Here is a 230,686-nt window from a genome sequence, read left to right as displayed (position 1 = left end):
GTGACGCCGGTCATCCGGCGCAGTTCACGTTCCAGTGAGTCCAGCAGTGGCAGTTCGAGCGGCGTGACGCGTCCTAAAAAAGCTTCAGCGTAATTTGGTGCAGGAACAAAATTACGGCGCACTGGTTTTGGCAACGATTTAATCAGTGCAATCACTAATTCACGGCGCAGCCCAGGGATTTGCCATTCAAAACCGCTTTCATCCACCTGGTTCAGCAACGGTAGCGGGATATGTACGGTCACACCGTCGGCGTCAGCTCCAGGTTCGAACTGATAGCTTAATCGCAGTTTGAGATTACCCTGATGCCAGAAATTCGGGTAATCCAGCTTGCTGATTTTTTCCGCCCCCTCTTTGATGAGCATGCTCTTTTCAAAGTTGAGCAGATCTGGCGTTTCACGGCTGACCTTTTTCCACCAGCTATCAAAATGACGGGCAGAAACCACATCATGGCTGATACGCTGGTCATAAAATTCAAACAGCGTTTCGTCATCGACCAGGATATCGCGGCGGCGCGATTTGTGTTCTAACTCTTCCACTTCCGCACGTAGTTTCAGGTTGTCCCTAAAAAACGCATGGCGTGTCTGCCAGTCACCTTCCACCAGCGCGTGACGGATAAACAGTTCACGCGACAGCGCGGGATCGATCTGGCTGTAGTTCACCTTACGGGCAGCAACAATTGGTAGGCCGTAAACGGTGACTTTTTCTGTCGCCATGACCGCACCTTGCGCGCGCTCCCAGTGTGGTTCACTGTACGAACGTTTGATCAGATGTTGAGCAACGGGTTCCACCCATTCCGGATCGATACGTGCGGCAATGCGTCCCCACAATCTGCTGGTTTCCACCAGCTCCGCCACCATTGTCCACTTCGGCGGCTTTTTAAATAAACCGGATCCAGGGAAGATTGAAAAACGGGCGTTACGCGCGCCGGTAAACTCTTGTTTATCGGCATCTTTCATCCCGATATGCGACAGTAACCCAGTCAACAATGCAACGTGGATCTCACGGTATTCTGCTGGCTCACTATTGACCGGGATCCCCAGCTCTTTCACCACCTGACGCAATTGAGTGTAAATATCCTGCCACTCGCGCACTCGCAGATAGTTAAGGAAATCAACCTTACACTGGCGACGGAACTGATTTGATGACAGCGCTTTTTGCTGCTCACCGATATAATTCCACAGATTCACAAAAGCGAGGAAATCGGACTCTTTATCGTGAAAGCGACGGTGTTTTTCGTCAGATGCCTGCTGTTTGTCCATCGGACGCTCTCGCGGATCCTGAATGGACAGCGCCGAGGTAATGATCATTGCCTCTCGCACGCAACCATGCTTCTGCGCTTCCAGCACCATACGAGCCAGACGCGGATCTACCGGTAGTTGTGATAACTGACGGCCTAAAGGCGTTAACTTGTAAGCAGTTTGCTGTTCATCGGTAGTGATCGCCCCCAGTTCTTCCAGCAGACGCACGCCGTCCTGAATATTGCGTTTATCCGGCGCTTCGACAAACGGGAATGCTGCAATATCACCAAGCCCAAGCGCAGTCATTTGCAGAATAACGGACGCCAGGTTAGTACGCAGAATTTCCGGGTCGGTAAATTCCGGGCGCGACAGGAAATCGTCTTCGGAATAGAGACGAATACAGATCCCTTCTGATACGCGACCACAGCGCCCTTTACGCTGGTTAGCAGAGGCCTGCGACACGGGTTCAATCGGCAAACGCTGGACTTTAGTACGGTAGCTATAGCGACTGATACGTGCGGTACCGGGATCTATAACATATTTAATCCCCGGAACGGTCAGCGAGGTCTCTGCCACGTTGGTTGCCAGCACAATGCGACGTCCACTGTGCGACTGAAAAACACGGTTCTGTTCACTGTTAGACAAACGTGCATAAAGCGGTAGCACCTCAGTATGGCGTAAACCCAGCTTATTCAGCGCATCAGCTGTGTCGCGAATTTCGCGCTCTCCGCTCATGAAGATCAAAATGTCGCCCTGACTTTCGCGTCCCAGTTCATCCACGGCGTCAAAAATCGCCTGCAGTTGATCGCGTTCTGTGTCATCCGCATCTTCCACAATCGGGCGATAGCGTACTTCCACCGGATATGTACGACCCGAAACTTCAATAATGGGCGCATTGTTAAAATGGCGTGAGAAGCGTTCAGGATCGATAGTCGCAGAAGTGATGATAATTTTCAGATCCGGACGACGTGGCAGCAACTCTTTCAGATAACCGAGCAGAAAGTCGATATTCAGGCTGCGTTCATGAGCTTCATCGATAATGATGGTGTCGTACTGCATCAGCATGCGGTCCTGCTGGATTTCCGCCAGCAGAATACCGTCCGTCATCAGCTTGACCATGGTGTTATCACTAACATGATCGCTGAAACGAACTTTATAGCCGATACAACCACCGGGCTCCGTCTGCAGTTCTTCTGCAATACGGTTAGCCACGGTACGCGCCGCCAGACGACGCGGTTGGGTATGACCGATCAACCCTTTAATTCCGCGTCCCAGTTCCATACAGATTTTCGGCAACTGAGTGGTTTTACCGGAACCCGTCTCCCCAGCAACAATCACCACCTGATGGTCGCGAATGGCTTCCAGGATATCCTGTTTTTTCTGGCTGACAGGCAGGTTTTCCGGGTAAGTAATATCCGGCCGTGCCGCTTCACGCAACACAACCTTACCTGCTGCCAGCTCAATCTCTTTCGCCATCTCCTGGTAAATGGCCTGTTGTGCATCAGGATTTTTAACCTTCTTCACACCATGCAGACGGCGGGAAAAACGCTGTTTGTCACGCAGCATCAGTGGATCCAGCTGTTGCTGCAACATGTTGAAGGTTAATTTCTGTTGTTCTGTCATAGCATTGGAGGGCAGTGCTCTGCCGGGTTAAATCTCTTTTAGATGATAGGTATAGAGTACCACATCGGTGCTTTTCGTGTGTTGTTCAATAATTTCGAACATAGGATTCGATATATTGCGCTATCACTACGGCAGGATTGTGAATAAAGTGTCAACAAGCAACGGGGCACATCCCCTTCAAACACATATAAGGAATCACCCATGAGCAAGGTATTAGTTCTTAAATCCAGTATTCTGGCAGGGTACTCTCAGTCTGGTCAGTTGTCTGATTATTTTGTTGAACAGTGGCGTGAAAAACACCCTGCTGACGAGATCACGGTTCGTGACCTGGCTGCAAATCCTGTTCCGGTACTGGATGGCGAACTGGTGGGTGCTCTGCGCCCGAGCGATGCGCCGTTGACTCCACGTCAACAAGAAGCGCTGGCGCTGTCTGATGAGTTGATTGCTGAACTGAAAGCGCATGACGTCATTGTGATCGCCGCCCCGATGTATAACTTCAACATCCCGACGCAGTTGAAAAACTACTTCGACCTGATTGCCCGCGCCGGGGTAACTTTCCGTTATACCGAGAAAGGACCTGAAGGTCTGGTAACAGGTAAACGTGCTATCGTTTTGAGTAGCCGTGGCGGTATCCACAAAGATACACCAACCGATCTGATCACTCCGTACCTGAATGTTTTCCTGGGCTTTATCGGCATCACCGACGTGAACGTTGTCTTCGCTGAAGGTATTGCCTACGGTCCAGAAGTGGCATCGAAAGCACAATCTGATGCAAAAGCGGCGATTGATAGCGTGGTTGCTGCCTGATAATTTCCCCTCTCACCGTCCGGTGGGAGGGTTTTTAACCGGCACTCAGAGCCTGACGGGATAGACTCCTATCTCTTTGTCTGCTTTCCGTGAATACGATTGATGTCACGCCAGATGAGTGAGTAATCCCTGCACTTTGCCAGATTCTCTTCCCAGCAATGGAGTAAAAACTGCTCCGGCTCCGCAACATCCCTGCTTAAATGTTTGAATACCCAACGATTCCAGACATACCACTTGAAAAGCCACATAAGTTAACTCCAGGACACAACCGGTGATGAAATATATCAGCATCAGTACAGTTCCGTTTGGCAACTATTGCGCTATGGATGAATAGCTCCGGTGAAAACTAAATCAGTAGCATCAGCCAGAAAGCCCACAGAATGGCAACCATGTAAAACGTCTGGCGACACTGTTTTAGTGCGCCTGACTGACGTTCGGCCAGTGTGAGCGTCTTTAACCTTTCACGCCGCCATATAACACCAAGAACCTCTCCGGCCAGCTCGTTGTTCTGCGCATTAATGAGCGAAAAATAGCGACCATCAAGCCACACTCTCCAGCAACCAAACCAGACGATAGCGCACAACAGCGCAACGATGGCGCGAGAGATACCTGATGGAGCCGTGAAGATGACCCACACCATCGGCGGGAGGGAAAAAAGCAGGATAAAACGCCAGCTTGCCAGCGTGTGCCCCAGCAGATCACGCTGAATACCGTCGCTTTGTGTTACGTTGTCACTTTCTGTTGCCATTGTTCCAGCATCTCCAGATGTTTATCTGTCAGTACCACCTGTGGACGACGCTGACGAATATGTGCTACCGCCTGCTCTACTGTCGCCTGATGACCATAATGCAAAAGCCACGCCGCGACGGTCATCGCACTGCGCGACAGTCCCAATGCACAGTGAACCAGTACAGTCCCCTGCTCCTGACGCAGTATCTCCAGTCGTTCCACAGCCTGTTGCAGTTCTGCTTTGTTGGGAATAACCAGATCCAACATCGGTACACAAGCATAGGCTCGTGACGCGGTGGCGCGTCCACGCGGAAACTCAAAGGTCATGTCCAGCACTGCGTTTTGCGCGGGGATCCGGCGTGGAAAGCTGCCGAGATAGACCCCCTCAGCAATACAGCTCACCGCTGGCAGGCGGCGGGTAAACCAGCGCATCGACAGCCACATCCCTACGCGCCAAGGAAGTAACAGCCAGTACACGGGTGGCGACAGCCGTCCCAGTTGATCTTTACCTGCGGCTGCTGTGCCAAATCCGCCATAGCCATACCCGACTATCAACAACGATAATGCTGGCCACAGTAGCCAGGGCGTTATCAGCGCTCCGGCGATAAAACATATGGCTGTCCCCAACAAATAACGACGCATCAGCTTCAAACGCACCGTATCCGGCTTTTGCCAGCGCCAGCGGTGTTGTTCCGGCACCATCCAGTCAATTAGCATTCCTGCCGCCAGTCCGGTAATGATATCGATAAAATGGTGCTGCCAGGTGGTCAGTACGGAAACGGCAATCAGCAAAAACCAGCCGTCGCACAGCCTGCGCCAACCACCAGAAAGGTAGCGACTGAAATGCCGCCACAGCAGCCAACAGAGGATAATGTGCAACGATGGAGACTGGTTGTAGGGCAAGTCGAACTGCTCGAGCTGAGAAAATAACCACCCTGCTGCACCGCTAACCTCGGGGCGGGTAAAGCTAAACTGGAGCGGAAACAGCAAAAAACCGCCGCAGGCGATAACCGATGCCAGTACCAGACGCAGTACCAGCATTCGTTGTTCGAAACGTGTAGTACAGACAAACAACGATAACCCGTAGAACAGATCCAGGCTCCAGTAAGGAAGAATAGTCCACGGAATAAAGGGAATAGCGGACTCCCAGCTAAACACGAGACTTCCGACGTTATGGTACTGAGCATCCTGCCAGGCGGTAAACTGATTGACCTTACCGTAAGTGAGGAAGAAAAATGGAGCCAGTAGCAATAACCAGCCTATCGCCTGGACTATAACCTTACGACGTTCAGGTACCACGGCGCACCGCCATGGAAACGGTGAAAATTCCCCACTCATCAATCAACTGCGCACACTTATCAAACCCCGCATCACGCACCAGCGCATCCATTTCACCCTGTGTGCGCACTCGCATCACCCACGCTTTGCCATCTTTATGGCTGGTGAGTGACCATGCGATGGTTTTTAGCTGTGGATGCCAGGGCTGTCCGGTGTAAATCAGTACACCACCCGGCGCTATTGCATCCGCCAGTCCGGCCAGAGAATTCTGTACCAGCGAATTTTCGGGGAAAAGCTCGTACAGGCCAGAGACGATCCCCAGCGTAGGTCGGGGTTCGAGAGACGCCAGTTGTTGGCGATTGAAGGCATCGCCTTGCTCGAAACGGGCGATGTCAGCCATTCCTCTGCTGGCGATCATTTCCCTTCCTTTATTCACATTCAGATCGCTGTAATCACGCAATAAGATCGCGTTCACCGCCGTTTCACCTTCGAGCGCATCAAGTACATAGCGCCCGTGTCCGGCAGCGATATCGACCACATTAACGGGTGTGCCCTGCTCTGCGAGCCGCGCAACAGCCTGACGAATCAGCATCTGCAAATGGATCTTACGCTGGCGTATCCCTTTCCAGCCGACGCTATTCAGGTAGTTCTTATCAATTAAACGCCCCAGCGCACTGCTGCCCTGAGGCTGGTTACGATAGACATAATCAAGCGTACTGCCCGAGTCAAAACCGGTTTCAAATCCAAGGCGAACACCTGTCGATTGTGTTCCCAGTAGTTTCATCCCGTAGCGCAAACCACGATAGGCAATATCATCGAGAGAATAAGGAGCCGGTCCCCCGTTTAACATCCGCCAGCTATCGGCCCCAGGACTCCAGCGATCCTCATTGCTGTAATCAAAACGCTGGGGTGGTTTCGCATATAACGTATCAATAAAATTACGCATTTTGTCGAACGCCAGATGTCGGTCTTTCTCCCCCAGCGTATCGTGATAAAACCCCGGCAACACGTGCAGTTCCTTAAGTGGGTTCCGCAGACGCTGGTAAAAATCGATCTGTGGCTGACGATGCACAACAAAATCGTCCCCTGAAACAAGCAACTGCACCGGTAACGTAATGGCGGCGGCATCGCTGACTATTCGCTCTGCCGTCCTGTAGAGATCCAGCAGAATGTTCACCGCGATTGCCCGGGTGATTTGCGTATCCTGATTGAAGCTTGCCACGCGTTCGGGATCGTGCGTCAGATACTTCCCTTTAACGTAGGAGTTAACAAAAAACAGGCCACGCAGGCGATGCATTAACGCCAGCCCTGGGCGGGCAAATGGCACATACAATTTGACTTTAAACGCCGGAGACGCCAATACCAGTCCACGAATGTCTGGCGCATAATCATGAACCCAGGTTGCGGCTAATACCGCGCCAACGCTTTGCGCTACCACCACCACATCTTCCATTGCGGCCTGACTGTCCGCAGCGGCAAAACGCACGAACTCTTCGACATCCTGCACCGAACGTGCCAGCGACGGGCTATAGCCACGCTGTCCCGGAGAGTGTCCGTGACCTCGTGCGTCCCAGGCATAGAATGCGGTATCCGGCATCGCCAGCTCATCAACGATGTGCTGCAGACGCCCGGAATGTTCGTGTCCACGGTGAAACAGAACAATTACTTTTGAAACAGGGCCTGCCGAAAATGCCGGCCAGTGGCGATAAAACAACCCGGTGTTGTCACTGGTCAAAAACCATCGTTCGTCTGGCGCTCGCATGTCAGTCATGAGGAGGCTTTCCTGTCGTTTGTTGCTGTAGCTGCAAAAGCTGCTGTTTGAGATCATCCATGAAGACGCGTTTGTCGCTCTGAAAGCACAACGTCTCACCAATATTGACGTCAATAAATAGCGGCAGAGGAATGCGATTCCCCTTCGCCATGATGTGCTCCGTACCGCGCAGCCAGACGGGAGTAATTGGGACTTCCGGCGCACGCTGACTCAGATGCCACAACCCTGATTTTAGCGGTGAAAGCTTTCCTGGTTCGCCACGCGTACCTTCTGGAAAAAGGATCAGGATCTTACCTTCACGTAATGCCTGTTCGCACTGTGCCAGCGGGTTAGCTTCACCGCCCTTACGTGAAATGGGAATAATGTTGAGAATATTGAGAGCGAACCAGGCCATCGCTTTATTACGCAAAAAATAATCAGCGGCGGCCACCGGATGAACAGATGCCTGGCGGCGGAGCGGAAATAGTGAAAGCAGCGCGAAAACATCCATATGACTGTTGTGATTTGCTACCACGATAGCCGGGCCACGAGTTGGCAAGCGCTCCCGGTGTCTGACGCGCAGCCCAAGCCATAGCCAAATAACCGGCCAGACGATGCACAATGTAAACAGCGTTCGCAGAAATGAGCTCATCATAAGTTAGTAGCAAAAATAGCGAATGAAATGGAAAAACACGGGGGCGGTGAAGATCAGGGAATCGAGCCTGTCGAGGATACCGCCGTGACCGGGTAACAGCGTGCCGCTGTCTTTCACCCCGATATCCCGCTTAATAGCCGACATCACAACGTCCCCACAAAAACCAGTGACACCGATAATGCACCCTGCCAGCAGCGACAAAGGCACGCTTAGCGGCGTCATTAGTGGTCCCAGTAGTGCTGCTGCGAGCGTAGTGGTTGCTACACCACCGATCAGTCCCGCCAGGGTTTTATTAGGGCTGACTTTAGGCATCACTTTGATGCGGCCAATCGATTTTCCCCACAGGTACTGCGCAATGTCGTTGAATTCCGTTAAGCCCACGAGGAAAAGCACCAGCAGTGCTCCTGTTTGCATACCGTCAGCGGGCAGCACCAGCAGGAACGCAACGTGACTGAATGCAAACACGGTAGTCATCAGGCACCAGTGATGCTGTGAGGCAAAACGCAGAAATCCCTGGGTGTCGCCAGCAATCACCATCCGTACGGGTAAGAATAAAAAAGCATACACCGGGATAAACACCACAAACATGCCGTACCAGTTGATGCCTATCAGCCAGTAGTTAACAGGGATAGCAATAAACATCCACAACAGCGGCATGCGATCGGTATGGCGCGATGGTGCCAGTGTTAAAAATTCCTTTAACGCCATAAAGCTTACCAGCGCAAAAAAAGTCAACGCCAGCCAGTGGGGGCTTAAGATAGCCAGCGAAAACAGAATAATGATCACCCACCAGGTGCGAATACGCAGCGTCAGTTCCCGCCAGTCTTTACCTGGACGTAGCCATACAAGTAATCCGTTGATCAGTGTCGCAATAAGTAGCAGAGAAAAAATAACGGCAAGCGACTTTTCCAGCAGCATCATTCCACCACCTCATCGCGTAATGCACTCTTACAGCGGTTGATCGCCGTCCATAACAGCAACAGCGTTGCAACACCCCAGACGGCGTTATTCCACTGTACAAGTTGAGGCCATAGCGTCAACGCCAGTCCCCATGCGCCGAACACCAGCGCTCTGTCGCTTTTGCCCAGCGGCCCGGCATAGCTGCGCACTCCATTGATAGTTTGTGCCAGCACGCCGCAAAATTCCGTCGTCACTGCGCAGAACAGCATCACTATCACCAACAGTACATTGCTGGCCGGGAGCAACATAAAGGGTAGATAAAGCGCAAGGTCTGAAAGAATATCCCCGGTCTCATTGAGAATGGCGCCCAGACGTGACTTTTGATTGCACTCACGTGCCAGCATCCCGTCCAGCGCATTGAGCGCCATCCGCACAAACAGCACGATCGGCAGGAGAACAAATAATTCAGGTTGAGGGAAAAGAAACAGTACCGCTCCTGTCACAAAAGAAAGCACCATCGCTGCAAGTGTGACGTGATTAGCAGTAACGTTTTTTTTGTATAGCCAGAACATTACCGGGCGTAAAAGCGCCTGAAAGGCAGGCTTTATCTGATAAAGCGTCATCATCACTCCTTGATAATTTGTCGGTTTGATTATAGTGGAGCAATGGATCATTGCCCGTCAAATACGCTTGTTGGTTAAAGTAAAACCGGATCCTCTGAACAGACGGGCGATTATTTTTTCAACCATTTACCATTAATGCCCTGCACGTATTCACCCGGTTTGGCACGAGCAACCAGTTTCTGTCCAGCCATCTTTGCCACTTCATCAACCGGGATGTTGTTACTTTCAGCAAGTTGCTGATAGCTGGCATTGCGCGCTTTATTCACTTCACTCACCAGCGTCTGGGTTTCAGCATCGGTTTTTAATGCCACGAGATAGCCGTTAAGCGTTTCGCCAACCCGCCCCTGAGTTCGGGCTTCACCCAGCGTTAATGCAAACGCGTTGGCACTCAGCAAACTCAAAATAAGAATGAATGCGTTAAGTGATCTTTTCATCTTCACCTCAGAACAAGTCACTGCGTGATTTCAGCAAACTCTCGACATCTTTATCGACTTTGATATGGATTTCATGCTCGATTTTGACGTTCATATTGATGGTGATGGGTTCTTTGGGGGCCGCCACTTCAATACGCGGAGTACACCCCGCCAGCAGAGATGACGCCAGAAGTCCCAGCATGGCAGCTATTGTTTTCATGGTTGTTCCTCACATTCCTTGCCTTCCGGGCAATGGGTTTCTGGCAGCGTTGCATTTTGCTCGAGCCATGCCTGTAAATTGTCGCCAAAACGCAAACTGCGCCATAACGTAAATACGTTTTCTTCGTGGGTGTAATTCAAATTCACCGTTCCCACTTTGCCATCCACCCGACTATTGCCAGTGACGGTTGCCTGCATCGTTAATACACCCAGGTTATCCAGATTTATTTTCGTCCAGGAATGGGTTATTTCCATATAGCGCAGCCAGTTAATCGCCGCTCCAGCCGCCATGTTGTCTTTAACGACGGCATCAGCAGTATCTTTGTCGATACGCAACGTCATTGGTCCAGGATTGGTAAGCCAGCCGTCTTTGATAATCCATTTTTCATTATTCAGCCACAGAGGCAACGCGCCGCTGACCGGTCCAGACATGGCAAACTGTTTGGGATTAACCGCGCTGATAAGTTCGCTGGAAGAGATATTTTGCACTCGGACTAAGGCCGGATCGTGCTGAGGCATACGCAATTGCTGCATGATGACTTTACCTCCTAACAACTCGGCGCTGACATTGCTGAGCAGTAAAGGATTATCTTCGCTCCAGGGATATCCTCCCTGCAGGTCGGCGGTAATATTTTTCGCTGTCACCTGATTCACGACTTCCGCAATACGTAGTGAAATCGGTCCGCGTGTGCCCAGTTGCCACGCTCCTTCACTAAAACGAAACGGCAGCACGAAATCCACACCATTGATCTGGTTATCTGGCATCCAGGCGCTACCGCCTTTTAATACCCCATGACCGCCCGCCTCAAAGCCCTGTTCCGGGGCGGCGGAGAAAGCAACCTGTGCATACAGTTCCCCTTCGCGCAGGTTCATTTTCCAGTCAGGAGGAACCAGCGGCTGGAAAACAGTGAGCGATTGTTTTGGCCACCAGGCCTGTCCACGCAGACGGACACCATCCCAGCGCCCGTTTAACTGTACAGGACCAATTGCCCCTGCATGAAGCTGCCCTTTGAACTGGAATACCGTCGGATCGGTCCCATCAACACTGAATTTCAGGGTTGATGGTGGCAGAACGCTTCCGCCCGTAAAGGTGGTTTTTCCGGCATCCAGTGACAACGCGCCGCTGAATGTTGGTTTTGCCGGGTCCCGCACCCACACAATCGGTTGATCCATGATCAGACGTGGCGTTTCCACTTTCATCGTGCCGTATTGCAGTTGGTCGAACCCGGTAGAAAGGTCAAAAAGTTTGAGGGTGTTATCGTGCCATTCACCCTTGCCCGCCACGTCCCAGCGGGCGTGCATCGGCGTAAATCCCCCTGTACCCCAGTAACGCCACTGCCAGCGGCCAGCGTCAGGGAGGAAATCATTGGCCAGACCATCAAGATGCAGTTCAAATCCCCCCATCTTGTTTTCATGGGCACGTAAAATGGCCTGCAATCGACCATCAACACCGCGCTGAGTGACCTTCACTCCCGCCAGTGGCCAGCGAATTTCGTCAATATCCAGAGAGTCAATAACGCGTCCGCGGGAACGCAGCAATGCCCCAGGTTCAAAAATCAGTTGCGGATCATTGAGGCTTCCACTGAGCCGTGCGGGTAGCACCGCATAAAAAATAAGATCGCCCTGTTTTGCTTCGCCGGTTAACTGTAATGGCATCTCGCTATTATCCATGGCGAGTTTGCCAGGGCCGATGGTCAGGACAGCGTTACCTTTACCTGCATCACCTTGTGTCAGAACATTTAATCGCCCGCTCACCACCGCGTTTTCCAGGCCAGCCTGCCAGTTTTCAACTTTCACACCCAGCCGACCGCTTAACGGAAATCCCTGATAAGGCCAGTTCCAGCGACCGTCGCTGATAGTCAGTTGCTGGCGGGTGATTTCCCACGGAAGATCGAGCAGAGGATCGGCATTGCCTCGTCCCATTACGATCAGTTGTCCACGATTTTCCTGCCATTCCAGCTCCGCATCCACCAGAGAGGGTTCCTGCGGCAGGCTGAGAGTGGCGACCACATGCCCGCTGATCGGCAGGCCGTCAGGAACCAGTGGCATCGTGAATTCACCCACCAGTTTCACCGGCGGCTGATCTTCAAATGCGGCAACATCAAGTTCATTGACCGTCAGATTTTGACCGTGGAGACGCCCCTGAAATTTGACTTTGTCACCCTGGTAGCGAAGCTGTTGGCTGGTGGGCGTCAACGACAGTGACAGCTTGCCCTGCCACTCCTGCCACGGAGAAAGGATGAGTTTGTCGATGTTAATCCAGGTATTGGGCAACATGGATTGCCACTCCGCCAGCGTTTTAGGTGCGGCGGGAGAAGGTTCCGTTTGCGGCAGTTTGGCCAGACAGGCTGAATCCAGTTCAATAGCCCCGACGTTCAGCAACCAGCGGCTGGGATGTGACAGATCCGCCTGCGTAATTTTCGCCAGCGGGCAGTCATCGACCAGATAACGGAGTTGTGGAATATGTAGCCCATGCCGGGTTAGCCGTGGGCTCTCATCCAGTGCGATGCGCGTACCGACGGGCAACCAAATGCCTGCCAGCGTCGGAACCCACAGGCCAAGCGTCATCAACAACGTCAGCGGCATGAGGATCAATAATAAGAGTAGTGCCAGAGCGGCTTTATATTTACCCTTCATGGGTAGTTAATGTCCTGATTTCGCGAAAATTTAAGCCGGTTTAGGCCAGTATTGTGGCATGTTTAGCTACATATGCCCACCTTAAGAATAGATGCTCCTTAAATATACGTAATATTTATAGAACTGGCATGAGTCAAAGAATTATTTATTAATCATATGCTTAATCATAAAAACCGCATGGCGAGTATGACCAAGTACCATCTGCGCCTGTCCCTTATTCCACTGCTCAATGTATCAATTGCTCATTGGTAAAAGTGTTGTGCTATCTATCTAACAGAAAACCAGGCAGCGGTGGACGAGCAAAGTAAACAGAGCGCAGATTGTCAGGCACTGGGAAGATAAAAATTAGTCAGTTGTTGAAATTGACTAACATGCCCACACTAACAAGAGATGCTCTGGAATTATTCACTATATCTATGACTATCAATTATTTTTTGGATTTTGTAAAATAATTTGAATTGGATTAATGTGATTTTAAAATCACTGGAGAAAGTCTTATGAAACTCGCCATCTATAGTACAAAACAGTACGACAAGAAGTACCTGCAGCAGGTTAACGAGGCTTTTGGTTTTGAACTTGAATTCTTTGACTTTCTGCTTACGGAAAAGACGGCCAAAACAGCCCATGGCTGCGAAGCCGTATGTATCTTCGTTAACGACGATGGCAGCCGCCCGGTTCTGGAAGAGTTGAAAAACCATGGTGTGAAGTACATCGCCCTGCGCTGCGCCGGATTTAACAACGTCGATCTGGATGCGGCCAAAGAGCTGGGCCTGCAGGTTGTGCGTGTGCCGGCGTATTCACCTGAAGCGGTCGCAGAACATGCGATCGGCATGATGATGACATTAAACCGCCGAATTCATCGTGCTTATCAGCGTACCCGTGATGCCAACTTTTCTCTTGAAGGGCTGACCGGCTTCACTATGTACGGCAAAACGGCTGGGGTGATCGGTACCGGTAAAATTGGTATTGCCGCACTGAGGATCCTGAAAGGCTTTGGTATGCGTCTGCTGGCCTTTGATCCGTATCCAAGTGCCGCAGCTCTGGAATTAGGCGTTGAATATGTCGATCTCAAAACACTGTTTGCGGAATCGGATGTCATTTCCCTGCACTGCCCGTTAACGCCGGAAAATTATCATCTGCTCAACCACGAAGCCTTTGAACAAATGAAGAATGGCGTGATGATTGTCAACACCAGTCGTGGTGCGCTGATCGACTCACAGGCGGCTATTGATGCCCTGAAAAACCAGAAAATTGGTTCTTTGGGTATGGATGTGTATGAAAATGAACGCGATCTCTTCTTTGAAGATAAATCTAACGATGTCATTCAGGATGATGTGTTCCGCCGCTTGTCTGCCTGCCACAACGTGCTGTTTACCGGGCATCAGGCGTTCCTGACGGCCGAAGCGTTGATCAGTATCTCTGAAACAACGTTGCAGAACCTGGCACAAATTTCCAAAGGCGAAACCTGCCCGAACGCCCTCTTCTGACCGCTTTGCTCCCCTGCTATCAGGGGAGCATTTTCAGATAACCCCTGATGATATATCCGGCGATATCATTATTATACTGATTGTATTCACATCACGAATGTAGAGAAATTCAATGAAGAAAGTTGTCACGTTGATTGCGCTCAGCATGCTTATGGCTGGCTGTGCGAGCAATGGAAAGGTTTCCGTCAATCGCGAACAGTTACAGCACCACCGTTTCGTTCTGGAAAGTGTGAATGGCAAACCGATAACCGTTGCAAAGAATCAGCCCGAATTAAGTTTTGGCGAAAACATGACGGTGTCAGGCAAAATGTGTAACCAATTTACCGGTCAGGGCAAACTGTCCGACGGCGAACTGAAGGTGAAAAACCTGGCAATGACCCGCATGATGTGCGCCGACCCACAGCTGAACGCGCTCGATGGCATTGTCAGCAAGATGTTTGAGCAAGGCGCACAGGTCGATTTGACGGCTAACCAGCTAACACTGGCGACAGCCGAACAAACTCTGACGTATAAACTGGCTGATTTAATGTAGTCAATACGGAAACTCAGTAGTTTCCACAGCTTCCTGCGGCAAGCGACTGCTCACTACAGCGTTTGCCGTTGGGTAATGCACACATCCCGATGGCTGAACCATCCAGTTGACGGGCAACAGAAAGTGAACCACCAATCATAGCGCAGTTAGCTTCTCCGGAACTGGACATTGCTGCTCTCATACCTGGTGCGACGTGTGCGGCCGTTGCCTGCTGAACGGGTTCACTGCTGCAAGCCGATAATAATAACGCGGCACACCCTACCCAAAACGCTGCGCGCATTTCACTCCCCTCTGAATATTAACCAAACGACACAGCCATAAATAATAGGCAGCAGAAACACTGACGTCGAGAGGCAAGATGCGCATTTATGCGTATCATTTACATTTCCTGCCAATTTTTTGGCTACTCCTTTGATCAAACCATTCATTCTCTTTATTCCAGGGACACAAAAGCGAAAATGTGTCCGGATGGCATTTGCTAAAATAGAAAGATAATTACAGGACTCGCAACTGTTTCGCGAGTCCCCTTTTTGCGCAATGTAAGGGTGTCAGTATGATCACAATTGACGGTAATGGTGCGGTTGCTTCGGTCGCATTTCGTACCAGCGAGGTTATCGCCATCTACCCGATTACGCCCAGTTCGACGATGGCAGAACAGGCTGATGCCTGGGCCGGGAACGGGCTTAAAAATGTCTGGGGGGATACCCCACGCGTAGTGGAAATGCAGTCTGAAGGCGGTGCTATTGCAACTGTTCACGGTGCATTGCAGACCGGTGCGCTCTCTACGTCGTTTACCTCATCGCAAGGTTTGTTGCTGATGATCCCGACGTTGTACAAACTGGCCGGTCAGCTGACGCCATTTGTGCTGCACGTTGCTGCCCGCACCATTGCCACTCATGCACTGTCTATCTTTGGCGACCACTCGGACGTAATGGCCGTTCGGCAGACGGGCTGCGCCATGCTGTGCGCCAGCAGCGTACAGGAAGCTCAGGATTTTGCGCTGATTTCGCAAATTGCTACGCTGAAAAGCCGAGTTCCTTTTATTCATTTCTTTGATGGTTTCCGCACATCGCATGAAATCAATAAGATTGTACCGCTGGCCGATGACACGATCCACGGACTGATACCGCAGGCGGAGATTGATGCCCATCGTTCCCGTGCACTTAATCCGGAACATCCGGTTATTCGCGGAACATCGGCTAACCCGGATACCTATTTCCAGTCTCGTGAAGCCACTAACCCGTGGTACAACGCGGTCTATGATCACGTCGAGCAGGCGATGAACGATTTCGCCGCCGCGACGGGCCGCCAATACCAGCCGTTTGAATACTTTGGTCATCCACAGGCAGAACGCGTCATTATTTTGATGGGCTCTGCGATTGGAACCTGCGAAGAAGTCGTGGAAGAGTTACTTACTCGCGGCGAAAAAGTCGGCGTGCTCAAAGTGCGTCTGTTCCGCCCATTCTCTGCCAGACATTTACTGCAGGCCCTCCCAGAAACGGCACGCAGTGTCGCTGTACTGGATCGCACAAAAGAGCCTGGCGCACAGGCTGAACCGTTGTATCTGGATGTCATGACAGCGCTTGCCGAAGCGTTTAACTGCGGTGAGCGGGAAACGTTGCCGCGCGTTATTGGTGGTCGCTATGGTCTTTCTTCAAAAGAGTTTGGCCCGGATTGTGTAATGGCGGTGTTTAATGAGTTGAACAACGCTAAACCGAAACCACGCTTTACGGTCGGCATCTATGATGATGTAACGAATCTGTCGCTCCCTCTGCCGGAAAACACCCTCCCCGGTACCGCTAAACTCGAAGCCCTGTTTTATGGACTGGGCAGCGACGGCAGTGTGTCTGCCACCAAAAATAACATCAAAATTATCGGCAACTCTACGCCGTGGTATGCACAGGGTTACTTCGTCTACGACTCGAAAAAAGCGGGTGGTCTGACAGTTTCCCATTTACGCGTCAGCGAGCAACCTATTCGTTCAGCCTATCTGGTTTCGCAGGCAGATTTCGTTGGCTGCCATCAACTGCAGTTTATTGATAAGTATCAAATGGCGGAGCGACTGAAGCCTGGCGGTATTTTCCTGCTCAATACGCCATACAGTGTCGATGAAGTCTGGGCGCGCCTGCCGCAGGAAGTTCAGGCAGTACTTAATCAGAAGAAAGCACGTTTTTACGTGATTAATGCGGCTAAAATCGCTCGCGAGTGTGGCCTGGCGGCGCGAATCAACACCGTCATGCAAATGGCATTCTTCCATTTGACGCAAATTTTACCTGGCGACAGCGCACTGGCGGAACTGCAGGGCGCGATCGCGAAAAGCTACAGCAGCAAAGGTCAGGACCTGGTTGAACGTAACTGGCAGGCGCTGGCGCTGGCACGTGAATCCGTCGCCGAAGTGGCGTTGCAGCCGGTAGACCCTCACAGCGCCAATCGCCCTCCGGTTGTTTCTGATGCGGCCCCTGACTTTGTTAAAACCGTGACCGCCGCTATGCTCGCCGGTCTGGGAGATGCCCTGCCCGTATCAGCACTTCCGCCGGACGGCACCTGGCCGATGGGTACCACGCGCTGGGAAAAACGCAATATCGCCGAAGAGATCCCTATCTGGAAAGAAGAACTGTGCACCCAGTGCAACCACTGTGTTGCCGCCTGTCCGCACTCGGCAATCCGTGCCAAGGTGGTTTCGCCGGAAGCGCTGGAAAATGCCCCTGCCAGTCTGCATTCACTGGATGTAAAATCACGCGATATGCGCGGTCAGAAGTATGTACTGCAAGTCGCGCCAGAAGACTGTACCGGCTGTAATCTTTGCGTTGAAGTGTGCCCGGCAAAAGATCGTCAGAATCCGGAGATCAAGGCCATCAATATGATGTCCCGCCTTGAGCATGTTGAAGAAGAAAAAGTGAACTATGACTTCTTCCTCAATCTTCCTGAGATTGACCGCAGCAAGCTGGAACGTATCGATATTCGTACTTCTCAGTTGATTACCCCACTGTTTGAATATTCCGGAGCCTGTTCTGGCTGCGGTGAAACACCGTATATTAAATTGCTTACGCAGCTGTACGGCGATCGCATGCTGATCGCTAACGCGACCGGCTGTTCATCGATTTATGGCGGTAACCTGCCCTCAACGCCATATACCACCGATGCCAATGGTCGGGGACCGGCGTGGGCTAACTCACTGTTTGAAGATAATGCCGAATTTGGTCTGGGTTTCCGTTTAACGGTGGATCAGCATCGTGTGCGTGTAATGCGTTTACTGGAGCAGTTTGCTGATAAAATCCCGGCGGAGCTGAATGAGGCCCTGCACGCTGAAGCAACACCTGAGGTTCGTCGTGAACAGGTTGCAGCTTTGCGCCAGCATCTACAAGGTGTTGACGGTGCACAGCAATTGTTAACCGACGCCGACGCACTGGTTGAGAAATCAATCTGGCTGATTGGTGGTGATGGCTGGGCTTATGACATTGGCTTTGGCGGCCTGGATCACGTCTTAAGCCTGACCGAAAACGTTAATATCCTGGTGCTGGATACCCAGTGCTACTCCAATACGGGTGGGCAAGCGTCAAAAGCTACGCCTCTTGGTGCCGTCACCAAATTTGGCGAACATGGTAAGCGTAAAGCCCGTAAAGATCTCGGCGTAAGTATGATGATGTACGGTCATGTTTATGTCGCACAGATCTCTTTAGGCGCGCAGTTGAATCAAACGGTGAAAGCTATTCAGGAAGCTGAATCATACCCTGGCCCGTCGCTGATTATTGCGTATAGTCCTTGTGAAGAGCACGGTTACGATCTTGCGCTGAGCCACGATCAAATGCGTCAGCTCACAGCGACCGGATTCTGGCCACTGTACCGCTTTGATCCGCGTCGTGCTGATGAAGGGAAACTGCCGCTGGCTCTTGACTCTCGTCCTCCGTCAGACGCACTGGCTGAGACGCTGATGAATGAGCAGCGTTTCCGTCGTCTTAACGCTCAGCAGCCTGAAGTTGCTGAACAACTGTGGAAGGATGCTACGGCTGATTTGCAAAAACGCTATGACTTCCTCGCGCAACTGGCAGGAAAAGCAGAAAAGAGCAGTACCGATTAAAACGTTTAGGTAAGTAGTAGCCTGAAGTCAAAAAAAAGCCCGAACAGTTGTTCGGGCTTGTCAATTTATTCGCTGGCTAATCAATATTTCTACTAATTCCCCAACGAAAAATAAAACGTGACAATAAAGGCATATAACCTGCGCAGAATATCCCAACAAAATTGACTTGTATAATTTTAATTTTATATATTTAACTTCAATACATTCACGATAATTATCATCATTTCTGTAGTATTATTTGCTTAAGGTTTTACTTAAGGCGTAACAATTCATATTTATCTCTTTACGGAACTTCTCCTTTAGCATGCTTTTACTCCCTATATGGGTAGTCACAGGTAAATAAAAAAACTAAAGGATTATTTCAATGAACAGAAAAGTATTGGCTCTCGTAATTCCTGCCCTGTTAGCTGCTGGCGCAGCTCACGCTGCTGAAGTTTATAATAAAGACGGCAATAAATTAGATCTCTACGGTAAAGTAGATGGTCTGCACTATTTCTCTGATGACGCTAACAATGATGGCGATCAGACTTATATGCGTCTGGGTTTCAAAGGTGAAACTCAGATCAACGACCAACTGGTTGGTTTCGGTCAGTGGGAATATCAGGTTAACGCTAACACGACTGAAAGCGACCATGGCAACAGCTTCACTCGTCTGGCATTTGCTGGTCTGAAATTTGGCGACTACGGTTCATTCGACTACGGTCGTAACTACGGCGTACTGTACGACGTAGAAGGCTGGACCGATATGCTGCCAGAATTCGGTGGTGACTCTTACACCAAAGCTGATAACTTCATGACCGGTCGTGCGAATGGCGTTGCAACCTACCGCAACACTGATTTCTTCGGTCTGGTAAACGGCTTGAACTTTGCACTGCAGTACCAGGGCGCTAACGAAAACCAGTCCCCGGAGCAGGAAGGTACGGGTAATGGCGGCGACCGTAACATGAAGAACTCCAACGGTGACGGCTTCGGTATCTCCTCAACCTACGATCTGGGTATGGGCGTAAGCTTCGGTGCGGCATACACCTCTTCTGACCGCACGAATGACCAGGTCAACCACTCTACTGCTGGCGGCGATAAAGCTGACGCATGGACTGCTGGTCTGAAATATGATGCCAACAACATCTACCTGGCAACCATGTACTCTGAAACCCGTAACATGACTCCGTACGGCGACAGTAACGGTGACGCTAGCAACACCATCGCTAATAAAACTCAGAACTTTGAAGTCACTGCACAGTACCAGTTCGACTTTGGTCTGCGTCCGGCAGTTTCTTTCCTGATGTCTAAAGGTCAGGATCTGAACGCAACTGACGGTGACAAAGATCTGGTTAAATACGCTGACATTGGCGCGACTTACTACTTCAATAAAAATATGTCCACCTACGTTGATTATAAAATCAACCTGCTGGACGAAGATGACAGCTTCTATGCAAACAACGGTATCACCACTGATGACGTTGTAGCACTGGGTCTGGTTTATCAGTTCTAAGTTTGTCAGCCCGCTGGAAACAGCGGGCCATTCTTTTTATGGTAATTCTGTTTTATCTGGATCAAAACATTATATCTGTTGCGTTAAAACGTTTCTTTGATAGATGATATATTGCATTAAGTGCTGTCGTAGAGGATGCCCGCAATGAATCATCACCCCGTCAAATCATCTCGTATTGCATCCGTCGGTTATGACGAATCCTCCTTCACGCTTGAAATTAGGTTTCACCAGATGGGTACGCTGCAATATCAGCATGTCCCAGTCCGTGTTTTTCGCGATTTCCTGACAGTAGTGTCTAAAGGCCGGTTTTACGATGGAGTAATAAAAGGAAAATTTCCTGAAATCAAAATAAAGTGATGCCAAAATGTGACCTCTGTCATTGTACATAAAGTGCCATTACGCGGTAAGCTTTAGATGGATACTTAAACAGGAGGTTTTATGAACAGAACGATTCTTGTACCCATCGATATTTCAGACTCAGAATTAACTCAACGCGTTATTGCCCATGTTGAAGCTGAGGCAAAAATTGACGATGCGCAGGTTCATTTTTTGACCGTCATTCCGTCATTGCCCTATTATGCTTCTCTGGGACTGGCCTACTCGGCAGAGTTACCGGCCATGGACGATCTGAAAGCCGAAGCAAAATCTCAACTGGAAGAGATTATCAAGAAGTTCAATATACCGACTGACAGAGTACAGGTGCATGTTGCTGAAGGTGCACCAAAAGACAAAATTCTGGAGATAGCAAAAAAATTACCGGCAGATATGGTGATTATTGCCTCTCACCGCCCGGACATCACCACTTACCTGCTGGGTTCTAACGCCGCTGCCGTAGTACGTCATGCGGAGTGTTCCGTTCTGGTTGTTCGCTAAGCTGTTTGGCCCGCACATCGCTGCGGGCTTTTCATTTCTCACCCTTTTACCCCACGATTCCTGACCTAAATGTGCTGACATTTTTCCCGCTTATCCGTACCATACACGCCACAGTTTTTATATCAGACTTCTTTTTGCCGGACTATCCGGCGTGATGCATACGCTTCTGATGCCACACTATGAATTGAGCCTCTACTAAATGTCGCAAAATCAAGATTTTAGCAAGAAAGAACAATACAACCTGAACAAATTACAAAAGCGTCTGCGCCGTAACGTGGGCGAAGCTATTGCCGACTTCAATATGATAGAAGATGGCGATCGTATTATGGTTTGCCTTTCCGGTGGGAAAGACAGCTACACCATGCTGGAAATTCTGCGTAACTTACAGCAGAGCGCACCAATCAGTTTTTCTCTGGTTGCTGTTAACCTTGACCAGAAACAGCCTGGATTCCCGGAGCATGTTTTGCCGGAGTATCTGGAACAGCTTGGCGTTGAATATAAAATCGTCGAAGAGAATACCTACGGTATCGTCAAAGATAAAATTCCTGAAGGTAAAACCACCTGTTCTCTTTGCTCCCGCCTGCGTCGCGGTATCCTGTACCGCACTGCAACAGAATTAGGCGCCACGAAAATTGCGTTGGGGCACCATCGCGATGATATTCTGCAAACGCTGTTTTTGAATATGTTTTATGGCGGGAAAATGAAAGGCATGCCGCCGAAACTGATGAGCGATGATGGTAAGCACATCGTGATCCGCCCGTTAGCCTACTGCCGAGAAAAAGACATCGAGCGTTTCGCCGAAGCCAAGGGCTACCCGATTATTCCGTGTAACCTTTGCGGTTCACAGCCTAACCTGCAGCGCCAGGTGATCGCCGATATGCTGCGCGACTGGGACAAACGTTACCCTGGGCGTATTGAAACCATGTTTAGCGCGATGCAAAACGTTGTGCCTTCACACCTTAGCGATATCAATCTTTTCGATTTCAAAGGCATTAAACATGGTTCAGAAGTCGTGGACGGTGGCGACCTGGCTTTTGATCGTGAAGATATCCCGCTGCAACCCGCCGGCTGGCAGCCAGAAGAAGATGACAATCAGCTGGATGAGTTACGACTGAACGTTGTGGAAGTGAAGTAATTTACGACTCGTTATATCAGGCCTACAAAGCGCATGAGCGTCTGTAGGCCTTCAGGCTGTGCGCCTTCAGGCGCTCCGGCACGACATTTATTTCAGTAGACGAACCCGGCAAGTTTTGCCTTTGATTTTACCGCCTTGCAATTGCTTCCATGCTTTATGCGCTACAGCCTGGCGAACGGCGACATAAACATGCGCCGGATGAACGGCAATCTTGCCTATATCAGCGCCATCCAGACCGATATCACCGGTCAGTGCCCCTAAAACATCTCCTGGACGCATTTTTGCCTTTTTACCACCGTCAATACACAGCGTTGCCATTTCGGCTTCAAGCGGCACGATTGCGCTATTGCCGGGTGCAGGCAGCCAGTTCAGCTTCAGCTGTAACATTTCGGAAAGAATATTGGCACGTTGAGCCTCTTCCGGCGCACAGAAACTGATAGCCAGCCCGCTGTTACCGGCACGCGCCGTACGTCCGATACGGTGTACATGGACTTCCGGATCCCATGCCAGTTCGAAGTTAACTACCAGCTCAAGTGATTTAATATCGAGGCCTCGCGCAGCAACATCGGTTGCAACCAGTACGCGAGCGCTTCCGTTCGCAAAACGAACCAGAGTTTGATCACGATCGCGCTGTTCAAGATCGCCATGTAACGACAGCGCACTTTGTCCTGCCGCGTTCAGCGCATCGCAAACTGACTGACAATCTTTTTTGGTATTGCAAAAAACAACGCATGATGCCGGCTGATGCTGACTAAGCAATTTTTGCAGTAACGCAATTTTGCCGTGCGCAGAAGTTTCAAAAAATTGCTGTTCGATGGCGGGTAACGCATCAACTGTATCAATCTCGATCGTTAACGGATTTTGCTGCACCCTACCACTGATAGCGGCAATCGCTTCCGGCCAGGTTGCTGAAAACAACAGCGTCTGACGTGAAGGTGGTGCAAAGCGGATCACATCATCGATCGCGTCGCTAAAGCCCATATCCAGCATACGATCGGCTTCATCCATGACCAGCGTATTCAGGGCATCCAGAGAGACTGTTCCCTTTTGCAGGTGGTCAAGTAAACGGCCTGGCGTAGCGACAATGATGTGCGGCGCATGTTGAAGTGAATCGCGCTGCGCACCAAAGGGTTGTCCACCGCACAAGGTTAAGATCTTGGTATTGGGCAGAAAACGCGCTAAACGACGAAGCTCACCAGCCACCTGGTCAGCGAGTTCCCGCGTCGGGCACAAGACCAGTGATTGCGTCTGGAAAAGAGAGGCATCAATATGCTGTAAAAGCCCAAGACCAAACGCGGCCGTTTTGCCACTGCCGGTTTTTGCCTGCACGCGAACATCTTTTCCGGCCAGGATCGCCGGCAGCGCAGCGGCCTGAACAGGCGTCATTTCAAGATAACCCAGCTCATTGAGATTCTCGAGTTGGGCGGCAGGCAAAACATTCAGGGTAGAAAAAGCGGTCACAATTTTATCTCGCGGTAAAAACTCACATTCAGCAGGCGCGTATCCTCGCAGATCTCCGCCTGTGATGCGACAATTTAATCGGTTCTTGATCCGGTGGTGGGTCCGGCATCGGTTGCGGACGGGGTATCGGATCGGGTACAGGGACCGGATCGGTAGGTAACGACTCGGCGTTTAGGACTTGTAGCTGCAGTAATGCAATCAGGCAGGTCATATTATCCTCCAGTCAATCAGGCTGACTCTTTTAGGGTAGACGCTGATTTCCTGCAGGCAAAAAAAAGCCGACTAATCTAAGTCGGCGTCGTACGAATCAATTGTGCTATGCAGTAATTCAAAAAAGGAAGTAAGACAATATGGAGCGCAACGCCCATCGCTTGACGTTGCATTCACCTGCGAGAGAGATATTGCCCCGAATAGGTAGATGGTTTATTGACTTCGCTCAAAAGAATGGGCGTTTTCATCTGCGAAAGGCTCTAAAAAACGTTGTTGTTACAACCATTTACTACGATGCAACCATAAAGTAACACCACCAATCAGGACAACTAACAGAATACAAAACAACGAGAAGCCAAATTGCCAGCCTCCACCAGGAATGCCTCCGAGGTTAACGCCGAATAATCCGGTTAAAAATGTGCTGGGCAGAAAGACCATTGCCATCAATGACATGGTATAGGTTCTGCGAGCCAGCGATTCCTGCATAACCTGCGCAATTTCATCCGCCATAATGCCGGTTCGGGCGATACAAGCGTCTATCTCATCCAGACCTCTTCCCAGTCTGTCGGAAATATCCTGCATCCGGCGGCGCTGGTCGTCGGTCATCCACGGTAAACGGTCACTCGCTAAACGCGAGTAAACATCGCGTTGAGGAGCCATGTAGCGACGCATGACAATCAGTTGCTTACGCAGTAATGCCAGAAAGCCTCGTGGCGGGATTTGCTGATCAAGCAAATTGTCTTCCAGGTCGATGATTTTATCATGCAGTTGCTCGATAAATTCGCTGGCATGATCGGTCAAGGCATCGCACACATCGACCAACCAGCCTCCGCAATCATTCGGTCCCGTCCCTTCCTCCAGCTCGCTGACCACATCATCCAGCGCCAAAACTTTACGCTGGCGTGTAGAAACAATCAGACGCTCATCCATATACACACGCATCGCGACAAGCTGGTCTGGACGTTCATCGGTGCTGCCATTAATACAGCGCAACGTGATCAACGTGCCTTCGCCCATTCGGCTTACGCGCGGGCGCATGCTTTCTCCTGCCAGCGCATCACGCACATTGTTAGGAAGTAACGGCGTTGTCGCCAGCCATTGCGCGCTATCCGGATGGGTATAATTAAGATGCAACCAACAGGGATGCTGACTGTCGATAACATCGTTATCATCAAGCGGTTTCACCCCACCTTGGCCATCCAGCAGCCAGGCAAATACGGCATCCGGCACATTAACTTCAGATCCCCTAATGGCTTCCACAGCACCTCCACATACACTCAGCTTTTTCGTTAGTCTAGCCTTCAGAATATGTTAAGCAATATCTCATTGTCCCATTGTGCTGAAATGATTCAGAAAAATGTTCAGATAAAGTAAAAAGCGCCGACGATGTCAGCACTTTTACAGCAGGATTAGAATGAATGACCATATCTATCCCGTCGACTTATTCCTGTTACAACAGAACTGCTTCGGGATTGTGTGAGTGGATCAGCCACTGAGATAGTACTCAAGCGAAATTTATGTGTTCGGGACTGGAGGTCATTCACCTGACTTTTCAGAATACCTGATGAGTCAGATAATTCATCGACCATGATGGCATTGCTTTGGGTCACATTTTCCAGTTCAGCCAGGGCCTGGGTTATCTTCGTGATCCCTTTTTCCTGCTCCTGCGTTGTCGTCAGTATTTCACCCATCAACTGGTTTAATTGGCCGGCACCATCGACAATGTCCTGCATATTTTTTTCTGCTTCGCGCACAACAGCTGCGCCCTGCTGAACATTGTAATGTGTCTCATCAATTAGCCGTTTAATATTTTTTGCCGCCTCTGCGCTACGATGTGCAAGTATTCTCACTTCACCTGCAACCACGGAAAATCCTTTACCATGCTCACCTGCCCTTGCTGCCTCCACTGCGGCATTCAGTGCCAGGATGTTCGTCTGAAATGCAATGCCATCTATCAGCGTAATAATTTCCGTCATCTGTTCCGCACATTCAGTAATAGAGCGCATATTTGACGCTACCTGCACCATTAATTCGCCGCCCTGACGCGCGGATTGCGTCGCGATATTAGCCTGAGCGCTGGCCATCTGCGTGTTATCCGCATTATTTCGTGTGCTGACTGCGATTTCATCCATGTTTGCGGTTGTTTGCATTAATGCCCCTGATTGCTGTTCCGTTTTAACTGACAGCTCAGCACTGCGCTCGGCGAGTTGTTCTGAGAGCGTCATCGCAGTTCTTGAGGACGTTCTTATCTCACTGACTAAGGATGAAATATTGTTCGACAAGCTATTAATACCGGGAATGAGCCGACCCGCACAGTTATTTCCGAATTCTGGAATGCTGATTGCCAGATTCCCAGATGTAACCTCTTCGATACTCCTTTTTACGGTATTGATCGGCACCACCAGGTATTTTGTCATGTACCACCACAGACATAATATAGAAATGGCATTTACAACATTAGCGTAAATAATTACATCCAGTCCGGCAGATAATATGAATTCAACGACATTGACGATAACAAGAGTGAACACCAGAAATAAAATAATAAACGTCCTGACACTGATGTTATTTAACATATGATCCTGCTTATCAAGGAATAATGCGGGTATTATTTTTATAGCATCTGCGATGTAGATTGCCATTACTCCATAACGAAACCTGAACATTCAATTAGAGCATGCCGCCTTTTCACTTAAGTCACAGTATTACGCCATCAGTTTATGCTAGCTTGGTATTTTATCCTGATAACGATGAAAATCTGGCGGGCTGTCGATGTTTTGTAATGCCAGCCGGGTTAAGCCCTCCCTTCTAAACCTATAAATTTAATTAATGCTTATATAAGTAAACTATGGGTATTGGCTTGCTATGCATGCTTCAACTAATACTGCGGGTAAAAAAATAAGAGCGCTCCTGGTTTTACCAGGTTAACTGGACAAAACCTGCTAAATTTATCATCACGGCTTTTTTTCGATGGGTAGTATGATGTTGCACGTTTCGTGGGACCCTGTATTGATTGGGATTTCCTTTGTTGTCGCTTTTATCGCCTCTTTTATTGCTCTCGATAGTGCGGGCAAAGTTGCTATATCCAGTCGACGAGAATCTACCTTCTGGCGACTATCTGGTGGAGCAACGTTGGGCATGGGGATCTGGTCAATGCATTTTATCGGCATGCTGGCCATGAAAATGAACATGCCCATAAACTATCACGTTCCCCTCACCGCCTTTTCTTTCTTTATCGCGCTTGCCAGCGCAACCCTCGCTATTAATATTGCGATCTCTGGCAAGACGTTATCGATAAAACGGCTTACCATCGCGACAAGCGTATTGAGCACCGGCGTGGTGACTATGCATTACGTCGGCATGGCCGCCATTATCGAGCATGCCGCCATTACATGGGATTACTCGCTTATACTGCTCTCGGTGATCATTGCTGTTGGCGCATCGGGAGTCGGTTTATGGCTTGCTTTTCATTTACGACAAAATACCCGACGTGTATTGATTAACCGACTTATTGCCGCGCTGATTATGGCGCTGGCAATCGCCTCCATGCATTATACCGGGATGGGGGCGGCGACCTTCACGCACGCAGGGCACGGTCAGAACGACGGGATCGGTACGCTTGAATTGTCCATCTGGGTGTCAGCCATTACTCTGGTAATTCTGGGTATTATGCTGGTTATCTCGATGGTGGACTCTCAACTGCGTACATCCCGGTTGGCTGACAATCTGCATCAGTTAAACTGCCAGCTTGAGCATCAGGTACACTTCGATTCTTTGACCGGCCTGGCTAACCGTGCGCAATTCGACGCCTGTTTGCAGGCCTGCCTGCGGCATTCCAAACTCCATCAACAACGCTTTGCGCTGGTCTTTATCGACCTCGATCGGTTCAAAGTCGTCAATGATACCTGGGGGCATCACATTGGCGATCAGCTACTGATTGCCAGTACTCAACGGATCTATACATGCCTTGATGACACCATGACACTCGCAAGACTGGGGGGCGATGAGTTTATTCTTCTGGTGCCCGACAGTAACAAAGATGCTATCTCCGCCCTGCTTACCCGAATTGCCAGTGTCATTAAAGAACCTTTTACACTGTTCGGACGCACTATCAGGGTCTCGTTAAGTGCAGGAAGCAGTATTTATCCTGAGCACGGTTCAACGCTGCATGAGCTCAAAGTGAAGGCAGACATGGCGATGTACCATGTCAAACAGGCTGGCAGAAACGGCTGGGCGCTTTATTCACCGGAAATGGAGACTATTGCCGCTACGCCTCCCACCTTTTTACAGGAACTGTCGCAAGCGCTTGAGCGGAATCAATTTGAGTTGTGGTATCAGCCGAAATATACCGCAGGCGATCATTCGCTGGCCGGTTTTGAAGCGTTACTGCGTTGGCATCACCCTGAGCGCGGTGTGCTGTTGCCTGCTGAGTTTCTGCCTGCACTTGAGGAAACAGGTCTGATACTTCCTGTTGGTACCTGGGTTCTCCAGCAGGCCTGCTTCCAGTTGCATCAGTGGAAATCTCAGGGTCATGGAGAGTGGACTCTCGCGGTGAATCTCTCACCCGCGCAGTATGAACAACATGATATCGTCGATATTGTCTGCAACGCCCTGGCACAATATCAACTTTCACCTGCGCAATTAACACTGGAACTCACTGAGAGTACCGCGCTTAAAAATCTCAAACGCAGTGTGGAAGTATTGAATGCCTTTTCTGCTCTTGGGATCATCGTTTCTATTGATGATTTCGGCACTGGTTATTCAAATATATTGATGTTGAAATCTCTCCCGGCCCGGGAATTAAAAATCGACAGAATATTTGTTAAAGATATTAGCGAAAACAACAAGAACACAAAAATCGTGTCTACTATTATTGACATAGCCCAATCCATGAATATGTGCGTTGTTGCTGAGGGAATAGAGACTCCGGAACAGGAAGCGTTGCTAACCCAAATGGGGTGCGGAGTATTACAAGGTTTCCTGTTTGCTAAGCCGCTGCCAGCGCACAGAATCCATGAGTTGCTGCAAACAGAAAGTACCGTTAAAACTAAACCAATCTTACAGCCATTATCTCACCGTCAATCAATAACATTGTGAGCGTGAACAATAAGAATTAGAGCCTGGCCCAGTAGGCGTACATTATTGCAGCCAATTTAGAACTCTGTCAGGGGCCAAAATGGCAAATAAAATAACCTAATGGAACAGGCTCTTATTCGCCCTTAAACCGGCAACACAGCATATAAAGATAACGGGATTATCGATGAGCACAACTGAACTGCATTCACTGGATTTATTAACCATTCCGGTCTGGATCGTTTTGCCCCACACCGAAGAGCTGGTGTTCGCCAATGCCGTTGCGCGGGAAATAATGCCTGAGCCGAGCTTTTCCCGACTCAGGAGGGGAATATTCTCGACCCATGCCCAGGCGGATTTGCCGATGTATCTCGGTGATTTGAGAAATCATCACGACATTGTAGAAATTATCACCGTTTATAGGGATGGCGCGGAAATAGCACTGTCCTGCCGCCTGTCTATAAGAACTCTCGCCAACGTTGGTGATGTTATCCTTTTTGAAGGTATTGAGACCCCCAGCGCACAGGGGCTGAAAGCCAGTCGTTCCGCTACCTATCAGCGTAAGAAACAAGGGTTTTACGCGCGTTTTTTTCTGACAAACTCAGCGCCGATGTTGCTCATCGACCCCTCACGCGATGGGCTTATTGTCGATGCGAATTTGAGCGCGTTAACTTTCTATGGCTACAGCCATGACGTGATGTGCCAGAAACACACGTGGGAAATAAATATGCTGGGCCGCCATATACTACCGGTAATGCACAAAATAGCGCATTTGCCTGGTGGCCATAAGCCCTTACATTTTGTTCATAAACTTGCTGATGGCAGCACCCGTCACGTACAAACCTACGCCGGTCCCATTGAGATTTACGGCAACAAACTCATGTTGTGCATCATTCATGATATTACTGAACAAAAGCGCCTGGAACAGGAGCTGGAACGGGCAGCCCTTCATGACGCATTAACCGGGTTACTTAACCGCAGACATTTTTATCAAATTACCGAGCCCGAACAGACACACGCTATATCATTAACTCAGGATTACAGCCTGCTGCTGATCGACACCGATCGGTTTAAGAGCATTAACGATCTCTTCGGTCATTTAAAAGGAGATGAAGTGCTTTGCGCTCTGGCTCGCACGCTGGAATCTTGCGCGAGAAAAGACGATTTGATTTTTCGCTGGGGTGGTGAAGAGTTTGTCTTGCTGCTGCCTCGTACGTCTCTGGATGTCGCCATTAATCTTGCTGAGGTGATACGCGCTACGGTAGCCAGGGTCACTCTTCCTGGTCTGCCCCGCTTTACCGTGAGCATCGGCGTGGCACGTCACGAAGCTAACGAAAGTATTGATGAGTTATTCAAGCGCGTGGACGACGCGCTATATAAAGCCAAGAATGAAGGCAGGAACAGAGTGCTGGCAGCCTGAGGTTGAATCAGTTAGCGGCTACGTTTCGCGTGACGTTCCCAGTTATCCTGTTTTGCCTGCGCCGTTTTACGTAACGCAACATAACACGCTCCACTGCCACCATGATGCGGCAGTGCGGTGCAATAGGCCTGCACATCGTCAAACTCCGTCAACCAGCGCGCCACGTAGCTGCGTACAATATTGGCATGGGAATTATCGTCACGTCCCTTGCCATGAATAACCAGTACGTTACGCAAACCATCCTGTTGTGCCTGAAGAATAAAGCTGAATAGCATCTGACGGCATTTTTCGATGGGCTGACGCAGAAGGTTGAGGCTCGCCTGCTGAGGATATTTTCCGGTACGCAACTTGTCGATAACGCCATGCTGCAAACCTTCGCGACGAAACTCCAGTGGTACGCTTAGAGGTACGATATCGAGGAAGCCTGTCGAGAGGTAATTATCTAATTGCAGTGTATCGATACGTGCCGGAGTGCGCAGGTTACGTACAGGTTGCCAGTGAACATCAGCGCAGCCTTTCAAAGGTTCAACATCCCCCATTGCCTCAAGAAACAGCGATGCATCATCAAGGTTCATGTTTCATCCTCCAGCGTTTTTGCGACGGCCATTATCATAACCGCGCAGTATTACACGGACAACGGTTTACGGTAATTTCCAATAATTCGCATAGATAACGAGGGGTTCAATAGTGGATCTAAGGGGGTATAGCTGTGTATATCAATGGCGTGATATTGTGTGATCCCGCTGAATTGCCGCGCCTGTAATGAGAGAAACGGATGCTGAATTTACTTGAAGACACTATCGCAACGCCACTGGGGCCACTGTGGGTTATTTGTGACGAGCAGTTTCGCCTGCGCGCCGTGGAATGGGACCAGCACCGTGATCGCATGGAACAACTGCTGGATATTCATTATCGTACTGAGGGTTATCGGCGTAGTGCCGTCAAAAATCCCGGCGGGTTGAGCGACAAGCTGTCAGACTATTTTGCAGGAAACCTTAGCATCATTGACTCACTTGAAACCGCGACCGCGGGAACACCTTTCCAGCGGGAAGTATGGCAAGCACTACGCACAATCCCGTGCGGACAGGTGATGCATTATGGACAACTGGCAGAGAAGTTGGGGCGTCCTGGTGCAGCCAGAGCCGTTGGTGCCGCGAATGGTTCTAATCCGGTGAGTATCGTTGTCCCCTGCCATCGCGTTATTGGACGTAACGGCACAATGACAGGATATGCTGGTGGTGTGCAGCGAAAAGAGTGGCTGTTGCGCCACGAAGGCTATTTGCTTCTCTAGGATCCAGGCAATAAATGCCTTATTCATCACACTTCCACATATAACACCCTCAAATAAAATGCGGTTAATCAGATAGATACAAACATTCAACCAGCTTATGCCTGAATTATTCTCTATTGGGAGTAGCTCAGGCTTACGTGCTCACCAAAAAGATGTTAAAATTGACAAATATCAATTACGGCTTGAGCAGACCTATGATCCCGGAAAAGCGAATTATACGGCGCATTCAGTCTGGCGGTTGTGCTATCCATTGCCAGGATTGCAGCATCAGCCAGCTTTGCATCCCGTTCACACTTAACGAGCATGAGCTTGACCAGCTCGACAACATCATCGAGCGCAAAAAGCCTATCCAAAAAGGACAGACGCTTTTTAAAGCAGGTGATGAGCTTAAATCACTCTATGCGATCCGCTCCGGTACGATAAAAAGTTATACCATTACCGAACAGGGCGATGAGCAAATTACCGGCTTTCATCTGGCTGGCGACCTGGTTGGTTTCGATGCCATTGGCAGCGGCCATCACCCAAGTTTTGCCCAGGCGCTTGAAACCTCAATGGTATGCGAAATTCCGTTCGAAACTCTGGACGATCTGTCCGGTAAGATGCCTAACCTGCGTCAGCAGATGATGCGTCTGATGAGCGGTGAGATCAAAGGCGATCAGGACATGATCCTGTTGTTGTCAAAGAAAAATGCGGAAGAGCGTTTGGCGGCCTTTATCTACAATCTGTCCCGTCGTTTCGCACAACGTGGCTTCTCACCTCGCGAATTCCGTCTGACAATGACTCGTGGCGATATTGGTAATTACCTTGGATTGACGGTCGAAACTATCAGTCGTCTGTTGGGTCGATTCCAGAAAAGTGGCATGTTGGCGGTAAAAGGCAAATATATCACTATCGAGAACAGCGATGCGCTGGCGGTCCTTGCCGGCCACACACGAAACGTTGCTTAATCTTTCAGGTTAACCTTCTGTCAAATCGTTAAATTTCCCGATTTATTGATTTGGCAGGAGGTTCTCTCCTTTTTCACATAATCCCTTCCCTTTTAAAAAAAGCCTTCAACAGTACAGACGTTTATTACAGTCTGCTGTTTCATTTTTTATTTTCTTTTTAAGCCCGATTCAGTGTAAAAATAATTTGACATCAATTGAAATGTAAAGAAATGAAAATTTAATCTTATTCATAATAAAGTATGAGTGAAGTCGGTCCAGGAAAATCCATAGTTATGATCATAACAAAAATGTAATGTGAGATAAAAACCCCAACAAATTTAAACATTGCAAGACATCGTCTTCTTCACCCCCTGTGCCTTGAATATGCCTGCAGATTCAATGGGTCAGGGCTGCCTGCAACTCGCTGAAACCGAATTCATAAGTGAGGTGAATGTATTATTGCGACCGGTATAAAGCTCAGGAGAATACCTCTAATTACGTAGTTAATATTTTTAGTCATTAAATAAATGGACTTAAAAGACGTAATAACAATTAAGCATCAAATACGACTCATTCTCATGTCAATTTGTAAACAGAAGAATTGAGTGATGATAGCTAAATTAAGGTAAAGATAGGGGTAATTATTATGGCCTCACAATATGACTTTACTGTCACACTGCACGATCTCGCTTTTATTCTCAAGCAGATCAAAATATCAGAAGCCGCAACTAACCCTGACGGCACCATCAATGGTGATGAACTTCGTGAGTTAGTCTCCAGCCCATTGTTACCGTATGGGCTACGCACTGTTGATGGTTCATGGAATAACCTACTGCCGGGTCAGGAGCTATACGGTTCAGCCGATCAGACTATGCCGCGGTTAACAGCACTGAACTGGCAGGACGCAGATCAAATGACCAGTTACACCCAAATCGGTGGGACGGTTATTGATGCTGACCCTCGGGTTATCAGTAATTTAATATCTGACCAAACGGCATCTAACCCGGCTGCGTTGGAAGTTTACAACTCATTAAAAAATGCTCCCGGAGGAGGAACCACTTCGGAAAATGGCAGTTTGTCCATTCCAAACCAGTCTCCAGATATTGGTCTCTCCCCTGCTTTTAATGGCTGGATGACCTTTTTTGGTCAGTTTTTTGACCATGGGCTGGACTTAATACCAAAAGGAGGAAATGGCATTGTCTTCATTCCGTTGCAACCCGACGATCCTTTATACGTAAAAGGATCGCCGACAAATTTCATGGTATTAACTCGGGCACAAGTTGATGAAAACCATGAAACTGTAAACCTCACCACTCCATTCATTGATCAAAACCAAACCTATACCTCCCACCCTTCGCATCAGATTTTTATCCGTGAGTACGTATTAATCGACGATAAACCGGAACCTACTGGTAATTTATTAGGCGGAGTTAATGGCGGACTGGCAACCTGGGCTGATGTTAAAAACCAGGCCGAAAGTTTGCTGGGAATTAAACTCACCGATCAAGATGTTTTTAATGTTCCACTTCTGGCGACTGACCGCTACGGTAATTTGATTTTAAGTGAAAATGGTAAAGTACAGATTGTTACCACTGGCGGGTTAGTCGAAGCTAACGGTGGTCTATTACCGGATGGAACGCTCCGAACCGGGCATGCTTTTCTCGATGATATTGCACATACTGCCGCGCCAAAATCAGGTCTTGTGGCTGATAGTGATAATGCCATTGGGGGTGAACAACCTGCCGGCACCTATGATAACGAACTGCTCGACCGCCACTTTATCACCGGAGACGGACGTGGTAACGAGAACATTGGTTTAACCGCTGTACACGCAGTATTTCACAGCGAACATAACCGCCTGGTCGAACAATATAAAACTACCCTGCTGGAAACGGGTGATATTGATCTTATTAACCAGTGGCTGATGCCGTCACACCAAATTACTGAGCTACCAGCAGATACCAGTACCCTGGTCTGGAATGGTGAGTATCTATTCCAGGCGGGGCGCTTCTCCACGGAAATGCAGTATCAGCACCTCGTTTTTGAGGAGTTTGCGCGTACCGTACAACCCGCTGTCGATCCGTTTGTCTTCTCTAATACGGCGGATATTAATCCACTGATTTTTGCTGAGTTTGCGCATGTGGTTTACCGTTTTGGACATTCGATGCTCACAGAAACCGTGGCCCGTACCGACATCGATATGCAAAGCGGGGATATCGGCCTGATTGCCGCGTTCCTAAACCCGGTTGCATTTAATGAAATTAACGGTGTCACCGTTACTGACGATCAGGCGATCGGCGCAATTGTGCGTGGCATGACGCGGCAGGTTGGCAACGAAATTGATGAGTTTATTACTGATGCCCTGCGTAATAACCTGATTGGGCTGCCACTTGATTTAGGTGCGCTTAACATTGCCCGTGGCCGGGATACGGCAATGCCGACATTAAACCAGGCCCGCGAGCAGTTCTTTGAATTAAGCGGAGACTCTCAGCTACGGCCATATACCAGCTGGGCTGATTTTACGACGTACCTGAAAAACCCCGCTTCAATCATCAACTTTATGGCGGCCTACGGCCAGCATGAGTTGATTCTTAACGCCACCACCCTTGAAGGTAAACGCGCGGCGGTAAACTTTTTGTTGTTTGGTGATGCCAACAACTCCCCGCCAGCTGACGCAATGGACTTCTTCAACAGTACCGGTGCATGGGCCACCAAAGAATCTGGCCTGAATATGGTCGACTTCTGGATCGGTGGTCTGGCGGAACGTAAAAACGAATTTGGCGGGATGCTCGGTTCGACCTTCAACTTTGTTTTTGAAACACAAATGGAAATGTTGCAGGACGGCGACCGTTTCTACTATTTGAGCCGCGTTCAGGGGCTTAACTTGCTCAATGAACTGGAGGCGAACTCTTTTTCCGCCCTGGTGATGCGTAACAGCGACCTCGGTGAAAACGGTTCCTCTCATCTCCCCGCCAACCTCTTCCAGACGCCAGATCATATCTTCGAGGTGAACCGTGTACTGCAAACGGAAATAGATCCTAAATGGGGTAACCCACTGAAAGATTTGCTTTCACCTTTACTGGTACGTCGTGATCCCGGTGCCGATGTGAACGGTGATGGTTTTGCGGATGGTGGTTACCTTAAATATACCGGCGACGGACACGTCGTGCTCGGTGGTACCACCGGAAACGATACGTTAATCGGTGGTAAAGGTATCGACAGCCTGTGGGGTGACGGCGGTGATGACCGTCTTGACGGTGGCGATGAAGCGGATGTGGTCCACGGCGGTGACGGTAATGACATCATTACAGACACCGGTACGCCCGTTGGCGATGCCGACTTCCTGCATGGGGATGCCGGGCACGATGTTATTTTCTCCGGCAACGGTAACGATCTGGTCTTTGGCGGCACTGGCAGTGACTTCGTGGTGGTAGGCGAAGATGCACAGGAAGTCTTCTCTGGGCAGGATAACGACTTTGCGCTGGGAGGATCGGGTGGCGACTTCCTGCTGGGTAATGAAGGCGACGACTGGCTGGAAGGTGGTGACGGATTTGACACGCTCGCTGGTGATAACTCTGAGTTGTTCTTCAACAGCACTATTATTGGTCATGATGTCCTGAACGGTCAGGGTAACGACACTGACTACGATGGTGAAGCCGGTGACGACATAATGGTTCAGGGCGCGGGCATTCAACGAAATAATGGTATGGCGGGTTTTGACTGGGCCATCCATAAAGGCGATCCGAACGGCGCTAACTCTGACCTCGGGATCCCTATTTTCGTGAACCAGCAGGAATTTATTCTGCGTGACCGTTTTGACCTGGTTGAAGGGCTATCAGGATGGAAACATAACGATGTGTTAACCGGCACTGAACAGCCCATCGGTACGGCCCCGGTTCAGGGTGTTCCTCTTTCCAACAACCTGACTCAGGAAGGTGCGGACAGAATTGACGGTCTACAGGCTATCCTGGGCGTAGAGCGTTCCGCTAACCCTGATACGGTTCTGCTGAATCCTGATGATGGTAGCGACATTTTACTCGGTGGCGGCGGCAGCGACCGTATAACCGGTAAGGCTGGTAATGACATTATCGATGGCGATGCCTGGCTGAATGTGCGCATTGCCGTAACCGGTATGGCAGGTCTCACCAGTGCCGAGAGTATGGCCGAATTGAAATCTTACATGCTGGCTGGAACGTTGAAACCGAATCAACTGTCAATTGTGCGTGAAATCTTGCATGACGGTGATGGCACAGAAACGGATGTTGCGGTGTACCGTGACATTAGCAGCAACTATGCCTTTACCCGTATGGCAGATGGAAGCCTCCGGGTCGACCACGCAACACCAGATGCCGCCTTAAATCTTAATGATGGTATTGACCGTTTACTGAACATCGAAAAACTGGAGTTTGGTAACGGCGAACAGTTATGGGTAACGGCGCAAAAAGCGACTGGCGACCTTGCAATCAATAATGCTGTACCTTCTGTGGGCGACTTACTGCGCGTTAATCTGGCGAACTTGTTAGATGGTAACGGCCTCGCGGCGGATGTGGCAATCACGATGACATGGCAGGCATTTGTTAACGGCCAGTGGCGGGATCAGGCAACCGGGGTGGAGTTCAGAGTGCCGGGATCTATTCAGGGTGCTCCGCTGCGCGTCGTCGCCAGTTTCAACGATCGGATGGGCGATGCTGAAACCTTAGTATCAGCGCAAACCCAGGCGATCATGCCACGCAATCAGGCGACAACCGGCGTGCCAGTGATTAATGACCTGACGCCGACTGAAAGCCTGACGCTTACCGCCGTGGTATCAGGCATCGCTGATGCCGACGGCCTGAGCGGAGGCAATTTCACCTACCAATGGAGAATGAGTTCCCCGACCGGATTCGTCAATATTATCGGCGCGACATCGGCCACCTACACCCCCGGTCAGGCGATGGTTGGACGGACGTTACAAGTGGTTGTCACCGTCATTGATGACGAAGGTAACCCCCCTGTTGTTCTGACATCAACAACTACTCAGCCTGTTGGCGACCTCATTGTGGGAACTAACGCCGGTAACACACTGACAGGTACTGCATGGAGTGACATTCTGCGCGGTGAAGGCGGTAATGACACCCTGCTTGGACGTGCGGGTGATGACCTGTTAGTTGGCGGGGCTGGTAACGACACGCTCTCTGGTGAAGCAGGACAAGACACGCTGCAAGGTGATGCAGGAAACGACATGCTTGATGGTGGTCTGGGTGCAGACAGCATGACGGGCGGATCCGGAGATGACACCTATATCGTCGATGATTTTGGTGACGTAGTTATCGAAGGTATTAATGGCGGGACGGATGTTGTCCGAACCAGTCTGAGCAGTTATGACCTGAGCGATAACGTTGAAGAACTGGTATTTACCGGAACCGGCAGTTTTATCGGTACGGGGAACGGGATTGCCAACATCATCACAGGTGGGGCCGGTAATGACCAACTGTTTGGTATGGGGGGCAACGACCAGTTGTTTGGTGGCGTCGGAAATGACTTCCTTGATGGTGGAGATGGCGCCGATAACCTGCAGGGTGGAAACGGTAACGACGTCATGATTGGCGGTGCCGGTGCCGATACGCTCTCCGGTGGGAACGGCGACGATATCCTCAATGGCCAGGAAGGAAATGACAATCTGGATGGCGGTGCCGGAAATGACATTTTTGCCTTCGGATCAAACTTTGGGCAAGACCGCATTACCGGCTTTGACAGTAACCCAAATGGCGGCCAGGACTATCTTGATCTGGTATTCCTTGGTATCAACGCGGGTAATTTTGCCAGCAGCGTTGCCATCACCGGAAGCAATGGCAACACCATCGTGACCATCGGCGCTGACACCATTACGTTAGTGGGCGTGAATTCAACCACCGTTAATATCGGTGATTTTTACCTGGAACTCCCAACCACACTTGCCAGTAATAACGGCAATAGTTCATTGATCGTATAAGGAGAAGACCATGTCGCGCCAGCATACGCCAACAGAACTGAATGATGCATTAAAAGGAACGAAACCCACTTTTCTTGTACTGTTATTTTTTAGTTGTGTGATTAATATGCTTATGCTGGCGCCGGCAATTTATATGCTACAGGTTTACGACCGTGTTCTGGTGAGTAAAAACACCACCACATTGTTAATGTTAACCTTATTGATTGTCGGCTTATACATCATCATTGCCATGATCGAATCTGCCCGTTCAAAGGTTATGGTTAGATTGGGTAACCGGCTTGATGTGAAATTGAGCCAACTGATTTTTAATTCGGCCTTTAAACGAAAAGTTGCCACCGGTGACAACAACCCCGCGCAGTCTTTAGCGGAGCTTGACCAGATCCGGCAATTTCTCTCCGGCAATAGCTTGTTTGCGTTACTGGATATTCCCTGGACGCCGATTTATCTATTTATCGCTTTTATTGTCCATCCCCTGTTGGGATATCTTTCGCTCGGTGGAATAACCCTGTTATTTATTCTGACGCTGGTATCAGAAATTGCCACCAAACGCCCTATCCAGCAAGCCCATGCGTTAACTATCACTAATGCCAGTAAACTGAATAAACAGTTGCAAAACTCCGATGCTATCGAAGCTATGGGAATGCTCTCCACCCTGAAATCCAACTGGCAGGAGCAGCATAATAAAGTACTGGTACTGCAAACACAGATAGCAGATAAAACGGCGGGATTAAGCAGTCTGAGTCGTTTTGTTCGGGTACTGCTGCAATCTATTGCGCTGGGTGCCGGTGCCTTACTGGTCATCGGCGGCCATATTACTCCGGGCCTGATGATTGCCGCGTCCATTATTCTTGGGCGAGTCCTGAACCCGGTCGAACAGGTTATCGGAAGCTGGAAACAGTTCGTGCAATTTCGCAGTGCGTGGCACCAGTTATCAAACCTGCTTAAAGAATACCCGGCGCCCAAAGACGTACTGCCCCTGCCGCGACCCAAAGGGAATATCAGCGTTGAGAGCGTATTCGCAGCGGCACCAGGCCAGCATGCTCCGCTATTGCGTAATATCTCATTTCAGCTCGAACAAGGGGAAGTGCTGGGGATTATTGGCCCCTCGGCATCAGGAAAAACATCGCTGGCTAAAGTTCTGGTTGGCGTCTGGAAACCGTTATCGGGAAAAGTCAGGCTGGATGGCGCAGATATCTGCCAGTGGGACAAAGAATTGCTCGGCCCCTCGATTGGCTATCTTCCACAGGATGTTGAACTGTTTGATGGCTCTATTGCGCAAAATATCGCCCGCTTCACGAAAAATGATAGCGAACTGATTGTCGCTGCGGCGCAACTGGCAGGTGTACACGAGATGATCCTGCGTCTGCCCCAGGGATACGACACGTTACTGGGCGCTGGCGGGCACCAGCTCTCTGGCGGTCAACGCCAGCGCATTGGGCTGGCGCGCGCAGTCTACAATAACCCTGCATTTATTGTACTTGATGAGCCGAATGCCAATCTTGACGACGCCGGTGAATTCGCCCTCGTCAAAGCTATTAATACCTTGCGTACACAAGGGCAAACCACCGTCATTATTTCACACAGACCCACACTACTCGGCGTGGTCAATAAGGTATTGCTTCTTAATGACGGAGCCATCCAGGAATTTGGTACCCGCGACCAGGTTTTTGCCAATCTACGGCAGGCCAATATATTAAAACCGGTTGCAACGTCTTCTTCATCCAACAATGAACAAAAACGCGAGGCATGAAGATGAAAAATAAAGACAAAATTGCTGACCATACTGACGCTGCCGGTGTTGATACTAATATCTGGACGCCGATTATTCGCGGGATAATTGTCATTGCCCTCGGTGTAGGTGGCTTCTTACTGTGGGCGATTCAAGCCCCTCTTGATGCTGGTGTGGTCGCGGACGGCACGGTGACGGTCTCGAGCAACAGGAAGACAATTCAACATCTGAGCGGCGGACGGGTAACCGATATTTTTATTAAGGAAGGTGACGTCGTTAAAAAGAACCAGGTGTTAGTGCGTCTGGATAAAATGCAGCTTGATATGCGCTTCAGCGCATTAAATGCCCAATATATTTCAGCAAAAAGTATTGAAGACCGGTTACTGGCGGAAAGAGATGGTCTGGAGGCGATCGCTTTTAATGAGGCACTGACACAACAATTTTCCGGCAATAAACGTCTGGCTGATGTCAGAAACCTGCAAGCCAAACTCTTTGATACGCGACGTAAAACAATCCAGGATGAATTATCGATGATTCAGGAAACTCTCGATGGCCTGGTGGGACAAACGGATAATTTAAATAAAATAAAAGGCTATCGCGATCGCCAGTTCAATCTGATTAGCCGGGAATTAGGCGCTATTCGTGCGCTGAGTGAAAAAAATTATTATCCCAAAGCGCAATTGCTGGTGCTTGAGCGCGAGGCCGCTGAAATATCCAGTAGTGTCTCAGAAGACATTCTGAACATTGCCAGGCTCAAATCACAACAAAATGAATTGAAAATTAAAGCCTATCAGGTGCGTCATCAATATCTGCGGGAAGTAGAGTCTGAACTTACCGAGAATCAGAAAGAAGTGGCCATGCTGGAAGATGAACTGGTTTCAACCCGACATGAGCTGGATAACACGGAAATTCGCTCCCCGATTAACGGTATCGTGCTGGACGTTAAAGTCAGTACCGTCGGAGGAGTTATTCAGCCTGGCGAACATCTGATGGATATTGTCGCCGCCGGACAACCGATGCAAATCGATGCCAAAATACCGGTGCATGCCATTGATAAGCTGGCGCCGGGATTAACAGTGGATGTTCTGTTCCCTGCCCTTAACCATGCACTTTTGCCGTCAGTGCCTGCCCGTGTTCTGACCATCTCGGCTGATCGACTAATCGATGAAGCCACTCAGCAGCCCTATTATCTTGCAGAAGTGCAGGTTTCTTCTGAAGGTGCGCGATTGTTGGGCGATTACAAAATTAAAGCGGGGATGCCCGCCAGCGTGACGATAAAAACCGGAGAGCGGACATTTTTAAGCTATCTGTTCAAACCGCTGATCGCCCGCCTGGAACTGGCATTTAAAGAGTATTGATTAAGCGTAAGGAGGCATGGTGTTCATTAGCAAGCACCATGCCTGTTTATGCCATTGCTGGTTGCCCGGCTTTCTTGTAACCTTTCGCTTCGCAAGCCTGCTGCGCTAATCACTCAATCTGGAACTACTGAACTGGACTTCATATGAATGCTCATCTATCTAAAGACCCTTTACATGGCGTAACGCTTGAAATGCAGGTTAATGCGCTGGTTGAGCGCTTTGGTTGGGCTGAGTTGAGCCAACTTATTAATATCAACTGTTTTAAAAACGAGCCGAGCGTTAAATCCAGTTTAAAATTCCTGCGTCGTACGCCGTGGGCCCGCGCTGAAGTTGAAGCGCTGTATCTTGATTCCTTACACGATGTAGCCCCAAAAAACACCACAGCGCCTGCTATTGATCCCTGGGCTAACAGCCGTATTAATAAGAAATAAGAGCCATATCAGATGTCAGCACCCGGTTTTTTTTCAGGTAATCATCAAAAAAAGCTGGCGACACTCATCGCCCGTTCTCGCAATATGCTACCGGTATCCAACGCAAAATGGTTTGCTGCGCTCGTTGGCAGTATGCTTTTACTCGGCAGTTGTTCTTCAGAACCTCCCGGGAAGAAAACCACTCCGCAACCTCCGGTGACAACACCGCAACGCAGCCAGGAACCCGTGCGCGGCATCTGGCTGGCGACCGTTTCCCGTCTGGACTGGCCGCCGATATCCTCGGTGAACATTAGTTCACCCGCTGTGCGCATTAGTCAGCAGCAGAAAGCCCTGACGGATAAGCTGGATAATCTGAAACGCCTCGGGATCAATACCGTCTTTTTCCAGGTAAAACCGGACGCCACCGCGCTCTGGAAATCTAAAATCTTGCCCTGGTCAGACACTCTGACAGGGAATATTGGTGAGGATCCTGGTTACGATCCGCTGCAGTTTATGCTCGACGAAGCGCATAAACGCGGCATGAAAGTGCATGCCTGGTTTAACCCCTATCGCGTATCCGTCAACACCAAACCCGCAACGGTAGCAGAATTAAACCGGACGTTGACCCAACATCCATCCAGCGTCTATATCCTGCACCGGGACTGGATCCGCACGTCTGGCGAACGTTTTGTACTGGACCCAGGTATTCCTGAAGTACGGGACTGGATCACCGGTATCGTGGCGGAAGTCGTTGAGAACTACCCCGTCGATGGCGTGCAGTTCGATGACTATTTCTACACCGAGTCACCTGGCTCTGCGCTTAACGACACTCAGACTTTCAGAAAGTATGGCCAGGGATTTGACTCTAAAGCCGACTGGCGCCGGTATAACACGCAACGGTTAATCGAGCAGGTTTCGCAGACTATCAAAAAACTGAAACCTGAAGTGGAATTTGGCGTCAGTCCGGCAGGTGTATGGCGCAACCGTTCGCACGATCCGGCAGGTTCCGACACTCGGGGTGCAGCAGCATATGATGAGTCTTATGCCGATACGCGCCGTTGGGTGCAACAAGGATTGCTGGATTACATCGCACCACAGCTTTACTGGCCTTTCGCCCGCGATGCAGCGCGTTATGATGTGCTGGCAAAATGGTGGGCTGATGTCGTGAAATCAACCAATACGCGTCTGTATATTGGGGTAGCACTGTATAAAGTCGGAGAACGGTCATCGAAAGAGCCAGACTGGGCTGTGAAAGGTGGAGTACCGGAGTTGAAGAAACAGCTCGATTTAAACGAGTCTGACCCGCACATTAACGGCACGATCCTGTTCAGAGAAGATTACCTTAACCAGCCGCAAACCCAGGATGCGGTCACCTATATTCGCGACCGCTGGGGGCGTTAGGTGTTGTCCGTCGCTGGCGCTACACCGTTAAGCGGCGGATATTTTCATTAATTTGTTGCTGAATAGTCTTCAGGGTGGCAGGTGTGATCTGCTCAGGGAATTTGTCTTTGGCTGTGTCACTCCATGCCGCGGCATACTCACTGACCCTGTCGATAATCTCGTTCACTCTTTCGGTAGATAGTTCGGCTTCTTTTTCGCCAAGTCTCTGGAGTTGTTTTCTTTCAATATCCAGCGCCTCTCCCATCATATCCATTTGATGATAGCCACCTGGTCCTTCACAGTATGTAACATCGTACGCCGGAGCCAGGGTCCAGTTGCCATCTGCCGACATCAAATAAGCAAAGTTTTTCGGATGATCGTCCCGGTTGTTGAATGCCACATTGAAGACACCCCGTTCAAAGGCTTTTGCTTTCTCCCGGACATCATTGGTGCAAATTTGGGTCGCACGTAAAAAGCTCCGGTAATCGAGAGCGCCAGGTATCTGGTAATTGGCTCCGGTAAGTGCCGCCAGACTTTGCATAGGAATACGCATCTCCTGCTGACGGTCAAACCGGCGGGTCGCAAAAGCAGCCTGCCCATCCGGCAGATTAAGCAACGTTATAAAGGATTTAACTATGCTGGCGTGCCATAAAATAAAAACGCCCTCGAAAGAGCGTTCTTATTGTCGTTATCAGGCAATTACCGGCTCGGGCAATCTGAACGAAGAAACCAGCGTGGCCAGCTGTTCCGCCTCTTCTTTCAGTACCTGAGTTCGTGCGGCAGCATCATCAATCAACGATGCGTTTTGCTGGACGGTGCTGTCCATTTCGGTAACGGCGAGCGTGACTTCGGAAACCCCTTTTCGCTGCTCTTCGCCTGCGACACGAATTTCACCCATCAATTGCCGCACCTGACGTACATTATTGACCAGTTCTTCCAGACGCTCACCGGCATTATGGATTTGCTGACTACCGCTGCCAACATGAGAAACCGACTCATCAATCAACGCCTTAATCTCCTGGGCGGCTGTCGCGCTGCGCTGCGCCAGCGTGCGAACTTCCGATGCAACAACGGCAAATCCTCTGCCCGCATCGCCTGCCCGGGCTGCCTCGACTGCGGCATTCAAAGCAAGAATGTTTGTCTGGAATGCAATACTGTCGATGACCGCGACAATTTCCACCATTCGTCCTGAAGAGTTGCTGACATTATCCATAGTAGAGATAACTCCCTGCATGACATCTCCGCAGCGGTTAGCCGTTTGCGCGGTGCTATCAGATAACTCATCAGCCAGTTGTGTGTTGCTCGCATTTTGATGAACGGTCGCATTAAGTTGTTCCATCGCGGCAGAGCTTTCTTCCAGTGCCGCAGCCTGCTGCGTCACGCGTGAAGAGAGTTCCATATTGCTGTCCGCGAGGCTGACCGCATTATTTGCCACCACCACGCTACTGCTTCTGACGGTGATCAGGATGGCTGAAATTTTATCAACAAACAGATTAAACGCCTCTGCGATAGCCGATATCTCATCTTTACCGCGAACATCCAGTCGGCGGGTCAGATCACCTTCCCCTTGTGCAATGTCATCAAGCGCACGGCGGGTATCATCCAGACGCGAGATCAGCCTGCGAACCACCAGCCAGGATCCTGCCAACAGGATCGTCATAACAGGGATCAATACCTCCAGCACGTCCTGCATCATCACTTTGGCTAAACCAACAATACGTGATTCCGGCGTCACCAGACCGACAACCCAACCGGTATCTGCCATTGGAAACAGCATCACCTGTGATGGCGTATTCAGCACGTTATCGTTTTCAAGCGTAATGGTCTTCACGCCGTCAGCCGCGCGAAGTGACTTCAGACCATTTTCCACCGGCGCGAGCCATTCCGCACTGCGCGCCAGCTCGCTGAAAGTTTTAAATTTCGAATTATCAGCTTGTGGGAAGTAGAGGATCTGACCTTGCTTATCCACCACGAACGCATAACCGCCAGTGCTATTTCCCTGCTGTTGCATAAACGTGGCGACGTTATCCAGACGAATATCGGTGGTAGCCACCCCGGCGAACTTGCCCGACAGTTGGTACGGGATACTACAGGTCACCATATTTACACCAGAACTTGAATCCTGATAAACATCAGACCACAGGCAACTGTTTTGCGAATGGCCTTTCGCATGTTGGTACCAGCTTTCATTGTGATAACCAGCAGATCCTTCTGCATTATAATCATTGGAAAAATCCAGTTTACCCTCAGCGTTTCGCGCCCAGAAAAAGCTACGCTTCTCCACGCCAGCGGTAAACGCATCAGGTTCTGGCCAAATCCCACCGCCGGTAATAATAGAATTGTTATCTTCACCAATCAGGTGCGGTACGACACGTTGATACAAAGATTCATCGTTGGGCAGAACTTCAGCCAGCCGTGACAGACTGACGGTTTCGCCCTCGATACGAGAGAGAACGGTACTCAATTGACGGGTTAAACCTTGCCCCGTTTCTTCGATCAGGTCGGTGTTGATTTCAACGACGCGCGGCTGACCGCGCCAGAGCATAATCGCAACAATAACCAGAGTGGTAACTGCAAGCAGCAGAATGCCACCAATGGTTAAGCGCGTTGAAATACGAGTAGGATACCAGGCCATACAAACTCCTTCTGTAAAAGGCTAACTTTTACCCAGTATCGGCACAGGAGTTTATATCTTTATAAAGTTTTCTTAAGTATTACAAAACAAATTAGTGACGTTGTCACGAATAGCAAAACCCAGCACTTTGGCTGGGCTTTAATACATGCTTAATCTTATTTAGATAATTCTTTTTTGATTTCTTCTTTTATTTTGCTTAATTCACTTTGCGGATGTTTTTTGCAAAGTTCAACGGTCAGAGGCACCGCAGTGGTGATAGTCTCGTTATAGTCGACGAAGTCACCGCCTTTGAAGTCTTCATCTTCATTCAGTACCCAGAAGGCAACCGGAGCCATAGTTTGCGGGTTCAAATCAATAAACTCCTGGCAGCTCATGCCTTTCGGAGTCACTTCAGTTTTAGCGTTATCAGTTGCTGCATTGACGCTTACACTGGTTAACAGCGCTGCGACCAGAACACCTGCTGTAGAAAGGGAGAATTTATTCATTGTAGTACTCCATTTATAATATAGATAATATCTACACTTGCGCTTTAAACCGTTAATGTAGTTCGCAAAAAAATAATACCCCTACCGTTAGAAGAATAAAGATGGTCATCATTGATATGGCTGAAATTTATATTTCACATTACTAATTCTGATGTCTGGAGGAAAATGTTGCGCACAATGTGATCGTTCCGACGAAATCAACAGATTGATCCCCCACTTCCCCTGCCTTTGCACCAAAACTGAACTACGCTGCACAAATGTTGATCATTGGTTAATAAATATAAGTGTTTTTTAACAAAAAAACGCAGCGTACCGTTGTCGCTGACATGGCACGCATCCTGCATTGTTAATCAAGTAACAACGAAACAGCATCTGACAAACAACTAACAGCGAGACGGTGATGACATCAAAACCTGAGTTATTTGCCCGTATTGAACAGACGTTTAGTCAGCTAACGCCCAGTGAAAAGCGCGTTGCCGGCTGGCTGTTAGCGCACGCAGCACAGATCCCTTTTGAGACGGCTGATGGTATCGCAAAAGCGACAGGAACCAGCGGCATCACCGTAGGTCGCTATCTACGCAAACTGGGTTTTCGCAACCTGGAAGATGCCAAAACCAGTCTACGAGAGTTGCCACTAATCCCCTATCAACCCTGGGGAATGAATGAACGCCTGGATTCCTGGCATCAACAGCAAAGCCTTCCCGATCGCGTACATCAGTCGCTGCTGCTTGAGATTGACGCCATTACCCATGTTTACCAGTTGGCGCAAAGCGAAACATTTTTACGCATTGCACAGCAACTGGCCCACGCAGAAGCCGTGTATATCCTCGGGATCCAGTCCACCAGAGGGATCGCCAATGCCTTTTTTAGTCATCTGGAATACCTGCGCCCAAAAGTGAGTTACTCCGAAGGGCTTTCCGGAAGTTGGGTTGAGTCGCTGAATTCAGGGTTCAAACGGCCTTATGTGGTGATAACCGATACGCGTGCCTACGCCGCAATGTCGCGACAATATTGCCGGGTAGCCAGCGAACGCGGCATCCCGATCGCACTAATAACCGATGTCTGGTGCCCCTGGGCCAGAGACTATGCCATTGATTTAATACAGGTAAAAACCGACACCGGACACTTCTGGGATTCCCTTGCCCCGGTAAGTTGTCTGTTCAACTTATTACTCTCCGCAGTGGTGGCGCAACTGGGCGACTCCCTGGCGGAGCGCCTGCAAGCCAATCGTCAGTTACAACAACAATTTGGTCAATTCGAACAATAAACAGGAACCGTGCTATGTCAGAGACCCCAGAACTGGTCGATCTGTCAGTGATATTCCCGTCACTGCATATCGATCTCAAATATGCCACGACCGATAACATTACCGGCGCGCCTATCTATCGGGAAGCGCGTTGCCTGTTACACAGCGATGCGGTCGCTGGGCTGGCCAAAAGCATCAGCATTGCGCAACTGGCGGGGTTATCCCTGGTGGTATACGACGCGTATCGCCCGCAGCAGGCTCAGGCGCTACTGTGGAATGCCTGTCCCGATCCTCAATATGTCGTGGACGTGGCGATTGGTTCCAATCATAGCCGTGGAACGGCCATCGACGTCACGCTGATGGATGAACGCGGCAATGTCCTCGATATGGGAGCTGGTTTTGATGAAATGCACGATCGTTCCCATGCCTGGCATCCTTCTGTGCCCCCGAAAGCGCAGCGTAACCGACTGTTGCTCAACGCCATTATGTCTGGCGGCGGTTTTGTCGGGATAAGCAGCGAGTGGTGGCATTTTGAATTGCCCAATGCAGCACGCTATCCGCTGCTTGATGATTATTTTTCCTGTTTTACTGCCCCACAAATAACAACACAACATCCCCTTTGATTCTGGAGCCTGGTTATGAAGACTACACCTGCATTGAGATCGTTTTTTCGCCCCGCTCTGATTGCCGTCGCACTGTCGGTGGCCTTGCCCACCGCCCAGGCCGCCGTACCTAAGGACATGCTGGTCATTGGTAAAGCAGCCGACCCACAAACGCTGGATCCTGCCGTGACGATAGATAACAACGACTGGACGGTCACCTATCCCTCTTATCAGCGTCTGGTCCAGTACAAAACAGCAGGTGGCAAAGGTTCCACAGAGGTTGAAGGTGATTTGGCCAGCAACTGGAAAGCATCTGACGATCATAAAGAGTGGACGTTTACCCTGAAAAATGACGCTAAATTTGCCGACGGCACTCCCGTTACGGCTGAGGCGGTGAAGCAATCCTTTGAGCGTTTACTCAAAATTGGTCAGGGACCTGCTGAGGCATTCCCGAAAGATCTGAAGATTGAAGCCATTGATGCCAGTACGGTGAAATTTATCCTCAGCCAGCCGTTCGCGCCATTCCTCTATACGCTGGCGAATGACGGCGCGTCGATTATCAACCCGGTTATCTTAAAAGAGCACGCCGCTGATGATGCCCGTGGGTTCCTGGCGCAAAACACAGCGGGTTCCGGTCCCTTCATGTTGAAGAGCTGGCAAAAAGGGCAGCAACTGGTACTGGTTCCGAATCCCCACTATCCGGGTCCCAAGCCAGCGTTTAAACGCGTATCAGTAAAAATCATCGGTGAGAGCGCTTCCCGCCGGTTGCAATTGTCGCGCGGCGATATCGACATTGCCGATGCGTTGCCCGTTGACCAGCTTTCCGCCTTAAAACAGGAAGGAAAGGTCAACGTGGCGGATTACCCTTCTCTGCGTGTCACCTATCTGTATCTGAACAACAGTAAAGCGCCGCTCAATCAGGTGGACTTGCGCCGTGCTATCTCCTGGTCAACTGATTATAAGGGCATGGTGAAAGGCATTTTGAGCGGCAACGGTAAACAGATGCGCGGCCCGATCCCCGAAGGCATGTGGGGCTTTGATGAAAAGGCGATGCAGTACAATTTTGACGAAGCCAAAGCAAAAGCCGAGTGGGATAAAGTTGCGACGAAGCCCGACAGTCTGAGTTTTCTCTACTCTGATAATGACCCTAACTGGGAGCCAATTGCCCTCGCCACACAAGCCAGCCTCGGCAAGCTGGGTATAAAAGTGAAGCTGGAAAAGCTGGCGAATGCCACCATGCGTGACCGTGTAGGCAAAGGAGATTACGACATTGCTATCGGCAACTGGAGCCCGGACTTCGCTGATCCGTACATGTTCATGAACTACTGGTTTGAGTCAGATAAGAAAGGTTTACCGGGCAACCGTTCATTCTATGAAAACAGCGAGGTCGATAAGCTGCTCCAGAGTGCGCTGGCAACCACCGATCAGGTCGCCAGAACGAAGGATTATCAGCAGGCGCAAAACATCGTTATTGATGAAGCTGCCTACGTCTATTTATTCCAGAAAAACTACCAACTGGCGATGAACAAAGACGTCAAAGGATTTGTATTCAACCCCATGCTGGAACAGGTCTTCAATATCTCCACCATGAGCAAATAAGCCACGTTTATGCGGAGCCAAATTGGCTCCGCAAGGGGAAGCCAATGACTTTCTGGAGCATTTTACGCCAGCGCTGCTGGGGACTTATCCTGGTGGTCGCCGGTGTTTGTGTGATCACTTTTATTATTTCGCACCTGATCCCAGGTGACCCCGCGCGGCTGCTGGCAGGCGATCGCGCCAGCGATGAAATTGTCGAAAATATTCGCCAGCAATTAGGGTTGAATCAGCCGCTGTATGTACAATTTTTTCGCTACGTCAGCGATATTTTTCAGGGGGATTTAGGGACATCTATCCGTACCGGGCGTCCGGTAATGGATGAACTGCGCGTCTTTTTCCCCGCCACGCTTGAGCTGGCTTTCTGCTCTCTGCTGCTGGCGCTCATTATTGGCATCCCGCTGGGCATTTTATCTGCTGTCTGGCGTAACCGCTGGCTCGACCATATCGTACGCCTGATGGCTATCACCGGCATATCAACACCCGCGTTCTGGTTGGGTCTGGGCGTCATCGTACTGTTTTACGGCCATCTGCAGATTTTGCCCGGTGGCGGACGACTGGATGACTGGCTGGATCCCCCCACACACGTTACCGGGTTCTACCTGATAGACGCACTTCTCGAAGGTAATGGCGAGGTCTTTTTCAATGCTCTCCAGCACCTGATCCTGCCGTCTCTGACGCTGGCTTTTGTACATCTGGGGATTGTCGCCCGTCAGATTCGCTCAGCCATGCTGGAACAACTTAGCGAAGATTATATTCGCACCGCCCGCGCCAGTGGTTTACCGGGCTGGTACATCATTTTGTGTTATGCACTGCCCAATGCGCTTATTCCATCAATAACCGTTCTTGGCCTCGCGCTGGGCGATCTGCTCTACGGCGCAGTACTAACCGAAACGGTTTTTGCGTGGCCGGGAATGGGGGCCTGGGTGGTGACCTCTATTCAGGCGCTTGATTTCCCGGCGGTAATGGGATTTGCCGTTGTGGTTTCTTTGGCTTACGTACTGGTGAATCTGGTGGTGGATTTACTGTATTTGTGGATTGATCCGCGAATCGGACGAGGAGGCGCTGAATGATGCTTACGCAAGAAACACCAGCCCCATCCCCGCCAGCGCGCCAGCGCGTTGACTGGGCAAAACTGTTCTGGATGATGAAAAGCAGTCCGCTAACGCTGATTGGTGGCGCGATCATTGTGTTGATGCTGCTGATGATGGTGTTGTCGCCGTGGATCACGCCTCACGATCCCAATGCAATCGACCTGACTGCACGTCTGCTTCCCCCGTCTGCAGCACACTGGTTTGGTACCGATGAGGTGGGCCGTGATTTGTTTAGTCGCGTACTGGTGGGAAGCCAGCAATCGATCGTCGCCGGACTGGTCGTGGTGGGTATTGCCGGAGGCGTTGGTTCGCTGGTTGGCTGCCTGTCGGGTGTGATGGGTGGACGTGCTGATGCGATTATCATGCGCATCATGGATGTCATGCTGTCGATCCCTTCGCTGGTGCTGACGATGGCGCTGGCCGCCGCCCTGGGACCCAGCCTGTTTAACGCGATGCTGGCAATTGCGATTGTACGTATTCCTTTCTATGTCCGACTGGCCCGTGGGCAAACGTTGGTGGTTCGCCAGTTTACTTATGTGCAGGCCGCCCGCACTTACGGCGCATCACGCTGGCATCTGATTAGCTGGCATATATTACGCAATTCGCTGCCGCCCCTTATCGTGCAGGCGTCGCTGGACATAGGTAGTGCGATCCTGATGGCTGCCACGCTTGGGTTTATCGGTTTGGGGGCGCAACAGCCCAGTGCAGAATGGGGGGCGATGGTGGCGATAGGTCGCAACTATGTACTTGATCAATGGTGGTATTGCGCATTCCCCGGAGCCGCCATATTGATTACTGCCGTCGGTTTTAATCTCTTTGGCGACGGTATCCGCGATCTGCTGGACCCGAAAGCCGGAGGAAAACAGTCATGACACGGCCTGTACTGGAAATTGAGAATTTACACCTGAGCTTCCCCGGTTATAAAGCAGACGTTCATGCACTAAACCATGTCTCGCTACATATCAACCGCGGGGAGATTGTCGGCGTGGTCGGTGAGTCCGGCTCTGGTAAATCAGTGACAGCCATGCTCGCCATGCGCCTGCTGCCGGAGGGAAGTTATCGAATTCATCAGGGACGCGTGTCGCTGCTCGGTGAAGATGTTCTGAACGCCACTGAGAAGCAAATGCGTAAATGGCGTGGTGAGCGCGTGGCGATGATTTTCCAGGAGCCAATGACGGCGCTGAATCCGACCCGGCGTATCGGCCAGCAAATGGTGGAAGTGATCCGTCATCATCAATCAGTCAGTCGTGGTGATGCCCGCCAGAAAGCCATCGCTTTACTGGAGGAAATGCAAATCCCGGACGCCCCTGAAGTGATGTCGCGCTTCCCGTTTGAGCTGTCCGGTGGAATGCGCCAGCGCGTGATGATTGCGCTGGCCTTTTCCTGCGAACCGGATCTGATTATCGCTGATGAACCAACGACGGCGCTGGATGTGACGGTACAACTGCAAGTGCTGCGTTTGCTCAGGCATAAAGCGCGGGCCAGCGGCACGGCTGTGCTGTTTATCAGCCATGATATGGCGGTGGTATCGCAACTGTGCGACAGGTTGTACGTCATGTACGCCGGAAGTGTCATCGAAAGCGGCCCGACGCAAACCGTCATTCAGCATCCAACACATCCCTACTCCATTGGTCTGCTGAAATGTGCGCCGGAACACGGCCAACCACGCACCCTGTTACCCGCTATTCCGGGGACGGTACCAAACCTGACCTGTTTACCCGCAGGATGTGCATTCCGTGAGCGCTGTTTTGCTGCGGGATCACGGTGTGATGAGAACCCTGCGTTACGCAGTCAGGGGCTATCAGATCAGCAATCCGCCTGCTGGTATCCGCAACTGGAGGCAACGCATGTCTGACATTTTACTGGCACTACAGGATGTCCATGTCAACTTTCCCGCCCGTAAAAACTGGCTTGGTAAGGTGACTGAACGCGTGCATGCGCTCAACGGTATGGACTTACAGATCCGTCAGGGTGAAACGCTGGGTATTGTCGGCGAATCAGGCTGTGGGAAAAGCACTCTGGCGCAGTTGTTAATGGGTATGCTCAAGCCGACTCAGGGGCAGTATATCCGCAGCGAGGAGCAACAAACTGGCGCAAGCAGCGGTATGCAAATGGTGTTTCAGGACCCGCTTTCGTCGCTGGATCCTCGCCTGCCCGTCTGGCGAATCATTACTGAACCGGTATGGATCCAGAAACGTAGTCCCGAACGAGAACGTCGCGCGCTTGCCGAAGATTTAGCCCAGCAGGTTGGCATCCGTCCTGAATATCTGGACCGTCTGCCCCACGCGTTTTCCGGTGGACAGCGTCAGCGTATTGCCATTGCCAGGGCATTATCATCAAAGCCGGATGTGATCGTGCTCGATGAACCCACCTCGGCGCTGGATATCTCCGTACAAGCACAAATTCTTAACCTGCTGGTATCCTTACAGGCGCGCAGAAAGCTGACCTTTGTGCTGATATCACATAACGTGTCAGTTATCCGGCATATGAGCGACCGGGTAGCGGTAATGTACCTTGGGCAAATTGTCGAACTGGGCGACGCGCAGCAGGTTTTGACGCATCCGGCCCACCCTTACACCCGTTTATTGCTGGATTCAGTTCCTAAAACGGGCGCGCCACTGGCAGAAGATTTGCTATTACGTAAAACCGAACTGCCGGGAAATCGTACCTTACCCCAGGGATGTTATTTCCGCGACCGGTGCCCGCTTGCAACCAGCGGGTGTGAACAGAAGCAGTCATTGCTCAAAAGTGAAAGCGGAAGTGAAGTCCGCTGCTGGCGGGCCACATAAGATCCACCACGCGTATCATGCCTGACAACAACATCAGGCACGGTACGCTTTTTTCAGCGAGTCCACTAACACCTCGGAAGCTGTCGACAATTTATGATGCGCAGAGCGAAGGATGCCGATGCGTCGTTGTATAACCGGGCTGTCCAGCTCAATACAGGTTGCGCCAAGTTCGGTCATCTGCGTGCGGCAGAGCGCGGGTACTGCGCTGCCGCCTAGTCCGTTCGCCACCAGTCGTCCGATGGTCACCAGTTGATGGCTTTCCAGTGCAACCTCCAGCGAATGACCACTTTGTACCAGTTGTTCTTCCAGCATCAGACGTACGGCTGAAGGTCGTTGCAGTGTAATGAAATCCAGCGTCAGCAGTTCCTTCCATGTAATTCGCTCCCGGCCTGCGAGTCGACACGTCGGAGGCACAATAGCGATAAACCTGTCCATACCGAGCGGCGTGAAATGGAGGTGACCTGAATAGTCCGGTTCGAAGGCGATCCCCATTTCCACCCGCCCTTCACTCACCATTTCGATGACCTGCTCGTTAATAACATCGTGAACCGTCACATTGATACCGCCATAACAGTCACGAAAGGTTTTGAGTACCGGTGGCAGCACATTAGTGGCAAACGATGGCATTGCCGCAATAGAAATTTTGCCACGTTGCAGCGTAAAGCGCTGACGCATCGCTTCTTCCGTATTTTCCCAGTCTGCAAGCAGTTGCCGCCCCATCGTCAGTAGTGTTTCTCCCTCCTGCGTCAGGGTCACTTTACGGGTAGTTCTCAGCAGTAAAGCTCCTCCCAGCGAATCCTCCAGTCCTTTAATCGCCAGACTTAACGCTGGCTGTGACATATTCAGCCGTTCGCTGGCATGAGCAAAATTCAGAGTGTGAGCTACCGCTAAAAACGCGCGTAACTGTTTGATGCTCATTCTCATTTCTCATTCCCTTAACTTGTTGAATACCTTTAATTAACATTAAATTGATAAAAAAACCCAATGAGTGAGTCACAAATTTAAAATTAACAAATCATTTTTCACCCCCAATGATGTCGGCAAGGACAACTGGAGGGGCAAGTGTATGGCTGGACTGGATAAACGGGTCGCCACCTGGCAAGAGGCGCTGGAAGGACTGACCGATAACATGACGCTGCTGGCTGGCGGGTTTGGCTTATGTGGTATTCCCGAGAATCTGATCGCTGAAGTTCGTCGTCGGGAGGTTCAGGGACTCACGGTCGTGTCTAACAACTGTGGCGTAGATGGTTTTGGCCTCGGCGTACTGCTCGAAACCCGCCAGGTACGCAAAGTGGTGGCTTCCTACGTTGGTGAAAATGCGCTGTTTGAGAAGCAGGTACTCAGCGGTGAGCTGGAAGCGATTCTGACGCCACAGGGCACGCTGGCAGAGCAGTTGCGCGCGGGCGGCGCGGGGATCCCGGCTTTCTTCACCGCAACCGGATACGGTACTCCCGTGGCTGAAGGTAAAGAAGTTCGCGAGTTTGCCGGACGTCCGTACATCATGGAACAGGCGATAACCGGAGATTTCGCGCTGGTAAAAGGCTGGAAAGCCGACTGGTACGGCAACGTTATATACCGCCATACCGCACAGAATTTTAATCCGTTGATGGCGGCTGCCGGGCGCATCACGGTCGTCGAAGTTGAAGAGATTGTTCCTCCCGGAGAGCTGGATCCCGCGGCAATTCACACCCCCGGAATTTTTGTTAACCGCATTATTCAGGGCAAGTTTGAAAAACGCATTGAGCAACGCACCCTACGGCACAAAGGAGCCTGACCATGTTAACGCGTGAACAAATGGCGATGCGTGTCGCCCGCGAGCTGCGCGACGGCTATTACGTCAATTTGGGTATTGGTATTCCGACCCTGGTAGCGAATTACATCCCCAACGGTATGGACGTGATGCTGCAATCGGAGAATGGTCTGCTCGGGATGGGGCCGTTTCCCACCGAAGATGAACTGGATGCCGACATGATCAATGCCGGGAAACAGACTGTTACGGCGCGTAAAGGCGCGGCGATTTTCGACTCGGCGCAATCCTTCGCCATGATCCGCGGCGGTCATGTCGACCTGACGGTGCTCGGTGCATTTGAAGTGGATACCAACGGCAATATCGCGTCATGGATGATCCCCGGAAAAATGGTGAAAGGCATGGGCGGCGCGATGGATCTGGTGGCTGGCGCAGAAAACATCATTGTCGTGATGACGCATGCTTCCAAAAGTGGCGAATCCAAGCTGCTTCCTGCCTGTACCCTGCCGCTGACCGGCGTTGCCTGTATTAAACGCGTGCTGACCGACCTGGCTCTGCTGGAAATCGCTGACGGCGCCTTCATTCTGCGCGAGCGTGCCCCTGGCGTCAGCGTGGACGACATTGTCGCCAGAACCGCAGGCAAACTGGTCGTCCCCGATCACGTGCCTGAAATGCAATTTAACTGAGGAACTGACCATGCAGGATGTTGTTATTGTCGCAGCAACGCGTACGCCGATTGGCAGTTTTCATGGCGCGCTGGCTCCGCTTTCTGCCGTTGATCTAGGGACCGTCGTCATTCGTGCCCTGCTGGAGAAAACCGGCGTAGCACCAGATCAGATTGACGAAGTTATCCTCGGCCAGGTACTGACCGCAGGTTGCGGTCAGAATCCGGCCAGACAGACTGCGTTACGCGCCGGATTGCCGGTTACCACGCCCGCGATAACCATTAATCTGCTGTGCGGCTCAGGTTTGAAAGCGGTACATCAGGCTGTACAGGCCATACGCTGTGGCGATGCGGAAATCGTGATCGCCGGAGGCCAGGAAAGCATGAGTAATGCCCCTTATTTTCTCGATGGCGCTCGTGCAGGTTTACGTCTCGGCCATGCCAGCCTGAAAGACAGCGTGGTGCATGACGGACTGTGGGATGCGTTCAATGACTATCACATGGGGATTACTGCTGAAAACCTGGCCGATAAATTTGCCATCAGCCGTGAGCAGCAAGATGCCTTTGCCCTGCTCTCCCAGCAGAAAGCAGCGGCGGCTATCGAGGCTGGTCGTTTCACCGCAGAAATTACCCCGGTCAGCGTCCCGCAAGGAAAAAACACACCGCGTCTGGTAGATAGCGATGAGCAGCCTCGCCCGAATACCCAGGCCGACAAACTGGCGCAGCTTAAACCGGCTTTTCGTCCCGGTAATGGCACGGTGACGGCAGGCAATGCGTCATCCTTAAACGACGGTGCGGCGGCGGTGATGCTGATGAGTGCAGCCAAAGCCGCGCAACTGAACCTTCCGATTCTTGCCAGGGTTACTGGCTATGCCGTTTCGGGCGTTGATCCGTCAATCATGGGTATTGGTCCGGTCGAGGCATCGTTGCAGTGTTTGAAACGCGCAGGCTGGACGCTGGATGACGTGGATCTTATCGAAGCCAACGAAGCATTTGCCGCGCAGGCGTTGGCAGTCGGCGAATCCCTGAACTGGAATAGTAACAAAGTGAACGTCAACGGTGGCGCAATTGCGCTTGGTCACCCGATTGGCACATCCGGGTGCCGCATTCTGGTAACCCTTCTGCACGAAATGACTCGCCGCAATGCGACCAAAGGTCTGGCGACGCTGTGCGTCGGCGGTGGTCAGGGTGTGGCGCTGACGGTTGAACGTCCGACAGGAGCACAGCATGCAGACTAATCACATCAGCGTATTGGGTGCCGGTTTAATGGGTGTCGGCATCGCTACCCACTTCGCCCGTTTTTCCCATGATGTCTGGCTTTTCGATACTGATAACAGCAGGATTAATGAAATTACCGCTGTTGCCAACGGCATACTGGATGAGCTCATTGCGACCGACCAGTTTCCCGCCGATGACAAAGAGCAGGTTCTCAGCCGGTTGCACGGAACTACCTCTCTACAGGATATCGCCGCATCGGGATTACTGATTGAGGCTATCCCTGAACGGATTGAACTCAAGCATGCGTTGTATGCGCAACTGGAAGCACTAATAGCACCAGATGCCATTATTGCCAGTAACACCAGTGGCCTGCCGCCCGATACCCTGGCAGAGAACCTTATTCACCCGGAGCGATTGCTGATCGCCCATTTCTGGCACCCACCGCACTTTATTCCCTTAGTTGAAATCGTTCCTGGCTCGGCAACCAGGACAGAATATCTCAGCGAATTACAACAACTGCTGGTCTCGATGCAGCTTGAGGCTGTGGTACTCGACCGTGCTGCGCCAGGTTTTGTCGGCAACCGCCTGCAGTTTGCCTTACTGCGTGAAGCGCTGCATATCGTCAAGAGCGGCATTGCCAGCGCAGAGGTAGTGGATCAGGTAATGCGAGCCTCACTCGGACGCCGCTATGCGATAGTCGGTCCGCTGGAAGCCGCTGATATGACCGGGCTGTCCACCGTGCAGGACATTTGTCGCCACCTGCTACCGGAACTGGCCACCGGCAGTGACATGATGTCCCTTGTCGCTGACAAGGTTGCCCACGGTGATACCGGTTTGCGCAGTGGTCAGGGATTCTATCGCTGGGATGATTCGCGCAAGGAGTACATCCAGCAACGCCGGGAACATCAGCTGCGCTTTGCGCTGAAGCCATAACGTCTCTTTCTGTACCCCACTATAATAATAAGGAGTCATGATGAGTGTATTAATCGCCCTGGCAGCATTGGGCCTGCTGATGCTGGCAGCCTATCGCGGATACAGTGTCATCCTGTTTGCCCCCATCGCGGCATTAGGCGCTGTCCTGCTCACCGAACCGAGCGCCGTCGGCCCCGCCTTTACCGGCCTGTTTATGGAAAAAATGGTCGGTTTTGTGAAGCTTTACTTCCCGGTGTTCTTACTGGGAGCAGTATTTGGCAAGTTAATCGAGTTATCTGGTTTTTCCCGATCCATCGTCGCCGCCGCGATCAACATTCTGGGCCGTCGTCACGCCATTCCGGTGATTGTACTGGTGTGTGCGTTGCTGACTTACGGCGGTGTGTCGCTGTTCGTAGTGGCCTTTGCGGTGTATCCGTTTGCGGCTGAGTTGTTCCGTCAGAGCAATATTCCCAAGCGTCTGATCCCGGCAACCGTCGCGCTGGGCGCATTCTCATTCACTATGGATGCTTTGCCCGGTACGCCGCAGATCCAGAATATTATCCCGACCAGCTTTTTTGGTACTAACGCCTGGGCCGCACCCTGGCTGGGGCTCATAGGTTCGCTATTTATCATTTTTGTCGGCCTGGTCTATCTCGAGCGCCAGCGGCGCAAAGCACAGACAAAGAACGAAGGCTATGGCACCGAGCTGCTTAACGAACCGGAAACACCGGATAACATTAACCTGCCTAATCCAGTCATTGCGATTTCCCCGCTGATTCTGGTGGGTGTATTTAACCTGCTGTTTACCCGTTGGATCCCGGTCTGGTATGGCACCAGTCATCAGCTGGAGCTTCCTGGCCTGGCCAAGCCAATCACGACTGAAGTCGGGAAAATTACCGCTATCTGGGCAGTAGAGGCCGCGCTGATTTCGGGGATCCTGTTAGTAGTGATTTTTGGTTATCGCAACATCAAAGGCCGCCTCGTCGAAGGAAGCAGAACGGCTGTCGGCGGCGCGATTCTGGCGGCAATGAATACCGCATCAGAATACGGTTTTGGCGCGGTGATCGCCGCCCTGCCTGGTTTTCTGGTGCTGTCCAAAGCGCTGGCGGCTATTCCTGATCCACTGCTCAATGAAGCCATCAGTATTACCACCCTCGCCGGGATCACCGGCTCGGCATCCGGCGGGATGAGCATTGCATTAGCGGCAATGTCAGACACTTTTATCGCTGCCGCACATGCTGCCAACATTCCGTTGGAAGTCTTTCACCGCGTCGCCTCTATGGCCAGCGGTGGCATGGATACCCTGCCGCATAACGGCGCGGTAATTACGCTGCTGGCCATCACAGGCTTGAGCCATCGCCAGGCGTATGGCGGGATCTTCGCCATCACCGTGATCAAAAGTCTGGCCGTGCTGTTTGTGATCGGCGTCTTCTACACCACCGGAATTGTTTAAGGAGAATCACCATGAACTTAACGGGAAAAACAGCCCTGGTTACCGGATCAACCAGCGGTATTGGATTAGGTATTGCGCAGGTTCTGGCGAAAGCCGGGGCCACTTTGATTCTCAACGGCTTTGGTGATGTTGAGGCGGCAAAAGACGCCGTGGCGCAGTATGGCAAAACACCAGGGTATCATGGTGCTGATCTCAGCGATGAAGCGCAAATTGCCGCGATGATGCACTACGCCGAAAGCGAGTTTGGCGGCGTGGATATTCTGGTCAATAACGCCGGGATCCAATATGTCTCACCGGTCGAGACATTCCCTGTAGACAAATGGAATGCAATCATTGCCATCAACCTGTCCTCCGTTTTTCACACTACGCGCCTGGCGCTTCCCGGTATGCGTGAACGCAACTGGGGACGCATTATTAATATCGCCTCGGTGCATGGGCTGGTGGCCTCAAAAGAAAAATCGGCCTACGTCGCGGCGAAGCACGGCGTGGTCGGCCTAACCAAAACCATAGGACTGGAAGCGGCGCAGACTGGCGTAACCTGTAATGCGCTGTGCCCTGGTTGGGTCCTGACCCCGCTGGTACAACAGCAGATAGACAAGCGCATTGCCGAAGGCGCAGATCCGGAAGCGGCACGTAACGCGCTGCTCGCGGAGAAGCAGCCTTCACGTGAGTTTGTCACGCCCGAACAACTGGGTGAGCTCGCGCTGTTCTTGTGTTCGGATGCTGCGGCGCAGGTTCGCGGTGTGGCATGGAATATGGATGGCGGTTGGGTGGCACAGTAAGTTATGTATGCCGGATGCGGCGTCGCATCCGGCCTGCATCCGTCAGGACTTCAACTGATAATCCAGGGTAATTTCTGCGTTCAGAACCTGTGACACCGGACATCCGGCTTTCGCCTTCTGGATGATGCCGTCAAATGTTGCTGCATCGATCCCTGGCACGGCAACCTCACTGTGTAATGCCACTTTGGTTATCGCAAAACCCGCATCCACTTTATCCAGAGAAACATCGGCAGTGGTATCAATAGCGTCTGGCGTAAAACCCGCTTCGCCCAGCATTAACGAAAGCGCCATTGAGAAGCAGGCAGCATGTGCAGCGCCAATCAGTTCTTCCGGGTTGGTGCCTTTCGCGCCTTCGAATCGCGTATTAAACCCATAGGGTTGCTGGTTCAGCACCCCACTTTCGGTAGACACGGTTCCTTTCCCACGCTTAATGTCGCCTTCCCAGTGCGCCTGACCTTTCTTATGGATAGTCATTACTGCTCTCCTGTGTTGTCGTCGGAGTTACAAGTATAGGACGCTGAGGCAAAAGCATGTGTCAGATTGGAATGTTCTGCATTCCCTGCTTAAGCATTGACCTTTCAGAGAAAATGACCGACCATCCAGAAAGCCGTTTTTTTATACATCGGCTTTCTATCAGGTTGTATTTCGTCCGATCTTACGCGGACTCGCCCTTGAAACCAGTAACAGGATTAAGGAGTTAGAATGAAATCGAACCGTCAGGCCCGTCATATTCTTGGACTGGACCACAAAATCTCCAATCAACGTAAAGTCGTAACCGAAGGCGGCAAATCCAGCGTGGTCAATGCTCCAACCGGAAGAAAACGCCGCGCTGACAGCAAGTAATTTCCTGCACGACATACGGATTAACGAGATAAACACCATTGCAACCGCAGTGGTGTTTTTGCTTATAAAACCCCTTAACCCATTCACAATGCTTTATACTTCGCCCGTTTCCCTGGCAGACAGGCCACATACGATCATAAAGAGTGCCAGGGACGGTTATTCAAAAAAGAGTGAGTGACATGGAAAACGAAACTAAAAAACTGCGTTCCCTTTATATCCCTTACGCTGGCCCGGTACTGCTGGAGTTTCCCCTGCTAAACAAAGGGAGTGCTTTCAGTGTGGAAGAACGACGTAACTTCAACCTGCTGGGGTTACTGCCGGAAGTCGTCGAGACGATTGAAGAACAAGCCGATCGTGCCTGGATCCAATATCAGGGATTCAAAACGGAAATCGACAAACATATCTACCTGCGCAATATCCAGGACACCAACGAAACCCTGTTCTATCGGCTGGTGAATAACCATCTTGATGAGATGATGCCCGTCATCTACACCCCAACGGTAGGTGCTGCCTGTGAGCGTTTTTCTGAGATCTATCGCCGTTCTCGCGGTGTATTTATCTCTTACCAAAACCGCCACAACATGGACGATATCCTGCAAAACGTCCCAAACCACAATATTAAAGTCATCGTCGTTACTGACGGGGAACGTATTCTGGGTCTTGGCGATCAGGGTATCGGCGGGATGGGCATTCCTATCGGTAAACTGTCGCTGTATACCGCCTGTGGCGGCATTAGCCCGGCCTACACTTTGCCGGTAGTGCTGGATGTTGGTACCAACAACCAGCAACTGTTGAACGATCCGCTGTATATGGGCTGGCGCAATCCGCGTATTACTGACGATGAATACTACGAATTTGTCGACGAGTTCATCCAGGCCGTGAAGCACCGCTGGCCGGACGTGCTGCTGCAGTTCGAAGACTTCGCACAGAAAAACGCCATGCCGTTGCTGAACCGCTATCGCGATGAAATTTGTTCGTTCAACGATGATATTCAGGGTACCGCGGCGGTAACCGTAGGGACGCTGATTGCCGCCAGCCGTGCGGCAGGAAGCCAGTTGAGTGAACAAAATATTGTGTTCCTCGGCGCAGGCTCTGCCGGGTGCGGGATTGCCGAGCAGATCATCGCACAAATCCAGCGTGAAGGATTAAGCGAAGAAGCGGCCCGCCAGCGCGTATTTATGGTCGACCGTTTCGGTCTGCTGACTGACAAAATGCCGAACCTGCTTTCCTTCCAGACCAAACTGGTGCAAAAACGCGAGAATCTGCAGCACTGGGATACGCAAGAAGATGTGCTGTCGCTGCTCGACGTGGTTCGCAACGTTAAGCCGGACATTCTGATCGGTGTTTCCGGGCAAACGGGTCTGTTTACCGAAGAGATTATCCGCGAGATGCACAAGCATTGTCCGCGCCCGATCGTCATGCCGCTGTCTAACCCGACGTCGCGCGTGGAAGCCACGCCGCAGGATATTATTGCCTGGACTGAAGGTAATGCCCTGGTCGCCACCGGTAGTCCGTTTGCTCCGGTAGTCTGGAAAGATAAGACCTACCCAATTGCCCAGTGTAATAACGCCTATATCTTCCCGGGTATCGGTCTTGGTGTCATTGCCTCTGGTGCATCGCGTATTACCGATGAAATGCTGATGTCTGCCAGTGAAACACTTGCGCAGTACTCACCGCTGGTACTGAACGGCGAAGGTCTGGTGTTGCCGGAGCTGAAAGATATTCAGACCGTTTCTCGCGCTATTGCGTTTGCCGTCGGGAAAATGGCCCAGCAGCAAGGTGTGGCGGTGAAAACGTCTGCCGAAGCGCTGCAACAGGCGATTGACGAGAATTTCTGGCAGGCAGAATATCGCGACTACCGTCGTACTTCTATTTGACGGTTTTACCCGGCGGCGCCTGCCGCCGGGTGTTCAAAGCTTGCGCGAATCCATAACTTACGATTACACTTTCATCATCGATTAACATTCTGAAAAATAAAAGGAGGTAATTATGCTGTACTGTGAACGTTTCATCGCTTCACATACATTTGGCGATCGCCAGAGCTCAAGCGTTATCGGTATCGTGCTGCGATAACTTCTGCTTGAGCGAAGCTAACTTCTAAATCCCCTTCTCTCGGGCTTACCGGGTTATCGTCAGCGATGTTTGACGAGGCGTTTTCACGCCTGTAACTCTTGAGTAAGCAACAATGAGCACATTACTAACCGCACAATCCTTACACGTTGATACGGCATTCGGCGCGCTTTTCGACGATCTCACCTTTACCCTTAAAAAAGGCGATCGCATTGGGCTAATTGGCTATAACGGCTGTGGCAAAAGCACGTTATTAAAACTGTTGGATGGCACAATTACGCCCACCAGCGGATTAATTGCGCAGGCCAACCACTGCCATCTAGCCCGCGTGGAACAACATTTGCCGGACGACATTCTCCCGCTAACGCTACAGGAGGCGGTTCTTGCCCAGCTTCCCGAACATGAGCGCGCAGCTCAGCAGTGGCGGGTTGAATCGCTTCTCGCTGAAATGGGCTTTACGCCGGACAATTTGCATCTTACAACGCGAACTCTAAGTGGTGGGCAGCACACGCGGCTGCTGTTAGCGCGTGCGCTGATGCGTAATCCTGATCTCCTGTTGCTGGATGAACCGGGTAACCATCTGGATTTACCGACATTGCTATGGCTGGAGCAGTTCTTACAGAAGTGGTCCGGTAGTTTTGTGGTGGTATCTCACGATCCGCAGTTACTGGATGCCGTTACCCATGGAACCTGGATCCTGCGCGATCGCACCCTGCACGCTTTTGATCTGCCCTGTAGCGCGGCGCGCCAGGCCCTTGTCGACCGGGACGTCAGCGATGCACTACGCTATAAAGCTGAGCAAAAAGAGATTGACCGGGTCGCCGCAAGCGCCAAACGGCTGGCCACATGGGGACGGGTTTACGACAACGAAGATTTGTCCCGCAAAGCCAAACAGATGGAAAAACAGGTGCTGCGCCTGAAAGACAGTCAGACGGAAGTGACTGCAGGAAGTCAGTGGACACTAACATTACAGGGGGATGCTTTGCGTGCAGACCGTTTGCTGGAGATGACTCACCTGTCGGTCTCGCCGGCGCCAGATGCTGCAACGCTGTTTTCTATCGAAGGTATCAGAATCAAAAGCGGTGACCGCGTGGCGATTGTTGGCCGTAACGGTTGTGGAAAATCATCGCTGTTACGACTTATCTGGCAGCAATACCAGTCGCAGATGGCGTCCCGTTCACTGGTGTTACACCCTCGTGTCACGCTGGGGTATTACGACCAGACACTGCATCATCTCGCGGATGACGATTCGTTGTTTGATGCGCTGGAGCCGTTTGCCCCACAGCCTGATGTTCGCAAGATGGCGTTGATTAGTGCGGGCTTTCCGTGGATCCGTCACCAGCAGTTAGTCAGCACGTTAAGCGGTGGCGAGCGTTCTCGACTGCTGTTTGTCGGGCTGACACTCGCCCGCTATAGCCTGTTGATGCTTGATGAGCCGACCAACCATCTGGACATGGAAGGCAAAGAGGCGCTGGCAAAAACGCTGCAGAGCTTTAGCGGTGGCGTGTTGCTGGTCAGTCATGATCGTCACCTTATCAGCCAAAGCTGTAACCGGTTTTGGTTTATCGATGATGGTGAACTCAGCGAATGGCACGATCTGGAAGCGATTAGCGCACGCATTCAGGAAACCGCTGATGAAATAAGCGCCAGTAAAACCCGGGTAAAAGTGGTGCCAGAAATGAGTCCTGACAGCGATGCTGTACTGGAACAGCTTCTGGAACTGGAACAACGACTGGCCGACGATCTCGCGCGCAAGCCAAAACACCAGAAGCCGCAACTTCAGGCGCAATGGCGTAAGGAGATTGAACGACTGAATTCACAACTTGAGTAAACATATTGCCGGATAAGCAAACTTATCCGGCTTACATGCGCAAATGCTCGTGTAGGCTGGATAAGGCAGTAAGCCACCATCCGGTTATTCCTGCGTAGTGCTTTCCAGATATTCCCTGACCTGCTTTTCCTTTTAACCCGTTAACGGCACTATTTTACAAAATAGCGCCCCGTAATGTTGCGTTTAATGGAACACTAATGATAGCGTTCCTCCAGAAGGAACAAGGAAGGCATGAATGATCGTGAACTTCAGGCACAAAGGATTGCGCGACTTGTTTCTTCATGGGCGAACATCAGGCGTTATGGCAGAGCATGTCCGGCGATTACGGCACCGGCTCGCTGTTATTGATGCGGCAAGCAGGGTTACAGACATCAATATGCCCGGTTATAGACTCCATCCCCTGACGGGCGATCGTGGTGGAATATGGGCAATTTCTGTTTCAGGCAACTGGCGCATTACGTTTGAATTCGTCAATGGCGACGCGTACATACTGAACTACGAGGACTATCATTGATGAAAATGGCAAATCATCCCCGTCCGGGAGATATTATTCAGGAAGCGTTGGACGAGCTGAACGTCAGTCTGCGCGAGTTTGCCAGAGCAATGGGGATTGCACCTTCAACTGCAAGCCGGTTGTTAACCGGAAAAGCAACGTTAACACCTGAAATGGCGATCAAACTTTCTGTCGTGATCGGCAGTTCTCCGGAAATGTGGCTCAACCTGCAAAATACCTGGAGCCTCGCACAAGCAAAAAAAAGCGTGGATATTTCACGTCTGCGCAAGCTTACCGTTCAATAATGCACGCTTTATGCTGCAACAGCAGACCGGATAAGCTTGCGCTATCCGGCATGGCATTATTGCTGAGGTTTTTTCTCTTTCCAGGCATCCCAGGCCTGTTTGATTTCTTGCCTCGCCGCGGCGGCGTCGTTAAAACCGTTTAGCTCAACCTTCTTGCGCCCTTCCGGCAGTTCTTTGTACACGCGGAAGAATGACTCCAGCCGTTGCACTTCGATTTTTGGCAGATCGCTCAGTTCGTTGATGTCGTCATAGGTCGGGTCAATTTTACTGGCCGGTACCGCGACAATTTTGTCGTCCTTCTCACCGCCGTCGATCATCTTTAACACGCCAATGGCACGCAGCTTAATCAATGTTCCCGGTGCCAGCGGCGCACGGGTATAGAAAATAACATCCAGTGGGTCACCGTCACCCGCCAGAGACTGGGTAAGTGAGCCATAGTTAGCCGGATAGGCAACCGGCATCGACTGGAATCGATCGGCAACAATAAAGCCGGTTTTGGCATCGGTTTCATATTTAATGATCCCACCTGCCGGGATTTCGGTCACGGCATAAAACTCTTGCGGGTTATTTTCCGGCTGAGGAAATTCAAGGATGTTCTGCGCCTGAGCTGACGCACAAAGAAACAGGCTAACTGCGAGTAATTTTTTTACCAGAAGCATTGTCTTTTACTCTCTATTATTGGAAAGACAACACCTTACGTTTCACAGATGACACAAACATGACGTTTTTTTGGCAAAAAAATGGCGCTACATCGGTAGCGCCATTTTTATCAGCAGAACGTTAATGGGCTATTTCAACCCTTCCTCGTTCTCTTTTTTCGCCTCTTCGCGTTCAACTTCGCGATACCAGCGCGGGTGATGCTTCTTCGCCCAGCGGCGGCTGACCTTCCCTTCGACCATGCCTTTAATCGATCCTTTCACCCAAAATGCCATGTACATATGGATAAGGATGGCGTGCATTAAAATAATGCCTGCCGCGGCGTGGATCAGCAGGCTGTAGCGCACAACCTGCATCGGGAAGAACTGCGCGAAGTACGGACGCCAGATAATAATACCGGTGATCAGCAGCACAAAAATCATGCTCATGATTGACCAGAACATCATTTTCTGCCCGGCATTGTACTTACCGACGTCCGCCACTTTGTGTTCATTGCCCTTCAGCACTTCCACAATGTTTTTCAGCCACGGAATGTCTTTCTTATCCGGGATGTTGTGGTGAACAAAACGAACGAACATGAACATCAACGCGACGAAGATCAGCAGACCGAAGAACGGGTGCAAAATGCGCCCCATCTGCGGCGTACCGAAGGTTTGCGTCAGCCATTGCAACGTCGGGAAGAAAAACGAAATCCCCGACAGTGCGACCAGGAAGAAGCAGATCACCACCGTCCAGTGACAGGCGCGGTCGATAAATTTCGTGCGCACAATCATTTTCGACTTACTCATGATGATCCTCCTCGTCGTCGTCCACTTCCTTATTCGGGCCAATACCAATGTAGTGGTAAATCAGTCCGGCGAAGGTGGCGATAAATCCGGCGGCGGCCAGCGGTTTCAGCGCACCTTTCCACAAGTTGATAGAAGTATCAATCTGCGGATCCTTCGGCAAACCGTGGTACAACTCCGGCTGGTTGGCGTGATGCAGAACGTACATAACGTGTGTTCCACCCACACCCTGCGGGTTGTAGACACCAGCATGTTCGAAACCACGTGCTTTCAGTTTTTCCACACGCTGCTCGGCCATTTCCAGCATCTCTTGCTTGGTCCCGAAATGTATCGCCCCGGTCGGACAGGTCTTCACGCAGGCAGGTTCCTGCCCAACGCTGACGCGATCCACGCACAGCGTACATTTATACACGCGGTTATCCTCTTTATTGAGGCGCGGAATATTAAATGGACACCCGGCAATACAGTACCCGCAGCCGATACAATGCTCTGACTGGAAATCAACAATCCCGTTGGCGTACTGGATGATTGCTCCGGCAGACGGGCATGCCTTCAGGCAGCCCGGATCTTCACAGTGCATGCAACCGTCTTTACGAATCAGCCATTCCAGCTTGCCGTTCTGTTCAGTTTCGGTAAACCGCATCACCGTCCAGGACTTGGCGCTGAGATCGGCGGGGTTGTCATACACCCCGACGCAATGACCCACTTCGTCGCGGATATCGTTCCACTCTGAACATGCCACCTGACAGGCTTTACAGCCTATACAGGTGGAAACGTCGATCAGTTTCGCGACTTCTGCTTTGTAATCACGTGCCTGAGGCGGCGGCGTGATGGAGTTTGTTGCGGACCTTTTAATGATGTCCTGCGTTTCCATAGACATATGTTCGCCCCCTTACGCCTTCTCGATGTTAACTAAAAACGCTTTGTATTCCGGCGTTTGCGAGTTTGCATCACCGACATTCGGCGTCAGGGTGTTGGCGATAAAGCCTTTACGCGCGACTCCTTCAAAGCCCCAGTGAATTGGGATCCCCACCGTTTCGACCTGCTGACCATTAACATGCAAGGTGCGCAGGCGACGCGTGACTACCGCAACTGCACGAATAAATCCGCGTTTGCTGCTGACCTTCACATAGTCACCGTTGGCAATACCTTTTGCTGCCGCCAGCGTTTCGCTGATCTCCACAAACTGCTCTGGTTGGGCAATCGCATTCAGCAAGGCATGCTTAGTCCAGGTGTGGAAATGTTCGGTCAAACGGTAGGTCGTACCGACGTACGGGAAGTCCTGTTTATTCCCCATACGCAACGCATCCGCTTCGTACAGACGCGCAGCCGGGTTGGAGATAACGTTCGGGTGCAGCGGGTTAGTTCCCAGCGGCGTTTCCATCGGCTCGTAGTGTTCCGGGAACGGCCCTTCCGCCAGCTTATCGATGGCGAACAGACGACCCAGCCCTTCCGGTTGCATGATAAACGGATTGGTACCACTGCCCGGTGCTGCGTTGTTGAAGTCAGGGATGTCGTTGCCTGTCCACTTCGTCCCGTTCCACTTGATCAACATGCGTTTTGGATCCCACGGTTTACCCTGCGGATCCGCCGAGGCGCGGTTATACAGTACGCGACGGTTCAGAGGCCATGCCCATGCCCAACCCAACGTATTACCCAGCCCTGACGGGTCGGCATTATCGCGGTTAGCCATCTGGTTACCCTGCTCAGTCCAGCTACCGGTATAAATCCAGCAGGAGGATGCCGTAGTACCATCATCACGCAGGAGCGCAAAGCTGTTGAGCAACTGACCTTTCTTCGCAACCAGCACGCCGTTGGCATCATAAAGATCTTCCAGCGCATAGCCGTTATTCTCTTTCGCCACCTCTTCAGAATGCGGCTCGTCTGGTTGCTTATAGTTCCAGCTCATTTTCAGCACAGGCTCGACGCCCTTACCACCTTCAGTGCGATACATCTCGCGCAGACGATGATAAATACCGGCCAGAATCTCGCCGTCATTGCGGGCTTCGCCCGGTGCGTCCTGACCTTTCCAGTGCCATTGCAGCCAGCGACCGGAGTTGGCAATTGAGCCGTCTTCTTCTGCGAAGCAGGTTGATGGCAGACGGAACACTTCGGTCTGGATCGATGCCGGATCGACATCGTTAGAATCGCCGTGGTTTTGCCAGAACGTTGAGGTCTCAGTTACCAGCGGATCGATAATCACCAGATATTTCAGTTTGCTCAGCGACTGAACCACTTTGTTTTTGTCCGGGAAGGACGCAACCGGGTTAAAGCCCTGACAGATATAGCCGGTAACTTTCCCGCTATCCATCATGTTGAAGTATTTGATGACGTCGTAGGACTGATCCCACTTCGGCAGCCACTCAAAACCCCAGTCGTTCTCTTTCTGCGCTGCATTGCCGTAGAAAGATTTCATCAGGCTAACGAAGAACTTCGGATAGTTGCCCCAGTAGTTAACCTGTTCGGCCAGCGTTGCTTTTGGTGTGTTCGCAGCCAGATAGGTTTGCAGATCCGCCTGCTTCTCTGACGGCAGCGTCAGATAGCCTGGCAGGCTGGTAGAGAGCAGACCTAAGTCAGTTAACCCCTGAATATTGGAGTGACCACGTAAGGCGTTTACGCCACCACCGGCCATCCCCATGTTACCGAGCAGCAACTGGATCATCGCCATGGTGCGGATGTTCTGCGCCCCTACGGTATGCTGCGTCCAGCCCAGCGCGTACAGGAAGGTCGTGGTACGGTCGGCTGCACTGGTGGAGGCCAGCACTTCACACACTTTCAGGAAGTCGGCTTTCGGCGTTCCGCAGATGTTTTCCACCACATCAGGCGTGTAGCGGGAAACGTGCTGTTTCAGCAGATTCCACACACAGCGCGGATGGCTTAATGTTTCATCACGTTTAGCGTAGCCGTTTTCATCGAACTGGTAGTTCCAGGACGATTTATCGTATTGACGTTTTTTCGCGTCGTAACCGCTGAACAGACCGTCTTCAAAAGCAAAATCATCCCGCACCAGCAGACTGGCGTTGGTGTAGTGCTTAACGTATTCAGCGTTGATTTTGTTATTTTCAATCAGGTACAGCAACACGCCGGAAAGGAACGTAATGTCCGTACCGGAACGAATCGGCGCATAGATATCCGCAACCGAGGCTGTACGTGTAAAACGGGGATCGACAACAATCAGCGTGGCATCATTGTTGTTTTTGGCTTCCATCGCCCAGCGGAATCCCACCGGATGTGCTTCAGCGGCATTACCGCCCATCACCATTACGACGTTAGCGTTTTTGATATCAACCCAGTGGTTGGTCATCGCACCGCGACCAAATGTTGGAGCAAGACTTGCTACCGTTGGTCCGTGTCAGACGCGCGCCTGGTTGTCTACAGCCAGCATGCCAAGTGAGCGCACAAATTTTTGCGTCAGCATGCCGGTTTCATTACTTGCCGCAGATGCACACAGCATCCCGGTTGAAAGCCAGCGGTTTACCGTTACGCCCTGCTCATTCTTCTCAATAAAGTTGGCGTCGCGGTCAGCTTTCATTAGTTTTGCAATGCGGGAGAATGCTTCATCCCAGCTAATGCGTTGCCATTTATCGGAGCCCGGAGCGCGATATTCCGGGTAGCGCAGACGATTCTCGCTGTGCACATAATCCAGTAATCCTGCGCCCTTAGGACAGAGTGCCCCACGGCTTACCGGATGATCCGGATCCCCTTCGATATGGTAAATCGACTCTTTGGCGTTTTTTGCTCCATCACCCAGGCTATACATTAATAGCCCGCAACCTACGGAACAGTATGTGCAGGTGTTTCGGATCTCTTTCGCACGTAACAGTTTATAGTTTCGTGCCTGAGCCAGTGCCATCTTGGGTGCGAAACCCAATGCAGCAACTGTTGTTCCCGCCATACCGCCCGCGCAGATTTTAAAGAATTGTCTGCGGCTGACGTCCATTGCTTTCCTCTTTTTTGCAGGGATGCGTACACTGACATCCTCAAGTTGCACTGAAAGCGGCAACCAGGAAGATGGCGTGTACAACTTCGCGACGAAACTATCAGCTATATCCATAATTTTTTTGCGTCAAATCAATAACGAAACGGTTCCGCTACTAAATAGTGCAGTTTGTTTAACCTTCGTACCCCCAAGGGGTTAGGCAAAAGGTAATTAGTTGGCGTGTTTTAGTGTAAAGGTGCTATAAATTTCAGCTTCATTTTCGCCAGTACCGTGGACTGAAATTCAGCATGACAAAACAAAAAGCAACGTTAATTGGGCTCATTGCCATTGTGTTATGGAGCACGATGGTAGGACTGATTCGTGGGGTTAGCGAAGGACTCGGGCCTGCAGGTGGTGCCGCGATGATCTTCTCATTAAGTGGTCTCCTGCTTATTTTTACTGTCGGATTTCCAAATATCCGCAAAATTCCTGTTCGTTATTTAATCGCCGGTAGCGTACTTTTTGTCAGCTATGAAATATGTCTGGCGCTGGCATTAGGATATGCCGCAACCCGACATCAGGCTATCGAGGTAGGAATGGTCAATTATCTCTGGCCAAGCCTGACAATATTGTTTGCCATATTGTTCAATGGTCAAAAAACAACCTGGTTGGTAATCCCTGGATTAATTGTCGCATTGACCGGAGTCTGTTGGGTATTAGGTGGTGATAATGGACTCAAACCTGGTGAAATTATCAACAATGTTGCGAACAGCCCACTCAGTTATTTCCTCGCTTTTCTCGGTGCATTTATCTGGGCAACATATTGCACAGTGACCAATAAATATGCGAAGGGTTTTAATGGTATTACCGTGTTCGTTTTACTTACGGCAACGAGTTTGTGGGTTTATTATTTTATCACTCCTCAACCAGAAATGGTTTTCAGCACTCCAGTGACCATTAAGCTGTTTACCGCAGCATTAACGTTAGGATTTGCCTATGCAGCGTGGAATATTGGTATTTTACACGGCAACGTGACGGTGATGGCCGTTGGTTCATATTTCACCCCGGTACTGTCGTCTGCACTCGCGGCCGTATTACTCAGCGCCCCACTTTCGTTTTCGTTCTGGCAAGGCGCACTGATGGTCTGTGCTGGTTCCTTGCTTTGCTGGTTAGCAACACGTCGCGCCTGAAAAAGAAGCTGGGCTTTCAGAACCCGGCTACACTATAATCAAATTATGGATAATTAACGTTCATTTAGCTTACATTTAATGTTTGCATTTGTTTAATTAAATGTTAAATATGTGATTTATTAATCAATAGTCGAAAGTATTGCAATATGAACAATATTCTTTCGCATGCATATATTACACAACCGAAACTAACGTTAATTAAACCATACGCTCCTCAATAGTCCCCCAGGTAAATATATATATCCAGACAAGTCACATATATCGACTAATACAATCAGTTGTATTATGTAGATCTGGATCACACAAATTCAAATATTCCGTAATATTATGAAACTTATTATTGAACTCATACCACAACGTCATTTAAAAATGGTTTGCCATTGACGAACACCTTCGTTTAGCAATGGTTTAGGAATCACACCAAGAAAAAATTATAAGGATTATTTAGAATGAAACTTAAATTAGTTGCAGTGGCAGTGACTTCCCTGTTGGCAGCAGGTGCGGTAAACGCAGCTGAGATTTATAACAAAGACGCAAACAAACTGGATCTGTACGGTAAAGTTCACGCTCAGCATTACTTCTCTGATGATAACGGAAGCGATGGTGACAAAACTTATGCGCGTCTGGGCTTCAAAGGCGAAACTCAGATCAATGACCAGCTGGTCGGTTTTGGTCAGTGGGAATATGAATTCAAAGGTAACCGTGCTGAATCCACCGGTGGTTCTAACAGCGATAAAACCCGTCTTGCATTCGCTGGTCTGAAATTCGCTGAATACGGTTCTTTCGACTACGGCCGTAACTACGGCGTAGCGTACGACATCGGCGCATGGACCGACGTTCTGCCTGAGTTCGGTGGTGATACCTGGACCCAGACTGACGTATTCATGACCAGCCGTACTACCGGCGTTGCAACCTACCGTAACACCGACTTCTTCGGTCTGGTTGAAGGTCTGAACTTCGCAGCTCAGTACCAGGGCAAAAACGACCGTAGCAACGTACAAGAAGCTAACGGCGACGGCTTTGGTCTGTCTACTACTTACGAATACGAAGGTTTTGGCGTAGGTGCTACCTATGCAAAATCTGACCGTACCGACCTTCAGAACAACCGTAGCAGCATTTTCAAAGCTAACGGTGAGAACGCTGAAGTATGGGCTGCTGGTCTGAAATATGATGCGAACAACATCTACCTGGCAACCACCTACTCTGAAACCCGCAACATGACCACCTACGGTTCCAATGTTAACGGTATCGCTGAAAAAGCTCAGAACTTTGAAGCTGTTGCTCAGTACCAGTTCGACTTCGGTCTGCGTCCGTCCGTTGCTTACCTGAAATCCAAAGGTAAAGACATCGCTGTATTCGGTGACCAGGATCTGGTTGAATACGTAGACTTGGGTGCTACCTATTACTTCAACAAAAACATGTCCACCTTCGTTGATTACAAAATCAACCTGCTGGATGACAACAACTTCACTCGTATTGCTGGTGTAAGCACCGACAACGTTGTGGCTGTTGGCCTGAACTACCAGTTCTAATTTTGTTGTAGTCTGAATGCAAAGCCAGTCCACTTCGGGCTGGCTTTTCTCTTGAAGTAGACTCGGTCATAAGGAGTATGCCGTGCAGACGTTCACAGGTCGTTGTCTTTGCGGACAAAGTCATTTTACCGTTAACGTCGAAATGCTTGATGTCTATGCCTGCCACTGCACGCTGTGCCAGAAGTGGTCAGGAGGCATCGCCATGTATCTGGAAGCCAGTGGTCATCCGCTGATGTCGCCAGAGTCAATCGAACCTTCGCACTTTCCCTCTTCAACGCGTGGAGAACGTTTTTTCTGTTCAGGTTGCGGCTGCCCACTGTGGTTTACGCTGACCGACAGCGATCGCTATTTTATTCCGTGGACGTTACTCGAACTTAACGAGGTAGATCGCCGCCGCCTGATTTTAGCGGCAGAAATCTATACTGAAACACAACCTGCGTTCTGGAGACTGACGGGGCAATATGCTCGTCTGAGTGGAAAAGAAGTCGAAGAGATGGATTACCCCTGTCATCTAGCCCACTAGTTATTGACTATTCACCTTCGCCAGACTGAACCACATCCCTACCGCTAACACGATAAGCATGCTGCCAGCGCTGCTCAATGCCACGCTGTGAGACCAGGTAAACGCTTCTCTGGCAGCTGCAAGCAACGCGTCACTCAGGGAAGGTGGAAGCGAATGCGCTAATTGAACCGCCTCGCCCATCGATGATGAAGCGCGCTCCAGTTCCTGCGGATTAAGTCCGGCAGGTGGCAGAATCGATGCGGAAAAACTGCGACTCAGCAACAAACCAAAAATAGCGATCCCCAGTCCGGCACCCAGTTCATAGGCCATGGTTTCGATCGCCCCTGCTGCTGCCGCTTTTTCAGCCGGGGCTGCCGCCATAATAGCTGCGGTTGAAGCCAATAGCGCACTGGCGGCACTGAAACCCAGTAAGGCCATTAAAATCCAGGCTTGTATCTGCTGGGAGCTGAAATCTGTCATTGCCAGTCCGTAAAAGCTGACTGCGCTCAGCGCCATACCTGCCGTTGCTACGCAGCGTAATCCCAGACGTGATACCAACATTCCGGCGATCGGTCCGCTGAATCCGCTCGCCAGCATCACCGGCAACATAAACAGCCCCGCCTGATACGGTGTTAAACCGTGAACAAACTGCAACTCCTGAGCCATCAACAGCTCAAAACCTACCAGCGTTATCATCGCGGTCATGGCCATCACAACGCCGCTAAGGATAATGCGATGCGTAAATAGACGCATATCAATCATTGGGCGCGAAGCAGCAAGCTGGATGCGAACAAACTGCATCAGCAACAGGGCGCCAACCAACAACGTCAGTACAATCACACCGGTCGCGATATGTCCTTTTAACGCAGTTTTGGCGCTATAAACCAGCAACAAGATAGCGACAATCAACATTATCGCATGACCGAAATTTAGCGACTGATCGCGACGTCCTGCCTGGCGCGGAACGTAACGCGCGGTCAATGCCATCACGACCAGAACAATCGGGACATTTATTAAGAATACAGATCCCCAGTAGAAGTGCTCCAGCAGCATGCCGCCGACTAACGGACCAAATGCCGCACCACCGGAACCCACTGCCGCCCAGACACCGAGGGCCATATTGCGGTGGCGTTGCTCGGCAAAGGTCGCACGAATGCCGGCAAGCGTCGCCGGTACGATCATCGCCGCACCGATGGCCAGCACCGCTCTGGTGGCGATGAGCCAGCCGGCAGTAGGTGCAAACGCTGCGGCCAGCGACGCCAGACCAAATAACCCTCCACCCAATAGCAGCAGGCGTTTAAAACCGATGCGATCGCCCAGTGCCCCCATCGGCAAGACCATCCCTGCCATTACCAGGGAATAAATATCGATGATCCACAGTAGCTCGTTACCACTGGCACCCAGCGTCATACTTAGCGTGGGCGCGGCAACGTGCAGCACCGTTGCATCAATCGCAACAGGGATGTAGACCAGCACAATAATCACTAACGTTAACCACTGACGAAACATAAAAATCCCTTCAAACTAAAACTGGACACATGTCCAGCTTTGGCGATCCTACGGAAAATTGAACACATGTCCAACTTTTTTTGTTAGACTGCGAACAACACAGGTACTGGAGGGTGTATGAGCTATTTGAATCGAGATGAACGCCGGGAAGTGATCCTGCAGGCAGCCATGCGAGTGGCGCTGGAAGAAGGTTTTACTGCCATGACGGTGCGACGAATAGCCTCAGAGGCTAACGTGGCAACTGGTCAGTTACACCACCACTTTACCTCCGCCGGTGAACTCAAATCCCAGGCTTTTGTTCGACTGATTCGTACTCTGCTCGATGCTGAACTGGTGAGTGAAGACGCTAGTTTTCGCGAACGACTGCATTCGATGCTCGGCAGCGAGGAAGGTGGGTTCGAGCCTTACATCAAGCTCTGGCGCGAAGCGCAAATCCTGGCGGATAAAGATCCTGAAATCAAAAGCGCCTATCTACTGACGATGCGAATGTGGCACGAAGAGACAACGGCTATCATTATCCGCGGCCAGCAGGCCGGCGAATTTTCCCGCGCACCGGATGCCGCTGACGTCGCCTGGCGTTTAATCGGTCTGGTCTGTGGTCTTGATGGCATGTATGTGCTGGGTATTGCGGAAATGGCCGATCCCGCCTTCACGCGGCATCTGGATCGTATGATAACTCTGGAACTATTTAGCTGAATTAATAGATGAGTTAACAATACATCTTTTTAAGTTTACAATTAGTAACACTTAAACAACGCGTTATTTCCCCATCACACCGCGCTATTGCACTTTTTTATCTATTCTTTCAGTCAATATTCCTAAAACTTTTCAATAGTTTCTAAAAAGAGCTCGCGCGGCTCTTCCTCTGCCTATTTCTTTTTTTCATGAACGACGTGTGCATGTGAGGACAATATGGCACTACAAAATGAGAAAAATAATCGTTATCTTTTAACTGACTGGAAACCTGAAAACCCCGCATTTTGGGATAATAAAGGTAAACATATAGCCCGGAGAAACCTCTGGATATCAGTAAGTTGCCTGCTGCTTGCCTTCTGCGTCTGGATGTTATTTAGCGCCGTGGCAGTGAATTTAAATAAAATTGGCTTTAATTTCACTACCGATCAACTCTTTTTATTAACCGCATTACCTTCCCTCTCTGGTGCAATATTACGCGTCCCCTACTCCTTTATGGTGCCTATATTTGGTGGTCGCCGCTGGACGATTTTCAGCACTGTAATTCTTGTTATTCCTTGTCTGTGGCTCGGATTTGCCGTGCAAAACACATCTACTCCGTTTGGCGTATTTATTGTTATTGCACTGATGTGTGGATTTGCTGGCGCCAACTTTGCCTCCAGCATGGGCAATATTAGTTTTTTCTTCCCAAAAGCCAAACAAGGCAGCGCGTTAGGCGTTAACGGCGGTCTCGGTAACCTGGGCGTCAGCGTAATGCAATTGATCGCGCCACTGGTTATTTTTCTGCCCATTTTTACCTTTTTGGGCGTACAGGGCGTACCACAGCCTGATGGCTCATTACTGTCGCTGGCTAACGCAGCGTGGATTTGGGTTCCATTGCTGCTGCTCTCAACGCTGGCAGCAGGTATGGGGATGAATGACATCGCCAGCTCAAAGGCTTCTATCGCCTCTCAGTTACCGGTCCTCAAGCGCTTTCATCTTTGGCTGTTAAGCCTGCTGTACCTCGCCACCTTCGGGTCATTTATCGGCTTTTCAGCAGGATTTGCCATGCTGGCAAAAACCCAGTTCCCCGACGTGAATATTCTGCAACTGGCGTTCTTCGGCCCGTTTATCGGCGCTCTGGCGCGTTCTGCAGGCGGCGTTATTTCTGACAAATTTGGCGGCGTACGGGTGACATTAATCAACTTCATGTTTATGGCGTTGTTTAGCGGCCTGCTGTTTCTCACCTTGCCAGGTTCAGGCTCGGGGAGTTTCACCGCCTTCTACCTCGTGTTTATGGGACTGTTCCTGACCGCAGGACTGGGGAGCGGATCGACCTTCCAGATGATTGCGGTGATCTTTCGCAAAATCACAATTTACCGGGTGAAACTGCGCGGAGGCACTGAAGAACAGGCCCAGCGTGAAGCGGTAACAGATACCGCCGCCGCGCTTGGGTTTATCTCCGCTATTGGCGCGGTTGGCGGTTTTTTCATCCCAAAAGCGTTTGGCTCATCCCTGGCGCTGACCGGATCTCCCGTTGGCGCTATGAAAATATTTTTAGTGTTTTACATCGTCTGCGTGCTGGTGACCTGGCTGGTCTATGGCCGCAAATCACAAAAAAAATAACAACGTACATACCGCAGGATCGAATGCTTTTGTCGGCCGGATAAGACCTTAGCCGCCCACAATTTCCTGATAGCAACGCTCTCGCGACTCATCAGGCCAGCAGTTCGGTTCACTGTCGGCAAAATTATCGGAGCAGGAGAAATGTCATGAGTAAACTGTTGGATCGCTTTCGCTACTTTAAACAAAAGGGCGATACGTTTGCCGATGGTCACGGACAAGTGATGCACAGCAACCGGGACTGGGAAGACAGCTATCGCCAGCGCTGGCAGTTCGATAAAATCGTACGCTCAACCCACGGCGTCAACTGCACCGGCTCATGCAGCTGGAAAATCTACGTAAAAAACGGACTGGTCACCTGGGAAACACAGCAGACCGACTATCCGCGCACCCGTCCTGATCTGCCCAACCATGAGCCACGAGGCTGCCCTCGTGGGGCAAGTTATTCCTGGTATCTCTATAGCGCTAACCGTCTGAAATACCCACTGGTGCGTAAACGCCTGATTGAACTGTGGCGCGATGCCCTCTCCCGCCAGCCGGATCCAGTGCTGGCCTGGGAATCCATTATGAACGACCCGCAAAAGTGCCAGAGCTACAAACAGGTACGTGGACGCGGTGGGTTTATCCGGTCAAACTGGAAAGAGCTAAATCAGCTTATTGCTGCCGCCAATGTCTGGACAGTGAAAACTTACGGCCCGGATCGCGTCGTTGGGTTTTCGCCAATTCCGGCTATGTCGATGGTTTCTTACGCAGCCGGAACGCGCTATCTCTCGCTTATCGGCGGGACCTGTCTGAGCTTCTACGACTGGTATTGCGATTTGCCTCCCGCATCGCCGATGACCTGGGGAGAGCAGACCGATGTACCGGAATCCGCCGACTGGTATAACTCCAGCTACATTATCGCCTGGGGTTCCAACGTCCCGCAGACCCGTACGCCAGATGCACACTTCTTCACGGAAGTGCGCTACAAAGGCACCAAGACAATTGCTATTACGCCGGACTACTCGGAAGTTGCCAAGCTGTGCGACCAGTGGCTGGCTCCGAAGCAAGGTACCGACAGCGCGCTGGCGATGGCGATGGGCCACGTGATCCTGAAAGAATTCCACCTCGACAAACCCAGCGACTATTTCCTGAATTACTGCCGTCGTTATACCGATATGCCGATGCTGGTACTGTTGAATGCCCGTGAAGACGGTAGCTATGTCCCGGGCCGGATGATGCGTGCCTCCGATCTCGTCGATGGACTGGGTGAAAGCAATAACCCGGAATGGAAAACGGTTGCCTTTAACAGCGCCGGTGAACTGGTGGTGCCAAACGGTTCGATCGGTTTTCGCTGGGGAGAAAAAGGTAAGTGGAACCTCGAGGCGCTGGCTGCAGGCACGGAAACCGAACTGTCCTTGTCGTTGCTCGGTCAGCACGACGAAGTTGCCGGGGTGGCCTTCCCCTATTTTGGCGGTAATGAAAACCCACACTTTCGTAGCGTCAAGCAGGAGCCTATACTGGTGCGTAAGCTGCCGGTAAAACACCTTACGCTTGCCGATGGCACACTTTGTCCGGTAGTCAGCGTTTACGATTTGGTGCTGGCAAATTACGGCCTCGATCGCGGTCTGGATGACGCTCACAGTGCTCATGATTACACCGAAATCAAAGCCTATACCCCGGCCTGGGGCGAACAAATTACCGGTGTGCCAGCCCGCCATATCGAACAAATCGCCCGGGAGTTTGCGGATACCGCACACAAAACCCACGGTCGATCGATGATTATCCTCGGTGCCGGCGTCAACCACTGGTATCACATGGACATGAACTACCGTGGGATGATTAACATTCTGGTGTTTTGTGGCTGTGTCGGTCAAAGTGGCGGTGGCTGGGCGCACTACGTTGGTCAGGAAAAGCTACGTCCGCAAACCGGTTGGCTTCCCCTGGCTTTTGCACTGGACTGGAACCGTCCACCGCGTCAGATGAACAGCACCTCGTTTTTCTACAATCACTCCAGCCAGTGGCGTTATGAAAAAGTCACTGCTCAGGAACTGCTCTCCCCGCTGGCTGATGCGTCGAAGTTTACCGGACATCTGATTGACTTCAACGTACGCGCCGAGCGCATGGGCTGGTTGCCCTCCGCGCCTCAGCTCAACCTAAATCCGTTAACCGTAAAAGCGAAGGCAGAACAGGCAGGCTTGTCACCTGCGGATTACACCGCACAGGCACTGAAGTCGGGGGATATCCGCATGGCCTGCGAGCAACCAGACAGCGGTAAAAACCATCCTCGTAACCTCTTCGTCTGGCGTTCAAACCTGCTCGGCTCCTCAGGTAAAGGGCATGAATACATGCTCAAATATCTGCTTGGTACGGAAAGCGGTATTCAGGGTGAAGCACTTGGCTCAAGCGAGGGTATTAAACCTGAAGAGGTGGAGTGGCAATCGGCGGCTATCGAAGGCAAGCTCGATCTGTTGGTGACGCTGGATTTCCGGATGTCGAGCACCTGCCTGTTTTCAGACATCGTGTTGCCTACCGCCACCTGGTATGAAAAAGACGATATGAACACCTCGGATATGCATCCGTTTATTCACCCGCTGTCGGCGGCGGTTGATCCCGCCTGGGAATCAAAAAGCGACTGGGAGATTTATAAGGACATCGCCAAAGTGTTCTCAGAGGTGTGTGTTGGACATCTGGGACAGGAAACCGACGTGGTGTTGCAACCGCTGCTGCATGACTCCCCGGCAGAACTGTCGCAACCGTTTGATATTCAGGACTGGCGCAAAGGCGAATGCGAACTTATTCCGGGTAAAACGGCACCCAATATTGCCGTCGTGGAACGGGACTACCCCGCCACTTACGAACGCTTCACATCGCTTGGGCCATTGATGGACAAGCTGGGTAACGGCGGAAAAGGTATCTCCTGGAACACCCAGACGGAAGTCGATTTCCTCGGCAAGCTCAACTACACCAAGCGTGAAGGCGCGGCAAAAGGTCGCCCGCTGATTGACACCGCGCTGGATGCGTCCGAAGTGATCCTGGCGCTTGCGCCGGAAACGAATGGTCAGGTGGCGGTGAAAGCCTGGCAAGCGCTGGGCGCAATGACCGGGCGTGACCATACGCATCTGGCGCTAAACAAAGAAGACGAAAAGATCCGTTTTCGCGACATTCAGGCGCAACCGCGCAAAATCATCTCCAGCCCGACCTGGTCAGGTCTTGAAAGCGAGCATGTCTCTTATAACGCCGGCTATACCAACGTTCATGAGCTGATCCCGTGGCGCACGCTGTCTGGCCGCCAGCAGTTGTATCAGGATCACGCGTGGATGCGCGCCTTCGGCGAGAGTCTGGTGGCCTACCGTCCGCCAATCGACACCCGCAGCGTGAGTGAAATGCGCGAAATTCCACCAAACGGTTTCCCGGAAAAAGCGCTGAACTTCCTGACACCACACCAGAAATGGGGTATCCACTCCACCTACAGTGAAAACCTGTTGATGCTTACGCTGTCGCGCGGTGGTCCGATTGTCTGGATCAGTGAAACCGATGCTAAAGAGCTGGGTATTGAGGATAACGACTGGATTGAAGCCTTTAACGCCAACGGTGCACTGACTGCCCGCGCGGTGGTTAGCCAGCGCGTGCCGCCCGGGATGACGATGATGTACCACGCTCAGGAGCGGATCATGAATATTCCTGGCTCTGAAGTTACCGGAATGCGCGGCGGCATTCATAACTCCGTGACCCGCGTGTGCCCGAAACCCACGCACATGATCGGCGGCTATGCGCAACTGGCTTACGGCTTCAACTATTACGGCACGGTCGGCTCTAACCGCGATGAGTTCATCATGATTCGAAAAATGAAAAATATTAACTGGCTGGATGATGAAGGTCGCGATCAGGTACAGGAGGCGAAAAAATGAAAATACGCTCACAGGTAGGCATGGTTCTTAATCTGGATAAATGCATTGGCTGCCACACCTGCTCCGTCACCTGTAAAAACGTCTGGACCGGACGTGAAGGTATGGAATATGCGTGGTTCAACAACGTCGAAACCAAACCGGGTATTGGTTATCCGAAAAACTGGGAAGACCAGGACGAGTGGCAAGGCGGCTGGGTTCGCGACGTTAACGGTAAGATAAGACCGCGTCTGGGCGGTAAGATGGGCGTCATCACTAAAATCTTCGCCAACCCTGTCATTCCGCAAATCGATGATTACTACGAACCGTTCACCTACGACTATCAGCATTTGCATAGCGCGCCAGAGAGCAAAAATCAGCCCACCGCCCGCCCGCGTTCGCTAATTGATGGCAAACGAATGGACAAAATTATCTGGGGGCCAAACTGGGAAGAACTGCTTGGCGGGGAATTTGAAAAACGCGCCCGTGACCGTAACTTCAAGGCGATACAAAAAGAAATGTACGGTCAGTTTGAAAACACCTTCATGATGTATCTGCCGCGCCTGTGCGAACACTGTCTGAACCCCAGTTGCGTGGCAACCTGCCCGAGCGGCGCGATTTACAAGCGTGAAGAAGATGGCATTGTGTTGATCGACCAGGATAAATGTCGCGGCTGGCGCTTGTGTATCAGCGGCTGCCCATACAAAAAAATCTACTTTAACTGGAAGAGTGGCAAGTCAGAAAAATGCATTTTCTGCTACCCACGTATTGAATCCGGTCAGCCAACGGTATGTTCGGAAACCTGCGTCGGACGTATTCGCTATCTCGGCGTGCTGCTGTACGACGCAGACCGTATTGAAGAGGCGGCCAGCACTGAACATGAGACCGATCTCTATGAACGCCAGTGCGATGTGTTCCTCAACCCTAACGATCCGGCGGTAATTGAGGAAGCACTGAAACAGGGGATCCCACACAACGTCATCGAGGCGGCCCAGCGGTCACCGGTCTACAAAATGGCGATGGACTGGAAGCTGGCACTGCCGCTGCACCCTGAATACCGCACCCTGCCGATGGTCTGGTATGTGCCGCCGTTGTCACCGATTCAGTCAGTCGCAGACGCCGGTGGCCTGCCGCACAATGGCAATATTCTGCCGGCCGTCGAGTCGCTGCGTATTCCGGTGCAGTACCTTGCCAATATGCTCAGCGCCGGAGATACCGGCCCGGTACTGCGCGCGCTGAAACGTATGATGGCAATGCGTCACTATATGCGTTCGCAAACAGTAGAAGGCGTAACGGATACCCGCGCTATTGAAGAAGTGGGTTTAAGCGTTGAGCAGGTCGAAGAGATGTATCGCTATCTGGCTATTGCTAACTATGAAGACCGCTTCGTGATCCCAACCAGCCACCGTGAAATGGCTCGCGATGCCTTCCCGGAGAAAAACGGCTGCGGCTTTACCTTTGGCGACGGCTGTCACGGTTCCGACACCAAATTCAACCTGTTCAACAGCAGCCGCATTGATGCTATCGATATCACCGAAGTGCGCGATAAAGCGGAGGGTGAATAATGCAAATCCTTAAGATTATCGGACTGCTGATGGAGTATCCGGACGAATTGCTATGGGAATGCAAAGACGATGCTCTACAACTGATCGCCAGCGATGCGCCAGTGCTTACCAGGTTTACAACGGAACTGCTAAACGCTCCGTTACTCGATAAACAAGCTGAATGGTGCGAGGTGTTTGACCGGGGCCGCGCCACCTCGCTTTTGCTGTTTGAACATGTGCATGCTGAATCTCGCGATCGCGGCCAGGCGATGGTTGACCTGCTGGCTCAGTACGAAAAGGTGGGGCTACAACTCGACTGTCGGGAACTGCCGGATCACCTGCCATTGTATCTGGAGTATTTAAGCGTTTTGCCTGAAGCCGAAGCCAGAGAGGGATTACAGAATGTGGCGCCAATCCTGGCGTTGCTTGGCGGTCGCCTGAAGCAGCGAGAGGCACCATGGTATCAGCTGTTTGACGCCCTGCTGACTTTAGCAGGAAGTCCGCTTTCAAGTGACAGTGTCACCAAGCAGGTGGGTGCGGAATCCCGGGATGATACCCGTCAGGCGCTGGATGCGGTCTGGGAAGAAGAACAGGTGAAGTTCATTGAGGATAACGCCACTGCCTGTGACAGTTCACCGTTACAAAACTATCAACGACGCTTTAGCCAGGACGTCGCCCCCCAGTATGTCGACGTCAGTGCGGGAGGCCCGAAATGATACAGTATCTGAACGTCTTTTTTTACGACATCTACCCGTATCTGTGCGGCACGGTGTTTATCCTTGGCAGTTGGCTACGCTACGACTACGGGCAATATACATGGCGCGCCTCCTCCAGCCAGATGCTCGATAAGCGCGGCATGGTGCTTTGGTCGAACCTGTTCCATATCGGCATTCTGGGGATCTTCTTCGGTCATCTGTTCGGCATGCTAACCCCGCACTGGATGTACGCCTGGTTCCTGCCTGTTGCAGTCAAACAGCAAATGGCAATGATTGCAGGGGGCCTCTGTGGTGTGCTGACGCTGGTTGGTGGAGCAGGTTTGCTGGTTCGTCGTCTGACAAACTCGCGAATTCGCGCCACCTCATCCACTGCCGATATTCTGATCCTGTGCGTATTGCTGATTCAGTGTATCCTCGGCCTGACCACTATACCGTTCTCCGCTCAACATCCTGACGGCAGTGAAATGCTGAAACTGGTAGGCTGGGCACAGTCAGTGGTGACCTTCCAGGGGGGCGCGTCTGCGCATCTGGATGGTGTCGCATTGATCTTCCGTGTACATCTGGTATTAGGCATGACCATCTTCCTGCTGTTCCCGTTCACCCGTCTGGTCCATGTGTGGAGCGCGCCGGTTGAATATTTTACCCGTCGCTATCAGATCGTTCGTTCTCGCCGCTAATGCTCTGCGATGCCCGGTGGTGCTTGCACTAACCGGGCATACGTTAGCCATACGAATTTTTGCACGCTATGATGCTTCTCCATCCCAGGGAGAACATCAATGAAACCACAGATTTATCACGTCGATGCCTTTACCTCTGAACCTTTTCGCGGCAATTCAGCGGGGGTTGTATTGCATGCTGATGGCCTGAGCGATACGCAGATGCAGCTGATCGCGCGGGAGTTGCGCCATTCAGAAACGGCATTCATGCTCTCCAGCGATGACAGTGATGTCCGGATTCGCTACTTTACCCCCACGATCGAAGTACCCATCTGCGGACACGCCACCGTCGCGGCTCACTATGTGCGGGCGAAAGTGCTCGGTCTGGGAGATACCACCGTCTGGCAGACTTCTCTGGCCGGTCGTCATCGGGTTGAAATTCACGCTGAAGGCGGCGATCACCGTATCACTCTGGAACAGGGTGCGCCGGTTTTCGAGCCTCCGTTGGAAGGCGAAACGCGTGCGGCAATCATCAGCGCCCTGCACCTGACTGAAAGCGATATGCTGCCAGGGGTACCTGTTCAGGTGGCCTCCACTGGTCATTCAAAAGTAATGATCGCACTGAAGCCAGAGGTCGATATCGATGCCTTGTCCCCGAACCTGTCGGCATTAACAGCACTCAGCCAGAAAATTGGCTGCAACGGTTTCTTCCCGTTCCAGATCCGCCCTGGGAAATACGAAACTGATGGTCGCATGTTTTCACCCGCGATCGGTATTGTGGAAGATCCAGTGACGGGCAATGCCAACGGTCCGATGGGAGCATGGCTGGTGCATCATAATCTGATGGTGCATGACGGAAAATTATTGCGCGTCCAGGGGCATCAGGGTCGCGCGCTGGGACGCGACGGCATCGTCGATATTGCGGTGACCATCCGCGATAACCAACCAGAAAAAGTGACTATCTCTGGTGCTGCGGTGATCCTGTTTCATGCCGAATGGGCGATTAATCTCTGACGAAACAGATAAGCCGGATAAGGTGTTACCCTGTCATCCGGCTATATTCCGCTTCGCGCTATTTTCCTGCCTCCGGATGGGTATCAAACGCAGCCATCACCGTGGCCAGTTCTGCCTCAGTAAATCCGTGTTTTGCATCGTCAACACCCAGATCAAAGCGTTCCTGCAATAGCATATACAGGCTGGCGACATCGGGTACATTCATCTGCTCGACCGCATGACCGTCCTGGTAATGGGTAAAGTGAAAATTGGTTAACGTCAGCTTACCCCCGTCCGGCAGATGGCGGCACATCAGCAGATGATGACGAAAATGCGATTGTGGCCAGTGTGCTGACCAAAAATTGCCCATCACATAATCGCTCTGGTGCTGCATGACGAGATCAAAGTGGTACATTGATTGCCAGTGTTCATGGTGTCGGAACTGCAGGATCCAGTCCTCCCCCTCCTGAATCAGGCGATACTCACCGTGCGGTGTCTGCTGTTCCAGGTTAGCCTGCAACCGAATAGGCGCCGTCAGCGTTTGTCCGCCAAATCCTACGTCGGCAATCCACTGCTCTCCCTGCAACTCAACCAGTAGCAGGCGATGAGTACGTGGCGGCAGGGTTGATGGATTCGCCAGCACCACACGTCCGAGTAAACTGCGCACCGTAAAACCTGTCTCCCGCAGTGCTCGCTCAAGTACTCCGTTTTGTTCAAAGCAATACCCGCCACGACGAGCGTTCACCAGCTTCTCTTCCAGAGCCAGATCGTCGAGCTGTATCTCTCGCGGTAGCAACACATCCAGATTTTCAAACGGAATAGCGGCGTTGTGCAGTAAATGCAGTCTCTTCAAAGTGTTAATGTCGACTGCTGGCGTACCTGACCAGCCAATACGGGAAAAATAGGCTTTTAAAAAAGGCGTCATATAGCGTTCCTGTTTGTTCAATGTTGTACTTATAACGCATTTTTAATTTTACGCCGGCGATTTTGTGCGCTGGGTCTTGTTGTGGGATGACAAAATCGCTAATACCGTTAATTATGACGCTGTTTTTATCTTTCAGAGGAGTCGCCATGAGTCATTTTCATCCAGTTGAATTGCATCATGCCAGTCGGCTGTTGAATCACGGCCCAACCATTTTGATTACCAGTCGGGACTCGACGACAGAACGCCGTAATGTGATGGCAGCAGCATGGTCAATGCCCGTTGAGTTTGAGCCACCACGCATAGCCATTGTGGTGGATAAGACTGCCTGGTCGCGCGAACTCATTGAACGCAGCGGCATGTTTGGCATTGTTATCCCGGGCGTTGCGGCAACCAACTGGACCTACGCCGTGGGAAGCGTGTCCGGTCGTGAGGAAGATAAATTCAACTGCTACGGTATCCCGGTGATAAATGGTCCAGTGCTTGGCTTACCGGTGATAGAGACAAAATGTCTGGCCTGGATGGAGTGTCGCCTGCTGCCAGCGACATCTGCACAGGAGAAATACGACACCTTGTTTGGCGAAGTGGTTTCAGCCGCAGCGGACGAGCGCGTATTCATCGACGGTCGCTGGCAGTTTGATGATGACAAACTCAATACCCTGCATCATCTGGGTGCAGGCACGTTTATTATTAGTGGGAAACGTATCACTGCAGGCGAGTAATAGTGCATTTACCGATGGCAGTGAACGACTGCCATCCTGGTCTTATTTAATCTAAAGCCTAATAATCCCCCCCTTCCTTGCCGATTCATTAACGCCAGTTATAGTTAATCTTGCACTAACCCAAATATCTATTCAAAACACTATCCGTAAAAGCAGCATCCCCCTTAACACTGTACTTCGTGAAGTATCAGAGAGGTTTTACGATGCAACTTAATAGAATCGCGAAATGTTTTATTCTTGCTGGGTTATTAACATCTTTCTCTGTTCCTCTTATGGCCGCAGAAGCACCAAAAGACGCTACTGCATCCACGCAACAAGCTAACAATGCGCTCTACAACCAACTTCCTTTTGACGATAACACTGACTTTACCGATGCCCATAAAGGCTTTATCGCCCCTATCCCCCAGGAAACGATTAAAGGCGAACAAGGCAACGTGATCTGGGATCCGCAGCAGTACACGTTTATTAAAGAAGGTGATAAAGCCCCGGACTCAGTGAATCCCAGCCTGTGGCGGCAGGCTCAGTTAATCAACATCAGTGGCTTGTTTGAAGTAACCGAGGGTGTGTATCAGATCCGTAACCTCGATCTTTCAAACATGACGATTATCGAAGGTAAAGAAGGCATAACCGTTGTTGATCCACTGGTATCAGCTGAAACAGCTAAAGTCGGTATGGATCTTTATTTTAAAAATCGCGGTAATAAGCCCGTCGTCGCCGTCATTTATACTCACAGTCATGTAGATCACTACGGTGGCGTACGCGGTGTGGTCGACGAAGCGGATGTAAAATCAGGAAAAGCGAAGATCTATGCGCCTTCGGGCTTTATGGAAGCCGCAGTTGCCGAAAATATAATGGCCGGGAACGTAATGAGCCGTCGAGCCAGCTATATGTATGGCAACCTGTTGAAACCTGATACCAAAGGCCAGGTTGGTGCCGGGCTGGGTACCACAACATCTGCGGGTACAGTCACCCTGATTGCACCAACCAATATCATTGAGAAAGACGGGCAAAAAGAGGTTATAGACGGTTTAACCTATGACTTTATGCTGGCGCCAGGCTCAGAAGCTCCATCAGAAATGTTATGGTTTATCGAAGAGAAAAAACTTATTGAATCGGCAGAGGATGTCACACATACCCTGCACAATACCTACTCTTTGCGTGGCGCAAAAATACGTGAACCACTGCCCTGGTCTAAATACATCAATGAAGCCATCGTTCGCTGGGGAGACAAAGCAGAAATCCTGATGGCCCAACACCACTGGCCGACCTGGGGTAATGACAACGTGGTGAAGCTGCTCAAGAGCCAGCGTGACCTGTATCGATACATCAATGACCAGACGCTACGTATGGCGAACGAAGGCCTGACCCGCGACGAAATAGCCGCTAACTTCAAGCTGCCTGATTCACTGGCGCATACATGGGCTAACCGCGGTTACTACGGTTCTGTCAGCCATGATGTGAAAGCTACCTATGTGCTTTATCTCGGCTGGTTTGACGGTAACCCGGCGACGCTGGATGAACTGCCGCCGGAAGACGCCGCGAAAAAGTACGTCGATTATATGGGCGGTGCGGATGCCATACTGCAGAAAGCAAAAACCGACTATGACCAGGGTAACTATCGTTGGGTGGCACAGGTCGTGAGCAAAGTGGTGTTTGCCGATCCGAACAATCAGGCGGCCCGCAATCTGGAAGCTGACGCGCTGGAACAATTAGGATATCAGGCAGAGTCCGGCCCGTGGCGTAACTTCTATCTCACCGGTGCGCAAGAGTTACGTAACGGCGTGGTTAAAGGACCAACCCCGAATACCGCCAGCCCGGATACCGTACGGGCGATGACGCCAGAAATGTTTTTCGACTACCTGGCGGTACATATTAATGGACAGAAAGCCGGTGATGCGAAATCCGTATTCAACATAGACCTCGGTAACGACGGAGGAAAATACAAGCTGGAGCTGGAAAATGGCGTTCTGAATCATACCGCCAATGCTGAAGCGAAAGAGGCTGACACGACTATCACTCTTAGCCGCGATACGTTGAACAAAATCATCCTCAAGGACATAACCCTGAAGCAGGCTGAAGAAAGCGGTGATGTGAAGATAACCGGCGACAGTGCCAAACTCGAGGCTATGCTTGGCTATATGGATAAATTCGAATTCTGGTTCAATATTGTCACACCGTAAATATATTATTAAACGGGCGGCCTTCCCGCCCGTTTAATCTCACATACTGTAGCCCGGTTTTTTTATCAGCGTCGCCATCTGGGGCGCGATTTGCTCATCCCACACAATTTGCCATGCATCCGGCTCAATTTCATTGAGCGCCACGCTCACCGAGCTCTCTTTACTTTGCAGATGGCGAATGATGACCTCGGTTATATCCGCAGCCAGCGCGGATTTTTGTTCGTCATTCAGGTCGCGGGGAAAACATTTAATATCCACGTGCGGCATAGCAGGTTCCTTATTGTCTGTATTCGGGCAGGTATCTTATGCGGACTCTCGTTCTACCAGATGGAAGCCAACATCAATAATATCGTCATCACGCGCAATATTTTCAATACGGTCGGCAAGCAGCGAGGCGGCACGTTGTCCGATAGCGCGTCGGTCTACGCTGACTGTGGTAATCGAGGGCCGATTGCTGGCGGCAAAATCGAGATCGCCAAAACCAATCACCGCTAAATCTTGCGGGACCCTCAAACCACGGCTTTCTGCCTCCATGATAGCCCCCTGTGCGAGAGTGTCTGAACTACAGACAATGACGTCAAACTCACCCTCGGTAAAAAGCTGGGTCAGGCCACTACGACCAAGGGACAAAGAGGCCGGAAGCGGGACATCCACTTGCGGGACAGAGGAAATCTCATGTCGGCTCAGAACATCGCACAACCCTTGTTTACGCTGACCCGCCCGACGATCGGCCGTCCACAGTAAACCAGGACGACGATAGCCTTTCTTAATGATGTATTCCGCCACTGCCTGCCCCACTTTTTCGTGAGAGAACCCCACCAGCATGTCGACAGGCGTTGGCGTTAAATCCCAGATTTCCACCACCGGAATGGCAGCATTCAGGATCACTTTTTTCAGCTCAGCAGTATGATGGATCCCGGTGAGTACGATGCCATCAGGCCGACGTGATAACAGTGCAGCCACCAGTTCGGCTTCGGTTTGCTGTGTGTATCCGGCCACACACAACAATATGTGATAACCACGCTCAGCCAGTTCATCACTCAACGACTGGATAGTATCAACAAACATGTTGTTGTTTATTTGCGGCACCACCACAGCAATAAGTTTACTTCGACGTGACGCCAGCCCCCCTGCCAGAGCGTTAGGAATATAGCCCGTAGCGCGCACGGCAAGCATCACTTTTTCTACCGTTTTCGGCCGTACCAGTTGCGGGGTATTCAGTGCCCGACTCACCGTCATAGGAGACAACCCAGCGGTACGGGCAACATCTTCCAGCGTGGGTGCGCGCGAAGGTCTGGAGTTTTTCACTGTCGATGCCCTTGTAAAAATCGCCGATTAAGTTGTGCATTATTCATCATGAAATCGACCAATGCCAGCGGCCTTCTTTTTTACGCTGAGAAAACAGCGGCTTAGCATAGCTTCATCACTTAAAATGTTAACGCAATCATTTGTATTTGTGCATTTTCACACAAAGTATTGGAATGTGACATTACTTACAATAGCACGGCTTTTTATCTCTTGGTTTGTGATCAATTGTTCAAATCAAAAGCAATTCGCTGGCTTAATGATTGCGCCACCATTAAAAATGTTAGCGCAATCATTTATTCATCACCAGGAGAGAATAATATGTCTTTAAGTGCTAATTCCGACGCCGTGACCTACGCCAAAACGGTGAATACTAAAACCGCTGCTGAAACCGGCGATCGTATTGAGTGGGTTAAGCTATCTCTGGCATTTCTTCCGCTGGCAACGCCAGTCAGCGATGCAAAAGTGCTTACGGGTCGCCAGAAACCGTTAACTGAAGTGGCGATTATCATCGCGGAGATCCGCAGTCGTGATGGTTTCGAGGGCGTAGGATTCAGCTATTCCAAGCGTGCGGGTGGCCAGGGGATTTATGCCCACGCGAAAGAAATTGCCGATAACCTGCTGGGAGAAGATCCAAACGATATTGACAAGATCTACACCAAGTTACTGTGGGCAGGCGCTTCCGTAGGTCGTAGTGGAATGGCGGTACAGGCCATCTCCCCTATCGATATTGCTCTGTGGGATATGAAAGCCAAACGCGCAGGCCTGCCGCTGGCAAAACTGTTGGGCGCACACCGCGACTCCGTCCAGTGTTACAACACCTCTGGTGGATTCCTGCATACACCGCTGGATCAGGTGCTCAAAAACGTCGTTATCTCTCGTGAAAACGGTATTGGCGGTATCAAGCTGAAAGTCGGACAACCTAACTGTGCCGAGGATATTCGCCGTTTAACCGCAGTGCGTGAAGCACTGGGCGATGAATTCCCGCTGATGGTGGACGCGAATCAACAGTGGGATCGCGAAACGGCTATCCGCATGGGTCGTAAAATGGAACAATTCAATCTGATCTGGATTGAAGAGCCGCTGGATGCCTACGATGTAGAAGGTCACGCACAGCTTGCCGCCGCGCTTGATACCCCTATTGCCACCGGTGAAATGTTAACCAGCTTTCGCGAGCATGAACAGCTGATCCTCGGTAACGCCAGCGACTTTGTACAGCCAGATGCGCCACGTGTAGGCGGCATTTCACCCTTCCTCAAAATTATGGATCTGGCCGCCAAGCATGGCCGTAAGCTTGCCCCACACTTTGCAATGGAAGTTCATCTGCATCTGTCTGCCGCCTACCCGCTGGAGCCATGGCTGGAACATTTCGAATGGCTGAATCCGTTATTCAATGAACAACTTGAACTGCGCGATGGCCGTATGTGGGTTTCCGATCGTCATGGTCTGGGCTTCAGCATTAGCGAACAGGCGCGACGCTGGACGCAATTAACCTGCGAGTTTGGCAAACGCCCGTAACGTATCTGGCGGGAAATAAAAACCCGCCCTCTTCCCTACATATACGCTCTCAAACCTAATGACAGGAGTGGGTGATGAATACAATAATAAAGCGCACTAAAGTGCGTTACAGCATCCTGATATTTCTATTTCTTGCCACAGTATTTAATTATGCTGACCGTGCGACGTTATCCGTCGTCGCGCCAATTATGAGTAAGGAACTCGGGTTTGATCCCGAAGCCATGGGGCTGGCCTTCTCAGCCTTTGGTATTTCTTACGTTATTATGCAATTACCCGGCGGTTGGTTACTGGACCGTTACGGTTCCCGCCTGGTGTATGGATGTGCATTGATCGGCTGGTCAGTGGTGACCATGTTTCAGGGCACTATCTATCTCTATGCAAGTCCGCTTGTTGTACTGATTATCCTGCGTCTGATGATGGGAGCCATCGAAGCGCCTGCATTCCCGGCCAACAGTCGTTTAAGCGTGCAGTGGTTTCCCAATAGCGAGCGAGGTTTTGTCACATCGGTCTACCAGGCCGCACAATATATTTCGCTAGGTATTATTACGCCGCTGATGACCATTATTTTGCATAATCTGAGCTGGCATTTTGTCTTTTATTACATCGGGGCGATTGGCGTTATTCTTGGCATATTCTGGTTGGTTAAAGTCAAAGACCCTATGCACCATCCTAAAGTGAACCAACAGGAAATTGATTATATTCGTGCTGGCGGTGGCGAACCATCGTTGGGAAATAAAAAGGAACCGCAAAAAATCACCCTGGCGCAAATTAAAAGCGTCTGTGTCAACCGGATGATGATTGGCGTTTATATTGGTCAATTCTGTGTCACCTCGATAACCTGGTTTTTCCTGACCTGGTTCCCGACCTATCTGTATCAGGCTAAAGGGATGTCGATCCTCAAAGTGGGATTTATCGCCAGTATCCCTGCGATTGCCGGATTCATTGGTGGATTGCTGGGCGGGGTCTTCTCTGACTGGCTCTTGAAACGCGGCTACAGTCTGACTGTCGCCCGTAAGTTGCCGGTCATCTGCGGCATGTTACTCTCCTGCGTCATCGTTATCGCCAACTATACCTCTTCAGAATTTGTGGTTATCGCTGCAATGAGTCTGGCCTTTTTCGCCAAAGGCTTTGGCAATCTTGGCTGGTGCGTACTCAGCGATACCTCGCCAAAAGAGGTGTTGGGCATTGCCGGAGGTGTGTTCAATATGTGTGGCAATATGGCCAGTATTATTACCCCGCTGGTTATCGGCATTATTCTGTCTAATACCCAGTCATTTGATTACGCCATTCTGTACGTTGGTTCAATGGGACTGATTGGCCTGATTTCTTATCTGTTTATCGTAGGGCCGTTGGATCGCATAACGTTGGCACCATCTGCCGCTTAATTTAACCGTATGGCGATATTTCGCCCGCTGTTCCGGGATTTGCACTCCTGCGGAACAGCGTTTTTTTACGATAACACCTTCGACAAGAACTGCTGTGTTCGCGTATGACGAGGATGGTTCAGTACCTGCTCGCTGCTCCCTTGCTCCACGATTTTGCCATCGACCATAAACACGACCTGATCCGCCACTTCCCGGGCAAAACCAATTTCGTGGGTCACAACGACCAGTGTGGTTCCCGATTGCGCCAGTGCTTTAATCACATCAAGCACTTCGCCTACCAGCTCAGGATCAAGCGCAGAGGTTGGTTCGTCAAACAGCATTACACGTGGATTTAACGCCAGCGCGCGGGCAATAGCGATACGTTGCTGCTGCCCACCAGACAAGTGCCGAGACCAGGCATCGGCTTTATGACGCAGCCCAACCGCATCCAGTAATGTCAATGCCCTCTCAGTGGCGGCTTTACGCGACGCCAGCCCGTGCGCAATCGGCGCTTCAATCAGGTTTTCCAGCACGGTTAAGTGTGGGAACAAATTAAAGTTCTGGAAGACATAGCCGACGTTGATGCGCTGGCGCAGGATCTCCGCCTCTTTAAGTTCATACAACCTGTCGCCCTGTCGGCGGTAGCCAATATAGTCGCCATCAATCTGAATAAATCCCTCGTCGACGCGTTCGAGATGGTTAATTGCCCGCAATAGCGTTGATTTTCCCGACCCTGAAGGTCCGAGAATAACCGTTACCGTACCTGGAAGGATCTCAAGAGAAACATTATCCAGCGCTTTATGGCGCCCGAAGTATTTACTGACGCTGGTAATTGAAATATGACCATCAGGCGAGTGGGACATGGACAGCCTCCTGCGACGGGATTTGACGACTACGTTTAACCGCACGGCTCGCGCGAGTGGTATTTATTGCTGAACGTCGCTCGCTGCGTGCCAGTGCGCGCTCGACCAGATGTTGAATGAGCGACAGGACGCTGGTAATGACCAGATACCACACGGCCCCGACCATCAGCAGCGGGATCACTTCCTGCGTGCGGTTGTAGATCATCTGGATGGTATAAAACAGCTCCGGCATCGCCAGCACATAAACCATCGCAGTCCCCTTTGCCAGACTGATAATTTCATTGAATCCTGAGGGTAAAATGGTTCGCAATGCCTGTGGCAGGATGATTCGCAGTGTCCGACGCCAGGCTGGAAGTCCCAGTGCGGCGGCAGCTTCATACTGACCGTGATCAACCCCGAGAAAACCGCCACGGATAATTTCGGCGGTATAGGCACTTTGCACCAGCGTCAGGCCAACTACCGCGGTGGAAAACTGACCGAGTACATTGATGGTTTCAAAACTGCCCCACTGAACAGCGGTGAAGGGAATCCCAATCGTCAGCGTGTCGTACAGATAAGAGAAGTTGTACAGGATAATCAGCACCACGATCAGCGGCAACGATCGGAACAACCAGATATATCCCCATGCCAGTCCGTTCAATAGCCAGGACGATGAAAGTCTGGCCAGTGCCAGTAAACCACCAAAAAAAATGCTCAACAACGTGCCGATAAGCGTTAGCAATAACGTTTGCCCAAGGCCGGACAAAATGACCGGATCAAAAAACCAGCGGGCAAATACGCTCCATTCCCAACGGGGATTAAACGCCACCGACTGGATAATCACCGCCAGCACAAACAGAGCCACTATCGCGCCAGCGGTGCGCAGCGGATAACGCGCGGGTACGACTTTGATGGTTTCAGTCGTTTTCATTTTCTCTCCTCAGGCTATTTTTGCCTGACCTGCGATGGTCAACAGTTTGGTAAAGCGCAGTCGTCCATCGAATGGCGGTTGACTGTACTCTTCAGGATCGCGTGCAATATCGAATTGCGGATCGTAGCCCTGGCGTAAATAGAGCTGAACGGCTTCCGGCTGGCGAAACCCCGTCGTCAGGTAGATGCGGCTGTAGCCCGCGAGCAATGCCCTGCGTTCCAGCTCCTGCACAACTCGGCCCGCAAGCCCTTGCTTACGCAGGGTACTTTTGGTCCATATGCGCTTAATCTCTGCGGTATCAGCGTTGTAGGGTTTGTAAGCGCCGGTAGCGATAATTTCGCCGTCGCGTTCCAGCACCACAAAAATCCCCTGCGGTGCCAGATACCATTCGGTTAACTCCACTTCGGCATCACGGGAAAAATAGTCACCATAGCGTGAGGCATATTCGCCAAACAGACCGTTAAGGATCGGCTGCAGCTCCGCAGCTTCTGGCGACACCACGCGGAATTCATCGCTCATACAGGTCTCCTTAATCGCCTAAACCCGCCGGATTAATTTCGGATTGCGGGATACGTTCAACCCCTTCTCCCCAGCGGTTCAGCACTTTGTCATAGTCACCATTGCCAATCACACCGTTAAGCGCGGTTTGTACCGGCTGCACTAAACCGCTGTCTTTTTTCAGCGTTACCGCGATATGCGCCGCCTTCGGCCATCCTCCATCCACGCTGCCGACCAGTTGCGTTTTCCCGTTGAGAGCGGCTTTCCAGGCACCGATGACGTTAGGACCAAAATAGGCATCAGCACGGCCTGACTGCAGGGCCAGCGTCTGGGCGGCATCATCTTTGGTATACACCGGAGTAAACGGCTTTAATCCGTTCTTCAGGTTTTCTTCGTTCCACGCCAACAAAATGGCTTCCTGATTTGTGCCGGAACCGACAATAATGCGCAGACCTGCAATATCTTCTGCTTTCTCAATTTTTGTCAGCTGGCTGCCGGTTTTGACATAAAAACCGAGGGAATCTTTGCGATAGGTAGCAAAATCAAACTTCTCTTTGCGCGCCTTGGTCACGGTAATATTGCTGATTGCGGCATCATATTTGCCGGATGTCACGCCCAGCGGCCAGTCTTCCCACGACGTCGGCACGACGTTCAACTCCAGTCCCAGACTGTCGGCAACCAGGCGGGCAATATCGGCTTCACTGCCGATTAGCGTTTTATTGTCATCCGCAAAAACGGTCAGCGGCGGCTGACTCAGCCCGGCAATCGCCACGGTGAATTTGCCCGGTACAGCGAGGCGCAGGTTGGCGGGTAATTGCGCGATCGCCTGCGGGTTTTTCGCCGTATTGATAGGGGTTTTATTGGCTTCCAGGCTGACGCCAGTACCATTAATCGTGACGTCATTTGCCCAGACTGAGGCGCTGAAAGCCAGTGACAGCGCGAGAAGTAATGTTTTTTTCTGCATAGCGTTTTTTCTCTTATTGTGTGAGTTTATTGTGTGAATTGATTTGCCGGTGCCGCTAACCCCAGACTTTCGCGCAGGGTTGTGCCAGGGTATTCATAACGGAACAGGCCACGCGCCTGGAGCACCGGAATCACCTGCTCAACAAAGCGTGGGAAGGTATCCGGCGTTCCGCCCTGGATGATAAAACCGTCTGCCGCTTTCTCGTCGAACCACTGCTGTAAGCCATCTGCTACCTGTTCTGGCGTACCGCTAAAACGGGGACGAGGGCTGGCTGCCTCCAGCGCAACCTGCCGCAACGTTAGCCCGCGTTCCCGCGCATTACGCTTGATTTCATCGGTGGTGCTACGAAAGCTGTTTTGACCCAGATCGCCGATATCCGGGAATGGCGCATCCAGTGGATATTGTGCAAAATCGTGATGTTCAAAATAGCGACCCAGGTAATTCAGTGCGTCGGTAACAGAAACCAACGCGGCGGTGGTTTGATATTGCTGCTCAACATCCTGTTCACTGTCGCCAACAATAACGCTGACGCCCTGAAAAATATGCAACTCATCAGGACGACGCCCGGTGAGCGCTAATTGGTTTTTTACATCCTGATAAAATGCTTTGGCCTCGGTCAGTGAATCCTGATGGGTAAAAATAGCATCAGCATGCTGCGCTGCTAATTTTTTGCCATCTGCAGAAGCACCAGCCTGAAATATAATTGGGCGTCCCTGCGGTGTGCGGGCAATGTTTAACGGGCCGGCAACCTGAAAATAATCGCCGTGATGATTTAACGTGTGCAGTTTCTGCGGATTAAAAAATTCACCACTGGCTTTATTACGGATAAACGCGTCGTCTTCCCATGAGTCCCACAGACCTTTCACCACCTGCAAATATTCGTCAGCAATGCGGTAACGCTGGGCATGTTCAGGATGCTGTGCACGGGAATAGTTCTTTGCCGATCCTTCCAGTGGCGATGTCACCACGTTCCATCCGGCCCGCCCCTGGCTGAGGTGGTCGAGGCTGGCAAACTGGCGCGCGGTGGTAAAAGGCTCGCTGTATGATGTCGATACCGTCCCGACCAACCCAAGATTGCGGGTAATACTGGCCAGCGCAGATAATACCGTTAACGGTTCAAAGCGATTTAAAAAATGCGGAATAGATTTTTCATTAATATACAGCCCGTCAGCGACAAAAATAAAATCCAGTTTACCTTGCTCAGCAATTAACGCCGTTTCTTTAACGAATTCAAAATTAATACTGGCATCGGCCTGTGCAGCCGGATGACGCCATGCGGACATATTACCTGTCGCACCGTGCAGAATAGTACCCAGCCGTAGTTGCCGATTTTTAGCCATAGTAACCCCTTACCCAAAAGGTAAAATTAAAGATGTTCGAATGCCGTTTTTGCTAAATGGGCAAAATAATTCGCGGCGGGTTCAATTAATCGTTCGTCCGGATTAAATCCCGGATGGTGTAGTCCATATTCACTGGCGCTACCGATACTGACAAATGCGCCAGGCGTATTTTGTAGATAGACCGCAAAATCTTCGCCCCCCATATGGAGATCGGCTTTGTGCGTGGTATAGCCGGACTTTTTTGCCACGTTGGTGGCAATATCGGCCCAGTATGTGTCGTTGACCAACGCACTCGGTCCGGCATGCCAGATAACATCAATTTGTGCGCCAAAAGCGTGAGCAAATCCGGCGGCGATATCGCTCACTCGCTTTTTGACCTGCTGCTGAACTTCAGTGCGATGTGTCCTGAGCGTCCCTTCCAACTCGACAAATTCTGGCAGGACGTTCCACGTATTTCCGCCCTGAATCCGGGTCACGCTCAGTACCACTGAATCCAGCGTATTAACCTCCCGACTGGCAACGCTTTGCAATACCGTCACCAACTGGCTGGCGAGCAGAATGGCATCTTTACCTTCGTGTGGACGTGCGGCATGTGCGCCTTTACCCGTAACACGCAGCACAAAGCGATCAACGTTGGCGTAAAAAGCGCCGCCCCGAGTGGCAAACTCGCCTACCGGCAAGCCGGGTTCATTGTGCATGCCAAAAATTGCCGCCACGTTTTGCAGTGCTCCGGCACGGATCAACGTTTTCGCACCACCAAAATTTTCTTCCGCGGGTTGAAACAAAATGCGTACTCGCCCCGGCAAATGGAATTCCTGCTGCTTCAGCAATATTGCCGCACCGAGCATGACGCTGGTGTGGATGTCATGTCCGCAGGCATGCATCACGCCAGGTGTAAGCGAGCGAAACGGAACATCGGCATTTTCTTCTATCGGCAATGCGTCAATATCCGCTCGCAGGGCGATAACTTCTTCTCCCTGACCAATTTCTGCGACCAGACCCGTTTTCAGTTCAAACGGTAAAATAGTGACATCCGCACTGTGCAACCAGTCGCGAATACGGGCCGTCGTCGCCACCTCCTGGAGGGAAAGCTCCGGGTGCTGGTGCAGTTCGCGACGCCAGTTAATAAGCTGTGAGGCGAGCGACATCAGGCGACCTCCACGGCTGCATGGGCTTTTGCTAATAAACGCAAAGATGTCAGACGCGCATGACCTTCCGCCACCGGGGTATCGATAATGAACTCATCAATGCCGTAGTGCGTATGCAGGTCAGTGAGTTTTTCGACCACTTCCTGCGCAGTACCGTGCAACAACGCCTGCTCGCGTCGGGCAATTTTTCGCGGCGCGCTTCCCGCTTGTGCGGCAAAAGCCAGAGCCTGTTCTTCGCTGGCAACCGTGACGCGTTGGCCATCTTCCAGCTCCACGCCCCAGATCTGCACGTTTTCCGCCAGTTGCGCGGCGATCCCGGCACTGTTTGCCACTATCACCTGTACCGCAACAATCGTTGGGCGCGAGCTGTTGTTTTGCCAGTACGTCAGAACATCTCGCAGTAGTGCTTTGTCACCATTAAGATGTGCAGCGAAGATAAAGTTCCAGTCTGAGTCTGCCGCCAACTGCGCGCTTTGAACGCTGGCTCCCAGAACAAATCCTTCCGGGGGGGTGGGTGGAAGCGGTGTCGGGAACACCGTTTGCGCAGTTTCCTTACCGGTCAGCGACAACCAGCCATTAAGCTGAGAAAGCTGTTCGGCAAACGTTCCCTTTTCTGTCTGGTTGATGCCCTGCTGTAGCGCCTGTGTTGACAGCGGTAATCCTCCAGGCGCTTTCCCCACACCTAGGTCAACGCGACCCGGGGCCAGTGACGCCAGAAGATTGAAATTTTCTGCCACTTTATATGGACTGTAGTGCTGCAGCATGACCCCACCGGACCCCACGCGGATACGCTGTGTTTGCCCGAGGATCCACGCAATCACCAGTTCTGGCGACGGACTGGCGAGCTGCGGCGTATTGTGGTGTTCCGCTATCCAGAAGCGGTGATATCCCCACTCTTCTGCCAGTTGCGCCAGATGAAGCGTCCTGGCAAGGGCAATGGCGGCGGTTTCAGCTTCCCCTACGGGGCTTTTATCAAGAATGCTCAGGCGATATGACATGTTGCAGGCCCATGTTTGTTAACATGTCTTTATTATTAAATTATCAAATAACTATATAGAAACATTTAATTCACATTTGCTCAGCTAAAAAACAGATAACCACCCCTGTTCCCGGCATGGGTAAGATCGCTTCAGAATGGTTTGGTCATTCCTGCACAGGCGATGGCACGATTCAGAAAAAATGTCTTGTTTTTACTGACTACAAAATATAATAGGGTCTCTGTTGAGGGTGAAAATTCAGCGACATCATTGCTTATCAATTTTATTTTTGCGGAACTCGCCGGGGCCTAATTTAATTTAAGTCAGTTTAACTGACTTTTCAGGTTATGCATTTGTATTTATTGTTTCATATTTATGACAGAACACTAATCACCTGCATTAAAATTTTTATTTGAGATACTTTCGCAGAACTGATGATTAGTAGAGAATGCAGCGTTTCTTATTAAAATGGTTTAAAACGGCTTTTTAATATCCCCTGGTATTAATGCGGGGATCTTTGTATGAATTATACATAACATCATGGGGCTTTTATGAAAAGTAACACGCCCGTTACACAAATTGAGCACGAACTTAACGCTAAAGCGACGCTGCTTTCGACGACGGATAAAGAGAGCCATATTACCTATGCGAACTCCGCCTTTATCGATGCCAGTGGCTTTAACGAAAACCAGCTAATGGGCGAGCCGCATAATATTATTCGCCATCCCGATATGCCCCCTGCGGCCTTCGCTGACATGTGGTACACGTTACAGCAGGGGGATAGCTGGACAGGTATGGTGAAAAACCGCCGACAAAATGGCGATCATTACTGGGTCCGTGCAAACGTCACTCCCGTCTGGCACCATGAAAAATTAACCGGCTACATCTCAGTGCGCACAGTTCCTTCGCGAGAAGAAATAACGGCGAGTGAACAACTGTATGAAAAAATAAATAACCAGAAATTTAAAGGCTTTCGTCTTTTTAAAGGCATTGTTATTCGCCGTGGCGCAATGGCATGGGCCTCTATGTTTAAATGGCTGAGTATTAGTCAACGCGTCAATTATGCTCTAGTTATCGTTGCCCTGCTCTCTGTATTATTAATCTTTACCCCAGTGAACGCGTTTATTCAGGCAGGTGGAATGCTGACATTGTTTGTGTTATTTGGTATTTACCTTAAGTATCAAATTTGTCAGCCAGTTAATACTTTGCTTAGCCAAATGAAGAAAGTGGTCTCCGGACGTAAACCCGATAACTGCCATTTAAATCGTGTGGATGAAATCGGGATGTTGATGCGACTGGTTAATCAGTCCGGACTGAATCTGAATTCCCTGGTTGATGACGTCAGTATGCAGATAGCCGGTATTCGCTCTATTAGCCAGCGCGTGTCAAAAGAAGGCATTGCACTGCATACGCGTTCCGAAGAAACGTCTGCGGATCTGCAGCAAACAGCGGCCGCCATTGAAGAGATTGGCAGTGCGGTACAGCAAACCGCAGATACCGCAGCTCAAACCATGACAATGGCCGATAAGACCAGCGTTAATGCGACAGAAGGCGGCGATATCATGAAGCAAACTATCGCCATGATGCAGGCCATTTCACGCGACAATAGCCAGATCGTCGATATCATCGGCGTTATCGACAGTATTGCCTTCCAGACCAATATTCTTGCGCTTAATGCTGCCGTCGAGGCTGCGCGCGCCGGAGAGTCCGGACGCGGTTTTGCGGTGGTGGCGGCTGAAGTACGAAATCTGGCACAGCATTCTGCGTCTGCAGCCAAAGAGATCAAGTTGCTTATCGAGAAAAACGTCGCGAACGTTAACTCCGGCGTGAAAATGGTGGAACAGACGGAAACGCATCTGACAGGCATGATTGGCGACGTGTTACAGATGTCGATGATGATCAAAGACATTAGCCTGGCGACACGGGAACAAACTCAGGCGCTGGATCTGATTAATGATTCAATATCGCGCGTAGGTATCATGACCCATAATAATGCCGAAATGGTGGAGCGCGTGACCGACGCCACCGCTGATTTAACTCAGCGTTCGTCACGTTTACAACAGGCCGTCCAGGTCTTTGGCATATCCGCATAAAAGGTATGACGCTCATCATGGTGACAATCACGATGAGCGTATTTTTTATCCCCTCACAGTCCCCGTCCCTTAATTTTGCTGAATCGAGACCACAGCCCGTCAACTCAGGCCGCAGAAAAAAGCGCTTTCTGGCTGGTCAGGCTTTGCGTCACTTATCAATTGAATGTAGGATGCTCGGCCGACAGTTTTCTCCCTGTAACACAATGAAGGGTAACGCTGTTTTCGCCGCGAGCTGACTTTCGTATGGTCGCTGCAGGTGCGGCAAAAAGGATTTTGTGAATTTACCAGGCCAACAGGAAAAGTAATGAACACACACAACACGCAAGCCGCGGAACAACATGCGGCAAAACGACGCTGGTTGAATGCTCACGAAGAGGGGTATCACAAAGCGATGGGCAACCGGCAGGTACAAATGATCGCCATCGGTGGCGCCATCGGAACCGGGTTATTTTTAGGGGCGGGTGCACGCTTGCAAATGGCCGGTCCCGCTTTGGCGCTGGTCTATCTGGTATGCGGCATTTTTTCGTTCTTTATCCTTCGCGCACTCGGTGAACTGGTATTGCATCGCCCTTCCAGCGGTAGCTTTGTCTCCTACGCTCGTGAATTTCTGGGCGAAAAAGCAGCCTACGTGGCAGGCTGGATGTACTTCATCAACTGGGCAATGACCGGGATCGTCGATATTACTGCGGTGGCACTGTATATGCACTACTGGGGCGCTTTTGGCGACGTGCCACAGTGGGTGTTTGCCCTCGGCGCGCTGGCGATCGTCGGTACCATGAACATGATCGGCGTAAAATGGTTCGCGGAGATGGAGTTCTGGTTTGCGCTGGTGAAAGTATTGGCCATTGTCATTTTTCTGGTGGTCGGTACGGTTTTTTTAGGTACCGGAAAACCTCTGGATGGTAACACTACCGGCTTTCATCTGATCACCGACAATGGCGGCTTCTTCCCGCATGGTCTGTTGCCTGCTCTGGTGCTGGTGCAGGGCGTCGTCTTTGCTTTTGCCTCCATTGAACTGGTGGGTACAGCCGCCGGCGAATGCAAAGATCCGCAAACAATGGTACCAAAAGCGATTAATAGCGTTATCTGGCGAATTGGTCTGTTCTATGTCGGTTCGGTCGTCCTGCTGGTATTGCTGTTGCCCTGGAATGCTTATCAGGCAGGTCAAAGCCCGTTTGTCACTTTCTTCTCAAAGCTCGGCGTGCCGTATATCGGCAGCATTATGAATATTGTGGTGCTCACTGCGGCGCTCTCCAGTCTTAATTCCGGACTGTACTGCACAGGACGCATTTTACGTTCGATGTCGATGGGCGGTTCTGCACCTAAATTTATGGCTAAAATGAGCCGCCAACAGGTGCCCTGGGCCGGGATCCTCGCCACGCTGGTCGTGTATGTCGTAGGGGTTTTCCTTAACTATCTGGTACCTTCGCAGGTTTTCGAGATCGTGCTTAACTTCGCCTCGCTGGGCATCATTGCGTCATGGGGATTCATCGTAGTATGTCAGATGCGTTTGCGTCGGGCGATTAAAGAAGGTAAAGCGGCAGATGTCAGCTTCAAGTTGCCAGGCGCGCCGTTTACTTCGTGGTTAACGCTCTTGTTCCTGCTGACTGTGCTGGTGCTGATGGCATTTGATTATCCGAACGGTACCTGGACTATCGCGTCATTACCGTTGATTGCCATTCTGTTGGTTGCCGGGTGGTTTGGCGTGCGTAAGCGCGTGGCAGAAATCCACCGCACCGCACCGTAACATTTGCGGGGGAGATCGGATATCCGTCCTCCCCTTTTTTCTGGCGCTTAGTTAGCTTCAATTAACTGAGCAACATCATTGCTGTTAATTTCCCTCGCGTTCCCATCCTGATCGGTATAACTGGTCATCCCTGTGTCTTTATCCAGCTTCGGTTTACCCTGGGTAACAATGGTTTGTCCGCTTTTCGTCGTCATGACGTAATCAGTGGTACAGCCCGCCAGTGTAAACAACATCACACCCGCACAAAGGCAGATAAATGGCTTTTTCATGGTAATCCCGTGTTATTCAGTTAGCCGTAGAGGACGTAGTGTAAGTCCCTGATGTTTGTCAGGCCAGAGATGGGGTGTAACGAGGCGTATCGTGGGGTGTGGATAAATGACTGGAGGGGTTTCCCCCTCCGGGCAATTACAGCGCGATGCGAATAACATCATCCGGCTGAGTCGCTTCCTGCTCGCGTGAAGATTTCTGTTTCACGCTGACATACAAGGTTTTGCCATCACCTGAAAGCGCCAGGCTGTTCGGGAAGGTTGGGGTATCGAATGTTTTGACGACTTTGTAGCTTTTCGCGTCAATCACACTAACTTTACCTGCCTGACGGTGCGTCACGTAGACTTCGTTACGCGCCGGGTTGAACAGTACGGCCAGAGATTCCGGCGCGGCAACTTTAGCCAGCACGTTGCCGTTACGGGTGTCGATAACCAAAACTTCTGCCGCTTTAGAATCGGTGATAAACGCGCGGTTACCCGCCGTATCCAGGCTCAGGTTGATGAAGAAGTGCTCTTTCCCGTCATCAAGCAGCTTTTTACGGCTGAGAATTTTGTTATCTGCCGTATCGATGGTAATAAACTCGCCATCGGCATTGGTGGTGTACAAGCGTTTGGCCTTACTGTCGATAGCCAGACCGGTGCTCATTTTACCAGTGTTCTGAATTGTGGTTTTCAGTTTGATCGTTTCACCGTCCACAACCCAGATAGCGCTCTCTTTGCCTATTCCGCTAATGTACACCGTGTTGGTAGCATCATCAGCGACCAGTTCACGAGGCTGCAGCGGACGGACATCTTCAGAACGTTTACGATCGTCCAGAACCAGACGCCCTTTCACGTCGCCAGTTTTGGCGTCCAGCGCCGTTACCGCGCTGTTGACGGTGTTACCAAACCATAATGTCTGAGTGGCATTGTTGATCGTGGCACCGAACGGTTTGAGATCGTTATGAATAACCTGGGTCACTTCAAGCGTGACCGGATCAAGACGATAAACCACCCCGCCCTTATCCAGCTTGCGGCTCTGCGATGTGGCAACCCACAGCGCATTTTCTTGCTGGCTGTACGCCATTTCGTAGGCGCCTTTGCCCACGGCTTTGCGCAGCAGTTCTTCCGCAGCCTGCGTGCTAAATGACGATGCAACGAGCAGTGAACCTAACAGTAAAGAACCACGCAGACGCGGTGAAAACAGATGACGTAAAGACATGACGACTCCCTTTGATAAATTCGTATGTTACTGCTTCACATAGCCTCAATGAGCAAAATCATGGTCTTGCTCTTCTTAAGAATGAGAATAGTAATCATTATTTATCTCAAAGTGGAGTGTTAATTCACTTTTTGGCTACAACCTTCTTAATTTCTCCATGAATGATTGCAGGTTATGCTTTTATGAAACAGAGAACAATTTGCCAGGATACATGATGACGTTCACCTCATATCCACTGCTTCTCTACGTGTAATGGAGACTCATTGTCGCCTCCATTACTACTCTGGCTCCTAGCGCGGAAAATCATCGTTGCGCAATTCATTCGTCAGTGGCGGCCTAAACAATGGAGATTCATCTCTGGCATAGCGCATTTTGTACACGACGCATACGACCCTGTGTTAAATCCTGTCGGCTTTTGTTCTCAAGCGCGTATCACGCTGATTTTGACGGGCGCGTAAAATCGATCTCGATATTTTTAATATTGTTATCTTGCACAGGTAATACGATGAGTTCTCAGCAAATCTCGTCGAAAAATCAATGTATTAAATACAACCATCTTTACTGATTTTCTTTAGTTTCGCCGCATCTGTAAGCCGAATGTTGAAAGTGAAACAAAATTTATACAATCACAGTTAATGAGATGCGTAAGACGAATATGGAATGCTGTTACTGTAAGCAATTAGCTCATGAAATGAAGCTCATCATCATGATGAACACCTGTTCTAAAATTGAAATCACTATAAAATTTAAGATTTTTTGTTTTTTACCGCATTATATATTCATCGACAAATCCGACACTACCATAACAACATCAATGTAAAAATTTTAACATAAAAGGCTACAATATGAACGACCATGTTAATTTCCTTCTTTGTTTGCGAACTTTAATATTAAAACTCTATAAAAATAAAACCGACCTCGATGTCATAATTTTAAAAGAATATGTATTAAATAACTCAAAATATTTCACTGGCACACCTGAAACCATAAGATTTATTGATGAGCTATTCTATCTGTGTGAAGATTTTAAACGTGAAAATATAAAATCATTTTACATCATTTGCTATGATTTATATGTTTCTATTTTAGACAATACAATCATGGATATTTACTTTTTAGGTGAACAAGAAAGTTTCGTTGAATTTAAGAAGAAGATAAGCAAAAAAAATGTAAACTTTATATTCCATGATATAAAAACATATTCTTTTGATAAGAATGTTATCAAAAAAGAATTATCAGAGAGTAAGTTATCAATTTTTGCATATGATTATTCAGGAAGTACTGTTTTTTTAAAAGGCGGGATTGGAAAACCTTTTTCCTGTCATTTACATGAAAACGCAATAAAACCAAGAGAGTTGTCCATCTGGTATGATTTCCTTTCACATCAATACAATAGATTTATAGATCAAAAATTTAACACTGTCATTTTCGGTTCATCATATGCCTTCCATGCATTAACAGATATAAATTCAATACATTCGACAAGCCTTTCTATTCCAGGTCTGGATATAACAAACGCACACGATCTTTACTTTAAAACAAACACCATCAACCCTATAAACAAAACAATATTATGCTTTGGATTATATGATCTTTACAAGGAGATTAGTAAAGGGAAATCAATTGTCTATACATATGCAAAAGAAAGCATGAATAAATTCAATGATCGATACTATAACTCAAATAAAAAAACAGAAATAAGTGACTCAAATGATACATTAATGCATAAATTCAACACGGAATCTATAGATGTTTTCATTGAGAGTATCTACATTAATCAAAGGAACATTAGTGAATGTTCTTGTCATAGTACAGAAAGTATTGCAGAAAAACTATCAACAATGCAACGCGATATAAACACTGAAAAATTTCTAAATGCAGATAAACACTATCTTGACGGACTCGGTATTGTTGCACAACATAATAAATACAAAAAACATGCAGACTCTTTCAAGTTAAACTGTGAAAGAATCATGGATATTAAAAATGCAGCAGAAAATAATAAAAATCATGTTTACATGATAATACCTCCCGTATCAGTAGCCTATATAGAAAATCTTGATGAACAGATAAAAAATGAATGCAAACGTTTTTTCTCTTCCATAGAGTCAAAACATTTTCATATCTTTGATTTTTCTGCCGATAAAGACTTTAACTACACAGAGTTTACTGATGGCCATCATTTAAATATTAATGGAGCTATAAAATTTCGGGAAAAACTCTATTCTGCAGGAGTATTATCGAATAGAGAGTTATAAACATCCAGGATACCCCTAGTTAAGTACGCAGAAACAGGGGCATTATACCTGACAATATAGCCAGCACGAGAGGCTGGATTTAGGGCGCCTATAACTCGTTCCAGCAGAGGCAATATTTTCAATGCCGTAGGCGCCCAATCACCTACCTTAAGTATCATTCATCAGCAAGGCGAATTACGACTTTGCCAAAGTTTTTCCCTGTGAGCAGGCCAATAAACGTTTCCGGCGCATTTTCCAGACCGTCGGTTATTTGTTCACGATACTGGATCTTGCCTTCTTTAACCCACCGCCCCATCTCTTGCTGAAATTCATGAATACGATGGCCATAATCCTGACTAATGATAAAACCCTGCATCCGAATACGTTTTTTCAATATTGTTGCCATCAACAGCGGTAACCTGTCAGGACCAGTCGGTAACGCCGTCGCGTTATACCCACTGATCAGGCCACAAACAGGGATTCGCGCTGAGGTATTGAGTAACGGCAGAACTGCGTCAAAAACTTTGCCACCCACGTTTTCATAATAAATGTCGATCCCCTGCGGACAAGCCTGCGCCAGCTGTTTTGCGAAATCCTGCGCATGGTGATCGAGACAAATATCAAACCCGAGGACTTCTGTCGCATGGCGACATTTCTCCGCTCCGCCAGCGACACCCACTACCCGACATCCTTTGAGCTTACCGATTTGCCCAACGGTTGCGCCAACAGGTCCGGTTGCCGCCGCAACCACCAGCGTTTCTCCGGCTTTAGGCTGTCCGATATCGAGCAGGCCCATATATGCCGTAAATCCCGGCATGCCGAGCAGGCCCAGCGCCCATGAAGGATGTTCAGGGTTGTCGCCTAATTTTACCAGTCCACTGCCATCGGAAATATCGAAGTCCTGCCAACCGCTGTAGCTCAGGACCCATTCCCCCGTTTTATAGTCAGGATGATTCGATGTGACCACCCGGCTTACGGTGCCTCCTACCATGACTGCACCAATCTCAACCGGAGGAGAGTACGACGGTTCCTCGCTCATGCGGCCACGCATGTAGGGATCAAGAGACAGAAAAACGTTGCGCAGTAAAACCTGCCCTGCACCAGGAGTCGCTACGGTATCCTCTTCAAGCCGGAAATTACCCGGTACTGGCGCACCATGCGGACGTGAAGCCAGTACCCAGCGGCGATTGCGTTGCATTTGTTGACCCATTGATGTTCTCCTCAGCTTTTGGCATGAATCCATCAATAGTAGTTCCCCTCCGGTGGAGATGCTTTCACATTAATTGCCTGCATGGTTTAACCGCACAACCAGGTAAACGCAGGATTGCGAGGTTTCATTGATAAAGCGGCAGTCATTCGGTGGACCGAGTTCCAGGCAATCACCCGCTTTCATTTCATGTCTCGTGTCTCCTTCCACAAACACTAACTCCCCCTGCTGCAACCAGATAAGCTGTCTGGCCTGCACATAGGAAGAGGCTGGCATCGGGATATCACTGCCGGCGGGCAATTCAATCTGCACCAGATCAATGGGCAGATCGCTTCGAGGGGAGACATGGCGGCGCAAATAGTGGCTTTGCGGATCGTGCCAGACAGGCTGATCGGCGAAACGCAGTAGTTTCCCCTCCTGCATTTCAGCACGCGCAATCAGCGTAGACATGCTGATGCCAAAAGCGCCGGACAGTCGTCCCAGTAGCGTTGCTGTTGGACTGCTTTCGCCACGCTCAATTTTATGGATCATCGCCCGCGACACGCCTGCGCGCTCAGCAAGCTCGGTCAGCGACCAGCCGCGAGATTCCCGCTCAACGCGAATTCTTGCACTGATCCGTTGATTTATACTGTCTTCAATAGTATTCATATCGTAATACTATAGTGAACAACGCCTGAGGTTCAACATGTCAATTCGATTCGCCAGCAAAGAAGACTGCACGGCCATTGCAGAAATCTATAATCACGCAGTACTCCATACGGCAGCTATCTGGAACGATCAGACGGTCGATGCCGAAAACCGGATCTCATGGTACGAAGCCCGACAGTTGATGGGATATCCAGTGCTGGTGAGTGAAGAGAATGGCGTGGTCACGGGGTATGCCTCCTTTGGCGACTGGCGTAATTTTGACGGATTCCGCCATACCGTCGAACACTCGGTGTATGTGCATCCGGATCATCAGGGAAAGGGTCTGGGACGGGCGCTACTCAGCAGGTTAATTGATGAAGCCCGCGCATGTGGCAAACACGTGATGGTGGCGGGAATTGAGTCACAGAACGAGGCATCTCTGCACCTGCACAGCACGCTAGGTTTTAAGCTGACCGCGCAAATGCCGCAGGTCGGAACCAAATTTGGTCGCTGGCTGGATTTGACTTTTATGCAACTACAACTGGACGATCGTAGCGAACCGGATGTGCGCGAATGAACCAGACGCTGACACTCTCCTTTCTGATTGCTGCAGGCATCGGTCTGGTGGTGCAAAACACCTTAATGGTGCGTATAACTCAGACCTCATCGACAATCCTTATCGCCATGTTGCTCAACTCGCTGGTGGGGATCGTGCTGTTTGTCAGCATTCTGTGGTTTAAACAAGGTGTGGCCGGATTTGGCGAGCTGGCCTCCAGTGTGCGCTGGTGGACGTTAATTCCCGGATTGCTGGGGTCTTTTTTTGTCTTCGCCAGTATTAGCGGATACCAGAACGTGGGCGCAGCCACCACCATTGCGGTACTGGTTGCCAGCCAGCTGATAGGCGGTCTGGTACTGGATATACTGCGCAGCCACGGCGTACCGCTACGTGCGCTGGTGGGGCCGGTTTGTGGTGCGGTGATGCTGGTAGTTGGCGCCTGGTTAGTGGCGAGACGTTCGTTTTAACTGCCGGATGGCACTACACCGTTCCGGCCTACAAATAACACGAAAATGCAGGCCGGAACCACTCTGTTCGTCAGGGTATCAAAGGATAGTACCGCCTTTGGTCAGTTGTTCACGACGAACTTCCATATCCTCTTTATATTGACGCCCATGGTGCGCGATAGCCGTTCGCAAACGCTGCTGCTGGGTGTAACGCTCTTCCCGGCTTAGCTCTGCATCATCGCTGAGCGCAATCAGCAGTTCATTCATATGCGTAATAACGCTCTCTCCAATGGCGGCGTCGACACGTGCGCTGACCTCATCCAGGTGCGACATACTTTCTCCTTAACACATTAATTTAGTTTTGCTTTTGAAAAATCACTGCCCATCAGACTCACGCTGTATCCGCTGACATTGCTGCGCGTAGCATAAAACGTCTTACCGTTTGCCAGCGCTATCCATGGTGCCTGCTGGTAGAATATCTCTTGCGATAGCTGGTAAAGCGCGGCGCGATCTTCCGGTTTGCTCACCAGTTTCGCCTTTTGAACCAGGGAATTATACTCTTTATCACACCAGCGCGCGGCGTTTGATCCGGTTTTAATACTGTTGCAACCCAACAGTACATCGGCAAAGTTATCAGGATCCCCGTTGTCAGACATCCAGCCAAACAGCGCGGTGTCATGCTCACCCTTGCGCATTCCAGACAGGTATTCTCCCCACTCGTAAGAAACGATTTTCGCCTTTACGCCGACTTTCGCCCAGTCGCTTTGGATCATCTCGGCGATACGACGGGAATTCGGGTTGTACGGACGTTGAACCGGCATTGACCACAGCGTCGCCTCAAAACCGCTCTCCAGCCCCGCCTGCTTCAGCAACGCTTTCGCTTTCTGCGGGTCGTAATCATAATCTTTCAAATCTTTATTGAAGCCCATCATATTCGGTGGGATTGGTGATTTTGCCACCGTGCCAGAACCTAAAAAGACGGCATTGATAATCGCTTTTTTATCGGTAGCGTAGTTCAGCGCCTGACGAACCAGCACGTTATCAAACGGTTTTTTCTCGGTGTTAAACGCCAGATAACCGACGTTCAGCGCATCGACAGAATGCAGTGTCAGGTCGCTATTTTTCTTAATTTCCTCAAACTGCACTGGCGCAGGCGCGGGGATAATCTGGCATTCGTTGGTTTGCAGTTTTGCCAGTCGCGTCTGTACGTTTGGCGTAATCGAGAAGATCAGATGCTTCGTCGGCACCTCGCCATCCCAGTAGTTCGGGTTAGCCAGATAGCGGATTTGTGAATCCTGCTTGTACTGTTGCAGCACGTAAGGTCCGGTACCAATCGGCCAGTTATCGACGTTTTCCGGGGTGCCTTTTTTCAGCATTGCATCCGCATATTCAGCGGAAAGAATGGATGCGAAGTCCATCCCCCAGTCGGCCAGAAATGCCGCGTTTGGTTCATTCAGCACAAACTGGACATGGTAATCATCGACCTTCTTCACTTCTTTGATCAACTTGTCCAGCCCGACATCGTTGAAGTACTCATAGTTGCCCTGCGATACTTTGTGGTACGGATGATCGGCATCTTTCTGACGTAACACAGAAAAAACAACATCATCAGCATTGAAATCGCGGGTGGGTTTAAAGAATTTATTGCTGTTGAATTTTACGCCCTGACGCAGGGTAAAGGTGTACGTTTTACCGTCCGGTGAAATTGTCCAGTCGGTTGCCAGCGACGGTACAGGGGTATTTTTTACCGGATCAAAATTGATGAGCCGGTTGTACAGCACCTGCGAACTGGCCACAAACGATGGACCGGAACTGGCGATTTGCGGGTTAAATGATTCCGGCGACGCTTCAGAGCAGTAAATAATGGTGTCAGTACTGGCCGCGAATGCAGCGCCGGTTGGTAATACTGCACTGAGTGCCAGCGCGAGCAACGTTTTCCTTGCAGTCATGGTTATAAGCCTTCTTATTTTATTATTAACACGATTATCAGAGCATAGCTGACAAAAACTGACTAATAACAAATCACTATCAGGTTATTCTAATCCGGTGTATTTCGCTGATTAATTCGACAGCACAGGTGGAATAATTTCCGTTAAGTCTTTTTCAGGACGTCAAGATTTTTCCCAATACTCTATGCCATGAAAATTCGCCCCTTTTTGCCTCTCTTCTGACGTTTGCTTGTTTTCATAACCCGTAAAGTAGATGTGTGAAGAAGTCTAAGGGATAACAACGTGGCAAAAACTCTCTTGCGCAGCGGCAATTTGGATGACTATCAGGCCGTGGGCGGCGGCGGTCAGGCCGTTTTTGATTCAGCATTGCAAATTCGTGAAACGCTTCGTTTGCGTAAACAGCAGGCGATGGCGGATTGTCTGGCAATTCCACAAATTAACGACAACGGCGATCGGGTTGACTGGTATTCCCCGATCGAGGGAAAAGCTGTCGCGTGGAAAGCCGCGGATGAAGACACACGTTTGCGGGCAATGCGTTATCTGGGAAGCACCCTGGAAAATGCGGCGGCCCTGAGTCGCAAAAGCCTGCAATCGGGTAAAACCGCACTGCAACTGTTTGGTTCACTGCTCGAAAAAGCGATTCAATTTCCGGGAGAGAACCACGTTTTTCTGGTTGATGGTAAGCCTGTCATTACGTTCTGGGGCTTCGTCAATCTAAACGAAAATACCCGTGATGATGTGCTCGATTGCCTGCGAGTCAGCGATGTTCCCCCGGTCGTGCCTGCCCCGGAGCCAGAGGCTGAAGAAGATGTCACGCCGGAAATCACCTTTGCCGAGGCCGATGCACCGTTGCTGACGCCGGTCGTTGAATTGCCTGAACCTGCCGAACCAGAACCGCAAGCTCCGATCATCATTAGCGAACCCAAGGTTACACCGCCAACTGCACAAATACAGAGTAAGTCGACACGCCGTCTGCCGTTGTGGAGCCTTCCCGTTGCTGCGGTGATTGTCGCTGCCATAGCCGCTCCACTGTTGTGGAAGCAACAAGCTCCAGCACCATCTGTAGCGGCTGTTGAGACACCTGTTGAGGTCGCAAGAGTTGACAGTAAACCGTTGCCAGAACTGAGATCGGTGTTGCCGTTGCATCGGGCGGAAGTCACTCCAGCAGCCAAAAAAGAAAAGCCCGTTGACGGTCCCGTTGTTATTGCCGCCATCCCGAAAGATGCGTTGGTCATGGACGCCAACCAGATGAAAGCGGGTACCACACGTTTCCTCAACGGAAACTGGCGCGTAATGGTCGATGTTAAAGATCCGGTCAGCGGCAAAGCGCCATCACTGCGTTATCAGATCCAGACTAATAAAGGCACTGCACGGGTTGTCCATGGCGACAATATTGTGTGTCGTGCAGAGATTTTCTCTGGCCTGCACCAGTCGGGCGAATTAATGATTAAGAGTCGCGGGAATGCACGATGCACTGACGGCTCGCGTTATCCGATGCCTGAAATCACCTGTAAAGCGGGAACCAACGATGTTGCGGCCTGTACCGCGCGTTATGACGATCACGCTGAGATCCCACTGACTATCAAAAAAATAGGTGCCTGATTTTATGTTGGTCAATCTGTGTGATTACAAACAGAGCGTAACGCTCATCGCTAATAGCGGCGTGCAGTTTCTCGATTTCGGACTGACTCCGCAGGAATCCGCTCACCACGGTCGTTTCGTTCGCAAAACGGCAAACGGCCCACTGCTGAGGCTGGATTTCGATCTCACAACGGGACGCTATACCCTGCCAGGTAACACCGGCGGACAACCTGAGGTGGTGAAGCCGGAAAGTACCCAGACGTTACATTATTCGCTGGACGTACTCGATGGTGTCTGGTTACCCCTGCCGTTCCTGCGTTTTAACCCACCCCGCACGTTTATCGAAGGCCCGGATAACTGGGCGCGCGTACAAGTGCGAAAGCTGGCGCAGCCAGACAGCGCAGGCAACACCCACCGCGTCACTATCGCGCTGGACAGTCAGCTTGCCGAACACGCACCAGCCGCATTGACGCCAAACGAAAACGACCTGCTTAACGGAACGCGATTTGCGCTGGCCTGGCAGGATAACGAAATTGCAGATTTCCTCGACCAGACCTGGATTGACGGCTGGTTGCGAGAGTCCTTCCTGCATCATGTCACGCAGGAAGAGAGCCGTTCAGAGCAGGAGATCCAACTGGCGCTGCGTAACTTCGAATATCAGGCGCACTGGCTGAATTTGCTGGCACTGTTAGGTGAACAGTTATCTGTCCCGGAAGTGAAGTTGGTCACGCATACCCTCAGCACCCCCGCTATTCCTGTCGATCTCATTTTAGATATCGGCAATACCCATACCTGCGGTGTATTGATTGAAGATCACGGGGATGCCAATGACGGTCTGCGCCAGACTGCTGAACTGCAGGTCCGTTCGTTAAGCGAACCTCAGTTTCTTAACGATCCGCTGTTCACCAGCCGACTGGAGTTTTCCGAAGCGCGCTTTGGTAAGCAGCACTTTTCCGTTGAAAGTGGCCGCGATGACGCCTTTATCTGGCCGTCTATCGTGCGCGTCGGCGATGAAGCCCGAAAACTGGCAATGCAGCGTTTGGGGACAGAAGGCAGCAGCGGGATCTCCAGCCCACGCCGTTATTTATGGGATGAAACGCCCGTTTTACATGACTGGCGCTTTAGTCAGATGAATGGCAAAACCCAGCGCGAACCGCTTGCCACGGCCTTTCCGTTAATGAATCTGATGAACGATGACGGACAACCGCTGTTTAGTCTGCCACAGGATGACCGGCTGCCAGTTTTCTCCCCGCAGTACAGTCGCAGTACGCTGATGACGCATATGTTGTGCGAGATTCTGGCTCAGGCTCTGGGGCAAATTAACAGCGTGGCAACACGTCTGCGCCTCGGATTCCCGGCCTCTCCACGGCAGTTGCGCACGCTGATCCTCACCCTGCCCTCTGCGATGCCAAAACAAGAGCGCGAGATCTTCCGCCTGCGCATGTTTGAAGCGATTGCCCTGGTCTGGAAAGCGATGGGCTGGCACCCGCAGGATGAAGATTTCACCACGCGCAAACAGCAGGAAAAGAGCGTGGTTCCCGTCCCGGAGATCCAGATGGAATGGGATGAAGCCAGCTGCGGACAACTGGTGTGGTTGTATAACGAAGCCATTTCGCATTATGACGGGCACACCGAATCATTCTTTAACGCTCTCTCCCGTCCGGATCGCCAGCCGGAGCCTGATGAAGTCAAAGGTCGCGCGCTGCGCGTCGCATCAATCGACATTGGCGGAGGCACAACGGATATGGCCGTCGTGCATTATCAGCTTGATGATGGCGTTGGCGCGAATGTCAAAATTACGCCGCACCTGCTGTTTCGTGAAGGCTTCAAGGTTGCCGGCGATGACATGCTGCTGGATGTGATTCAGCGCTGTGTGTTACCTGCTCTGCAAACCCGGTTACAGCAGGCGGGCGTCACCGATGCCGCCGCACTGCTGGCTACGCTGTTTGGCGATTCGGGGCGCATCGACACCCAGGCAATTTTACGCCAGCAAACGGCGTTACAGCTCTTTATGCCGCTCGGTCATGCTGTGCTCTCCGCCTGGGAGCAGAGCGACATTAACGATCCGGTAGCAGGACTGCATGCCACTTTTGGCGAATTGCTGTCTCAACGTCCAACGCGCAATGTGATGAACTACATTCAACAGGCTATTGATCATGCGCTGCCGTCGGGTTCGCCAGTCTTTGACTTGCTGAGTGTCCCGTTACAGGTACAGTTCAGGCAGCTCCAGGAGGCATTGCTGGCTGGACAATTTACCCTTACTGCCCCACTGCACGCTGTCTGCGAAGCCATTTCACATTATCGCTGCGATATTTTATTAGTCACCGGCAGACCCGCCTGCCTGCCAGGCGTACAAGCGCTGATCCGTCATCTGCAACCAGTACCGGTTAACCGCATGATCTGGATGGACAACTACCGTGTACATGAATGGTATCCGTTCAGTCAGCAAGGTCGCATTGGCAATCCGAAATCCACCGCCGCCGTTGGTGCAATGCTGTGTAGTCTGGCGCTGGATCTACGCCTGCCACGCTTTAACTTTAAAGCCGCCGATATCGGTGCGTACTCTACCGTACGCTATCTTGGCGTACTGGATAATACGGTCAATACGCTGCGTGATGAGAACATCTGGTATCACGATATCGATCTCGATAAGCCAGGGGCAAAACTGGATACCCGTCTGCACTTTCCGCTGCGCGGCAACGTGACGTTAGGTTTTCGTCAACTGGCTAATAGTCGCTGGCCCGCCACTCCGCTGTATACGCTCAGTATTAACTCTGCCGAACTGGCGAAAACCATTGCTGGCGATGGCGTCTTAAATGTGCGCTTACAACTACGCGGCGGTACTAAAGAGACAGGCCCGGAATTCTTTGTTCTGAGTGATGCCTGGCTGCAGGATGGCACACCCGTTGCCGCCAATGCCTTAACGTTAAAACTGAATACGCTGGCAGACCGTCGTCATAGCGGCAGCCATTACTGGATTGATAGCGGGAGCGTGTACCTGAAATGAGCAAGATGTTAAATACCGCACAAGCCGCCATCAAATGGGTGACTGAAACACGTCAGCGTACCACACGTCTTGATGATGAAGCGGACGCTCTGTTGGCTCAGCTAACGCTGACGGCAGTTAATGAATCTGCGCTAAATGCGGCATTAACCGCGCAAGGTTGTGTTGGATTATATGGACATTCTCAACCGGCGAAAGCGCATCTGTTATCCGCCCTGTGTAGCAATGACAATGGCAAACTCAACATCACCGCCCCGGACCGTAGTTTTGATTACTTTACGCATATTAACCCCGGACATGCACCGACCAATATGGCGATCCGTTTTACGCGTAAAGAAAACCCGATTGATAGCGAATGGCCTCTGCGTCTACGGTTGATGAGTGAGGCAGAACTGGTACAACTGTTTATCGCGCAGTTCTGCTCATTACCCGACAACCGCCAGGTTGAGAGGTCAATCATTGAAGCACGACTGGAAAAATGGCAGACGCTGCGCCAGCGTCATCCAGTTCAGGGGGTTTCCGCACAAGATGTGGCGGCAATCGGCCGCTTCTGGCGAAACAGTGTTCCCTCCAGCCAGCAGCAAATTGACGATGCATTATGGCATCACTTTGCCACGCTACTTCCCGCACTGGATCTGACTACCCGGGCACACGCATGGGCGTTGCTGTGGGGGGAACAACCGGAGCTAACGCAGCAATGGCTGGCGCTGGCACACACGTTGCAGCAGACCGGTCATGCGCAAGAGATAGCCGCGCCGCTAAGTTTGCTGGTCGACCATTTTGGTTTGCCCGCCGAAAACTTCCTGACCCAGGTAGCATTAACCGGAAGTGATGCACAAAGCGACGTGGTCGTTCATCCCATTGATGATAATCAGTTACTCAATGCGGTCAGCCTCTCGCTGGACTCCCTGGCCCTGCTAACGCGTGAACTGGTACTGACAGTTGAAGACAATGTGCTTGGCAATGTGGATCTGCTGGATATTCCTCTTGCACCTGATACGCACCCGCATCCGTTGTGGCGTGCAAAATTAGGCTGGATGCTGGAACATTACCGCCAGCATCTACAACCGGATGTCTTAGTGATCTGCAATGCCGTATCTACGCGTTCACAGACGCCAGCGATTACCCGAACGCTGCTGGGTTGGGTCAACGATACCCAACCGCTGCATGATGCCGCGTTGCCTGGCGTGGTATGGGCGATTACTCCCCAGGACGCACGTTTTACTACGCAGCAAAACCTGGATGAAGCCGTTCAACAATTAATGGGCAAACCCGGATTACACTGGGGCACGTTGCAGGCTCTGGACAAACATAGTGTTCAGCGACTTGTTGAATGGTTGTCTCAGGCAACGTCACCGCACCAGCGCGAGGCCCGATTGACCTCCCTTCGCGAGCAGTACCAGCAGCGCATTCGCGAAACCCTGAACACCTGGCTGAATGTTGCTGATGAGGGATCCGGCGCGAGCGAATCAGTGATCCGCCAGTTACAGGCACAGGCGGCAAAACATGGCGAGCTGTTGGATGGTCTGCTGCCGCCAATGCGCAGTTTTGAGTCTCTGCTACGCATTCAGCAGCCACGGGAAGAACAGGTCAGTGGCTTATTTAATGATGAGATCGATCTGTTTGCTGAGGTGCAGGACATATCGCATCAGCATGAGAATAAAGAAACCGGATATCAGGCGCATAAAATGTGGGTCAACCATGTACGTCAATGGTGCCGCAATGAGAATAATGCGCGCCGTCTACGTCTGGAACCCCGTACATTAAGGCAGGTTGCCGACATACTGGTCACGACCAGCTACAGACTGCAGATGCCTCAGCAGTTACAGCGTATTATGCAACGCGAGAACGTCTGCGGGGCACAGTTGCACGCCGATATCGGTGATTTTATTACCTGGCTTGGCTATGCCAACGTAGCGGAGGAAAAGCGGCCAGCCAGCAGGATCCAAAAGGGTACGGCTATTTTTAGCGCGCCGGTGCAACAACCTATGTTCCGTCTGACAAAGCTGGATGAACAGCCGCTGCATGGTGCAAGCCGTTATGTGTACGACTGGCTGGTTGCTCTCTACACTCGTGCTAATGAGAATGTAGGCTATCAACATCCTTCAGATATTACTGAGGCAGACAGGAAACAATTGCTCGCCTTGCTCAGTACCTGAAGCGGCGGTAACGCCGCCATCAAAAAAGAGAAAACAGGAGTGCGACGGGAAAACTCATCGGCCATGTCGCCCCGACTAACACCGCACTCAGAAAGCGAATACGCTTTTTATCGCGAGATAGAAACCAGGTGATGATAGCCGCGACTGCGGCCATCACCGCATAAAAAACCAGCATTTTTTGGTACAAAGACATTTGGGGCATCCAGGCCAGAGGGGAAAATCGCGCGCAATATGCTCTTTTTCATGACTCACATCAAGTTTTATTCATTTTTTTCAGAAAAACGCCTGAAAAACACCCTGTTACCACAATGTTCAGAATGGGTACTATTGCGGTTCGTCTTAACCCGTACTATACCCATAGGGGTTAAATCGAAAGGTGGCAAAAATGAATGTTTCCAGTAAAACTGTTGTGCTGATAAATATATTTGCTGCTGTAGGACTTTTCAGCCTGATATCCGTAAGGTTCGGCTGGTTTGCGTGATGTGATTCGTGTTGATTAATTGCAGCGCCTGCTGGCAGAGAGATGGCGTTCTCTCTGCCTTTAGTATGTGATCTTCCCACTCCACCGCCATCCGGTAAATTATCCTTAATGCGTAATATCCCTAATCCTTCTGCGGCATTAAATAATAAAACCTGGCAATGTGTGTATGCTGTTCAGTAATGCATTTATGGGTGGAATTCGTGGTTCGGGAACAAGGTCCCGTTCAATGCGAAATTAGTCTGACCTCGCGGATAATTCCAACTTACCGCCGTCCAATGGCGACGAGGCCAGTGGCGCGCATAGTATAGAGACACGTTTGCCAATATTTAGCTATCCGTGCCTCTTTCACTGTTCGCGACTGAAGATTTTACTCGTGTTTGATCATCACATGCCGAACAACCGTGTAATCCTCCAGCCCGTAAACCGACATATCTTTGCCATAACCTGACTGTTTTTGTCCGCCATGCGGCATTTCACTCACCAGCGTGAAGTGGGTATTGACCCAGGTACAGCCATACTGCAAACGAGCACTTACCCGATGTGCGCGACCAACGTCCCGCGTCCAGACAGACGACGCCAGCCCGTACTTCGAATCGTTTGCCCACGCCAGCACCTGTTCTTCTTCATCAAAGACGGTCACACTAACCACCGGGCCAAAGACTTCCCGTTGAACGATGGCATCTTCCTGCTTCGCCCCTGCCAGCAGCGTCGGAGCAAAATAATAGCCACCTCCCTCCACTTTTTTACCGCCAGTGATGACTTTGATGTGGCCAAGTGCTTTGGCCTCTTCTACTGCTTTTGCCACGCGCTCAAGGTGTGCTTTTGAACTTAATGGCCCCAGTTCTGTTGATTCATCATCCGGCGCCCCGGTTTTCAGGCTGGCGACAGCCGCGCCCAGTTTTTCAACCAGCGCATCATAAATCCCCTTTTGTGCATAGATGCGGCAAGCCGCAGTGCAATCCTGTCCGGCGTTGTAATAACCAAACGTTCGCACACCATTAACGACCGCATCCAGATCGGCATCATCAAAAATAATGACTGGCGCTTTTCCACCCAGTTCCATATGTGTGCGCTTAATCGTAGGCGCGGTATGCTGAATGATGTGCTCCCCGGTCACAATGGAGCCCGTCAACGAAACCATACGCACTTTTTCATGTCCGGTCAGCGGATCGCCCACCGTTGCGCCTCTACCGAACAGGACGTTAATGACACCTGCCGGGAAGATATCTTTCGCGTATTCCGCCAGTTTCAGCGCCGTAAGTGGCGTAATTTCTGAAGGTTTGATTACCACGCAGTTACCTGCCGCCAGCGCCGGTGCCAGTTTCCATGCAGCCATCATCAGCGGATAGTTCCATGGGGCAATAGATGCCACCACCCCGAGCGGATCCCGGCGGATCATTGACGTATGCCCTTCCAGATACTCCCCGGCAGCCGACCCGTGCAAGGTACGAGCAGCCCCGGCAAAAAAGCGGAAAACATCCACGATGGCTGGAATTTCATCATTGAGCACACAGTGCAACGGCTTGCCGCAGTTGAGAGACTCCAGCTCAGCAAATGTTCGGGCATTGTTTGCGATGGTATCCGCCAGTTTAAGCAGGAGCTCCGATCGCACTTTCGGCGTGGTTTGTCCCCATGCCGTAAACGCATGGTCCGCCGCGCGAACGGCGGCATCAACCTGCGCAGCCGACGCCTCCGCAATTTCCAGGATAAGCTCTCCGGTCGCAGGGTTGAAAACTGGCTGCTTTTCACCTTCACCGCCGACCAGCTCACCGTTAATCAGTAATAGATGTTGCATAGCAATTTCCCATATTGTCGTTTATTTACCGTTTCCGGCGAGAGTTTCGCCTTCACGCGTTAGCCACCAGGCCCCTAAAATTGGCAGTGTTGTAACCAGCATGACCAGCAATGCCACAACGTTGGTGACAGGAACATCGCGTGGACGTCCCAATTGATTAAGCAGCCATAGAGGAAGCGTTCTTTCATGTCCGGCGGTGAACGTTGTCACGATGATTTCATCAAACGACAAAGCAAACGCCAGCATGCCACCCGCCAACAGTGCCGACGCTAAATTCGGCAATACGACATAGCGGAAGGTCTGCCAGCCGTTGGCACCCAGATCCATCGATGCTTCAACCAGACTCCATGAAGTGCGGCGAAAGCGCGCCACGACGTTGTTAAAAACCACCACCACACAAAACGTCGCATGTCCCACAACGATCGTCAGGAACCCCGGTTCCAGATTGATGGTTTTAAACGCACTCAGCAGCGCCAGGCCAGTAATAATGCCCGGCAATGCAATCGGCAAAAGCAACAACAGCGATATTGCACTCTTGCCAAAAAAGTCCCTGCGCCACAGTGCAGCCGCTGCCAACGTTCCCAGGATCAGGGCGATGGCCGTCGACAGCGCAGCAATTTTAAGTGACAACGTCACTGATTCAAGGATGTCGCTGCGCTGCGCCGCAACGCTAAACCAACGAAGCGTTAACCCCTGGGGTGGAAAACTAAAAGCAGCTTCCTCGGTATTAAAAGCATAGGTGGCAATAATGAGGATGGGAAAGTGCAGAAAAATCACGCCTCCCCATGCAGCCAGTTTGAGTAAAAAAGGTGCGCGTTCAGAGTGCATCGAAAGCTCCCAGACGCTTCACGAACGCCAGATACAGTGCAATTAAGACAATCGGCACCAGGGTGAATGCCGCCGCCATTGGCATATTGCCGATAGCCCCTTGTTGCGAATAGACCATGTTGCCGATGAAGTACCCCGGCGGTCCCACCAGTTGAGGAACAATAAAGTCCCCCAGCGTCAGCGAGAAGGTAAAGATCGAGCCGGCCGCAATACCCGGAATCGCCAGCGGAAGCACCACATAACGGAAGGTTTGGCGCGGACGAGCCCCCAGATCAGCCGAAGCCTGAAGTAACGATGGCGGTAACCGCTCCAGCGCAGCCTGTACCGGCAAAATCATAAACGGAAGCCAGATATAGACAAAAACCAGAAAGCGCCCTAATCCCGACGTCGACAGTGTGTTACCCCCGATAGCTGGCAACGTCAGAAAAGCCGTCAGCACAGGCTCCAGTCCAAGATGAGTTAAAAACCACTGCGCCACACCATCTTTTGCCAGCAGCAGCGTCCACGCATAGGCTTTGACGATATAACTGGCCCACATTGGCAGCATCACCGCGATGTAAAAAAAGGCCTTCATCTTGCCGCTGGTGTAACGCGCCATATACCACGCCATCGGAAACGCCAGAATAGCGCTGGCAATAGTGACAGCTACTGCCATCGCCAGCGTTCGCAAAATGATGTCGTAATTTGCCGGATTAAACAGCGCCTGTAGATTGGCCAGCGTCAAATCTGGCGTAACTGACATGGTAAAATCGTCGAAGGTATAAAAACCCTGCCACAATAGCGTCAGTAATGAGCCAAAGTAGACGATTCCGAACCACATCAACGGTCCGAGCAGCAGCAAAAACAACCCAAAGCCCGGATTACGCCAGAAAAAACCCGTTATCCTGCTCAGGTTTGTCGACTGCACAGGTGAATGTAAGACATTCATAGCCATTCACCTCTCCTCAACCAGCGGTACCATCACGTCACGCGACCACGATGCCATCACCTGTTGGCCCGGTGACAGCGTTGCTGGCAGCGTTTCCCCTGTCAGGTTTGCCTGACTGACCAGTAATTTTTCACCGCCAGCGAGTTTTAGCTCAAACCGTGTCGCTGCCCCCTGATACTGCACCGCCTGGATAATCCCCCGAGCCTGAACCTCGCCGCCGGAATCGTTTAACCGAATGTGTTCCGGGCGCAGTGAATACATGCCCTGCAGCCCACAAACATTCGCCGACATCGCCGCATCGAAGACATTTGATGTCCCCACGAAACTCGCCACAAAAGGTGTGCGTGGGCGCATATAGAGTTCACGCGGCGAATCCACCTGCTCAATACGACCGTTATTAAACACCGCTACACGATCGGACATCGACAGCGCTTCTCCCTGATCGTGCGTGACAAAAATGAAGGTAATACCAAGAGACCGCTGTAGTTTTTTCAGTTCCAGTTGCATCTGTTCACGCAACTTGAGATCCAGCGCGCCGAGCGGCTCATCCAGTAGCAGAACGCGCGGTTCATTAACCAGCGCACGGGCGATGGCCACACGCTGACGCTGCCCACCGGAAAGCTGTGACGGTTTACGTTCATAAACGAAGCCGAGCGCCACCTTTTCCAGCGCCTCACGGGCCTGAGCGTGGCGCTGTTTTTTATCAATACCTTTGACCATTAGCCCGTAGGCCACGTTGTCGAGGATCGACATGTGCGGGAACAACGCATAGTCCTGGAAAACGGTATTGACATCCCGTTCCCAGGGCGGCAAATCGCTGGCCTGTTTACCAAAAATTTTAATTGCGCCGCCAGAGAGCTGTTCGAAGCCAGCTATCAGACGCAGACAGGTGGTTTTGCCGGAGCCGGATGGCCCCAGCATAGAAAAAAATTCACCATCATTAATCGCAATACTGACCCCATCGACTGCACGAACATCCCCGTAAAGTCGTGAGACATTGTCAAATTCCACTGCGTACGTCATAAAACCCCCAGCGGAATTAGCGACCGCCCATAATGGCTATGTAATCCTGCGTCCAGCGACTGTACGGTACAAATTTCCCACCTTCTGCGATGGGCGTTTTCCAGAAAGCGATTTTGTCGAAAAAGCTATACCCATTGGTTTCACAGCCTTTTTCACCCAGAAGTGGGCTGGCTTTACATCCTTCCGGCACAACAGGCAGAGAACCAAACCAGGCGGCAACATCGCCCTGTACTTTCGGCGTTAATGACCAGTTCATCCATTTGTACGCACAAACCGGGTGTTTCGCTTCGCTGTGCAGCATAGTGGTGTCAGCCCAGCCGGTAACGCCCTCTTTTGGAAATACGGTCGCGATCGGCTGGCCTTCACCTTTCAGGGCGTTAGCCTGATACGGCCAGGCGCTGGAAGCCACGACACCTTCGTTTTTGAAATCACTCATTTGCACGGTGGTGTCATGCCAGTAGCGGTGGATCAGTGCATGTTGATCGCTCAGAACCTTAATGACCGCCTGATACTGTTTTTCAGTGAGTTGATACGGGTCGCTGATGCCCAGTTGTGGCTGAGTGGCTTTAACGAACAGCGCGGCATCTGCAATATAAATTGGACCGTCGTAAGCCTGTACGCGCCCTTTATTGCTTTTCCCGTCAGGAAGGTTTTGTTCCACAAACACCACGTTCCAGCTATCCGGTGGTGTCGGGAAGGTTTTGGTGTTGTACATCAGCAGGTTTGGCCCCCACTGATATGGCGTGCCATAGACTTTCCCACCAACGTTAAACCACTCACCTTTTACAACGCGCGGATCGATAGTTTTCCAGTTAGGGATAAGCGCTGTGTTAATAGGTTGAACGCGTTTCCCCATAATCAAACGCAGTGAAGCATCACCTGAAGCCGTTACCAGGTCATAACCGCCTTTTGCCATCAGGCTGACCATTTCGTCTGAGGTGGCTGCTGTTTTCACATTGACCGCACAACCGGTGTCCTTCTCAAACTGTGAGACCCAGTCATATTGTTTATCGGTTTGTCCACGTTCGATATAACCCGGCCAGGCAATAATATCCAGGCGGCCTTCCGGTTTATCTAATGATGTGGGGGGTTCGGCTGCATGGGCTGTCATCAGCGTCATACTGAGGGCACACAGACTACTGAGGGCAAATTGCTTGCTCATAACATCTTACTCCTGTCGAAAAATATTGAGCGGCAGCCATGCCGTAAATATATGTCCTTTCCTAAAAATAGTCGGGGTGTCGTAAGCGTTCCTGCTGGCGCAAGGAAATTTAATCAGGTTGTGAGCTAACGCTCATTACGTCGTGGGCTCTGGCAGGATGACTAAATCTTCTGGAGTATAGACAAGGAGTTAGATGCGCAGGGGGTAATACCAACAACTATTGATATTTTGTATGGTGGCACTCGATATAAATAACTTTATGGCCAGGCATTCGTTATTTCGAAAATAAGAACGCACTATTCTTTTATATTGAATAGCGCGTTCGGTATTATTTCATCATCTCGCGAATTAATTTCCCGAGCAATTTCACTGCCTGCTCCTCGCGCTCTCCCCAGTTCCATGCGGTATTGAAGCGAAAGAAACGTGTCCAGGTCCCCGATGTTGAGAACATTTTACCTGGCGCAATACTAATATGGTGGGCCAGCGCCTGAGTACTGAGTTCCCCCGCATCGAGTGGCTCGGGCAGTTCCAGCCACAGAAAATAGCCGCTGTCGTTATGGTGAATTTTGACTTCCGCCGGAAGATGACGAAGCAGCGTTTGCCAGGCCTGCTGTTTGCGTTCTGCCAGTTGACGGCGTAACCGACGCAGATGCGCGTCATAACGCCGCGTGGACAGGTAATCCACCAGTGCAAGCTGCATTGGAGAACTGGTTGATAAGGTACTCATCAACTGGAGTCGCTGAATGCGGCGGGCATGTTTTCCTGCGGCAACCCAGCCAACACGAAATCCTGGCACCAGGCATTTCGAAAACGAAGAACAATGCAGCACTCTGTCGCCGTGATCCCAGGCCTTTGCGGGCAACGGTTTTTCACGGCCAAAGTAAAGCTCGCTATAAACGTCATCTTCAATCAGCATGACGTTATATTTTTCCAGCAATGCAATCAGACTGGCTTTTTTCTGTGCGCTGAGCGTAAAGCCAAGCGGGTTTTGACTGTTGGTCATCAACCAGCAGGCTTTTACCGGATACTCCTGTAATGCCAGTTCCAGTGCAACAAGGTCGATGCCTTCCTTTACATCAGTGGCCACAGAAAGCGCCTTCAGACGCAGTCGTTCCAGGGCCTGCAATGCACCGTAAAAACAGGGGTTTTCCACGATAACCCAATCACCCGGTTCAGTCACCGCCTGCAAACTCAGGTTGAGGGCTTCAAGCGCACCTGCGGTAATCACAATCTCATCGGGCGAAATAGTGATCCCCTGCTGAGCATAACGCCGTGCGATAGCGTGACGCAGTTCAGCATTACCCGGTGGCAGGTTTTCGATAACGCTCATGGCTGTGGCTGTTTTGCTTACCTGCGCCAGCGAACGGTTAAGCTGCTGCAAGGGAAATAAGCGGGGATCGGGGAATGCGGAAGCAAATGGCATAACAGATGCATCCCTACTGGCCTGCAACATGTCAAAAATATAGGTATTGATATCCACGGCTTCATCACGCATGACCTGCACTTGCGGTATTGAAACCTCACGCTCGGGACGTGCAGCAACATAGTAACCCGACTGCGGTCGGGCAATGATCCGTCCCTGGCTTTCCAGTAGCTGGTAAGCGTGTCCGACGGTCATAAAACTCATTCCGCTGCTTACCACTTGCTCACGCAAGGATGGCAGGCGATCGCCTGGCTGCCATACGCCAGACGCAATTTGATCGCGAATTTGTTCCGCCAGCCGCTGATACTTTTTCATTTTTCGTCCTGATATCCGGTGTCGGTGATAACCACGATGTATATCAGTTTACATAATCAACTTATTTTTTATAACTGTTATGGTTAAAAAGAACAGTTCTGTTTCTGCCCCCCGCTGTTCCCCAGGCTTAGAATTGCGCTAAATCAATTTTGCCTGCGGAGTTAAGCATGTTCGGTCTTGACGCGTTTCACCTGGCGAGGATCCAGTTCGCGTTTACGGTGTCCTTTCACATTATCTTTCCGGCTATAACTATCGGACTTGCCAGCTATCTGGCGGTACTCGAAGGTCTTTGGCTGAAGACGAAAAATCCGACCTGGCGGTCGCTGTATCATTTCTGGTCTAAAATATTTGCCGTTAACTTTGGCATGGGTGTCGTATCGGGTCTGGTCATGGCTTACCAGTTTGGTACCAACTGGAGCGGCTTTTCTGAGTTCGCTGGCAGTATCACCGGGCCATTACTGACCTACGAAGTGTTAACCGCATTCTTCCTGGAAGCGGGTTTCCTTGGTGTCATGCTGTTTGGCTGGAACAGAGTGGGACCCGGCCTGCACTTCTTTGCCACCTGTATGGTCGCGCTGGGGACCATTATCTCTACCTTCTGGATCCTGGCATCAAACAGCTGGATGCAAACGCCGCAGGGCTACGAAATTGTCAATGGACAGGTAGTGCCAGTGGACTGGTTTGCCGTCATTTTCAATCCTTCATTCCCTTATCGACTGCTACATATGTCCGTCGCAGCATTCCTCAGCAGCGCCCTGTTTGTCGCCGCGTCAGCTGCCTGGCATTTATTACGCGGTAATAACACCCCGGCTATTCGGGCCATGTTCTCCATGGCGCTGTGGATGACATTGATCGTCGCCCCACTCCAGGCGCTGATTGGTGACATGCACGGACTGAATACCCTTAAGCATCAGCCCGCGAAAATTGCAGCCATTGAAGGACACTGGGAAAACCCGCCAGGGGAACCGACTCCACTGCTGCTGTTCGGCTGGCCTGACATGGAGCAGGAACGTACCCGTTACGGGTTGGCTATCCCGGCACTGGGAAGCCTGATCCTTACGCATAGTCTGGACAAACAGGTTCCGGCGTTAAAAGAGTTTCCGAAAGAAGATCGCCCTAACTCCACCATGGTGTTCTGGTCGTTTCGTATTATGGCAGGCTTAGGCATGCTGATGATCCTGCTGGGCGCATTCGCGCTCTGGCTACGCTACAGACAGCGTTTATACACTTCGCGTCCCTTCCTGAGATTCGCGCTGTGGATGGGACCTTCAGGTCTGATTGCTATTCTTGCAGGTTGGGTCACCACCGAAGTGGGACGTCAGCCGTGGGTAGTTTATGGGCTACAACGTACAGCGGATGCGGTTTCCGCGCATGGCGATCTGCATATGAGCATCAGTTTGCTGGCCTTCTTTGTGGTTTACAGCTCGGTCTTCGGCGTGGGTTACAGCTATATGATCCGCCTGATCCGCAAAGGGCCTCAGGAAGATCCGCCGACCATCCCGCCATCAGGCACTCCTGCACGGCCGCTTTCAGCTGCGGTCCTCGATTCGCAACCTGAGGTGCTCCGCTAATGGGTATTGATTTATCAGTTATTTGGTTTGTTATCATCGTGTTCGCCACGCTGATGTATATCGTGATGGACGGTTTTGATCTCGGGATCGGCATTTTATTCCCCGCCATTCAGGATGCCGACGATCGGGACGTGATGGTCAACAGCGTGGCACCGGTATGGGACGGGAATGAAACCTGGCTGGTACTCGGTGGCGCAGGCTTGTTCGGCGCTTTTCCACTGGCCTATGCCGTGATTGTCGATGCGCTGACCATTCCGTTAACGCTGATGCTCATAGGGTTGATTTTTCGTGGCGTCGCCTTTGAATTCCGTTTCAATGCTACACCGGCTCACCGACCATTCTGGGATAGAGCCTTTCTGTGCGGTTCAATCCTCGCGACCTTCACCCAGGGCGTTGTTGTTGGTGCTGTTCTCAACGGTTTTTCAGTCACCGGACGCAGCTACAGCGGTGGACCATTCGACTGGCTGACACCTTTCACGCTGTTTTGCGGAGTCGGGCTGGTTGTCGCATATGCTCTGCTCGGAGCAACATGGTTGGTCATGAAAAGCGAAAACCCGTTGCAGGATAAAATGCGCAACGTGGCAAAAAAACTGCTGCTCACACTGCTGGTCGTGATTGCCATTATCAGCCTCTGGACGCCACTGGCACACAGCGCCATTTACGAGCGCTGGTTTAGCCTGCCGAATCTGTGGTTCCTGATGCCAGTACCGGTACTGGTTGCGCTTATCAGTCTGTGGATCTGGCGCACATTGGGCCAGCAAAGCTGCCATGCAGTGCCTTTTGTGCTGACACTCGGCTTGATTTTTCTGGGTTTCAGCGGGTTGGGGATCAGTATCTGGCCGCATATTATTCCACCGTCAATTACCCTCTGGCAGGCTGCGGCACCAGCGCAGAGTCAGGGCTTCATGTTAGTTGGTGCACTGCTGATTATCCCCATAATCCTCGTTTACACCTTCTGGAGCTATTACGTTTTTCGCGGCAAAGTTCAACATGGTGAGGGGTATCATTGATGCAGCAATCGATCTGGAAACGCCTGATGTGGCTGGTGATCCTCTGGGGAGGAAGTGTGCTGGCGCTCGCTGGCGTTGGCATGTTCTTCCGTCTGTTGATGACGGCGGCAGGTTTTAAGTCCTAGGACATTGCGATTCAAGCCGGGTTGTGCTCGCACTTCCCGGAAACTCAAAATTCAAACGATTATTAAACAACTCAGTAATAATTGCCGAGTTTGCGAAACAGATGTTGCCTTTGGTCCGAATAAATATTGAAATAGTCACCAGGCGAAATTATCGCCATTTCTGTTTATTACGTACCAGAGGCTGCATGATGTTTAAGAAAGGGTTAACGGTGTTATTGCTGGCCAGCGCGCTTTTCTCCGGCCAGCTTTTCGCTTCTAATCAGGGACATGAATATCTTCAGGTACAGGATGCCGATCATTTATTACGCCACTCAGCCGACAGCGATGAATTACGTGTGACGGCGGAAGAGTCCGCCGCCGATCTACGTGAGCATCATCACTGGCTAAAATCACGCAAGCCCGATACACATTTAAGTTAATGCTTAGCCTTTACGTTTTGGCAGCGTTTTCATCAGATCTTCCGGGCTGACAGAAGCTACAACGCTACCCGGCAACGGCATTTTCAGAATGTGATGCTTAATCTTGCCGATAACGTGCATTTCGCACGGTCGGCAATCAAATTTTAGCGTCAGCACTTCATCACCATTGACCAGTTGCATTGGAGTCGCTTTCCAGCTTTTGATATTTCCTTTTGCCTGTTTCGGGCACAGATTGAAGGCAAAACGCAGGCAGTGCTTGGTGATCATTACCGGGACGTCACCTTTTTCTTCATGTGCCTCATAAGCGGCATCAATCAACTGGACACCATAACGGTGATAAAACTCACGCGCTTTATGGTTATAAACGTTCGCCAGAAAACTCAGATGCGTTTGTGGATACACCGGTGCCGGTTCGGAAACAGGTTTACGGCAGCCACGCTGATAACTGGCCAGACGAGCGGCATCCAGCATATCTACAGCTTCACGCCGGAACTGATTGAGTTGCCCGTTCGGTACGAACAGCGCCCCCGGCAAATTGACCTGAATATCGCGGGCGTAATAGAGCGTTTGCCCCAGTTTTGCCAGGCCATCCTGCAAATTACTCAACGCTTTTTCCGCATTGTTAGCTTCTTCAAACAGGCCGTCCAACGTATGGGTAATACTCACGCCCTCTTCACTGGTGAGCGTCAGGATCAACTGCTCCTGCCAGCCGCCCAGCTCAATATCTACCGCCACCCGGCGTTCGCTGGACGTCTTGGTTAACGCTTGTTGCCAGTTATGATCGAGATTGCGGTTCAGCGGATGGTGCGGGCGAACTTTGTGCAGATCGGCAGGCATGTCATTCGGCCAGACCCGATAACGGTTGTGTCCCGTTTTTTCCACCGTATTAGCCCGAAACCCTACCACATCACGTTTAATTAACACGTTCAGGCCATCGCCGTTCGCCAGCGGTTCCGTCACCTCAACATCAAGATGGTCTTTCGCAACTTTCAGCACTTCTCCGACGGGCAGACCTATAAATTTCGGTGAGTCGAAAGCACCGATATCCCCTTTCCGGGCGTTAACAAAATAATCGGTGCTGCCACGGTGGAAAGTTTTTTCCGTGGAGGGAGTAAAGAAATGCTCAGTTCGCCCCGCAGAAGCCCGGGCCAGATCGCCCCGCTCTTCGATTATCGCATCCAGCATCTGCCGATAATGTGCTGTAATGTTTTTCACATAGCTCATATCTTTGTAGCGACCTTCAATTTTGAAGGACCGCACACCCGCATCAATCAACGCGCCGAGATTGGCGGTTTGATCGTTATCTTTCATCGACAACAGATGTTTTTCATATGACACCACGCGGCCCTGATCGTCTTTCAGGGTATATGGCAAGCGACAGGCCTGAGAGCAATCCCCACGGTTAGCACTGCGGCCAGTCTGGGCATGGGAGATATAGCACTGGCCTGAATAAGCCACGCACAGCGCACCATGAATAAAAAACTCAATGGTAGCGTCTGTGGACTGATGAATAGCGCTAATTTGTTCAAGGCTTAATTCCCGCGCCAGTACAATCTGGGTGAATCCGACGTCAGAGAGAAATTTCGCCTTCTCTACACTACGGATATCGCACTGGGTACTGGCATGCAGTTCAATAGGGGGAATATCCAGTTCCAGTATCCCCATATCCTGCACAATTAACGCGTCAACGCCGGTTTGATACAGATCGGTAATTAACCGCTGCGCGGGTTCCAGCTCATCATCATGCAGGATCGTATTCAGCGTCACAAAAATTTTCGCCCCATAACGATGGGCAAAAGGCACCAGATCAGCGATATCTTTCAGGCTGTTGCTGGCATTATGACGCGCCCCAAAACCGGGACCGCCAATGTATACGGCATCTGCGCCGTGTAAAATGGCTTCGCGCGCAATCGCGGTATCACGGGCCGGGCTTAACAGTTCAAGGCGATGAGGTTGCTGACGCATACAGTTGTTACCATCCAATAGCGGCAAAATGGCGGCTATTGTAGTCAGAAGCGCAACGTTTCGGAATAGTTTTCCCGATTAACTGCGCGGGTAATGGATGAGTGAATGAAAGTGAACCGTCTGTTCACTGCTGTTACGATAACTGTGCGCAGTATCTCCGGCAAAACGCACCCCCTCACCGGCTTTTAATGTTCGCCATGCCCCCTCAATGTACATATCGAGCAGGCCATTAATCACTACGACATGCTCAATGACGCCAGTCTCATGTGGGGTAGATTCACTCAGCGCCCCCGGAGCCAATAGGATCGAAAAATGGTCAAAGCAAAGTTGTGGATCCCACGGGAAAAGCGGTGTCACCACCATTGCCTGTTGTTCGGGATCGAATGTGGTCGTGCCGTCGGATTCTGGCGGTGAAATAAAGGTTGAAAATGGGACGTTCAGCCCAGTCGCGATTTTCCACAATGTCGCCACCGTGGGGCTGGATTCATTACGTTCAATCTGCCCCAGCATTGCCTTTGAAACGCCTGTCTCCTCGGCCAGGCGAGAAAGGCTCCATTCTCGCTGGTGGCGCAATGTTCTGAGCGTAGTGGCCAGATATTGAGTTAAATTGTCCATTTATTCCTCCCTTAATCCCCTTCTGCAAAACAATAGCTTACCACTTGTACGCTATAACGCACAGTGATACAGTGACTGACCGTTATAACGCACACGGAGTCTTTATGCGCGCGCTTTCAATACCTTTACCCACCGTCTTATCCGGTTTCGTTGCCGTTCTGGTCGGCTACGCCAGCTCGGCGGCTATTATCTGGCAAGCGGCAATGTCTGCGGGTGCGACAAGCGCGCAAATCGCGGGCTGGATGACTGCCCTTGGGCTCGCGATGGGCGTTAGCACACTGGTACTGACACTATGGTATCGCGCTCCGGTATTGACTGCCTGGTCAACACCTGGCGCGGCACTGCTGGTCACCGGTCTGCAAGGCTTAACAATTCAGGACGCGATCGGCGTTTTTATTGTCGCTAATGCGCTAATTGTGCTGTGCGGCGTAACCGGGCTGTTCGCCCGTCTGATGAAAATTATCCCACACTCTCTGGCGTCGGCTATGCTGGCCGGGATCCTGCTACGTTTTGGATTGCAGGCATTCGCCAGTCTCAATAGTGAGTGGGTTCTGTGCGGCAGTATGCTGCTGGCGTGGCTGGTCTTAAAAGTCCTGGCCCCACGTTATGCGGTTATCGCCGCGATGCTGGTGGGTATCGTCATTGCTCTGATTAAAGGTGACATTGTCACAAATAGTGTAAGCCTGTCGCCGGTAGTACCTGAGTTTATTGCTCCTCATTTTTCCTTTGCCTACAGCATCAGCGTTGCGATACCGCTATTTCTGGTGACGATGGCATCGCAAAATGCTCCTGGTATCGCCACCATGAAGGCTTCCGGCTACTCATTGCCTGTTTCACCGCTGATTGTTTTCACCGGCCTGCTGGCACTGTTGTTTTCCCCTTTTGGTGTCTATTCCATTTGTATAGCCGCCATCACCGCTGCGATTTGCCAAAGTCCCGAAGCACACCCTGACGCACAGCGACGCTGGTTAGCCGCTGCCGCTGCTGGCGTATTCTATTTGCTGGCGGGGATATTTGGCGGTTCAGTCAGTGGGTTAATGACAGCCCTGCCCGTTAGCTGGATCCAGATGTTGGCTGGTCTGGCGCTGTTGGGGACCATTAGCGGCAGTCTGTACCAGGCATTACATAATGAAACGGAACGGGATGCCGCCATCATCACTTTTCTGGTTACCGCCAGTGGGTTAACGCTATTGGGGATTGGCTCTGCATTCTGGGGATTAGTAGCCGGTGGGTTGTGCTATGCGGTGCTGAGATTAGCGCGCCGCGCGTAACTGCGATGGCGTCTTACCCGTCACCTGTTTAAACCGGTTACTGAAATGGCTTGCCGAACTGAATCCACATGCCATCGCAATATCCGACAAACTGCGTGAAGAATAGCAGACCAGTTGTTGTGCCAGCGTCATTCGCCGCTGCATAACGTACTGGTGCGGTGCCATGTTCATTGACTGACGAAACATTCTGGCAAAGTGAAAATCACTTAACGCCGCTTCGCCTGCCAGATCGCTCAGGGTTATCGGGTAAGCAAGATGTGCCTCAATATAGGCCAGTACGTTTCGCAATGTGACGGGAGCAAGACCTCCCGTGACCGCCGGTGCCCGCCATTGTACATTGCTGTAATGCTGGATCAGGTGCGTTAATAAAAGCGAGGATGCAGCGCTGAGCGTGAGATGATTGGCGGGTTGCTGCCAGTCATTTCCGAGCAAAAACTGGCGGTAAACTGCGGTGATCCCGGGGTCGCTACCAAATGTATGCTCATCCAGTGTGAAACTATATGGACTTTTGTCCCAGACTTTCTCACCCACTTCACGTAAATGTGCGTCCGTACAGTAGAGATGAACAAACGACAGGGCATCACGGATGTCCCAACTCGACTCGCTCTCTTTCGGCATCAGACAGAAACGGTCCGGGCCGCCACCGTTCTTCCAGCCCCCCGCCGTCTTGTGATAGCTCTCGTAGCCATCGGCGACATACAAACTGAGCGTATGGTGATCGCAATATTGTGTGATGGTGTCGCGTTTGTTCGACCAGGCCGCCAGTTGGATCCCTGAATGTAACGCAACCGATTCATGCAACACGGCATTATGTTTGCGTAAGTTTTCAAAGGCATCGTAGGGCTGAGACATACCATCACATTCAAAAGAAGTTAGCAGGCTTTTCAGTCTATCTCAGCTATATGTCGTTAACAGCCTCCTTTTCACGCTTGCGGCAAAAAAAGCGCAAGATTATGCAAGTCCCGCGCAAACAGATGAAAGCCCCCTGACTGATGTCATGACACAGTGTATTTCTGAATAAAAAAAAGAGAGAGGGAGTTGTATGAACGCACTGTTGTACTGTCTGGTCGTGGTGATATGGGGAACCACATGGATTGCAATTTACCTGCAGCAAGGTCCGGTTCCTGCGCCCGTCTCCATCTTCTGGCGTTTTGCCGTCGCCAGCGTAGTGATGATATTGCTCCTGCTGATGAGTGGCAGACTACGCAAGCTTTCCGGTCGCGATCATCTGTTTTGTCTGTTGCAGGGAGGATGCGTTTTTTGCTTCAACTTCTGGTGTTTTTACACCGCTGCTGCCTGGATCAATACAGGGCTGGAATCGGTTATTTTCTCCATGGCAGTGCTGTTCAATGCGATAAATAGCTTCGTATTTTTTGGTCAAAAACCGCCGGTACGCTTCTATATTGCAGCCGTTCTGGGGTTAACGGGTATCGTCACGCTGTTCTGGCAAGATTTGGTCAACAGCGGGTTTAATCATTCACTGTTGTTGGGAATTGGCTTAAGTGCTCTGGGGACCTTTGGTTTCTCACTGGGCAATATGATCAGCATGCGCCATCAGAAAAAAGGGCTCGAGATCCTGACCACCAACAGTTGGGCAATGCTGTATGGCACATTATTGATTGCGGCGATTGCTGTGGTGCGTGGCGATAACTTCACGCCGCAGTGGACTTTCAGCTATCTCAGCGCACTGTTGTATCTGGCGATTTTTGGTTCAGTGATTGCCTTCGGCGCCTATTTCACGCTGGTCGGACGCATTGGTCCCAGTAAGGCAGCATACAGCACATTGCTTTTCCCATTGGTGGCGCTCACGCTGTCTACATTGTATGAGGGGTATGTCTGGCAGCTCAATGCGATTGCCGGGTTAGTGCTGATTTTACTGGGGAATCTGGTGATGTTTGCACGACCTGAGGCTCTGGTTGGTAAGTTATTTTACCGTCGCCGTACGGCATAGAAAAAGGCACCATCTGCTTGTTGCAGATGGTGCGTTCATCATTATTTTTTGTTGCTGTTCACGTCAAACATTGAGGCGTCTGTCGCCATGTCATCAACAACTTTTTTCAACGTTTCGAACGCCATTGGCGTGCTTTCGTTGTTCAGGTCTTTACCTTCACCCTGACGTACAACTCTAATCACTGGCTTATTGGTCGCCGCATCGATCAACTCACCCTCGAAATAGAGGTGAGTATCCATTGTGCGGTGCCCTGTTACCATTTGAGTACCTGCTACGACCAGCGCAACCGGGACCACTTCATAGAATTGCAGCCCTTCTTTACTGGTTGCTACACCTGTGATCGCCCCACGGAAAATCAGGCTACGCGGACCTGGGGTCGTAACCAGAGGTTTACGTTTAGCAATAGCGGTCTTCATTTGAGTGTTGGTATAGGTCAGCAACTTATCAAGAACCTGCTGACCTACCTGTGTGGTGGGCTTAGGAATCGGATAATACGTTATCGGGTTATAAACGATATTGTCGTATTTGGATTCATTGAAGTTTGGGTCAACCCAACGGAGTACCGGTTGTCCGGTTGCTGATTTAGTTTCCTTCAGGCCAGAATAATCTTTTAAAAACCCAGAGTATTTATCCGGCTGCGTCACTTTTGACGCACAGCCAGATAACGCCAACAAACCGGTAAGCACTGCAACTTTAAATAAAGTTTGAGTACGCATGAAACGATCCCTTTAGTTTTCGCAATGATGCATAAAAAAGGATAGCAAAACGGATTCATTTTGGATGTACTAAAAATGGTAAGCGTCACACATTTTTATTTCTGCGGTCAGCACGATAAAAAAATGCTGCCCGCAGAGAGAGTTATCTTACCAGGAGGGTCAGGCCGTCTTACGCGCCAGCATTGTCGCAAAGCGCAGTTTAATGCGATTGCCGTTTTCATCTGTGCGGTGAAGTTCACCCACATCTTCGTTATATTTCAGCAGATCCCAACCATTGTAATAACGGCGTAATTCACCTTCTTTAAACGCAAACGGGAAACCGACGGTGCAAGGGAAATCATCAGTGTCCATTGCTGCGACGATCAGGTTATATCCGCCAGGTTTAGTACAACGCTGCATATTTTCGATAAGCCCTGGGATTGTTTTCGCTTCCAGGAACATCATCACAACGGTAGAAAGAATAAAGTCGTATTCGCCGTCAAAGCTCAGCGCATTAAGATCCACAACCTTCGCTTGCAGATTGTTCAACCCTTCAGCAGCCTTGATGCGCTCCAGATTAGCAATGCTCATGGGATTTTTATCCCATGCGGTAACGTCGTAGCCGTTTGCCGCCAGGTAGAGGCTGTTGCGACCATTGCCGCAGCCCAGATCTAACGTTTTGCCTGGCGCAACAATTTTTGCCGCTTCAACAACATCGGAATGCGTGCGGGTTAAATCATATTTTTCCGTAAAGTAGTTTTCGTCGCAAAGGGTCATTATTTATCCTCAGATTTCAGTAATGCAGCACGCTCCGTGCGGATGAGCAGTTTTCCCTGCATCAGCAATACAAACGTACGTACCAGTAATAGTGCAATGATAAAATTGGTAAAAATAAACAGAGGGATCGCCAGAGTATGAAAAAAACCAGACTCACTGCTGTGCCCTAAATGCAGCCCCGTCGTCGCCAGCGCTGACACGCCGAACGAGAAACTCCAGAAAGAGGCATTAAATGGCTGGGACAAATACCACGGCATCAGGCGTAACATGAAAAGAAGCTGCAGCAGGCCATAGCCAAATAACATTTTGGCCAGCGTATCGCCTTCACCGCCATTGACGCTGAGCCAGGCGCTACAGGCGACCAGTGCAGGCGCCAGTTGAATACCCAGTGAAGTGCGTAATACAGCAGGTAGTTCGCCTGAACTGCGTAGACGTTGCAGGATAACAGGTTCAAGGCTTAACCATGAGAAGACGCCTGCCCCCAAAAATACCAATCCGGCATCGTTGAAACCCAACGCACCGCAGGCCATGGCGCTGATAAAGTTATTGGCCACGGTCGGCAAATATAACCCCGGCGTTGTTGCTTCCTCTGGATGCGAACCTCTCCAAAGCCCTGCCGTTTGCCAGGCTGCGTACAATAACTGAATCACCACGCCGATACTGAACAATCCCACGGCTAATGGACGATACCAGGGGACAAAGCCAATTGCGACCAGCATCGTTGTGGCAGGGAAAAGACTGACAAAGCTGCTCATCACCGGATGGCGAATTTCTGCCAGCACACTGTGCGGGAATCGCACCAGGCGGGTAAGAAATGCCAGCGTCAACAGACCCCAAATAATCATCGCGAGGATCACCAGACCATCGCCTACCCAGTGGCCGACCGACCATATCTGGCTGGCATATCGCCACGCAAACCCCATACCTATGATGCCCAGTACCATCCCAAAATAACCGGCCGGAAGATTGAGGATCCGATCACTCTCTTTGTTGTTACTCATTTTGTTTATTTTTTAAAGTATATTTGAAATGCATTTTATGGAATTTCTGGCGGTTTAGCCAGCGTGGAAAACTTTGCTACGTTTAACTAAAGTGCGCAACATGGAAATGAGGCTATGACCAAATACTGCCTAAGTGATGAGCCACGCTCCTTCAGTTATCAGGATAATGGCAACAAAAAAAGTGTATTGCTACGCCAGATTATCGCCCTTATTGACTTTAATGACGTTAAAGCCGGGACGCGAGGCGGCTGGATTGACGATGAAAACGTACTGGCGCAGAGCGGCAATTGCTGGATTTACGACGAAAATGCGCTGGCGTTCTCCGGTGCGGCGATCTCAGGAAATGCCCGTATTACGCAGGAAAGCATTATCAGAGATGGCGTACAGATTGGTGATGAAGTCTGGATCGATCGCGCTGAGATAAGCCACGGCGCACAAATACGTGACAACGTCACAGTTAAAGATTCTCTCGTTCAGGGAGAGTGTCTGCTGTCCGGCGATGCATGCATTGAGTGTCACTGTGAAATTATCGCGGCCAAAGGATTAACCCGTGAAAGCGACCAGATACTGCAAATCTACGACCGCGCTACCCTCAGCAATTCTCGTGTTGTACATCAGGCGCAGATCTATGGCGAAGCCAATGTCAGCTACGCGTTTATTGAACACCGTGCTGAAGTGTTTGAATTTGCGCTGATAAAAGGCAATGAGGAAAATAATGTCTGGATTTGCGATTGTGCGAAAGTGTACGGACACGCCCGCATACTAGCCGGAGTTGATGAAGATGCTATTCCGACGTTGCGCTACAGCTCACAAGTGGCAGAGCACGCATTGGTTGAGGGTAACTGCGTTCTGAAACACCACGTGCTGGTCGGCGGACATGCCGAACTACGCGGTGGCCCGATCCTGCTCGATGACAACATTCTTATTGAAGGTCATGTCCGCATCCGGGGAGAAGTGCTCATTGAACATCGCGTTGAAATTAACGGGCAGGCCCACGTCGAGGCGTTTGATGGTGATGCTATTCATCTGCGCGGGCCTAAGGTTATCAACGGCGAACAGCGTATTACGCGCACGCCCCTGGCTGGCTTACTCTGAGGCGTTGTCGATGATTCGGGCATAGAGATTAACATCATGGTACACACCATTAAGAAACTCGGCCTGTTTCATACAACCTTCCAGCGAGAAGCCGTTACGTTGCGCCACCCGATTGCTCTCGGGGTTATTCACCCGGCATTTAATGGTAAAACGTCGGATCTCTCCGCGTTGTGCATAGTGGTGAATAAAGGCCTGTAACGCCCGGGACATAATACCCTGCCCCTGATGAGCTTCATCCAGCCAGTAACCGATATAAGCGGCTTTGTTCAGCGGTTCTACCTGATTAAACGAGATAATGCCCACCACATCTTCATGCTCAAAAATAAGGAACATTTTGGCGTAGCCGCGTTGATGTAACATCATGTTCCCCTGCACGTTCTTACGCGTGTCCTCCTCAGAACCAACAAACTGCGGCCAGTTCAGCGACTGCTGGAGCCATGCCTTATTTTTAACCACCAGTTGATGTAATGGCGTAACATGTTGTTCTTCTACTGCACGCAGTTCCAGCGTTTCACTGACGCTAATAATTTCCGGCATGTATATCTCCTTTGCGATCGTTAAAGGGGCATTTCTGACTGGCACCAGCTGATATTAATCTGATTACCACCGTGAATAACACTTTTTTATGCTGTTACAGCAATCACTTAGAGACAATATACCGCGCATAACCCGCTACTCTATTTCTTCGGGCATCTCCCCGCCGAGGGGGAGCCGTAATGATGACAACAACACCCCTACTATTTTGCTAAGGAGCAAGCATGGCAGCACCTTTGGGCCGTTTAGCACTGATCCCGCTGTTACTGATTACCGCCTGTCACCAGCCCGCCACTGATACACAGGCGAGCCCCGTTCCCTATGCGGTAAGTAAGCAACTGGTCGTGGATAATACCACTCTGGAAATTTCTCGTAGCGCGCTGGAATATAACGTTCACAAAGTTCAGCAACTGCTGGGTGATAAAACCCGCATGTGCGCCATCCTGAAAGGAGATGCTTACGGGCATGACCTCTCGTTAGTGACCCCAATAATGATGCAAAATGGTGTTCAATGTATAGGCGTCGCGAGCAATGAGGAAATCAGCACCGTCCGCCAGTCAGGATTTAAATCGCAGCTCATGCGCGTTCGAAACGCAACAGAAAAAGAGATGCGGCAGGCGGCAGATTTTGATACCGAAGAGTTGATAGGCAACCTGGATATGGCTAAGCGCCTGAGTGCCATTGCCCGGGAGAAAGGAAAAACCATCCGTATTCATCTGGCACTGAACTCTGGCGGTATGTCACGCAATGGTCTGGAAGTCAGTACGGCGGCGGGACTGGAAGAGGCTCGCGCAATTTCAGCCTTACCGGGCCTGAAAATTGTTGGGCTCATGTCGCATTTCCCGGAAGAAGATGCTGCGGTGGTTAAACGCGATCTGGCCCGTTTCAACTCACAATCCGCACAGGTCCTCAAAATCACCGGGCTTAAGCGCGAAGAAGTTACGTTGCATGTCGCTAATACCTTCGCCACGCTGACTGTTCCCGAGTCGTGGTTGGATATGGTGCGTGTCGGCGGAATTTTTTATGGCGATACCATCGCCAGCACTGAATATAAACGTGTGATGACCTTTAAATCTGCAATTGCTTCAGTCAACCATTACCCGAAAGGAAATACCGTTGGGTATGACCGAACGTATACCCTCAAACGCAATTCCGTGCTCGCCAATATCCCGGCGGGTTATGCAGATGGTTACCGCCGCGTATTCAGTAACGCAGGACATGTTCTGATCCGCGGCCAGCGGGTACCTGTGTTAGGCAAAACCTCGATGAATACGCTGATTGTCGATGTGACCGATCTGCCACAGGTTGCTTCAGGTGATGAAGTGGTGTTATTTGGCAAACAAGGGAATGCGCAGGTTAGCGCTGAGGAAGTTGAAGAAATTAGCGGCGCGCTGTTCACTGAAATGTCGATTCTCTGGGGTGCGACAAACAAACGCGTACTTGTCGACTAAGCCCCACAAACAGGAAGGGCTTCCCATTCTTGCGGAAAGCCCTTTTACACAGCGGAGCAGCTCTATTTAGCCCTCACTGACACTCTCTTTTTGCAAAATTTTGAGCAGGTCTTCCTTCAAGTGGAGTTTCTGTTTCTTCAGGCGAACAATATCCAAACTGTATCCCCGACCATCCGAACCTTCCAGTCTGGAAATTTCATGATCAAGGCTGTTGTGTTTTTCGAATAAAGACAGAAAGCGAGGGTTCTCGGTTTTCAGTCGGGAAATAAGGTCTCTGTATTCTGGAAACATACTTTCTCCCTGTTAGTGGTCAAGAACGTGTACAACAAATACACATCCTCAGCTTACCTGGTTAAACCAGGGAAAAATGAGAACAGGATCGAGTAAATAGTGAACAGACGGTTTTGGGAGAGATGACAGATATGGCTCCCCATCAGGAAAGCCACTGGGCACACAATTAGCGCATTTCGCGGTCGTCAACGTACTGACGTTTATCCGCAGCAGGCGGGAAATACTGATACAGCCAGGTTTCGCTGATAGCATCCCCCTGACAACGCAGGAACATACGCATGTCTACCGGGTCGGTTGAGTCAGATGTCGGATACCAGTCAAACTGAATGCGATAGCCATCAATTGGCTCAACGTACAGGATCTCAATTTGTTTTGCTTCTCCACTGGAGAGCGTAATGACCGGTTCAATCCCCTTCGGTGCAGCGGCTTTCAGATCTCCACCAACGAAATCAATGGCAAAACGACGCGCCCATTTTTCCGGGTAATGTTCGCCCGGCGCCCATCCTTCCGGGAATCCACCCATACCGGTGCGGGTAGCCAGTACGCGCGCCAGCGGTGAGCGCACAGGTGGTTGAGCACTCCAGTAAAGACGATATTTGAACTCCAGATCGTCACCAGCTTTGATCGATTTATCCGGCTGCCAGAAACAGACAACGTTATCCAGCGTTTCACCCGTGGTCGGGATCTCCATGAGTCCAATGGTGCCCTTACCCCACTGGTTGCGCGGTTCTACCCACAGGCTCGGGCGCTTATTGTACCAACCCATGATGTCCTGATAGTGTGAAAAATCACGATCAAGTTGCAGCAGCCCGAACCCTCTCGGGTTGTTATCGGTGTAGGCATTGAACTGCAACTTTTGCGGGTTATTCAGTGGACGGCAGATCCACTCGCCATTGCCCCGCCACATCGCCAGACGATCGGAGTCATGAATTTGTGGGTGAATGGTGTCGCACATCCGACGTTCATTATTGCCGCAGCTAAACATACTGGTCATCGGCGCAATACCGAGTTGCTTGATGTCTTTACGGGCATAGATGTGATTCTGCACATCCATGATCACCTGTGTCTTCTCACAGTGGATCACGAACTTAAACGCACCGGTCACGCTTGGGCTATCAAGCAGAGCATAAACGGTAAATGAGGTTGCTCCCGGTTTAACCGTTTCGAACCAGAAAGCGGTGAAGTCAGGAAACTCTTCTTTGGTGTCGGTATAAGTATCGACCGCCAGACCGCGCGCCGACAAACCGTACTGATAGGTGTCATCCACAGCGCGGAAATAGCTGGCGCCCAGGAAAGAGACCACGTCGCGACGGGCCAGTTCTGGTGCTTTAAACACGCGGAAGCCCGCGAAGCCAAGGTCAGTTTGCCCTTCCAGCTGTTTAGTATCGACACCCGCATCATTATATTTGAACAGCTCAGGGCGGAAGTGAATCTCACGCGCCATATGTGTACTGCCATCGACCGAGAACATGCGTACACGTCGACGGAAGCCCATTCCTACATGGAAGAACTGTGCATCGAGCTGACGATTTTCAACGTTATTCCACAGAGACTGCTCTGCGTCATATTGAATGCTGTTGTAAGCCTGAGGCGTCAGTTTAGCCAGCGTGTCAGGTAATGCACGCGGTGCGCCACCCCACGGTTTTTGCGCTAAATCATGAGCCATCGACTGCAGAACGGAAAAATCGAAACGTACGGTTTTTCCGTCTGCAATGTCAGTTTCTACCGCATAAGCGGCGCGGGAGAAGAGTGATGCAATACCACTGGTTCCGCACACGGCGGCCATTGCCATTGAACCTTTAATAAATCGTCTACGATTCATGCCTGAAAGTGAGTCCTTCTGGTCGTGTAAATGGTCCCGCGCCGGTCTTAATCAGCGGCAAGAGAGTGCAGATTTCTGACCGCTCACTCTAGACAAAATTCATTAATAATCCAATTGTTGGTCGCCGATTATCTGTACAAAATCGAAAATATTTTATGTCGATGAGAACAGACTGAAACCCGTGTAAATCCCATCAGAGCAAACCACACCGCCGTTTGCTTCGTTCTTCTGCCTCCCGATATAGCGCAAACTCATCGTAAACTGCGCAACCAAGCGCCTGCTCAAACGCATCCTGACTGGCGTTGCCGTGCGTACGCGCTTGTGTTTCATTGCCCAGATTAGACTGGAATATTCCCGCAGCGCTGACCGGTAAAAAATCCTCGTAAGTAATAGGTTGGGCCACCAACCAGCCACGCTCGATCAGTGGCTGAGGATCGTCCTCTGGTCGAATTGCCTGACGATGCGCCTCACCCGATGGCGTTAATCGATAGCGGAACCAGGCCAGCCCTTGCTGTCGCAGTAGAAATTCGCTGTCAGGGAAAGCCTTGAACACTTCCTGAAGATGTAACTGATGCGTCAGGTTATCTTTCCCCGTTCCCGCTTTATTCAGGAGTTCGTCATACAACTGCCTGCCTTTTGACGTCAGCGCTACGCCACGTTGTTCGATCTCACCAAAGCGCGCCGTGTGGGTCCCGCGCATTTCCCCGGCAAACAGCACCGCTTCCTCCAGCGCTTTGAAGCTGGTCTGGCGCAGCAAAATGGGCACATCACGACGCGGAGGTCCTTCGATGAGAATTTTCGGTTCAATACCGCATTCCGGCATCATCGATTGTACGCGGTCAATATCTAACGTACGCGGCGTCAGGTGATTTATGTGGCAACCGGGGAAACACACCACGTCGGCGATCAGCCGGTGTTCGTTATGCAGCGCGTGATAGGTCTCTTCGTCAACCGTGGCATGCTGATGCCAACGGAATGTTTCCAGTGCTTCATGCACAAACTCCCGTGCCTGTGCTGGCGTGAAAGCACCCTGGGCATCAAATTCATCCAGAAGTTCGTGACAACGGCGAGTAAAAATATCGCGCTTAGCGAGGATCTCTGCAGCCCTTTGACGCAACGCTACATTTTCGATTAATTCGAGCCGTAATAATGAAGTAAATACCCGAAACGGATTGCGCGAAAGAGATGCGTCGTCAATGGGGCGAAACGCTGTGGAATGAACGGGAACGCCGGCCTGAGAGAGATCGTAATAGCTAACGGGATACATGCCCATAATGGCAAACATTCGCCGCAGCGTGGAGAGTTCCTGTGCCGTCCCCACCCGAATAGCGCCATGGCGCTCGACGTTAAGTCGCGCTAACTCATCCGCATTCGCCAGTTTTTCATGTAGCGTTGGATTATTTTCCAGAACAGCCAGATTCACATCAGCGACAAGTTCCAGCAACGTGCCATACTGCGGGACTTCCTGCTGGTACATTGCTGACATTGCCTGCGAAAATTGTTCCCGAATCTCATCTGCCGTGATGGTGTTCGCCATAATGTCATGCCTCCAGTGAATATTACCTGGAGTGTAGAGAACGCCAGTCAGTCCGGTGGGAAGAATTTACAAAGTGTGATCCCGCATAAATTCCCCCACCCACATCGACGATTAACGGAACTTACTGACGCGGTTTTAAGTGTTTTTCCAGCCACGGTAGCATCTGTTTTTTACGGCTTAACATCCCTTCCACCTTGCAGGGTTGCGGCACATCTGAAAGTTCGGTTCCGGCAAACCACAGACTGGTATCGCCCAGATTAATATCGGTCAGCATCAGAACGACCAGTGCGGCATGATTTTCCTCTGCATAGCGAATCATTTCCTGGCGAAGCTCGTCCAGCACCGCGTCAACCTGGTCTAGTGAATACAGCTCGAGTTGCGCCACACAGACCTGATGCCCATGAATTTTGAACGTTTTAATATCTTTATTGAGAAGTTGCCGGGCACTCATCCCTTCCACGCTGGTTTTGGCAGACAGCAGATTACGGCTGAACGCCTCCAGATCAATCCCCGCCTTATGAGTAAGAGCCTCCACTGCCAGACGATCGTCGGGCGTAGTCGTTGGTGAACGCAGCGTGACAGTGTCACTCAGCACTGCACCTAACAGCAAAATAGCCTCTGCTGGAGAAATTTGACTACGTACATCATCCGTCATCAACTGCCACAGCAGCGTCGCGCTACTGCCTACGGGCGTCACCCAGACTTCCGGCGGCAAACGAGTGATTAATCCACCGAGACGGTGATGGTCGATGATCCCGACAACATTACTCTCTGGAAGCGAATCTGGCCCCTGCGCGGGTTCAGTAAAATCGACCAGCCAGACATCCTGATCGGTCAGAGGAAAGGTCAACAGTTCTGGCAGCGCCAGTCCTGCATGCTTAAAAATAAATTGCGTTTCACGGTTAGCTTCCCCCGCTCGCCATGCCGTTGCTTGCTGACCGCGTAAAGTGAGCCAGCGAGCGGCCATTGTAGCGGTGCAAATTGCATCGCTATCGGGGTTAAGGTGCCCTATTACATGTATCATTAATCAGTGCCTTATGATGAGGAATGTCGTGGAAACGAATGACAGGCAAAGTATAACGACTGGTAACGCCCCCTACCATATTGCTGGCCTGGCTGTACAAAACATAAGCAAAATAAATCAGTTGTAATTAAAACATGATAAATGTTAATAATATTTTGCTATCAGGTTATCAAAAACAAACAACTTCACTTGTCACCGATACGACTCTGTTTTTAACATCGCTTATGGAAAAAAATGGTCTGTTCAATCAGCGCATTCGATTGCGCCACCTTCATACTTTTGTAGCCGTTGCACAACAGGGGACTTTGGGGCGCGCAGCTGAAACCCTCAACCTGAGTCAACCGGCCCTCTCCAAAACACTCAACGAACTGGAGCAACTGACCGGAGCCAGACTCTTTGAACGCGGTCGTCTGGGCGCGCAGCTAACGGTACCCGGCGAACAGTTTCTTACCCATGCGGTAAGAGTGCTTGATGCGCTCAATACTGCGGGTCAGGCGTTAAACCAAAGAGAAGAAGCGCAAAATGATGTTGTCCGTATTGGCGCGCTGCCTACTGCTGCGCTGGGCATTCTGCCCACCGTAATCGGTCAGTTCCATAAACAGCAAATGGAGACCACACTGCAGATTGCCACGATGAGTAACCCCATGATACTGGCAGGTTTAAAATCAGGGGAAATCGATCTCGGTATTGGCCGTATGGCCGACCCAGAATTGATGAGCGGCCTGAACTACGAATTATTATTTCTTGAGTCATTGAAACTGGTGGTGCGCCCTAACCATCCGCTATTACAGGAAACCATTACATTGAGTCGGGTAATGGAGTGGCCAGTCGTGATCTCACCAAAAGGTACTGCCCCCAGGCAACATGCAGAAGCCTTACTACAAAGCCAGGGTTGTAAAATGCCGTCTGGCTGTATCGAAACGTTGTCAGCTTCACTGTCCCGCCAATTGACGGTTGATTACGACTATGTATGGTTTGTACCTTCCGGCGCAGTACGTGAAGACCTGCGCCAGGCAGCTCTGGTTTCTTTACCAGTTCCAGCTCAGGGTGCAGGTGAACCGATCGGCATACTGACTCGCATCGACACACCTCTTTCCAGCACGGCGCAAACTTTTATTAACGCCATTCGCAAAACTATGCCGCTGTAATCTACTGCCTCGTCAGACTCATTCTTTCATGGGTCTGGCCCTTCATCTATAATTATAATGAATATCAAAATCAATAATTCATTATTCAGTCCTGTTAGATAGATAATAAAACCTACTACATAAAGCACCTTTTCAAAAAATATAAAACAGCGCTTGCAAGCACAGATAAAATTTACCTCACTCCGTGATTCAATACATTTTCTCAATGTTGAACCACACTTATTAGCAAAACACCCTAAATAAAATCCCAAAATCAATTTAAACAAGAAAATATCATTCCCCAATTAATGCCCATTATGTAATTATCGCCCCTTGGGAAAACACCATTAAGGAAAATAAAATGAAACTTTGCTTTTTAAGTGCTGCAGCCATTCTGGTTGCAGGTATTACCACGCAAGCTCAGGCTGCTGACTTAGCAAACATTGATTTCGCGGGAAATATTACAACATCAACCTGCGACGTCAGCATTGATGGGGCAGGCACATCCAAAGAGATTAAACTCGATGATATTACTGTGTCGTCTATGAAAGCGGCCACCAGCACCCCGGCCCAGAAAGCCAGCTTCGGGATAACCGTCAAAAACTGCGCTGCATCGGTAGCCAACGGTGGTAAAATAAAAGGCCAATTCTCAACGACCGGTAATTATAACAGCACCACTCAGGCACTGTTAAACACCGACCTGTCTGGCGATAAAGATGCTGGTTTCCGGGTTCAGGATACTGCGACCAATACCATCATCGATTTTAAATCCGCATTACCGCAATCCGAAGCAACCTACAGTTCAACCAATGGTGCCGCATTTAACTATACCGTAGGTTATATATATTCAGGTACTGGCACACCAGCCGTAGGTTTAGTTAAAGCGAATACAACGTTTACAACGACCTACCCTTAATTAGTTATCTTAATATGTTCTCTGTAGCTCCCGTTCAACTGGGGGCTACAGCGTCTATACGCAGAAATAAATAAAATGCCAATAAAAAACATATTTACCGTAATTATATTTACAACATTTATTTCATTTAGCGCTCCATCAACGGCCAGTATTGTTATTAATGCCACCCGGGTTATCTACCCTTCAGATGCCAAAGAGGCGTTAATCAAAATGGTTAATCAGGGGCAACAGCCGCTATTAATCCAGTCCTGGTTAGATGACGGACATGAAGACGTCGATCCACAGGCATTAAATGTGCCGTTTATTGCCTCCCCTCCTGTTAGCCGGGTCGATCCGAAACAGGGTCTTACCGTACGTTTAAACTGGGATGGGCAACCTTTACCGACCGATCGCGAAAGCGTTTACTGGTTTAACGCGCTTGAGATCCCGAAAAAAAATAAAGATGCAGATAAATCAAATCAACTGCAGATAGCGCTTAAAACACGCATCAAGGTATTTTATCGCCCGATTTCCCTTCCCGGCTCACCTGCCGAAGCCATTCAACACCTGCAATGGAGCCTGGCCAATCAAGAAAAACAAGTTTGGGCGACGGCAAAAAACGACTCCCCTTATTTTGTCTCTCTGGTGGGCGCTACGATCACCTCCGGGGGTAAAAAGTACAACATTGAACCTGATATGGTTGCACCGTTTTCCAGCGCTCGCTATGCGGTGAAATCACTGACATCAACTCAGATGGATACCATTTCATGGACTGCCGTCAATGACTACGGCGGTAATGTGGAAGCCACCAAAAAGTAAACGCAGGGATAGCATTAATGCAGACTTCGACACGCCTAATTGCTGCTTCTACCTTCATCCTGTTCGGGTTTTGTCAGTCAGGTTTTGCTGATGAAAACTATATTGAATTCAACGACGATTTTATTTTCGGTAATGCCGGGAACAAATCGACGATTAACGTTGCTCAATACGCGCATGGCAACCCGGTAAAGGCCGGGACATATACCGTCTCCGTGTCGATTAATGGCAAGGCACAACAAACCACCGCCGTTCAATTTATCGAAAATAACACGCCGAATGCGACGCCCTGTTTAACGCGAACGCTTCTGGAAGAGGCCAGTATTGATATTTCCCGGCTACCGGCAGCAACAGAGGGCGACGCACAGTGCTATGTACTGGCTGACTACTACCCGTCTTCCAGCATCAGTTACGATCCTAATTCACAAGTCTTGATGCTCACAGTTCCTCAGCTTTTTTTAGTGAGCCATCCGGTCGGTTATGTGAACCCTGCGCGTTGGGATTCCGGCATACCAGCAGCGTTACTGACCTGGAACTTTAGTGGCTATCATAGCGAAAATGAAAGTGATACGTCCGACACTGGCTACCTCGGATTAGGATACGGCATTAACCTGGGGGCCTGGCGTTTACGTTCCAGCGGCGCACTGAACTGGGCTAACGACGATACTGCCTCATGGGATAATTACGATCTCTATTTGCAGCGTGACCTACCGCCCATTCGGGCGCAGCTGGAAATGGGTCAGGTTACCTCGATCAGCGAAGCGCTGGATAGCGTGAGCATAAAAGGGGTTCATCTCTATAACGATGAACGTATGGATCCCCGTGATGGTCGTTATGTTCCGGTGATCAATGGCGTGGCAAACAGTAATGCCAAAATCACGGTGCGCCAGCAATCACGCATTATCTATGAAACGACCGTACCGCCGGGGCCGTTTGCGCTGAAAGATTACTATGTGGCAATCAACGGTGCTGACCTGGATGTAACGGTTGAAGAAGCCGATGGTTCGAAGCGCTTTTTTTCCGTACCTTACGCGTCTGTCGCACAGTTGATGACCAAAGGGGAAGTCGACTGGGATTTCGCCACCGGTACCATTGACAATGATTACAGTAATGACACGCCGTGGGTCATCACCGGCAACGGGAATTATGGTCTGAGTGACATCTTCACCCTGTATGGTGGCCTTCAGGTCATGGAAAGTGATTATCAGGCCGGTATGCTGGGGATGGCGCTCAATACCCGGCTAGGGGCGATAGCCTTTGACGCTATCCATTCCCGAGCCTCCCTGGACGATGTTGGCGATTTACAAGGCGAGAGCTATCGGCTGACTTACAGCAATGTTCTGGACACTACCAATACGAACTTCAGCTTAACCGCGTATCGCTACAGCACCAAAGATTACCTCTCGCTAAACGATACACTCTCATTACAGAATAGCATTGCCAATTACGCTGACGAAAACGATCTCAGCTCTGACAACGCGTATCGCAACAATTATCTCCACTCAAAAAATGAGTTTCAGGTTAACGTCAACCAACCTCTGACCGTCAACAACGAAGACTACGGGTCGTTCTATCTCAGCGGTAGCTGGATCAGCTACTGGGGGGGAACCGGCAACACATCACAGTACTCCATCGGCTACAGCAACACCTTCGGTTCAATATCCTGGAACGTATCGTTACAGCGCAGTTACGACGAATGGGGAGAAGAAAACGATAGCCTGTATGTTGGTTTCAATATTCCTTTCGGCAACGGTAACGACAGGCAGCAACCGCTCTTTTCCAATTTGAGCATGGGCGTGAACAGCGATTTCAGCGACAGTAATGGTTTTACCAGCACCGCCAGCGGAAACAGTAAAGACAATAAATGGAACTACAGCCTCAGTACTATGGGTAACCAGAGTAACGGGAGCGACGATACCTATTCTGTGAGTGGCTACTCCACCTACAACGGAACCCGAGGAACCACCAGCCTCTCTGCCAGTGTCGATAAAAACCACAACCAGCAATATTCCCTAAATAATAATGGCGGGTTGTTGCTACACAGCGGCGGCTTAACGCTGTTACCGGGTAATGTCGATACCCAATCCGCCATTGCCTTGATTGAAGCTAAAGGGGCTGACGGGGCTACAACTACCAATGGCTATAGCGAAATCGACCATGCTGGCTATGCCGTCGCTACCAGCCTGACGCCGTATGCAGAAAATACCGTGGGGCTCGATCTGAGTACGGTGACCAGCGATGTGGAAGTGAAAAACACCTCCGCTGCCGTGGTTCCTCGTGAAGGCGCTGTCGTGAAAGTAACTTTTGCTACCGAAGCAGGCCAGTCGGTCTTTGTCACTCTTCGCCGCAGCGATAACAGCTTCATCCCGCTGGGTGCGGATGTACTGAATGAACAAGGTAAGTCGGTCGGGGCGATAGGGCAAGCCGGGCGAGCCTTTTTGCGAGGGATTGAAAACAACGGGCGGTTGAACGTGGTCTGGGGAAATGACAACCAGAGCCGTTGTCATGTTGATTATCACATTCCGCCATCTCCGGTGATGATCGGTAAATCAATTCATCTGGATAGCTTAATTTGTCAGATGCCAGAGTCAGGGAGATAACAATGCGTAATATTCTGTTGGCCTGTTTAATCCTTAATTGCCCTTTTGTTTCAGCGGTTTCTTATGTGACCGTCAATTTTCGAGCTACTTTGCAGACCACAACCTGCAATATCAGTATTGCGGTGGGTTCAAACACCACCGTTAATCAGACTCTTGATTTTGGCGCATTAACGATGTCGCAGATAGAGGCTCAGGGCAGTAATACGCGGAAAGATTTTTCTTTGCAGTATAACGACTGTTATATCACTAGCTCAGGTTCTACGGTCAAACAAACGCTGAACTGGATACAAACGTTACCCAAGGCCAGTGCTTCATGGAGTGGATACTCTACCGAATTAAAAGGTGGGGAAGTGGGCGTTGCTGCCGTGTTGTACCGTACCAGCGATTTAAACACTGCAATTCCACTTGATCCTAATAATAATGAAAAAATAACCTGGAGCAGTACTGAACGCACTAACGCAAAACTCCCTTTAACATTAGTTTTACGGCCAGCATCCTCGTCAACGACGGTTAAAACAGGAATTTTTAACGGTACGTTGACCTTTACCACGATTTATCAGTAGGCGCGAACATGACAGTAAAAAAATATACGCTGGTATTTTTGCTGCTGATGTCCTCTCCATCATGGTCAGATGTCAATAGCACAACCAATACATTAACCCTAAAGGCCGAGATTGTATCCGGAACCTGTGATATTACCGCTTCTGATGTTGATTTAGGCGATCTGAATATCAATGCCTTTTCTGCCGGTGGTAACTGGGCGGGGCTGAGTGCAACATCTCCGGGCCATGTTGCTACCAAACCGCTGCAGGTGAAAGCGCGCTGCGATTCCGGCTCAGCTGAAAAAACGTTGATACTCAGTTTTCAACCACAGAAAGCTCAGCTTAGCGGTAATCAAATATTCCCCAATGAATATACCGGGCCAACAGGCAGGGTAAAGGCAACGTCTGCGGCGGAAAATATCGGTGTAGTCGTTTTTTATGAAAGTACCAATGTGCTGAATAAAGACAACACGTCAGCGGTTAACTTCACCCGGTATATCGGTTCCGAATCGTCATATTCCGAATACACGTTTCAAGCCCGCTATCAGAAAATTGATCCCTCAAAACCGGTCACACCTGGCGGGGTGTTAAGCCAGGTTAAAATCAGCGTGAGTTATAAATAATGAATAATCACAATTCAATGCATATACGTTCAACGGCCAGACGTCTATTTTTTTCTGCGGGGCTATGGGGATTAAGTGTTCTGATAAATTACGTTCAGGCTTTTGAATGTAGTTTCCACCCGGACAACCAGTCTCAAATTATCACTACTAGCACATTGACCGTGCGTAGTTTCAACCCTAAAAATACCGCGCTCACTCGTTTAGGGGCACTCCAGGATGTTAAGATTGGTAAGCTTGAGTGTGGCACCGGTAATGATGGAGCGGACTGGTATGGATGGTCGGAGGCTTCAAATGCGGCAGGCGTTAAATCCAGTCTTTATGGAGAACACAACAGGGCATTTTGGCCGACAAATATCCCAGGGATATATTATTCAGTACGAATTAGTACCGCAGGTGCCTATAGAATCGCTTATTTGCCCCCAGAAACAACAGAAACGCGCCTGTTCGATTATCAAAAAGATGCTACCGATCGTGATATCATCGCAACGATTGAGATCTGGCAATACGGTAGAGTTACCTCTGTGGGCGATGCCCACCCCATTCAAAATGGCTTAATTGGAACATTTCGTGCCGGTTCGCTTGATGAAGGTGACAAAGAAAAGCTGAGAATTAACGTCAACAGCACATCGTTTACCGTTAAATTCGAAACCCCAACCTGCAATTTTACAGCCTCACCAACCACCATTGATTTCGGTGATGTAGGCAATGACAGCCCGCGCAAAACCTTTACCCTGAAAAATAGCGGCTGCGTAAATACCTCTGGGCTTACCCTGAAGCTGACATCAACAAAATCCGCCTATGACAATAAAGGATTAGGGATCCTCGCTAACACTAAAGACACCGCCTCCGGGTGGTGGGCGGCTGGCGGGCGTGGCATAGCTGTCTCATACGAACAAGGTTCGTCACGAACCTATCTTTCCGCCAATGACAGTAACTCTGAAGTCTCTATTAATTTCGGCGATTTTATTACATCGAAAGATATTCCCATGGCAGCCCTACTCACCTGCACTTCAGATAACAAAAAAACCTGTGATAATTATAAGCCCGGAGCCTTCAGCGCAACCGGCACCATTAGTGCAACGTACAAGTAACGGTAAACCCGGTAATGCGCAGTGCCGCATTACCGGATTTTATACTGATTAGAACGTTTCCCAGTTATCCATACCTGCCTTCACTGTGCTGGGTGATGAATAAACCGGCGTCGCTGCTGAAAAAGTCGGTTTAATCACACTCCCCTGTAACCGAAATGTACCAACCGCTTCTGTTAAACGCGCCGCCTGTTCTTCCAGTGATGCCGCTGCGGCCGACGCTTCTTCGACCAACGAGGCATTTTGCTGAGTCACCTTATCCATCTCTGAAATTGCCTGACTCACCTGCACAATACCGCGACTTTGTTCGTCGGAAGCCGCCGCGATTTCCAGCATAATATCCGTCACACGTTTAACCGCATCGACAATATCCGTCATGGTGTTACCAGCAGCCACTACCTCGCCAGAGCCCTGGTCTATCAAGCGAACGGATTCGCTGATCAATCCCTCAATCTCTTTTGCCGCCTGGGCGCTACGACTCGCCAGCGTGCGCACTTCGCTGGCCACCACCGCAAAGCCACGTCCCTGCTCGCCCGCCCGCGCGGCTTCGACCGCCGCATTCAACGCCAGAATATTGGTCTGGAAGGCAATGCTGTTAATCACAGCGGTAATCTCAGAGATTTTCTTCGAGCTGGTCGAAATATTACCCATGGTTTTCACTACGCCAGAGACCATTTGCCCGCCACGGCTGGCTTTACCTGAGGCATCTTCCGCCAGTTTGCTGGCATGGTGTGCGTTATCGGCGTTCTGTTTCACCGTAGCCGTCAGTTCTTCCATGCTGGCCGCCGTCTCTTCTATGGCTGCGGCCTGCTCTTCAGTTCGTGATGACAGGTCGGTATTTCCCGCCGATATTTCACTGGTGCCGCGGTAGATTTCCTCAGCCCCCTGACGCACCGTGCCTACCGTTTGTACCAGCGAACGTTGCATTTTTTGCAGATGATGGCTTAAACGCCCAATTTCACTACGTCCGGTGGGTTCATCCTGCATCGTGAGATCGCCCGTTGATATCTGCTCGATTCGCTGAGCAGCACGCAACAGAGGATGAATGACGGTACGGCGCAGGACAATAAACGTCATTACTGTCAGTGCCAGCGCCAGTACAAATGCACCGAGCATAAATGCCATGCCAAGTTGAGTACGCTGATGGGCCTGCTCACTGAGCAAGTTGGCCCTGGCGGTACGAAGCTCAATGGCTTTCAACAGTACTTTGTTGTAAGCGGAATCCAGCGGTCTGGCCTGCTCATTTTCATGGTTGATAATGGCTTCAAACATCCCGTTTTTAGCGTATTTCAACATAGGTTGCAGGCCGTCGATATAGGCCTTGAAGCTGGTGCCCAACTCTGCATCCAGTGCCTCATCGGCTGGTGTTTTCACCGCGCGAGACATATAAGCCTTAAAACCATCCTGCGATTGCTTAATCCGTTTTTCCGCGTCTGCAATATTGGCTTTCATGTCATCCATTTCAGCAATGCGGCTTGCCGCGCCCGCATGGATCATGTTGATACGCGCAGTACGTAAATGGTTCGAACTGTTAGATAACCCCATCCTGACCTGAATTTCATTCGTTACATCACGCTGATCGCGATCGGCCTGCATAAGGAAATAAGCTGCTAATCCGGAACTTAAAGCGAACAGCAGAAGGATGCCACCGAGAATGGAGGAAAACAGCGGAACCAGTCGGATTTGATGCAGAAAGCCCAGTTTATACTGGGCTTGCATCGATTTAGTGTTGTCCATGACCGTCGACTCTCTTGTAGGGTTAATGCGTGAAAACACGCCCATTAGATAGTCATCGGCAATTCAAGAAGTTTGATTACCGTAAAAAGCGCAACATTCATCACACTTTCACAACATAATTCAAAGAAATTCAGGAAAGTGCCAGCGGAGGGATCCGCTGGCTAATGAATCAGTTATCACCAAAGTGGATCACGGTGCGGATAGACTTGCCCTGATGCATTAAATCGAACGCTTCGTTAATCTGCTCCAGCGGCAAACGATGCGTAATAAAGGGATCGAGCTGAATTTTCCCGCTCATCGCGTCTTCGACCATTCCTGGAAGCTGTGTACGCCCCTTCACGCCACCAAACGCCGAACCGCGCCAGACGCGACCGGTAACCAGCTGAAACGGACGCGTTTTGATCTCTTGACCGGCACCGGCCACACCAATGATGATGCTTTCTCCCCACCCTTTATGGCAGCATTCCAGCGCAGCGCGCATTACGTTAACGTTGCCGATACATTCAAAGCTGAAGTCCACGCCACCGTCAGTCAGTTCGACAATCACGTCCTGAACGGGTTTCTCGTAATCATTTGGGTTGACGAAATCGGTCGCGCCCATTTCACCTGCCAGTTTGAATTTCTCAGGGTTGGTATCAACCGCTAAAATGCGCCCGGCTTTTGCCTGAACTGCACCCTGAATAACCGCGAGGCCAATACCGCCCAGACCAAATACCGCAACGGTGTCACCTTCTTTGACTTTCGCCGTATTATGTACCGCCCCGATCCCGGTTGTGACGCCACATCCCAACAGGCACACTTTGTCCAGTGGTGCTTCTGGGTTTACCTTCGCCAGGGATATCTCTGCGCACACGGTGTATTCGCTGAATGTACTGGTTCCCATGTAGTGATAAATCGGCTGGCCGTTATAAGAGAAACGAGTCGTACCGTCCGGCATCAACCCCTTACCCTGAGTGGCGCGGACGGCCTGACACAGATTGGTTTTACCGGACTTACAGAACTTACACTCACCGCATTCTGCGGTGTACAGAGGGATCACATGATCGCCCGGTTTCAGGCTGCTGACGCCTTCTCCCACCTCAACCACAATACCGCCACCTTCATGGCCAAGTACCGCCGGGAACACACCTTCCGGATCGTCGCCAGAGAGCGTAAAAGCGTCAGTATGGCAGACGCCGGTATGGGTAATTTTAACCAGCACTTCCCCTTTCTTTGGCGGGGCGACGTCTATCTCAACAATTTTCAACGGTTGGCCGGGGCCAAATGCTACTGCTGCACGTGATTTCATCTGTCTCTTCCCATTATTGCGAGGTGATGGTGTTTATTTTAGATAAGCGCGAAGAAGATGGCCGATTTCAGCCATGCGAATGGCACGCTCGTCCGGGGTTGTCTCACCACTGACCAGTTCATCTTTCAGATGAATTTCGACCATTTCGCCCATCAGGCCATTGGATGCGCCGCGTACAGCGGCAATTTGTTGCAGGATAGCCAGACACGGTTCGCCGGACTCCAGCGCGCGTTCAAGTGCATCAACCTGACCACGAATACGACGTACACGAGTAAGAATACGTTTTTTATCTTCCGGGGAATGCGGCATACGCCCTCCTATATACTATAGGGGGGTATACTATCATGCATTTAACATTTTTGTAAAAAATATAATCAATTTAATATTAATAGCTTACCAACAATTGCACCTGGAGTTGATTAATGGCAAGACTTACTAACGCAATATTATTGCTGACACACAAATTCAGACGAAAATAAACTGTCAATCAGCAGAGGTGAGCTTGAGGGGAAAATGATTTTGGCAGCCCAAAAATCGTATTTGTGAGCTGCCGCAAATTAACAGGAAAAATGTTATCTATATGTTATTTCAAATAGCGTCATTCGGATGTCGGGCTAATTCCCGGAATAACGTTTGGATAATTTTACCGCCACGCGGCTCAATAAAGGTTCCAGAATCAACGCCAGCGCCATTTTCAGCGGACGTCGGGCAACGGACTTCACTGCCCAACCGGCAACGCCTGCAGGACCATAGCGGAGCGCGGTAAGAAGTACCAGCTTGCCTGCTAATTTAAAACCAGGCTTCACCCTTTGCCCGGCACGCTGCCAGCGATTGTTCATCTCAATCCTCACAATTGGCGAAAGCGGCTGCGCAATGTGAACGTATCTGAAGTCACATAACGCTCCATTTCGCGTAAACGATTTTCACTTGCGGTCAGTTCACGATCGACGGCATCAAGCAGTTCGCCGCTCGAGGGCTGTTGTTCGCCGAAAGCGACATTGTCTGGCATTGGATCCAGAACGAAAGTCAGCACGATATAAGCCACTATGGTAAAAAAGGCCAGACCAAAGAAGATCGACAAAACAACCAGGATTCGCACCAGCTTCACCGGAACATCAAGATACTGTGCGATACCGGCACAGACCCCACGAACCATACCCTGCTGTGGAATACGCCACAGTTTTTTGTTCAGGTTAACGCCCCCCATTAGCGGTCCCTCCAGTTAGGATGTTCTGCATCAAGGATGTCTTCCAGCGTCTGAATACGTTCACGCATGCGCTGTGCATCATTACTCAATTCCACCAGGCGCTGCTGTTCGCTTTGCGATAACTCGCCACGACTGGAACGGTTGCTGTAATGCAGCCACAACCAAATCGGTAAAACAAACAGCACAAAGATGGTTAGCGGTATGGCCAGAAATAGCGCGCTCATGTGTACTCCTTACAGGTGATGAGCGGCGGCGCGCTCTGGCGCCGCCAGATGTTATTATTGCTTGTCTTGCTGCATTTTGGCTTTCAACTGCGCCAGCTGCTCGCTGATTTCATCATCTGCTTTCAGATCAGCAAATTGCTGATCGAGAGATTTTTGCTTACCAAAGTTATGGCTTTCAGCTTCGGCTTCCATCTGATCGATGCGGCGTTCAAAAGATTCAAAGCGCGCCATCGCTTCATCCAGCTTACCGCTGTCCAGCTGACGACGAACGTCGCGGGAGGAGCTTGCAGCCTGATGACGCAGCGTCAGCGCCTGCTGACGAGCACGGGTTTCGCTGAGTTTATTTTCCAGCTCGCCAATCTCTTTTTTCATACGTGCCAGCGTGTCATCAACCAGCGTCACTTCATGTTCCAGAGTGGTAATCAAATCAGTTAACTTCTGCTTTTCAATTAAAGCAGAACGCGCCAGGTCTTCTTTCTCTTTGCGCAGCGCCAGCTCCGCTTTTTCCTGCCACTCCGCCTGTTGCGCGGTGGCCAGTTCAATACGGCGAGATAACTGTTTCTTTTCTGCCAGTGCGCGCGCTGAATTCGAGCGAACTTCCACAAGCGTATCTTCCATTTCCTGGATCATTAACCGCACCAGCTTCTGCGGATCTTCAGCCTTTTCCAGCAACGCATTAATGTTGGCGTTCACGATGTCGGCAAAACGAGAAAAAATACCCATAATGTAATCCTCACTTACTGTTCTGATATCGGGCAATGCCCTGCTGATGCTCTAATGCAGCTTGCATGCCAACTTTTTAATTATTTGATTATAAAGAAAATAGTAAATTTTACCTGTTCATGAAATTAGGTTACATTGGTGAATAACACTAACAAATGGTGAATTTCATCATGGCAGGATACAAAGATAACCTTCTTGGCGAAGCTAACAGCTTCATTGAAGTACTGGAGCAGGTTTCTCAACTGGCCCCACTGGATAAACCGGTTTTGGTTATCGGTGAGCGTGGCACAGGGAAAGAGCTGATCGCCAACCGCCTGCACTATCTCTCCTCGCGCTGGCAGGGACCGTTTATCTCCCTGAACTGCGCGGCGCTTAATGAAAACCTACTCGACTCAGAACTGTTTGGCCACGAAGCGGGAGCCTTTACCGGAGCACAAAAGCGCCATCCAGGCCGATTCGAGCGCGCTGATGGCGGGACGCTGTTTCTCGATGAACTGGCAACCGCCCCGATGCTGGTACAGGAAAAACTCCTGCGTGTGATTGAGTATGGGGAACTCGAACGCGTTGGCGGCAGCCAGCCGTTGCAGGTCAACGTACGACTGGTATGCGCGACAAATGCCGATCTGCCACGGATGGTCAGCGAAGGCACTTTTCGCGCGGACCTGCTGGACAGGCTGGCTTTCGATGTAGTGCAGCTCCCTCCCTTACGTGAACGTCAAAGCGACATCATGTTAATGGCCGAGCACTTCGCTATTCAGATGTGTCGTGAAATCGGGTTACCACTGTTTCCAGGATTTAGCGCTCAGGCCAGAGAGACCCTGCTACACTACCGTTGGCCTGGTAATATACGGGAACTGAAGAATGTCGTTGAGCGATCGGTTTACCGACACGGTACCAGTGATTATCCTCTGGATGAGATTGTGATTGACCCTTTCAAACGCCCCGCCCCCGAAATCCAGCAGTCGGAAACCTCACCAGTTCTGGCACCATTACCTCTCGATCTGCGCGAATTCCAACAGCAACAGGAGAAGCAATTTCTGCAAACCAGTCTTGAGCAGGCCAGATTTAATCAGAAAAAAGCGGCTGAATTGCTCGGACTGACCTACCACCAACTGCGCGCACTGCTTAAAAAACATCAGCTTTAGCAAAAGCCTTCGCCCGAACTGCTCATCAAGCGTAGCGACTTTGGGGTGGCGCTTCGTAATAAGCAGCATTCATCTGTTGGGCGCTGCTCGTGCAAACCAGCAGCGTGCCAGAAATCAACCAACAACAGAGATTATTTTTATTAAAAAATAGCTCTCTGTTACATACTGATTTTAAAGATATTTACTTAAATTCTTCGTTACCTGTCACTTACAAAGCTATGTCTTTGATGATTATTATTTGTCCAAATCATTTATTTACATTACTGTAAAGTAAATAAACAGTTTGTGGAGCGACATATGCTGGCCAGATTTTTTGTTGATAGACCGGTCTTCGCTGCGGTAATAACCATTTGCATTATGTCGGCTGGCTTGCTCTCACTGTTCACACAATCGGTAGAGCAGTATCCTGATATCGCGCCCCCTGGGGTCACTATCACCGCAAACTACCCTGGCGCTTCAGCTGAAACCGTTGAAGACAGTGTGACTCAGGTGATTGAGCAGCAAATTAAAGGGATCGATGGTCTTCTCTACTTCTCTTCCACCAGCAGTTCAGCCGGGCAGGCCCGAATAAGCCTGAGTTTTGCACAGGAGACCGATCCCGATATTGCCCAGGTCCAGGTCCAGAATGCTGTCAATCAGGCAATTACGCGTCTTCCCCAGGAAGTTCAGCAACAAGGGATCACCGTTACAAAGTCTCAAGGGGACAGTCTGATGGTTGTGGCGCTCTATGACCCTTCCCGACAGCTTAGTAATATCGATATCAATGACTTTCTGATCAGTAATCTGCAGGATCCTCTAAGCCGGGTCGATGGCGTCGGGGAAACCACGGTGTTTGGCGCGCAATACGCGATGAGAATATGGCTGGATCCTTATAAGTTAAATAGCTTCGGATTCATGCCTTCTGATGTACAGAGTGCAATTGAAGCGCAAAATGCCCAGGTGACGAGTGGCGAAATTGGTTCCCAGCCAGCCCCTGCGGATCAGTATCTGAACGCAACCGTCACCGTACAGTCTCGCCTTGAAACACCAAAACAATTTGAGAATATCCTCCTTCGTACCAATAGCGATGGTTCCGCAGTTTATTTACGGGATGTGGCAAGAGTTGAGATCGGCGCAGAAAACTATCAGAACCTGACCACGCTCAACGGTTATCCGGCGGCCGGGATATCTATCCAGTTGGCGTCAGGAGCGAATGCATTAACAACGGCTGAAAATGTACGCGCTGAAATAGAGCGCCTGACTCCGCAGTTCCCTCAGGGGGTGATTGCAGCTTATCCCAAGGACAGCACACCATTTGTACTCGTATCGATTGAAGGTGTTATTCATACCCTTCTGGAAGCCATTCTGTTAGTTGTGGTTGTCATGTTCCTGTTTTTACAAAACTGGCGGGCAACACTGATCCCGGCAATCACCGTTCCCGTTGTTATGCTGGGGACTTTCGGAATATTGAGTCTGTTGGGGTACAACATCAATACACTCACGCTTTTTGCCATGGTGTTGGCTATCGGGCTTCTGGTAGACGATACCATTGTGGTGGTCGAAAACGTGGAGCGCATTATGGCATCACAAAAATGCCCCCCCGTAGAAGCGACATTACGTTCGATGAGCGAAATCACCAGTGCTCTGGTAGGTATTGCGTTGGTGCTTTCTGCGGTGTTCATACCGATGGCTTTTTTAGGCGGCTCTGTTGGCATTATTTACCGACAATTTACCGTGACGATTGTGTCTTCAATGATTTTATCCGCTCTGGTTGCGCTAACACTGACTCCGTCACTTTGCGCACATTTGCTTAAACCCGTCCCTCACCAGCAAGGTCGATTTTTTACTTCGCTAAACCGTGGAATTGACAAAGGCCAGAGCGCCTACCTCAGCCTCTTGCAGCGAAGCATATCCCGCCCGGTACGCCTGTATATCCTCGCAGTAATCCTGGTTTTATTAACTATTGGGACTTACCTGAAACTCCCGACCAGTTTTCTGCCGGAAGAAGATCAGGGTTCGGTAATGATTCAATTTGCTCTCCCTGTCGGCTCTCCAATCACACAGACTCAGGCTGTCGGTGATGAAATAAGCCAATATTTTCTCAGGGAGGAAAAGGAAAACCTGAATGTCATCTTTATGGTCACAGGACGCAATAACGCCGGAAGTGGACAAAATGTTGGTATGGCTTTCGCTGAGCTAAAACATTGGGACAAACGCAGTGGTAAACAAAACAGCGCACAATCCATCATCTCACGTGCTAACCAGTATTTTAAAAGCCACCTGCTGGCATCCATTAACGTAACGGCACCGCCAACGGTACGTGGACTCGGCCAGTCGAGCGGTTTTGAAGTCTGGTTACAGGATCAGGAAGCTAACGGTTATGACGCGCTGCTAAGCACTCAACGGCAGGTCCTGAATCTTGCAGCAGATGACGCAAATCTTTCGGCTGTCAGGATCAACAGCCTTGACGAAAAAGCCCAGCTCAGGGTCGATATCGACAGACATAAAGCGCAGGTTCAGGGACTAGAGCAAGCAGACATCAATAGTACATTATCCGCCGCATGGGGAGGTGTTTATGTTAATGATTTTATTGACCGGGGACGGGTCAAGCGGGTGTACATGCAAAGTGATGCTGATTGGCGTACTTCGCCAGAGGATATTTCCGCCTGGCACGTACGGGGGAATAACGATTTAATGGCATCTTTTAGCAGCTTTAGTACCCTGCAATGGACCACGGGTCCCCAGATGCTGCAACGCTTTAATGGACTTTCTTCCGTCCAGTTTCAGGGTAATGCAACTGAGGGGGTAAGTTCAGGCTCCGCAATGGACGCGATTGAGGATGTTATACAGAAGTTTGATGGTTTTGGACTCCAATGGAGCGGCCTGTCATATCAAGAACAATTGTCCTCAGGACAAGCCCAGTGGATCTACCTCGCGACCTGTGCCTTTATTTTCCTGTGCCTTGCTGCGCTGTATGAAAGCTGGGCCATCCCACTGGCTGTATTATTAATCATCCCACTCGCCATTTCTGGTGCCGTCTTCGCTACCTGGATCACCGGCTTAACCAATGACATCTATTTTCAGGTTGGCATGCTCACAACCATGGGATTATCCGCCAAGAATGCAATTCTGATCGTTGAATTCGCACAGTCACAGTATCAGAGCGGCAAAGAGGTTGTCACAGCAACACTGGAAGGAGCGAGTTTACGCTTACGACCTATTTTGATGACATCATTGGCATTTGTTGCCGGGGTAATTCCTCTGGTACTCTCCACAGGAGCTGGGGCATCAAGCCGCCTGGAGATTGGCGTCGCCGTTATTGGCGGTATGCTTTCCGGAACATTATTAACCTTACTCTTTGTTCCACTCTTTTTTATTGCTATCCGCAGGGGCATTGAAAGAATGGCTAATCCCCCGGTACTGGTCGAGAGTGAAAAGGAAACGTAACAGTAAATGACTAAACCACAAGGTCGCCCGATGAAAGCCCGTCCTCGCATTCTTGAGGCTGCGCGTGATATTTTCCTCGAGCACGGCATGGATGTTTCGCTTCAAATTATTGCGGAAAAGGCCAATACAACCAGAACAACGCTTTACAGTCACTTTCCGGGAGGAAAGGATCAGCTACTGGTTGAAACCTTTGCTTTTCTGAACGATAAGCTTCAGCCGTCTCTGCAGCAGTTGCTTGACGATAAACAGCATAATTTACCGGAGCTGCTACTTGGGATCGCCAGGATGATACAAGCCTATTTTTTCTCACCGGCCAATATTCATTTTCAACGACTGCTCATTCAGGTGCTGGTTCAGCGCCCTGAAATCTTTTCCAGCCTTGCGCAGCGCCCTACTGGCCGGATTCGCGATACGCTAGCCCAGGTTCTGGCTCAGTTTCAGACCGAAGGTAAAATTCAACTGGATGATCCCAATCTGCAAGCAACAGCTTTTCTTGGGGCCATTATGGGCTACGCCCTCCCCGCTGCACTTATTGACCAGGCTCCGGTAGATCCGGTGTGGTTGGATAAGCTGGCATTATCCGCTGTGGAGACTTTTCTCAGAGCGTGGCGATTCAATCGTGCGTAAAGAATAAGAACAAAGCAGTTCTGGCGTCACAATTCGGTTGCCGCCTGTTCACTCCCTATTCCCCTCTTGTCATAACCGTTGGCAAAACGCAGACCAGTTCTGTTAAGGCGTATCCTCGTTTATTGCGAGTCAGATAGGGCATGAAAATGCTAAGATAGTTCATGAGGTATATTCAAAGTGGAAAGCTGGTATGAATGTTGACCAGGTCGCGATGTTGAATTCGTGATTACCACCACTACTACCCCCAAACACAAACGGTAATGGCAAATGTCATTAAATATTAGTAAGATAGCTTCTTTATATATAATCCCTTAAAAAATTATGCGCCTGGTTTTATCATCTCTGATCGTGATGGCTGGACTTCTGAGTGGTCAGGCAGTTGCTGCGCCTGAGCAGACCACGCACGCTGATATTCGTGACAGCGGCTTTGTCTATTGCGTCAGCGGGCAGGTCAACACATTCAACCCACAAAAAGCCAGCAGTGGTCTGATTGTCGACACGCTGGCCGCCCAGCTCTATGACCGGCTGCTTGATGTGGATCCTTACACTTATCGACTGGTTCCTGAACTGGCAGAGAGCTGGGAAGTGCTGGACAACGGTGCAACCTACCGTTTCCATCTGCGCCGAGACGTACCGTTTCAAAAGACGGCCTGGTTTACCCCAACACGTAAGCTAAATGCGGACGATGTGGTATTTACCTTCGAGCGAATCTTTGATCGCCAGAACCCATGGCATAACGTAAATGGCAGTAGCTTCCCCTACTTCGACAGCCTCCAGTTTGCCGATAACGTACAAAGTGTGCGTAAGCTGGACAACAACACCGTCGAATTTCGTCTGACCCAACCCGACGCTTCTTTCCTGTGGCACCTGGCAACGCACTACGCCTCCGTCATGTCGGCTGAATACGCCTCAACGCTGGCAAAACAGGATCGCCAGGAATTACTGGACAGGCAGCCTGTCGGCACCGGGCCGTTCCAGCTTTCAGAAAATCGCGCCGGGCAATATATTCGTCTGCAACGTCACGACAATTTCTGGCGCGGTAAGCCTTTAATGCCGCAGGTGGTCGTTGATCTCGGCTCGGGTGGCACGGGGCGTTTATCAAAACTGCTCACCGGAGAGTGCGATGTTCTGGCCTGGCCTGCCGCCAGCCAGCTCAGTATTTTACGTGATGACCCGCGTCTGCGTCTGACGCTGCGACCGGGAATGAACATTGCCTATCTGGCGTTTAATACGGACAAACCTCCACTGAATAATCCTGCCGTTCGTCATGCGCTGGCACTGGCGATCAACAACCAACGTCTGATGCAGTCGATCTACTACGGTACGGCGGAAACAGCGGCATCTATTTTACCTCGCGCCTCGTGGGCTTATGACAACGAAGCTAAAATTACAGAATACAACCCGGCAAAATCTCGCGAACAGCTTAAAGCGCTGGGGCTGGAGAACTTAACGTTACAACTTTGGGTACCCACCAGCTCTCAGGCCTGGAACCCGAGTCCATTGAAAACCGCAGAATTGATCCAGGCAGACATGGCGCAGGTTGGCGTAAAAGTGGTAATCGTCCCGGTAGAAGGTCGTTTTCAGGAGGCGCGATTAATGGATATGAACCATGATCTGACGTTGTCCGGCTGGGCGACAGACAGTAACGATCCTGACAGTTTTTTCCGACCGCTACTGAGCTGCGCCGCCATTAACTCGCAGACCAACTTTGCCCATTGGTGTGACCCGGAGTTTGATAACGTTCTACGCAAGGCGCTGTCTTCACAGCAGCTCGCCTCACGCATTGACGCCTATGACGAAGCACAAAATATTCTGGCAAAAGAGCTCCCGATTCTGCCACTGGCATCTTCACTACGCCTGCAGGCCTATCGCTACGACATCAAAGGACTGGTGCTGAGTCCGTTTGGTAATGCCTCCTTTGCCGGGGTTTCCAGGGAAAAGAAAGATGAGGTGAAAAAACCATGATTATCTTCACCCTGCGGCGTTTTTTATTGCTCCTGGTAACCCTTTTCTTCCTGACATTTATCGGGTTTAGCCTGAGCTATTTTACTCCCCATGCACCTCTGCAAGGCGCATCGCTGTGGAACGCCTGGGTATTCTGGTTTAATGGCTTAATTCACTGGGATTTTGGTGTTTCCAGTATCAACGGACAGTTGATTTCAGAACAACTGAAAGAGGTGTTTCCTGCCACGATGGAGTTGTGCATTCTGGCCTTTGGCTTTGCGCTGATGGTAGGGATCCCTATCGGCATGCTGGCAGGCATAACGCGTAATAAATGGCAGGATCGTTGCATCAGTGCTATTGCTCTGATGGGCTTTTCTATTCCGGTTTTTTGGCTGGCGCTACTGCTGACATTGCTCTTTTCACTTACGCTCGGTTGGTTGCCGGTATCAGGCCGCTTTGATCTGCTCTACGAAGTCAAACCCGTCACAGGTTTTGCCATTATCGACGCGTGGATCTCCGATTCGCCCTGGCGTGATGAAATGGTGGTCAGTGCAATCCGACATATGGTGCTCCCCGTATTGACGCTCTCCGTCGCGCCAACAACCGAAGTCATTCGTCTAATGCGCATCAGCACTATTGAAGTATTCGATCAGAACTACGTGAAAGCAGCAGCCACCCGCGGCCTGTCGCGGTTAACGATCCTGAGACGTCATGTGCTGCATAATGCTCTGCCGCCGGTGATCCCGCGTCTTGGTTTACAGTTTTCTACCATGCTGACTCTGGCAATGATTACTGAGATGGTCTTTAGCTGGCCTGGGCTTGGCCGCTGGCTGATTAACGCGATTCGTCAACAGGATTACGCCGCAATTTCTGCGGGCGTTATGGTGATTGGTTCTCTGGTTATTATTGTTAACGTTATCTCTGATATTTTGGGTGCCATGGCTAACCCTCTGAAACATAAGGAATGGTATGCCTTACGATAGCGTATACACCGAAAAGCGCCCGCCCGGTACGCTACGCACCGCCTGGCGCAATTTTTATGGTGATGCTCCTGCGATGGTCGGCCTGTATGGCTGCGCGGGACTGATGATACTGTGTATTTTTGGTGGCTGGTTCGCACCTTATGGTATCGATCAGCAATTTCTTGGATATCAACTGCTGCCTCCTTCCTGGTCACGCTATGGCGAAGTGTCATTCTTCCTTGGGACTGACGATCTGGGGCGTGACGTGTTAAGCCGCCTGCTTAGCGGCGCGGCTCCTACCGTGGGTGGTGCATTTGTCGTAACGCTCGCCGCCACGCTGTGTGGTCTGGTATTAGGAGTATTAGCCGGAGCAACGCACGGTTTACGCTCCGCCGTGCTGAACCATATTCTGGATACCCTCCTCTCTATTCCTTCGCTGCTGTTGGCGATTATTGTGGTGGCGTTTGCCGGACCGCACCTGACTCACGCGATGTTTGCTGTCTGGCTGGCGTTGTTGCCACGCATGGTACGCTCCGTCTACAGCATGGTGCACGACGAGCTGGAAAAAGAGTATGTCATCGCTGCGCGCCTGGACGGTGCCACAACGCTCAATATTTTGTGGTTTGCGATTCTGCCCAATATTACCGCCGGACTTATCACCGAAATCACTCGCGCACTGTCGATGGCGATTCTGGATATTGCCGCACTGGGCTTTCTGGATCTCGGTGCACAGCTCCCGTCGCCGGAATGGGGAGCTATGCTCGGCGACGCACTGGAGTTGATTTACGTCGCGCCGTGGACGGTAATGCTGCCGGGGGCGGCAATTATGATCAGTGTGCTGCTGGTTAACCTGTTAGGTGACGGCGTACGTCGCGCGATTATTGCGGGGGTGGAATAATGCCATTACTGGATATCCGCAACCTGACTATTGAGTTCAGGACCGGCGACGAATGGGTGAAGGCAGTTGACCGTGTTAGCATGACGCTGAATGAAGGCGAGATCCGTGGATTGGTAGGTGAATCCGGATCGGGTAAAAGTCTCATCGCCAAAGCCATCTGCGGAGTAGCCAAAGACAACTGGCGCGTTACCGCCGACCGTATGCGCTTTGACGATATCGATCTGCTGCGTCTTTCCGCTCGTGAGCGACGTAAACTGGTCGGTCATAACGTTTCCATGATCTTTCAGGAGCCGCAATCCTGTCTCGATCCGTCTGAACGTATTGGGCGGCAACTAATGCAAAATATCCCGGCCTGGACCTATAAAGGGCGCTGGTGGCAACGTATTGGCTGGCGTAAACGCCGTGCAATTGAGTTGCTGCACCGTGTCGGGATCAAAGATCATAAAGACGCAATGCGCAGCTTCCCCTATGAGCTGACGGACGGCGAGTGCCAGAAAGTGATGATCGCAATCGCACTGGCTAACCAGCCGCGCCTGCTGATTGCCGATGAACCCACTAACGCGATGGAACCCACGACGCAGGCTCAAATTTTCCGTCTGCTGACCCGGCTGAATCAAAACAGCAATACCACCATTTTACTGATCAGCCATGACCTGCAAATGCTTAGCCAATGGGCAGACAAAATCAACGTAATGTACTGCGGACAAACGGTGGAAACCGCCCCCAGTAAAGATCTGGTGACAATTCCGCATCATCCCTATACCCAGGCGTTGATCCGTGCCATTCCTGACTTTGGTAGTCCGATGCCTCACAAAAGCCGACTGAATACCATGCCGGGAGCAATTCCATTGTTAGAGCAATTGCCTATTGGTTGCCGCCTGGGACCACGTTGCCCTTATGCACAACGCGAATGTATTGAAACCCCACGACTGACCGGAGCAAAGAATCATCTCTACGCCTGTCATTTCCCGCTGAACATGGAGAGAGAGTGAGATGGTAGAAACACTGCTCGAAGTACGTAATCTGAGCAAAACCTTTCGCTACCGGACCGGCTTGTTTCGTCGCCAGACCGTCGAGGCCGTCAAGCCCCTGAGTTTTACCCTGCGTGAGCGACAAACTCTTGCCATCATTGGCGAAAACGGCTCAGGTAAATCCACGCTGGCAAAAATGCTGGCGGGGATGGTTGAGCCTACCAGCGGCGAACTGCTGATTGACGATCACCCGCTAAAGTACGGCGATTATTCCTTCCGTAGCCAGCGTATTCGCATGATTTTCCAGGATCCCTCAACATCACTTAACCCGCGCCAGCGTATCTCGCAAATCCTCGATTTCCCGCTGCGTCTCAACACCGATCTGGAGCCAGAGCAGCGGCGTAAACAGATTATTGAAACGATGCGGATGGTCGGTCTACTACCCGATCACGTCAGCTACTACCCGCATATGCTGGCCCCTGGGCAAAAACAGCGTCTGGGGCTCGCCCGCGCTCTTATTTTGCGCCCTAAAGTAATCATCGCGGATGAAGCCCTGGCATCTCTCGATATGTCGATGCGCTCACAACTGATTAATTTGATGCTGGAGTTACAGGAAAAACAAGGAATTTCATATATTTATGTAACTCAGCATATTGGAATGATGAAACACATCAGCGATCAGGTACTGGTCATGCATCAGGGAGAAGTTGTTGAGCGCGGTAGTACAGCGGATGTTCTTGCCTCTCCCCTGCATGAGCTGACTCGTCGCCTGATTTCCGGGCATTTCGGCGAGGCACTCACTGCGGATGCCTGGCGAAAAGACCGTTAGCAGGACAAATGCCCTCCTCTGCCGGAGGGCTCTTTTTTGCCTTTAATGGTAGACACTTACCGGCATTAGCGCTTCTACATCGGTAAAAGTGATCGATGGGAATACAGTTCCCTGTATCGCCCATACTCCAGCGTTGATGACTTCGTCGATAAACCGGGCATCGTCAATTCCCTCGACCACAACATGATCACAGTATTCCCGGATATTTTTTATGAGAACCGGAAACATGGGCTTTTCTACCTGGGCGAGAAAGAAGTTACGATCCATTTTCACAACATCAAAACCGCCGCTAACCAGCGGATTCGCCCCGACGCAGCCAGACCCCAGATCGCCCAGCCACAATGCATTTGGACCATCACCAAGAGAGTTAATTAACAGATTATTCAGGCATGCTGTATTCGACAAGAATCGTTCTGAGAGTTGCAGAGCAATAAATGGCATTGCATGTAATGCAGATGTAATGACAGGGTCGCCAATCGCCAGAAGCGCCATTTCGTCAATGAGATTAAGCGTGCAGAAAAGGTTATTTTTCTCAAACCAGTCTCGCTTTTGAGCGATTAACTTTATTTGTTCGAGCAGAAAATGACGTTTTTGTTCACCACTCCACGCTGTAATGATGAAATCTGAATGTAACGGGTGAACCGTGTCTGAAGTAAACCGGGTGAGCATCTCAACACCCAGCAACTTATCCATTGTGTCTCTCATCGGTTCCGCGATGAAATGATAGTGCATAAGACCACTCCAATTGATCATAACATCCTGATAATGCACTTCTAATTACAATCAATCAATAATATCGATCAATACATAGATATTGATCGATAAAAACAATATATCATAACGAACTGAATATGGTCATTATTTTTGTTTTAAGAATCTTCTTACATTGATATGTTTATAAACATCGACTAGCGATAAAATCATGTCATTTTAGCTATTCAGGACCTTAGTACTGTCACCTTGCCGCCCTGTCCTTCGCTGGTTGGATGAGGCAGAACCAGGGGGGAGTGATATACTCCTCACGTGCAATGTATAGCGACAGGCCGCTCATAACTGACTACAACTCTACAGCCCCCTGAAATACTTTTTGCTGCCAGTAACCGTGTGGTGAATCGCAGAGAAAGATCGTGACACAAGGGGCAGAGAGTGGGATATAATTTCAGACCAATTTCGAGTGACCTTGAAATTGCAATCATAACTCATTGATTGCTAAAAAATAAGTAATGACTATAAGGATTAAAGCTATGGGTTTTCTTTCCGGTAAGCGCATTCTGGTGACCGGTCTTGCCAGTAAACTGTCCATCGCATGGGGTATCGCGCAGGCGATGCATCGTGAAGGGGCTGAACTGGCGTTCACCTACCAGAACGACAAACTGAAAGGCCGCGTGGAAGAATTTGCAGCTCAACTGGGTTCCAGCATCGTCCTGCAGTGCGATGTGGCTGAAGACGCCAGTATCGACACCATGTTCGCTGAGCTGGCCAAAACCTGGCCGAAATTCGACGGTTTCGTGCACTCCATCGGTTTTGCACCGGCTGATCAGTTGGATGGCGACTATGTGAATGCTGTCACCCGCGAAGGCTTTAAAATCGCTCATGACATCAGCGCCTACAGCTTTGTTGCGATGGCTAAAGCATGCCGTACTATGCTGAACCCAGGCTCTGCTCTGCTGACTCTGTCCTACCTGGGCGCAGAGCGCGCAATCCCGAACTACAACGTTATGGGTCTGGCGAAGGCTTCCCTCGAAGCGAACGTGCGTTACATGGCTAACGCGATGGGTCCTGAAGGTGTGCGTGTTAACGCAATCTCCGCAGGTCCTATCCGTACTCTGGCGGCTTCCGGTATTAAAGATTTCCGTAAAATGCTGGCACATTGTGAAGCGGTTACCCCGATTCGCCGCACTGTTACCATTGAAGATGTGGGCAACTCCGCAGCATTCCTGTGCTCCGACTTGTCTGGCGGTATCTCCGGTGAAGTCGTTCACGTTGACGGTGGCTTCAGCATCGCTGCAATGAACGAACTGGAACTGAAATAATCTTTCAGACCACCTCCATGGGCGGCGTTGCGTCGCCCATGATTTTCCATTCTTCCGCCCTTCTACATTCTGCCATATATACTTTTCTGATATTTATTATCACCTAACAGTCTTTCATCCCCTCATCCGCTTACGCCAGGATAATGCAGCACAAACGATCCGGCGTATGGGTATGACGACGTATCCGGGTCGCCACTTTTTAGACCAAGGATCGCCCATGGAACAACGCCGAATTGAAGGCAAAAGCCACTGGTATCATGAAACTCAGTCCAGCAGGTATCCGCAAGATGCCCTGCCACTGGTGCCTGAAGCCGCGCACGTCGAGGACAGTTTTTTACTGGATTTGACGATACCCGAAGTCGCGCTTTTACCCTTTCAGTCCTGGTTAGAACCTGCACGTAAACTTGCCTGTCATCTTTTCCCTGCTCACGTTACCCAGAGTCAGTTGCATACATTCAGCGCCTATGAACGTATGAGCACCGCTTTAACTGTCGCCCAGGTTTACGGCGTCCAGCGATTGTGTAATCACTATGCGGCGCGTTTAACACCACTTCCAGGCCCGGACTCCTCGCGGGAGAGCAATCACCGGCTAGCGCAAATCACCCAATATGCTCGCCAACTCGCCAGTTCACCCTCCGTTATCAACGCGCGTGCTCGTCAGCATCTGGATGAGGTTGGTCTGACAACCGGCGATATTATTCTGATCAATCAGATAATTGGATTTGTGGGTTTTCAGGCCCGTGCAGTAGCTATTTTTCAGGCATACTTTGGTCACCCTGCTCGCCGGATACCGGGACTTGATGTACAACAATACGCGCTAGCGTCAGCATTTAATGATGCCAATGCAAAATGGCATGCCGCATCCTTCCCGGTCGAATATTGTCCCGCTCGTCAGCAGCCCCCGGATCACTCGCCCCCCGAACTGCGCGCATTGACGCCGTTACTGGCTCATTCTCCCGAAATACTGGCGGTACTCAAATCACTGGTTATCAGCTCACTGCGCACTGATGTGCAATCAAGATCGTTTTCACTGACCACTCTGCTGACTGCACGTATTAATGGCAGCGTTGCCTGCTTTAATGAATACGCACATTCGGTGCATGAAATGGCCGACGTCATCGCTTTACTTCGCGATGAGGAGCGCGAATTACAGCGCTGGGAGCAGCGACATCCAGTTGAGCGCGTAACCCTACAGGCGGTACAATGGCTGACCCGGGCGCCCGATCGTTTTAGCGCCGCACTACTAACCCCGTTACTCGATCAGGGTATCTCTTCAGAACAGGCTATTAACCTACTGGCCTGGAGCGGATTGTGCGGATGGTTGAATCGCTTGAAAATCGCACTGGGCGAGACTCATTAACCGATCCATTTACTGAAAGAGCGCTTGCTGCGCCAGGCAGATTCGCGTAAAACTGTCAGCCGCTCTTTTGGCCACGAAAATAGACAATTATGCTTCAGGACAACCCGCTGCTAGCGCAGCTTAAACAGCAACTACATTCCCAAACGCCACGTGCTGAAGGGGTGGTAAAAGCCACGGAAAAAGGCTTTGGCTTCCTGGAAGTCGATGCACAAAAAAGCTATTTTATTCCACCGCCGCAGATGAAAAAAGTGATGCATGGTGACCGCATTGTCGCGGTTATCCATACGGAAAAAGATCGCGAGTCTGCCGAGCCGGAAGAACTGGTCGAACCGTTCCTGACTCGCTTCGTGGGTAAAGTTCAGGGCAAGAATGACCGTTTGTCCATTGTACCGGATCATCCGTTACTGAAAGATGCAATTCCCTGCCGCGCTGCTCGCGGTGTGGAACACGAATTTAAAGAGGGTGACTGGGCGGTAGCTGAAATGCGCCGTCATCCGCTGAAAGGCGACCGCACCTTCTATGCTGAATTAACTCAGTTTATCACCTTTGCTGACGATCACTTCGTCCCATGGTGGGTCACACTGGCGCGCCATAACCTCGAAAAAGAAGCACCGGATGGCGTGGCCACCGAAATGCTGGATGAAGGTCTGGAACGTCAGGATTTAACTGCTCTCCATTTCGTCACCATCGACAGTGCCAGCACTGAAGATATGGATGATGCGTTGTATGCCGAAGAGCTGGCTGACGGTAAACTGCAATTAACCGTTGCAATTGCCGATCCTACTGCCTGGATTGCTGAAGGCAGCAAACTGGATAACGCGGCGAAAATTCGTGCGTTCACCAACTATCTGCCGGGATTCAATATTCCGATGTTACCGCGCGAACTGTCCGACGACCTGTGTTCCCTGCGCGCTAACGAAGTTCGTCCGGTTCTGGCTTGTCGCATGATTATTGCTGCTGACGGTACGATCGAGGACAACATCACCTTCTTTGCAGCCACTATCGAATCCAAAGCCAAGCTGGCGTATGACAACGTTTCCGACTGGCTGGAAGGCACCGGGGACTGGCAGCCTGAAAACGACGCGATTGCCGGTCAGATCCGTCTGCTACAGCGCATTTGCCTGAGTCGTGGTGAATGGCGTCATAACCATGCTCTGGTATTTAAAGATCGCCCGGATTATCGTTTTGTTCTGGGTGAAAAAGGTGAAGTCCTGGACATCGTGGCTGAGCCGCGCCGCATCGCAAACCGTATTGTGGAAGAGTCCATGATTGCGGCAAATATTTGTGCGGCACGTGTGCTTCGCGACAAACTGGGCTTTGGTATTTATAACGTACACATGGGATTCGATCCGGCGAATGCTGAAGCGCTGGCCGCACTGTTGAAAACCCATGGTATGCACGTCGATGCCGAAGAAGTATTAACCCTGGAAGGCTTCTGCAAACTGCGTCGTGAGCTGGATGCCCAGCCTTCTGGTTTCCTCGACAGCCGTATTCGCCGGTTCCAGTCTTATGCAGAGATTAGCACCGAGCCAGGACCGCACTTTGGGTTAGGTCTGGAAGCATATGCCACATGGACTTCCCCTATCCGTAAGTATGGCGATATGATCAACCACCGCCTGCTGAAGGCTGTTATCAAAGGTGAAACCATCGCTCGTCCGCAGGATGATATCACCCTGCAAATGGCAGACCGTCGTCGCCTGAACCGTATGGCCGAACGTGATGTAGGTGACTGGCTGTACGCGCGTTTCCTGAAGGACAAAGTCGATACCGATATCCGTTTTGCAGCTGAAATCATTGACGTCAGCCGTGGCGGTATGCGCGTTCGTTTAGTCGATAATGGCGCTGTTGCATTTATTCCGGCACCATTCCTGCACGCTGTCCGCGATGAACTGGTATGTAGCCAGGAAAGCGGAACGGTGCAAATCAAAGGTGAAGTGGTTTACAAAGTCACCGACGTGATTGATGTAACTATTGCTGAAGTTCGGATGGAAACCCGCAGCGTTATCGCTCGTCCTGCCGTGTAACACACATCGATTCAACGGCCTTTTTCTGTAACGAAAAGGCCGTTTTCTTTTTTTCCGCGCAATTAGCTGCCACGCACTACACTTCTTTCATCCAGTCAGAATTATTTTTTCTATTTTCAGCACACTGACTTTGCTTTTTCCTGAATCTGGATTACACATAAATATATAAATAAAACAATACGTTCAGCCATAATCAACCTGTATGAATCATGGCTACCCTTATTTTTGTGGCTGTATGCGCTTTAAACGGGATAGTACACATCATGAAAGACGTTCGGGAGAGGGTTACGTTGTATAGCTATATAGGCACTCACACCCCCTACTGGCGTTTGTCAGAGGATTGCAACATCCTGCATTTTTCTATCGCCGAAGCGACTGATACCGACCAAACCATCGAGCTCTCACCGGAACAAGCCGATCGTATTCGGGAGATGACAGTCATTACGTCCAGCCTGTTAATGACTCTTCCCATTGATGACGATGATATTCCCGTTCACCTGGTCGGACGGAAAATTAATAAACGCGAATGGGCCGGTAGCGCATCCGCGTGGGATGACACCCCTTCTGTTGCGCGCGATCTGGCACAAGGACTCTCTTTTGCTGAACAGGTCGTCTCTGAGGCTAATTCAGTTATCGTTATCCTTGATCGTCAGGGCAATATTCAGCGATTTAATCGATTGTGCGAAGAGTACACCGGGCTAAGAGAGCGCGAAGTGATCGGGCAAAGCGTCTTCACACTCTTTATGAGCCGCCGTGAAGCCGCCGCTTCAAGACGTAACATCGACGTTTTTTTTCGCGAAGGCAATTCGTATGAAGTCGAACGGTGGGTGAAGACCTGTAAGGGTCAGCGCCTGTTTCTGTTTCGCAATAAGTTTGTGCATAACGGCAGCGGTAAGAACGAAATTTTCCTGATCTGTTCAGGTACCGACATCACTGAAGAACGACGCGCTCAGGAGCGTCTGCGCGTGCTGGCGAATACCGATTCCATTACCGGATTACCCAACCGTAACGCAATTCATGAATTGATTAGCGAGGCGATCGACAACGCGGGAGACACCCAGGTAGGTATTGTTTACCTCGATCTGGATAATTTCAAAAAGGTTAACGATGCCTACGGGCACATGTTTGGCGATCAGTTGTTACAGAGCGTGTCGCTGGCAATCCTCAGTTGTCTCGAGGAAGATCAATTATTGGCTCGTTTTGGCGGCGATGAGTTTATTGTCCTTGCCACTAAAACGTCCCAGAGCGCACTGGAGGCCACGGCATCGCGTATTTTGACACGCCTGCGTCTGCCTTTCCGTATCGGCCTTATTGAAGTGTATACCGGATGTTCTATTGGTATTTCCCTCGCCCCTCAGCATGGAAATGATAGCGAAAGTGTAATTCGCAATGCAGATACGGCAATGTATACAGCCAAAGAAGGTGGCCGCGGACAATTTTGCGTATTCTCCCCTGAAATGAATCAACGGGTATTCGAATACCTTTGGCTGGATACCAATCTGCGTAAAGCCCTGGAAAATGATCAATTGCTTATTCATTACCAGCCGAAAATAACATGGCGTGGCGAAGTGCGTAGCGTGGAGGCTCTGGTGCGTTGGCAATCGCCCGAGCGCGGGCTAATCCCACCATTGGAGTTTATCTCTTATGCCGAAGAGTCGGGGCTGATTGTTCCGCTGGGACGCTGGGTTATTCTGGACGTCGTGCGCCAGGTGGCTAAATGGCGTGATAAGGGAATAAATCTGCGTGTAGCGGTAAACGTATCGGCTCGTCAGCTTGCCGACCAGACCCTTTTTACCGATTTGAAGCAGGTGCTTCATGAACTGAATTTTGAATATTGTCCAATCGACGTCGAGCTAACAGAAAGCAGTTTGATTGAAAATGAACAACTTGCACTGTCGGTTATTCAGCAGTTTAGCCAGCTTGGGGCGCAGATTCATTTGGATGATTTTGGGACAGGATACTCATCACTGTCGCAACTTGCCCGCTTCCCACTTGATGCGATCAAACTGGATCAGGCCTTTGTTAGAGATATTCACAAACAATCTATTTCACAGTCGTTGGTACGAGCCATTGTCGCGGTGGCGCAAGCGCTGAATCTACAAGTCATAGCCGAAGGTGTTGAAAGCGCGAAAGAGGACGCCTTTCTGACCAAGAACGGTGTCAACGAGCGTCAGGGCTTTTTGTTCGCCAAGCCAATGCCGGCCGCCGCATTTGAACGCTGGTATAAGCGTTATCTGAATAAAAAGTTGCGTTAAAGCGGAAGGAGTAAACATATTGAATATGGAAAAATGGACATTCCTGGATGGATCATATCTGTATGTAATTACAGAATATATATTATTCTCCGATCGTTCGGGATAATACTATTTTTCCCTTCTCTTTTGTCATGAATTTCTGCATCATGAAATTCTAACTATTTTGACATTAGGATGACGAACATGTCTGATATCGACGCACAGCGTCTGGCCGAACGTATTGATACCGTGCTGGATATCCTCGTTGCTGGCGATTACCACTCAGCCATCCACAACCTCGAGATTCTTAAGGCTGAACTGTTAAATACGGTCAAAGAAGATACAGAATCTTTGTCAAAAAAAGCCAGGGCCCCGTGGGAGATCTGATGGCATCGTTCTCTGTATGTGATTGCTATCATCAGATTTCAGATAACGCAGTCTCCGTTTAATTTCCGATACGATATCGCTATAAAAAATTAATACTATGAATTCCCGACAACAATCTATTTTGCAGATGGTGACCGATAAAGGCCAGATGAGTGTAGCTGAGCTTGCTAAAGTCACCGGCGTTTCAGAAGTGACGATTCGACAGGATCTGAACACACTGGAAAAACAGAGTTATTTACGCCGTGCGCACGGTTTCGCTGTCTCATTGAACAGTGATGATGTAGAAACGCGCATGATGACCAATTTCACGCTGAAACGTGAACTGGCCGAATTTGCCGCATCACTGGTCAATCCTGGCGAATCAGTCTTTATTGAGAATGGCAGCAGTAATGCGCTTCTGGCCAGAACACTGGCGGAACAAAAAGACGTCACCATCATTACGGTCAGCAGCTATATCGCTCATCTGCTCAAAGAAACTCCCTGTGAAGTCATTCTTCTCGGTGGGATCTATCAGAAAAAAAGTGAAAGCATGGTCGGACCGCTAACTCGCCAGTTTATTCAGCAGGTTCACTTTAGTAAGGCATTTATCGGTATTGATGGCTGGCAGGCTGATACCGGCTTTACCGGCCGCGACATGATGCGCTCTGACGTAGTCAATGCTGTGCTGGAAAAAGGTGCAGAGGTGATTGTGCTTACCGACAGCTCAAAATTTGAGGCAATTCACCCTTACACACTGGGTCCGTTAGATCGGTTCAGCCGCGTAGTGACGGATGCAAAACTCAGTGCCAGCGTGCAAATGCAGCTAGAACACTCGGGATTAACGGTAAACATCATTGATACCCAAGCATAATACTTCACCAGATGATTTGTCAGCAGGCAAATCATCTTCTCTCTGAGACTTATCTGACGGTCCAATTAAGACTTTTTACCTGTCGTTAACAGGATAAAGTCGTAAAATTACTATTAGCGATATAACAGGAAGTGACTATCACCTGCGTGATTTAGTTGTCATCCCTGCGCAACATAGTTCACGGAAATATCTTTAATGGTCCTGATATGGCGTATCATTAAAGAGAACTGGATCCCGTGAATCAATAATTCAGGAGAAAGTATTATGTTTGTAACGAGCAAAAAAATGACCGCTGCTGTTCTGGCGATTACTCTGGCAATGTCTCTGAGCGCTTGCTCCAACTGGTCCAAACGTGACCGTAACACCGCGATCGGTGCTGGTGCAGGTGCTATCGGTGGTGCAGTCCTGACGGATGGCAGCACGCTGGGGACGCTGGGTGGTGCTGCGGTAGGTGGTATTATTGGCCATCAGGTGGGTAAATAATCTACTGTTGACTGGCTCGATATAATAAGACGTTTACTTTTCTCAGCTCTGTACCATTAGTTCGTTATTTATAAAAAAGCCACGGTCGAATTCCGTGGCTTTTTTTGATTAACCGCCCGCCAATTTAACTTTCATTCCCTTGGCTTCCAGCAACGATTTTATCAGGTCGCGTTTATCACCCTGAATTTCTATTACGCCATCTTTCACTGCACCACCACAGCCACATTTTTTCTTCAGCTCAGCGGCTAATTTAACCAATTCAGCATCATCCTGATCAATCCCGGTAATCAGGCAAACACCCTTACCTTTCCGACCGCTAGTTTGACGCTGAATACGGACAATGCCATCACCCTTCGGGCGGTCAGGCACCACTTTGGGTTCATCAATACGTCCGGATTCAGTTGAGTAAACCAGGCGAGAATTAGAGTCGTTCATTTATGCACCTCGTTTCAGGGAGGCATTGATCATCTTCAAGGTCTGCGCCGGATCATTCGACTGTGTGACCGGACGACCAATCACCATGTAATCTACACCAGCGGAAAGCGCCTGCTCTGGCGTCATAATGCGGCGTTGATCACCCGCCTCACTACCTGCAGGGCGAATCCCCGGGGTGACCAGTTTAAACGGTTGACCAAACGCTTGCTTGAATCGTACCGCCTCCTGCGCCGAGCATACAACACCATCCAGCCCACAATTCTGGGTTAAACGTGCCAGTCTTTCGGCATGCTCAGCCGGTGACAATGTCACACCAAGGTCTGCCAGATCGCTGGCTTCCATACTGGTCAGAACCGTCACTGCAATCAGTAGCGGAGCGTCTTTGCCGAAAGGTACCAATGCTTCACGTGCTGCAGTCATCATGCGTGCCCCGCCTGAAGCATGAACGTTTACCATCCACACACCAAGATCTGCCGCCGCTGCAACGGCATGCGCCGTAGTATTGGGAATATCATGAAATTTCAAATCAAGAAAAACGTCGAATCCACGCTGTTGTAAGTCACGAACCAACTGCGGTCCAAAAAGCGTGAACATCTCTTTGCCCACTTTCAAACGGCAATCACGAGGATCAATTCTGTCGACAAAAGCTAACGCTTTATCGCGGTTATTGTAATCCAGAGCGACAACGACAGGAGAATCAGTAACAGCACGGGAAGAAGATGAAGCAGTAAACGTCATGACCAGACCTTCTTGAAGATGGCGCCGCTTGCGGCACAAAATGGGTAAACGGCGTGCATTCTACCTGCGGTAATAGAAAATTAACAGGCGCGTTTACATTTCTGCGAGGCGATGTGGCACAGGTGTTTGACGCTGTGAATGATAACCACTCATTAGTATGTTGTAACTAAACAAGGCATTTTTTTAAATTACTGTCCATCAAGGCCGCGAATTGGCTTAATGGTTGACCACGAACGGCAGGACGGGCAATGCCAGTACAGCGTATAAGCTGTAAATCCACATTTATGGCAACGATAGCGTGGCTTACTGCGGATCTGCTCACCGACCATATCACGCAGAACCATCAGACTTTCTTTGGCGCGCCCTTCTTCCGCTTCATTAAGGTGATAGTCCATCAGCTTATGGAAAACGCGCATTGTGGGATGACGTTGTAACTGGCGGGTAATGTAGATCTGAGCGGTATCACTACCTTCGCGAGCTTCAAGGATATCAGCCAGCATCAGCTCAGCGGCAGCACCGGTATTTTCCTCAACTGCACGACGCAAAAACTCCGCCCACTCATCATTCTTACCGAGCTGCTGATAGCAACTTTGCAGCATTTCCAGCGTTTCGCTGACCAGCTCTTTATCCTGAGAAATTACGCGTTGCAGGCTTTCGACTGCCTTTGCATATTCCCCATTCATCATATACACGCGCCCCATCATGATGGAAACGCGGGCACTGTTTTTATCGGCCGCAGCCCCTTTTTTCAGCAACGTCATGGCGCGATCCATATCGTCGCTACCCATTTGCTGTAAGGCCAGTTCACAGTAAAAATGCGCGATATCTATACGCTGATTATCTTTGCCGAGTTTGACCAGACGTTCCGCCACATCAATGGCTTTCTGCCATTCGCTGGTTGCCTGGTAAATTTGCAATAATTGCTGCAATGCGCCCACGCGGAAATCCGTTTCATCGGTCAGCTGATTAAACATGTCCTCCGCGCGGTCATATAAACCCGCGGCCATGTAGTCGCGTCCTAATTGCTGAACCGCCAGTAAACGCTGCTCATAGGTCAGCGATGCACTTTCCATAAGAGTTTGATGGATGCGGATTGCACGATCGACTTCACCGCGAGAGCGGAACAGGTTTCCGAGGGTGAGATGAGCCTCAACGGTGCCTGTATCCTCTTTCAGCATATCGAGGAACAAATCCACCGCTTTATCTTGTTGATTGCTGAGGAGGAAGTTAACCCCGGCGACGTAGTCACGCGACAGACGGTTAGCTTCATCCTGCTTTGTTTGTTGCGCACTTCTGCGACCCATATACCACCCATAGGCAGCGGCTACAGGCAAAAGCAGAAACAACAACTCCAGCATAAATATTTATTCCTTCACAACCGACGAGTCGGCAGATACCGCAACGTCGGTCGCAGGCGCAAGCTGGTTTTCCAGTCGTTTGATTTTACGTTCGGCACGCGCAAGAGACACACGAACCTTCAGCCAGAAAAGGCCGCAAATTAACCAACCAATAGCAAAACCTGCAGCGAACAATACAGCAAGCAGCGTAGATATACGATACTCACCCTGAGCCAGCAGATAGTTAAACGTTACCTGTTGATCGTTTTGCGCACCTAATGTCACCGAAATAACAAAAATCGCCAACACCAGTAAGAAAATGAGTAAATATTTCACATTACTTCCCGTTATGTGGTTTGAGCGAATAAATCGTGAACAACTTACCGCGTTAAGCCTTTTAAATTACCATTTTCACGACGAGTGCGAAACGGAAAAGCGCCTTACACGTTATGATTTGAGGGCAAATTTCGAAAAATCAATCGTCGTCAGCTTTCTTGCTCGCGCTCTGCTATTTCCTGCTTCTCTTGCGCAGGCGGTGTTAATGGCCCGCATACCCGCTGTGCAAGCCAGGTTGCCAGTGTCACCAGCAGCCAGGATATCAACGTTGCGACGACTAAATCACGTGGCCAGTGCATTCCCAGAAGCAAGCGGCTGCCCATTACTCCAGTCGCCCAGATGAGCAAGAAAACAATTGTCAGAGTACGTCTACGCGGCCACAACAATCCTACCGCCAGTAAAGCCCAGCTTGCAGCAAACATCGTATGCCCGGAGGGAAAGGCAAATCCCGTTTCTTTTTGCCAGTGCTTACGCAAAAACGTTGGAATATCCTGCTGTCCTGACAGTTGTTCTTTTACTAAGTGCCCACGTTCTTTACGTTTTAAAGTGTAGAACTCATCAACAGGAACATGGTGTGTTTTTTCCAGCCAAATAACAAATGGCCGGGGTTCCTGTACCCGGTCTTTAACCCAGGATTTCACACCCTGGCCCAGTAATATTGCCCCTGCCAGGATAGTAAACAGCATAAGTGCAGCTTTCAGACGAAATCTCAGACACCACAAAAACCAGGCACAGAGAACGACATGCGTAATGATCCCCCAGGGCTGAGTCACCGTTTCTGTTATCCAATATAAGGATTTTAACCACCAGACATTGTGGCCTGGTTGCCATTCCCAACCCGATATCCATACTGAAACAGGCATGATCAGCAACAGTGCGGCTCCTGAGGCGGTCCGCTTTGCAATAGACAGCATTGCATCTCCTTTCGTCGATAAGTCTCACAATCATAACTGAAAAAAGTATGTATCGGGAAAATTGACAATTTTGTGCCATTCCAAAAACGAATGCGTTGTCGCAATTAGGTGAACACCATCGCCTTATGGCAAAATAGCGCAATACAGAAGCCAACAGGCGACGGCACTCAGGGTGCCAGCATAATCTGGAGAAATACATGCAGCTTAAACGTGTGGCAGAAGCCAAACTGCCAACCCCATGGGGTGATTTCCTGATGGTGGGATTTGAAGAACTGGCAACCGGACACGATCATGTCGCACTGGTTTTTGGCGATATCTCAGGCCAGACGCCTGTCCTGGCTCGCGTCCATTCCGAATGTCTTACCGGCGACGCATTGTTCAGCCTGCGTTGCGATTGTGGTTTCCAGCTTGAAGCCGCGCTCACGCATATTGCTGAAGAAGGACGCGGTATTCTGCTCTATCACCGCCAGGAAGGTCGCAATATCGGTCTGCTTAATAAGATCCGCGCCTATGCGCTCCAGGATCAAGGCTATGACACCGTTGAAGCCAACCATCAGCTGGGATTCGCGGCAGATGAGCGAGATTTCACTCTGTGTGCCGATATGTTTAAGCTGTTGGGTGTCGACGAAGTGCGTTTGTTGACCAATAATCCGAAGAAAGTTGAAATCCTGACGGAAGCCGGTATCAATATTGTTGAGCGTGTACCACTGATTGTTGGCCGCAACCCCAAAAATGAACATTATCTGGACACCAAAGCCGCCAAAATGGGTCACTTATTGAGCGAGTGATTTCACATAATTGTCGAATAATTCGGCATATAAAAAAGCCTGCAGTTAATTTGCAGGCTTTTTCGCATTTTAGTTCAGCATATTACGAATGACATAGTGCAAAATACCGTCGTTCTGGTAGTAGGTTAATTCCGTGGCGGTATCAATACGACAACGACACAAAATCACTTCTTTACTGCCATCAGCCCGCACCATATTCACCGGAATAATCGCACCCGGTTTTATATCTTGCAATTCCGTAATATCGATCACTTCATCACCGGTTAATCCGAGTGTTTTTCGCGTGACGCCTTGTGGGAACTCCAGAGGCAGGATCCCCATACCTATCAGATTAGAGCGGTGAATTCGCTCAAAGGATTCCGCGATAACTACCCGAATGCCCAGCAGACGTGGTCCTTTCGCTGCCCAGTCTCGACTGGAGCCCGAGCCATATTCTTTGCCGGCAATCACGGCCAACGGAACCTTCTCTTGTTGATAACGCATTGCGGCATCGTAAATAGCCACAACTTCTGTCCCCGGCAAATGACGAGTCATTCCCCCTTCAATGCCCGGCACCATTTCGTTACGAATACGAATATTGGCGAACGTACCGCGCATCATCACTTCGTGATTTCCACGTCGTGAACCGTAAGAGTTAAAATCTTTGCGCTCAACGCCGTGGTTCTGAAGATAACGCCCTGCCGGACTGTCCGGTTTAATGCTGCCTGCGGGTGAAATATGGTCAGTCGTCACGGAATCCCCAAGCATCGCCAGGATTCGTGCCCCATGAATATCCTGTACCGGATCCGGTTTAGCCTGCATGCCATCAAAGAATGGCGATAAGCGAATATAGGTCGAGTCGGACTGCCAGCCATAGGTGTCTGCACGGTCAACATTGATGGTTTTCCATTCAGGTGTTCCTTCGAACACTTCCGCATACTCTTTATGGAACATCTCAGTAGAGACCTGTTCAACAGCACGGGCAATTTCCCGTGCAGATGGCCAGATATCTTTCAGATAAACCGGGTCACCATTTCTGTTATGTCCGAGCGGCTCTTTCGTCAGATCAATGTTCATATTTCCCGCCAGCGCATAGGCAACCACCAGCGGCGGCGACGCCAGCCAGTTCGTTTTTACCAGCGGATGAATTCGACCTTCAAAGTTACGGTTGCCGGAAAGTACGGCCCCCACCGTCAGATCACCTTTTTTAATCGCGGTTTCGATTGGGTCAGGTAACGGACCTGAGTTGCCAATACAGGTGGTACAGCCATAGCCAACCAGATTGAATCCCAGCTCATCAAGGTACGGTGTGAGTCTTGCCTGCGCCAGATAATCAGAAACCACCTTTGAGCCTGGTGCCAGCGAGGCTTTCACCCACGGCTGGCGTTTCAGACCGAGTGTGACCGCTTTTTTCGCCAGTAGTCCTGCCGCCATCAATACACTCGGGTTCGAGGTATTGGTACAGGAGGTGATTGCCGCAATAACCACAGCACCGTCCGGCAACTGATATTGATGCCCGTTCAGCACATAATCCACAGGTTGACGGTCTTTCTGCGAACTATTCACCTCAAGTTCATTGCTTGCCGCAAAAGCTTTCGGAACATCCCCTAATGCAACGCGATCCTGCGGACGCTTTGGTCCCGCCAGGCTTGCTTCCACATCGCCCATGTCCAGTTCCAGAGAGCTGGTAAATACCGGCTCATCACCAGGGTTGCGCCACATCCCCTGCGCTTTGGCATAGGCACCAACCAGTTCAACCTGTTCTTCGCTACGACCACTCAGCCGCATGTACTCGAGGGTCACGCCATCTATCGGGAAGAAACCACAGGTTGCACCATATTCTGGGGCCATATTCGCAATGGTCGCCCGATCAGCCAACGGTAGGGTATCCAGGCCGTCGCCATAGAATTCCACAAATTTTCCGACCACGCCGTGTTTACGCAACATCTGGGTAACGGTCAGAACCAGATCGGTAGCAGTGATCCCTTCACGTAATTTCCCAACAAGTTTGAAGCCGACAACGTCCGGGATCAGCATCGAAACGGGCTGCCCCAGCATGGCGGCTTCGGCTTCAATCCCACCAACGCCCCAGCCCAGTACGCCAAGGCCATTGATCATCGTGGTATGGGAATCTGTACCGACCAGCGTGTCCGGGTAAGCCACCCACTCGCCATTTTGCAGTTCACTCCAGACCGCTTTTCCCAGGTATTCAAGGTTGACCTGGTGACAGATCCCCGTCCCCGGCGGCACAACACGGAAGCGGCTGAATGCCTGCTGTCCCCATTTCAGAAACACATAGCGCTCGTGGTTGCGCTCCATTTCCAGCCGGACGTTCTCTTCGAAAGCATCATCGTCACCAAAACGATCGACGGTCACCGAGTGGTCAATAACGAGATCAACAGGTGAAAGCGGATTCACTTTTGCCGTATCACCACCCAGGCGCTTAACCGCCTCGCGCATGGCCGCCAGATCAACCACTGCCGGCACGCCAGTAAAGTCCTGCATCAGCACACGAGCAGGTCGATAAGCAATTTCGCGATCGGCATGAGCATTGTTCAGCCATCGCGCCAGAGCATGAATATCTTCTTCAGTAACTGAGTCACCGTCCTGCCAGCGAAGCAGGTTTTCCAGCAAGACTTTAAGTGATTTCGGTAAACGGGTGAGATCACCCAGTGATTTGGCAGCCAAAGGTAAACTGTAGTAGCGGTAGGTTTTATCTTTAACCTGCAATGTGTCCTTACTGGCTTCTCGTAGGGTCGACGACATAGCTCCTCCTTAAATGACAGGGTTGGATCCCCTGATTTTCCTCAGGGTTAGTATTAAAGATAACACAAACAAAATGTAACGTTTTGATAACAACTCGAATTGATAAAAGAGGAGATCAGCAAAATGACTGGGAACTATGCAAAAAGAAATGAACTGTAAAGGAGATATGGAAGTTGCGAATATGCAGCAGAGTACGTTATGCAATCGCTTACACGTTGTTTTTTATCTACGGGATCTGCGACGTCGTATTCGTCCCAAATTCAAAAAGGCAGGTTAATAATAATTATTATGAACTACACATTGATTATTTTTTCTGTTCTTCTTCATCGAACAAATCAATAAATGCCCGCTGTTGTGGTGAGAGCTGCCACGAATCGGGAATATCCATCACATATTCAGTGTTGGTCTCCTTCTCTTGCTCATTATCCTGATGAGATGGCACAGAGGAGGATTGTTGTTCCTGCGCGGACATGGTTATCCCCAAACTTGCCAAATCACGAGCGCTACCACAATCCAGAACACTGCGGAGCCAAGAAAGACCGTGGACCATGCTTTACGTTTCAGCGCGGGATCCCGGCGTTGTGGCTGATTTCCAGAAGGCATCGCTAACCTCATACTATCGAAATCACTTATCATTTAGGCACCAAACAATTGGTACAATTAATCATCAGATGAGAGAAATCCTAAAGAAAAAGGTGAAAAAAAGCCAGTTAATTTTCGAATCCGGTAAGGTAAATAAATCAATTTTTTGATCGGATATAAATATTTGAAAGGGTTTTTGGCGAGCTTGCTAATTTGACACTACTTTAGCGGGTATTCCCCATAAATAATATACGGTTTATATACCCTATGGATAATCATAAATACATTCAGATTTCCCAGCGGTATCGCTATGCGCTTAGCGATACCGTTGAGGTAACATCCGTTATTATTTCTCTGGCAATTTAATATCTTTAAACATGGCTTCAATGTCATCGTTAGAACGCAATGCAACCGCTGTATCGACCACATCGCGGGTCAAATGTGGTGCAAAACGCTGAATAAAATCATACATATAACTGCGTAAGAACGTGCTGCGACGAAAACCGATTTTAGTCGTGCTATGGCTGAATACATCATGCGCATCGACACGTACCAGGTCAGGATCGGACACAGGATCGACCGCCATGCTGGCGATAACACCCACGCCCAGCCCCAGTCTTACATAGGTTTTGATCACATCGGCATCGGTCGCGGTAAAGACAATGCGTGGCTCCAGACCTGCTCTGTTAAACGCCGTATCAAGCTCCGAACGACCGGTAAAACCAAAGGTGTAGGTTACCAGCGGGTATTGCGCCAGTTCTTCAATAGAAACCGATGATTTACCCGCCAGTGGGTGATCCGGCGTGACGACGATCGAACGATTCCAGTGGTAGCACGGTAACATAACCAGATCGTCGTACAGGTGCAGCGCTTCCGTCGCAATGGCAAAATCCGCATTACCTTTCGAAACGGCTTCAGCAATTTGCGTCGGCGACCCCTGATGCATATGCAAAGACACACGTGGATACCGCTCAATAAAGCCTTTAATCACGTTTGGCAAGGCGTAACGCGCCTGGGTGTGCGTCGTGGCAATGTACAGGGAACCTTTATCCGGCCAGGTATGTTCACCGGCAACGGACTTAATGGCATCCACTTTAGACAGAACTTCTCGAGCAATACGGATGACTTCCTGCCCTGCCGGAGTCACCTGCGTCAGGTGCTTGCCGCTACGGGCAAAAATCTGGATGCCAAGCTCATCTTCCAGCATACGAACTTGCTTACTAATACCAGGCTGAGAGGTATAGAGTCCTTCGGCCGTTGAGGAAACATTAAGGTTGTGGTTAACCACCTCAACAATGTAGCGAAGCTGCTGTAATTTCATGTTAAACCATCCAGATTAGCGCCATCAGATCATCGTTTGAGAGCAGGCAGTGTCGCGCTGCTAATACGATTTAATAATAAAAAACTTATTAACTATAACCACTATATCATTTAAATTTGAGCTGTATAGAGATGACAAAAAATAATAACCCTTCAATAAAAAAGGGCCGCTTTCGCGACCCTTTCAGGAGAAATCCAGCTGACAGGTTGTTATTTCTTACCTTCCACCCATTTTCCGTCAACGAAAAACGCCGACCATCCGGTCGCTTTACCGTCTTTCTCAGCGGCAACATACTGCTGCTTAGTTTTACGGCTAAAACGTACCATCGCTTTGTTACCGTCTGGATCAGTCTGCGGTGCATCAGCAAGGTAACGCAGTTTCTCCGGCAGACGATCGCGGAAGCGGTACAGCTCTTCCACTAACGGTGCGCGAGTCTCACGTGATTTCGGGAACGTATTGGCGGCCAGGAAGATACCAGCTGCGCCGTCACGTAACACAAAATACGCGTCCGATTTTTCGCAAGGCAGCTCCGGTAGCGGAACGGGATCTTCTTTCGGCGGGGCCACTTCACCGTTACGCAGGATCTTACGGGTGTTTTTACACTCGTCATTAGTACAAGCCATGTACTTACCAAAACGCCCCATTTTCAGGTGCATTTCAGAGCCACACTTCTCACACTCAACGATCGGACCGTCATAACCCTTGATACGGAACTCGCCCTCTTCGATTTCGTAACCGTCGCAAGTAGGATTATTACCACATACATGCAGTTTACGTTTTGGATCGATGAGATAGCTGTCCATCGCCGTGCCACACTTCTGACAGCGACGTTTCGCACGTAAGGCGTTGGTCTCTGCATCGTCGCCTTCCAGCACGTTCAACACTTCGTTTTCTGGCACCAGGTTAATGGTGGTTTTGCAACGTTCTTTCGGCGAAAGTGCGTAACCGGAACAGCCCAGGAAGACACCGGTACTGGCGGTACGAATACCCATCTTACGGCTACAGGTCGGGCAGTCGATGCTGGTCAGTACCATCTGGTTAGGACGCATGCCACCCTCTTCAGGATCTTTCTCGGCTTTATCCAGTTGCTGAGTAAAATCACTGAAGAAGTTGTCAAGCACACCCTTCCATTCGGCTTCGTGGTTAGCCACCTGGTCGAGACTGTTTTCCATCTGTGCGGTGAAATCGTAATTCATCAGTTCGCGGAAGTTTTCTTCCAGACGATCGGTGACGATTTCGCCCATTTTTTCAGCGTAGAAACGACGGTTCTCAACCCGAACATAGCCGCGATCTTGGATCGTAGAAATGATCGACGCATAGGTGGATGGACGACCAATCCCGCGTTTTTCCAGTTCCTTAACCAGTGACGCTTCACTGAAACGAGCTGGCGGTTTGGTAAAGTGTTGCGCTGGCGTCAGTTCGATTAACGTCAGCTCGTCGCCTTTGTCCACTGCAGGTAAAATACGATCTTCATCGCCCTTACGCAGTGCTGGCATAACTTTAGTCCAGCCATCAAAGCGCAGAATACGTCCACGCGCTTTCAGGCGGAAATCACCTGCGCCCACGGTCAGCGTGGTGGAGTCATATTTAGCCGGTGTCATCTGACAGGCAACAAACTGGCGCCAGATCAGCTGATACAGTTTTTGCGCGTCAGCTTCCATATCTTTCAGCGATTCCGCCTGCACGGCGACATCAGAAGGACGGATTGCTTCGTGCGCTTCCTGTGAGTTCTCTTTACTTGCGTACTGGTTCGCACTCTCCGGCAGATATTTTTTGCCAAAATTGTCGCTGATATAATCACGAACCATAGATACAGCATCCTGGCTCAAATTCGTTGAGTCAGTACGCATATAGGTGATGTAGCCTGCTTCATACAAGCGCTGCGCCATCATCATGGTTTTCTTCACGCCGAAGCCCAAACGCGTGCTGGCAGCCTGCTGTAGCGTGGAGGTGATGAACGGCGCACCAGGTTTACTGCTGGTTGGCTTATCTTCACGTTCCAGTACGCTATAACGCGCTTTCTCCAACAAACTTACTGCGGCAAGCGTCTGCTCGCGGTTAACCGGGCGGAACGGTTTATCGTTCTGATGCGTCACTTCCAGCGGCAATGCATCGCCGGATGGCGTGGTGGTATTAGCATCAATTTCCCAGAACTCTTCTGGTACGAATGCCTTGATTTCGCGTTCACGCTCAACGACCAGCCGCACGGCTACCGACTGTACGCGACCGGCAGACAGGCCACGCGCAATCTTTTTCCACAGCAGCGGCGAAACCATATAGCCCACGACACGGTCCATAAAGCGGCGTGCCTGTTGCGCATTAACACGATCAATGTTCAGTTCGCCCGGTTTTTCAAACGCCTGACGAATCGCATTTTTGGTGATTTCGTTAAACACCACGCGACTATAGCGGGTGTCATCGCCCCCGATCACTTCCCGCAGGTGCCATGCAATGGCTTCCCCTTCGCGGTCAAGGTCGGTTGCGAGATAGATGTGGTCGGCCTTTTCAGCCAGTTGTTTCAGTTCAGAAACAACCTTCTCTTTACCAGGCAGCACTTCATAGCGCGCATCCCAGTTGTGCCACGGGTCAACACCCATACGATTGACGAGAGCGCCACGTTCATCCTTTTTGGGCTTTTTAGCCGTTTTGGTGGAGGTTGAGTCGGCGCTCTTTTTAGTTGCTGAGCCACTGGTCGGCAAATCACGGATATGACCGACGCTGGATTTAACCACGTAGTCATTACCCAGATACTTGTTGATCGTTTTGGCTTTTGCCGGGGACTCAACGATGACAAGAGCTTTACCCATATTCACCTTTACCTAATTTGATTCTTCCAGGAATACGCCGCGCGTTGATTCACCTTCCACTGGCGACGAGACATCGATATGGTCTCTGCGTCGGCGGATATCAACCCTTGTACTGATTGCGCGTTCGTAATGTAACTCTCATGTAACTGAGTTAACAGGATTTTTTGCACGAAAACGCTATAGCACGACGGAATGTTGGTCGAATGTCAAGCAAATCTGTTGCCAGATTGACGAAAGCGTCACACTGTACCTGATAAAATGCGTTACGCAACTTTATTAGCATGCAAAAACAAATCTCGCCAGTAACGACACTGTCGTAAAACCACCGTTTTTGTCAGGGAATATTTGCCCAAAAGGCGGGCTCGGCGTAGACTAATGTCCTTGTTTAAGGAGTAAATAATGCATAAAGACACTCAACCCATCGATCGCGAAACACTGCTGATTGAAGCCAACAAAATCATTCGTGAGCATGAGGACACGCTGGCGGGGATTGTCGCCACTGGAGTCACGCAGCGTAATGGTGTGCTGGTTTTCAGCGGAGATTACTTTTTAGACGAGCAAGGGCTACCGACGCCCAAAAGTACAGCTGTGTTTAATATGTTTAAACATCTGGCACACGTACTTTCTGAGAAGTATCACCTGATCGATTAAAAGCAAAACGCGAGGCCTGTGCCTCGCGTTTTCATTTGTATAGTCTTAAAGCTTACATCAGTGGTTTTTGTCCACGCTGCCACCAACGCAGCAATATGCGATCGGCACTTTCAGCCGCACTACCGGTGAAGCGGTCCATCAGCTTTTTACGCTGCATATAGCGAACGTTAAGCACCTCACGACCGTCCATCAGGCTCAGGATCACCTCGTCGCTGGTATTCACCTCATCCACCAGCCCATTTTCCAGCGCCTGTTGTCCAAACCAGTGCTCCCCGGTGGCAACCTGTTCAATATCCAACGTCGGACGCATGCGATGAACAAAATCTTTAAACAACTGATGGGTTTCGTTCAGATCTTCACGGAACTTCTGTCGCCCTTCTTCCGTATTTTCACCGAGCAACGTCAGCGTCCGTTTGTACTGTCCGGCAGTATGTAGCTCAATATCAATGTCTTTGCCTTTCAGAAAACGGTTAAAGTTAGGGATCTGCGCAACAACCCCAATTGAGCCGACAATGGCAAACGGCGCTGAAACAATTTTATCCGCCACGCAGGCCATCATATATCCGCCGCTGGCCGCAACTTTATCCACCGTTACCGTCAACGGGATCTGCTTATCGCGCAGACGTTGTAACTGTGATGCAGCCAGTCCATAACCATGAACCACACCGCCAGGACTTTCCAGACGAACAACCACCTGATCCTGAGGTTTTACTACCGCGAGTACCGCCGTGACCTCTTCGCGTAACGCACTGACTTCATGGGCATCCATACTACCTTTAAAATCAAGCACCCAGACGCGGGGTTTGTCTGATGATGCACTTTCCCCCAGCTTCGCTTTTGCTTTGGCAGCTTTCGCTTCCAGCTTGTGCTTTTTTTTCTGCGCTTTATGCCACAGTTTTTGCTGATGACCATCCAACAGGGCCATCGACAAATCCTCTTTCATCTCTTTATATTGCTCACTGAGATTGATGACCCGTAATTCCCCACGCTGACGTTTGCGTTGAGTAGCATTCACAATCAGCATGACAATAACCGCAATTGCCACCACGACAGTGATGATTTTTGCCAAAAACAGCCCATATTCAGACAACAATTCCACGTATCCCACCTTGGTTTAACAACGCTACTTTTGCTCAGTGTACAACAGGCGTGTTTGCTCGTCTTGCTTCATCCATTCGGCAGCAGAATCAGCAAAAAGCATGACAAAGTGTTCATTTTGCGGTGTTATTACCTTTGGCTGATTGAAAAATAGCAGGGTTTAAGGCATAAAGCCGACAAGTTATAGCGAACGGGATGGCCAGAGCGTCGCCGAGGAGTAGCCGTGCATTACCAACCTAAACAAGATCTGTTACACGATCGCATTATTCTGGTCACCGGTGCCAGTGATGGCATCGGACGTGAAGCCGCACTAACCTACGCGCGCTACGGTGCGACCGTTATTCTGCTGGGTCGCAACGAAGATAAACTGCGCCAGGTCGCCCATGCAATTTCCGCTGAAAGTAGCTCTACAGCACTGTGGTTTACGCTGGATCTGCTGACCTGCACTTCTGAAGAGTGTCACCAACTGGCGCAGCGTATCGCCACGCATTATCCACGCCTGGATGGCGTTCTGCACAATGCCGGATTACTGGGCGATATCTGCCCTATGAGTGAGCAAAATCCACAGGTCTGGCAGGATGTGATGCAGGTTAACGTGAATGCCACTTTTATGCTGACTCAGGCACTGTTACCTTTATTACTCCAGTCTGATTCCGGGTCGCTGGTGTTTACGTCTTCTAGTGTCGGTCGCCAGGGACGAGCCAACTGGGGAGCATATGCTACCTCCAAGTTTGCTACTGAAGGAATGATGCAGGTTCTGGCAGATGAGTACCAGAACCGCCATCTGCGTGTTAACTGTATCAATCCCGGCGGTACACGTACCAGCATGCGAGCCAGCGCATTCCCGACAGAAGATCCGCTAAAATTAAAAACACCCGCCGATATTATGCCGCTCTACCTGTGGCTGATGGGCGACGACAGCCGCCGTAAAACCGGTATGACCTTCGACGCCCAACCGGGCCGTAAACCAGGAATAGCCCAATGAGTGAAGAACGCTATCAGCAGCGCCAACAACGCGTAAAAGAGCGGGTTGACGCACGCGTTGCCGCAGCCAGTGATGAACGCGGAATTATTATTGTCTTTACTGGCAACGGTAAGGGGAAAACCACCGCTGCGTTTGGTACCGCCACGCGTGCAGTCGGTCATGGAAAAAAAGTCGGCGTAGTACAATTCATTAAAGGCACGTGGCCGAACGGTGAAAGAAACTTACTGGAACCCCACGGCGTGGAGTTTCAGGTAATGGCGACAGGATTTACCTGGGAAACCCAAAACCGTGAATCAGACACTGCCGCCTGTCTGGCCGTGTGGGAACATGGTAAACGCATGCTGGCCGATCCTGAGCTGGATATGGTCGTACTGGATGAACTGACGTATATGGTGGCATATGACTATTTGCCGCTTGAAGAGGTTCTCAACGCCTTAAATACCCGCCCTTCGCATCAGACGGTCATTATTACCGGCCGTGGATGTCATCGCGATATTCTGGAGTTAGCGGATACGGTCAGCGAGCTGCGCCCGGTTAAGCACGCCTTTGAAGCGGGCGTGAAAGCCCAGATGGGGATCGATTACTAACAGTAGGCCGGATAAGGCGCTTACGCCGCATCCGGCTCCACGCGCTAACGCCTGATGGCGCGTTGCTTATCAGGCCTACTCATGATTAACCGTTGTTGCTGCGACCACCCGGACGACGACTGCTGCCCACCTGGGTGTGACGCTTAACCGCACGGCGGATCTGGTTCGCTTTCATACGACGTCGATCTTTCTCAACGGCGACTTTCGATGAGGTTTCCGGCTTTAACTCCACCAGCTCACGCAAATAGTTTGTCTGCGCCAGGTCCAGCTCGGTCCAGCCACCACGTGGCAAACCTTTTGGCAGCGGGATATCGCCATAACGCACGCGGATCAAACGACTAACCTGTACACCTACAGCTTCCCACAAGCGACGCACTTCGCGGTTACGCCCTTCAGTCAACGTAACGTTATACCACTGGTTAATCCCTTCACCACCGCTGAATTTGATCGTTTTAAATGCAGCCGGACCATCTTCCAGTTGCACGCCACGACTCAGATCACGCAGTTTTGCATCATCAACCTGGCCGAACACGCGCACCGCGTATTCACGTTCAACTTCGCGGCTTGGGTGCATCAGACGGTTCGCCAGCTCACCATCGGTGGTAAACAGCAGTAAACCACAGGTATTCACATCCAGACGACCAACTGCAATCCAGCGCGCATCGCGCAGTTTTGGCAAACGGTCAAAAACGGTCGGGCGACCTTCCGGGTCATTACGGGTACACAGTTCACCTTCCGGCTTGTAATACGCCAGAACGCGACAGATTTGCTCCGCAGATTCTTTCACCGAAATCAGATGACCATCGATACGGATTTTCAGACCAGGCGTCACTTCAACGCGATCGCCGAGCGTGGCGATTTTGCCATCAACGCTCACGCGACCCGCTGCAATAATGGATTCAATTTCACGGCGAGAACCGTGGCCAGCGCGCGCCAGCACTTTTTGTAACTTTTCGCTCATAGAGCTTCCTTTAGGTGTCGCCTTCACAGGCGTCGAACAGGAGAATCAACGGCGCCAGTCAGCGCCATTTTAAGGCCGCGTAGTATACCGAGTTGCGCCCTTATAAGAAAGGTTTAACGTCGCCGACGCCTTCACGCAATACCACCGGAGAATCATCGGTTAAATCGATAACCGTTGTCGGCTGCTGCCCGAGATAACCGCCGTGGATAATCAAATCAACCAGCTTCTCCAGACGATCTTTGATCTCTTCCGGATCGGACTCGGTAAATTCACTGCCCGGCAACATCAGCGACGTGGAGAGCATTGGCTCACCCAGCGCCTCCAGCAGCGCCAGCGCGATTGGATTTGATGGTACACGCAGGCCGATAGTTTTGCGTTTTTCCTGCAGCAGTCGGCGCGGCACCTCTTTTGTCCCTTTCAGGATGAACGTGTAGTTGCCTGGCGTATTGTTTTTAATTAAACGAAAGGCAACGTTATCCACAAAAGAATAGGTCGACAGCTCGGACAGATCGCGGCACATCAGCGTAAAATTGTGCCCATCGGGCAGATGACGGATACGACAAATGCGCTCCATGGCACTTTTATCTTCAATTTTACAGCCTAACGCATAGCCGGAATCGGTTGGATAAACAATCACCCCACCTTTACGCACAATCTCAACGGCCTGGTTGATCAGTCGCTGTTGTGGGTTATCAGGATGAATATAAAAAAACTGGCTCATACTTTCCTCTCTGTAGTCTCGGGCTGTTCCCAAAGATGCCAAACGCCTTCAACGCCTGCGGGCAACCAGAGTTTACGACCCAATTCAATCCACGGGCATGGCTGATGAAAATCAGACCCTTGTGATGCCCACAACTGATGCTGGCGTGCTAACGTTGCCAGATGGGTACGCTCATTGGGAGACTGTTGACACTGCGCGACTTCCATCGCGTCACCGTGATGTTCAGCAAAATGTGCAACCAGTCTTTTCAGCCACTTAGCGCTAAGATCGTACCGGCCAGGATGAGCCAGCACCGCCTTACCGCCAGAATGATGAATGACATCAATAGCTTGTTCTATTGTACACCACTGCGGCGGAACGTAACCGGTTTTCCCGCGGGCAAGATATTTTTTAAATACATCGGCCATAGTGGTGGCTTTTCCACACTCCACCAGGAAACGCGCAAAATGCCCCCGCGTGACAGCTCCGCCATCAGCCAGACGCAACGCCCCTTCCCATGCTCCCGGAATATGGGCTTTATCCAGTCGTTCAGCAATCAACCGCGCTCGCTGCTGACGACGCTCCGTTTGTTCTGCCAGGAATTCACGCATCATGGGGTGTGTAATATCAATATTCAGACCCACAATATGAATCTCATGATTTTCCCAGACTGTTGAAATTTCAACGCCAGAGATCAGGTTTAACGCTAAACCCGAACGTGAAATTTCTTCTCTTGCCGCCGCAATAGCTGCCGTGGTGTCATGATCAGTGATCGCCAGTGTACCGACTCGCATCTCTACCGCACGGTGTACCAACGCTTCTGGCGTCAATCGTCCGTCGGACGCCGTTGTATGACTGTGCAGGTCGTAAATCACTGCGTAATTCGTGTCGCTCAAGGCGGCTCCCGTTTCTATAAATGTCGTATCACGCTCATCATAGCGGTTCCGACAAATTTACTGAAATCAGGTGTTGACTTTATTCCATCGAACTAGTTAACTAGTACGCAAGTTCACATGAAGAAGGTATCTGAGATGAAAGCAACATTTGTACTGCATGGTTGGTGGCGCACTTCCTGATTTCGGGCAGTGTCTTACGTCTGCAATATGCAACCAGATACCAGGCCCGCTAAATGAGCGGGCTTTTTTTTGAACAAAATTAATGAGAATAACGATGCAAACACAAAAACCGACACTTGAACTGCTGGCCTGTGATGCCGCCTATCGTGAGAATCCGACAGCATTGTTCCATCAGGTCTGCGGCGCTCGCCCGGCGACGTTGTTGCTGGAGTCTGCCGATATCGACAGCAAAAATGATCTGAAAAGCCTGCTGCTGGTCGACAGCGCGTTGCGTATTACCGCTTTAGGTGACACCGTCACCATTCAGGCGTTATCTGCTAACGGTGCATCGCTGCTCCCTCTGTTGGATGCCGCCCTGCCCGCTGGTGTTGACAATGAGAAACAGCCAAACGCCCGCCAGTTGCGTTTTCCGGCCGTAAGCCCATTGCTGGATGAAGATGCCCGCTTATGTTCGCTTTCCGTTTTCGATGCTTTTCGTTTATTGCAGGAACTGGTCAACGTTCCGGCGCAAGAGCGTGAGGCGATGTTCTTCGGCGGTCTGTTTTCCTACGATTTAGTCGCCGGATTTGAAGATTTACCTCAGCTTGAAGCGGGTAACCGTTGCCCTGACTACTGCTTCTACCTGGCTGAAACACTGATGGTCATCGACCACCAGAAAAAAAGCACTCGTATCCAGGCCAGCGTATTTACCCCCAGTGAAGAGGAAAAACGCCGTCTGAATGCGCGTCTGGCACAGCTGAGCCAGCAGTTAACCGAACCTGCGCCGCCGCTACCGGTCACGGATGTACCAGACATGCGCTGTGAGTGCAATCAGAGCGACGAAGAGTTCGGTGCAGTCGTACGTAGCTTGCAAAAAGCCATTCGTGCAGGCGAAATTTTCCAGGTGGTCCCTTCCCGCCGTTTTTCGCTTCCTTGTCCGTCACCACTGGCCGCTTACTATGTGCTGAAGAAGAGCAATCCCAGCCCGTACATGTTTTTCATGCAGGATAATGATTTCACACTGTTCGGTGCATCCCCGGAAAGTTCACTGAAATACGATGCCACCAGCCGCCAGATTGAGATCTACCCGATTGCCGGGACCCGCCCTCGCGGTCGTCGTGCAGACGGAACGCTGGATCGCGATCTCGACAGTCGTATTGAACTGGAGATGCGCACCGATCACAAAGAACTTTCTGAGCACCTGATGTTGGTGGACCTTGCACGTAACGACCTGGCCCGAATCTGTACACCGGGCAGCCGCTACGTTGCTGATCTGACCAAAGTTGACCGCTATTCATTTGTTATGCACCTGGTCTCCCGCGTCGTGGGCGAACTGCGTAACGATTTAGATGTCCTGCATGCTTACCGCGCCTGTATGAACATGGGTACGCTGAGCGGTGCGCCAAAAGTTCGCGCCATGCAGCTTATCGCGGAAGCGGAAGGTCGCCGCCGCGGTAGCTATGGCGGAGCAGTAGGCTATTTCACTGCCCATGGCGATCTGGACACCTGCATTGTGATCCGCTCCGCGCTGGTGGAAGACGGCATTGCCACCGTACAGGCCGGTGCCGGGATTGTTCTGGATTCTGTTCCGCAGTCTGAAGCCGATGAAACTCGTAATAAAGCACGTGCGGTTCTGCGTGCTATCGCTACCGCGCACCATGCACAGGAGACATTCTAATGGCTGATATTCTGCTGCTCGATAACATCGACTCTTTCACCTATAACCTGGCAGATCAGCTGCGTACTAACGGTCATAACGTCGTCATTTACCGTAACCATATTCCGGCACAGACGTTAATTGACCGGTTAGCGACTATGAAAAACCCGGTACTGATGCTCTCGCCAGGCCCCGGTGCGCCAAGCGAAGCAGGCTGTATGCCGGAGCTGTTAACCCGTCTGCGCGGTAAGCTGCCGATCATCGGCATTTGTCTGGGACATCAGGCGATTGTCGAAGCCTACGGTGGATATGTGGGTCAGGCTGGTGAAATTTTGCACGGCAAAGCCTCCAGCATTGAGCATGACGGCCAGGCTATGTTCACAGGTCTGGCGAATCCGCTGCCGGTAGCGCGCTATCACTCGCTGGTAGGCAGTAACGTTCCAGCCGGACTGACCATTAACGCCCACTTTAACGGCATGGTGATGGCGGTGCGCCATGACACCGATCGCGTGTGCGGTTTCCAGTTCCATCCTGAGTCGATTCTCACCACCCAGGGCGCACGTTTACTGGAACAAACGCTGGCCTGGGCGCAACAGAAGCTGGAACAAACCAACATCCTGCAGCCAATTCTGGAGAAACTGTACCAGGCTCAAACGCTCACACAACAGGAGAGCCACCAGCTGTTTTCCGCCGTAGTACGTGGTGAACTGAAGCCCGAACAACTGGCCGCTGCGCTGGTGAGTATGAAAGTGCGTGGTGAGCATCCAAATGAAATCGCTGGTGCAGCCACCGCTCTGCTGGAAAATGCCGCACCGTTCCCGCGTCCGGACTATCTGTTCGCCGATATCGTTGGTACCGGCGGCGACGGCAGCAACAGTATCAATATTTCCACCGCCAGCGCGTTCGTCGCCGCAGCCTGTGGGTTAAAAGTAGCTAAACACGGTAACCGTAGCGTATCCAGTAAGTCTGGATCCTCGGATCTGCTGGCGGCATTTGGCATCAATCTGGATATGAACGCCGATAAATCCCGGCTGGCGCTCGATGAACTGGGCGTCTGCTTTCTGTTTGCGCCGAAGTACCACACCGGTTTTCGTCACGCAATGCCGGTCCGCCAGCAGCTAAAAACCCGCACGCTGTTTAACGTGCTTGGACCGCTGATTAACCCGGCGCATCCGCCGCTGGCGCTGATCGGTGTCTACAGTCCGGAACTGGTACTGCCGATTGCCGAAACGCTGCGCGTACTGGGATATCAGCGTGCGGCCGTGGTTCATAGCGGCGGAATGGATGAAGTTTCACTGCATGCACCAACCATCGTAGCTGAGCTGCATGATGGCGAAATCAAGAGTTATCAGCTGACAGCGGATGACTTTGGCCTGACGCCATACCATCAGGAACAGCTGGCAGGCGGCACTCCGGAAGAAAACCGTGACATTCTCAGTCGCTTGTTACAAGGTAAAGGTGAAGCCGCTCACGAGGCTGCTGTTGCCGCGAATGTCGCCATGTTAATGCGCCTGCACGGTGAAGAAGATTTAAAAGCCAATGCGCAAACTGTGATTAATGTACTGCGCAGCGGAGCGGCTTATGACCGTGTCACTGCACTGGCAGCAAGAGGGTAAATGATGCAAACCGTTTTAGCGAAAATTGTCGCAGACAAGGCGATTTGGGTAGACGCCCGCAAACAGCAACAACCACTGGCCAGCTTTCAAAATGACGTTCAGCCGAGCTCCCGTCATTTCTACGATGCGCTGCAGGGGACCCGCACCGCGTTTATTCTGGAGTGTAAAAAAGCGTCCCCGTCAAAAGGCGTGATCCGCGATAACTTCGATCCGGCTCAAATTGCGGGTGTGTATAAACATTATGCTTCAGCGATTTCTGTACTGACCGACGAGAAATATTTTCAGGGAAGCTTTGATTTCCTGCCAATTGTTAGCCGCATCGCACCGCAGCCGATCCTGTGTAAGGACTTTATTATCGATCCTTACCAGATTTACCTGGCGCGTTATTACCAGGCGGATGCCTGTCTGCTGATGTTATCGGTATTAGACGACGAGCAATATCGCCAGCTCTCCGCCGTGGCTCACAGTCTGAAAATGGGCGTACTGACGGAAGTCAGTAACGAAGAGGAACTGGAACGCGCGATTGCACTTGGCGCAAAAGTCGTCGGTATTAACAACCGTGATTTACGTGACCTGTCGATTGACCTGAATCGCACCCGCCAGCTGGCACCGCGACTGGGTCACGGCGTAACCGTCATCAGCGAGTCCGGCATCAATACCTACGGCCAGGTACGCGAACTTAGCCACTTCGCCAATGGTTTCTTGATTGGATCCGCGTTGATGTCCCATGACGATCTCCATGCCGCGGTGCGTCGCGTTCTGCTCGGCGAAAATAAAGTGTGCGGCCTGACCCGGGCGCAGGATGCAAAAGCTGCGTATGAAGCAGGTGCGATCTATGGCGGGTTAATTTTTGTCCCCTCTTCTCCGCGCGTCGTTGGTGTTGAGCAGGCACGCGAGGTCATGGCAGGCGCACCACTACAGTATGTCGGCGTGTTTCGTCATCACGATATTGATGACGTGTGTGTAAAAGTCAAAAATCTGGCGCTCACAGCCGTGCAATTACACGGCAACGAAGATCAGACATATATCGATACGCTGCGCGCCACATTGCCGGAACACGTGCAAATCTGGAAAGCGTTAAGCGTTGGTGAGTCACTGCCTGCCCGGAGCTATCAACATGTTGATAAATACATTTTCGACAACGGGCTCGGCGGCAGCGGTCAACGTTTTGACTGGACACTTTTAGGCGGACAATCGCTGGATAACGTTCTTCTGGCTGGCGGACTTGGCGCAGATAACTGCGTTGAGGCAGCTAAAACCGGCTGTGCCGGTCTCGATTTCAATTCTGGCGTAGAGTCGCAGCCGGGCATCAAAGACGCTCGTCTTCTGGCTTCGGTCTTTCAAACACTGCGCGCATATTAAGGAAAAGGACATGACAACATTACTCAACCCCTATTTTGGTGAATTTGGTGGCATGTATGTGCCGCAGATTCTGATGCCAGCGCTGCGTCAACTGGAAGAAGCATTCGTCAGTGCGCAGAAAGACCCTGAGTTTCAGGCTCAGTTTACCGATCTGCTGAAAAACTATGCGGGTCGCCCTACTGCACTGACCAAATGCCAGAACATCACCGCAGGCACAAACACCACGCTGTATCTCAAGCGTGAAGATCTGCTGCACGGCGGTGCGCACAAAACCAACCAGGTGTTGGGCCAGGCGTTACTGGCAAAACGCATGGGGAAAACCGAAATCATCGCGGAGACCGGCGCGGGTCAGCACGGTGTTGCGTCTGCTCTCGCCAGTGCTCTGCTGGGCCTCAAGTGCCGCATTTACATGGGTGCAAAAGACGTCGAACGCCAGTCGCCAAACGTCTTCCGTATGCGCCTGATGGGTGCAGAAGTGATCCCGGTACACAGCGGTTCCGCCACGCTGAAAGATGCATGTAACGAAGCGCTGCGCGACTGGTCTGGCAGTTACGATACCGCGCACTATATGCTCGGTACGGCGGCTGGCCCGCACCCATTCCCAACCATTGTGCGTGAATTCCAGCGCATGATCGGGGAAGAAACCAAAGCGCAGATCCTGGAAAAAGAAGGCCGCCTGCCGGATGCGGTTATCGCTTGTGTCGGCGGTGGTTCAAATGCTATTGGCATGTTTGCTGATTTCATAAACGACGCCAGCGTCGGTCTGATTGGCGTTGAGCCGGGTGGTCACGGAATTGAATCCGGTGAACACGGCGCACCATTAAAGCATGGTCGCGTCGGGATTTACTTCGGTATGAAATCCCCCATGATGCAGACCGAAGAGGGACAGATTGAAGAGTCCTACTCGATTTCCGCGGGCCTGGACTTCCCGTCAGTCGGGCCACAGCATGCTTATCTGAACAGCATCGGTCGTGCTGACTATGTTTCGATTACCGATGACGAAGCGCTGGAAGCCTTTAAAACGCTGTGTCTCCATGAGGGAATTATTCCGGCACTGGAATCTTCTCACGCCCTGGCACACGCATTGAAAATGATGCATGAAAACCCGGAAAAAGAGCAGTTGCTGGTGGTCAATCTCTCCGGTCGCGGCGACAAAGACATTTTCACCGTACACGATATTCTGAAAGCGCGAGGGGAAATCTGATGGAACGTTATGAAAGCCTGTTTACCCAGTTGAAAGACCGCAAGGAAGGCGCTTTTGTCCCTTTCGTCACCCTCGGCGATCCTTCTGTTGAACAGTCACTGAAAATTATTGATACATTAATCGACGCCGGTGCCGACGCGCTTGAACTTGGTATTCCGTTCTCTGACCCACTGGCTGACGGCCCGACAATTCAGGAAGCCACATTACGTGCGTTTGCAGCAGGCGTCACGCCGTCGCAGTGTTTTGAAATGCTGGCGCTGATTCGTCAGAAGCACCCTGCCATTCCTATTGGCTTGCTGATGTACGCCAATCTGGTCTTCAGCAAAGGTATTGACGAGTTTTACGCTCAGTGTGAAAAAGTCGGCGTGGATTCTGTGTTAGTGGCTGATGTGCCAATTGAAGAGTCAGCACCGTTCAGGGCTGCTGCATTACGCCATAACGTTGCACCTATTTTCATCTGCCCGCCGAACGCTGACGACGAACTGTTACAACAGATTGCCGCCAGTGGCCGCGGTTATACCTACCTGCTTTCGCGGGCAGGCGTAACAGGTGCAGAAAATCGGGCAGCGTTACCGTTGCACCATCTGGTCGAAAAATTGAAAGAATACAATGCGCCTCCCGCCTTGCAGGGCTTTGGTATCTCTGCGCCTGAGCAGGTAAAAGGGGCGATTGAAGCAGGTGCTGCTGGCGCCATTTCCGGCTCAGCGGTTGTCAAAATCATCGAAAAAAATGTTTCAGCTCCGGAACAGATGCTGTCTGAACTGAAAGCTTTTGCCAGTGCGATGAAAGCCGCCACCCGTCAGTAATTTATAAAGCCGCCAGAACTCCTCTGGCGGCTTTTATACTTTTGCCAGTTTCATCTTATACATTTCGTTATCCGCATTCTGGATTGCCACATCCAGCTCACCATTAACTTCTGCAATACCCCATGACACCGACAGCGGCACTGTATGACCATCCACCACAAATACGTGGCTGTTGACCTGCCCACTAATACGCTCGGCTATGGCAAGAGCATCACTCGCCTGGGAGCGAAACAGCAGGATCATAAATTCATCCCCACCGGTGCGGATCACGATATCGTGACTGGTTCGGGTGTTAGACAGCATTCTGTTGGCAATAGTTTGCAGCGCACGATCCCCAGCCGCATGGCCCCAGGTGTCGTTGACAGCCTTGAACTTATTACAGTCCAGCAGCACCACTGAACAGTGTGATAAATCCCGTCGTTTGATAATGTCGAGGATCTTGCGATTAAAACAGCCGGTCAGGGAGTCGATATATACCTTGAGATCACTCTCATTAAGCCATGTTTTCAACGAAAAGCTGATCATAATGAAGAAGAATGGCGCCAGGAGAATAACAATCCCGGCCTGGGGATCCCGCACCATAAATCGGCTGAGTGAGATTGAATAATGCAGGGCATATTTTTCTGACAAACTTCTGACCGAGTAGTGGGCGCCATTACATTTTCCGGATAAACAAAGACTCTCCAGGTTGAGTAAATTGACCAGCGCCACGTTAAGTCCCGCCGGGATCCGATACTCAAACGCGTTCGCCAGCGCCTCCTTTAGTTCCGGCTTCGCATGGTCATAAACCAGGTACGCCACAATATGGTCAGTGACTTCTTTACCTGAAAGATCGTAGATATAACTCACCACGCTAAACGCCTTTTCACCGGTAATTTTATCGGTATAAAAGTTCGTTGAACTGAGAGCTTTGTTTTTGACATTTTTTTGCAGTAATCGGGTATAAAAATCGACGGGCGGATAGAAAAAACTGGAAACATCCTTCGCCATCTCAGAATCAGAATAATTGAAGTTACGAGCATCGGCAGGCATAAACCAGTAAAAATAGTCAGCATCCTTGGCGATGATATAACGATGTGCATCGAAGGTCCCCGGATTCAGCTCGTTCACCTTCCCTCGAATAAACTCAGCCGCCGTGTACATACACAGAGCCTGACTACTGATTTTTTTGGCGATAATACTCCCCGATGCCGAATGTACACGCGCTCGATCGGCATTGATTCCCCATTCGTCCTTATTCCGCGGAACGAATTGCGACATATCGCCACATTGCCCGGCATTTCTGATGTGATGATAGCGTTCCCCAATTGCATCAGAGAGAAGTTCATTGTCGTTAAAAATGTCCATCATGCGCGATTGCAGACGGTTGATCCCTTCACTCGCAGTGGCCATACGTTGTTCGTAAATGATAAACAGGAACAACGAGGTAAATATCAGAGTAATCAGGCCCGATACCAGCAATGCCTGCCTGTTTCTGAGCTTATCCTGCACAATCTTCACGAACCCACCCTGATAGTTAACAGTATGACCAAACCAATTACCCGCTTATATTGTTGCATAACAGCCCTGAGTGCTTGTCAAAGATGTCAATTATTCTGTTACTGATGATAAGGTGAAGTCACACCGTCTCCGAGAGATAAAGTTACAGATTTATTTAAAAAAAGAACATATTTTGTTAACAAAAATCAAGAGTTAGCTATCACCAGCGATCGGACAGACCGCCCGACAATCGCTTACGCCCGCAACATAACCAGTTTCGATTTCACAGACAGGGCTGGCGCTGCAGCGAGAATTTGTTTCAGGCGATAAGTTTGCTTAAAGAGTAGCATTACATTGAAGGGGAAAAGGCCGGATGAGAAGTACAGAACATAAAAAAAGGAGACGGAAGTGCCAGTAATGATGGCGCGGCACTGGCTGGCCAATTCGCATTACCCTCGTGACATAAGTCGTTGGCAATACAGAAAATCAGGGACCAGAATGGGTGCATCCTCTGTCAATACCGCGCCGATTTCCCCTTGCTTTGGTTCCCCCCTAAATTAAACGCTTTGAGAGGGAAGCAGCGGAAGTTGAGACTCAATGATGTCTCAGTTGTCCATTGCTATGTTTAGGTCCTATTCGACCTGCCTCTATCAGAATTTCCTCTATGAGTTCTTCAAGGCACTCCTTTCCATGATGATCACAGACAAGATGCACCTGTCGGGAAATTTCTTCGTGCTTCATACCATCACATAATGCTGCCTTGAGCATTAAGGTGGCCCATCGTTTTGCTTCAGAGTGAGTTAGCATAACCCCTCCCGATATTTGATACCTCTATAAGCGTAGCTGTCTGGGTGTGAATCACCGGACTTTCCTGGCTTCATAAGTCTAGCGGACTCGAAGAAGATCTGCGTATCTGGTGGTATAACGAGGAGAGAGCATTTCTCGCTTCATCTGCCACTGTTGCTGGATCCCCTGCCCGGCGAAATACAACGTCCCTCTGCCCTCTTTAGCATTCAGGAGATCCAGTACCCCCATCAATTTTTCACTGCCTGCACGCGGTGCGTTATCATCAAACAAATTGAGCTGGGCCACGCCCTGGCTGTAAAAATCACCCAGCATGACTCCCGCTTTCTGATAGCGATATCCAGTTTTCCATATGGCATCCAGGCTTCGTATCGCTGCAGCAATGATATCCCTGCTGTCCTGAGTTGGAGTAAGCAGCTTCACCGATGCACTGTTACTGTAAAACGGTTCATTCAGCGCAAATGGCGAGGTTTTAACGAAAACGGATATGAACCGGCAATATTGATGTTCGCTACGCAGTTTTTCCGCAGCTCGCGACGCATAGCTGCAGATAGCCTGACGCATAGCCTCATATCCGGTGATCCATTCACCAAACGACCGGGAACAGACTATTTCCTGTTTAGCCGGTGCAAACTCTTCCAGCGCCAGACAAGGTTCAGCACGCAATTCACGTACCGTTCTTTCGAGTACGACAGTGAAATGCTTGCGAATAAAACGGATGTCGGTATCAGCCAGATCCAGAACCGTTTTAATCCCCATGCTGTCCAGTTTTTTGCTGATACGGCGACCCACCCCCCAGACTTCATCGACAGGCAATGCAGCCATGAGTTTGCGCTGTCGCTCAAGATTCGATAAGTCCACAACACCGCCCGTCTGCCGCGGCCACTTTTTTGCCGCATGGTTAGCCAGCTTGGCCAACGTTTTGGTCTGGGCAATGCCGACCCCGACAGCGAGGTGAGTGCGCTGTTGTATCGTTGCACAGATTTCCCTGCCGAAGTCGGTCAGATCACGACAATTCCTTACGCCCGTCAGATCGCAGAACGCCTCATCTATACTGTACATCTCCACGCGGGGGGACAACTCTTCCAGTGTGGACATCACCCGGAGACTCATATCCGCGTAGAGTTCATAATTACTGCTAAAACACACTACTCCGCAGCGACGAAACAAATCCTTTTGTTTGAAATATGGATCGCCCATTTTTACCCCAACGGCTTTTGCTTCAGGACTTCGGGCTATAACACAGCCATCGTTGTTTGACAGAACGACAACCGGCCTTCCCTTCAAATCTGGCCGGAATGCCGTCTCACACCTGGCATAAAACGCGTTCACATCAACCAGTGCAAACATGATTAGACAGTCGCTTTTACGATAAACGTCACCACACCAAAGACATCCAGCGTCTCCTCGCTACCCAGCAGAATGGGAGCGTAGGCGCTGTTCTCCGGTTTAAGCATAACTGTCGGGTGAAGTTGCAGACGTTTAACCGTGAATTCACCATCGATGGCAGCAATAACAATATCGCCATGAACTGCTTTTCTGGAACTGTCGACGACCAGCAAATCACCATTACTGATCCCTGCCCCAATCATGGAATCCCCGGAAGATTTTACAAAATACGTTGCGCTGGGGTGACGCACTAACAACTCATTCAGGTCAATACGCTTCTCAACATAGTCCTGAGCTGGCGAGGGGAATCCGCAGGGCACATGGTCACTGAATAGCGGGAAGCTTTTGATTTCGCGGGGTTCCGCAGGCTGGAAAAACAACATGATGATCTGCCTTCACAATAACTGTATTTATATACAGTAGTATTTTATGGAAAACAGATCAAGAAAGGGATGTCCATGCTGATTTTGCCTGCTGCAGGCTTAACGATATTGCGGTTCATCCTGTCGCATTTTTGCAATCAAGTTACCGAGTTTTTCCTGTTGATTACCATCATCATCGAAGTTATCTGCCGCTAACCATTTTTCGTAGGCGATGCGCAACGCAGGATACTCACCGTCAATGATTGAATACCAGGCGGTGTCACGGTTGCGCCCGCGGTACACAACGGCCTGGCGGAAAATGCCTTCAAATCGGAAGCCGAAGCGTTCTGCCGCCGCTCGGGACGGAGCATTGAGTGAGTCGCACTTCCATTCCAGCCGGCGATAACGGAGCTCCTCAAAAACATAGCGAAGCAGCAGCGCCATAACCTCCGTAGATATACGCGTACGCTTCATGCGCGGCGAATAGGTCACATAGCCGACCTCAATGACCCCGTTAGCGGGATCAATCCGCATAAGTGCAACCGTACCAGACGGCTTGCCGCTGGCCTTATCAATCACAGCGTAATGCAGCGGATCGCGCAACGTTTCGGCACTCTGCAGACTGGTGCGGTAGGATACTTCACTCTCGAAAGGTCCTGACGGCAGATAGGTCCAGTCGCGCTCATCCGGCGCTTCGCAGTATGCCTCATAAAGATCAGCTGCATGACGTTCAGCGCTGATGCGTTCAAGCCGACAATAGCGACCTTCCAGTGATTTTTCACCGGGAAGTTTCGCGCCACTCCAGCCAGAGAGTTCGGCGCCGACAGGCTGGTTAAAGCGATTCATTATATTAGGCATGGTGACGATCAGCTCCTTTGAGACGGGATCATTAACAGAGTCAGAGGATGAAATAATTGTGGTATCCTGAAAAGAGCCACGGTTTTAGTTTTTGATGGGTCCACGACATATGTTTGATATCATCGCCCCTCTGACGCCGGGGGCAATCTCCCCAGGCGGTGAACCGTTATCTCTGCAAAAACAGCTTACAGAGCGTATTCAGCAGGCGATTCTGAGTGGCCACCTGCCAGCGGGCTCGAGCCTGATATCATCCCGAACGCTGGCAAAAGAGCTCGGTGTATCGCGAAATACCGTTGTGAACGTTTATGAACACCTGGCAGCAGAAGGGTATATTCTGGCCGATCGCCAGGGCACTCGTGTGGCATCCCTGTCAGGCGCCGACCGCAAAAACGTCTCCCCGGTATCGCCGGACACGCCCGCAGTCCGTCTGGCTGATCGCCTCAGACCGATTCTGGAAACCCCGTTACAACCGGTACACGATGCACTGTTATCTCCCGGCATGCCCGCAATCAGGGAATTTCCGCTGGCTGCCTGGCGACGCTCCCTTGACCGGGCGGTCAGACAGTTGCAATCCCACTCGCTGGGCTATAGCGAACCGGCAGGCGAACGCACTCTACGAGAAGCGATAGCAACGCATCTGTATGTTGCGCGCGGAGTGCGTTGCGATGTTTCCCAGATAATCGTGACTGAGGGAGCAAAACAGGCGCTGGAGCTTTGCGTAACGCTGCTGACAGATCCTGGCGATACAGTCTGGATGGAAGACCCCGGCTATCGTGGGGCAAAGGCAGCATTCTCTGCTGGTAATTTGCATACGGTATTGATGGCGGTGGACGAAGAAGGTATACGCGTACCAAAGGATGCATGGACGACCCATACACCAAGGCTAATTTATACCTCCCCTGCCCATCAATATCCCACCGGGGCGGTGATGTCCGTCGCCAGACGACTGGCGCTGATTTCAAAAGCCAGCCGCACCGGAGCATGGTTGATAGAAGACGACTACGATGGCGACTTCAGGCACTCTGGCGGACCGATAGCCAGCATGCAGGGACTCGTATCACATACGCCTGTACTCTACATCGGCTCGTTCAGTAAGACGATGTTTCCCTCCTTAAAGCTGGGATTCCTTGTACTTCCTGCGCGCGTAATGGCACAGGCAAAAACGGTATTGAATGAAATTCTCCGAAATGGCCAACAATTGCAGCAGATGGCTATGGCTGATTTCATGAAAAGTGGAGAGTTTGGCCGACATCTGGGGCGGATGCGACGACTCTACCGCGAGCGCCAGCGTATTTTACGCGAGGCGCTGATAGCCGACTTTTCACCAGATCAGATTCTCGGGGGTAAATCAGGAATGCACCTGACGCTGAAGCTGGCAGCGGGAGATGATGACAAAAGGATCGCTGAATTAGCCCACCAGCATGGTCTGGGCGTTCAGGCTTTGTCATCATTCTGTACAAGGCCCGGCGCGGTTTCTGGTCTTGTGATTGGCTACGGAAATACCTCCAGTAACGATATTCCGGCGGCGATCGGCATGCTTACAGACCTGATTAAACAAGGGCGGAACGTCAGTACATGCCGCAGTTAAGCGTGAGCGTACGTAACATCCAATTTAAACCTTATGATGCCTGAGTGTGACGCACAGGGAATGCGGGGAGTACCGCATTCTGTAGTACTCGTCCGGCATCAGAAGAGAAAGTTAGTGTCTCACCCACGATTTGCGTTTCAACTATTCTCCCGTCGTCCATCACCATCACCCGGTGGCAAAAACGTTCGACAAGGCGTAAATCATGGGTAATAAACAGGCAGGCAGTGCCAAACTGCTGTTGCAGTTTTTTGAGCAAGCGAATTACGCCAGCTTGCAGCACCAGATCAAGGTTAGACACCGCTTCGTCCAGAATTAATAGCTTAGGCTCAACGCTCAATGCCCGTGCGAGACAGACACGCTGTAGCTGACCACCGCTGAGCTGTGGCGGACGTTTGTCGAGTATGCTGTCGTCCAGATCAACCGCTTTAAGCATTTCGTTTGCACGCGCGAGTTGTTCTGTTTTACTAAGTGATAGCAGGTGGCGCATGGGTTCACGTAAAATATCACGTACGGTTTTACGTGGGTTAACGGCACTAATGGAGTCCTGAAATACCATCTGAATATCCCGGCGAAATGCTTTTTGCTTTGTCCGATTCAACCGGGTGAGTGGCTCTCCCCGCCAACTGACGCAACCCTGAGTCGGAGACTCTAAACCAACAAGCAAGCGTGCCAGTGTGCTTTTGCCACAACCACTGCGCCCCAGCAAAGCAACCGTTTCACCGCTTTTAAGTGTTAATGAAACATCCTTTAATACAGACTGATGCTGGTGTCTGCCGCTCAAATTCGCATGGGCATACTGATGTGAAATACCCGTGACCGTCAGTAGTGTCATAAGACTAACTCCATGCCGTACAAAGCAAGATGTGCAGAAACCAGATTACGCGTGACGGTGTGTTGAGGCGTCCGAAACAGAGTTTGAACGTCGCCGTACTCAACGATATTGCCATGATCCATTACCGCCACCTCGTCGGCCAGTCGCGCCACTACGCCCATATCATGGGTCACCAGCAGCATCCCTGGCGCACGAGTTTGCATAATGCTGTCCAGCAAATCGAGAATGCGCGCTTGCGCGACCACGTCCAGATCGGTTGTCGGTTCATCTGCCACAATAAACGGCGCATCACACAGCACCGCCATTGCAATCATCATGCGTTGCAACATACCACCACTCATTTCAAAGGGATAAAGAGTGAGAACACGAGCGGCATCCTCTAACCCCACGGCCTCCAGAGTCGTGATAAGCGTGGCATCATCTGCAGGTTTCCCAAGCACGATGCAGGTTTCCCGCGCATGTGCAGCCATGGTTCGCAGCGGATTAAATGCGCTGCGTGGGTTCTGCATAATTGTCGCAACTTTTACACCACGCAGATCGCCAGGGGAAACCGGTTTACCATCTGCAAGAACGGCTCCCGCAGTTTGATGGACACCCGACGGAAGAATGCCGAGCGCGGCGGCACAGGTTAGCGATTTTCCGCTTCCACTTCCCCCTACCAGTGCCAGTACACGTCCGCGTTTAAGCGACAGTGACACGCCGTTGACCAGCGGTTTCTCTGCATGCAGAACAAGATTTTGCAGCTCAATTTGTTGTGGCATCAGTGGGCATGCTCCGTGACGAGATGGGGATCCAGATGATCACGCAGTGCATCCCCCACCAGATTGAAGGCCATTACGCTGATAAACAGCGCCAACCCTGGCCAGAACATTTGTAGCGGCTGAGTCCAGATATACTGGCGAGCGTCGTTGATCATGACACCCCATTCGGCAGTTGGCGCGGTCACACCGAGGCCAAGAAATGACATTCCCGCCACGTGCAGCATCATATGACCAATATCCAGAGTTGCCAGGACGAGCAATGAGGGGATCACCGCTCCGGCCAGATGGTCGATAAATATTCTGACATTACCGGCGCCGGAAAGTCGGGAAGCGAGCACAAATTCACGTTGGCGTAAGGAGATAACCAGGCTACGTACCATTCGTGCATACCATGCCCAATGCGACAGAGCGATAGCTATAATGACATTGGTCAGTCCTGTACCCAGCACACCGACGAGGAAAAAAGAGAGGATTGAAGTCGGAAAAGTCATAAACATATCCGCGACACGCATTGTGGCCTGATCGACACGGCCGCCAATCAATCCTGCGCTTCCTCCGACGATCAGCCCCAATGTCAGTACCAGAATTAAACAGGCCATGACCGAACCGAGCGACACCCGGGTTGCTGCCAGCAAGCGGGAGAAGATATCGCGCCCCAGATGATCAGTCCCCAGCCAATGCTGGCTATCGGGGGCTAACAGACGCGATGGCAAATCAATTGACTGCGGATCATAGGGTAACCACCACTGGCTGGTAAGCGCAATCACAGCCAGCAAAACAATAACGATCAGTGCCAGACGTACCGACCAGCGTGAAGAGAGGTAAAAGTTCAAGAATGCGCTCCTTCATGACGGCGAATACGTGGATCTACTGCGGCATTCAGTAAATCAACCACCAGATTACAAACAACAAATACCACCACCATAATTAGCGTAAAGCATTGGATCACCGGATAATCACGGTTGAAAATTGCCGATACGGCATAACGTCCAACGCCTGGCCAGGCAAAGATATTCTCAATAATCATCGTTCCACCAATCAATTCGCCAATGTGCATTCCCACAGCGGTGATCATCGGTAACGAGGCATTACGCAGAATATGACGGCGTTCGATTTGCTTCTCGTTCAGGCCGCGCAGACGCGCCCAGGTAACATGACGCTGCCCGGCAACCTCTAGCATGCTTGCACGCAGCAAGCGGGCATTAATCGCCAGCGACATAAAAGCAATCGACACAGCAGGAAGAATGATGTACTGCCAGCCGCCGTAGCCCAGCGCGGGCAGCCACTTCAAATAAACCGAGAAGAACATGACCAGCAGAAAAGCGAGCCAGAAGTTGGGCATTGATACACCAAGAAAGGCGATTATCCGCACAACAAAATCTGGCAGGCGGTCGCGATGACGAGCAGCCCAAATTCCCAACGGTACAGAAGTTAGCAGGATCAGTACCAGTGCAGCGCCCGCCAGCTGTAAAGTGGCAGGCAGAAAGTGCATCACATCATCCAGCACCGGGCGCTGAGTAGCAAAAGAGATACCAAAATCCAGATGCACGGCCTTCCACAGCCAGCGACCGTACTGCACAATGAGTGGTTGATCCAACCCAAGCATGACTCGTGTGGAAGCCACCATATCAGGCGTTGGGGGCAGGTTAGATAAACGTAAGTAATCAAGTGCCGGGTCGCCGGTTCCCAAACGCAACATTAAAAAGATAACCACTGACGCGGCGAAAATCATCGGAATCAGCAGCAGAATTCGCCGTATAGCATAACGCAGCATCAGTGTTTCACCGGTTTTATCTGTTCAAACGGGATTTCCGAGGCAATCGGTGCGTAAGGGATCTCCCCCAGGCCAGGTTTAGCGACCACCATCATCGACATATAACTGATTGGTAAGTAAACCGCTTCATTATGCAAACGGGTCAGAATGTCACGATACAGCTCCTGGCGCTGAGTTTTATCTGTGGAAATCAGCACGTCACCAATCTCTTTGTCGATTTGCGCTTTGTCGGGAAGACCAAGCTGGGCCTGGTAGTCAGCATGGGATGGTACACGCATTGAACTCATGAAAGCATGTGGATCATACGGCGCCCCCCAGGTGCGATTGAAAATCATACCAAAGCGACCATCGCGCTGACGGGCGTATATACTGCTCTCCTCTTCCCCGACCAGAGCAACATCCACACCAATCTGGCGCATATTTGCCTGCATAATCTCAGACATTGATTTGCTGAGCGCATCGGTGCCGACATAGGCCAGTTCGATATGTAACGGTTGACCGGCTTTTTCTCGAATTGTTTTTCCGGCGGGCAGAGTCCAGCCAGCTTGTTCCAGCAAAGACTTTGCGTGCTGTGGATCGTATTCGCGCGGCTTCAAACCGATATTGGCGTAAGGGACGGATGGCGCAAACAGCGTATCTGCTACCTGCTGAGTACCGTACAACGCATTTTTTATCAGCGTTTTTTTATCAACTGCATAATTTAATGCTTCACGCACAGCCAGTTCATTAGTTGGTGCTTTTGCTGAGTTGAGCGCCAGCATCACGGTTTCAACAGGTGCTGAAAGCTGCGTTCTGTATTCAGGGTTCTGACTGAAGCGTGCGAAGGTATCAAGAGGCAGTAGCCCTTCATTTCCATATAACAGATCGATATTACCTGTTTCAAAAGCGACAGCCCGTGTGGTTGGATCCGGGATCACTTTGACAGTAACCTTTTGAATTTGAGGTTTTCCACCCCAGTAATGCTCATTGCGCACCAGCACATCATACTGGTTGAGTTTCGATTCTTTCAGCACCCAGGGCCCGGTGCCAACCGGCGCTTTAATTCCGTTCAGGGTTTCGTTATTTTTAAACTGAGAAGGTGCAATAAAACGGAAAGGTCGCGGCAGGGTCAACTCTTGCAGGAAAGGATAGTACGCATCCTTCAGTGTGATTTGCAGTTCATTTTTACTTAACGCTTTAACATCCGTGATTTGATTGGTTAACTCCAGCCAGGCATGCCGTTTACGGTTATCCAGTACTGCGCGGAAGTTTTCCACTGCGGCCTTAGCATCAAATTCTTCACCGTTAGAGAATTTAACATCATCACGTAAGTTGAAAGTCCAGGTTTTACCGTCTTCCGAGTGACTCCAGCTTTTTGCCAGCCACGGAATTACCGAACCATCCGCCTGATATTTCACCAACGGCTCATAAACCATGCTCTGAGCAAACATCTGGTTAGGTGTATAAAGATGTGGGTTTAACGGCCCCACATTCACCGGCCATGCAGTGGTGATTTCATCGGAGGCTGCTGCCTGTGCAAAAAAAGGCGCGCATGCCAGCAGCGCTATGAGTGTGCGGTTTAGTCTGGACAAGATGGTGCCCCCGAAGACGATAGATGTAAGTTAAAAAAGTATGATGATTTTAGTAATTCATCATACTTTTTAATTGTTCGGGATCAATGCCAGGATAAATAAGCTTTTCGTTATCAATAAATTTTGTTGGGAAGTAGCAGGAAATTCGCGACTGGCCACGACAGCGACATGTGGGAAAGAATAGAGAAAACTGGTCGGTAAAAGGCCTTCATATCGCCTGGCTATCATCAAGATCACAAATCAGAACCAAATCGTCGTATGGGTTAAGTGAGAAGTCCGCAATCAATAATGCCCCTGCGAGATACCATCATCACGACTGAGAATGATTATCGTTATTGATTTTCCTTTCGATCTTGTTAGCATGCTGCTTGCGGATGGAACGTTGTTAACTACAGGAGCGGAGCCTTATGGAATCAGGGATGACACTCAAATACTATCTTAAAAATAGTGTGTGGAGCGTAATAGTAATTGGTGTGTTTTTCTATTCCTGGATGAACAACCCCGAGAGTGAGTTGACATATCAGTTATTCCTCGCTGTGTTGATTAACTCGTTTTTATTCCCTTTTTCAAAGTATATTATTGAAAAAACCGCCCTTTTGTTTTCAAAAAAAGAATTCTGGCAACGAGACTTCTTCACTAGCTCCACAGGTGGCAGTTTAGTCGTTATTTTTGAATTTTTCTGTTTTATCCTGACAATTCCAGTTTGCATATTATTTTTAGCTGTGAAATCTGTTAAAACCCTTTCAAAATTATGAGATTTTAATGCTTAAATGTCTCGGTCTCTTAATCAAATGGGGAGCCGGTCATAAAAGGCTCACCGGCTAAAGCGGTGAGCTCGTTTGGTTATTAACGTATCACACTAACATTTTCCAGTTTCACTGGATTTTCAGGTTTATCTCCCAATTGCTGAGTAACCGGCACGAAGACGTTGAGATCTTGCAGCCAGGCAAGTTTGTCACGACTTCCCGGTTGCCCTTCATTAGTTGCATGACACTCCACTAATAGATATTTCCCACTAAACTCAGGTGCAATGCTATGTGCATCTCCCTCTTCCGTTACGTCGCAACGTAGCGCTGATGCAGTGACTTTCTTATTGGAGTCAATACTGTCCCATTGAGCCTGATATTGTTGACCAGCCACTAACGGGAAACGCAGGTCCGTCTGCAATGTGTTAAGCAATGTAGTGCTACTACTAATAGACATGGTGAACTTCAGCTGTAGCTGATTACCCAGAGTTAAACGTTGCACCGTCCAGATACCATAATCTTCCAGCTTGCGTATATATCCATCCGGTTGTGCATCCAGTTGTACTTTGGTCTTGCCAAGCGCACTAACTTCGGTATAACGAATCTGTTTAAAGCGAGGAATCGCCCATGGTTTGATCAATGACTGAGTCTGGTGCTCAATAGCAGCAGACAGAGGGAATTTATTCAGCCACTGCGGATTATTATTACTCAGTTCGGGCATTGATGGCCCCATCAATGTTGAGGCTTGCTTGTTAGCGGCGGGTATAAAATGCCCTTCGGCTTTGAATGATTTCCCCGCGGGTAACTGGCAGAGTTGCTCAAAGCGTTGTGCCTTTTGCGTGTTAATTTTGAAGTCACTCTTACGACGGACAATATCAGCAGTGATAAGTGAGTCCGTAACGCGCCCCTCACTGTCGAAGTTCATTAACGCTACAGCATCTCCTTGATGCGTTTTACAATTATATAAGTAATGCTCAATCTTTAATTCCAACGGTGCATCATAAGGCGGTTCCCAGATGATATCAGCAAAGTCATACCCCATACGTACCGACAAAATATCACCAATGCGCTGGATGTTATTAACATCGACAAGTTCGGTAATGCCGACTGTATCCGTGGGAGATAATCTTTCCCAGATTGCATCTTTTATCGGTAGCTGGCAAACCGCGCGTATATCCTCTTCCGTCATTTGCTTATCATCTTGAGCAGGAGCATAACGGAGGTAACTGTTGCCGTAATAGCGAGCTTTGGTAAATCCCTCCTCATTCAATAAATCCTTGTAGAGAAGCTGTGCCTTACCCTGTTTACAATCAACGGAACGCCATTGCTGAGCCGTTTTTCCGTTATTGAAGTTTAGCGACACCATATAATTCACACGATCGTGAATTCTGGTTACAGACAAGGGGTTAACACCACCACCTATCAATGCAGGTTTATCAGTAGCCTGAACGAGAGAAAACGGCAACAGCGCCAGAAAACAAAGTGGACGCACTAAAGGTCGAATACAATACATATATGTTCCTTCATATATTGATTAAGAAATAAAGGTATCGGCATCAAGGGATAAATTATTAGTCTGACGCATCCTATCACTAAACTCGCGTGAGGATAGTGACGGACGCTCCTGGCACTTATCGGCCCTGGTGAGGTAGCGCACCGTCATGGAGGTGTCGGCAGTGGAGGTGCAAATCCTTTCATGCGGACAATAATCTCCTTTAAGAACCCACATCTACGAAACCGGAGAAACGCTTAAACAGAAAAACGCCCCGCTTACCGCTAAAGATAATGACTTCCTGCAGACAAAGGATGTTGCTGGCCATCATCACAGGGCTGCGCTTGGCCGATCTTTGTAATATGAAATGTTCAGATGTCCGAGATAATCACCTCTTCGTTGAACAAAGCAAACAGGTGCAAAAATCACGACACCTTTAAAGTGACACTGTAACAAGTTCAACATTTCTCTTGAGGATGTGATCGCTCAGTGCCGGGACAGGATACTAAGCCCGTATTTACTCCACCACCAGAGCCCTTGTTCTTTCCATGAGCAACGTTCTTTGGCTGAAAGGATATCCAGTGAGCAAGGGAGCGACATACAAATTTTGTTAGGTCATCGCAGTAAAGCAATACGTGAACATTACAACGATACACGTGGGAAAGAGTGGGTAAAACTGGCCGGTAAACGACCAGTTTTACAGAGGAGTTTTGCAGAAGAGCTTAAAAACGATAACCCGCAGAGAACATAAACACCCACGGATCGAGGCGCACACTGTCATGCTGCTGAGCACCAGCCAGTTTATAGCTCGCGGTGGTATCGATATCCATGTACCACACAGACATGTTAATCAACCAGTCACGATCGATCAGATAATCCATACCCACCTGCCCCGCTGCGCCCCAGGAGTCTTTCAGGCTCAGGTCCGATAATTCATTGTTTTCTTTGCCGTTATTATTAAACCCTTCGTCAAAGAAAGTGGTGTAGTTAACACCGACACCAACATAAGGACGCAGTTTGCTGCTGGAGTCACCAAAGTACCACTGCGCCATTAACGTCGGCGGTAAGTGATGAACGGTTGCAATATCCCCCGTTGTTGCCGTTCCGATTTTATGACGGAACGGCGTCGCTGCCAGCAATTCAACACCAATATTGTCAGTTGCCATATAGGTGAATGTCAGTCCCAACTGAGTGTTATTGCTGACATCAAAGCCGCCTAAGCTTCCCAGCGTACCACCCGCGCCTTCCGTTGGTCTTACTGTTGCAGAACCTGCACGAATAAAGAACTCCCCGGCTTCATGCGCAAATGCGTTTCCAGAGAGAAGAGTTGTTAAAGCCAATGCTGCAACTGTTAATTTTTTCATGTCCGCTCCATCGTTATGGTTATAAAAGCGGAGTGAATATACCCACAATGGAGTAATAAATGATCTAACACAGATCACATTGAGGCCAGTAATTTAACATTTATTGATCCAGATTAAGTTAGAACTTGCATTCAAAATCCAGGTTAAATTAATTCAGATCAATTTTGATATATTTTCGCCACGCAAGTATTTTCGCCCGTGTACTGTACAGAGAACACACAACGTTGTTGCAGGGTGCTGAAGTCATAGCCAAAAATTACCGGAGCTTTACAAAGATATGCTTTTCAATACATCTTGCGATGCTGCCACTGTAGAGTTATCCAGGGTACAATTGCCCGCAAATGAACACCTGCAAAACTCAAGGAGAGTGCATGTCTATCACGGCGAAATCCGTTTACCGTGACACGGGAAACTTTTTCCGTAATCAATTTATTACCATCTTGCTGGTATCGTTATTGTGCGCGTTTATCACAGTGGTGTTAGGGCATGCCTTTTCTCCCAGCGACGCACAGATTGCGCAACTAAGCGAAGGAGATCAGTTAACCAGCAGCGTGGGTCTGTTTGATCTGGTGCAAAACATGACGCCAGAACAACAGCAAATCCTGTTACGCGCGTCTGCAGCATCGACATTTTCTGGACTTATTGGTAATGCCATCCTCGCGGGCGGCGTCATTCTGATGATTCAGTTGATTTCAGCAGGCCATCGGGTTAGCGCATTACGCGCCATTGGTGCCAGTGCACCGGTATTGCCCAAGCTGTTTATTCTGATTTTTCTGACTACCTTGCTGGTGCAAGTCGGTATTATGCTGGTTGTCGTCCCCGGCATTCTGCTGGCTATTCTGCTTGCCCTCGCGCCAGTGATGATGGTTCAGGATAAAATGGGTGTCTTTGCGGCCATGCGCAACAGTATGCGTCTGGCATGGTCTAATATGCGACTGGTAGCGCCTGCAGTAATCGGTTGGCTGTTGGCAAAAACGCTGCTGTTGCTGTTTGCGCCAAGTTTTGCAGTACTAACGCCGAACGTTGGCGCGGTGCTGGCGAATACGCTGAGCAATATGATTTCTGCCGTGCTGCTGATCTATTTGTTCCGCCTGTATATGCTGATTCGCCAGTAAACCCTGAACGCATCCGGCCTTCCTGGCCGGTGCTTTTTTGATTACGGAATTGAAGAATGAAGCAGTTTCTTGATTTTTTACCGCTGGTTGTCTTTTTCGCTTTTTATAAGCTCTACGACATCTATGCGGCGACTACAGCGCTCATTGTCGCTACCGCAGTGGTTTTGATTTACAGTTGGGTCCGCTATCGCAAGGTCGAGAAGATGGCGTTAATCACTTTTGTTCTGGTTGCCGTATTTGGCGGCCTGACCATTTTCTTCCACAACGATGAATTCATTAAATGGAAGGTAACTGTGATTTATGGTCTGTTTGCTGGCGCGCTGTTATTTAGCCAGTGGGTGATGAAAAAACCGCTGATTCAGCGCATGTTAGGCAAAGAGTTGACGCTGCCACAGCCGGTATGGTCAAAGCTTAACTTAGCCTGGGCCGTCTTTTTCATCCTGTGCGGCCTTGCAAATATCTACATCGCATTTTGGCTACCACAAAACATTTGGGTCAATTTCAAAGTATTTGGTTTGACCGCGCTAACGCTGTTCTTCACGCTGCTGAGCGGAGTTTATATTTACCGCCACCTGCCGCAGGAAGACAAATCGTAATATCTTTCGCCAGATCTGCGGATCTGGCGAATTTTCATCCGGAAGCATTCCTCATTGCCATATCCCCTCTTTTCCACTGCTCTGCACACCGCATCAGCTCTGTTCTCAGCCCGCAAATCATAGTAGCATCGCGCCTGTAATCTTTCTCTACAGTCGGTTCTACAATGACAACAACGAATAACACCCCTCAGGGTGAACTGGTTTTACGCACTCTGGCCATGCCTGCTGATACAAATGCTAACGGCGATATTTTTGGCGGCTGGCTGATGTCACAGATGGATATTGGTGGCGCTATTCAGGCCAAAGAGATCGCACATGGCCGTGTGGTGACGGTGCGAGTTGAAGGAATGAGTTTTTTGCGCCCGGTTGCCGTGGGTGATGTAGTCTGCTGCTATGCACGTTGCGTGAAACGCGGCACTACTTCGATCAGCATTAATATTGAAGTCTGGGTAAAGAAAGTGGCGTCAGAGCCTATCGGTCAGCGCTATAAGGCTACTGAAGCCCTGTTTATCTACGTCGCGGTTGATAAAGACGGCAAGCCTCGTCCGATACCGGTTCAGGCGTAATACAAAAAAGCCTCCAATGGAGGCTTTTTTGTTTGTTTTTCTTACTCTATTTGCGTGGTGCCATTCATTCGGAAGACAATGTTCACCACCAGGCCAGATCCAGGTTTTCCTGCCTCATAGCGCCATCTGCGCATCGCATTCTTCACTTCACGCTCAAACATATTGGCAGGCTGTGCGGAAAGTACTTCCACATTCTCCACCCGACCATCTGATGTGACGTCAAATTTAACTTTTACGCGGCCTTCAATACGCAGGGCCTGCGCACGCGGCGGATACTGCGGTTGATTACGGCTCAACGCACGCGGACCAGCGGGTACGCTCACTGCAGGTTTACTGGTTGCCGACGCGGTACTGGTAGTCGGACGAGCAGGCGCGGTATTTTCAAACAGCGAAGCCGTACGTGGTTCAGCCGGTTTAACGTCACGCTTCGGCTGTTCTTGTACCTTTTTCACCGGTTTTGGTTTCGGTTTTGGTTTAGGCTTCGGTTTCTCAATCACTACCGGCGCCTCTTTCGGTGGCTCCGGGATTGGCTCAGGTTCCGGTTCAGGCTCCACGACAGGTTCCGGCGGCGGCTGAACTACCTGAGGTGGTTCGAGATCGGCGGGCGCAACCATTGTGATGGAGATTGGCTGCGCAGGCGCAGGCAGTTCAATAACCTGATGTACCGAGGTATACAGCAGACCTGCCACTACAGCACCGTGAATGCCGACGGAAAGTAACGTCGGCCAGGGAAAGCGACGAGGTAAATCAAGGGTCATTGAAGTCATAATCGTTTCAGTTAAAAAACCAGGCCCTGATTTTAAATGCAAATAGCAATCATATTCAATAAGGCCAGTGAAGTAAGCGACATTTAAAACGCAATTTCATGTAAATAAACCATCATTATAATGTGGTCTTAACAAATCGGTTATCTTTACGTTGCAGTTACCAGACCTTTCCAATAACGTAATTAACGACTTTTACCGATTAAGGAGCTCTTCCCGTGCTGTACGTTATTTATGCTCAAGATATCGCCGACTCTCTCGAAAAACGTCTTTCCGTGCGTCCAGCTCATCTGGCTCGTCTACAGCTTCTCCATGACGAAGGTCGTCTTCTGACCGCAGGCCCAATGCCGGCAGTTGACAGCAACGATCCGGGAGCTGCGGGATTTACGGGTTCAACAGTGATTGCCGAATTTGAATCTTTAGAAGCAGCACAAGCGTGGGCTGAAGCGGACCCGTACGTAGCAGCAGGTGTCTATGCGCAGGTCTCAGTGAAGCCGTACAAAAAAGTATTTTGATTTAGAAAGAAAGCGATAGAAATACATTGGGCACCACTGGGGTGCCCTTTTTCGATCAGATTCCGTGGATCGCAAACAGTAACGAGTTACGTTGATGGTTGAGAATACACTTTCTGATGGTATGGATACGCATATTACGACGCGATTGTCCTTCAAGCCAACGCGCTTTACGGCGGCTGGCCTGACGCTGCATCCGCCAGCGCCCCACTTCCGTTCTACTACGCTTCATGTTAACTACTCTTCCAGTCACAGAGTGGGCATTATACCGCCAGACCGAACGCAGACCAGTGGTTTTCCCGTGTTTTTATTTGCCAGATGAATCTTGATGCGTAAACTCTTAACAATACGCTTTCAAAAGGATTTTTAAATTTATGACAACCTTCTACACGGTGGTGAGTTGGCTGGTCATTCTGGGATACTGGGTACTCATTGCTGGCGTAACATTACGCATTCTGATGAAGCGACGCGCAGTACCCTCAGCAATGGCCTGGCTTTTGATCATCTATATTCTGCCATTAGTAGGGATCATTGCTTATTTGTCCTTTGGTGAACTCCACCTCGGTAAGCGCCGCGCCGAACGGGCCAGGGCGATGTGGCCTTCAACGGCCAAGTGGCTGAACGATCTCAAAGCTTGTAAGCATATTTTTGCTCAGGAGAACAGCAGCGTCGCCGCATCTTTATTTAAGCTGTGCGAACGACGTCAGGGAATTGCAGGTGTTAAGGGGAATCAGCTTCAGCTTCTCACCAGTTCTGACGACGTTATGCAGGCGCTTATCCGCGACATACAACTGGCACGGCATAATATTGAGATGGTGTTTTACATCTGGCAACCTGGCGGTATGGCCGATCAGGTCGCTGAATCATTAATGGCGGCAGCACGTCGGGGGATCCACTGTCGTTTGATGCTGGATTCCGCAGGCAGCGTGGCCTTCTTCCGTAGTCCGTGGGCCGCCATGATGCGTAACGCCGGCATCGAAGTTGTCGAGGCGCTGAAAGTTAACCTAATGCGTGTCTTTTTGCGCCGCATGGACCTGCGCCAGCACCGTAAAATGGTCATGATCGATAATTACATCGCTTATACCGGCAGCATGAACATGGTGGATCCACGTTTCTTTAAACAGGATTCAGGTGTCGGCCAATGGGTTGATCTGATGGCGAGGATGGAAGGCCCGGTAGCGACAGCCATGGGGATCGTCTACTCCTGTGACTGGGAAATTGAGACCGGTAAGCGCATTTTACCACCGCCACCTGACGTCAATATTATGCCTTTTGAGCAGGCCAGCGGGCACACAATTCACACCATTGCGTCAGGTCCAGGTTTTCCTGAAGATTTAATTCATCAGGCTTTATTGACCGCTGCGTATTCCGCACGCGAATATTTAATTATGACCACGCCCTACTTCGTCCCCAGCGACGATCTGTTGCACGCCATCTGTACGGCGGCACAGCGTGGAGTCGATGTCAGTATTATTCTTCCCCGCAAAAATGACTCAATGTTGGTTGGTTGGGCAAGCCGGGCATTTTTCACCGAGCTGCTGGCTGCTGGCGTCAAAATTTACCAGTTTGAAGGCGGCCTGTTACACACCAAGAGCGTGCTGGTCGATGGCGAGTTGAGTCTGGTCGGTACTGTGAACCTGGATATGCGTAGTCTGTGGCTGAACTTTGAAATCACGTTAGTGATTGACGATGCCGGGTTTGGTGCCGATCTTGCAGCGGTACAGGACGATTACATCTCCCGTTCCCGCCTGCTTGATGCGCGTTTATGGGTAAAACGACCACTCTGGCAGCGGATCACCGAGCGACTGTTTTACTTCTTTAGCCCGTTGCTGTAAAACGTGCCCAAGAGACGGTAAACAGGTAGTCATTATGGATATGGATTTGAACAATCGCCTGACTGAAGATGAAACGCTTGAGCAGGCTTATGATATTTTTCTCGAACTGGCAGCAGACAACCTCGATCCTGCTGACATCATTCTGTTCAATTTGCAATTTGAAGAGCGTGGCGGCGCAGAATTATTTGACCCGGCGGAAGACTGGCAGGAGCACGTCGATTTTGACCTGAATCCTGACTTTTTTGCCGAAGTAGTGATCGGTCTGGCCGATACCGAAGATGGTGAGATTAACGATATTTTCGCGCGCGTTCTGTTATGCCGCGAAAAAGATCACAAACTCTGCCACATTCTCTGGCGCGAATAATCAAACAAAAAAGCTGCTCTCGCAGCTTTTTTTATTTAATCAGGCAGTTTACTTCCACAGCGATTACAAAATTGTGCGCTGTGTTCGTGCTGGCTCTGCTGGCACTGAGAGCATTTACGTTGATTCTGGCGATGTTGAAACGCACTGCTCATATGCGTCGTAATCAACCCCGTCGGTATCGCAATCACCGAATAACCAATCAAAATAAGCACCGACGCTACCATGCGACCTAATGGCGTATGTGGAGTGATGTCGCCATACCCCACCGTCGTTACCGTCACTATTGCCCAGTAGACCGACGCATTCAGCGTAGTAAAGCCATATTTTGGCCCTTCAATAAGGTACATCAACGCGCCGAAAATAATCATCAGAATGGCAATAAATGAATAGAACAGGATCAGCTGATGACGCGCACTTTTGATGGCACTCCAGAATACGCGCAATGATGGCATAAAGCGCAGGAGTTTGAGGATACGCAGCACACGAATGGCACGCATCGCTCGCCAGGCAAAAACATAATTAAGACTGATTTCAGGCCATAGCCACATCACATACAGCGGTAATATGGTGGCCAGATCAATAATTCCCCAAAAGCTAAACACGTATTTAGCCGGATTAGCCCAGCAGCACAATCGAAGCAGGTATTCGATGGTGAAAACCAGGGTAATAAATATCTCCAGCCAAACGAAAGAACGCCATTCATCAAAAGTTAAATGGTATTGCGTCCCAACGCCTGACTCAACGAAGATAACAATGACGCTGAGCAACGCAAACAGCGCACACATGCCTTCAAAACGACGGCCTGAACGCGTGTTTAAATCGAATAATTTACGATAGAGCGCACGCCGGACAGAAGACACTAAGCCAGACACATTCACCTCACCTGAAAGAAGGGCTGACTTTTGTCAGCCCTCTCGATTATAGCGGGTCTACTTTCAGGCAGGAAACCGCATGGCGGAAACTCCCCTCAAGAACCGGCCGCGTTTTCGCACATTCAGGTCCGGCAATCGGGCAGCGCGTGCGGAACACGCAACCTGACGGAGGATTAATCGGTGACGGCAGTTCGCCTTCCAGCAACTGGATAGTCTTGTTCCTTTCCAGATCAGGGTCGGGAATTGGCACCGCCGACATCAGGGCTTTGGTGTAAGGATGCAGCGGATTATGGTACACCTCATCATAAGTGCCTAATTCCACCGCATGCCCCAGATACATCACCAGCACGCGATCGGAAATGTGTTTAACCACTGCCAAATCGTGGGCAATAAAGATTAACGACAATCCCATTTCACGCTGTAGCTGTTGCAGCAGGTTTACCACCTGCGCCTGAATTGACACGTCCAACGCGGAAACCGGTTCATCGCAAATAATCAGCTTCGGCTCAAGGATAAGTGCGCGAGCAATACCGATACGCTGGCATTGTCCGCCCGAAAACTCATGCGGGTAACGGTTAATCAGGTTTGGCAGCAAACCGACCTTCATCATCATAGCCTTCACGCGATCGCGAACTTCCTGACCAGGCAAACCAGGATGATAAGTTCGTAGCGGTTCGGCAATAATTTCGCCAATGGTCATACGCGGATTTAATGATGCCAGCGGATCCTGGAAAATCATCTGAATGTCGCTGCGTACTTCCCGCCACTCATCAGGCTTCATACCCAGCAGATCTTTACCCAGCCAGGCAACCTTGCCATCGGTGGCTTTCACCAGGCCGATAATCGCCCGCGCAAACGTCGATTTACCACAACCGGACTCACCCACTACGCCTAACGTTTCACCTTCATACAGTCGCAGGGTTACGCCATCAACTGCCTTCAGGGTTTTCGATGGCTGCCAAAACCACTGTTTACCGTCTTTGATATCGAAATGGACTTTGAGGTCGGCTATTTCGAGGAGCACTTTACGTTGTTCAGTAACCGCTGTCATACCAGTTCCTCCACCGGTTTAAAGCAGGCGCGCAGACGGCCCGGACTAAACTCTTCCAGTGGCGGAGCACTGCTACAAATTTCCATAGCATGCGGACAACGTGGCTGGAACGGACACCCTTTTGGCAAACGCAACAAGTTTGGTGGATTGCCCGGGATAGTCAGCATCTCTTCGCCTTCAGCATCCAGGCGCGGCACCGCATTGAGCAAGCCGATAGAATACGGATGAACGGGCTTATAAAAGACATCGCGCGCGCTGCCATATTCCATGGTACGCCCGGCATACATCACCAGAACCTTGTCGCAGATACCCGCGACCACGCCCAGGTCGTGGGTGATCATAATGATCGCGGTATTGAATTCACTTTTAAGCTCATTCAGTAGCGTCATTATTTGTGCCTGAACCGTCACATCCAGCGCAGTAGTCGGCTCATCAGCTATCAGTAGCTTTGGCCTACAGAGCAGCGCCATGGCAATCATCACACGCTGGCGCATCCCGCCGGAGAATTCATGCGGATACATTTTCATGCGCTTGCGTGCTTCCGGCATTTTTACCGCGTCCAGCATTCTGACGGATTCTTCAAAGGCTTCCGCTTTACTCATGCCTTTGTGTAGCATCAGAACTTCCATTAACTGCTCCCCGACCCGCATATACGGATTCAGAGAGGTCATCGGGTCCTGAAAGATCATCGAAATTTGCTCGGCACGCAGTTTGTTCAGCTCGCGCTCGGGTAAATTCAGAATTTCACGCCCGTTAAATGTTGCAGAGCCACCAATGCGGCCATTCGCCGCCAGCAATCCCATCAGGGCAAACGCCGTTTGTGATTTCCCTGAACCAGACTCTCCCACAATGCCCAGCGTTTCACCGGCACGCAGCGTGAAGTTCAAATCGTTTACCGCAGTTACGTCACCATCAGGGGTTTCAAACGTCACGCGAAGGTCTTTAACGTCCAGCAGTGCGTTAGCCTGTTGTTGCGCGAGCGGCACGGTTGAGGTTTCAATTACGCTCATGGCAGCACTCCTTAACGGTCTTTCGGATCGAGGGCATCACGCAAGCCATCGCCAATAAAGTTGAAACAGAACAAAGTGACCACCAGGAAACCTGCCGGGAACAACAGCAGCCACGGAGAGACTTCCATCGAGTTAGCGCCATCGCTTAGTAGTGCGCCCCAACTGCTTAACGGTTCCTGAGTACCTAAGCCGAGAAAGCTCAGGAAGGATTCAAACAGGATCATGCTTGGTACCAGTAGCGAAGCGTAAACCACCACCACACCCAACACGTTCGGCACAATGTGACGGATAACGATACGCACGGTCGACACCCCACCCACCTGCGCCGCTTCGATAAACTCCTTGCGCTTCAGACTCAGGGTTTGGCCACGCACGATACGTGCCATATCCAACCAGGATACCATCCCAATCGCCACAAAAATTAGCAGGATATTCTGTCCAAAGAAGGTGACCAACAAAATCACGAAGAACATAAACGGGAAGGAGTTGAGAATTTCCAGCAGACGCATCATTACAGAGTCAATTTTGCCGCCCAGATAACCCGACAGCGACCCGTACAACGTGCCCACAATCACCGCCACCAGCGCCGCAGCAATCCCAACCATCAGCGAGATACGCCCGCCAATCGCCACACGCACCAGCAGATCGCGTCCTGATGAGTCAGTACCGAAATAGTGTCCGGACTCTGTATCCGGCGCGCTGGACATCATTCCCCAGTCGGTATCGAAGTAGGTAAACTGCGACAACATAGGCGCCAGCGTTACAAAGAGCGCAATGATGACCAGCACTATCAGGCTTGCCACCGCCGCGCGGTTATGCATAAAGCGTCGACGAGCATCCTGCCAAAGGCTGCGACCTTCGACCTCCAGCTTTTCACTGAAATTCTCCAGTGTCTCGCTGTTTTTCTTACTTAACATCATAGCGAGCTCCAGTATCAGTAACGAATTTTCGGGTCGATAACGGCATACAGCACATCGACAATCGCATTAAACACGATGGTCAGCGCCCCCACCAGGATGGTCAGACTCAATACCAGCGAGTAATCGCGGTTCAGCGCGCCATTCACGAACAACTGTCCAATACCTGGTAAGCCATAAATAGTTTCAATAACCATTGAACCGGTAATAATACCGACGAATGCCGGGCCCATATAGGACAGTACGGGCAACAGCGCGGGTTTTAATGCGTGGCGGAAAATAATGCGTCGCATCGGCAGCCCTTTGGCTCGCGCAGTACGAATAAAGTTAGAGTGCAACACTTCAATCATCGAGCCGCGAGTAATACGGGCGATACTGGCGATATAAGCGAGTGATAACGCCACCATCGGCAGGATCATGAATTTCAGCGCCCCACCGTTCCAGCCTCCGCCGGGTAACCATTTCAGCGTTATCGCAAATATCATGACTAATAAGGGAGCAACAACGAAACTGGGGATCACCACCCCGGTCATCGCTACCCCCATTACCGTGTAATCCCAGCGGGTATTTTGCTTCAATGCGGCAATCACACCGGCACTCACCCCGATAACAACCGCGAGAATAAAGGCGGCAGCACCCAACTTCGCAGAAACCGGAAAGCTTGAAGCGACCAGGTCATTAACCGTGTAGTCTTTATATTTAAATGAGGGTCCAAAATCACCATGCGCCAGTTGCTTCAGGTAGCTGAAGTACTGTGTCGAGATCGGGTCATTAAGATGGTATTTAGCTTCAATATTCGCCAGAACTTCTGGCGGCAGC

At 50.5% G+C, this 230,686-nt stretch carries 205 protein-coding genes, 2 pseudogenes and 1 other annotated feature (2 of these 208 only partly in view); of the genes and pseudogenes, 107 read left to right on the top strand and 100 right to left on the bottom strand.

What is annotated here, in order from left to right; all coding sequences use genetic code 11:
• Window positions 1-2,861, bottom strand: the 5' portion of a protein-coding gene (gene hrpA, locus OGY01_RS07515) for an ATP-dependent RNA helicase HrpA (RefSeq protein ID WP_045442825.1). Its footprint begins 1,042 nt before the window's first position; 2,861 of the gene's 3,903 nt are visible here — the first part of the coding sequence; its start codon is at window positions 2,859-2,861; its stop codon lies off the left edge, out of view.
• Window positions 2,862-3,062: 201 nt separating this feature from the next.
• On the opposite strand from hrpA, the gene azoR reads away from it, so the two are divergent.
• The gene (gene azoR, locus OGY01_RS07510) at window positions 3,063-3,668 is read left to right on the top strand and encodes an FMN-dependent NADH-azoreductase (protein WP_045442827.1); all 606 of its coding nucleotides are present in this window, start codon (window positions 3,063-3,065) and stop codon (window positions 3,666-3,668) included.
• A gap of 346 nt (window positions 3,669-4,014) precedes the next feature.
• On the opposite strand, the gene OGY01_RS07505 is transcribed toward azoR, so the two are convergent.
• From OGY01_RS07505 to OGY01_RS07465, 9 genes are all read right to left on the bottom strand, one after another.
• Window positions 4,015-4,416, bottom strand: coding sequence for a hypothetical protein (locus OGY01_RS07505; RefSeq protein ID WP_045442831.1), 402 nt, complete (start codon window positions 4,414-4,416; stop codon window positions 4,015-4,017).
• Window positions 4,392-5,696 (bottom strand): phosphatase PAP2/dual specificity phosphatase family protein, encoded by a 1,305-nt coding sequence (locus tag OGY01_RS07500; protein WP_286492754.1) that lies wholly within the window; start codon window positions 5,694-5,696, stop codon window positions 4,392-4,394. Before OGY01_RS07500 ends, OGY01_RS07505 begins: the two co-directional genes overlap by 25 nt.
• Window positions 5,686-7,446, bottom strand: coding sequence for a bifunctional alpha/beta hydrolase/class I SAM-dependent methyltransferase (locus OGY01_RS07495; RefSeq protein WP_286492753.1), 1,761 nt, complete (start codon window positions 7,444-7,446; stop codon window positions 5,686-5,688). Before OGY01_RS07495 ends, OGY01_RS07500 begins: the two co-directional genes overlap by 11 nt.
• On the bottom strand, window positions 7,439-8,080 hold the full coding sequence (locus tag OGY01_RS07490; RefSeq protein WP_286492751.1) for a lysophospholipid acyltransferase family protein: 642 nt from the start codon (window positions 8,078-8,080) through the stop codon (window positions 7,439-7,441). The genes OGY01_RS07495 and OGY01_RS07490 overlap by 8 nt, the downstream gene beginning before the upstream one ends.
• Before the next feature lie 3 nt (window positions 8,081-8,083).
• Window positions 8,084-9,001, bottom strand: a complete 918-nt coding sequence (locus OGY01_RS07485) for a phosphatidate cytidylyltransferase (protein ID WP_045442839.1) — start codon at window positions 8,999-9,001, stop codon at window positions 8,084-8,086.
• On the bottom strand, window positions 8,998-9,603 hold the full coding sequence (locus OGY01_RS07480) for a CDP-alcohol phosphatidyltransferase family protein (protein ID WP_286492838.1): 606 nt from the start codon (window positions 9,601-9,603) through the stop codon (window positions 8,998-9,000). The genes OGY01_RS07485 and OGY01_RS07480 overlap by 4 nt, the downstream gene beginning before the upstream one ends.
• A 110-nt stretch (window positions 9,604-9,713) precedes the next feature.
• Window positions 9,714-10,037, bottom strand: a complete 324-nt coding sequence (locus tag OGY01_RS07475) for a YdbL family probable chaperone protein (RefSeq protein ID WP_045442844.1) — start codon at window positions 10,035-10,037, stop codon at window positions 9,714-9,716.
• A gap of 7 nt (window positions 10,038-10,044) precedes the next feature.
• The gene (locus OGY01_RS07470) at window positions 10,045-10,236 is read right to left on the bottom strand and encodes a YnbE family lipoprotein (protein ID WP_045442846.1); all 192 of its coding nucleotides are present in this window, start codon (window positions 10,234-10,236) and stop codon (window positions 10,045-10,047) included.
• A complete protein-coding gene (locus tag OGY01_RS07465) occupies window positions 10,233-12,872 on the bottom strand; it encodes a YdbH family protein (RefSeq protein ID WP_286492748.1) in 2,640 nt (879 codons plus the stop codon). Before OGY01_RS07465 ends, OGY01_RS07470 begins: the two co-directional genes overlap by 4 nt.
• 497 nt (window positions 12,873-13,369) lie before the next feature.
• Here OGY01_RS07465 and OGY01_RS07460 point away from each other — a divergent pair, with 497 nt between their 5' ends.
• Together OGY01_RS07460 and hslJ are read left to right on the top strand one after the other, a co-directional pair.
• Window positions 13,370-14,359, top strand: coding sequence for a 2-hydroxyacid dehydrogenase (locus OGY01_RS07460; protein WP_045442849.1), 990 nt, complete (start codon window positions 13,370-13,372; stop codon window positions 14,357-14,359).
• Between the two features lie 112 nt (window positions 14,360-14,471).
• Window positions 14,472-14,891 (top strand): heat shock protein HslJ, encoded by a 420-nt coding sequence (gene hslJ / locus OGY01_RS07455; protein WP_045442852.1) that lies wholly within the window; start codon window positions 14,472-14,474, stop codon window positions 14,889-14,891.
• A gap of 13 nt (window positions 14,892-14,904) precedes the next feature.
• Here the strand turns inward: hslJ and OGY01_RS07450 are convergent, their stop codons facing one another.
• A complete protein-coding gene (locus tag OGY01_RS07450; protein WP_045442854.1) occupies window positions 14,905-15,171 on the bottom strand; it encodes a putative hemolysin in 267 nt (88 codons plus the stop codon).
• Between the two features lie 273 nt (window positions 15,172-15,444).
• Here OGY01_RS07450 and nifJ point away from each other — a divergent pair, with 273 nt between their 5' ends.
• From nifJ to ttcA, 5 genes are all read left to right on the top strand, one after another.
• A complete protein-coding gene (nifJ, locus tag OGY01_RS07445; protein ID WP_286492747.1) occupies window positions 15,445-18,969 on the top strand; it encodes a pyruvate:ferredoxin (flavodoxin) oxidoreductase in 3,525 nt (1,174 codons plus the stop codon).
• A 364-nt stretch (window positions 18,970-19,333) separates the two neighbouring features.
• Entirely contained in the window at window positions 19,334-20,461 is a 1,128-nt protein-coding gene (gene ompC / locus OGY01_RS07440) for a porin OmpC (protein WP_045442858.1), read from the top strand.
• A 144-nt stretch (window positions 20,462-20,605) separates the two neighbouring features.
• Window positions 20,606-20,818: a KTSC domain-containing protein gene (locus OGY01_RS07435; RefSeq protein ID WP_286492745.1), complete on the top strand. Its 213-nt coding sequence runs from the start codon at window positions 20,606-20,608 to the stop codon at window positions 20,816-20,818.
• An 81-nt stretch (window positions 20,819-20,899) separates the two neighbouring features.
• Window positions 20,900-21,334 (top strand): universal stress protein UspF, encoded by a 435-nt coding sequence (uspF, locus tag OGY01_RS07430; RefSeq protein WP_045442862.1) that lies wholly within the window; start codon window positions 20,900-20,902, stop codon window positions 21,332-21,334.
• A gap of 199 nt (window positions 21,335-21,533) precedes the next feature.
• Window positions 21,534-22,469: a tRNA 2-thiocytidine(32) synthetase TtcA gene (gene ttcA, locus OGY01_RS07425; protein ID WP_045442865.1), complete on the top strand. Its 936-nt coding sequence runs from the start codon at window positions 21,534-21,536 to the stop codon at window positions 22,467-22,469.
• An 87-nt stretch (window positions 22,470-22,556) separates the two neighbouring features.
• Here the strand turns inward: ttcA and dbpA are convergent, their stop codons facing one another.
• The 4 genes from dbpA to OGY01_RS07405 form a co-directional block, all read right to left on the bottom strand.
• Entirely contained in the window at window positions 22,557-23,930 is a 1,374-nt protein-coding gene (dbpA, locus tag OGY01_RS07420) for an ATP-dependent RNA helicase DbpA (RefSeq protein WP_045442869.1), read from the bottom strand.
• A 28-nt stretch (window positions 23,931-23,958) separates the two neighbouring features.
• Window positions 23,959-24,141 (bottom strand): proline-rich small protein YnaL, encoded by a 183-nt coding sequence (gene ynaL / locus OGY01_RS07415; protein ID WP_502873403.1) that lies wholly within the window; start codon window positions 24,139-24,141, stop codon window positions 23,959-23,961.
• 275 nt (window positions 24,142-24,416) lie between these two features.
• Complete coding sequence (zntB, locus tag OGY01_RS07410) at window positions 24,417-25,400, bottom strand: zinc transporter ZntB (protein ID WP_045442872.1); 984 nt, start codon at window positions 25,398-25,400, stop codon at window positions 24,417-24,419.
• Window positions 25,401-25,549: 149 nt separating this feature from the next.
• Window positions 25,550-26,716, bottom strand: coding sequence for a methyl-accepting chemotaxis protein (locus OGY01_RS07405; RefSeq protein ID WP_286492833.1), 1,167 nt, complete (start codon window positions 26,714-26,716; stop codon window positions 25,550-25,552).
• A gap of 406 nt (window positions 26,717-27,122) precedes the next feature.
• Between OGY01_RS07405 and OGY01_RS07400 the strand changes: the two genes are divergently transcribed.
• Together OGY01_RS07400 and OGY01_RS07395 are read left to right on the top strand one after the other, a co-directional pair.
• Window positions 27,123-29,237 carry a putative bifunctional diguanylate cyclase/phosphodiesterase gene (locus OGY01_RS07400; protein WP_286492831.1) on the top strand — a complete coding sequence of 705 codons (2,115 nt, stop codon included), beginning with the start codon at window positions 27,123-27,125 and terminating at the stop codon, window positions 29,235-29,237.
• 163 nt (window positions 29,238-29,400) lie between these two features.
• Window positions 29,401-30,633 carry a GGDEF domain-containing protein gene (locus tag OGY01_RS07395; RefSeq protein ID WP_286492743.1) on the top strand — a complete coding sequence of 411 codons (1,233 nt, stop codon included), beginning with the start codon at window positions 29,401-29,403 and terminating at the stop codon, window positions 30,631-30,633.
• An 11-nt stretch (window positions 30,634-30,644) separates the two neighbouring features.
• Here the strand turns inward: OGY01_RS07395 and smrA are convergent, their stop codons facing one another.
• Complete coding sequence (gene smrA, locus OGY01_RS07390; protein WP_286492741.1) at window positions 30,645-31,208, bottom strand: DNA endonuclease SmrA; 564 nt, start codon at window positions 31,206-31,208, stop codon at window positions 30,645-30,647.
• A gap of 200 nt (window positions 31,209-31,408) precedes the next feature.
• On the opposite strand from smrA, the gene ogt reads away from it, so the two are divergent.
• The 7 genes from ogt to OGY01_RS07355 all read left to right on the top strand — a co-directional run bounded on the left by ogt (window position 31,409) and on the right by OGY01_RS07355 (window position 43,719).
• Entirely contained in the window at window positions 31,409-31,924 is a 516-nt protein-coding gene (gene ogt / locus OGY01_RS07385) for a methylated-DNA--[protein]-cysteine S-methyltransferase (protein WP_045442884.1), read from the top strand.
• Between the two features lie 194 nt (window positions 31,925-32,118).
• A complete protein-coding gene (fnr, locus tag OGY01_RS07380) occupies window positions 32,119-32,871 on the top strand; it encodes a fumarate/nitrate reduction transcriptional regulator Fnr (RefSeq protein ID WP_003020397.1) in 753 nt (250 codons plus the stop codon).
• A 625-nt stretch (window positions 32,872-33,496) separates the two neighbouring features.
• The gene (locus OGY01_RS07375; protein WP_286492739.1) at window positions 33,497-38,821 is read left to right on the top strand and encodes a peroxidase family protein; all 5,325 of its coding nucleotides are present in this window, start codon (window positions 33,497-33,499) and stop codon (window positions 38,819-38,821) included.
• A 10-nt stretch (window positions 38,822-38,831) separates the two neighbouring features.
• Complete coding sequence (locus OGY01_RS07370; RefSeq protein ID WP_200013276.1) at window positions 38,832-40,571, top strand: type I secretion system permease/ATPase; 1,740 nt, start codon at window positions 38,832-38,834, stop codon at window positions 40,569-40,571.
• Window positions 40,572-40,573: 2 nt separating this feature from the next.
• Window positions 40,574-41,908 (top strand): HlyD family type I secretion periplasmic adaptor subunit, encoded by a 1,335-nt coding sequence (locus OGY01_RS07365; protein ID WP_052369278.1) that lies wholly within the window; start codon window positions 40,574-40,576, stop codon window positions 41,906-41,908.
• A gap of 143 nt (window positions 41,909-42,051) precedes the next feature.
• Window positions 42,052-42,339 carry a VF530 family protein gene (locus OGY01_RS07360; RefSeq protein ID WP_045442897.1) on the top strand — a complete coding sequence of 96 codons (288 nt, stop codon included), beginning with the start codon at window positions 42,052-42,054 and terminating at the stop codon, window positions 42,337-42,339.
• 12 nt (window positions 42,340-42,351) lie between these two features.
• Window positions 42,352-43,719, top strand: coding sequence for a glycoside hydrolase family 10-like protein (locus tag OGY01_RS07355; RefSeq protein WP_286492737.1), 1,368 nt, complete (start codon window positions 42,352-42,354; stop codon window positions 43,717-43,719).
• Between the two features lie 19 nt (window positions 43,720-43,738).
• Here the strand turns inward: OGY01_RS07355 and OGY01_RS07350 are convergent.
• The 3 genes and pseudogenes from OGY01_RS07350 to hdeB all read right to left on the bottom strand — a co-directional run.
• Window positions 43,739-44,308, bottom strand: a pseudogene (locus OGY01_RS07350) (type II toxin-antitoxin system HipA family toxin); the annotation flags it as partial.
• 81 nt (window positions 44,309-44,389) lie between these two features.
• A complete protein-coding gene (locus tag OGY01_RS07345; protein ID WP_286492735.1) occupies window positions 44,390-46,333 on the bottom strand; it encodes a methyl-accepting chemotaxis protein in 1,944 nt (647 codons plus the stop codon).
• Between the two features lie 155 nt (window positions 46,334-46,488).
• Window positions 46,489-46,818 (bottom strand): acid-activated periplasmic chaperone HdeB, encoded by a 330-nt coding sequence (gene hdeB, locus OGY01_RS07340; protein WP_045442905.1) that lies wholly within the window; start codon window positions 46,816-46,818, stop codon window positions 46,489-46,491.
• Window positions 46,819-47,218: 400 nt separating this feature from the next.
• On the opposite strand from hdeB, the gene OGY01_RS07335 reads away from it, so the two are divergent.
• The 7 genes from OGY01_RS07335 to OGY01_RS07305 are packed head-to-tail and all read left to right on the top strand — an operon-like array spanning window position 47,219 to window position 54,142.
• A complete protein-coding gene (locus tag OGY01_RS07335) occupies window positions 47,219-48,085 on the top strand; it encodes a MurR/RpiR family transcriptional regulator (protein WP_045442908.1) in 867 nt (288 codons plus the stop codon).
• A 14-nt stretch (window positions 48,086-48,099) separates the two neighbouring features.
• Window positions 48,100-48,687: a D-alanyl-D-alanine dipeptidase gene (ddpX, locus tag OGY01_RS07330; RefSeq protein ID WP_045442911.1), complete on the top strand. Its 588-nt coding sequence runs from the start codon at window positions 48,100-48,102 to the stop codon at window positions 48,685-48,687.
• A 15-nt stretch (window positions 48,688-48,702) separates the two neighbouring features.
• Window positions 48,703-50,265, top strand: a complete 1,563-nt coding sequence (locus tag OGY01_RS07325; protein WP_284096813.1) for an ABC transporter substrate-binding protein — start codon at window positions 48,703-48,705, stop codon at window positions 50,263-50,265.
• Window positions 50,266-50,309: 44 nt separating this feature from the next.
• A complete protein-coding gene (locus OGY01_RS07320) occupies window positions 50,310-51,332 on the top strand; it encodes an ABC transporter permease (RefSeq protein ID WP_048221443.1) in 1,023 nt (340 codons plus the stop codon).
• The gene (gene ddpC, locus OGY01_RS07315) at window positions 51,329-52,225 is read left to right on the top strand and encodes a D,D-dipeptide ABC transporter permease (protein ID WP_045442920.1); all 897 of its coding nucleotides are present in this window, start codon (window positions 51,329-51,331) and stop codon (window positions 52,223-52,225) included. Before OGY01_RS07320 ends, ddpC begins: the two co-directional genes overlap by 4 nt.
• Window positions 52,222-53,208: an ABC transporter ATP-binding protein gene (locus OGY01_RS07310; RefSeq protein ID WP_045442923.1), complete on the top strand. Its 987-nt coding sequence runs from the start codon at window positions 52,222-52,224 to the stop codon at window positions 53,206-53,208. Before ddpC ends, OGY01_RS07310 begins: the two co-directional genes overlap by 4 nt.
• A complete protein-coding gene (locus OGY01_RS07305; protein WP_045442926.1) occupies window positions 53,201-54,142 on the top strand; it encodes an oligopeptide/dipeptide ABC transporter ATP-binding protein in 942 nt (313 codons plus the stop codon). Before OGY01_RS07310 ends, OGY01_RS07305 begins: the two co-directional genes overlap by 8 nt.
• Before the next feature lie 33 nt (window positions 54,143-54,175).
• On the opposite strand, the gene OGY01_RS07300 is transcribed toward OGY01_RS07305, so the two are convergent.
• Complete coding sequence (locus OGY01_RS07300) at window positions 54,176-55,066, bottom strand: LysR family transcriptional regulator (protein WP_045442929.1); 891 nt, start codon at window positions 55,064-55,066, stop codon at window positions 54,176-54,178.
• A gap of 142 nt (window positions 55,067-55,208) precedes the next feature.
• Here OGY01_RS07300 and OGY01_RS07295 point away from each other — a divergent pair, with 142 nt between their 5' ends.
• Genes OGY01_RS07295 through OGY01_RS07270 form a run of 6 tightly spaced genes read left to right on the top strand, consistent with a single transcriptional unit; the run spans window position 55,209 to window position 60,918 of the window.
• Window positions 55,209-55,916, top strand: coding sequence for a CoA transferase subunit A (locus OGY01_RS07295; RefSeq protein WP_048221441.1), 708 nt, complete (start codon window positions 55,209-55,211; stop codon window positions 55,914-55,916).
• Window positions 55,917-55,918: 2 nt separating this feature from the next.
• Window positions 55,919-56,575 (top strand): CoA transferase subunit B, encoded by a 657-nt coding sequence (locus OGY01_RS07290; RefSeq protein WP_286492733.1) that lies wholly within the window; start codon window positions 55,919-55,921, stop codon window positions 56,573-56,575.
• A 10-nt stretch (window positions 56,576-56,585) separates the two neighbouring features.
• Complete coding sequence (locus OGY01_RS07285; protein ID WP_286492731.1) at window positions 56,586-57,791, top strand: acetyl-CoA C-acetyltransferase; 1,206 nt, start codon at window positions 56,586-56,588, stop codon at window positions 57,789-57,791.
• Complete coding sequence (locus OGY01_RS07280) at window positions 57,781-58,704, top strand: 3-hydroxyacyl-CoA dehydrogenase family protein (protein ID WP_286492730.1); 924 nt, start codon at window positions 57,781-57,783, stop codon at window positions 58,702-58,704. Before OGY01_RS07285 ends, OGY01_RS07280 begins: the two co-directional genes overlap by 11 nt.
• Before the next feature lie 37 nt (window positions 58,705-58,741).
• Window positions 58,742-60,136, top strand: a complete 1,395-nt coding sequence (locus OGY01_RS07275; protein WP_286492729.1) for a GntP family permease — start codon at window positions 58,742-58,744, stop codon at window positions 60,134-60,136.
• Between the two features lie 11 nt (window positions 60,137-60,147).
• Window positions 60,148-60,918: a 3-hydroxybutyrate dehydrogenase gene (locus OGY01_RS07270; RefSeq protein WP_286492727.1), complete on the top strand. Its 771-nt coding sequence runs from the start codon at window positions 60,148-60,150 to the stop codon at window positions 60,916-60,918.
• A gap of 42 nt (window positions 60,919-60,960) precedes the next feature.
• Here the strand turns inward: OGY01_RS07270 and osmC are convergent, their stop codons facing one another.
• On the bottom strand, window positions 60,961-61,392 hold the full coding sequence (gene osmC / locus OGY01_RS07265) for a peroxiredoxin OsmC (RefSeq protein WP_048221436.1): 432 nt from the start codon (window positions 61,390-61,392) through the stop codon (window positions 60,961-60,963).
• A gap of 228 nt (window positions 61,393-61,620) precedes the next feature.
• Between osmC and sra the strand changes: the two genes are divergently transcribed.
• The 5 genes from sra to OGY01_RS07240 all read left to right on the top strand — a co-directional run bounded on the left by sra (window position 61,621) and on the right by OGY01_RS07240 (window position 66,460).
• Complete coding sequence (gene sra / locus OGY01_RS07260; RefSeq protein ID WP_286492725.1) at window positions 61,621-61,761, top strand: stationary-phase-induced ribosome-associated protein; 141 nt, start codon at window positions 61,621-61,623, stop codon at window positions 61,759-61,761.
• Window positions 61,762-61,940: 179 nt separating this feature from the next.
• Window positions 61,941-63,638 (top strand): malate dehydrogenase, encoded by a 1,698-nt coding sequence (gene maeA / locus OGY01_RS07255; RefSeq protein ID WP_048221435.1) that lies wholly within the window; start codon window positions 61,941-61,943, stop codon window positions 63,636-63,638.
• Between the two features lie 308 nt (window positions 63,639-63,946).
• Entirely contained in the window at window positions 63,947-65,662 is a 1,716-nt protein-coding gene (locus OGY01_RS07250) for an ABC-F family ATP-binding cassette domain-containing protein (RefSeq protein WP_286492724.1), read from the top strand.
• A gap of 235 nt (window positions 65,663-65,897) precedes the next feature.
• The gene (locus tag OGY01_RS07245; protein WP_048221433.1) at window positions 65,898-66,176 is read left to right on the top strand and encodes a type II toxin-antitoxin system RelE/ParE family toxin; all 279 of its coding nucleotides are present in this window, start codon (window positions 65,898-65,900) and stop codon (window positions 66,174-66,176) included.
• The gene (locus tag OGY01_RS07240; protein ID WP_045442967.1) at window positions 66,176-66,460 is read left to right on the top strand and encodes a HigA family addiction module antitoxin; all 285 of its coding nucleotides are present in this window, start codon (window positions 66,176-66,178) and stop codon (window positions 66,458-66,460) included. Before OGY01_RS07245 ends, OGY01_RS07240 begins: the two co-directional genes overlap by 1 nt.
• A 56-nt stretch (window positions 66,461-66,516) precedes the next feature.
• On the opposite strand, the gene OGY01_RS07235 is transcribed toward OGY01_RS07240, so the two are convergent.
• The 4 genes from OGY01_RS07235 to fdnG form a co-directional block, all read right to left on the bottom strand.
• Window positions 66,517-67,119 carry an inorganic diphosphatase gene (locus OGY01_RS07235; RefSeq protein ID WP_045442970.1) on the bottom strand — a complete coding sequence of 201 codons (603 nt, stop codon included), beginning with the start codon at window positions 67,117-67,119 and terminating at the stop codon, window positions 66,517-66,519.
• A 129-nt stretch (window positions 67,120-67,248) separates the two neighbouring features.
• Window positions 67,249-67,905 (bottom strand): formate dehydrogenase-N subunit gamma, encoded by a 657-nt coding sequence (gene fdnI / locus OGY01_RS07230; RefSeq protein ID WP_045442973.1) that lies wholly within the window; start codon window positions 67,903-67,905, stop codon window positions 67,249-67,251.
• Complete coding sequence (gene fdnH, locus OGY01_RS07225; protein ID WP_045442976.1) at window positions 67,898-68,782, bottom strand: formate dehydrogenase N subunit beta; 885 nt, start codon at window positions 68,780-68,782, stop codon at window positions 67,898-67,900. Before fdnH ends, fdnI begins: the two co-directional genes overlap by 8 nt.
• Window positions 68,783-68,794: 12 nt before the next feature.
• Window positions 68,795-71,842 carry a formate dehydrogenase-N subunit alpha gene (gene fdnG / locus OGY01_RS07220; protein WP_136345514.1) on the bottom strand — a complete coding sequence of 1,016 codons (3,048 nt, stop codon included), beginning with the start codon at window positions 71,840-71,842 and terminating at the stop codon, window positions 68,795-68,797.
• A 287-nt stretch (window positions 71,843-72,129) separates the two neighbouring features.
• Here fdnG and yddG point away from each other — a divergent pair, with 287 nt between their 5' ends.
• From yddG to OGY01_RS07205, 3 genes are all read left to right on the top strand, one after another.
• Entirely contained in the window at window positions 72,130-73,011 is an 882-nt protein-coding gene (gene yddG, locus OGY01_RS07215) for an aromatic amino acid efflux DMT transporter YddG (RefSeq protein WP_286492720.1), read from the top strand.
• A 449-nt stretch (window positions 73,012-73,460) separates the two neighbouring features.
• Complete coding sequence (gene ompC / locus OGY01_RS07210; RefSeq protein ID WP_045442984.1) at window positions 73,461-74,543, top strand: porin OmpC; 1,083 nt, start codon at window positions 73,461-73,463, stop codon at window positions 74,541-74,543.
• Between the two features lie 82 nt (window positions 74,544-74,625).
• A complete protein-coding gene (locus OGY01_RS07205; protein ID WP_045442987.1) occupies window positions 74,626-75,066 on the top strand; it encodes a GFA family protein in 441 nt (146 codons plus the stop codon).
• Here the strand turns inward: OGY01_RS07205 and OGY01_RS07200 are convergent, their stop codons facing one another.
• Complete coding sequence (locus OGY01_RS07200; RefSeq protein WP_045442990.1) at window positions 75,067-76,554, bottom strand: MFS transporter; 1,488 nt, start codon at window positions 76,552-76,554, stop codon at window positions 75,067-75,069. It abuts the gene before it with no gap.
• Window positions 76,555-76,671: 117 nt separating this feature from the next.
• Between OGY01_RS07200 and OGY01_RS07195 the strand changes: the two genes are divergently transcribed.
• The 7 genes from OGY01_RS07195 to OGY01_RS07165 all read left to right on the top strand — a co-directional run bounded on the left by OGY01_RS07195 (window position 76,672) and on the right by OGY01_RS07165 (window position 86,645).
• Entirely contained in the window at window positions 76,672-77,250 is a 579-nt protein-coding gene (locus OGY01_RS07195; protein ID WP_286492719.1) for a TetR family transcriptional regulator, read from the top strand.
• A gap of 216 nt (window positions 77,251-77,466) precedes the next feature.
• The gene (locus OGY01_RS07190; RefSeq protein WP_045442996.1) at window positions 77,467-78,852 is read left to right on the top strand and encodes a NarK family nitrate/nitrite MFS transporter; all 1,386 of its coding nucleotides are present in this window, start codon (window positions 77,467-77,469) and stop codon (window positions 78,850-78,852) included.
• A gap of 146 nt (window positions 78,853-78,998) precedes the next feature.
• On the top strand, window positions 78,999-82,739 hold the full coding sequence (locus tag OGY01_RS07185) for a nitrate reductase subunit alpha (protein WP_048221432.1): 3,741 nt from the start codon (window positions 78,999-79,001) through the stop codon (window positions 82,737-82,739).
• The gene (gene narH / locus OGY01_RS07180) at window positions 82,736-84,280 is read left to right on the top strand and encodes a nitrate reductase subunit beta (protein WP_045443002.1); all 1,545 of its coding nucleotides are present in this window, start codon (window positions 82,736-82,738) and stop codon (window positions 84,278-84,280) included. The genes OGY01_RS07185 and narH overlap by 4 nt, the downstream gene beginning before the upstream one ends.
• Window positions 84,280-84,975 carry a nitrate reductase molybdenum cofactor assembly chaperone gene (gene narW, locus OGY01_RS07175; protein ID WP_225760930.1) on the top strand — a complete coding sequence of 232 codons (696 nt, stop codon included), beginning with the start codon at window positions 84,280-84,282 and terminating at the stop codon, window positions 84,973-84,975. Before narH ends, narW begins: the two co-directional genes overlap by 1 nt.
• Window positions 84,972-85,652 (top strand): respiratory nitrate reductase subunit gamma, encoded by a 681-nt coding sequence (gene narI, locus OGY01_RS07170; protein ID WP_045443008.1) that lies wholly within the window; start codon window positions 84,972-84,974, stop codon window positions 85,650-85,652. The genes narW and narI overlap by 4 nt, the downstream gene beginning before the upstream one ends.
• A 99-nt stretch (window positions 85,653-85,751) precedes the next feature.
• A complete protein-coding gene (locus OGY01_RS07165) occupies window positions 85,752-86,645 on the top strand; it encodes a PhzF family isomerase (RefSeq protein ID WP_286492718.1) in 894 nt (297 codons plus the stop codon).
• A gap of 58 nt (window positions 86,646-86,703) precedes the next feature.
• Here OGY01_RS07165 and nhoA read toward each other — a convergent pair whose 3' ends face one another.
• Window positions 86,704-87,549: an N-hydroxyarylamine O-acetyltransferase gene (gene nhoA, locus OGY01_RS07160; protein WP_045443015.1), complete on the bottom strand. Its 846-nt coding sequence runs from the start codon at window positions 87,547-87,549 to the stop codon at window positions 86,704-86,706.
• Between the two features lie 146 nt (window positions 87,550-87,695).
• On the opposite strand from nhoA, the gene OGY01_RS07155 reads away from it, so the two are divergent.
• A complete protein-coding gene (locus OGY01_RS07155) occupies window positions 87,696-88,268 on the top strand; it encodes a flavin reductase family protein (RefSeq protein ID WP_200010810.1) in 573 nt (190 codons plus the stop codon).
• 203 nt (window positions 88,269-88,471) lie between these two features.
• A complete protein-coding gene (locus OGY01_RS07150) occupies window positions 88,472-90,448 on the top strand; it encodes an alkyl/aryl-sulfatase (RefSeq protein ID WP_286492717.1) in 1,977 nt (658 codons plus the stop codon).
• A gap of 39 nt (window positions 90,449-90,487) precedes the next feature.
• Here OGY01_RS07150 and pptA read toward each other — a convergent pair whose 3' ends face one another.
• Together pptA and OGY01_RS07140 are read right to left on the bottom strand one after the other, a co-directional pair.
• The gene (gene pptA / locus OGY01_RS07145) at window positions 90,488-90,715 is read right to left on the bottom strand and encodes a tautomerase PptA (RefSeq protein ID WP_045443023.1); all 228 of its coding nucleotides are present in this window, start codon (window positions 90,713-90,715) and stop codon (window positions 90,488-90,490) included.
• A gap of 36 nt (window positions 90,716-90,751) precedes the next feature.
• Entirely contained in the window at window positions 90,752-91,687 is a 936-nt protein-coding gene (locus tag OGY01_RS07140; protein WP_045443026.1) for a LacI family DNA-binding transcriptional regulator, read from the bottom strand.
• Window positions 91,688-92,074: 387 nt separating this feature from the next.
• Here OGY01_RS07140 and OGY01_RS07135 point away from each other — a divergent pair, with 387 nt between their 5' ends.
• Window positions 92,075-93,271, top strand: a complete 1,197-nt coding sequence (locus OGY01_RS07135) for an L-talarate/galactarate dehydratase (protein WP_045443029.1) — start codon at window positions 92,075-92,077, stop codon at window positions 93,269-93,271.
• Window positions 93,272-93,345: 74 nt separating this feature from the next.
• Window positions 93,346-94,656 (top strand): MFS transporter, encoded by a 1,311-nt coding sequence (locus tag OGY01_RS07130; RefSeq protein ID WP_045443032.1) that lies wholly within the window; start codon window positions 93,346-93,348, stop codon window positions 94,654-94,656.
• A gap of 65 nt (window positions 94,657-94,721) precedes the next feature.
• Here the strand turns inward: OGY01_RS07130 and OGY01_RS07125 are convergent, their stop codons facing one another.
• Genes OGY01_RS07125 through OGY01_RS07100 form a run of 7 tightly spaced genes read right to left on the bottom strand, consistent with a single transcriptional unit; the run spans window position 94,722 to window position 101,356 of the window.
• Window positions 94,722-95,498 carry an amino acid ABC transporter ATP-binding protein gene (locus OGY01_RS07125; protein ID WP_045443034.1) on the bottom strand — a complete coding sequence of 259 codons (777 nt, stop codon included), beginning with the start codon at window positions 95,496-95,498 and terminating at the stop codon, window positions 94,722-94,724.
• Window positions 95,482-96,408: an amino acid ABC transporter permease gene (locus OGY01_RS07120; protein WP_225760936.1), complete on the bottom strand. Its 927-nt coding sequence runs from the start codon at window positions 96,406-96,408 to the stop codon at window positions 95,482-95,484. Before OGY01_RS07120 ends, OGY01_RS07125 begins: the two co-directional genes overlap by 17 nt.
• Window positions 96,409-96,417: 9 nt before the next feature.
• Window positions 96,418-96,927, bottom strand: coding sequence for a GNAT family N-acetyltransferase (locus tag OGY01_RS07115; RefSeq protein ID WP_045443040.1), 510 nt, complete (start codon window positions 96,925-96,927; stop codon window positions 96,418-96,420).
• A 10-nt stretch (window positions 96,928-96,937) separates the two neighbouring features.
• Window positions 96,938-97,870 (bottom strand): ABC transporter substrate-binding protein, encoded by a 933-nt coding sequence (locus OGY01_RS23770; protein ID WP_200010832.1) that lies wholly within the window; start codon window positions 97,868-97,870, stop codon window positions 96,938-96,940.
• A 26-nt stretch (window positions 97,871-97,896) separates the two neighbouring features.
• On the bottom strand, window positions 97,897-99,210 hold the full coding sequence (locus tag OGY01_RS23765; RefSeq protein ID WP_502873402.1) for an LLM class flavin-dependent oxidoreductase: 1,314 nt from the start codon (window positions 99,208-99,210) through the stop codon (window positions 97,897-97,899).
• Window positions 99,211-99,236: 26 nt separating this feature from the next.
• Complete coding sequence (locus OGY01_RS07105) at window positions 99,237-100,358, bottom strand: amidohydrolase (RefSeq protein WP_045443050.1); 1,122 nt, start codon at window positions 100,356-100,358, stop codon at window positions 99,237-99,239.
• Window positions 100,358-101,356 carry an MsnO8 family LLM class oxidoreductase gene (locus OGY01_RS07100; protein ID WP_048221423.1) on the bottom strand — a complete coding sequence of 333 codons (999 nt, stop codon included), beginning with the start codon at window positions 101,354-101,356 and terminating at the stop codon, window positions 100,358-100,360. The genes OGY01_RS07105 and OGY01_RS07100 overlap by 1 nt, the downstream gene beginning before the upstream one ends.
• A 530-nt stretch (window positions 101,357-101,886) precedes the next feature.
• Here OGY01_RS07100 and OGY01_RS07095 point away from each other — a divergent pair.
• Window positions 101,887-103,428 (top strand): methyl-accepting chemotaxis protein, encoded by a 1,542-nt coding sequence (locus OGY01_RS07095; protein ID WP_286492716.1) that lies wholly within the window; start codon window positions 101,887-101,889, stop codon window positions 103,426-103,428.
• Between the two features lie 304 nt (window positions 103,429-103,732).
• On the top strand, window positions 103,733-105,175 hold the full coding sequence (gene ansP / locus OGY01_RS07090; RefSeq protein ID WP_045443068.1) for an L-asparagine permease: 1,443 nt from the start codon (window positions 103,733-103,735) through the stop codon (window positions 105,173-105,175).
• Between the two features lie 47 nt (window positions 105,176-105,222).
• Here the strand turns inward: ansP and OGY01_RS07085 are convergent, their stop codons facing one another.
• Both OGY01_RS07085 and yncE read right to left on the bottom strand, forming a co-directional pair.
• Window positions 105,223-105,444, bottom strand: a complete 222-nt coding sequence (locus OGY01_RS07085; protein ID WP_045443071.1) for a YgdI/YgdR family lipoprotein — start codon at window positions 105,442-105,444, stop codon at window positions 105,223-105,225.
• Between the two features lie 136 nt (window positions 105,445-105,580).
• The gene (yncE, locus tag OGY01_RS07080; RefSeq protein WP_048221421.1) at window positions 105,581-106,642 is read right to left on the bottom strand and encodes a 7-bladed beta-propeller protein YncE; all 1,062 of its coding nucleotides are present in this window, start codon (window positions 106,640-106,642) and stop codon (window positions 105,581-105,583) included.
• Window positions 106,643-107,487: 845 nt separating this feature from the next.
• On the opposite strand from yncE, the gene OGY01_RS07075 reads away from it, so the two are divergent.
• Window positions 107,488-108,900 (top strand): hypothetical protein, encoded by a 1,413-nt coding sequence (locus OGY01_RS07075; RefSeq protein ID WP_286492714.1) that lies wholly within the window; start codon window positions 107,488-107,490, stop codon window positions 108,898-108,900.
• A gap of 154 nt (window positions 108,901-109,054) precedes the next feature.
• Here the strand turns inward: OGY01_RS07075 and curA are convergent, their stop codons facing one another.
• A complete protein-coding gene (curA, locus tag OGY01_RS07070; RefSeq protein ID WP_045443080.1) occupies window positions 109,055-110,089 on the bottom strand; it encodes an NADPH-dependent curcumin/dihydrocurcumin reductase in 1,035 nt (344 codons plus the stop codon).
• A 69-nt stretch (window positions 110,090-110,158) separates the two neighbouring features.
• Window positions 110,159-110,734: a helix-turn-helix domain-containing protein gene (locus tag OGY01_RS07065; RefSeq protein WP_200010845.1), complete on the bottom strand. Its 576-nt coding sequence runs from the start codon at window positions 110,732-110,734 to the stop codon at window positions 110,159-110,161.
• Between the two features lie 37 nt (window positions 110,735-110,771).
• Between OGY01_RS07065 and OGY01_RS07060 the strand changes: the two genes are divergently transcribed.
• Window positions 110,772-111,290, top strand: a complete 519-nt coding sequence (locus OGY01_RS07060; protein ID WP_045443085.1) for a GNAT family N-acetyltransferase — start codon at window positions 110,772-110,774, stop codon at window positions 111,288-111,290.
• On the top strand, window positions 111,287-111,736 hold the full coding sequence (locus tag OGY01_RS07055) for a DMT family transporter (RefSeq protein WP_048221419.1): 450 nt from the start codon (window positions 111,287-111,289) through the stop codon (window positions 111,734-111,736). The genes OGY01_RS07060 and OGY01_RS07055 overlap by 4 nt, the downstream gene beginning before the upstream one ends.
• A 78-nt stretch (window positions 111,737-111,814) precedes the next feature.
• Here OGY01_RS07055 and OGY01_RS07050 read toward each other — a convergent pair whose 3' ends face one another.
• Window positions 111,815-112,048 (bottom strand): YdcY family protein, encoded by a 234-nt coding sequence (locus OGY01_RS07050; protein ID WP_048221418.1) that lies wholly within the window; start codon window positions 112,046-112,048, stop codon window positions 111,815-111,817.
• 17 nt (window positions 112,049-112,065) lie between these two features.
• A complete protein-coding gene (locus OGY01_RS07045) occupies window positions 112,066-113,664 on the bottom strand; it encodes an ABC transporter substrate-binding protein (protein WP_286492712.1) in 1,599 nt (532 codons plus the stop codon).
• A gap of 282 nt (window positions 113,665-113,946) precedes the next feature.
• Between OGY01_RS07045 and OGY01_RS07040 the strand changes: the two genes are divergently transcribed.
• Genes OGY01_RS07040 through OGY01_RS07030 form a run of 3 tightly spaced genes read left to right on the top strand, consistent with a single transcriptional unit; the run spans window position 113,947 to window position 120,408 of the window.
• Window positions 113,947-115,266 (top strand): SrfA family protein, encoded by a 1,320-nt coding sequence (locus OGY01_RS07040; protein ID WP_286492709.1) that lies wholly within the window; start codon window positions 113,947-113,949, stop codon window positions 115,264-115,266.
• Between the two features lie 4 nt (window positions 115,267-115,270).
• Complete coding sequence (locus tag OGY01_RS07035) at window positions 115,271-118,252, top strand: virulence factor SrfB (RefSeq protein ID WP_286492707.1); 2,982 nt, start codon at window positions 115,271-115,273, stop codon at window positions 118,250-118,252.
• Window positions 118,249-120,408 (top strand): virulence factor SrfC family protein, encoded by a 2,160-nt coding sequence (locus tag OGY01_RS07030; RefSeq protein WP_286492705.1) that lies wholly within the window; start codon window positions 118,249-118,251, stop codon window positions 120,406-120,408. The genes OGY01_RS07035 and OGY01_RS07030 overlap by 4 nt, the downstream gene beginning before the upstream one ends.
• Before the next feature lie 19 nt (window positions 120,409-120,427).
• Here OGY01_RS07030 and OGY01_RS07025 read toward each other — a convergent pair whose 3' ends face one another.
• Window positions 120,428-120,601: a GhoT/OrtT family toxin gene (locus OGY01_RS07025; RefSeq protein ID WP_136345510.1), complete on the bottom strand. Its 174-nt coding sequence runs from the start codon at window positions 120,599-120,601 to the stop codon at window positions 120,428-120,430.
• Between the two features lie 192 nt (window positions 120,602-120,793).
• Here OGY01_RS07025 and yncL point away from each other — a divergent pair, with 192 nt between their 5' ends.
• A complete protein-coding gene (gene yncL, locus OGY01_RS07020) occupies window positions 120,794-120,889 on the top strand; it encodes a stress response membrane protein YncL (RefSeq protein WP_071828932.1) in 96 nt (31 codons plus the stop codon).
• 367 nt (window positions 120,890-121,256) lie between these two features.
• Here the strand turns inward: yncL and patD are convergent, their stop codons facing one another.
• From patD to OGY01_RS06990, 6 genes are all read right to left on the bottom strand, one after another.
• On the bottom strand, window positions 121,257-122,684 hold the full coding sequence (patD, locus tag OGY01_RS07015; protein WP_286492703.1) for an aminobutyraldehyde dehydrogenase: 1,428 nt from the start codon (window positions 122,682-122,684) through the stop codon (window positions 121,257-121,259).
• Between the two features lie 21 nt (window positions 122,685-122,705).
• Window positions 122,706-123,512 carry an ABC transporter permease gene (locus OGY01_RS07010; RefSeq protein WP_045443109.1) on the bottom strand — a complete coding sequence of 269 codons (807 nt, stop codon included), beginning with the start codon at window positions 123,510-123,512 and terminating at the stop codon, window positions 122,706-122,708.
• Entirely contained in the window at window positions 123,502-124,446 is a 945-nt protein-coding gene (locus OGY01_RS07005) for an ABC transporter permease (RefSeq protein WP_286492701.1), read from the bottom strand. Before OGY01_RS07005 ends, OGY01_RS07010 begins: the two co-directional genes overlap by 11 nt.
• The gene (locus OGY01_RS07000) at window positions 124,447-125,463 is read right to left on the bottom strand and encodes an ABC transporter ATP-binding protein (protein ID WP_286492699.1); all 1,017 of its coding nucleotides are present in this window, start codon (window positions 125,461-125,463) and stop codon (window positions 124,447-124,449) included.
• A gap of 16 nt (window positions 125,464-125,479) precedes the next feature.
• The gene (gene ydcS / locus OGY01_RS06995; protein WP_045443119.1) at window positions 125,480-126,625 is read right to left on the bottom strand and encodes a putative ABC transporter substrate-binding protein YdcS; all 1,146 of its coding nucleotides are present in this window, start codon (window positions 126,623-126,625) and stop codon (window positions 125,480-125,482) included.
• A gap of 328 nt (window positions 126,626-126,953) precedes the next feature.
• A complete protein-coding gene (locus tag OGY01_RS06990; RefSeq protein WP_045443122.1) occupies window positions 126,954-128,363 on the bottom strand; it encodes an aminotransferase-like domain-containing protein in 1,410 nt (469 codons plus the stop codon).
• Between the two features lie 167 nt (window positions 128,364-128,530).
• Here OGY01_RS06990 and OGY01_RS06985 point away from each other — a divergent pair, with 167 nt between their 5' ends.
• The 4 genes from OGY01_RS06985 to OGY01_RS06970 all read left to right on the top strand — a co-directional run bounded on the left by OGY01_RS06985 (window position 128,531) and on the right by OGY01_RS06970 (window position 131,488).
• Complete coding sequence (locus OGY01_RS06985) at window positions 128,531-129,934, top strand: cytochrome ubiquinol oxidase subunit I (RefSeq protein WP_045443300.1); 1,404 nt, start codon at window positions 128,531-128,533, stop codon at window positions 129,932-129,934.
• Entirely contained in the window at window positions 129,934-130,944 is a 1,011-nt protein-coding gene (gene cydB, locus OGY01_RS06980) for a cytochrome d ubiquinol oxidase subunit II (protein ID WP_286492698.1), read from the top strand. Before OGY01_RS06985 ends, cydB begins: the two co-directional genes overlap by 1 nt.
• A complete protein-coding gene (locus tag OGY01_RS06975) occupies window positions 130,944-131,069 on the top strand; it encodes a DUF2474 domain-containing protein (protein ID WP_071828945.1) in 126 nt (41 codons plus the stop codon). Before cydB ends, OGY01_RS06975 begins: the two co-directional genes overlap by 1 nt.
• Window positions 131,070-131,257: 188 nt before the next feature.
• A complete protein-coding gene (locus tag OGY01_RS06970) occupies window positions 131,258-131,488 on the top strand; it encodes a DUF2554 family protein (RefSeq protein ID WP_200011080.1) in 231 nt (76 codons plus the stop codon).
• 3 nt (window positions 131,489-131,491) lie between these two features.
• Here OGY01_RS06970 and rlhA read toward each other — a convergent pair whose 3' ends face one another.
• Together rlhA and OGY01_RS06960 are read right to left on the bottom strand one after the other, a co-directional pair.
• Window positions 131,492-133,453: a 23S rRNA 5-hydroxycytidine C2501 synthase gene (gene rlhA, locus OGY01_RS06965; RefSeq protein WP_048221409.1), complete on the bottom strand. Its 1,962-nt coding sequence runs from the start codon at window positions 133,451-133,453 to the stop codon at window positions 131,492-131,494.
• Between the two features lie 78 nt (window positions 133,454-133,531).
• Window positions 133,532-134,068, bottom strand: coding sequence for a helix-turn-helix domain-containing protein (locus tag OGY01_RS06960; protein ID WP_045443321.1), 537 nt, complete (start codon window positions 134,066-134,068; stop codon window positions 133,532-133,534).
• Window positions 134,069-134,172: 104 nt separating this feature from the next.
• On the opposite strand from OGY01_RS06960, the gene OGY01_RS06955 reads away from it, so the two are divergent.
• Entirely contained in the window at window positions 134,173-135,339 is a 1,167-nt protein-coding gene (locus OGY01_RS06955) for a benzoate/H(+) symporter BenE family transporter (RefSeq protein WP_045443324.1), read from the top strand.
• Here the strand turns inward: OGY01_RS06955 and OGY01_RS06950 are convergent.
• Window positions 135,322-136,191, bottom strand: a complete 870-nt coding sequence (locus OGY01_RS06950; protein WP_045443327.1) for a helix-turn-helix domain-containing protein — start codon at window positions 136,189-136,191, stop codon at window positions 135,322-135,324. The genes OGY01_RS06955 and OGY01_RS06950 overlap by 18 nt on opposite strands.
• A 190-nt stretch (window positions 136,192-136,381) precedes the next feature.
• On the opposite strand from OGY01_RS06950, the gene OGY01_RS06945 reads away from it, so the two are divergent.
• Window positions 136,382-137,290 carry a DMT family transporter gene (locus tag OGY01_RS06945; protein ID WP_286492697.1) on the top strand — a complete coding sequence of 303 codons (909 nt, stop codon included), beginning with the start codon at window positions 136,382-136,384 and terminating at the stop codon, window positions 137,288-137,290.
• A gap of 41 nt (window positions 137,291-137,331) precedes the next feature.
• Here OGY01_RS06945 and OGY01_RS06940 read toward each other — a convergent pair whose 3' ends face one another.
• The 3 genes from OGY01_RS06940 to tehA form a co-directional block, all read right to left on the bottom strand.
• Entirely contained in the window at window positions 137,332-138,006 is a 675-nt protein-coding gene (locus OGY01_RS06940) for a DUF3313 domain-containing protein (RefSeq protein WP_045443332.1), read from the bottom strand.
• A gap of 159 nt (window positions 138,007-138,165) precedes the next feature.
• The gene (gene tehB / locus OGY01_RS06935) at window positions 138,166-138,762 is read right to left on the bottom strand and encodes a tellurite resistance methyltransferase TehB (protein ID WP_045443345.1); all 597 of its coding nucleotides are present in this window, start codon (window positions 138,760-138,762) and stop codon (window positions 138,166-138,168) included.
• The gene (gene tehA / locus OGY01_RS06930; RefSeq protein WP_045443348.1) at window positions 138,762-139,763 is read right to left on the bottom strand and encodes a dicarboxylate transporter/tellurite-resistance protein TehA; all 1,002 of its coding nucleotides are present in this window, start codon (window positions 139,761-139,763) and stop codon (window positions 138,762-138,764) included. The genes tehB and tehA overlap by 1 nt, the downstream gene beginning before the upstream one ends.
• A 114-nt stretch (window positions 139,764-139,877) precedes the next feature.
• Between tehA and ydcK the strand changes: the two genes are divergently transcribed.
• Window positions 139,878-140,858 (top strand): YdcK family protein, encoded by a 981-nt coding sequence (gene ydcK, locus OGY01_RS06925; RefSeq protein ID WP_286492695.1) that lies wholly within the window; start codon window positions 139,878-139,880, stop codon window positions 140,856-140,858.
• Here ydcK and rimL read toward each other — a convergent pair.
• On the bottom strand, window positions 140,850-141,395 hold the full coding sequence (gene rimL / locus OGY01_RS06920) for a 50S ribosomal protein L7/L12-serine acetyltransferase (protein WP_286492693.1): 546 nt from the start codon (window positions 141,393-141,395) through the stop codon (window positions 140,850-140,852). The two genes, ydcK and rimL, sit on opposite strands and share 9 nt — an antisense overlap.
• 221 nt (window positions 141,396-141,616) lie before the next feature.
• Here rimL and alr point away from each other — a divergent pair, with 221 nt between their 5' ends.
• A complete protein-coding gene (gene alr, locus OGY01_RS06915; protein WP_045443365.1) occupies window positions 141,617-142,843 on the top strand; it encodes an alanine racemase in 1,227 nt (408 codons plus the stop codon).
• A gap of 66 nt (window positions 142,844-142,909) precedes the next feature.
• Here alr and OGY01_RS06910 read toward each other — a convergent pair whose 3' ends face one another.
• From OGY01_RS06910 to OGY01_RS06895, 4 genes are all read right to left on the bottom strand, one after another.
• The gene (locus OGY01_RS06910) at window positions 142,910-143,134 is read right to left on the bottom strand and encodes an HP1242/YdcH family protein (protein WP_045443368.1); all 225 of its coding nucleotides are present in this window, start codon (window positions 143,132-143,134) and stop codon (window positions 142,910-142,912) included.
• Window positions 143,135-143,300: 166 nt separating this feature from the next.
• Entirely contained in the window at window positions 143,301-144,956 is a 1,656-nt protein-coding gene (locus OGY01_RS06905) for a glucan biosynthesis protein D (protein WP_286492691.1), read from the bottom strand.
• A 193-nt stretch (window positions 144,957-145,149) separates the two neighbouring features.
• Window positions 145,150-146,493, bottom strand: coding sequence for a 2-oxoadipate dioxygenase/decarboxylase HglS (gene hglS, locus OGY01_RS06900; RefSeq protein ID WP_286492689.1), 1,344 nt, complete (start codon window positions 146,491-146,493; stop codon window positions 145,150-145,152).
• A 121-nt stretch (window positions 146,494-146,614) separates the two neighbouring features.
• A complete protein-coding gene (locus tag OGY01_RS06895; protein WP_045443387.1) occupies window positions 146,615-147,517 on the bottom strand; it encodes a manganese-dependent inorganic pyrophosphatase in 903 nt (300 codons plus the stop codon).
• 224 nt (window positions 147,518-147,741) lie between these two features.
• On the opposite strand from OGY01_RS06895, the gene OGY01_RS06890 reads away from it, so the two are divergent.
• The 7 genes from OGY01_RS06890 to OGY01_RS06860 all read left to right on the top strand — a co-directional run bounded on the left by OGY01_RS06890 (window position 147,742) and on the right by OGY01_RS06860 (window position 155,211).
• On the top strand, window positions 147,742-148,665 hold the full coding sequence (locus tag OGY01_RS06890) for a LysR substrate-binding domain-containing protein (protein ID WP_286492829.1): 924 nt from the start codon (window positions 147,742-147,744) through the stop codon (window positions 148,663-148,665).
• A 340-nt stretch (window positions 148,666-149,005) separates the two neighbouring features.
• A complete protein-coding gene (locus OGY01_RS06885) occupies window positions 149,006-149,560 on the top strand; it encodes a fimbrial protein (RefSeq protein WP_286492687.1) in 555 nt (184 codons plus the stop codon).
• A gap of 75 nt (window positions 149,561-149,635) precedes the next feature.
• Window positions 149,636-150,358, top strand: coding sequence for a fimbrial chaperone (locus OGY01_RS06880; RefSeq protein ID WP_071828949.1), 723 nt, complete (start codon window positions 149,636-149,638; stop codon window positions 150,356-150,358).
• Window positions 150,359-150,375: 17 nt separating this feature from the next.
• On the top strand, window positions 150,376-152,955 hold the full coding sequence (locus OGY01_RS06875) for an outer membrane usher protein (RefSeq protein WP_284096840.1): 2,580 nt from the start codon (window positions 150,376-150,378) through the stop codon (window positions 152,953-152,955).
• Window positions 152,956-152,957: 2 nt separating this feature from the next.
• Window positions 152,958-153,518, top strand: a complete 561-nt coding sequence (locus tag OGY01_RS06870; RefSeq protein WP_048221400.1) for a fimbrial protein — start codon at window positions 152,958-152,960, stop codon at window positions 153,516-153,518.
• Window positions 153,519-153,526: 8 nt separating this feature from the next.
• Window positions 153,527-154,120, top strand: a complete 594-nt coding sequence (locus OGY01_RS06865) for a fimbrial protein (RefSeq protein ID WP_045443398.1) — start codon at window positions 153,527-153,529, stop codon at window positions 154,118-154,120.
• Window positions 154,120-155,211, top strand: coding sequence for a fimbrial protein (locus OGY01_RS06860; protein ID WP_286492686.1), 1,092 nt, complete (start codon window positions 154,120-154,122; stop codon window positions 155,209-155,211). The genes OGY01_RS06865 and OGY01_RS06860 overlap by 1 nt, the downstream gene beginning before the upstream one ends.
• 48 nt (window positions 155,212-155,259) lie before the next feature.
• On the opposite strand, the gene OGY01_RS06855 is transcribed toward OGY01_RS06860, so the two are convergent.
• The 7 genes from OGY01_RS06855 to pspA all read right to left on the bottom strand — a co-directional run bounded on the left by OGY01_RS06855 (window position 155,260) and on the right by pspA (window position 160,387).
• The gene (locus OGY01_RS06855; protein WP_286492685.1) at window positions 155,260-156,945 is read right to left on the bottom strand and encodes a methyl-accepting chemotaxis protein; all 1,686 of its coding nucleotides are present in this window, start codon (window positions 156,943-156,945) and stop codon (window positions 155,260-155,262) included.
• 169 nt (window positions 156,946-157,114) lie between these two features.
• Window positions 157,115-158,233, bottom strand: coding sequence for an S-(hydroxymethyl)glutathione dehydrogenase/class III alcohol dehydrogenase (locus OGY01_RS06850; protein WP_045443407.1), 1,119 nt, complete (start codon window positions 158,231-158,233; stop codon window positions 157,115-157,117).
• Window positions 158,234-158,266: 33 nt separating this feature from the next.
• On the bottom strand, window positions 158,267-158,542 hold the full coding sequence (locus OGY01_RS06845; protein ID WP_200010905.1) for a metal/formaldehyde-sensitive transcriptional repressor: 276 nt from the start codon (window positions 158,540-158,542) through the stop codon (window positions 158,267-158,269).
• A 305-nt stretch (window positions 158,543-158,847) separates the two neighbouring features.
• Complete coding sequence (gene pspD / locus OGY01_RS06840; protein ID WP_045443419.1) at window positions 158,848-159,072, bottom strand: phage shock protein PspD; 225 nt, start codon at window positions 159,070-159,072, stop codon at window positions 158,848-158,850.
• An 8-nt stretch (window positions 159,073-159,080) separates the two neighbouring features.
• Complete coding sequence (pspC, locus tag OGY01_RS06835) at window positions 159,081-159,440, bottom strand: envelope stress response membrane protein PspC (protein WP_136345572.1); 360 nt, start codon at window positions 159,438-159,440, stop codon at window positions 159,081-159,083.
• Window positions 159,440-159,664 (bottom strand): envelope stress response membrane protein PspB, encoded by a 225-nt coding sequence (gene pspB, locus OGY01_RS06830; protein ID WP_045443425.1) that lies wholly within the window; start codon window positions 159,662-159,664, stop codon window positions 159,440-159,442. The genes pspC and pspB overlap by 1 nt, the downstream gene beginning before the upstream one ends.
• Window positions 159,665-159,718: 54 nt before the next feature.
• On the bottom strand, window positions 159,719-160,387 hold the full coding sequence (gene pspA / locus OGY01_RS06825) for a phage shock protein PspA (RefSeq protein ID WP_045443428.1): 669 nt from the start codon (window positions 160,385-160,387) through the stop codon (window positions 159,719-159,721).
• A gap of 155 nt (window positions 160,388-160,542) precedes the next feature.
• Here pspA and pspF point away from each other — a divergent pair, with 155 nt between their 5' ends.
• From pspF to sapF, 8 genes are all read left to right on the top strand, one after another.
• Entirely contained in the window at window positions 160,543-161,532 is a 990-nt protein-coding gene (gene pspF / locus OGY01_RS06820) for a phage shock protein operon transcriptional activator (RefSeq protein WP_190284561.1), read from the top strand.
• A 297-nt stretch (window positions 161,533-161,829) separates the two neighbouring features.
• Window positions 161,830-164,958, top strand: a complete 3,129-nt coding sequence (locus OGY01_RS06815) for a multidrug efflux RND transporter permease subunit (protein ID WP_286492684.1) — start codon at window positions 161,830-161,832, stop codon at window positions 164,956-164,958.
• A 6-nt stretch (window positions 164,959-164,964) separates the two neighbouring features.
• Complete coding sequence (locus OGY01_RS06810) at window positions 164,965-165,585, top strand: TetR/AcrR family transcriptional regulator (protein ID WP_045443435.1); 621 nt, start codon at window positions 164,965-164,967, stop codon at window positions 165,583-165,585.
• Window positions 165,586-165,906: 321 nt separating this feature from the next.
• A complete protein-coding gene (gene sapA / locus OGY01_RS06805; protein WP_045443438.1) occupies window positions 165,907-167,550 on the top strand; it encodes an ABC transporter substrate-binding protein SapA in 1,644 nt (547 codons plus the stop codon).
• Window positions 167,547-168,512: a peptide ABC transporter permease SapB gene (gene sapB, locus OGY01_RS06800; protein WP_045443441.1), complete on the top strand. Its 966-nt coding sequence runs from the start codon at window positions 167,547-167,549 to the stop codon at window positions 168,510-168,512. Before sapA ends, sapB begins: the two co-directional genes overlap by 4 nt.
• The gene (gene sapC, locus OGY01_RS06795) at window positions 168,499-169,389 is read left to right on the top strand and encodes a peptide ABC transporter permease SapC (protein WP_045443444.1); all 891 of its coding nucleotides are present in this window, start codon (window positions 168,499-168,501) and stop codon (window positions 169,387-169,389) included. Before sapB ends, sapC begins: the two co-directional genes overlap by 14 nt.
• A complete protein-coding gene (sapD, locus tag OGY01_RS06790) occupies window positions 169,389-170,381 on the top strand; it encodes a peptide ABC transporter ATP-binding protein SapD (protein ID WP_045443447.1) in 993 nt (330 codons plus the stop codon). Before sapC ends, sapD begins: the two co-directional genes overlap by 1 nt.
• 1 nt (window position 170,382) lies before the next feature.
• Window positions 170,383-171,189, top strand: coding sequence for a peptide ABC transporter ATP-binding protein SapF (gene sapF, locus OGY01_RS06785; protein WP_048221389.1), 807 nt, complete (start codon window positions 170,383-170,385; stop codon window positions 171,187-171,189).
• Window positions 171,190-171,231: 42 nt separating this feature from the next.
• Here the strand turns inward: sapF and OGY01_RS06780 are convergent, their stop codons facing one another.
• Window positions 171,232-171,921, bottom strand: a complete 690-nt coding sequence (locus OGY01_RS06780; protein ID WP_045449640.1) for an EAL domain-containing protein — start codon at window positions 171,919-171,921, stop codon at window positions 171,232-171,234.
• A gap of 512 nt (window positions 171,922-172,433) precedes the next feature.
• On the opposite strand from OGY01_RS06780, the gene fabI reads away from it, so the two are divergent.
• The 7 genes from fabI (at window position 172,434) to osmB (ending at window position 180,560) form a co-directional block, all read left to right on the top strand.
• Complete coding sequence (gene fabI, locus OGY01_RS06775) at window positions 172,434-173,222, top strand: enoyl-ACP reductase FabI (protein ID WP_045443452.1); 789 nt, start codon at window positions 172,434-172,436, stop codon at window positions 173,220-173,222.
• Between the two features lie 217 nt (window positions 173,223-173,439).
• The gene (locus OGY01_RS06770) at window positions 173,440-174,582 is read left to right on the top strand and encodes a carboxymuconolactone decarboxylase family protein (protein ID WP_284096847.1); all 1,143 of its coding nucleotides are present in this window, start codon (window positions 173,440-173,442) and stop codon (window positions 174,580-174,582) included.
• Between the two features lie 89 nt (window positions 174,583-174,671).
• The gene (locus OGY01_RS06765; RefSeq protein WP_048221387.1) at window positions 174,672-176,606 is read left to right on the top strand and encodes an exoribonuclease II; all 1,935 of its coding nucleotides are present in this window, start codon (window positions 174,672-174,674) and stop codon (window positions 176,604-176,606) included.
• Window positions 176,607-176,869: 263 nt separating this feature from the next.
• Complete coding sequence (pdeR, locus tag OGY01_RS06760; RefSeq protein ID WP_045443460.1) at window positions 176,870-178,861, top strand: cyclic di-GMP phosphodiesterase; 1,992 nt, start codon at window positions 176,870-176,872, stop codon at window positions 178,859-178,861.
• A gap of 183 nt (window positions 178,862-179,044) precedes the next feature.
• Window positions 179,045-179,227: a YciZ family protein gene (locus OGY01_RS06755; protein WP_045443463.1), complete on the top strand. Its 183-nt coding sequence runs from the start codon at window positions 179,045-179,047 to the stop codon at window positions 179,225-179,227.
• 97 nt (window positions 179,228-179,324) lie between these two features.
• The gene (yciT, locus tag OGY01_RS06750; protein WP_045443466.1) at window positions 179,325-180,077 is read left to right on the top strand and encodes a DNA-binding transcriptional regulator YciT; all 753 of its coding nucleotides are present in this window, start codon (window positions 179,325-179,327) and stop codon (window positions 180,075-180,077) included.
• Between the two features lie 264 nt (window positions 180,078-180,341).
• Window positions 180,342-180,560 carry an osmotically-inducible lipoprotein OsmB gene (gene osmB / locus OGY01_RS06745; RefSeq protein WP_045443469.1) on the top strand — a complete coding sequence of 73 codons (219 nt, stop codon included), beginning with the start codon at window positions 180,342-180,344 and terminating at the stop codon, window positions 180,558-180,560.
• A gap of 108 nt (window positions 180,561-180,668) precedes the next feature.
• Here osmB and yciH read toward each other — a convergent pair whose 3' ends face one another.
• The 5 genes from yciH to pgpB all read right to left on the bottom strand — a co-directional run bounded on the left by yciH (window position 180,669) and on the right by pgpB (window position 184,320).
• Window positions 180,669-180,995: a stress response translation initiation inhibitor YciH gene (yciH, locus tag OGY01_RS06740; protein ID WP_045443472.1), complete on the bottom strand. Its 327-nt coding sequence runs from the start codon at window positions 180,993-180,995 to the stop codon at window positions 180,669-180,671.
• Window positions 180,996-181,733 carry an orotidine-5'-phosphate decarboxylase gene (pyrF, locus tag OGY01_RS06735; protein WP_045443475.1) on the bottom strand — a complete coding sequence of 246 codons (738 nt, stop codon included), beginning with the start codon at window positions 181,731-181,733 and terminating at the stop codon, window positions 180,996-180,998.
• Window positions 181,734-181,921: 188 nt separating this feature from the next.
• Complete coding sequence (gene lapB, locus OGY01_RS06730) at window positions 181,922-183,091, bottom strand: lipopolysaccharide assembly protein LapB (protein ID WP_045443489.1); 1,170 nt, start codon at window positions 183,089-183,091, stop codon at window positions 181,922-181,924.
• Between the two features lie 6 nt (window positions 183,092-183,097).
• Window positions 183,098-183,406: a LapA family protein gene (locus tag OGY01_RS06725; RefSeq protein ID WP_006684318.1), complete on the bottom strand. Its 309-nt coding sequence runs from the start codon at window positions 183,404-183,406 to the stop codon at window positions 183,098-183,100.
• 149 nt (window positions 183,407-183,555) lie between these two features.
• A complete protein-coding gene (gene pgpB, locus OGY01_RS06720; protein ID WP_045443494.1) occupies window positions 183,556-184,320 on the bottom strand; it encodes a phosphatidylglycerophosphatase B in 765 nt (254 codons plus the stop codon).
• Window positions 184,321-184,517: 197 nt separating this feature from the next.
• On the opposite strand from pgpB, the gene ribA reads away from it, so the two are divergent.
• On the top strand, window positions 184,518-185,108 hold the full coding sequence (gene ribA, locus OGY01_RS06715) for a GTP cyclohydrolase II (RefSeq protein WP_005126450.1): 591 nt from the start codon (window positions 184,518-184,520) through the stop codon (window positions 185,106-185,108).
• Window positions 185,109-185,177: 69 nt separating this feature from the next.
• Here ribA and acnA read toward each other — a convergent pair whose 3' ends face one another.
• The 5 genes from acnA to topA all read right to left on the bottom strand — a co-directional run bounded on the left by acnA (window position 185,178) and on the right by topA (window position 192,563).
• Window positions 185,178-187,853: an aconitate hydratase AcnA gene (gene acnA / locus OGY01_RS06710; protein WP_048221385.1), complete on the bottom strand. Its 2,676-nt coding sequence runs from the start codon at window positions 187,851-187,853 to the stop codon at window positions 185,178-185,180.
• Between the two features lie 304 nt (window positions 187,854-188,157).
• Window positions 188,158-188,325, bottom strand: coding sequence for a YciX family protein (locus OGY01_RS06705; protein ID WP_190284562.1), 168 nt, complete (start codon window positions 188,323-188,325; stop codon window positions 188,158-188,160).
• 2 nt (window positions 188,326-188,327) lie between these two features.
• Window positions 188,328-188,468, bottom strand: coding sequence for a YmiA family putative membrane protein (locus OGY01_RS06700; protein ID WP_223306996.1), 141 nt, complete (start codon window positions 188,466-188,468; stop codon window positions 188,328-188,330).
• 313 nt (window positions 188,469-188,781) lie between these two features.
• Entirely contained in the window at window positions 188,782-189,756 is a 975-nt protein-coding gene (gene cysB, locus OGY01_RS06695; protein WP_045443507.1) for an HTH-type transcriptional regulator CysB, read from the bottom strand.
• Window positions 189,757-189,965: 209 nt separating this feature from the next.
• On the bottom strand, window positions 189,966-192,563 hold the full coding sequence (gene topA, locus OGY01_RS06690) for a type I DNA topoisomerase (protein ID WP_045443510.1): 2,598 nt from the start codon (window positions 192,561-192,563) through the stop codon (window positions 189,966-189,968).
• A gap of 399 nt (window positions 192,564-192,962) precedes the next feature.
• Between topA and OGY01_RS06685 the strand changes: the two genes are divergently transcribed.
• On the top strand, window positions 192,963-193,214 hold the full coding sequence (locus tag OGY01_RS06685; RefSeq protein WP_003020616.1) for a YciN family protein: 252 nt from the start codon (window positions 192,963-192,965) through the stop codon (window positions 193,212-193,214).
• Window positions 193,215-193,266: 52 nt separating this feature from the next.
• On the opposite strand, the gene sohB is transcribed toward OGY01_RS06685, so the two are convergent.
• Complete coding sequence (gene sohB / locus OGY01_RS06680; protein WP_045443515.1) at window positions 193,267-194,313, bottom strand: protease SohB; 1,047 nt, start codon at window positions 194,311-194,313, stop codon at window positions 193,267-193,269.
• A 222-nt stretch (window positions 194,314-194,535) separates the two neighbouring features.
• Between sohB and OGY01_RS06675 the strand changes: the two genes are divergently transcribed.
• Entirely contained in the window at window positions 194,536-195,297 is a 762-nt protein-coding gene (locus OGY01_RS06675; RefSeq protein WP_045443519.1) for a YciK family oxidoreductase, read from the top strand.
• Window positions 195,294-195,884, top strand: a complete 591-nt coding sequence (gene cobO / locus OGY01_RS06670) for a cob(I)yrinic acid a,c-diamide adenosyltransferase (protein ID WP_048221382.1) — start codon at window positions 195,294-195,296, stop codon at window positions 195,882-195,884. Before OGY01_RS06675 ends, cobO begins: the two co-directional genes overlap by 4 nt.
• Before the next feature lie 85 nt (window positions 195,885-195,969).
• Here the strand turns inward: cobO and rluB are convergent, their stop codons facing one another.
• The 3 genes from rluB to rnm form a co-directional block, all read right to left on the bottom strand.
• On the bottom strand, window positions 195,970-196,845 hold the full coding sequence (gene rluB, locus OGY01_RS06665) for a 23S rRNA pseudouridine(2605) synthase RluB (RefSeq protein ID WP_045443524.1): 876 nt from the start codon (window positions 196,843-196,845) through the stop codon (window positions 195,970-195,972).
• Between the two features lie 100 nt (window positions 196,846-196,945).
• Window positions 196,946-197,566, bottom strand: coding sequence for an L-threonylcarbamoyladenylate synthase (locus OGY01_RS06660; protein WP_045443527.1), 621 nt, complete (start codon window positions 197,564-197,566; stop codon window positions 196,946-196,948).
• The gene (rnm, locus tag OGY01_RS06655; RefSeq protein ID WP_286492683.1) at window positions 197,563-198,441 is read right to left on the bottom strand and encodes an RNase RNM; all 879 of its coding nucleotides are present in this window, start codon (window positions 198,439-198,441) and stop codon (window positions 197,563-197,565) included. Before rnm ends, OGY01_RS06660 begins: the two co-directional genes overlap by 4 nt.
• A 135-nt stretch (window positions 198,442-198,576) precedes the next feature.
• On the opposite strand from rnm, the gene trpL reads away from it, so the two are divergent.
• The 6 genes from trpL (at window position 198,577) to trpA (ending at window position 205,245) form a co-directional block, all read left to right on the top strand.
• A complete protein-coding gene (trpL, locus tag OGY01_RS06650; protein ID WP_012905981.1) occupies window positions 198,577-198,621 on the top strand; it encodes a trp operon leader peptide in 45 nt (14 codons plus the stop codon).
• Window positions 198,598-198,692 (top strand) — a sequence feature (Trp leader region). Its footprint overlaps the gene before it by 24 nt.
• A gap of 23 nt (window positions 198,693-198,715) precedes the next feature.
• Window positions 198,716-200,278 (top strand): anthranilate synthase component 1, encoded by a 1,563-nt coding sequence (locus OGY01_RS06645; RefSeq protein WP_284096852.1) that lies wholly within the window; start codon window positions 198,716-198,718, stop codon window positions 200,276-200,278.
• Window positions 200,278-201,873, top strand: a complete 1,596-nt coding sequence (trpD, locus tag OGY01_RS06640) for a bifunctional anthranilate synthase glutamate amidotransferase component TrpG/anthranilate phosphoribosyltransferase TrpD (RefSeq protein WP_286492682.1) — start codon at window positions 200,278-200,280, stop codon at window positions 201,871-201,873. Before OGY01_RS06645 ends, trpD begins: the two co-directional genes overlap by 1 nt.
• A gap of 3 nt (window positions 201,874-201,876) precedes the next feature.
• Window positions 201,877-203,235: a bifunctional indole-3-glycerol-phosphate synthase TrpC/phosphoribosylanthranilate isomerase TrpF gene (gene trpCF / locus OGY01_RS06635; RefSeq protein WP_200011102.1), complete on the top strand. Its 1,359-nt coding sequence runs from the start codon at window positions 201,877-201,879 to the stop codon at window positions 203,233-203,235.
• Window positions 203,236-203,245: 10 nt separating this feature from the next.
• Window positions 203,246-204,439 (top strand): tryptophan synthase subunit beta, encoded by a 1,194-nt coding sequence (gene trpB / locus OGY01_RS06630; protein ID WP_045443538.1) that lies wholly within the window; start codon window positions 203,246-203,248, stop codon window positions 204,437-204,439.
• Window positions 204,439-205,245 (top strand): tryptophan synthase subunit alpha, encoded by an 807-nt coding sequence (trpA, locus tag OGY01_RS06625; protein ID WP_045443540.1) that lies wholly within the window; start codon window positions 204,439-204,441, stop codon window positions 205,243-205,245. The genes trpB and trpA overlap by 1 nt, the downstream gene beginning before the upstream one ends.
• A 33-nt stretch (window positions 205,246-205,278) precedes the next feature.
• On the opposite strand, the gene OGY01_RS06620 is transcribed toward trpA, so the two are convergent.
• The 4 genes from OGY01_RS06620 to OGY01_RS06605 form a co-directional block, all read right to left on the bottom strand.
• Window positions 205,279-206,745, bottom strand: coding sequence for a GGDEF domain-containing protein (locus OGY01_RS06620; RefSeq protein WP_048221379.1), 1,467 nt, complete (start codon window positions 206,743-206,745; stop codon window positions 205,279-205,281).
• An 864-nt stretch (window positions 206,746-207,609) separates the two neighbouring features.
• Entirely contained in the window at window positions 207,610-208,878 is a 1,269-nt protein-coding gene (locus OGY01_RS06615) for a Y-family DNA polymerase (protein WP_286492681.1), read from the bottom strand.
• Between the two features lie 2 nt (window positions 208,879-208,880).
• Window positions 208,881-209,300 (bottom strand): translesion error-prone DNA polymerase V autoproteolytic subunit, encoded by a 420-nt coding sequence (locus OGY01_RS06610; RefSeq protein WP_200010972.1) that lies wholly within the window; start codon window positions 209,298-209,300, stop codon window positions 208,881-208,883.
• A gap of 99 nt (window positions 209,301-209,399) precedes the next feature.
• Window positions 209,400-210,137: a GNAT family N-acetyltransferase gene (locus OGY01_RS06605; RefSeq protein WP_286492679.1), complete on the bottom strand. Its 738-nt coding sequence runs from the start codon at window positions 210,135-210,137 to the stop codon at window positions 209,400-209,402.
• 109 nt (window positions 210,138-210,246) lie between these two features.
• Between OGY01_RS06605 and pdxR the strand changes: the two genes are divergently transcribed.
• Entirely contained in the window at window positions 210,247-211,725 is a 1,479-nt protein-coding gene (gene pdxR, locus OGY01_RS06600; RefSeq protein WP_286492678.1) for a MocR-like pyridoxine biosynthesis transcription factor PdxR, read from the top strand.
• Window positions 211,726-211,756: 31 nt separating this feature from the next.
• On the opposite strand, the gene nikE is transcribed toward pdxR, so the two are convergent.
• From nikE to nikA, 5 genes are read right to left on the bottom strand one after another with little or no spacing between them, the layout of a single operon-like run.
• On the bottom strand, window positions 211,757-212,557 hold the full coding sequence (nikE, locus tag OGY01_RS06595) for a nickel import ATP-binding protein NikE (RefSeq protein WP_048221374.1): 801 nt from the start codon (window positions 212,555-212,557) through the stop codon (window positions 211,757-211,759).
• On the bottom strand, window positions 212,554-213,318 hold the full coding sequence (nikD, locus tag OGY01_RS06590; protein WP_045443561.1) for a nickel import ATP-binding protein NikD: 765 nt from the start codon (window positions 213,316-213,318) through the stop codon (window positions 212,554-212,556). The genes nikE and nikD overlap by 4 nt, the downstream gene beginning before the upstream one ends.
• Window positions 213,318-214,151 (bottom strand): nickel ABC transporter permease subunit NikC, encoded by an 834-nt coding sequence (gene nikC / locus OGY01_RS06585; RefSeq protein WP_045443564.1) that lies wholly within the window; start codon window positions 214,149-214,151, stop codon window positions 213,318-213,320. The genes nikD and nikC overlap by 1 nt, the downstream gene beginning before the upstream one ends.
• Window positions 214,148-215,092, bottom strand: a complete 945-nt coding sequence (gene nikB / locus OGY01_RS06580; protein ID WP_045443567.1) for a nickel ABC transporter permease subunit NikB — start codon at window positions 215,090-215,092, stop codon at window positions 214,148-214,150. Before nikB ends, nikC begins: the two co-directional genes overlap by 4 nt.
• Entirely contained in the window at window positions 215,092-216,666 is a 1,575-nt protein-coding gene (nikA, locus tag OGY01_RS06575) for a nickel ABC transporter substrate-binding protein (RefSeq protein ID WP_286492827.1), read from the bottom strand. The genes nikB and nikA overlap by 1 nt, the downstream gene beginning before the upstream one ends.
• Window positions 216,667-217,070: 404 nt before the next feature.
• Here nikA and OGY01_RS06570 point away from each other — a divergent pair, with 404 nt between their 5' ends.
• A complete protein-coding gene (locus tag OGY01_RS06570; protein WP_045443573.1) occupies window positions 217,071-217,418 on the top strand; it encodes a colicin E1 family microcin immunity protein in 348 nt (115 codons plus the stop codon).
• A gap of 91 nt (window positions 217,419-217,509) precedes the next feature.
• Here OGY01_RS06570 and OGY01_RS06565 read toward each other — a convergent pair whose 3' ends face one another.
• A complete protein-coding gene (locus tag OGY01_RS06565) occupies window positions 217,510-218,922 on the bottom strand; it encodes a hypothetical protein (protein ID WP_048221372.1) in 1,413 nt (470 codons plus the stop codon).
• A gap of 701 nt (window positions 218,923-219,623) precedes the next feature.
• Window positions 219,624-220,265, bottom strand: coding sequence for an outer membrane protein OmpW (gene ompW, locus OGY01_RS06560; RefSeq protein WP_225760972.1), 642 nt, complete (start codon window positions 220,263-220,265; stop codon window positions 219,624-219,626).
• Between the two features lie 256 nt (window positions 220,266-220,521).
• On the opposite strand from ompW, the pseudogene OGY01_RS06555 reads away from it, so the two are divergent.
• The 4 genes and pseudogenes from OGY01_RS06555 to yciA form a co-directional block, all read left to right on the top strand.
• Window positions 220,522-220,608, top strand: a pseudogene (locus tag OGY01_RS06555) (YkgJ family cysteine cluster protein); the annotation flags it as partial.
• A 28-nt stretch (window positions 220,609-220,636) separates the two neighbouring features.
• Entirely contained in the window at window positions 220,637-221,380 is a 744-nt protein-coding gene (locus tag OGY01_RS06550; RefSeq protein WP_045443590.1) for a YciC family protein, read from the top strand.
• A gap of 56 nt (window positions 221,381-221,436) precedes the next feature.
• Window positions 221,437-221,976 (top strand): septation protein A, encoded by a 540-nt coding sequence (locus OGY01_RS06545; RefSeq protein ID WP_045443592.1) that lies wholly within the window; start codon window positions 221,437-221,439, stop codon window positions 221,974-221,976.
• 164 nt (window positions 221,977-222,140) lie between these two features.
• Window positions 222,141-222,542: an acyl-CoA thioester hydrolase YciA gene (yciA, locus tag OGY01_RS06540; protein WP_048221371.1), complete on the top strand. Its 402-nt coding sequence runs from the start codon at window positions 222,141-222,143 to the stop codon at window positions 222,540-222,542.
• A 41-nt stretch (window positions 222,543-222,583) separates the two neighbouring features.
• Here the strand turns inward: yciA and tonB are convergent, their stop codons facing one another.
• The gene (gene tonB, locus OGY01_RS06535) at window positions 222,584-223,300 is read right to left on the bottom strand and encodes a TonB system transport protein TonB (protein WP_048222668.1); all 717 of its coding nucleotides are present in this window, start codon (window positions 223,298-223,300) and stop codon (window positions 222,584-222,586) included.
• 224 nt (window positions 223,301-223,524) lie between these two features.
• Between tonB and OGY01_RS06530 the strand changes: the two genes are divergently transcribed.
• Window positions 223,525-223,821 (top strand): YciI family protein, encoded by a 297-nt coding sequence (locus OGY01_RS06530; protein ID WP_003020675.1) that lies wholly within the window; start codon window positions 223,525-223,527, stop codon window positions 223,819-223,821.
• Window positions 223,822-223,876: 55 nt separating this feature from the next.
• Here OGY01_RS06530 and OGY01_RS06525 read toward each other — a convergent pair whose 3' ends face one another.
• Window positions 223,877-224,050, bottom strand: a complete 174-nt coding sequence (locus tag OGY01_RS06525) for a YciY family protein (RefSeq protein ID WP_135322069.1) — start codon at window positions 224,048-224,050, stop codon at window positions 223,877-223,879.
• Window positions 224,051-224,192: 142 nt separating this feature from the next.
• Between OGY01_RS06525 and cls the strand changes: the two genes are divergently transcribed.
• Together cls and OGY01_RS06515 are read left to right on the top strand one after the other, a co-directional pair.
• Entirely contained in the window at window positions 224,193-225,653 is a 1,461-nt protein-coding gene (cls, locus tag OGY01_RS06520; RefSeq protein ID WP_045443598.1) for a cardiolipin synthase, read from the top strand.
• A gap of 34 nt (window positions 225,654-225,687) precedes the next feature.
• Entirely contained in the window at window positions 225,688-226,017 is a 330-nt protein-coding gene (locus OGY01_RS06515; protein ID WP_003020691.1) for an HI1450 family dsDNA-mimic protein, read from the top strand.
• Window positions 226,018-226,052: 35 nt separating this feature from the next.
• On the opposite strand, the gene OGY01_RS06510 is transcribed toward OGY01_RS06515, so the two are convergent.
• The 5 genes in view from OGY01_RS06510 to oppB are tightly spaced (at most 46 nt apart) and all read right to left on the bottom strand, a layout consistent with a single transcriptional unit that may run on beyond the window.
• Window positions 226,053-226,889, bottom strand: coding sequence for an ion transporter (locus tag OGY01_RS06510; protein WP_048221370.1), 837 nt, complete (start codon window positions 226,887-226,889; stop codon window positions 226,053-226,055).
• 46 nt (window positions 226,890-226,935) lie between these two features.
• Window positions 226,936-227,940 carry a murein tripeptide/oligopeptide ABC transporter ATP-binding protein OppF gene (gene oppF, locus OGY01_RS06505; RefSeq protein WP_045443601.1) on the bottom strand — a complete coding sequence of 335 codons (1,005 nt, stop codon included), beginning with the start codon at window positions 227,938-227,940 and terminating at the stop codon, window positions 226,936-226,938.
• Window positions 227,937-228,950 carry a murein tripeptide/oligopeptide ABC transporter ATP-binding protein OppD gene (gene oppD, locus OGY01_RS06500; protein WP_048221369.1) on the bottom strand — a complete coding sequence of 338 codons (1,014 nt, stop codon included), beginning with the start codon at window positions 228,948-228,950 and terminating at the stop codon, window positions 227,937-227,939. Before oppD ends, oppF begins: the two co-directional genes overlap by 4 nt.
• Window positions 228,951-228,961: 11 nt before the next feature.
• Complete coding sequence (gene oppC, locus OGY01_RS06495; protein WP_045443607.1) at window positions 228,962-229,870, bottom strand: oligopeptide ABC transporter permease OppC; 909 nt, start codon at window positions 229,868-229,870, stop codon at window positions 228,962-228,964.
• 14 nt (window positions 229,871-229,884) lie between these two features.
• Window positions 229,885-230,686 carry the 3' portion of an oligopeptide ABC transporter permease OppB gene (oppB, locus tag OGY01_RS06490; RefSeq protein WP_005126405.1) on the bottom strand. It continues 119 nt past the right edge of the window, so only the last 802 of its 921 coding nucleotides appear in the window; the start codon falls outside the window, past its right edge; it ends in the stop codon at window positions 229,885-229,887.

This window comes from Citrobacter sp. Cm038 (assembly GCF_030333105.1).
GTDB lineage: Bacteria > Pseudomonadota > Gammaproteobacteria > Enterobacterales > Enterobacteriaceae > Citrobacter > Citrobacter murliniae.
Note: the sequence above shows the minus strand (reverse complement) of the source record. Positions and strands in the feature narration are given on the sequence as shown.

What these genes read in the sequence shown, in the direction of transcription:
- OGY01_RS06955 (WP_045443324.1), top strand. Translation starts at nt 134,173, where the DNA reads ATGCGCGCGCTTTCAATACCTTTACCCACCGTCTTATCCGGTTTCGTT.
- OGY01_RS07465 (WP_286492748.1), bottom strand. Translation starts at nt 12,872, where the DNA reads ATGAAGGGTAAATATAAAGCCGCTCTGGCACTACTCTTATTATTGATC.
- OGY01_RS07005 (WP_286492701.1), bottom strand. Translation starts at nt 124,446, where the DNA reads ATGGCTATGAATGTCTTACATTCACCTGTGCAGTCGACAAACCTGAGC.
- OGY01_RS07395 (WP_286492743.1), top strand. Translation starts at nt 29,401, where the DNA reads ATGAGCACAACTGAACTGCATTCACTGGATTTATTAACCATTCCGGTC.
- lapB (WP_045443489.1), bottom strand. Translation starts at nt 183,091, where the DNA reads ATGCTGGAGTTGTTGTTTCTGCTTTTGCCTGTAGCCGCTGCCTATGGG.
- OGY01_RS07470 (WP_045442846.1), bottom strand. Translation starts at nt 10,236, where the DNA reads ATGAAAACAATAGCTGCCATGCTGGGACTTCTGGCGTCATCTCTGCTG.
- fdnH (WP_045442976.1), bottom strand. Translation starts at nt 68,782, where the DNA reads ATGTCTATGGAAACGCAGGACATCATTAAAAGGTCCGCAACAAACTCC.
- OGY01_RS07140 (WP_045443026.1), bottom strand. Translation starts at nt 91,687, where the DNA reads ATGACGGTGAGTCGGGCACTGAATACCCCGCAACTGGTACGGCCGAAA.
- OGY01_RS07245 (WP_048221433.1), top strand. Translation starts at nt 65,898, where the DNA reads ATGATCGTGAACTTCAGGCACAAAGGATTGCGCGACTTGTTTCTTCAT.
- OGY01_RS06755 (WP_045443463.1), top strand. Translation starts at nt 179,045, where the DNA reads ATGTCTGATATCGACGCACAGCGTCTGGCCGAACGTATTGATACCGTG.
- OGY01_RS06815 (WP_286492684.1), top strand. Translation starts at nt 161,830, where the DNA reads ATGCTGGCCAGATTTTTTGTTGATAGACCGGTCTTCGCTGCGGTAATA.
- trpD (WP_286492682.1), top strand. Translation starts at nt 200,278, where the DNA reads ATGGCTGATATTCTGCTGCTCGATAACATCGACTCTTTCACCTATAAC.
- ompC (WP_045442858.1), top strand. Translation starts at nt 19,334, where the DNA reads ATGAACAGAAAAGTATTGGCTCTCGTAATTCCTGCCCTGTTAGCTGCT.
- OGY01_RS07100 (WP_048221423.1), bottom strand. Translation starts at nt 101,356, where the DNA reads ATGTCATATCGCCTGAGCATTCTTGATAAAAGCCCCGTAGGGGAAGCT.
- OGY01_RS06605 (WP_286492679.1), bottom strand. Translation starts at nt 210,137, where the DNA reads ATGCCTAATATAATGAATCGCTTTAACCAGCCTGTCGGCGCCGAACTC.
- OGY01_RS07240 (WP_045442967.1), top strand. Translation starts at nt 66,176, where the DNA reads ATGAAAATGGCAAATCATCCCCGTCCGGGAGATATTATTCAGGAAGCG.
- OGY01_RS06890 (WP_286492829.1), top strand. Translation starts at nt 147,742, where the DNA reads ATGGAAAAAAATGGTCTGTTCAATCAGCGCATTCGATTGCGCCACCTT.
- OGY01_RS07065 (WP_200010845.1), bottom strand. Translation starts at nt 110,734, where the DNA reads ATGAATACTATTGAAGACAGTATAAATCAACGGATCAGTGCAAGAATT.
- yncL (WP_071828932.1), top strand. Translation starts at nt 120,794, where the DNA reads ATGAATGTTTCCAGTAAAACTGTTGTGCTGATAAATATATTTGCTGCT.
- OGY01_RS07060 (WP_045443085.1), top strand. Translation starts at nt 110,772, where the DNA reads ATGTCAATTCGATTCGCCAGCAAAGAAGACTGCACGGCCATTGCAGAA.
- OGY01_RS07095 (WP_286492716.1), top strand. Translation starts at nt 101,887, where the DNA reads ATGAAAAGTAACACGCCCGTTACACAAATTGAGCACGAACTTAACGCT.
- ansP (WP_045443068.1), top strand. Translation starts at nt 103,733, where the DNA reads ATGAACACACACAACACGCAAGCCGCGGAACAACATGCGGCAAAACGA.
- OGY01_RS06970 (WP_200011080.1), top strand. Translation starts at nt 131,258, where the DNA reads ATGTTTAAGAAAGGGTTAACGGTGTTATTGCTGGCCAGCGCGCTTTTC.
- cobO (WP_048221382.1), top strand. Translation starts at nt 195,294, where the DNA reads ATGAGTGAAGAACGCTATCAGCAGCGCCAACAACGCGTAAAAGAGCGG.
- pdeR (WP_045443460.1), top strand. Translation starts at nt 176,870, where the DNA reads ATGAAAGACGTTCGGGAGAGGGTTACGTTGTATAGCTATATAGGCACT.
- OGY01_RS07300 (WP_045442929.1), bottom strand. Translation starts at nt 55,066, where the DNA reads ATGAGAATGAGCATCAAACAGTTACGCGCGTTTTTAGCGGTAGCTCAC.
- cls (WP_045443598.1), top strand. Translation starts at nt 224,193, where the DNA reads ATGACAACCTTCTACACGGTGGTGAGTTGGCTGGTCATTCTGGGATAC.
- OGY01_RS06940 (WP_045443332.1), bottom strand. Translation starts at nt 138,006, where the DNA reads ATGCGTACTCAAACTTTATTTAAAGTTGCAGTGCTTACCGGTTTGTTG.
- alr (WP_045443365.1), top strand. Translation starts at nt 141,617, where the DNA reads ATGGCAGCACCTTTGGGCCGTTTAGCACTGATCCCGCTGTTACTGATT.
- OGY01_RS07460 (WP_045442849.1), top strand. Translation starts at nt 13,370, where the DNA reads ATGAAACTCGCCATCTATAGTACAAAACAGTACGACAAGAAGTACCTG.
- ompC (WP_045442984.1), top strand. Translation starts at nt 73,461, where the DNA reads ATGAAACTTAAATTAGTTGCAGTGGCAGTGACTTCCCTGTTGGCAGCA.
- sapD (WP_045443447.1), top strand. Translation starts at nt 169,389, where the DNA reads ATGCCATTACTGGATATCCGCAACCTGACTATTGAGTTCAGGACCGGC.
- tehA (WP_045443348.1), bottom strand. Translation starts at nt 139,763, where the DNA reads ATGAGTAACAACAAAGAGAGTGATCGGATCCTCAATCTTCCGGCCGGT.
- OGY01_RS07025 (WP_136345510.1), bottom strand. Translation starts at nt 120,601, where the DNA reads ATGTCTTTGTACCAAAAAATGCTGGTTTTTTATGCGGTGATGGCCGCA.
- fdnI (WP_045442973.1), bottom strand. Translation starts at nt 67,905, where the DNA reads ATGAGTAAGTCGAAAATGATTGTGCGCACGAAATTTATCGACCGCGCC.
- OGY01_RS07115 (WP_045443040.1), bottom strand. Translation starts at nt 96,927, where the DNA reads ATGAGCGATGAATTCCGCGTGGTGTCGCCAGAAGCTGCGGAGCTGCAG.
- OGY01_RS23770 (WP_200010832.1), bottom strand. Translation starts at nt 97,870, where the DNA reads ATGCAGAAAAAAACATTACTTCTCGCGCTGTCACTGGCTTTCAGCGCC.
- OGY01_RS07285 (WP_286492731.1), top strand. Translation starts at nt 56,586, where the DNA reads ATGCAGGATGTTGTTATTGTCGCAGCAACGCGTACGCCGATTGGCAGT.
- topA (WP_045443510.1), bottom strand. Translation starts at nt 192,563, where the DNA reads ATGGGTAAAGCTCTTGTCATCGTTGAGTCCCCGGCAAAAGCCAAAACG.
- OGY01_RS07270 (WP_286492727.1), top strand. Translation starts at nt 60,148, where the DNA reads ATGAACTTAACGGGAAAAACAGCCCTGGTTACCGGATCAACCAGCGGT.
- nifJ (WP_286492747.1), top strand. Translation starts at nt 15,445, where the DNA reads ATGATCACAATTGACGGTAATGGTGCGGTTGCTTCGGTCGCATTTCGT.
- OGY01_RS07345 (WP_286492735.1), bottom strand. Translation starts at nt 46,333, where the DNA reads ATGGCCTGGTATCCTACTCGTATTTCAACGCGCTTAACCATTGGTGGC.
- narH (WP_045443002.1), top strand. Translation starts at nt 82,736, where the DNA reads ATGAAAATACGCTCACAGGTAGGCATGGTTCTTAATCTGGATAAATGC.
- OGY01_RS07120 (WP_225760936.1), bottom strand. Translation starts at nt 96,408, where the DNA reads ATGAAAACGACTGAAACCATCAAAGTCGTACCCGCGCGTTATCCGCTG.
- OGY01_RS07155 (WP_200010810.1), top strand. Translation starts at nt 87,696, where the DNA reads ATGAGTCATTTTCATCCAGTTGAATTGCATCATGCCAGTCGGCTGTTG.
- OGY01_RS07405 (WP_286492833.1), bottom strand. Translation starts at nt 26,716, where the DNA reads ATGTTAAATAACATCAGTGTCAGGACGTTTATTATTTTATTTCTGGTG.
- OGY01_RS06550 (WP_045443590.1), top strand. Translation starts at nt 220,637, where the DNA reads ATGTCTATCACGGCGAAATCCGTTTACCGTGACACGGGAAACTTTTTC.
- OGY01_RS07360 (WP_045442897.1), top strand. Translation starts at nt 42,052, where the DNA reads ATGAATGCTCATCTATCTAAAGACCCTTTACATGGCGTAACGCTTGAA.
- yciA (WP_048221371.1), top strand. Translation starts at nt 222,141, where the DNA reads ATGACAACAACGAATAACACCCCTCAGGGTGAACTGGTTTTACGCACT.
- OGY01_RS06645 (WP_284096852.1), top strand. Translation starts at nt 198,716, where the DNA reads ATGCAAACACAAAAACCGACACTTGAACTGCTGGCCTGTGATGCCGCC.
- OGY01_RS07030 (WP_286492705.1), top strand. Translation starts at nt 118,249, where the DNA reads ATGAGCAAGATGTTAAATACCGCACAAGCCGCCATCAAATGGGTGACT.
- OGY01_RS06865 (WP_045443398.1), top strand. Translation starts at nt 153,527, where the DNA reads ATGACAGTAAAAAAATATACGCTGGTATTTTTGCTGCTGATGTCCTCT.
- OGY01_RS07310 (WP_045442923.1), top strand. Translation starts at nt 52,222, where the DNA reads ATGACACGGCCTGTACTGGAAATTGAGAATTTACACCTGAGCTTCCCC.
- OGY01_RS06950 (WP_045443327.1), bottom strand. Translation starts at nt 136,191, where the DNA reads ATGTCTCAGCCCTACGATGCCTTTGAAAACTTACGCAAACATAATGCC.
- yncE (WP_048221421.1), bottom strand. Translation starts at nt 106,642, where the DNA reads ATGTCTTTACGTCATCTGTTTTCACCGCGTCTGCGTGGTTCTTTACTG.
- OGY01_RS07085 (WP_045443071.1), bottom strand. Translation starts at nt 105,444, where the DNA reads ATGAAAAAGCCATTTATCTGCCTTTGTGCGGGTGTGATGTTGTTTACA.
- azoR (WP_045442827.1), top strand. Translation starts at nt 3,063, where the DNA reads ATGAGCAAGGTATTAGTTCTTAAATCCAGTATTCTGGCAGGGTACTCT.
- nikB (WP_045443567.1), bottom strand. Translation starts at nt 215,092, where the DNA reads ATGCTGCGTTATGCTATACGGCGAATTCTGCTGCTGATTCCGATGATT.
- OGY01_RS23765 (WP_502873402.1), bottom strand. Translation starts at nt 99,210, where the DNA reads ATGGCTAAAAATCGGCAACTACGGCTGGGTACTATTCTGCACGGTGCG.
- rlhA (WP_048221409.1), bottom strand. Translation starts at nt 133,453, where the DNA reads ATGCGTCAGCAACCTCATCGCCTTGAACTGTTAAGCCCGGCCCGTGAT.
- OGY01_RS07480 (WP_286492838.1), bottom strand. Translation starts at nt 9,603, where the DNA reads ATGACGCTTTATCAGATAAAGCCTGCCTTTCAGGCGCTTTTACGCCCG.
- OGY01_RS07135 (WP_045443029.1), top strand. Translation starts at nt 92,075, where the DNA reads ATGTCTTTAAGTGCTAATTCCGACGCCGTGACCTACGCCAAAACGGTG.
- OGY01_RS06705 (WP_190284562.1), bottom strand. Translation starts at nt 188,325, where the DNA reads ATGTCCGCGCAGGAACAACAATCCTCCTCTGTGCCATCTCATCAGGAT.
- OGY01_RS06860 (WP_286492686.1), top strand. Translation starts at nt 154,120, where the DNA reads ATGAATAATCACAATTCAATGCATATACGTTCAACGGCCAGACGTCTA.
- ddpX (WP_045442911.1), top strand. Translation starts at nt 48,100, where the DNA reads ATGTCAGAGACCCCAGAACTGGTCGATCTGTCAGTGATATTCCCGTCA.
- OGY01_RS06810 (WP_045443435.1), top strand. Translation starts at nt 164,965, where the DNA reads ATGACTAAACCACAAGGTCGCCCGATGAAAGCCCGTCCTCGCATTCTT.
- sapB (WP_045443441.1), top strand. Translation starts at nt 167,547, where the DNA reads ATGATTATCTTCACCCTGCGGCGTTTTTTATTGCTCCTGGTAACCCTT.
- OGY01_RS07075 (WP_286492714.1), top strand. Translation starts at nt 107,488, where the DNA reads ATGAACGACCATGTTAATTTCCTTCTTTGTTTGCGAACTTTAATATTA.
- OGY01_RS07130 (WP_045443032.1), top strand. Translation starts at nt 93,346, where the DNA reads ATGAATACAATAATAAAGCGCACTAAAGTGCGTTACAGCATCCTGATA.
- pspD (WP_045443419.1), bottom strand. Translation starts at nt 159,072, where the DNA reads ATGAACAATCGCTGGCAGCGTGCCGGGCAAAGGGTGAAGCCTGGTTTT.
- hglS (WP_286492689.1), bottom strand. Translation starts at nt 146,493, where the DNA reads ATGGCGAACACCATCACGGCAGATGAGATTCGGGAACAATTTTCGCAG.
- OGY01_RS07355 (WP_286492737.1), top strand. Translation starts at nt 42,352, where the DNA reads ATGTCAGCACCCGGTTTTTTTTCAGGTAATCATCAAAAAAAGCTGGCG.
- rluB (WP_045443524.1), bottom strand. Translation starts at nt 196,845, where the DNA reads ATGAGCGAAAAGTTACAAAAAGTGCTGGCGCGCGCTGGCCACGGTTCT.
- OGY01_RS07195 (WP_286492719.1), top strand. Translation starts at nt 76,672, where the DNA reads ATGAGCTATTTGAATCGAGATGAACGCCGGGAAGTGATCCTGCAGGCA.
- OGY01_RS07490 (WP_286492751.1), bottom strand. Translation starts at nt 8,080, where the DNA reads ATGATGAGCTCATTTCTGCGAACGCTGTTTACATTGTGCATCGTCTGG.
- yciT (WP_045443466.1), top strand. Translation starts at nt 179,325, where the DNA reads ATGAATTCCCGACAACAATCTATTTTGCAGATGGTGACCGATAAAGGC.
- OGY01_RS07165 (WP_286492718.1), top strand. Translation starts at nt 85,752, where the DNA reads ATGAAACCACAGATTTATCACGTCGATGCCTTTACCTCTGAACCTTTT.
- OGY01_RS06780 (WP_045449640.1), bottom strand. Translation starts at nt 171,921, where the DNA reads ATGCACTATCATTTCATCGCGGAACCGATGAGAGACACAATGGATAAG.
- OGY01_RS07105 (WP_045443050.1), bottom strand. Translation starts at nt 100,358, where the DNA reads ATGTCGCTCGCCTCACAGCTTATTAACTGGCGTCGCGAACTGCACCAG.
- narW (WP_225760930.1), top strand. Translation starts at nt 84,280, where the DNA reads ATGCAAATCCTTAAGATTATCGGACTGCTGATGGAGTATCCGGACGAA.
- smrA (WP_286492741.1), bottom strand. Translation starts at nt 31,208, where the DNA reads ATGAACCTTGATGATGCATCGCTGTTTCTTGAGGCAATGGGGGATGTT.
- narI (WP_045443008.1), top strand. Translation starts at nt 84,972, where the DNA reads ATGATACAGTATCTGAACGTCTTTTTTTACGACATCTACCCGTATCTG.
- OGY01_RS07495 (WP_286492753.1), bottom strand. Translation starts at nt 7,446, where the DNA reads ATGACTGACATGCGAGCGCCAGACGAACGATGGTTTTTGACCAGTGAC.
- ddpC (WP_045442920.1), top strand. Translation starts at nt 51,329, where the DNA reads ATGATGCTTACGCAAGAAACACCAGCCCCATCCCCGCCAGCGCGCCAG.
- hdeB (WP_045442905.1), bottom strand. Translation starts at nt 46,818, where the DNA reads ATGAATAAATTCTCCCTTTCTACAGCAGGTGTTCTGGTCGCAGCGCTG.
- OGY01_RS06610 (WP_200010972.1), bottom strand. Translation starts at nt 209,300, where the DNA reads ATGTTGTTTTTCCAGCCTGCGGAACCCCGCGAAATCAAAAGCTTCCCG.
- OGY01_RS07435 (WP_286492745.1), top strand. Translation starts at nt 20,606, where the DNA reads ATGAATCATCACCCCGTCAAATCATCTCGTATTGCATCCGTCGGTTAT.
- OGY01_RS06905 (WP_286492691.1), bottom strand. Translation starts at nt 144,956, where the DNA reads ATGAATCGTAGACGATTTATTAAAGGTTCAATGGCAATGGCCGCCGTG.
- nikD (WP_045443561.1), bottom strand. Translation starts at nt 213,318, where the DNA reads ATGCCACAACAAATTGAGCTGCAAAATCTTGTTCTGCATGCAGAGAAA.
- ogt (WP_045442884.1), top strand. Translation starts at nt 31,409, where the DNA reads ATGCTGAATTTACTTGAAGACACTATCGCAACGCCACTGGGGCCACTG.
- OGY01_RS07485 (WP_045442839.1), bottom strand. Translation starts at nt 9,001, where the DNA reads ATGATGCTGCTGGAAAAGTCGCTTGCCGTTATTTTTTCTCTGCTACTT.
- OGY01_RS07125 (WP_045443034.1), bottom strand. Translation starts at nt 95,498, where the DNA reads ATGTCCCACTCGCCTGATGGTCATATTTCAATTACCAGCGTCAGTAAA.
- OGY01_RS06565 (WP_048221372.1), bottom strand. Translation starts at nt 218,922, where the DNA reads ATGTATTGTATTCGACCTTTAGTGCGTCCACTTTGTTTTCTGGCGCTG.
- yddG (WP_286492720.1), top strand. Translation starts at nt 72,130, where the DNA reads ATGACAAAACAAAAAGCAACGTTAATTGGGCTCATTGCCATTGTGTTA.
- sapA (WP_045443438.1), top strand. Translation starts at nt 165,907, where the DNA reads ATGCGCCTGGTTTTATCATCTCTGATCGTGATGGCTGGACTTCTGAGT.
- OGY01_RS07320 (WP_048221443.1), top strand. Translation starts at nt 50,310, where the DNA reads ATGACTTTCTGGAGCATTTTACGCCAGCGCTGCTGGGGACTTATCCTG.
- OGY01_RS06570 (WP_045443573.1), top strand. Translation starts at nt 217,071, where the DNA reads ATGGAATCAGGGATGACACTCAAATACTATCTTAAAAATAGTGTGTGG.
- OGY01_RS07375 (WP_286492739.1), top strand. Translation starts at nt 33,497, where the DNA reads ATGGCCTCACAATATGACTTTACTGTCACACTGCACGATCTCGCTTTT.
- OGY01_RS07045 (WP_286492712.1), bottom strand. Translation starts at nt 113,664, where the DNA reads ATGACTGCAAGGAAAACGTTGCTCGCGCTGGCACTCAGTGCAGTATTA.
- pptA (WP_045443023.1), bottom strand. Translation starts at nt 90,715, where the DNA reads ATGCCGCACGTGGATATTAAATGTTTTCCCCGCGACCTGAATGACGAA.
- sra (WP_286492725.1), top strand. Translation starts at nt 61,621, where the DNA reads ATGAAATCGAACCGTCAGGCCCGTCATATTCTTGGACTGGACCACAAA.
- patD (WP_286492703.1), bottom strand. Translation starts at nt 122,684, where the DNA reads ATGCAACATCTATTACTGATTAACGGTGAGCTGGTCGGCGGTGAAGGT.
- trpA (WP_045443540.1), top strand. Translation starts at nt 204,439, where the DNA reads ATGGAACGTTATGAAAGCCTGTTTACCCAGTTGAAAGACCGCAAGGAA.
- OGY01_RS07280 (WP_286492730.1), top strand. Translation starts at nt 57,781, where the DNA reads ATGCAGACTAATCACATCAGCGTATTGGGTGCCGGTTTAATGGGTGTC.
- OGY01_RS06515 (WP_003020691.1), top strand. Translation starts at nt 225,688, where the DNA reads ATGGATATGGATTTGAACAATCGCCTGACTGAAGATGAAACGCTTGAG.
- fnr (WP_003020397.1), top strand. Translation starts at nt 32,119, where the DNA reads ATGATCCCGGAAAAGCGAATTATACGGCGCATTCAGTCTGGCGGTTGT.
- OGY01_RS06770 (WP_284096847.1), top strand. Translation starts at nt 173,440, where the DNA reads ATGGAACAACGCCGAATTGAAGGCAAAAGCCACTGGTATCATGAAACT.
- OGY01_RS06985 (WP_045443300.1), top strand. Translation starts at nt 128,531, where the DNA reads ATGTTCGGTCTTGACGCGTTTCACCTGGCGAGGATCCAGTTCGCGTTT.
- OGY01_RS06525 (WP_135322069.1), bottom strand. Translation starts at nt 224,050, where the DNA reads ATGAAGCGTAGTAGAACGGAAGTGGGGCGCTGGCGGATGCAGCGTCAG.
- OGY01_RS06615 (WP_286492681.1), bottom strand. Translation starts at nt 208,878, where the DNA reads ATGTTTGCACTGGTTGATGTGAACGCGTTTTATGCCAGGTGTGAGACG.
- sapC (WP_045443444.1), top strand. Translation starts at nt 168,499, where the DNA reads ATGCCTTACGATAGCGTATACACCGAAAAGCGCCCGCCCGGTACGCTA.
- osmB (WP_045443469.1), top strand. Translation starts at nt 180,342, where the DNA reads ATGTTTGTAACGAGCAAAAAAATGACCGCTGCTGTTCTGGCGATTACT.
- OGY01_RS06685 (WP_003020616.1), top strand. Translation starts at nt 192,963, where the DNA reads ATGCATAAAGACACTCAACCCATCGATCGCGAAACACTGCTGATTGAA.
- rimL (WP_286492693.1), bottom strand. Translation starts at nt 141,395, where the DNA reads ATGCCGGAAATTATTAGCGTCAGTGAAACGCTGGAACTGCGTGCAGTA.
- pspF (WP_190284561.1), top strand. Translation starts at nt 160,543, where the DNA reads ATGGTGAATTTCATCATGGCAGGATACAAAGATAACCTTCTTGGCGAA.
- ttcA (WP_045442865.1), top strand. Translation starts at nt 21,534, where the DNA reads ATGTCGCAAAATCAAGATTTTAGCAAGAAAGAACAATACAACCTGAAC.
- OGY01_RS07400 (WP_286492831.1), top strand. Translation starts at nt 27,123, where the DNA reads ATGTTGCACGTTTCGTGGGACCCTGTATTGATTGGGATTTCCTTTGTT.
- oppF (WP_045443601.1), bottom strand. Translation starts at nt 227,940, where the DNA reads ATGACAGCGGTTACTGAACAACGTAAAGTGCTCCTCGAAATAGCCGAC.
- OGY01_RS07235 (WP_045442970.1), bottom strand. Translation starts at nt 67,119, where the DNA reads ATGCTTCTGGTAAAAAAATTACTCGCAGTTAGCCTGTTTCTTTGTGCG.
- OGY01_RS06850 (WP_045443407.1), bottom strand. Translation starts at nt 158,233, where the DNA reads ATGAAATCACGTGCAGCAGTAGCATTTGGCCCCGGCCAACCGTTGAAA.
- OGY01_RS07190 (WP_045442996.1), top strand. Translation starts at nt 77,467, where the DNA reads ATGGCACTACAAAATGAGAAAAATAATCGTTATCTTTTAACTGACTGG.
- OGY01_RS06875 (WP_284096840.1), top strand. Translation starts at nt 150,376, where the DNA reads ATGCAGACTTCGACACGCCTAATTGCTGCTTCTACCTTCATCCTGTTC.
- uspF (WP_045442862.1), top strand. Translation starts at nt 20,900, where the DNA reads ATGAACAGAACGATTCTTGTACCCATCGATATTTCAGACTCAGAATTA.
- OGY01_RS06855 (WP_286492685.1), bottom strand. Translation starts at nt 156,945, where the DNA reads ATGGACAACACTAAATCGATGCAAGCCCAGTATAAACTGGGCTTTCTG.
- OGY01_RS06545 (WP_045443592.1), top strand. Translation starts at nt 221,437, where the DNA reads ATGAAGCAGTTTCTTGATTTTTTACCGCTGGTTGTCTTTTTCGCTTTT.
- tonB (WP_048222668.1), bottom strand. Translation starts at nt 223,300, where the DNA reads ATGACCCTTGATTTACCTCGTCGCTTTCCCTGGCCGACGTTACTTTCC.
- OGY01_RS06945 (WP_286492697.1), top strand. Translation starts at nt 136,382, where the DNA reads ATGAACGCACTGTTGTACTGTCTGGTCGTGGTGATATGGGGAACCACA.
- ribA (WP_005126450.1), top strand. Translation starts at nt 184,518, where the DNA reads ATGCAGCTTAAACGTGTGGCAGAAGCCAAACTGCCAACCCCATGGGGT.
- pdxR (WP_286492678.1), top strand. Translation starts at nt 210,247, where the DNA reads ATGTTTGATATCATCGCCCCTCTGACGCCGGGGGCAATCTCCCCAGGC.
- cydB (WP_286492698.1), top strand. Translation starts at nt 129,934, where the DNA reads ATGGGTATTGATTTATCAGTTATTTGGTTTGTTATCATCGTGTTCGCC.
- OGY01_RS07275 (WP_286492729.1), top strand. Translation starts at nt 58,742, where the DNA reads ATGATGAGTGTATTAATCGCCCTGGCAGCATTGGGCCTGCTGATGCTG.
- OGY01_RS07150 (WP_286492717.1), top strand. Translation starts at nt 88,472, where the DNA reads ATGCAACTTAATAGAATCGCGAAATGTTTTATTCTTGCTGGGTTATTA.
- sapF (WP_048221389.1), top strand. Translation starts at nt 170,383, where the DNA reads ATGGTAGAAACACTGCTCGAAGTACGTAATCTGAGCAAAACCTTTCGC.
- ydcK (WP_286492695.1), top strand. Translation starts at nt 139,878, where the DNA reads ATGACCAAATACTGCCTAAGTGATGAGCCACGCTCCTTCAGTTATCAG.
- OGY01_RS07290 (WP_286492733.1), top strand. Translation starts at nt 55,919, where the DNA reads ATGTTAACGCGTGAACAAATGGCGATGCGTGTCGCCCGCGAGCTGCGC.
- oppC (WP_045443607.1), bottom strand. Translation starts at nt 229,870, where the DNA reads ATGATGTTAAGTAAGAAAAACAGCGAGACACTGGAGAATTTCAGTGAA.
- OGY01_RS07370 (WP_200013276.1), top strand. Translation starts at nt 38,832, where the DNA reads ATGTCGCGCCAGCATACGCCAACAGAACTGAATGATGCATTAAAAGGA.
- OGY01_RS07250 (WP_286492724.1), top strand. Translation starts at nt 63,947, where the DNA reads ATGAGCACATTACTAACCGCACAATCCTTACACGTTGATACGGCATTC.
- pspA (WP_045443428.1), bottom strand. Translation starts at nt 160,387, where the DNA reads ATGGGTATTTTTTCTCGTTTTGCCGACATCGTGAACGCCAACATTAAT.
- OGY01_RS07475 (WP_045442844.1), bottom strand. Translation starts at nt 10,037, where the DNA reads ATGAAAAGATCACTTAACGCATTCATTCTTATTTTGAGTTTGCTGAGT.
- osmC (WP_048221436.1), bottom strand. Translation starts at nt 61,392, where the DNA reads ATGACTATCCATAAGAAAGGTCAGGCGCACTGGGAAGGCGACATTAAG.
- ydcS (WP_045443119.1), bottom strand. Translation starts at nt 126,625, where the DNA reads ATGAGCAAGCAATTTGCCCTCAGTAGTCTGTGTGCCCTCAGTATGACG.
- OGY01_RS07505 (WP_045442831.1), bottom strand. Translation starts at nt 4,416, where the DNA reads ATGGCAACAGAAAGTGACAACGTAACACAAAGCGACGGTATTCAGCGT.
- OGY01_RS07305 (WP_045442926.1), top strand. Translation starts at nt 53,201, where the DNA reads ATGTCTGACATTTTACTGGCACTACAGGATGTCCATGTCAACTTTCCC.
- nhoA (WP_045443015.1), bottom strand. Translation starts at nt 87,549, where the DNA reads ATGACGCCTTTTTTAAAAGCCTATTTTTCCCGTATTGGCTGGTCAGGT.
- trpCF (WP_200011102.1), top strand. Translation starts at nt 201,877, where the DNA reads ATGCAAACCGTTTTAGCGAAAATTGTCGCAGACAAGGCGATTTGGGTA.
- OGY01_RS06885 (WP_286492687.1), top strand. Translation starts at nt 149,006, where the DNA reads ATGAAACTTTGCTTTTTAAGTGCTGCAGCCATTCTGGTTGCAGGTATT.
- OGY01_RS07050 (WP_048221418.1), bottom strand. Translation starts at nt 112,048, where the DNA reads ATGTCGCACCTGGATGAGGTCAGCGCACGTGTCGACGCCGCCATTGGA.
- OGY01_RS07200 (WP_045442990.1), bottom strand. Translation starts at nt 76,554, where the DNA reads ATGTTTCGTCAGTGGTTAACGTTAGTGATTATTGTGCTGGTCTACATC.
- OGY01_RS06765 (WP_048221387.1), top strand. Translation starts at nt 174,672, where the DNA reads ATGCTTCAGGACAACCCGCTGCTAGCGCAGCTTAAACAGCAACTACAT.
- OGY01_RS06870 (WP_048221400.1), top strand. Translation starts at nt 152,958, where the DNA reads ATGCGTAATATTCTGTTGGCCTGTTTAATCCTTAATTGCCCTTTTGTT.
- OGY01_RS07000 (WP_286492699.1), bottom strand. Translation starts at nt 125,463, where the DNA reads ATGACGTACGCAGTGGAATTTGACAATGTCTCACGACTTTACGGGGAT.
- maeA (WP_048221435.1), top strand. Translation starts at nt 61,941, where the DNA reads ATGGAAAACGAAACTAAAAAACTGCGTTCCCTTTATATCCCTTACGCT.
- OGY01_RS06895 (WP_045443387.1), bottom strand. Translation starts at nt 147,517, where the DNA reads ATGATACATGTAATAGGGCACCTTAACCCCGATAGCGATGCAATTTGC.
- curA (WP_045443080.1), bottom strand. Translation starts at nt 110,089, where the DNA reads ATGGGTCAACAAATGCAACGCAATCGCCGCTGGGTACTGGCTTCACGT.
- pyrF (WP_045443475.1), bottom strand. Translation starts at nt 181,733, where the DNA reads ATGACGTTTACTGCTTCATCTTCTTCCCGTGCTGTTACTGATTCTCCT.
- yciH (WP_045443472.1), bottom strand. Translation starts at nt 180,995, where the DNA reads ATGAACGACTCTAATTCTCGCCTGGTTTACTCAACTGAATCCGGACGT.
- OGY01_RS07450 (WP_045442854.1), bottom strand. Translation starts at nt 15,171, where the DNA reads ATGCGCGCAGCGTTTTGGGTAGGGTGTGCCGCGTTATTATTATCGGCT.
- oppD (WP_048221369.1), bottom strand. Translation starts at nt 228,950, where the DNA reads ATGAGCGTAATTGAAACCTCAACCGTGCCGCTCGCGCAACAACAGGCT.
- OGY01_RS07295 (WP_048221441.1), top strand. Translation starts at nt 55,209, where the DNA reads ATGGCTGGACTGGATAAACGGGTCGCCACCTGGCAAGAGGCGCTGGAA.
- pgpB (WP_045443494.1), bottom strand. Translation starts at nt 184,320, where the DNA reads ATGCTGTCTATTGCAAAGCGGACCGCCTCAGGAGCCGCACTGTTGCTG.
- OGY01_RS06700 (WP_223306996.1), bottom strand. Translation starts at nt 188,468, where the DNA reads ATGAGGTTAGCGATGCCTTCTGGAAATCAGCCACAACGCCGGGATCCC.
- OGY01_RS06960 (WP_045443321.1), bottom strand. Translation starts at nt 134,068, where the DNA reads ATGGACAATTTAACTCAATATCTGGCCACTACGCTCAGAACATTGCGC.
- pspB (WP_045443425.1), bottom strand. Translation starts at nt 159,664, where the DNA reads ATGAGCGCGCTATTTCTGGCCATACCGCTAACCATCTTTGTGCTGTTT.
- pspC (WP_136345572.1), bottom strand. Translation starts at nt 159,440, where the DNA reads ATGGGGGGCGTTAACCTGAACAAAAAACTGTGGCGTATTCCACAGCAG.
- OGY01_RS07185 (WP_048221432.1), top strand. Translation starts at nt 78,999, where the DNA reads ATGAGTAAACTGTTGGATCGCTTTCGCTACTTTAAACAAAAGGGCGAT.
- OGY01_RS07035 (WP_286492707.1), top strand. Translation starts at nt 115,271, where the DNA reads ATGTTGGTCAATCTGTGTGATTACAAACAGAGCGTAACGCTCATCGCT.
- OGY01_RS07335 (WP_045442908.1), top strand. Translation starts at nt 47,219, where the DNA reads ATGACATCAAAACCTGAGTTATTTGCCCGTATTGAACAGACGTTTAGT.
- OGY01_RS06975 (WP_071828945.1), top strand. Translation starts at nt 130,944, where the DNA reads ATGCAGCAATCGATCTGGAAACGCCTGATGTGGCTGGTGATCCTCTGG.
- tehB (WP_045443345.1), bottom strand. Translation starts at nt 138,762, where the DNA reads ATGACCCTTTGCGACGAAAACTACTTTACGGAAAAATATGATTTAACC.
- trpB (WP_045443538.1), top strand. Translation starts at nt 203,246, where the DNA reads ATGACAACATTACTCAACCCCTATTTTGGTGAATTTGGTGGCATGTAT.
- ynaL (WP_502873403.1), bottom strand. Translation starts at nt 24,141, where the DNA reads ATGACCTGCCTGATTGCATTACTGCAGCTACAAGTCCTAAACGCCGAG.
- OGY01_RS06990 (WP_045443122.1), bottom strand. Translation starts at nt 128,363, where the DNA reads ATGAAAAAGTATCAGCGGCTGGCGGAACAAATTCGCGATCAAATTGCG.
- OGY01_RS07365 (WP_052369278.1), top strand. Translation starts at nt 40,574, where the DNA reads ATGAAAAATAAAGACAAAATTGCTGACCATACTGACGCTGCCGGTGTT.
- OGY01_RS06880 (WP_071828949.1), top strand. Translation starts at nt 149,636, where the DNA reads ATGCCAATAAAAAACATATTTACCGTAATTATATTTACAACATTTATT.
- cysB (WP_045443507.1), bottom strand. Translation starts at nt 189,756, where the DNA reads ATGAAATTACAGCAGCTTCGCTACATTGTTGAGGTGGTTAACCACAAC.
- nikE (WP_048221374.1), bottom strand. Translation starts at nt 212,557, where the DNA reads ATGACACTACTGACGGTCACGGGTATTTCACATCAGTATGCCCATGCG.
- acnA (WP_048221385.1), bottom strand. Translation starts at nt 187,853, where the DNA reads ATGTCGTCGACCCTACGAGAAGCCAGTAAGGACACATTGCAGGTTAAA.
- OGY01_RS07010 (WP_045443109.1), bottom strand. Translation starts at nt 123,512, where the DNA reads ATGCACTCTGAACGCGCACCTTTTTTACTCAAACTGGCTGCATGGGGA.
- hslJ (WP_045442852.1), top strand. Translation starts at nt 14,472, where the DNA reads ATGAAGAAAGTTGTCACGTTGATTGCGCTCAGCATGCTTATGGCTGGC.
- OGY01_RS06910 (WP_045443368.1), bottom strand. Translation starts at nt 143,134, where the DNA reads ATGTTTCCAGAATACAGAGACCTTATTTCCCGACTGAAAACCGAGAAC.
- OGY01_RS06660 (WP_045443527.1), bottom strand. Translation starts at nt 197,566, where the DNA reads ATGAGCCAGTTTTTTTATATTCATCCTGATAACCCACAACAGCGACTG.
- OGY01_RS07325 (WP_284096813.1), top strand. Translation starts at nt 48,703, where the DNA reads ATGAAGACTACACCTGCATTGAGATCGTTTTTTCGCCCCGCTCTGATT.
- OGY01_RS07055 (WP_048221419.1), top strand. Translation starts at nt 111,287, where the DNA reads ATGAACCAGACGCTGACACTCTCCTTTCTGATTGCTGCAGGCATCGGT.
- fabI (WP_045443452.1), top strand. Translation starts at nt 172,434, where the DNA reads ATGGGTTTTCTTTCCGGTAAGCGCATTCTGGTGACCGGTCTTGCCAGT.
- ompW (WP_225760972.1), bottom strand. Translation starts at nt 220,265, where the DNA reads ATGAAAAAATTAACAGTTGCAGCATTGGCTTTAACAACTCTTCTCTCT.
- OGY01_RS06845 (WP_200010905.1), bottom strand. Translation starts at nt 158,542, where the DNA reads ATGCCGCATTCCCCGGAAGATAAAAAACGTATTCTTACTCGTGTACGT.